We start from the raw sequence: 229,973 nt of genomic DNA on the forward strand, positions 1-229,973 counted from the left end.
GCCAAAACCTTCAACGACCGGCTGAACTTCGACGGCGTGGTACTCACCAAGCTCGACGGCGACTCCCGCGGTGGTGCGGCTCTGTCTATTCGGGCCGTGGTGGAGAAACCCATCAAGTTCATCTCCACCGGTGAGAAGATGGAAGCCCTGGACATGTTCTACCCCGACCGCATGGCCCAGCGCATCCTGGGCATGGGCGACGTCATTTCGCTGGTAGAGCGGGCCCAGCAGCAGTTCGACGAGGAAGAAGCCAAGCGCATCAACCAGAAGATCCGCAAAAACCAGTTCAACTTCGACGACTTCCTCTCCCAGCTGGAGCAGATCAAGAAGATGGGCAACCTGAAGGACCTGGTGGGCATGATTCCCGGCATGAGCAAGGCCATCAAGGACGTAGACATCGACGACGACGCCTTCAAGCCTATTGAGGCCATCATCAAGAGCATGACCAAGCAGGAACGCGCCCAGCCCGAGCTGCTGAACGGTTCCCGCCGCCGCCGCTTAGCTAAAGGCTCCGGCACCGATATTCAGCAGGTAAACAACCTGATGAAGCAGTTTGAGGACATGCGCAAGGTGATGCGTACGATGAACAAGATGAGCACTACCAAAGGCGGTATGCAGCAAATGGCCCGCATGATGGGCATGAAAGGCCCATTAAGATAAACCACGGATTCGCGCGGATTTATCGGATTGTACGGATTTTGTAGTCGGCGCACTTGACGCTTTTTAATTATTGACCAACAAAAAAGCCTCGCACACTGCAAGGCTTTTTTGTTTTTGAAAGTGGGCATTGCTAAAGACCGCGCCGACTACAAAATCCGTGCAATCCGATAAATCCGTGGTTCCTTCCGTGGTTCCGTCCGTGGTTTAGTATTCCGTTTTGCCTTCGTGCTGTTGCCAGGCCTGGAACCCGGCCAGCGCCTCCTCGCGGAGAAACTCGGTCATGGGCAGGCGGCGCTGGTCGAGGGGTTTATCCAACTCTTCGTAGATGAACTGGTCGTCGAAGCCGATGGCGGCGGCATCCTGCTTGGTATTGCCGTAAAACACGCGGCGGGGGCGGGCCCAATAGATGGCGCCCAGACACATCGGGCACGGCTCGCAGCTGGTATACAGGTCGCAGCCGTCGAGCTGAAAGGTGCCGAGTACGGCGCAGGCTTTGCGGATGGCGTCTACCTCGGCATGGCAGGTGGGGTCGTTAGTGCTCGTAACCTGGTTGAAGCCGCGCGCAATAATCTGCCCGTCCTTTACGATTACCGCGCCGAAGGGCCCGCCGTGGCCAGCCTGCATCTTTTCAATGGAAAGCCGAATGGCTTCCCGCATAAACTCGGGGTTAGGGTCCTGCATATAGATCATGTAAAAAGGGCGTGCAAGTTACGCTCCCCGTGGGAATAGCGCAGCCTCAGCGCAACTTATTCCTCAGACCATGAAAAATATCCGAATAATGAAACGGGTTCGGAGCGCAATGGCATGATGATTGATTTAATCAGATTTGAAAGAATAGTTTTTAGGTGTTTTGGTTGTGGAAAAGGGGCGGCTCATTGAGTCGCCTTTTTTTGTTTTCCTGACCCGCAATAGCAAGCAGCTTTATTGCACTACCCGGAGCAGGTACTCTGGCTCGGTGGGGCTACTGCCAAACCGCTCATTGCGGAAGGCACCCACGCGGCTAGGGCCGTAGCCCAGGTTCACCTTCACCCACTCATCGCGCACGGGCAGCATAGCCAGAATTTCGTTCTGCAGCACCTGTAGGTCTTCCTGCAGCTGGCTGGTTTCAAGCTGGTTTTCTTCGGCCTGCTGATCGTAGCTGCCCATGGGTGGCCGCTGGTCGAAGTCATCGGCCGCCGCTTCAGGTTGGTGCTCGTGCGCGGTGCGGGCAATTTCAGCTTGCCGCAGCAGCTTTTCAGTTTTCAGATACGCCTGCACTTTATCTTCAAGTGGGAGCAGGGCAGGGTCAAGGTAATCGAGGTTGCTGGACATTGGGGTAGAAATTAAACCGGTTTTCTTAACGCAACCTCAACCGAAAGGATGCAGGTTGCCTGCGGCCTCAGGGCTGGTTTAACGTATTGGCAAAGGCTACCAGCCGCTTGATATCGGCCAGTAGGCGCAGCGTCAGGCGTTGTTGGGCAATATATCCTTGCAGTTGGGGTTGCCAAGCTGCTGGGAATAAAGCCAATAGCTGCCGCTGGGCGCCGGGAAGCGGGTACAGCCGGTTGTGAAGCAGCAGATAACGGTTTTCTGTTTCCTGCCAGCGGTGGTAGGGGCGGTTATTAGACAAAATGCTGTTGGTCGTAGAAGGCCGCTGCAGCTGCAGGACGCGAGCATGACGGGTAAGTAACTGAACCTGCGGGCCAGTCTGCTGTACCTCAAACAGCCAGGCCCGCTGCTCAGGTAAGTTGGTTTCTATGGTCGGGAACACGCGGAACATACGCGTGTGGTGGGTAGCCGAGTCGCGTAGCGTAAAGCCGAGCACTTGGGTCATAAACACCGCCAGCGAGTCGCCCTGCGGGCGGCGCCACAGCAGCTGGCTGGTGCTTACATCTAGCTTGAGCCACTGCAAGGGCACTAGCTGGCCATTGCGCAGCTCCACGGTGCCCAGGCTCCAAGTTGGGAGCAGCAGCGGGGAGCCTGTCACCTCCTCCCCCTTGTTTACGTGGGGTAGCACCCGGTTGAGGTACTCCTGATTAGAGGGCACGCCCGAAAGCGTGGTAGGCTGGGCTTGGGCCAGCCAGGACCCTAGACCCAGCACCATAGTGGGGGCTACGCGCCTGGGCAGAAAAAACAAGGTAGAAAGTAGCATCGGCGTATAAAGTAAGTATACAAGCCCCAAACGGCACCGGTCCAATATACCAGCTCTCCGTGGCATGGTCAATAGGCGCCTCCCCTGCCGGGGCTTGCCTATCTTTGCCGCATGCCTCACTCTGTTTCTTCGCCCGATCCGCTGGGCCATGCGCTGCTGGCTTTCCACCGGGGTACCGATTCTGCTGCTACGCTTACTGTGCATTCCAACGTGGCCGAGGACGAGCCGCTGCCGGCCAGCTACTTTTTTCGCTCGCTCTGGGAGATGCCCGAGTTGGAGCGCTTGGCGCTGGAGGAGTGCCGCGGCCGCGTGCTCGACCTGGGCGCCGGGGCTGGCTGCCACACCCTGGAGCTGCAGCAGCGCGGGTTTGCCGTGAAAGCCGTGGATGTATCGGAGGGGGCGGTGCATGTGATGCAGGCGCGCGGTGTGCAGGAAGTAGCCCGCCACGAGTTGTTTGCGGTGCCCGCCGAGGCCGGAGGCTACGATACGCTGCTCATGCTCATGAATGGCCTGGGACTGGTAGGCACCCTCGACGGGCTGGAGCGGTTTCTGAAATACGCCCACACCCTGCTGGCGCCCGGTGGTCAGATTCTGGCTACCTCGTCGGATATATCCTACCTCTACGAGGACGAAGAAGGTGCCTTGGTATTCGACCTGAACGGACCTTATTATGGGGAAATAGAATACACGATGAGTTACGAGCAGGAAACCGGGGCCGCCTTCTCCTGGCTATTTGCCGACGCCAGCATTCTGCAGGATTATGCCGAAGCCGCTGGGTACGACGTAGAATTCCTGGCCGAAGATGAGCAGCAGCAGTACTTGGTGCGCCTCACGGTCAGAAGTTAGAAGATAGGAGTTGGATTATTAGTCTGTATATCCGCCTTCTCCTTCCGGCTTCCTCTCCTAAATCCCCAAAATGGAATACGCTAAAACCTATACCGTCCGCTGGGCCGACCTCGACCCTAACATCCACATGCGCCACTCAGCCTACACCGATTATGCGGCGCATACTCGCGTGCAATTCCTGGCTGAGCAGGGTTTCACCATGGCCCGGTTTGCCCAGCTGGGCATCGGTCCCATTCTGTTTCGCGAAGACACCCGCTTCCTGAAGGAGGTAGGCCTGGGCGAAACCATTCGCGTGACGGCGGAGCTATCGGGGCTGAATGAGGATGGCTCCCGCTGGAATATTGTGCATGCCATTTACAAGGAAGATGGGCGCCTAGCCGCTACCGTCACGGTGGAAGGGGCCTGGCTGGACCTGCGCGCCCGCAAGCTGGCGGTGCCACCAGCTGAAATTTCCGCCGTCATGAACAGCATTAGCCGGCACGCTTCCTACCAGGATATTGTGCGGACGCCCCGCGAAGCGTAGGCGGAGGTAGTTGTCGATAAGGAAAGCGCAGGTCTAAATCTGCGGCGCTACCTGTAGGCACCAGCTCGCTGACGTAATGCCCGTCAAAGATCTAGCAATGGGCGTATGCCGTGTGCGCGTGCAGCAGGGTAAGCAAACCCAAGTGCTGGAGCTAATCCGGGAGTAGATACAAGCGTGTGTACTGAGTAGGCACGCCGGAGGGCTACTCTGCGCGCGTTAAGACATTGGCTGCTGTTTCCAGTGCAAACCGGAAACAGGCGCAGTGGGAGGTAGAGAAAAAAAATAGGTAGGGGCGTAGGGGTAAACAGCTGGTAATGGCTCTTACCAATACAAGCTTCTCAGATACCTATGAAAACGCTCCTTACTAGCCTGGGCCTGTTGGCCAGCACCACAGTCTTTGCTCAGCAAGCAGAACAGCCCCCTCTTCAAACCCTGCTCCGGCCCGGAACCCACTGCGGCTTTTTCGTGGCCGCCTCCGCGCAGTACGCCCGCCTGGATGGGCAGGATGCGCTGGCGGCTACGGGCCGCATCGGGGTCAGCTTCAACCGCTCCTTCGCGCTGGGGCTGGGAGGCACTGCCCTCACCAATGGGCGCATTCCCAACCGTTGGGATGACCCCATCGACACATCCTCCCCCGATTACTTAGTGGCAGCCTACGGCGGCATCTACTTGGAACCCATGTTTCCGGCTGGGAAAGCCATTCACCTAACGTTTCCTGTGCTGCTGGGCGCCGGTGCTGCTACCAAGGAAAGAGACCTGAATGGACCTTACTACCGCTACCAGGCCGATGAGTTTCTGATTGTGGAGCCCGGGGTGCAGCTGGAAGTAAACCTGCTCAAGTACGTAGCTCTCGGCGCCGGGGCTTCGTACCGCATGACGACTGGCCTGAACCTGCCGGACACGTCGTCGAAAGCGCTGAACGGGATGTCGGCGGGCGTCACGCTGAAGCTCGGGCTGCTGTAGCGAGGGTGGCCTAATCAGGCAAGCTGCTTGCTGATGCGCTGCACCTGCCGTTGGTGGTGCAGCACGTGGTCAACCATGAAATCCAGCGTCTGGTAGATGTTGAGCATGCCCGAGCGGGGATGCTTGAAAATGGCCTTGTCGAGCAGCTTTGCCGGAAATTCGTTGAGCAGGCGCTCCAAATGGCGGCGGGAAGCAGTCCACTGTTCCGTCAGCTCGGCAATGGGTGGTGCGCTGGCTCCCTCTGGCATAAGCGCCGTGAGGCGGGCCGGGGCCTTAAATTTCAGAAACGGCACCCGCAGTAGCACCCGCAGCAACCCCGACCGGAGCCGCGCGCCCACGCCCGATTTCACCAGGCCGTCTTCCTGTTGCACCTTCTTCTCAATATACTGCCCAATGCCCTGCTCGGCTACCAACAAGTGCTGCACTACCTGGGCCGCCGACCACTGATTGGGGCCCGGCGCCTGATGACTACGGGCTTCGCCCAAGGCGGCGGTGGCTTTTAGCAGTTGCTCAGTAGCGCGTTCAAGCTGCTCGAGGCGAAGGTGGAGACGGTGGTTCATGGGGACAGGGTGGGGTAAGGGCAAAAGGTAAGGATATTTCGCCTGCCTATACGGGGAATCAACCGCATCGGACAAAGCCCGACTCGAAACCAAAAACGGCCCGCTACCGAAAGATAGCGGGCCGTTTTTGCTGGGATGAAACCTAGTTACTTGCTTACGTACAGCACGTCCTTCACAGCTTTTACCGTGCGGGCTACGTTGGGCAAAGAAGCCTCAATAAGCGTAGGCGCGTAGGGCAGGGGTACGTCGCCGCAGGTGATGCGGATAACGGGGGCATCGAGGTAGTCGAAGGCGCGGCGCTGCACAATGTAGGCCAGCTCCGAGCTGATGCTGGCCAGCGGCCAGGCTTCTTCTACCACCACCATCCGGTTGGTTTTCTTTACCGATTCGATGAGGGTATCGTAGTCGATAGGGCGTACCGAGCGCAGGTCGATTACCTCGGCATTGATGCCTTCCTTAGCCAGCTCGTCGGCGGCAGTCAGGACAATTTTCATCATTTTGCCGAAGCTCACCAGCGTCACGCTGTCGCCGGGGCGCACGACGTTGGCTTTGCCGATGGGCAGCAGGTACTCTTCCTCGGGCACTTCTCCTTTGTCGCCGTACATCAGCTCCGATTCCATGAAAATCACGGGGTCTGGGTCGCGGATGGCTGATTTCAGCAGGCCCTTGGCGTCATAGGGGTTCGAAGGAACTACCACCTTCAGGCCGGGCGTGTTGGCAAACCAGTTCTCGAAGTTCTGGGAGTGCTGCGAGGAGAGCATGCCCGCGTTGCCGGTAGGGCCGCGGAACACAATGGGGCAGGAGTACTGCCCGCCCGACATCGAGTAGATCTTAGCGGCCGAGTTAATCACCTGATCAATGGCTACCAGGGAAAAGTTGAAGGTCATGAACTCGATGATGGGCAGCAGGCCGTTGGCCGCCGCACCCACGCCAATACCGGCAAAGCCCAGCTCGGCAATGGGCGTGTCAATAACGCGCTCCGGCCCAAACTCGTCGAGCATCCCCTGGCTTACTTTGTAGGCGCCGTTGTACTCGGCTACTTCTTCGCCCATCAGAAACACGCGCGGGTCGCGGCGCATTTCCTCGGACATGGCTTCACGCAGGGCTTCCCGGAATTGGATGGTCCGCATAGTCAGTCGGTCAGTGACAGAAAGTCGAAAATCAAAAAGAAAAGGCCGGAAAACTTCCGGCCCGTAAAGCTACAACGAGGAAGGCGGCCGGGCAAATGAGGAATAGGCTTGGACTTAATATATAAGTCAAAGCAGGCCGTCATGCTGAGCTTGTCGAAGCATCTTCACCGCTTCGTTGAATTGCTATAGAATTAACTAGAGGTAGAGATGCTTCGGCAAGCTCAGCATGACCATTACTAGACCACGGTTACTATCTACTTCAACGCCTCCACAAACGCCTTGTTCGCAGCCAAATCCCGGAACTCCAGGTCCTCCACGGCGCGCTGGGCAAAACTGCGGTCGAGCTGCACGGCGCGGCGCAGGTGCAGCCCCACGGTGGCGGGGTCCTGCTGGCGGGCGGCAATAATAGCCAGGCAGTAGTACGCCAGCGCGTCGTTGGGCTTGAGGGTGAGGGCCTCCTGGTAGATGGCAGCGGCTCCGTCGGGGTTGTTTTTGAGCAGGTACACCAGCGCCCGGTTCATGGTATTCTGGTAGGATTTGTCGCTGAAGCTGATGCTGCGCAGGGCGTCTTCGGGCTGGCCGATTTCAATTTCCAGCGCGGCCTTATCGGCAAATACCTGGTTGAGAATAGCCCGCGGGCCACCAAGCTTGATGGCATAGTCGTAGCTCTGCAGCGCTTCCAGCTTGTCGCCGGCGCGGTGGTAGGCCGTGGCAGCCCGGTAGAAGGTAAGCGCGGTGGGGTTGCGGTGTGCGGCCAGCGTGAAGTTGGTGGCGGCCCGGCGCTGGTAAGCACGTTTCACGCGCAGGTTTACTTCCTTTTCGGCGCGGGCGGCCAGCACCACGCCCAGGTTGTGGTAGGCTTCCCAGCGGCCCGTGGTGGCAATGGCCGTTTCGTAGATGCGCTGCTTTTCGGCCAGCAAAGGCGTGAGCGTGGCGGAGTAGCGCAACTCCTCGGGGGTGAGGGCATCGGCTTCCATCTGCTTTTCCACAATCTTCTTGGACAGCAGATAGATTTCCGACTCGTAGCGCTGGGGCGCCGAGTATTTCACGGCCACCGTGCCAAAGCGCATCACCGGGTAAATGTACTGCTCCAGGTAATCGAAGTAGGAAAGGCGGTGCAGTTGCTGTTCTCGCTCCGCAAAGGTGCCCTTCGACTCATTCAGGATGGTGATGATGGAGTCGACCTGGGCGGGCTGCAGCGCCGATTCCTGGACTTTCTGCATGAACAGGTCCCAGCGGTTGCGGTAGGCCTTGGTCTCGAAGCGCACGGCACTCACCGAGTTCAGGTAGGAGCTGACGTCGAGGCGGTTCTTGAAGTACTTCACCAGGGCCTGGGTCCGCTGCTCGGCCAGGCGCGGGTTTTTGGTTTCCTGGGGCTCGGGCGAGTTGGCAGCCACGACCATTACCAGTTCGGTCTTCTGGTTGGCCTCAATAAATTCTTCCAGCGCGGCTACGTTGGTGCCCAGGTAGTTGCGGATCTTGCTTTCCCCGGTATCAAAGAAAAAAGGCAGCACCCGAATGCCCCCACCGGCCAGGTTTGCGGGCGGCTCGGGCAAATAAGGAATCAGCGAATCCTGGCGCACCACCAAGCGGCTGGTGGTCACGATGCCGCGGGCAATGAGGAAGGGCTTGCCCGCTTTGCGCTTCCCATTGGGCTTGAGCTGGCGTGCTTCGGGCGTGGCCATGAGCTGCCCCGGGTTTTTACGCGGCACAAATGGGATGTTGAACTGCTTAGTGGCGACGAGCTGGTCTTTGCGGTCCTCATCGTACACATAGTCGCCGGAGGCAAAGCCGATGCGGCCCACGGTGTCTTCGCGCAGGCCGTTGTCGTAGTGGTAACGCAGGTTGAGGCCATAGGCGTAGCCTTTTTTCAGGTGCTTGGCAGGCACCCGCGCCTTCACCTCGAAGAGTACATTCTCGCCGTTGGTTTCCAGCACGGCCGGCTGCACGGCTACTTGCTGGCCTTCGCCCGCAACCTTCAGCATACGGGAAAGCGTACAACCAGAAAGCAAAAAGCTGACTAACAGCACAACAGAGACTAAACGCGCAACTTTGGGCATATGCAACAGGGCGGATCGGCGGGCAGAATTTCGGACCTCAAACGAAAAACTGCCGTAGAGAGACGTAACTTGAGCCGAATAAGTGAAGAAAGTCTTGTGTGTTAGCGGGAAGTAACATAATTTACACAAGGTGGGCCGGCAGTGGCGGTAGGAACAGAAAAGAGCTATGAAACGACTAACCGACTTTATTGAGAAACAGAGCTTTGGGGTGTGCAACACGCTGGGGCAACGGCTGGGCTTCTCAACGAGCAGCGTGCGCCTGTCGTTCGTGTATGCTTCCTTCTTCACCTTTGGGTCGCCCATCGTGCTATACTTTGCGCTGGCCTTCTGGCTGAACGTGCGCCGGGCCATGCGCCGGCAGCGCAGCACCGTCTGGGATTTGTAGTTCCGGAAACGTGCGGCGCCCACGGGCAAAATAGGCCCAAACCAAGCTTCCCGCATATGTGCCGGCGCGCTGCGCTACCGTCAGGTGCGGGCGGCTTAGCTTGCGTTGCTGTTTCCAGTAAGCTCGTTGCTGCCACACGTGGCGGTGGGCCCGTATAATGGCCTTGGCATCGGGGGTAGCGCCCTGCAGCAAAAAGCGCAGCGCGGCCACCCAGTCCAGCACCAAGCGGGTGGCCACAACACTAAAAACGTCGCGCGGCGCCGAGTTTTTGTACACCAGCGCTAGGCCGTTGCGGAAGTTGAGGTAGGTTTTGCGTGGGTTCGACTTTGCCAGCGTGCCGCCCCCCACATGATAAACGGTGCTTTGCCCGCAGTACCAGATGCTGTGCCCCGCATTTTGCAGACGCCAGCACAAGTCGATTTCCTCCATGTGGGCAAAGAACTCCGGTTCCAGCCCGCCCAGCGCCTGCCAGGCATTGGCCCGCACCAATAAGCACGCCCCGGTGGCCCAGGCTACGGGGCGGCTGTCGTCGTACTGCCCGTGGTCGGCTTCCAGGGTATCGAAGAGGCGACCCCGGCAGAACGGGTATCCAAACTTGTCGAGGTAGCCGCCCCCGGCTCCGGCATACTCAAACTCCGCTGGCTGGTGATACGAGCGGATTTTGGGCTGGCAGGCCGCTATGGTAGCGTTGCTTTCCAGTAACTCCCGGAGGGGGCGCAACCAGCCGGGCGTTACCTGCACGTCGGAGTTGAGTAGCACGTAATAGCGGAAATCCAGCTGACGCAGGGCGTGGTTGTACCCCTCGCAAAACCCGAGGTTTTGGGCATGCACCAGCACCTGCACCGATGGAAAATGCTGGTGCAGCCACGCCACCGAGGTATCGGAGGAGGCGTTGTCGGCCACTACGATGCGGGCCCCGTCGGCGTGGGCTAGCACGTCAGGTAAGAACTGTTCCAGCCAATGCTGGCCATTCCAGTTCAGAATTACCACGGCCACATCGGCGCAGGAGCCGCCGGGCGGCAACGGACTAGATGCCAAGGCTACCGAAATCGAGGCCCGGCACGTTGGGCAGTAGGCCGGAGGTCTTGCGCTTGAGTTCTTCCTTTGCCTGCTCGCCCACGTCCTGCAACACTTTGTTTACTGCCGCTACTACCAGGTCGGCCAGCATTTCGCGGTCCTGGCCCGTGAGCAGGCTTTCGTCAATATCCAGCTTGAGCAGACGGCGCTGCCCGTTGGCCGTGGCTTTCACCAAGCCCCCGCCGGCTTCGGCCGTGGCGGTCAGGTATTGTAGTTCGTCCTGGGCTTGCTTCATTTTTTCCTGAAGCTCTTTCACCTTGCCCATCATGCCCATCATGTCAAACATAGTCTCGTCTGGTTAAGTAAGTGGTAAAAAGGTAGATGCCTGCAGGCTGCCCAGAGTTGCTTGAAGCAAGTAAACTAGGGCTTGCCGTTAGAGGGCGGGCAAAGGTACGCAACGCGGCATAGGCGGGACTTTTTTAACGCAACAGCGTCACGGAGCCGTTCTGCACAACTGGCTGGCCGGTTTCATCGGTAGCCTCAAACCGGTACACGTACACGCCCGGCACCGGAGCAGCCCCCCGGATGCGGCCGTCCCACTTATCCTGGCGGCTGGTGCCCCGAAATACTTCCTGGCCGTTTCGGTCCCGCAGAATGAACAGGTACTTGGTCAGGAACTGCCCTTTCACTTCCAGCACGTCGTTCAGGCCGTCCCCGTTCGGGGTGAAGGCAGTGGGCACGGTCACGCGCACGCGCCGCACTATCTGCACCACGTTGGAGTAGCTGACCACGCCCGCGCTGGTGGTAGCTTCCACGCGGTAACGCAACACCTGCCGGTCGGCCGGGGGTGCTAGGTCCAGCACTTCCAGCCCATTGACGGGCTGACTACGCAATACTTGTCCATCAGAAGCCAGCAGCAGCAGCTGATAGCGGGCACCCGTGCGGCCACCGTCCAAGGCGGTCCAGCGCAGCGCCACGGCATACTGGCCGGCTGCTTCCTGCTCCAGAGCGGTTAGGATAACAGGACAGGCAGCGGCACTGGGGGCCGAGGTCTGCCCGCAGGCGTCGCGTAGCAGCGCGGTGTAGCACGCAGGCTGCTCCGTGGAGAGAGCAAGTGTGGAGTCGCGGAGCGTGGCCGGGGCAGTTCCCAGCTCTACGGTGGTCGTATTCTGCTCCCGGCGGAAGGTGGCCTGGCTTCCAGCGGGTGAGGGTGAGGCCGTGAGCACAACCCGGTTGCGCAGATCGAAGCTGGCCGTAAGCGTGGGTTTGGGCGGTGGCGGCCCAGTTACAGCCCGCACGCTCACTTCATTAGAAGTGGCAGTGACAGACCCCGTCATGGCTACCACCCGATACGTGTAGTCGGAACCGCACAAGACGTCAGCATCGACATAATTAGTGGCCGAGCCGTTGAGTTGGGTAATGAGTTGGCCGTTTCGGCTGATCTGGAAGCTGGCAGGGGCGCCGCCAGTAGTCCAGCGCAGCTCGTTGCGGCCGGCTGCTGCACTGGCTGCCAGCTGCACGGCACAACCCGTGGCCGATACGTATTTCGCGCCTACCGACGCACAGGCATCCGTCAGCCGAAGCCGGAAACAGCCGCTGGCTGGGGCCGATGGTGCCACGTACGTGGTGGTACTGGCCGGTACTTTGGCCACCTGTCGAAAACCTCCCGGCTGTGCAGCATCGGCCACTTCCAAAACGTACTGATACTGGTTTTGCAGGCCGGCAAAAGTGAACTGCACGCCCGCGTTCAATCCCGTGAGACTGGTGAGTTGAGGAGCTACCGGTGCCGGTAATGTGGGCAGAGGCTGGGTAGCGGTGCCCGTGCAAAGCCCCGCCACGGCGTAGCTGCCCCGCACCGTTACGCTGCTGGCCCCGGCCGGCACGGGGTAGTTGGCCGTAGTGCCGGCCGCAACGTTCTGGGCCGGGCCAGCGCCTATTTGCACCGTAAATCGGTCGTAGGTGCGGTCAGTCAGCGCAACCTGCACGGTACCCGGGGCGCAGGCTTGTACCGTGAAGGTTGGGGCCGGCGTGGCGTAGACGGTAAATGTGCGGGAAAAGATGATGCCGGTGCCGGCACTGGAGTTGGTGTTCTGGGTAATGACGAGCTGCCCTGCCGTAGTGGGGGCCGTGCGGGTGGTAAGCGTATCCCCCGGCTGAAACCCCGTGCAGAGCGTGGCCGTGCCGAGCTGGTAATAAACTTTCTCGGGGTCGAGGGGGCGGCCGCTACAATCGCGCAGCCGGAAACGCTGGCCCGCGCAGAGTGCCGTCACTTCCTGGCGGGTTGCGGCATCATATACTTTAAAGCAAGCCCCGGAGTTGGGCGTGTTCTGGCACTGGGCCACCCCACGCGTGCTTACCAGGGAAAGCAGTAGAACCAGAAGAAAAAATGCCCGCAGCCGCAAGTAGAAAAGCCGTTAAAAGAGGAAAACCATGCTTACTAAACGGCAAATGCCGGCAAAAGCTTTTGGCGCAAGTAAAATAATCGGGCTGATGGAAAATCAGAACGTCCAGCCCTTTCCCGGACTGGACGCTCCGCGGGGGACCGGGGCGGGGAGTTATTGCCAGTGGTAGGTACGCACGAACTCGGCGGCGGCGTGCAGGTCGGGGTAAAGCATCCGGTCCTGGCTGACGAAACCCACGCGCTGGCGGAAATCCGCTATTACCTGTTCGAGGCGGGCGGAGGTACGAGCCGGGCGGCGGAAATCCAGGGCCTGCACGGCATTCATCAGCTCAATACCCAGCACCTGCTCCGTGTTCTGCACCACCCGCAGCGCCTTGGTGGCGGCGTTGGCGCCCATGCTCACGTGGTCTTCCTGCCCGTTGCTGCTCACAATGCTATCCACCGAAGCCGGCGTGCAGAGCTGCTTGCTCTGGCTCACGATGCCGGCGGCGGTGTACTGCGGAATCATAAAACCCGAGTTCAGCCCGGGCTCGGCCACCAGGAATGGCGGCAAGCCCCGCTGCCCCGAAACCAGCTGGTAGGTGCGGCGCTCCGATATAGATCCTAGCTCGGCCACCGCAATGGCCAGGAAGTCCAGCGCCAGGGCCAGCGGCTGCCCGTGGAAATTGCCGCCCGATAAGATGGCGTCGTCCTCCGGGAAAATATTCGGGTTGTCGGTCACAGCATTTACTTCCGTTTCCATTACCTGCGCTACGTAACTCAGCGCATCGCGGGAAGCACCGTGTACCTGGGGCTGGCAGCGGAAGGAGTAGGGGTCCTGCACGGCCGTTTTGGGCTGGGCCTGCAGCTCGCTCCCGGCCAGCAGCTCCCGCAAGTGGGCGGCTACGGCCAGCTGCCCGGCGTGCGGCCGGATCTGGTGCAGCCGTTCGTCGAAGGGCTCCGGGCGGCCATCAAAGGCTTCCAACGATAACGCGCCGATGACATCGGCGGCCAGCGTGAGGCGCTGGGCGCGCAAGGTGCAGTGCACGCCGTAGGCCAACATGAACTGCGTGCCATTCAGTAAGGCTAGGCCTTCCTTGGCTTCGAGCTGTAGGGGCTGCCAGCTGAACAGGTGGAGGACGTCGGTGGCCTTCAGGTCGTAGCCCTGGTACTGCACGTTGCCCAGGCCCAGCAGGGGCAAACACAGGTGAGCCAGCGGCGCCAGGTCGCCGCTGGCTCCCAAAGAACCTTGCTGGTAGACCACGGGCAGAATGTCGCGGTTGTAGAAGTCGAGCAGGCGCTGGACCGTGCTGAGCTGCACCCCGCTGTGGCCGTAGCTAAGGCTGCGCGCTTTCAGCAGCAACATCAGTTTCACCAGTTCCGCGGGCACCGTCTCGCCGGTCCCGCAGGCGTGCGACATCATCAGGTTCACCTGCAGTTGGGCCCGCTCGGCCGGCGCAATACTGGTATTGCAGAGGGCCCCGAAGCCCGTGTTGATGCCGTAAATTGGGGCGTCGGACTGCTCTAGCCGGTCGTGGAGGTAGCGGTGGCAGGCGAGGATGCGCTCCTCGGCCTCGGAAGCCAGGGTGACGCGGTTGTTTTCGGTGAGCAGCTGCTGCAGCGCCGCAAGGGTGAGGTGCGTGCTGGGGCTAAGAGCGTGATTGGCGGACATGGGTGGGTGGGAAAGCGGGCGAAGAAGCCAAAATTGCCAAAACAAACCCGGACTCGCACCATCCTGGCAAGTCCGGGTTCAGGAAGTAGGGCAGCCGTTCCTCGGAGAAAGAGTGTTGCCCCCGAGCGTTAGCGCCTCAGTTGAATTGTAGCTGGTGTAGCTATTTCGTCAGGGCGTCCAACACCGCATTCCACCCTAGTAACTGCTCTTGCCCGGTACTTAGCTCCTTGAGCTTGAATTGGCTGGCTGCTTGTTCCTCGGGGCCCTGCAGGAGCACATAAGGAATGCCCTTGGCGTCAGCATACTTAAACTGCTTGCCTAGCTTGGCCTCGTCGGGGTAAAGCTCGGCGGCCACTCCCGCCTCCCGCAGTTGGCGCAGAATGGGTAGTAGCTGGCGGCTGTTTTCCAGGTCGAAGGAGGCCAGCAGGCAGCGCGTGGTGGTGGCCACGGCCTCGGGGAACAGGTTGAGCTCTTCCAGGCAGTCGTAGAGGCGGTCTACCCCGAAAGAGAAGCCCACGCCCGACACGCCCGGCAGCCCGAAAGCCCCCGTGAGGTTGTCGTAGCGGCCGCCCCCGCTCACGCTGCCCATGTTTACGTTGTTGATCTTGATTTCGAAAATGCAGCCTGTATAGTAGGAGAGGCCGCGGGCCAGCGTGGGGTCAAACTCGAGGTGGTCGAAGTGGGTGAAGCCGAAGTCCTGGAGCAGTTGCTGCACCCGGCCTAACTCCTGCAGGCCTTTGTAGCTGCCATCGGCTTCGGTAGGCACCTGCGCGGCCGCAAAGGCGCTTTGCAGCTGCTGGAGCTTCTCGGCAAAGGAGCCTTGCACGCTCAGCAGCTCGAAAAGCCGCGCTACGGAAGCCTCCGAAAAGCCCCGCTCAAGCAGCTCCCGCGTTACGCCGTCCTGCCCAATCTTGTCGAGCTTGTCGATGGCCGTAAACAGGTCTACTTCCGTGCCTTCGCCGCCCAGGGCCTGGTAGAAGGCACCCAGTACGCGGCGGTGGTTGATTTTAATCGTGTGCTCCGTCAGGCCTAGCGTGTTCAGCACTTCCGACATCATGAGCACAATTTCGGCTTCACAGAGCAGGGAGTCGGTACCTACCACGTCGGCGTCGCACTGGTAAAACTCGCGGTAGCGGCCCCGCTGGGGGCGGTCGGCGCGCCACACGGGCTGAATCTGGTAGCGCTTGAAGGGGAACGTGAGCGTGCCGCGGTTCATCACCACGTAGCGGGCGAAAGGCACCGTGAGGTCGTAACGCAGGCCTTTTTCGGCAATCTTAGGCAACACTTTTCTGGAGCCGGCCTCCAGGTCTTCGGCCGTAACGGCGGCGTTCTTCTTGTTCAGGAAATCACCCGAGTTCAGGACTTTGAACAGGAGCTGGTCACCCTCTTCGCCATATTTGCCAGTCAGCACCGACAGGTTTTCCATGGTAGGCGTTTCGAGCGGGGCGTAGCCAAACTTCTCGAACACGCGGCGAATTACGCCAAAAATGTAGTTGCGGCGGGCCACTACGGCCGGGCCAAAGTCGCGGGTACCTTGCGGGATGCTGGGTTTCTGAACGCTCATCGAATGCCAAAAATATGGGCGCGAAGGTACTCACACTTCCCGGCACTCGGATAGCCTTGCTCCTAAATAGGATGTGGTTGCTGGGACCTAGCCTTCTCGCTGCAGCAGGCGGTGAGCATCCAGCAAGGAAGGCAGTACTAAAGGCGCTTCGTCTGCGGGCAACTGCGCAAACCGGGCCGTGGCTGACTGGGGTAGGTGACAGAGCACAAGCTGGCGGTGCTGGCAGCGCAGGGTGAAATCGTAAGCCAGGAGCAAGTCAATAGCATCCTCGGGCAGCTCGGTCAGCAAGCTGCAGTCCACGCAAATCAGGCGCTTTTCGCTGCGGCTGGCCCGGTGCAGGCCCCTGGCAAGCTTGTGCTGGTCGTTGGGGTCGAACTCCGGGGCCACAATCAGCAGATAACTATCCGGTAATTGCTCACGGTACACATCCATCATGAGCCTTTAACGCCAGGCACTCAGGAAAAGTAACACCCGCTAAAAGGTGCTTAAATCGAATAATTTGCTCTTAGCTGAGCAGTAATTAGATGTAACTATATGATTTGCAAATAATAAAGAAAAATATATTTCCTTAATTATTAGAACAAAATTTTATTGGTTGACAATAGTTTATAATGAAATAATTCAATAACAGGTATTGGGGTATGATAATAGTCTGGGGATAATACGCGCACCGCCCGACTGGCTGCCTCCGGGGAGAGCAGTTCGTCGGGCGGTTTCTTTCTGGTGCATAGCTACCACCAGAATCGTAAGCGAAAAGAGGCAGGGTGTTGTGCGGCGGTATTTGTTTACTAGCCTTGGGGCTGAGCAGTGCAGGCAGCCGCAGTAGCTTTTATGCTAGCGGCCTTAATAGGCTGCAGCGAGACGGTGCCCACGGCAATGCGGGTCTGGACGCCATTGACCGTGATACGGGGCTGCTGAGGGCGGAAGCCCAGCACCGTGGTTGCGAGCTTGTACTTACCGAAAGGTACTTTGCCCACTTGAAAGGAACCATCAGCGCGGGTGGTGACCGTGCGGATAACGGCATTGTCGGTGGCGCGCAGAATGGCTACGGTAGCGCTGGGGATGGGCTCATTGGTTTCCCCGTCGCGCAGGGTGCCCGTAACGGTGCCGTTGTAGAAAGTGCTGGCGGAGAGTTGCAGGCCGGCCAAAACGAAGGTGAAACCCAGGAGGATGCGGTTGAAGGCGAAAGTTTTCATAGCTCAGAAAGACAAAAGAGAAGGCGGAGTGGGCGAGGAAAGAACTGGGCAGCCGCGGTTCTGCAGCAGTGGCTTCCTGAGCCCGAAGAGAAAGTAAAAGACAAGTCGGCAGGGCTGATGCTGGGTACCGAACGAAAACCGGAGGCCGGTTACTCTACCCATTTGAAAAGGACTTTCGCGTGATAGAGTAGAAGGAACAGAACAAAGGTAATACTTACTACTATGCTTTGCAAGGTACCTTTGAAAAATATTTTTTGTTTGTGTTTTTCTCGCTTTGTTGTCTACCCGTTGTAGTCAAAAAAGCGCTGGAATCAAGAAGAAGCGGAAGGGGAACGAAGCGGGGTAATATGGACAAGTGCCTACCACGAAGTGCTTTGTTACTCCATTAGATGGACGTTCTTACCCGAGGGTTGCCTAGAGCTTATCATTTTTTTCTAACACATCAGGCAATATAAAATTCAGGATTCCTGAAGGGGTTGCACTCAGCTTGAAAGAGTGGCACAAAGGTACCGGGTGGTGCCAGCGGCGTCAACCGCACGATGATGTGAGCCAGAGAGCTACAGGCCTAACATTATCCGGGCCGGTTATACAGCACCGGAAACGCCCACGACAGACTTTGCCAGCAGGCGGGCAGCGTGCCCTTTGTAGCTGCCCCAGGCAGCCGCGTACGGAGCCGGTAAAGAAGCCCACGGGTACCTTTTCACTGCCCCATTTGCCGTCAAACCGGCAAGCCTTCTTGAAGCATAGCTCCAGTGTTCCGAAAGCTAGCAGGCAGAAGGCAAGCACTGCGAGCAAGAAGGGGAGGAAGTTCCATTCAGCCAGTCGGGCCTCCGAGCGGCTGGCTGCCTTAACCCGGAAAAAAATACTGCCGGCCTCCAAAGGAAACCGGCAGTATAACAGCACAAGAAGAAATAGCGCAACGCAGCAACTCAGTACGCCTTTTTCGTTGTGCCTGGCGGGAGCTGTGCTAGCCCCCGAATCCGCCGCCACCTCCCTGGGGCTGGCTTTCAATTTTCTTGGGTGGCTTGGTAGCGCCGATGTACCAGGTGAAGCCCAGCCACCCCACGCGGGTCTCATTTTTGTAACGGTTGCGCACCGTCAGATCCTCGGTGTTGATTTCGGAGCGGCTCACCTGCGTATCGAAGATGTCGGATACCCGCAGCGTGAGGGCTGCGCGGTCCTGGAACATGCGCTGACGCAGGGCTACTTCCAGGCCACCGTAGGCCAGCTGCCGGCCCTGCGCCGTGAGCGTAGCCGAGCGCCAGGAGCCGGTGAGCTGCACATCGAGGGTAGGCCGGGGCGTGAAGTTGGTGCTAAAGCGCATGGTGCCCGCCACAGTGCGGCGGTTGTTGCCCTGCTGCCCGTTGGAAGCCACTTCGCTGCGGTATAAGGATCCCGAAGCCGATACTCGCCACCACTTGGTGAGGGACTGGTTCCAGGTAGCCTCGGCCCCCAGGTTGGTGGTGTTGCCGAAGTTGCGGTAGGTTTCGGCCGTCACAATGCCGGCCTGGTTGATGCGGGTGGCCGCCGTATCAATTTCCCGTACCCGCTGCACCACATTCTGCGAAAAGCGGCCAAACAACGTACCCGTGATAGAAGCGCCCCCGCTCAGGCTCAGCTGGTGACCCAGCTCCACGTTGTGGCTGAACTCGGCGCGGAGGCCAGGGTTGCCCTGGCGGTAGGTGCGGGCATCCTGGTAAAGCTGGAAGGGCAGCTGCTCCATGAAGTTGGGCCGGTCGATGCGGCGGGCATAGCTCAGCTGCAGGCGCTGCTGGCCCGGCTCCTTGCCCAGCTCCTTGGCCAGGGTAGCCGAGGGAAACAAGCTCAGGTAATCGAGGCCCACGCGGCCGCTGCCGCCTTTTACGGTGCCGCTCAGGTTTGTGTATTCGGCCCGGAGGCCACTCTGCAGGCTATAGTTATGGCCCAGGGTGCGCTGGTAGGTTACGTAGGCCGCCGGCAGCACTTCCCGGATGTCGTAGGCCACGGACCGGGCCGCGTCAGGCTGGAAGTCGGTAGGCCGGTCGACGGGGGCCGAGGATAAGTCGGCGGTGCCGTCGTTGTCGGTCATCTGCAGCTTCAGGCCGGTTTCAATTTTGCCTTTGTCGCCGGCCAGTGGATGGGTGTAGTCGAGGGTGCCGTAGAGAATGCGCGCCGCTACTGCAAACTGCTGCCGTTGCGTAGGGGCATTGCTCAGCTGCTGGGTGAAGGGCACGTCGGCATCGATAACTACGTAGCCGGCGTTGGAAGTCAGCTCCCGGCCTTTCTGCTGGGCCCAGGTGCGGCGGTAAGAAGCATCGGCGTTCCACACCCGCACGTCCACGTCTACTTTTTGCTGGCCCAGCTGGTCGGGCTTGGCTTCGCCGTTAAGCTTGGTAGTCAGCGTCTGGGTGTTGAAGTTCTTCTCGCCCTCTTTCGACGGCGACACGCTGAAGCTCAGGCTTTGTTCCTCGCTAAGTTCGTAGTCTACCCCCAGGTTGAGGGAGTGGTTGATGCGTCGCTCAATGCCCGTGCCCTGCTGAGTGGTCTGGATAACGTCGCCATTCTCCAGGTAAGCTGTCTGGGCGCCTTTTGACTTGTCGGTGAAACGCTGGTCGCGGCCGTTGTAGCCAAAGTTCCAAGTGGCTTTGCCCTGGCGGCGGCTCAGGTTTAGGGTAGGCGAGTACTTGCTACCGTTGCCTACTACCAGCCCAATCTGCCCGTTGGTGCCGGGTTTCTTATCCTTCTTGGTAATGATGTTGATGACCCCGGCGCCGGACGCATCGTATTTGGCCGAGGGGTTGGTAATGACTTCCACCTGGGAGATGCGCGAGGCGGGCAGCTGATCGAGGCGGGGGCCCGAGCCGGCGCCGCCGTTGCTGGTGCCGGCGGGCTTGCCGTCAATCAGAATAGTGAGGTTGGAGGAGCCGCGCAAGCTCACCGTGCCGTGGGCGTCTACGGCCACGGAGGGCACGTTCTGCAGCACATTCACGGCCGTGCCGCCCACGCTGCTCAAATCTTTCTCTACGTTAATGACGCGCTTGCCAAGGTCACTTTGCACCGTTTCTTTCTGGCCCGTCACCGTCACGCCTTTCAGCTGGGTGGTAATGGGCGAAAGCGAGAAGCTGCCCAACTGCACATCCGGCGCGGCCGTGGTGAGCGTAACGCTGCGGCGCACCGGCTGGTAGCCGATAACCGAGGTTTTCACCAGGTACTTGCCCATGCCCAGCGAAGCCAGCGTGAACTTGCCATTCTCGCCGGTTTCGGCCCCCGCTACAAACGTGGAATCCTGGGCGCGCAGGACCACCACGTTGGCAAAGGGAACGGGCTGTTTATTGCTTTGGTCGAGCAGGGTACCGCTAACCGAGCCCGTAGGTTGCTGCTGAGCGGCGGCCGCCAGCGGAAAAAACATAGTGATGAGGCCCAGGCCCCGCAGGGTCCGGTAGAGTGGTAGCTGAGTTTTCATCGGAAAGAAGGGAGGTTGGGAGGCGAAATGGGCAAAGCCGTGCCGTGCCAACGGCCGCGGTTCCGTTGGGAGGGGTGGTTGCCCGGAAGGTAGATACGAGGAGCAGGGGTACTGCCTGCGCAAAGCAGGTGTACCAGAAAGCCAACTCCCGAGGGGCGCCGCCGAAACCAATGGTTCCCGGCTGGGACCGCGCTACCTGGCCCGATTGGCGCAGGGTGGGAGGAGCTGCCGGGGCGGACGGTGAACGTCGCACCGCCGGTGTATCAGCGAATCAATAAGACAAAGGTAACAGAAGGTACTATGTAACGCAAGGTACTTGTGGAAATTATTTTCTGTTTCGTTGATTTTCGAGTTTGGAGCCCGAGTGAAAAGAGCTGAAAAACGGCCTTACCTAACCTTGAAGTGCGTTTTAAAGCCCTTTAACACTTTGCCATCCTGAGTACCGCGAATAGCCAGCGCATGCTTCGACGGTAATTTTTGGCGGGCAACTCAGTCGTAAGCAGGTTCTGCACTTCGCTCACGATAAAGGGAGTGCGGATGGCTGTTTCCATATCAGGCCAGATGGAGGAGCTGGATAATCCGTTGCCTCACGCTAAAAAAAAGTCCGCACCCCGAGGAGAAACCCTGTCCGGGGATACCCATCTGCCCCTGCAAATCCGAACACCCTGTCCGGAAACGGACAGTTTTTTTGGACGTGTAGATAGATAAACATGAGTCATATTATTGATTTTGAGGTTTTTGTAAAACTGGCACTTCGCTTGGGTAGAGTGGGGTAGAACCTCTACACGACCGAACGAAAATGGACAGAGCTATTTCCTCCGCTATTCAAAACCGCCGCGTCCGCCAGCGCTGGCTGCTGGTACTGGCGGCCCTGCTGGTAGTGGTTGGTGGGCTATGGGCCTTCCGCCGCGTGCTGCGCCCCAGTATCAACCAAGCCGACCTTCTCACCACTATCGTCGAAACCGGCGACGTGGAAGCTACCATCACGGCCTCCGGGGTGGTAATTCCGGCGCGGGAAGCAGTGGTGACCAGCCCCATCCAGTCGACCATCCGGCGGGTGCTGCTCACGGCCGGCGACGAGGTGAAGCCCGGCCAGCCCATCGTGGAGCTGGACAAGGAAATGACGTCTTCCAACCTGGCTAAGCTCCAGGATGAGCAGCTGCAAAACCAGAACAAGAGCTCTGTGCTGCAACTTTCCCTGGAGCGCACCCTCAACGACCTGGAAGCCCAGGAGCAGGTGCAGCAGGAGAAGGTCCGCAGCCTGCAGTCGGCCCTGCGCGATGAGCAGCACCTGCTGGGCATTGGCTCGGGCACCCAGGAAAACGTGCGCCAGGCCGAGCTCAACCTGAAAATTGCCCAATTAGAGTTGCAGAAAGTGCGCCGCCAGATGGCCAACCAGCGCCGCTCCAACCAGGCCGATGAGCGGGGCCTGGGCTATACCCGCCAGATCCAGGCGCGCAGCATTGCCGAGCTGGCCCGCGAGCTGCAGCAGGCCACCATCAGCGCCGACCAGGCCGGGGTGCTCACCTGGGTGAGCGAGGATGTAGGCGGGGCCGTGAGCAAAGGCCAGGTGCTGGCCCGCGTGGCCGACCTAAGCTCGTTCCGGGTGCGGGCCACCGTGGCCGATACCTACGCCGACTCCCTGCACGTGGGCGACGCCGTGCGCGTGCGCCTCGGCGGCACCGACCTGGCCGGTTCCATTGCCTCCATCAGCCCGGCCGTGGAAAAGGGCGTGGTGACGTTCTACGCCCGGCTGCGCGACAACCACCACCCCGTGCTGCGGGCCAACCAGCGTGCCGAGGTGTACGTGGTCACGCGGGCCCACCCCCGGGTGACGCGCGTGAAAAACGGGCCCTTCTATCAGGGTGGGCGGGAGCAGTCGGTGTTTGTGTTGCAGGATGGCAACGCCGTGCGCCGCACCGTGCGCTTCGGCGACGCCAACTTCGACTACGTGCAGGTAGTGCAGGGCCTGCGCCCCGGCGAGGAAATGATTATGACCGATATGAAGGACTACGAGCAAGTAAACGAGCTGTCTGTCAAGTAACTACTGGCCACGGACAACGAACAACTGACAACTAACCAAGCTGCTTCTGCCTTTCTGAGTTATGAAAACCTCTGCCTTTTATCTGGAAGTACTACGTCTCTGGGGCCTGCTGTTGGCTATTGTGGGCTTGATGCTGGGCGCGGCCATCAGCGCCTCAGCCCAGGCCCCGGCCCTCACACTACCCCAGGCCATTGAGCTCACCCTGGCGCAGTCGGCCGTGGCCAAGCAGGCGGTGACGGCCCGCGAAACCAGCTACTGGCAGTACCGTACCTTCCGCGCCGACTACAAGCCCCAGCTGGCCCTGGAAGGCGTACTGCCCGATTACAGCCGCTCCATTTTGGCCGTAACCCAGCCCGATGGTACAACGAATTTTCGGGCCGTGCGCATCAACACGTCGTACCTGGCTACTACCGCCACCCAGGCCATTGGCTTCACGGGCGGCAAAATCACAGTAGGCTCCACGCTCCAGCGCTTCGATAACCTTGAAGGCAAGCAGCGGCTCTACAACAGCAGCCCCGTGGCCCTGGGCTTTTCGCAGCCCATTGGGGCCTTCAACGCCCTGAGCTGGAACAAGCGCATTGAGCCGCTGCGCTACCAGGAATCGGGCCGCCAGTATGCCCAAGACCGGGAAACCATTGCCCAGCGCGTGACGGAGCTTTACTTCGACGTGCTGTTGCAGCAAGTGAATGCCGATGTGGCCCGTCAGAACCGCCAGGCCAGCGCCGACATGCTGCGCATGGGCCGGGAACGGTATAAGCTGGGCCGACTTTCCGAAAACGACCTGCTATTGCTGGAGCTGAACCTGCTCGGCGCCGAGCAGGCCGAAATTCAGGCCGGGGTGGAGGCCCGCCAGGCTGCCGTGCAGCTCACCAGCTACGCCGGCCTCACCCTCGACCCCGCCGTGCCGTTGGCTGTGCCGGCGCTGCTGCCCGCCCTGCAGGTTTCGGCCGATGACGCCCTCACCCAGGCCCGCCGCTACCGCCGCGAAACCCTGCTGTTTCAGCGGCGCCTGCTCGAAGCCGACCGGGGCGTGGCCCAGGCCAAAGGCACCACCGGTTTTCAGGCCAGCCTGTCGGCCGGCTTCGGACTGGCCAGCAGCGCTGACCAGCTGGGCCGCAGCTATGTGAACCCCAACGACCAGCAGCAAGTGCGCCTGGGCTTCTCCATGCCAATTGTGGACTGGGGCAAGACACGCGCGGCCGTGAAAACCGCCGCGCTAAGCCGCCAGCAGGTGCAGCAGCAGGTGCAGCAGGAGCAGCTCACCTTCGAGCAGACGGTGCGCGCCCAGGCTGCCCAGCTGGGCGCCCTCAACCAGCAGCTCGCCCTGGCTTCCCGTGCCGATTCCCTGGCTCAGCGCCGCTACGCTATCAGCCGGGCCACCTACCAGGTGGGCCGCATCTCCCTCACTGACCTCAACATTGCCCAGAGCGAGAAAGACCGCGCCAAGCGCGCCTACATTGCTGCCCTGCGCGCCTGCTGGGTGGCCTATTATCAGCTGCGCACCCTCACCTTGTACGATTTCGAACGGCAGCAGCCGCTGGTGGTGGAAGGGTAGGGGCACTGGTTTCTGGTAGCCGGGCAAAGGGGGAGGGGGAGCCACGGCGGGGCAGGGTTGGCCTCGTGAATCTCACCCTCGCCAACAGCCTTCACGAGTTAGCTTCCCCTGCACAAGCAAACCTTGGGCGGCTGGCTTCCCTCTCCCCCAGGAGAGGGGGCCGGGGGTAAGGTATTTACCCTACATTTACCCTCTATGCTATCCTTATTTGCCCCGGCGCCGGCCGCGCTGCCCGCCCCACTCGCCACCTACCAGCCTGCCCAGGCGCTGCCCGACTTCGCCACCCGCCTCGAAAAGCTGCGCAGCTGGCAGCAGCGCATTGCCTCCGGCTACGTTACCAGCCAGAAGGAGGAAGCCCTCCAGGCCGAGTTCCTGACCCTGATATTCGGGCAGGCGCTGGGCTACGAGCACGAGCGCACCGACTTCCGCCAGCTGCTGCTCGAACAGAAAACCGCCGTGGACGGCACCAAGCCCGACGGCTCCCTGGGCCACTTCGCGGCCGATGGCAAGGGCGCCCTGGGCGGCCCCACCCGCGCCGTCATCGAACTGAAGGACGCCCGCACCCGCCTCGACGCCAAGCAGAAGCTTGGGGCCAAAGGCCGCGCCGAAACCCCGGTGGAGCAGGCCTTCAGCTACCCCTCCAAGATGGGGCCGAGCTGCCGCTGGGTACTCGTGAGCAATTTCGTGGAGCTGCGCCTGTACGCGGCCAACGACCAGACCCGCGCCGAGCTCTTCGACTTCCGCACCCTGCCCGACGACCCGGCCGCCCTCCGCCGCTTCTTTGCCCTGCTGGGCGCCCCGCAGCTGCTGCCCGCCGCCGGCCAGCCCGAGGCCCCGCTCGATGAGGCCCTGCGCCAGCGCCAGGAGCAGGAGGCCCGCATCAGCAAGGAGTTCTACAAGGACTACCGCAAGGCCCGGCGCGATTTGCTCGACCACCTCATCGAGCAGAACCCCGCCGTGGACCCGCTCGACCTGCTGCGCCACACCCAGAAGCTGCTCGACCGCGTCATCTTCGTGTGCTTCTGCGAGGACAAGGGCATCATTCCGCGCCTCACCTTCCGGCGCCTGCTCGACGCGGTGCGGGCCAACGTGTTCGACCCCGCCGACGACAAGATTTACCGCACCGTGCGCGGCCTGTTCCGCAGCATCGACGAGGGCAACCCCCAGGCCAACATCAACCGCTTCAACGGCGGCCTCTTCGCCCCCGACGCGGCCCTGGATGCCCTCGTCATCAAGGACCGCACCCTCGGCCCGGTCATCAGCCTGGAGCAGTACGACTTCGCCTCCGAGCTGAACGTGAACATCCTGGGCCACATCTTCGAGCAGAGCCTGGCCGACCTGGAGGCCGAGCGCGCCCGCCTGCTGGGCCAGGCCCCGCCCGCCGCCAAAGAGGGCAAGCGCAAGCAGGACGGCATCTTTTACACCCCCGACTACATCACCCGCTACATCGTGGAGCAGGCCGTGGGCGGCTGGCTGCGCGAGCGGCGCCAGGAGGCCGGCCTGGAGGCGCTGCCCGACCTGACCGAGGCCGACCGGGCCAGCATCCGGGTGCGGCAGGGCGGCAAGGGCCTGCTGAAACCGGAGCCACGCGTCCAAAAACATATCGATGCCTGGGAAGCCTACGGGCAGCGCCTGCGCGGCATCCGGGTGCTCGACCCGGCCTGCGGCTCCGGGGCCTTCCTCAACGAAGCCTTCACGTACCTGCTGCGCGAGGGCGAAACCGTGAACCAGGCCCTGGCCGAGCTGCGCGCCGGGCAGTTTGAGGTGTTCGACCTCGACCGCCACATCCTGCAGCACAACCTCTACGGCGTGGACCTCAACCCCGAGTCGGTGCAGATTACCCGCCTCAGCCTCTGGCTGCAAACCGCCAACCCCGGCCGCCCCCTCACCTCCCTCGACCACGGCATCCGCTGCGGCAACTCCCTCATCAGTGACCCCGCCGTGGCCGGCGACCGGGCCTTCGACTGGCACGCCGCCTTCCCCGAAGTCTTCGCCGCTGGCGGCTTCGACGTGGTGGTGGGGAATCCGCCGTATGTAAGGGTACAGAATATTCCTTATAATCAAATAGATTATTTCAAATCAGTTTATCATAAAGTTGCTCATAAGCGAGTTGATATTTCACTGCTGTTCTTTGAATTATCTGGTAAAATCATGAGCAAAGGGGGGTATTTATCATTTATTACATCTAATTAGTTTGTAACGACAGAATATGGGGAGTCGGTAAGGAAATTTATTCTTGACTATTTTGGGATAGTGCAGATGATTGATTTTGGTGATTTGCCAATTTTTGCCGATGCACTCACTTATGTTAGTATATTTACTTTAAAAAATAATTCAAATAAAGAGGTTTTTCCTTATATAAAAGTTAAGTCTATTGATGATACCCAAAACATGGTTTTTGATAAGCTAATATCAATTGATATTAATATTGATTCACTAAGTGGTAAGCCATGGGTGCTTGCTACAGATAGCAAAAAGAGGCTTTTTGATAAGCTTGAAAAGTTTCATGTGCTGGGCAATATCGGTAATGCTTGGGCTGGCCTATTTACAGGATTGGATGAGGTGATGATGCTTGATAAGCAGCAAGTAGAGAATTTAGCCTTGGAGCAAGATATTTTACTGCCTCTTATTAGGGGCAATGATCCTAAAAGATTTGCTGAGGCAACACCCAGTATGTTTGTTATTTACCCTTATAAGATGCAAGGTGCAAAAACGGTTGCTCTAGATGAAGATGAATTAGCCTTGCAATATCCTGTTGCTTATAGATATTTAATTGATAATAAGAAGAAGCTTGGTTTGCGTAAAGATTCTCGTAAAACATTCGCTGATCGAAAGGATTGGTTTGGTCTCACAAGATTTGGGCAAAAGAAAATTTTTGAAAGTCAAAAAATTGTTTCACCTGGCGAAGTAAAAGAGCATAAATTCTCATTGGATAATACTGGCGCTGGTTTCAGCTGCGCAAGGGTATTTGCTGTTACGGTGGATGATATCGATTACAGTATTAAGTATGTTTTGGCTCTTCTTAATTCGAGAATAAGTCAATTCTTTTTGCAGAGCTTTTCTTCTCCTAAACAGGGTGGTTATTATACATACTCATCTGGAGTATTGAATAAAACTCCCATCCCCAACATTTCCCCCGCCGAGCAACAACCCTTCATCGACCTGGCCGACCAGCTGCTAACCGGCCACCGCGCCCTGCACGCGGCCGATGCCGACTTCGGCGCCCTGCTGCGGGCCGAGCTGGGCCTCGCGGCCCCGCTCACCGGCAAGCTGGCCCTCACCCAAGAGTGGAAAGCCTGGAGCACGGCCCTGCAAAAAAGCCTGGGCCGCCCCCTGGCCCTGAAGGAAAAAGCCGAGTGGCTGCGGCACTTCGAGGCGCACCAGCGGCAGCAGGCGCAGCAGCGCCAGCACCTGCACGCGCTGGACCGCGAGTTGGACCAGCTGGTGTACCAGCTCTACCAGCTCACGCCCGAGGAAATAGCCCTGGTGGAAGGCCGCTAGGCCAGGCGGCCCCGGCGGCCTGCGAAGAATTCCGGTTACCTTCCCCGAATTCTTCGCAAGCCTGCTGCTTATGGCCCGTCCCGCCGCTTTTTCCGACTCGCGCTTGGCGCGGGTCCGCCGCTATTTTGGTCTGAGCCAGCAGGAGCTGGCCGCCCTGCTGGGCCTGGCCCCCTCTACTACCAACCAGCTCGAACGCGGCACCCGCGCCCTTACCCGCGAGGTGTACGAGCGGCTGGCCCCCTTTCTGGCCATACTGGAAGCCGCCGAAGCTGCCCCCGCAGCCCCCGCGCCGGCCGCCCCCGACCCCGAAACCGTCCCCGAAGCGCCGGCCGCCCTCACTACCCCGCCGCCCGGTCCCTTTGCGCCCGGCCCCCTGGAGCGCCGCCGCCGCACCTGCCTCTACGAGGCCCACAACATGCGCTGGCAGCTGCGCCACTTGCCCGAACAGGCAGCGGTGGCCGCCCGCTGGGCGGCGGCCCTGCCCCGGCTGCGGGCCACTCTGCCGCCCCCGCCGCCCGCGGGTGCGGCCCCGCGCACCCCGGAGGAAGTGCGCCTGCGCTACGTGCACAGCTGGCTGGAAACGGTGCCCCTGGCCCTGGAGCCGGAGGTGCTGGCCCACTGGCACCTGCGCCACCAGCGGGCCCTGGCCCTGGAGGCCGAGGCGGCCGCCCTGGGGGGGCTGCTGGCCGGGGCCACCGGCTGAGAAAAATAGCGGCTGCCGGGGGCGCTGCCTGTTGCTATTGTATGGTGGGACTTCTATGTTTAGGTCTAGCTTATTTTTTCACTTCTAACTTCTTTATTGCTTATGGCTGATGTAACCGTGCTCAAAACCTACGCCGACTGCGACGCCGCCCTGGCTAGTCTGCGCAAGGAAAAAGCCACCTATGCCCACCGCGACTACAATCAGTCGTACTCCGAAACGCAGGCCTCCGACCGGGCCACCACCCTGGCGGCCCAGCACGCCAAGGCCCTCGACGACGTGACCCGCTACACCACCGACGTAGCCCGCACCGACCTGACCAAGCAGGAGCTGACCACGGCCCGCCGCAACCTGATTGCCGCCACTGCCCGCCGCGACAGCCTGGCCCTGAGCATGGAGGCCGTGAGCGGGGCCGAAGCCTACCTGGCCGATGTGGATGCCGACCAGGTAGACGCCCAGCTTTCTACCCTCGACGCAGCCATTGCGGCCGTAACGGCCCACCGCGCTACCCTCTCGGCTTAACCGGCCACCCACTTCCGCCTGCCCCACCTGTTGCAACCGAAGCCGGCCCCACGCGGAGCCGGCTTTGCTATTTCCGGGCAGCGGCCCGGCTGTTTCCGAACACCCTGTCCGGTTTCGGACAATATTTTGAGTGCCTGCTTTTGTGTTTCGGGAACGAATAATCTTACAATCAGCGCGTTAGCGAAATGGCACGCGGCTTGGCTACTTACTATGCAGGAAGGGCTCTGGTAGCGCAAAACCGGACACTCCTTCTGCCCACAGCAAGCAACATCCTTCTTTCTCCGCCAAACAAACTGCCAGCCCCATGCCTACGATGACTGCCCGACCCGACCTGCTGACCGCCGCTCAGGCCACCACGGCCGCCCCCGCAACCGCTCAGCCCATCATTCAGCTTACCGACATTGAAAAGGTGTACCAGACCAGCACCGTGGAAACCCTGGCTTTGAACCGCGTGAACCTGACCATCAACCGGGGCGAGTTTGTGAGCATCATGGGTCCTTCGGGCTGCGGCAAGTCCACACTGCTCAGCATCATGGGCCTGCTCGACGAGCCCACGCACGGCACCGTTACGCTCTCGGGGCGGGCCGTGACGTCGTACTCTGACCGCGAACTGGCCGACCTGCGCAATCAGCGTCTGGGCTTTGTGTTCCAGAGCTACCACCTCATCAACGACCTCTCGGTGCTCGACAACGTGGAGCTGCCCCTGCTGTACCGCAAGGGCATTTCGGGCAAGGAGCGGCGGCAGCGCGCCCTGGCCGCCCTCGATAAAGTGGGCCTCAATGCCCGCACCAGCCACTTTCCCAGCCAGCTGTCGGGCGGGCAGCGCCAGCGCGTAGCCATTGCCCGCGCCCTGGTAGGCCAGCCCGACATCATCCTGGCCGACGAACCCACCGGCAACCTCGACTCAGTGATGGGGGAGGAGATTATGGATTTGCTGCTGACCCTGAACCGCCGCGACAACACCACCATCGTGATGGTGACCCACGACGAGCAGCAAGCCCTCAAAACCGAGCGGATCATCCGCTTCTTCGACGGCAGCCAGGTCAACTGAGTTTCGGGTGTTGAGTTTCGGGTTGTCAGCGGACAGCATTAGCCGGAGCAGCCCCCAAACTCAACACCCGAAACTCGAAACCCAAAACCCGAAACTTTCCTACCGAGCTATGAAAACGACTGCCACCGCCCTGCTTTCCGAAACCGCGCTGCTGGACGCCTGCCGCCAGGGCGAGGCCCGCGCCCAGCGCCTGCTCTACGACCGGCTGGCGCCCAAGATGCTGGCCACCTGCCGCCGCTACCTGCGCAACCCCGACGATGCCGAAGAGGCCATGATGTCGGGCTTTGTGAAGGTATTTCGGGGGCTGGGTAGCTTCCGCCACGAAGGCTCGTTTGAAGGCTGGGTGCGCCGCATTATGGTGCGCGAGTGCCTGAACGTGCTGGGCCGCCACGAGCCCCTGCTGCTGGCCATCGACGACTGCCCCAGCCTGGCACCCGCCCTGCCCGCCGTAGCCGAAACCGACCTGCAAACCGCCGATTTGCTGGCCCTGGTGCAGGCCCTGCCCACTGGCTACCGCACCGTGTTCAACCTGTTTGCCTTGGAAGGCTACAACCACCCCGAAATTGCCGCGCTGCTGGGTATTTCGGAAGGCACCAGCAAGTCGCAGCTCAGCAAGGCCCGCACCCTGCTCCAGCGCCGCGTGGCGGCGCTTTCCCTTTCCTCCACTTCCGAAACCTACTCTCGCTATGCTGCTTAGCTATCTGAAAATTGCCTGGAAGGTGCTGCTGCGCCGCAAGTTCTTCACCGCCATCAGCTTGTTTGGCATTTCCTTCACCCTCATGATTCTGCTGGTGCTGGTGGCCGTAGTCGACCACTTTAACGGCGCCCATGCCCCCGAAAAGCGCATCGACCAGATGGCTTTCGTGAATTCCATCCGGGAGCGGTTCAAGGACGGAGGCTCCAACAACATGCCCGTGAGTGCCTACTTCATCGACAAGTACGTGCGCACCCTGAAAACGCCCGAACTGGTGGGCCTTACTTCGATAACAAATACCGCCACCTCATTCGCCAACAACCAAACCCTGACGCTTGATGTGCGCTATACCGATGCCAACTTCTGGCGCCTGATGGACTTTGAGTTTCTGGATGGCCGTCCGTTTTCGGCTGCCGAAACCGACCAGCGCAGCCGCGTGTGCGTCATCAACCAGCACACGGCCCGCACCTACTTCGGCACTGAAAAAGGGGTGGCTGGCCGTACCCTCGAAATCGGGCCCTATACGTACCGCATTACCGGGGTAGTGCCCGATGTGCCCGTGATGCGCCTCTATTCCAGCTCCGACGTGTGGGTGCCCTATACCCTGAGCAACGAGATGTTCGGCGACCAGCGGCTGGAAGGTGCGTTCATTGCTATTATGCTGGCTCCCTCGGCCAGCCAGGTGCCCGCCATGCGCCAAGAGTTTGAGCAGATGGCCAAGCGCATTCCAGTGCCCGATCCGCAGCGCTTCGATAAGCTCTCCGTTCATGCCGACCCGGCCCTGGCCAGCGTGGTGCGCCAGCTGACGAGCAACCAGGAAAAGGAATCCGATGGTATGGAGCTCTTTCTGGGGGTGTGTGGGGGCCTCGCGCTGCTGTTCATGCTGCTGCCCGCCCTCAACTTGGTGAACCTGAACGTGACGCGCATTCTGGAGCGCAGCAGCGAGATTGGGGTACGCAAAGCCTTTGGTGCCTCGCGCCGGGTGCTGGTGGGCCAGTTCCTGGTCGAAAATATTGTGCTGGCCCTACTGGGGGGCATGTTGGGGCTGGGGCTGGCAGCCGTAGTGCTGTACATTCTGAATGAGTCACAGTTTATTGCCTACTCCCACTTTGGGCTGAGCTGGAGCGCCTTTGCGGTGGGGCTGGGTCTTACCCTGGTGTTTGGGCTGATGAGCGGGGTGTACCCGGCCTGGAAAATGGCCCGCCTCAACCCCGTAACGGCGCTGCGCGGCAGCGGAGCCGGGCCGCGCTAGCCGCGCCCGGGTTTCTTCCTCACCTTTCCTTTGTTCTAGCCATGTTTCGTCATTTATTCCGCCTGATCTGGAACCGCAAGCGCACCAACGTGCTGCTGCTGTCCGAAATATTCTTCTCCTTCGTCGTACTCTTCGGGGTAGCCACCATCTTCATCGGCATTGGCACCAACTACGTGCTGCCCCGGGGCTTTGCCCACGAGCAGGTGTGGCGCCTGAATATCAATGCTGGCCAGGGTGAAAAAATGCCCCGAGCCCAGCTCGACGACGTGCTGCGCCAGGTGCGCGCCCTGCCCGGTGTACAAGAACTTACGCTTACTAGTGGCAATACCCCCTTTCGCTTTATTACCATGAATGGGGAATTTGAGGCCGGTAAAAACAAGATAGACAATGTGGACCGCTACGACGCCGACGACCGGTATGCGGCCACCATGGGCCTGCAGCTGGTAGAGGGCCGCTGGTTCCAGCCCTCCGACGATGCTTCCACGCGCCGTCCGGCCATTATCAGTCGCAACATGCGCGAAAAGCTGTTTGGCGACGCCCCGCGCGTAGTGGGTCAGATAATCCGGGAAAGTGCGGGCCCTGGCACCGAAAACAAAACCGAGTTTCAGGTGGTGGGTGTAACGGAAAACGTACGCCCGCACGGCGACTTCGATGGTGAGGCTCCTTCCATGTGGATGCGCCTGCAGCCCCACGATACCACCAGCTGGGAAGGCGCCGCGGTGCTGGTGCGCGTAGCCCCCGGTCAGGGTGCCGAGCTTCAGCAAAAAATTGTGCACACGGTGGCTGGCGTCACGCGCAAGTGGAGCACCCAGGTCTATGCCCTGGAAGCCGACCGCCTCGACAAGCTCAAAATCACGGTGGCCCCGCTGGCGGCTCTGGCTGTGGTAGGCTTGTTCCTGATTGTGAACGTCGCCCTGGGGCTGTTTGGGGTGCTGTGGTACAACATCAACCAGCGCCGCGCCGAAGTGGGATTGCGCCGTGCATTAGGCGCTTCGGGGCGCGGCATCAGTGCGCAGTTTTTGGGCGAGATGCTGGTGCTCACCACCCTGGGTGTGGCCCTGGGCCTGCTGCTGGCCGCGCAGTTCCCGCTGCTCCAGGCCTTCGATGTGCCCACCAACGTGTACTTGCTGGGCATGCTCATCGCTACTGGCCTGATCTTTCTGCTCACGGCCGTGTGTGCCTGGCAGCCCAGCCGCCTGGCGGCCCGCATTCAGCCAGCCGTAGCCTTGCGCGAAGAGTAGCCTTGGTGCCCCGGAATGGGATACTCCCTTCCCGGGGCACTTTTGCTTTGTTTTCCCGCTAGGGGTGAGGATAGGATTGGCCCGCATTGCAACCTGTCTTGCCGATACCCGACTCCGCCTTCTGGCTTGCGGAGCCACGCCGGTTTTAACCGGGCGGCTCCCGCAGGGTTGCGGCTTCCCCCCCAAATACCGTCCTTCGCTTCTCTTTCTTTTGTAGGCATGATTCTGATTGTTGACGACGACGTGGCGGTGCGCACCTCCCTGAGCCTGCTGCTCAAGCAGGCCGGCTACGCAGCCAAGGCGGTGGGCACCCCCGAAGCTGCCCTGGCCGTGGTGCCCGACCCCAGCGTGCAGCTGGTGCTGATGGATATGAACTACTCCCTCGACACCAGCGGGCACGATGGGCTGGCCCTGCTCGGCCAGGTAAAGGCCATCCGCCCAAACCTGCCCGTGATACTAATTACCGGCTGGGGCTCCATCACGCTGGCCGTAGAAGGTATGAAGGCCGGGGCCGCCGAGTTCGTGACCAAGCCCTGGAATAACGACGCCCTGCTGCAAACCATCCGCACGTGCCTGGACCTGGCCGCCAGCGCCGAGGCTACCCCGGCCTCCGACGATGCCCAGGCGCCCACCCGCCGCCAGCTGGACAAGCAGTTTGCTTTCCAGAACATCATTGGGCAGGATGCGCGGCTCCTGCACGTGCTGCGCAGCGTGGGCCAGGTGGCTGCCACCGATGCCTCGGTGCTGATTGAGGGCGAGTCGGGGACGGGCAAGGAGCTGATTGCCGAAGCCGTGCACCAGAACTCGCACCGCCGCCGCCAACCCTTCGTGAAAGTGAACCTGGGCGGTATCTCGGCCTCGCTGTTTGAAAGTGAAATGTTCGGTCACCGGCGCGGGGCCTTCACCGATGCCAAAACTGACCGGGTAGGGCGCTTTGAGCTGGCCAACGGTGGCACCATTTTCCTCGATGAGATAGGGGAGCTGGATATGACCTCGCAGGTGAAGCTGCTGCGTGTCCTCCAGGACCGCACCTACGAGGTGCTGGGTGACAGCAAGCCGCGCCGGCTCGATATTCGCGTCATCTGCGCTACCAACCGCGACCTGGCCCAAGAAGTGCGCGAAGGCCGCTTTCGGGAGGACTTATTTTACCGCATCAACCTGATAACCGTGCGCCTGCCCTCCCTACGCGAGCGGCCCACCGACATTCCACTGCTGGTGCAGCACTTCGTGGATTACCTCCGTGCGACCTACAACCGGCCTTCGCTGAAGGTGAACACGCGTGCCCTCCACTGGCTGCGCGAGCAGCCCCTGCCCGGCAACATCCGGGAGCTGAAAAATCTGGTGGAGCGGGCCGTACTCGTCAGCGGCAAGGATGAGTTGGGGCCCGAGGATTTCCAGGCGCAATTCCGGCCTACGGCGGTACCCATTGCCACTCAGCCCGGAGAGCTGCCCCCGGTGGGCTCCATGACCCTGGATGAGCTGGAGTCGCAGATGATTCGCAAGTCGATGGAGCACTACGCCGGCAACGTATCGAAAGTGGCCAAAGCGCTGGGGCTTAGCCGGGGTGCCCTCTACCGTCGCTTGGAGAAATACGCCATTCCGTTCGATTTGGCGCAGTAACCTACGCTGGCGACTTTGCCCGTCATGCCCCGACTCTGCTCGGCATGGCCTCTACTAACGTATTCCCGAATGACGCTGCGCCTAAAATTTCTGCTGTTTGCGGTACTGATTCATAGCCTGCTGCTGGTGCTGACCTGGCAGGTGTTGCGCCAGCATACGGTCTGGTTTATTGGGGCGGAGATGCTGCTGGTGGTGTCCATCATCCTCACCGTGCAGCTGTACCGGGATTTTGTGCGGCCATTTCAGCTGATTGCGGCCGGTACGGAGGCCATTCGGGCCAAGGATTTCTCTACCAAGTTTGTGCCCGTGCAGCAGCGCGAGATGGACCAACTGATTGACGTGTACAACCACATGATTGATGCGCTGCGTCAGGAACGCATCACCCAGCACGAAAAAAGCTTTCTGCTGGAACACCTTATTCAGGCCTCGCCGGCCGGTATTCTGCTCCTCGACTTTGAAGGACGAATTGAGTCGGTAAACCCGGCGGCAGCGCGGCTCCTGCAGCTGCCGGCCGCCACGCTGGTAGGCCAAGTGCCCGCTGCCCTGCCTGGCGACTGGGGCGTGGCCCTGGGTAGCCTGCAGCCAGACCAGCCTCAGGCCGTGCAGCTCTCGGGTATGCAGAGCTACCGGGCCCATGCCTCCCATTTTCTTGATCGGGGCTTCACGCGCTACTTTATCGTGCTGGAAGAGCTAACCCAGGACATCATCCGTCAGGAAAAGCAGGCCTACGAAAAGCTGATCCGGATGATGTCGCACGAGGTAAACAACTCTATCGGGGCCGTAAACTCTATTCTGCAGAGCTTCCACTACTACGCTCCCCAACTAGCCCAGGAAGACCGCGCCGACTTCACTGAGGCCTTGGACGTTTCCGTCACGCGCAGCACGCACCTGGCCAACTTCATTGCCAACTTTGCCCACCTAGTGCGCCTGCCGCCCCCGATACCGCGCACCGTGGATGTACACGAACTGCTGAAGTCAACCTGCCGGCTGCTGCAGGTGCAAAGTGAGAAACGGCGCATCCGCTGGCACTGGCAGCTCACGGAAGGCCCGCTGTATGTTTCCCTCGACACCCAGCAACTGGAGCAGGCCCTGCTCAATATCGGCAAAAACGCTCTGGAGGCCATTGGGGAAGATGGCAACGTGTGGGTGCGTACCACCGCTTCGCCGCCCACCGTCATCATCGAAAACGACGGCCCGGCAATTCCCCCGGAAGTGCAGCGCAACCTGTTTACGCCCTTCTACAGCACCAAGCGCGACGGTCAGGGCATTGGCCTCACCCTCATCCGCGACATTCTGCTCCAGCACGGGTTTGCCTTTTCGTTGCAAACGAATGCTACCGGCCGCACGGCGTTTACCATCCGGTTCTAGAGGCCTCGGTTACCGCCGTTTTACGGGTGCCTTGGGCTTGGTAGGGGCGGGGCTGCCTTCGGGTGCCACCTGCCCATTGCGGTAGGTTTTCGTCGACTGAATGGTTTTGCCGTCGGCGCCGAAGGTGGTCCAGGTGCCGGTTTCCCGGTCGTTGCGGAAGCTGCCGGTTACTTCCAAGGTACCATCTTCCCGCAGCTGGCGGTAGGGGCCGGTGCGTAGGCCCTTCACGTACGTCGTTTCAGCCTTCAGCTTGCCCGAAGGGTAGTACTCGGGGCTCAGGCCGGTGGCTTTGCCGTTCTCAAAAACTTTTTTGCGCTGCACGGTGCCCGAGGGAAAGTATGTGAGCTGCTCGCCGGCGAGGCGGCCATTCAGGTAGGTTTCCTGCAGCTGCACTTGCTTGGTATCGGGAAAGTAAGTGCGCCAAAGGCTGTTGGGCTGGCCATTTTTGTAGAGCTGCTCGGCCTGCACGGCGCCGGCCGGGGTGAAGAGCGTTATTTTCCGGTCGCGGGCCTGGTTGCTGTATTCCGTTTTGCGCTCTACTTTCCCCGTTTCGTAGAAATCTTCCTGCGTACCCTGGAGTGTGCCCTGGCGGTACTGCTGGGTGCTTTTGAGGGCGCCGCTTTCGTAGTAGGTTTTCACTGGCCCATCGAGGTTGCTGGTGCCGCCGGCCAGCTTTTTGGCCTGGGCGGTCAAGTCATCGGCCAGCGGGTTCTTAATAGCGCGGCCTACCAGCGTGGCGGGGGCGTAGTTGCCCTCGGTGCGCAGCTTGCCCGAGCGGTAGTAGCTGCGGTACGTGCCGTGCCCGGTGCGGTCGGCCTGCACGTCGGTTTCCAGCTGGCCGTTGTCGTAGTAAGTCTTGTAGGGGCCAGCCAGCAGGCCTTTGCTCATCGTTGCCTCACTTTGGAGCTGGCCGTTTTCGTAATAGGTTTTCATGGGGCCATTGGCCTGCCCATTCAGGTAGGTAATTTCCACCTTGGTTTTGCCGGAGGGATACAGCTCGCGCACGGCGCCGGCCGGCTGGCCGTTGGTAAGCGTGGTTTCCAGCTTTACTTCCCCGTTCTGGTGGAAATAGCGGAGCGTCCCCGTGGGCTGGTCGTTTTCGTAGCTGCCTTCCTGGGCGGGCTTGCCATTAGGGTAATAGGTCTTGAAAGTGCCCTGGCGCACGCCTTGTCGGTAGGTGACTTCGAGCCGCCGTGCGCCGTCGGGGTGAAACTCCACATAGGCCGAGTCGCGCTTGCCGGCGGCGTAGCGCGTCTGGGCTTCCAGCTTGCCGGAGCGGTAAAACCGCTTATAGGGGCCCTCCATCACGGTGTCGCGCCCCACCAGGGCCGAAAACACTTCCCGTTTCTGGGTATTAGTTGAGTCGAAATAGGTGGTTAGCCGCCGTAGCTTCTGGCCCTGGGCCGAAGTAACCGTAGCAAGCACGAGCAGGGCAGAGGCAAAGACAAAGGATTTCATAGCTGCAAGAACGAGGGAAATACCAAAGTATTTTTGGCAGTTGTGTTGCCGAACCATAAAACAAAAGCCCTGCCGCAATGCGCAGCAGGGCTTTAACCGAGCAAATCGTCCACAAGATCCGCGAAATCCGCCCGAATCCGTGGTTTTGCTGTTAGAGCTTTTCTACCACAATGCTGCTGGCGCCACCGCCACCGTTGCAGATACCCGTCACGCCGATTTTACCGCCTTCGTTCTGCAATACGTTCACGAGGGTCGTCACAATGCGTGCTCCCGAAGCCCCCAGCGGGTGGCCCAGGCTTACGGCTCCGCCGTACACGTTCACTTTGGTTCCTTCCAGGTTCAGCAGCTTGTTGTTGGCCAGCGAAACTACCGAAAAAGCCTCGTTGATTTCGTAAAAATCAACTTCTGAAGCCTCTACCCCCGCATTTTTCAGCGCCTTGGGAATGGCCAGCGACGGAGTAGTGGTGAACCATTCGGGAGCCTGCTCGGCATCAGCAAACCCCCGGATGCGCGCCAGGGGCTTTACGCCTAGCTCTTCGGCCTTCTCGCGGCTCATCAGCAGTACGGCCGCAGCGCCATCATTAAGGGTAGAGGCGTTGGCGGCCGTCACCGTGCCTTCTTTGGTGAAGGCTGGCTTCAGGCCCGCAAACTTGGCAAAGTCTACCTTGGTGTATTCCTCGTCGTCGCTGATGATGGTTTCCTTGCCGCGCACCGTAATGGTCACGGGCACAATCTCATCCTTTTTCTTGCCGGCCTTGGCTGCCTCAGCGCTCCGCTCGTAGCTCTGGCGGGCAAAAGCGTCCTGCTCTTCGCGGCTGATGCCGTAGTGCGCTGCCGTGGCATCAGCTGCGTTGCCCATGGCGTAATCGTGGTACGGGTCCCAGAGGCCGTCCCGCACTAAGCCGTCAATCATCTGACCGTGCCCGTATTTAGCTCCGAAACGCGCTTTATCCAGGTAGTAAGGCACGTTCGACATGCTTTCCATGCCGCCGGCCAACACTACGTCGGCCTGGCCCAGCATAATGGCCTGGGCGCCCATCATAATGGCTTTGGTACCGGAGGCACACACTTTATTCACGGTGGTGCATTCTACGGTATCGGGCAAACCGGCTTTCTTGGAAGCCTGCCGCGCCGGGGCCTGACCCAGGTTGGCCGAAATAACGTTGCCCATAATAACCTGCTGCACGTGCTGACCGTCGACGCCGGCTTTTTCGAGGGCACCTTTTAGGGCAATAGCCCCCAATTCGGTGGCCGACAACGAGGCCAGGCTACCGCCAAATGAGCCGATGGGCGTGCGCACGGCGGCCACAATTACCACTTCTTTGATTTGCATGATGTTGATTGGGTGGGGTTGGGGAAAGAAGGAAAGCAGTTGACTTTCCGGGATAAAAGTACGCACCTGCGTCGTACCCGCAACGGGCGCCTGATGAACAACGCCCGCGAGTAAAAGATTACCAGGCGGGTTTGGAGGACGCTGACCGGCGCGGCGCTTTCCGAGGAAGCTGCTGCAGGTACTGTTGCTCCGCCGCCCGCAAGGCCTCTAGCAGCTGCTGGGCCTGGGCCGGGGTAAGCTGCATTTGCTGGAGTCGGGCGCGTTGCGTTTGCAAGGCGGCAGCGTCGGGAGCGGCATTCTCCGAGCCGGCTTGGCGGCTGCCCGCCGGCGCGTCGGATCCACTGTCAACGGTAGGGTCACCCAGGCCGCGCACAGAGCCGGGCTGGCGGCCCTGAGCTACCTGCTGTTCCTGGCCCTGGCCCGGCGTAAAGGCCGTCTGGTCCTGCCCGCCGGGGCCGCCGGTTTGGTTGGGGCTTTGCTGGCCCCGCGCATCAGGGCGGGCTTGCGGCGGCTGGCGCTGGTTTTGCCGGGTCGGGTCATTCAGCGCCCCGCTTTGCTGATTGCCTTGCTGGGTTTTGGGCTGCGGAGTGGTTTCCTGCGGGCCCGTCTGTTCCCTGGGTTCGTCGGGTAAAGCATCTTCGGGCTCGGGGCGCCGGTTTAAATAGCGCAGAACCGCCTCATAGTTGTAGCGGGCCGCCGCGTTTTTGGGGTTGTCCACTAGGGCCTGACGCAGAAAACGGGCCGCCAGGGCGTAGTCCCGGCGTTGGCCGGCGAGTAGGCCCAACTGTTGCTGCGCCACACTGCGCATGGGTAGGTTGCGGCTGGTGAGCAGTCGGCTGTAGTAGGTACGGGCCAGCCCGGGCTGCTGGGCCTGCCAGGCGGCGTGGGCGGCATTAAGCAAAACCGGCTCCTCTGGCCGTTTCATAGTTGCCAACGCCTCCCGGTACCAGCGCAGGGCTGCTCCATACTGGCGTTTCTGGTAGGCCTGGGCGCCGGCCTGTACGGCCTCGTTGCGGGTGTGGATGCCCGTTAATCCGCCCCACAGGGAAACCAGAAAAAGAAGGATGAGCAGGCCGCTTTTCATGGTCGGATTACGCGTACAGTGAGCAGGATATCAAGCAGCAGCAGCCCCAGGGCCGCCAGCAACGGGTAACGGTAGCGGTTATCTGCTACGGCTACGGTGCGCACCTGCTCGGTTCTTCCTTCTACGCGGTTAAGGGCCTGCACAAGCTGCGGAAATTCGTTCCGCTGAGCCGTCAGCTCAAAATACTGCCCGCTCGATTGGCTGGCCAGCCGACGAAGCACGCTGGGTTCCAGCCGGGTGAGGGCGTCCCGGCCTTTGGCATCGCGCAGGTAACCTCCTGTTGCCAGCGGAATGCGGCTACCTTCGCTCGTGCCCACGCCTACGGTGAAGAGTTGAACGCCGGCCCTGGAGACTTCGCGCAGAACGGGTTCGAGGTTCTCGCCAAAATCTTCCCCGTCGCTGATCAGCACCATGGCCAGCGCCCGGGGCGAAGCGTCGCCGGCTGGAACGGCCGTGAGCCGCTTCAGAGCCAGCTCCAGCGGGGGAGCCAGATCGGTAGTGCCCTGGGGGACCAGTGAGGTCTGCAGGGAGTTCAGGAACAGCTGCAGCGCACCCTGGTCGTAAGTGAGCGGGCACTGTACATAGGCTTCTGCCCCAAAGACGATGAGCCCGATGCGGTCGGCCTGAAAGCGGCTGGCCAAGCGAATCAGTTCCCCCCGCACTTTTTGCAGGCGGGTCGGCGCCACGTCGGGGGCATCCATAGAACGGGAAACGTCTACCAGCAGCCACACGTCCTTGCCGGCGGTGCGCACCGCTTGCTGCCGCACCCCGTAGGCCGGACCTAGGAAAGCAACAAGCAGCAGCGAAAAATAAATCAGGCGCAGCGGCAGCTTCCACGCCAGGCGCCAACCCCGCTGTCCGAAGGGGCCAGCCAGCCGCCGAGTCCGCAGAATATAGCCCACGTACAGCAGCACGAACAGGCTGACAGCCACCACCTCTGCCCAGTTCCACGGGTATACCCAGCTGATTTTCATGCGTGCCGTTCGTGTGCCATGCAGGCAAATATAACACCGCCTGCGCACCGCGGCGAGGAAAGAATTTTTTAGGAAAGCGTTGATTTCTGCGTGCTGGTTGTATATTTGCGCACTCTTCGGCCGGAAGAGTACTCGTCATCAGGAGAGATGGGTGAGTGGCTGAAACCAGTAGTTTGCTAAACTGCCGTAGCTCTAAAGGCTACCGGGGGTTCGAATCCCCCTCTCTCCGCTGTTTTCAAAATGAGGAATGAAGAATTATGGGAGAAGCGTTGCTTTCGAGTTCCCGGTTCTTCATTCTTCATTGTTTTTCGGGGTGTAGCGTAGCCCGGTATCGCGCCTGCTTTGGGAGCAGGAGGCCGCAGGTTCGAATCCTGCCACCCCGACGTTCGATGTAAAAGCCGTTTGCCCTCCATATGGGTGGGCGGCTTTTGTGTTCTGACCCCGTAGCTCAGCTGGATAGAGCAGCTGCCTTCTAAGCAGCCGGTCATTGGTTCGAATCCAATCGGGGCCACGTTCGTTATCAGTCACTTAGCTTAATAGCTGGGTGACTTTTTTGTTGGTGGGTTATACAAGAAACTCCTTTGTCGTCTGTTTAAAGATATGAAATAGGTTTTTCGTTTCGGCTGCAAACCGTTGGAAAGCGCACCGGTGGCTGAAGCTAGTCAAACGACTGACCCTGATAGGGAAACGATTCACTGGTTGTTTTTTTGGCGGACATAGGCGTGAACTTGCTGGTGATGGGTGATTTTCCAGGTGGTGCAAATTCAACCCATCAAGTTTCAAGCATGGTGAGTGGAGGTACGCTCATGGCGCTAAATCAGTAGTTTTCGCCTCTTCTCGTTCATTCAAACTGGTTTGTATGCGCTTTCATCTTGGTTCTTCGCTGTGGGTTAGCTTGGTTGTAGTCATTTCGGGTTGTAAGAAGGGGTGTGACACTGATGCCGTACCCCAGTACCCCTTGACGGACGGCCAACGTGCCTGGTCTGTCCCGTATTCCAAAGATGCCGTGCTCCGGTTCCGCAATGCCAGTACGGGCTACGTGCGCAGCTACCGCGTCACTACTGCCGAAAACAAGATGGATGGGGTAAGTTCGAGGTATCAGGTTTGCCCACAGTACTACCGGGAGTATAGCTGGCACCTACTCGAACGCAGTGATTCTACGGGCAACAGTGAGAACAAGGAGCTGAAATTCTGGGTATCCACTGCTGGTCCCACCCGGGTTCAGGCGACCTTCGCAATTGGATCGACGACGGTGGAAGTGCCCCTACAGGAAATTGAAGACGAAACCCAGATACTTTCACCCGCCACCTTCGCAGGTCACACCTACCCGGCGGTGTGGGGAGGCACCTCCAGTACCCTCTCTTCTGGGTCCCAGGTGGTGGTCATGCTCTACTTGACTAAGGCCGATGGGCTGATCCGGTTCGAGGAGCGCGGTGGGATGGTCTGGGAACGGCTATAGTCAATCCTCCGCCATATCTCCACTACTTGAAGCTGAGGGACCCCCAAGGAATTATGGCCTTTGTGATGTGAACGAGGTTTCCCTTGTCGGCGGGGAGTCGTTGGAAAATGCTGTACATCCTCAAGGGTGCTTCGCCGGTTTTAGGTAATTCAAATCGTGCGCAGACGCCGCAATTCCCTGTCGCCCACATAGAGCCCGCCCGGATTGTCGTATGCCGGCCGGGTTCATTTCTCACAGGATGATTTAGCTCAGGTACCAGATGGGACTACGACCCTCTATGGCGGCCTGTACCTGCTGTGTTAAGTCCAGCACATTTACCTATCGGCAAAACTTGGAACGGGTCAACCATACCTGGCCGTGGCCGGTCTTTGATTTGGATCCAAACGAGGCCCCGACCACAGATTCCGTTGCACTTTGTGCGTGCAGAAGGCTGTACTCTAGCAATGCGTGGAACAGGAAAATATTCCCAGAAGGATAGTTGCTTTGCAAGCCACAGTTGCAGAATGTAGCTAATACTAATTCACTGGCCCAGCGTCAACTTTTGCTTCCACTGCCGCCTGCGCAGCAGGGGGTACAGCCGAAAGCAGATCGAGGCCCGTGGCGGCTTCAATGGCATCCACGCTGGTGCGGTACTGTCCCCAGGCTCGGCTCAGGCCGTTGTCGTTGGGTGTATCCACGGCAATAAGGCGGGTAGATGCGCTGACGCGGGCGGCGTCGTTGTTGCCCACAGGCAGCACCACAATCACCTTCCATACGCGCTTGGGCACCGTCACGCGACCATTATCCAGGGTCGTTACCAAACCGTTCGACCCGGTTCCGCCCTTGCCGTAGCTGCCCATGATGACGTAGAGCTCATTCCCGGCGCGCACCAGTGTGCGGCAGTAGTTCTCCAGGTCGGCCCAGGTTTGCTGGTTGTTGTTGGGCGCCTGCGGAATCATGTTGGTCATCAGAAACGTGGCCGAGTTATCGGCCACGGAGCTGGTACGGTCGGCCGAGGGGCAGTTGTGGCCCCGGTCGAAGCCCGAGCCCGAGTAGCTGGAGCCTTGCACCTGATACCAGCCGGCCGGTAGCGTATTATCGGCGCGGAAGTCGTCCTGGCGGTCGGCTGAGCCCAGCCAGGAAGCGGCGATGCGCCAGCTCACCCAATTGGGAATGCCCCGGTCGCGGTGGTAACTCAGTGCATACTGGGGCTTTACCAGCAGGTAATTGGTGGGCTGGCCGACGTCGGCCGTAGCCCCGCTGGGGTTGCCCATCGTCATCATGTTGTCGTCGTCAATGGCTGTGCCACCAGGAGGCGTGGGGGCTGGGTCGTAGGGTTCCTTAATGCAGCCGGTAAGCAGGAGGGACGCGGCCAGCCAGCAGCTCGCAACAGTTTGCGCACGGTATGTCATGCTGCAAAGATACCGCACCGCTTGCGTTCGAGAAGGTTACTTCACCATCAGGCTCTTAACCTGACCGTTTTGCTTCGTCACCTCAAAGGCCGCCTTATCAGGCATTCGGCCAGCCCAGTCGGTGCGGGGCACCAGCACCTGCCACTGCGTACCTGCATCTACCACGCTGGCCGAATCAAGCTGGTAAAGTGCGGCGTTTGGCTGCCCGGTTACAAAGCGAGCCACGGCCGCCCGGGCGTCGGCCTCGGTTTGGGCGGAGGCCGCAACGGTTGCGGTAGCAGTTGCCGTTGGGGTGTCGGCGGTGGGCTGCTGGCAGTTGCTCAGGAATGCGGGGCCGATTAGGGCAAGCAGAAAAAAGTAGCGCATCAACGAAAAGCAGACCGCGTGACAGTCCGCAGCCCAAAAGCTGAAAACCACCACGCGGCCCGGAAAAAGAAGGTGAAAAGCTTAATTCAGGTACACTTCCGCCGCAATTTCAAAGCGGTGGGGGCTAAAGGCGTTGAAGTACGGGGCATTGCCCTCAAAGCCCAGCACGTGGACCAACTCCAAGCCCTCTACCTTGCTGGGAACCAGCCGGACGGGGTAAATTTTGCCTTCTTCCGGCCAGTCGCCCATATGGTTGGCGGGACGGTTGGAGGCGTCGATGCAATAGGCGTAGTGCAGCACGGGCTCCGTGCGCGTAGCCTCGCTTAGCGTAAGGTTGGCAACTTCAGGCATAGAACTACAAAACAGAAGTTTTCAAAATTGGTTCGGGCGGCTACCCGCATTGGTTCTACGCGTGCCGGGCAGCAAGGTAGACAAGCTACTAAAAAGGCCTGAATATTTGCTTGAATGGCCAGCCTGAAGCCGGTAAAAAAAGGTGCAATGAGTCAAGCAAATAGAGGGGCTTTGAAATGGAAAAATACCTGGCCGAAAGCTGCCAAAACCGCACAGAAACTGGCAAAAACCAGATAAAATAGGTATCTTTGTGGATACCTAAATCAGGCTGAATTAACTGCGTCACATGAGTGAAACACAAGAGATAATCGGTACCTCGGACTACTCCGCGGATAGCATTCAGGTGCTCGAAGGCCTCGAAGCCGTGCGCAAGCGTCCCTCCATGTACATCGGCGACACTGGCGTGAAAGGTCTGCACCATCTGGTGTGGGAGGTAGTCGATAACTCCATTGATGAAGCCCTGGCCGGACAGTGCGACCGGATTGAGGTGACCATTCACCCCGGCAACGCCATTTCGGTGCAGGATAACGGCCGCGGCATTCCCGTTGGCATCAACCAAAAGTTTGGCAAATCGGCCCTCGAAATAGCCCTCACCGTGCTCCACGCCGGTGGCAAATTCGATAAGAATAGCTACAAAACCTCGGGCGGCCTGCACGGGGTGGGCGTGAGCTGCGTGAATGCACTCAGCACCCACACCCACGTCACGGTAAAGCGCGACGGGCATGTGTACGAGCAGGAGTACACCATTGGCGTACCCCAATACGATGTGCGCGAGATTGGCGACACCACCGAGCGAGGTACCCTGGTGTGGTTCCAGCCCGACCCCACTATCTTCGATGAAACGCTCGTGTACTCCTACGAGCGGATTGCCACGCGCCTGCGGGAGCTGGCTTACCTCAACCGCGGTATCCGCATCGTCCTCACCGACCTGCGCACACCCGCCGATGGGGGCGAAGAGCAGCGCGACGAGTTCTACTCCCAGGGCGGCGTAGCTGAGTACGTGCAGTACCTCGACAACAGCCGCACCGTACTCATGACCAAGCCCGTGTACGTGGCGACGGATCGGGGTATTCCGGTGGAAGTGGCGTTTCAGTACAACGACTCGTACCAGGAGCACATCTACTCCTACGTCAACAACATCAACACCCACGAGGGTGGGACGCACGTGGCGGGCTTCCGCTCGGCCATTACCCGGGTGCTGAAGGCTTATGCTGAGAAGTCGGGGGAGGTAGCCAAGGCCAAAATCGAAATTCAGGGCGACGACTTCCGCGAAGGCCTTACGGCGGTTATTTCGGTGAAGGTAGCGGAGCCGAAGTTTGAAGGTCAGACCAAGGGCAAACTGGGTAACTCCGAAGTAAGCGGGGCCGTGAACCAGGTAGTAGGCGAAATCCTAAATCAGTACCTGGAGGAAAACCCCAAGGAGGCCCGCGTTATCGTGGAAAAGGTGATTCTGGCCGCCAAGGCCCGGGTAGCCGCCAAGAAAGCCCGCGAGATGGTGCAGCGTAAAACCGTGCTGGGCTCTAATTCCCTGCCCGGCAAGCTCGCCGACTGCTCGGAGTCGGATCCGGCTATCTGCGAGCTGTACCTGGTGGAAGGGGACTCGGCCGGTGGCACGGCCAAGCAGGGGCGCAACCGCGCGTTCCAGGCTATTCTGCCGCTGCGGGGTAAAATCCTGAACGTGGAGAAGGCGCAGGAACACCGCATCTATGAAAACGAGGAAATCCGCAATATGATTACGGCCCTCGGCGTGAGCTTCGAGAAGAAGACCGACGAGGATGATGGCAGCACTTCCCGCTCCCTGAACCTGGATAAGCTGCGCTACCACAAAATCGTCATCATGACCGATGCCGACATCGACGGCTCCCACATTCGTACGCTGATTCTGACGTTCTTCTTCCGCTACATGCCGGAGCTGATTGAAAAAGGCTACATCTACATTGCGCTGCCGCCTTTGTATCTGGTGAAGCGGGGCAAAGAGGAGCGCTACTGCTGGACCGAGGACGACCGGATGCGCGCTCAGGAAGAACTGGGCCGCGGCCGCCCCGAAACCGTGAACGTGCAGCGTTACAAGGGTCTGGGCGAGATGAACGCCGAGCAGCTCTGGACCACGACCATGCAGCCGGCCACCCGCTCGCTCAAGCGCGTAGACGTAGACTCGGGCGTTGAAGCCGACCACCTGTTCTCCATGCTCATGGGCGACGAAGTAGCTCCCCGCCGGGACTTTATCGAGAAAAACGCCAAATACGCGAAAGTCGACGTATAAGCGTTTAACCAAAAAGGCCCGCCGCAAGCGGGCCTTTTTGTTGGGCATGCCGAACATTTGCTCACGAGAATTTTCCCAATGTAGCCACCGATGCGGGCTGGGCTTTACCTCACGGGAGGGGCCCTCCCACCCGGCTGCCAAGCAAGCGCAACGCAGATGAGACAGAACATTTCTTCCGGCGCCCCCTGGGAAGCCATTGTGGGCTACTCGCGGGCCGTGCGCGTGGGCAACGTAATAGAAGTAGCCGGCACCACCGCCCAGGACGGTGACACCGTGGCCGGGGGCGACGCCTACCGACAAACGGTGCGCATTCTGGAAAAAATAGGAGCCGCACTGGCGCAGGCTGGGGCTACATTCGCGGATGTGGTGCGTACCCGCATCTACGTCACGGATATTTCGCAGTGGGAAGCCGTGGGAAAAGCCCATGGGGAAGTATTTGGCCACATTCGTCCGGTTACCTCCATGGTGGAAGTGCGGGCCCTGATTGATGACCGGCTGCTGGTCGAAATCGAAGCCACGGCCATCATATCTTCGGCAAAAGGCTAGCTTCCCGGCCTGCGTCCTGCGTATCTTACCCTGGATTTTACCTCCGCTATGAAACTTTTCAAATCCGCCGACCTCATTCGGAAAAGCAAATACATCAGCCGCGACCTGAGTTGGCTGCGCTTCAACTACCGCGTGCTCGACCAGGCCAAGGACGCCAGCAAATCCTTGTTCGACCGGCTGCGCTTTCTGAGCATCACTAGCTCCAACCTCGATGAGTTTTTCATGATTCGGGTGGGCTCCCTCTATAACTACATCGACTACGGCAAGGAGCGGGTAGATTACTCGGGCCTGCGGGAGCTGCCTTTTCGGCGCAAGCTCCTCGATTTTGCGCACCGCTTCATCAACGACCAGTCGCTGACGTACCACTACGAGCTGAAGCCGCTGTTTGAGCGCAATGGCTTCAACATCCTGCGCATGGAGGAGCTTACGGAGCTGGAGCTGAAGAAAGCGGAGGGCTACTTCAAGCACACGGTGTTTCCGCTGCTCACGCCCATGGTCTACGACTCCTACCACGGCTTCCCTCTGATGATGAACCAGATGCTCATCTTTGGGGTGGTGACGCGCACTGGCGTGGATACCGAGGCGGAAAAAGGGCAGGAGCGTCTCACCTTCGTGCAGATTCCGCAGAACCTGTCGCGGTTTTTCGAGCTTACCCGCAAGGATAAAGTCATCTTCATTCCGATTGAGGAAATCGTACGGGCCAATCTGCCCAAGCTTTTCCGCAACATTGAAATTGTCTCGGCCAACCTGTTCCGCATCACCCGCAACGGCGACTTCACGCTGGAAGAATCGGAGGACATTGACGTAGACTTTATCAAGGAAATCCAGGTAGGGCTGAAAACGCGCAAAAAAGGCCGCGTGGTGCGCCTGGAAGTAGAGCAGGACGCCTCCGTGGTGCTGATGAACGTGCTGAAGGACCGGTGGAAGATTGATAACGGCAACGTGTTCGTTATCAACTCCCTGCTGGATATGCGCGGGCTGACGCAGATTTTGCGCCACCCCAATTTCCGCGGCAAAGGCTCCAAAATGCCTTCTCCCGTTACGCCGCCTTCCCTGCCCGACGGGGCCGAAGACCATTTATTCGAATACCTGAAGCACCACGACGTGCTGCTGCATCACCCGTACAATTCCATCGAGCCCGTGGTGCGGCTGCTGGAGCAGGCAGCCGAAGACCCCCACGTACTGGGCATCAAGCAAACCATTTACCGCCTGGCCGACGACTCACGGGTGACGGCCGCCTTGCTGAAAGCCGCTGAAAACGGCAAGCACGTATCGGTATTGTTTGAGGTGAAGGCCCGCTTTGATGAGGAGCGTAACATCCGGGAAGGTTCGCGGCTGGAAAAGGCGGGCTGCTTTGTCATCTACGGCGTGGGCAAGTACAAGACCCACACCAAGATGCTGATGATCATCCGCAAGGAAGGGGAGAAGGTGACGCGCTACGTGCACATTGGCTCGGGTAACTACAACGAGCAGACCTCCCGCCTCTACACCGATGTGAGCCTGCTCACTACCAATGACGTGTATGGGCACGACGTGTCGGAGTTTTTCAACGTCATCACCGGCCACTCCCAGCCCGACGGTTACGAGTACCTGATTACGGCGCCCAAAGACATGCGCCAGCAGCTGATTCACCTCATCCGGGAAGAAGCCAAAAACGCCAAGAAGGGTTTGCCCAGCGGCATCATCATGAAGATGAACTCCCTGGAAGACAAGGAGGTCATTGACGAGTTTTACAAAGCCTCGAAGGCCGGCGTGCCCGTGCGGCTAATTGTGCGGGGCATCTGCTGCCTGCGTCCCGGCCGACCCGGGCTCAGCGACAATATCGAGGTGCGCAGCATTGTGGGCGAATACCTAGAGCACGCACGCTTGTTCTACTTCCATCAGGCCGGGCAGCCGGAAGTATACGCCGGCTCCGCCGACGTGATGGTGCGCTCCTTCGACCGGCGCATTGAAGCCTTGTTCCGCATCGTGAACCCCCAGCTCACGCGTGAGGCTATCAACATTTTGTACTTCAACCTGAAGGACAACCAGAATACCTACGTGATGCGCGAGGATGGCGCCTATGTGCGCCGCCAGCCCGGGCCCGAGGAAACGGCCTTCAACGTGCACAAGGAGTTCTACCAGAAAAACTACGCTGTCGTCGCCGAGAATGTGCTCTACCAGGAGTACCTGGCTACCCTGGCGGCCTCCCAGCCGGTGCTGGAAGAAATATCTGCTGTGGTGCTGGCCGCCGAAGAAGAAGCGGAGGAGCAGCCCTCCGACTTCTGCACCCCCGTAGATACCGGTGAAGACGAAACGGAGGTTCCCATTTCGATAGTGCAGGAAGGGTAAGGAAGTCGTTGCTAAAACCAGATTGGCTTGGTACGAAAAAGCCTCGGCTGACAAGCTGAGGCTTTTTCGTTAGGTAGCAGCTGGCCGTGCGACCATGAGCTGTAAGGCTTTACTCTACATCCGTGGGGCGGCTTTGCACGGTGAGTTGGGGGCTGCCGGGCTTGTGGTTGTCCTTGGGCCGAAATTCCTCGAAGTGGTCCTCAAACAGCGCCTGGAGCATGCCGTCCTTCAAGCCAATGTCGGGTACAATCATGGAGTGAATGTTGGCCCACTGCATGGCCGAGAGGTAGATGTGGCCGGCTGGCACAATGACGTCGGCGCGGTCGGGGTTGAGCATGGCCACGTTCACGCGCTCATCCATGCTCAGGCTGGTGAGGTGGTCAAGGATGGTGGCAATCCGGGCCCGGGTAACGGGCTTGTCCAACTGGGGCTGGGCCAGGCTGTAGAGCTTGTTGATGTTGCCGCCGGTGCCGATGGCGCGGGTGACGTGGTAACGGCGGCCATTTTCCGTCACCCAGTCTTCCATGCGCTGCCAGGTTTCGCGCATGGCTTCGGTGCTGAGACCAGCTTCTTCCTGCTGCATGCGCCGGATGGAGCCCACCTCAAACGACTGCGAGGCCACTTTGCGCCGGTCATGGTAGATATTGAACTCGGTGCTGCCCCCGCCCACATCAATGTGGAGGTAGTGTTTTTTGTCTTCGAGCAGGTGCTCAATTACGCGGTTGATGTAGGCCGCTTCGGCCTGCCCGTCAATTACCTGCACCGTCATGCCTAGCTCCTGCTGAATGCGGGCCGCTACCTCCTGGCCGTTTTCGGCGGTGCGCATGGCCGAGGTGGCGCACACCAAGTAGTGGTTGGGGGCCACATCGTGTACCTCCATGAGTAGGCGCAGGGCGTGCAGGAACTTGATGAACTTGTCCTGCTTTTTCTCCGAAATCCGGCCGGTGGCAAACACATCCTCGCCCAGGCGCAGGGGGTAGCGCACGTACTCCACCCGCTTCAGCCGGTACCGCTCGCCGTAGTGGAGTACCGCCGAAATCTGGCAGCGCACCGCATTAGATCCAATATCGATGGCAGCCAGTTTCAGCAGAGGATATTCCATAGGAGTTGGTAAGGCGGAGGAAAGGCGTTTAGAACAAATATAGCCGTTTACCCCAACCCAGCCGGTTATTACGCTACTATTTAGGCCAAAGAAAAGGCCCTACATTTTGTAGAGCCTTACCTGCAATCATAGTGGTATAGCTCACTGGTTGACACCAGCGTACCTCGTGTTACCCGAGAGGCTTATCATTGAGCAGCATTTGCTTGCGTTTCTTTGAGAAGGTTCCTTTGTTTCCTTTCAAACTCTGAGCGTGTGCTATAAGCTTCTATGATGTTCAAGTTACTTGTTGTGGCCATGAGTTTGGTGCTGACTGCCTGCGTATACGACCCTCCTAAATCATCCGTCCAGCTACACAACTATTCTGATCAAACGGCAACACTGGAGTTATACTTTGACACAACGGCCTACAAGAGCCATTGGAATAAGCACGATTTTCGGTTATTTCTAACAGATAATTTAGGTTTTTCCCACCCTGGGCCTACAACTAGGCTGGTGTATGTCGACACTGTAAACTTAATGCAACGGTATTTTATCCCGGCCAGATCAACCTATTCTATTAGTGGCTGGGGTGATAGGGATGAACCGGTGCTTTACCGCAAAATGAGGGTGATAACCCAAACCGATACGGTGGAATATGCCAACGTAGAACAAATAAAAAAAGCATCTACTAGGGCCAATGCATACGACAACCAACTCGAAATTCGCTGATGTATTTAGTAGAATAGTGCGCATCCAATGTACGCTGGAAACAGCTCAGCTCAGAGTAGACCATATCAACCTCGATATTACTGGTCTATCCTGAACCCAACGCCGAACTGCAGCAAAGCACTTTCCTCCTCGGAGGTCTGGTAAGAAACCGACAAAGCCAGTTGCTCCGAAACCGGGGCAATGTAGAAGCCGCCGCCATAGCCCGCGTGCCAGCCCGTCGGCGAGTCGCCGCGGTAGTACACGCGGCCTTGGTCGTAGAAGCCGAACACGCCGTAGTAGAAGGGCAGGATGGAGTTCTTGCTTTTGCCCAGGGCCAGACGCAGCTCGGTATTCAGATAGGCGCTGGCGTCGCCGGTGAAGCGGTTGCGCACGTAGCCACGCAGTCCCTCGCGCAAACCCAGGTTGGTGTATTTGTAGAAGGGAATCTGGTTACGGTCGCCGTAGTTTTTGGCGCCGCCCACTTTCACCACCAGCGTGGCCGGAATGAGGATGCGGGCCGTGCCGTAAAACTCCCCGAAAGCCTGGGTGAGGCCAAAGTTGGCTTTAGCCTGATTAAGCTGGCGGTAAGAGTCGTGCTGGGCCCGCAGGCGCACCCCACGCCGGGCAAAGCTCTGCCGGTCGCGCAAATCCAGGTCCAGCACGGCGTTCAAACCCACCAGCCGCTGAAACTGGGTGTTGGGCCGCAGGTCGTTGGGAATGGGGTTGGGATTTTCAGTGCCCAGCAGGGAGTTGGCCGTGAAGTTAGACTTGTAATGCTCGTAGCTGGGGCCAATCCGGAAGAGGCTGCGCTGCAGGAAGGTGCGCTCCAGAAAGGCGTTGGCCGTATAGCCTTTGTAGCGGGCTTTGTAGAAGTTGTCGTTGTAGAGGTCGTCGTCCTTGGTTGTTTGGTTGCCAAGGCCGAAGAAGTTGTAGTACTGGAAGTAGTTGCCGTACTCGGTGCGCAGTCCAATGTCCCACTTCTTGATGGCATAGCGGTAGCGCGAGTTCAGCGACACCTGAAAATTGCCGTTGGTAGAGCCCTGAATGTCGATACCGTACAGGTTCTTGAAGCCGGGCTTACGGAAACCCTGGTGTACAATGTCGAAGCCCGCACCGGCCCCGAATCCGTCGCTCTGGTTGAAGATGAGCGTGGCGCGCGGGTTGTAGCCGTCGTACTCGAACTGCTCCCGGTCGTAGCGGTTTACTTCAAGCTTGGAAGAGGTGCGGTTGTCGGTTTCCTTGCTCAGCTTCAGCTCGGTATCGGGTACATCGTATACTTTCGTCAGGGCCCGCAGGCCCGCCACGGCAGATTCATCAGCAATCCGGTCTTTGCCATCCCCGCCAATGATGCGCAGCAGGACGCTGTGCCTGGCCTGACCCGTAACGGTGAAAATGTCATCGTCGCCGAGGCCGTAGAGGCTTACTTCGTCGGTTTCCTTGCGCTTGAAGGTGCGGTCGAATAGCGGCTCACCCTCGGGCTGGTCGATACCCTTGGCCTTGTCGAACATGCGCACGCGCAGGTTGCCGTCGGGTAGGCGCTCTGCCTGGAACACCTCACTCTTGTTGGAGCCTACTACATCTACGCGCTTAGCCAGCATGAAGTAATATTCGTCCAGCGCCTTCGGCAGCTCCTGAATACGGGCTTTCAGCTTGCGGTTAATTTCCTGCCCCGACAGCGCCTGGATTTCCTGGGGGAACTGAGCCGTGGCCTGGTCGATGGCGGCGGGGGTAATCTGCTGCTGCAGGTATTTTCCTATTTCCTGCCACTGCTCGCGCGTAAGCGACTGGAGCAGGAACCTATCCAGGTGGCGGGCCGGCCAGTTCAGGCTTTCCATGTCGTGAAACTCACTCTGGAAGTCTTCGATGCTGGGCACGGCCCACTCACGGTTGGCCGTCCAGGTCAGGAGCCCGTTCCAGAGCGTAAACGACTGGTCCCGGTCGCGCGGAATGGGCTTGTAGATGGTGGTGTTGCCTTGCTTGTAGCCGGCCCACTTCCAGTTGTCCTCGTGTTTGCCAAAGTCGGCCACCAGCATGTCGAAGGCCCGAGCCTTGCCCAGAGCTAGGGCGTCCACGCGGTTGTCGTGGTCCTTATAGAGCTGGCGGAAAAAGCTGAACGAGCGGCGCACATCATCGGCCCCGCCAAAACCGGGCAGGTTAGGCTTGGGGTCCACGGGTCGGTCTTCCAAAGTCCCCAGCAAGCCGGCGTACTGGTCGCGGTAGGGGCCGAGCTGCTGGTTATCGGGCAGCACAAACAGGCGCGGCCGGGCATGCAGGATATCCGTCTGATCGAGCAAAGACGATACAGCCAGCGCCGAGTAGGGGTGGGCCGTGGGCGTGATGTCGCGCAGTACGTCGGCGGCAATGGAGTTGCGCAGCTCGGGGGGCAGAATCTTGGTTACATCCTTGTCTACTGAGCGGAACACGTATTCCGAGGAGTCGGCAGCAATGAGCTTAAGCGAAGTAGTCTGGCGTCCGCCGCCGCGCCCGAAGGGGCGTAAACCTCCTTTATCGGTAGCCAAGTCGAGCGTAGGCACTTGCACCGGCTGCGTCCAAGACGTGCGGTAAAGAGGACCCAGGAAAAACCGCTTGCCCGGGCCGCCCTTGTACTGTGGGCCGGGCGTTACAGTAGTGGTAGCCACAAAAGGCACGTCGGGTTTGGCATCGGCTACCCCGCGTGGGGCCGTAGGGCACTCCGGAATAAAGGCATTGACGGGCACGCCCGGCAAGCGCGGCTCCTGGCAGGCACTCTGGAACAGCGTACCCGTGTAGGATTCCTTTACCGCGTCGGTAGTACCTTGGAAGGTATAGAAAGCCGCTTTTACCGTGCCATCCTCGTAGTATTCGAGCTTGGAAAAGCCTTCTTCCGCTTTATTATATAGTGACTTGGCATTGGCACCCACGTGCTGCTTTTCGGTAAAGGAGCCAGCCACCAAGTGGTAGTTGCCAGCCACTGGGGTGAGCTGCAGACTATAATCGTGGGCGGCGGCGAACACCACGCCGGGGTTTTCCTGGAGCGTATTCAGCAGCTCCTTGCGAAAGTTCTGGTAGGCGGGGTTAGCCATGTCGCGCGGGGAGCCCACGTTCTGGCGATAAGCCGTGTAGAACGAGCCCACCAGCGGGGGCAGAAAGTGACGCAGCACCGGCATATGCCCCCCATAGATGCCATTGCTGACGACGGGTTGATGACCTACCAGCAGCACGTTTTTGCCCTTGGTGTCGTCCAGAATATCCTGCAGCTGCTCCCGGAACTCCTCCTGGGTCATGGTTTTGCAGTCGGTATCGGGGGCCTCGGGCCGGTCGTAGGGGTGGGTCCACCAGGGCGAGTTTATGGCGACCAGGCGCACGTTGGGCGCAACATCCACCACCTCGGGGCCAGGGCAGCCGCCGGTGGGCACAAAGGCGTTCTGGCCGGGCAGGCGCTTTTCAATGTATTCTTCCAGGCGGCGCACGCGCTTGAGGCCGTCGGGGCCGGAGTTGGCCCAGTCCTTATCACCGGGTACGAAGTACAGCTTGCCGTTGGGCAGGCCAGTGAGCAGGTTGATGAGCGCGTCTGCCCGGGCTTTCTGGCCAGCGGCGCTGCTGTCCTGCTTACCCGCCAGGCCTTCATTGCCCACGATATCCCCAAGGTGAACAACGGTAAATGGGCCGGTTTGCTGCTCCAGGGTGCGCCGCAACGCTTGCAGATGGGCAGGTGTGGGGGCAGTTGTAGCGGTGTTGCCGAGCAGAAAAACGGTGTGGGAAGGTGATACTTGCGCCTTGGCTGCCCCCACTGCTGTCAGAAGAGCAGCAGCCAAAAGCCAGGAATAGTGTTTTCGCATAAAGCAGGTAAGAAAGCCAGTAGTAGGAGCCTTACTTACGCAGAAAGCTGAACAGGGATAAGCCAGGATTAAGATTTCTTAATCCAAGTCAGCCAAGGCGACCCAAACCCCGAGCCTGAGCGCAGTATTCTTTCCTGGGAGCAACAGGAAGTAATGAGAAGGGAACTAGCCTGAAGGGGGAGGGTAATTGGCTATGTCATAACAATAGGGCGAAGATTTTGCTGAAACCTAAATTATAGGCGTATAAAATCTTGGTTTTTTGCTTGTTTTTTAACCGCAGTGGTTGTGCCCACCCGCTAGCTTACTGGTGAAGTGCTTAGGTGGAAAGTGAACCGCCCGGCGTGTGATGTAAGTGTGCACAAGGCTGGAAAAGGTCCTGTTGTTGATAGCAAAGGCCTTTTTGCTGAGGTTGTGTTTCCGCCGCAACCGCCGAATATTGCCTCAGTTGGCACCCTGTTTCCCGGGGCTGACAACCCGCTTCTCTCGCTCTTCCTCCTTTCCACAACCCCACCAGTATGAAGAAACTCTTTACCACTCTCTGTGGTGCCTTGGCTTTGGCCGGCGCCACCCACGTAGCGCAGGCGCAAACCTACCAACAGGTCTGGGCCGATGAATTCAACGGCAGTATCAGCTCCAATTGGGTATTTGAAACCGGCGGCGGCGGCTGGGGCAACAACGAAAAACAGTATTACCAGCGCGCCAACGCCACCGTCAACGGCACGGACCTGATGATTACCGCCCGCAAAGAAAATGTGGGCGGCATGCCCTATACCTCGGCCCGGATGAAAACGCAGGGCCTCAAGCAGTTCACCTACGGCAAGATAGAAGCCCGCATGAAGCTGCCCCTGGGGCAGGGCCTGTGGCCGGCTTTCTGGATGCTGGGCGCCAACATCGGGCAGGTTGGCTGGCCCGCCTGCGGCGAAATCGACGTAATGGAGCACATCAACTCCGAAACCAAAGTGTACGGGACAGTGCACTGGGACAGCAACGGCCACGCTGAGTACGGCGGCAACATCGTAACCTCGCCCCAGAACTACCACGTGTATACGGTAGAGTGGGAGCCCACCTACATCCGCTGGTTTGTGGATGGCGTGAAGTACCACGAAATCAACATTTCCGGTAATGCCGGGGGCACCGAGGAGTTCCAGCGGCCCTTCTTCCTGCTGCTGAACCTGGCCGTAGCCGGCAACTGGCCCGGGCAGACGGTAGACGAAAGCAAGCTGCCCGCCACCATGTACGTTGACTACGTGCGAGTATATCAAAAGACAAGCACCCCGACTACTTCCAGCATTACGCTGCAGGCAGAAAGCTACTCCGCCATGAATGGTGTGCAGGTAGAGGCCTGCTCAGAAGGTGGCCAAAATGTGGGCTACATTGATGCTGGCGACTGGATGGCCTACAACAACGTCAACTTCCCGACCTCCGGCTCCTACCTGCTGGAGTACCGGGTGGCCAGCCCAAGCGGCAGTACCTTGTCTTCGGACTTAAACGCCGGAGCTATTCAGCTGGGCAACGTAGCCATTCCGGCCACGGGCGGCTGGCAAAACTGGACCACAGTTTCCAAAACGGTAAACGTCAACGCGGGTACGTATAACTTCGGGGTATTTGCCCAGGGCGGCGGCTGGAACCTTAACTGGATTCGCATTACCAAAGTAAATGCGCTGGCCCGCCCCGGCGGTACCACGCTGGGTACGGCTACCGACGCCAAAGCCAAAACAGCTAGCGGCCCGTTCGCAGTAGATGTCTATCCAAACCCTTTGCCCGCCGGCCGCACCCTGCAACTGCGCCTGAGCGGCCACGACGCCAAAATTCCAGTAGGCGTACGTATCACCAGCATGAGCGGGCAGGAAATGCTCCAGCGCACCACGTTTGCCAATGGGGAACTGCAGCTTGACTGCCAGTCGCTCAAAAGCGGCCTCTACCTGCTGCGCGTGACCAGTGGAGAGTCTACGCAAGTGCAAAAGCTGGTAATCCAGTAGCGCACCAAGTATTCGACCTAAAGCAAAAGGCCCCACCGCAACGTTGCGGTGGGGCTTTCATTTGTAGGTACTTAATAAGAATCAGCTTGCGGTGCGCATCAGCTCAGCCGCTACTTTGGGGACGCCGGTAGTGCCGGGCTCGGTAATGAAATGCAAGTCGGGGCGGGAGGCTACCGGGGGGCGGCTGGGGTCAATGATGTAGATGGGCGTACCCGGCCGCACAAAGTCGACAAGGCCCGCTGCCGGGTACACCTGCAGCGAAGTGCCCACCACCAGAAAAAAGTCGGCAGTGGCGGCTTCCTGCACGGCGCGCTCCATCAAGGGAACGGCCTCGCCGAACCATACAATATTGGGCCGCAGCTGGTGACCTTTTTCGCACAGGTCGCCCAGTTCAATCCGGTCCGAAGCCATGGGATACACCAGCTGCTCAAAGTAAGAGCTGCGCGACTCAAACAGCTGGCCGTGCAAGTGAATCACGCGCGATGAGCCGGCCCGCTCGTGCAGGTCGTCTACGTTCTGCGTGACGATAACCACCTCAAAGTCCTGCTCCAGTGCGGCCAGAGCGAGGTGGCCGGCATTGGGTTGGGCAGCCCGGGCCGCGGCCCGCCGCTGGTTGTAGAATTCCAGCACCAGCTCGGGGTTTCGGGCCCAGGCTTCGGGGGTGGCTACGTCCTCAATTCGGTGTCCTTCCCACAGTCCATCGGAGCCTCGGAAGGTAGCCAGGCCGCTTTCAGCCGATATTCCTGCCCCAGTCAGGGCTACGATTTTCTTTTTCATAAGTACCCAAATGAATAGCTTCAGCTAGTTATACCCCGACGCCGGCACGGTGGTTTAGCCAGCCGTGGCTAACCTGGAGCCGCTACTCAAAACGGCCTAATTCCTCCCGATCAAACGTCCATTCCGGGGTGCTTACTTTGCGGGCAGCCGGGTCAAGCAGAAACCAGGCGCCCAGGCCCGTGTTGTCCCATCTATTTTCAAGCACGTGCATTTGTTGAGCGGGCATGTAGCTCTGCGCCAGCAATGCCACCCGACGTCCCGTGCTGGGTTGTACGGCCACATCCAGCACCAGCACCGCATGGCCCGGCGAGCCGCCGTGGATGAGCACGTCGCCGGGCTGCACCTGGGCCAGGGGAGTAGTCCGCAGCTCCCGGCTCAGCGACAGGGTACCGGCGTAAGTAAAAATCTGGTCGAGGTAGCGGCGCAGGCTGGTGTGCGTGGGGGCCTCAGCGGGGCGCGGGGCAGGCTGCACAGCATCCCCTGCCACGCGGAAGCCCGTACCGGAATACCAATCCTGGAAACGAATATCGTCGCCGCTGGTGAGGTGGAAGTGAATCTGGTCGGGCTGCCGGCTGAACTGGTACTCGGCGCGCAGCCGGATAACGGCGTCGGCGCACTGCTGCAGGTCTTGCTTGCCCACGTCCAGATCCAATACGGCAGCGTGCACGTCCTGGCGGTTTTTCAACTGGCCGTTGTGCAGCTTTACCAGTGGCTTCCCGGGCAACAGCGGCAAATGCCGCAGCCAGGCGCCGAAAGTACCGGGCGCAACCGTTACGCGTTGATACCCCTGGGGAGGAGCAAAACGTGCACCCAGGGTCTGGCTAGGGTTGTAGCGGCCGGCTTCCAGCCAGGCATAATCCTGGGCTTTGCCGGCACTGGGCACCGGACGCGCTTGTTCACCCCGGGCAGTGTCCGCCGTTCCTGTCGATTCTGCTGGGAAGCCGGTGCAACCGAGCAGCAACACCAGTAGTAGCGCTGATTTCATAGCTGGAGAAATAGGATGAGTAGGTTATTACAACGGGCCTATCGGCTACATATTTTCCGCAGCTCGCAAGAAAAAAGCCCCGATACCATATCGGGGCTTTTTAATATCCTGCTGATTCCCAAGGAGTCTTAGGGAATTCTGTCTGGGAATAAGAATGGCTATTTAGCTTTGGTGGCGGGCTTTTTAGCCGCGGGCTTCTTGGCTGCAGCCTTTTTTGCGGCGGGTTTTTTGGCCGCCGGTTTTTTAGCAGGGGTGTCAGCCTTTTCGGCCGCGGCGGGGGCGGCTTTCTTCGCGAAGCGGCCTCCTTTAGCGGGTTTGTCGGGCGTGGCCTCAGCCAGCTCCAGGCACCGCTCCAGGCTCAGTTCCACGGGTTCTTCGCCCTTCGGAATCTTCACGTTTTTCTTGCCCACCACGATGTAAGGCCCAAAACGCCCGTTGAGCACCTGCACATCTTCCCGGTCGGGGAAGGTTTTGATCAGCCGTTCCGAGTCGGCTTTGCGCTTGGCCTCAATCAGGTCAATAGCCTCCTGGGCCGTGATGGTGTGCGGGTCCTGCTCTTTTGTTAAGGAGTAGAACTTGCTGTCGTGCCGGATATAGGGCCCAAACCGACCCAGGGCCGCCGTCATATCCTTGTCTTCAAACTGACCAACATTGCGGGGCAGCTTAAACAAGTCCAGGGCTTCCTCTACCGTGAGGTTTTCAATAAACTGACCTTTGCGCAAGCTGGCGTATACGGCCTTTTCCCCTTCCGGCGCGCCTTCCAGGGGCTCGATCTGCACGTAAGGGCCAAAGCGGCCGAGACGGGCCGTAATCTTCTGGCCGGTTTCGGGGTGGGTGCCGATTTCGCGGGTGCTGCCCAGCGTGCTGCGCTCAATATCCTGGCCGCGCTCCACGGTTTCGTGGAAGGTGCCGTAAAAGCCCGCCAGCATATCCGTCCACACTTCCTGGCCGTCGGCAATGCGGTCAAATTCGTCTTCTACCTTGGCCGTGAACTGAAAGTCCACAATCACCGGGAAATGCTCCACCAGAAAGTCGGTGACCACCATGGCTGTATCGGTGGGAAACAGCTTGGCTTTGTCGGCCCCGAAGGTTTCGGTTTTCACTTCGGTCTTCACTTCGCTGCCTTCCAAGGTTAGCACATGGAACTTCCGCTCCTTGCCCTCGCGGGTGTCTTTCTCCACGTAGCCCCGCTTCTGGATGGTGCTGATGGTAGGCGCGTAGGTAGATGGCCGGCCAATGCCCATTTCCTCCAGCTTTTTCACCAACGAGGCTTCCGTGTAGCGGGCTGCCGGTGCGGAGTAACGCTCCGTGGCGCGCAATTGCTGCAGCGGCAACTCCTGGCCCACGCTCAGGGGTGGCAGGCCACGCGAAAACGACGATTCTCCGTCCTGCTCGTCCTCGTCCTTGCTTTCGGCATAGGCTTTCAGGAAGCCCTCGAAGGTAATGACTTCGCCCGTTGCCGTGAGCATTACGCCCGGCTGGGTGCTGATGCCAATGGTAGCTACCGTGCGCTCAATCACCGCGTCGGCCATTTGTGAGGCCAGGGCGCGTTTGCGGATCAGGTCGTAGAGGCGCTGCTCGGCCGAGTCTTCTCCGGCTTTTACCAAGGCAAAGTCGGTGGGGCGGATGGCTTCGTGGGCTTCCTGGGCCGAGGCGGACTTGGTTTTGAACTGCCGGGTTTGAGCGTACTCCTCGCCGTAAGCCTGGGAAATGGCCACTCGGGCCGCCGCCAGGGCATCCTGCGAAAGGTTCACGGAGTCGGTACGCATGTAGCTGATACGGCCGGCTTCGTAGAGCTTCTGGGCCACGCTCATGGTCTGAGCCACCGAGAAACCGAGCTTGCGCGAGGCTTCCTGCTGTAGGGTAGAAGTGGTGAAGGGTGGGGCCGGGCTGCGCTTGCCCGGCTTTTTCTCCAGGTTCTCGATGCGGTAGCCCGCGCCCACGCAACGCGCCAGAAAGGCTTCGGCCTCGTCGCGGGTTTTGTAGCGGGTGGGCAGCTCGGCCTCCAGCACCGCGCCACGGCCGGCATCAAAGCGGGCCACAATGCGGTAGGCGGAACTAGTCTTGAACTGGCTGATTTCCCGCTCCCGCTCCACCACCAGGCGCACGGCCACGCTTTGCACGCGGCCCGCCGAAAGCCCGGCTTTTACCTTTTTCCAAAGCACCGGGCTTAGCTCGAAGCCTACCAATCGGTCGAGCACCCGCCGGGCCTGCTGGGCATTTACCAGGTTCAGGTCAATTTCCCGCGGGTTGTCAATGGCCGTGAGGATGGCATTCTTGGTGATTTCGCGGAACACAATGCGCCGCGTCTTCTGGTCACTCAGGTTCAGCGTTTCGGCCAGGTGCCAGCTGATGGCTTCGCCCTCGCGGTCATCGTCACTGGCTAGCCACACCGTTTCGGCCTCCTTGGCCAGCTTTTTCAGCTGACTGATGATTTCGCGTTTGTCGGCCGAAACCACGTAGGTAGGCTTAAACCCATTGCTGATATCAATGGCGTTGTTATCCTTGGGCAGGTCGCGCACGTGCCCAAAGCTGGATTTGACGATAAAGTCCTTGCCAAGGTACCCTTCGATGGTTTTGGCCTTGGCAGGCGACTCGACAATGACTAGATTCTTAACCATATAAGGGGAAGCAGGGCGGGAGCTGACAGTACGTTCCTATGTAGAACGCGAAGCAGCGCAGGGAAGTTGAATTTTGCCGCAAAGATGCTGGAATATTCCGGCCCAGAATTTTATTTCCTTATTAAAAGTCGAAATAGGTCAGCCTGAGTTATACAAAGATGTCTGTTAAGTGGTTCAGCTGATGTTGATTGAACTATATAGTCCTGTGAAATGGGAAAAATCACCGCAAATTAGGCTGCTATGTCCCTTTTACTACCTTTGTTAGTCTGACGCTAGTGCATCGGGCACTATGGTCTGTATCTGCACCGCCTTTATTTCCGGCTTCGCAATTTCCTCCTCTATGGCTTCTGGCAAATCCACCCGCGCCGCTAAACCAGCCGATCCTACTGCTACCCCTACCACCACGCCCGACGCGCCTACGCCTTCGGGACGCAACGGCCTGTCGGAGGCCGCCGGGCCCAACCGCCGGGGTACGGCCGTGACGAGTGACAGTACCCGCAAGCGGGGCGTGGTCCGCACCGAAATTGCCGATCAGGCCCCGGACTACGTAAACGAGCAGCTGAACCGCGTGCTCTACGCCCTCGACGCCTTTAAGAAAGGTGACGTCTCAGTTCGCCTCACCAAGCAGAACGACGACATCTTCGCCGAAATAGCCGAAGCCTACAATTCCATGGTGGAAATGATTGGCGGGGTAGGCGGCGAGGTGTCCCGCATTTCGAAGGTGGCCGGGGTTGAAGGAAACCTGAAAGCCCGGGCCTCCGCCGAAAATGCCGCCGGCTTCTGGCGCGACATGATCAACAATATCAACGGCCTGGTGGACAGCATTGCCGTACCGGTATTGGAGGTAGGTAAAGTACTGAAGAACATCAGCCGCGGTAACCTCGATGAGTCGTTCCAGATTCCGGTTTCCGGCGACTTCAAGGTGATGGCCGAAACCATCAACAAAACGATTGACAACCTCAACGTTTTCGCCGGCGAGGTAACCCGGGTGGCCCAGGAAGTAGGTACCGAAGGAAAGCTGGGTGGCCAAGCCTCCGTACCGAACGTAGGCGGCATCTGGAAAGATCTGACGGACAACGTAAACAACATGGCCAGCAACCTGACGAGTCAGGTGCGGGACATTGCCAACGTGGCTACGGCCGTAGCGAAGGGTGACCTGACCCAGAAGATTACGGTAGATGTGAAAGGCGAGCTGCTGCAACTGAAGCAGAACCTGAACCAGATGGTGGACTCGCTGAACCTGTTCGCCGGCGAAGTAACCCGGGTGGCCCAGGAAGTGGGTACCGAAGGAAAGCTGGGTGGCCAGGCCCTTGTGCCCAACGTAGGCGGGGTTTGGAAAGATCTGACGGACAACGTAAACAACATGGCCAGTAACCTGACGAGTCAGGTGCGGGACATTGCCAACGTGGCTACGGCCGTAGCGAAGGGTGACCTGACCCAGAAGATTACGGTTGATGTAAAGGGCGAGCTGCTGCAGTTGAAGCAGAACCTGAACCAGATGGTGGACTCGCTGAACCTGTTCGCCGGCGAGGTAACTCGCGTGGCCCAGGAAGTAGGTACCGAAGGGCGCCTCGGTGGCCAGGCCGTAGTGCCGAACGTAGCCGGCACCTGGAAAGACCTGACGGACAACGTAAACACCATGGCCGCCAACCTGACTTCTCAGGTGCGGGACATTGCCAACGTAGCCACGGCCGTAGCCCGCGGCGACTTGTCGCAGAAGATTACCGTTGATGTAAAGGGCGAGCTGCTGCAGCTGAAGCAGAACCTGAACCAGATGGTGGACTCGCTGAATCTGTTTGCCGGCGAGGTAACCCGCGTGGCCCTGGAGGTAGGCGCGGAAGGAAAGCTGGGCGGCCAGGCTTCGGTACCGAATGTGGCCGGGGTGTGGAAGGAGCTGACCGACAATGTAAACTACATGGCCTCGAACTTGACGAGCCAGGTACGCGACATTGCCAACGTAGCTACTGCCGTAGCCCGCGGTGACTTGTCGCAGAAAATGACGGTGAACGTGAAGGGCGAAATCCTGGAGCTCAAGAACATCTTGAACCAGATGGTGGACTCGCTCAACATCTTCGCTGGGGAAGTAACCCGCGTGGCCCGCGAAGTAGGTACGGAAGGAAAGCTGGGCGGCCAGGCCAACGTACCCCGCGTTGGTGGCACCTGGAAAGAGCTGACGGACAACGTAAACACGATGGCCAGCAACCTGACGAGTCAGGTGCGCGACATTGCCAACGTAGCTACCGCCGTAGCAAAAGGTGACCTGACGCAGAAGATTACGGTTGATGTAAAAGGCGAGCTGCTGGATCTGAAGAACATTCTGAACCAGATGGTGGACTCGCTCAACATCTTCGCTGGCGAGGTAACCCGCGTAGCCCGCGAAGTAGGTACGGAAGGTATTCTGGGCGGTCAGGCCAATGTGCCGAACGTTTCGGGTACGTGGAAGGACCTGACCGACAACGTAAACACGATGGCCAGCAACCTGACCTCTCAGGTGCGGGACATTGCCAACGTGGCTACCGCCGTAGCCCGCGGCGACTTGTCGCAGAAGATTACGGTAAACGTAAAAGGGGAGCTTTTCCAGTTGAAGGAAAACCTCAACCAGATGGTGGACTCGCTGAACACCTTCGGTGACGAGGTAACCCGCGTGGCCCGTGAAGTAGGCACCGAAGGCAAGCTGGGTGGCCAGGCCGTAGTGCCCAACGTACGCGGCACCTGGAAAGACCTCACCGACAACGTAAACTTCATGGCTGCTTCGCTCACCAGCCAGGTGCGGGACATTGCCAACGTAACTACTGCCGTAGCCCGCGGCGACCTAAGCCAGAAAGTATCCGTTGATGTAAAAGGCGAGCTGCTCGACCTGAAGGACAACATCAACCGAATGGTGGACTCGCTCAACATCTTCGCCGGCGAGGTAACCCGTGTGGCCCTTGAAGTAGGTACCGAAGGGCGCCTGGGTGGTCAGGCCAACGTGCCCAGCGTGAGCGGGGTGTGGAAAGAGCTGACCGACCGGGTAAACACCATGGCCTCGAACCTCACCACGCAGGTACGTGGACTGGTGAAAGTAGTAACCGCCGTATCGAAAGGTGACCTGACCCAGAAGCTGACCCTAGAAGCCAAAGGCGAAGTAGCCGACCTGGCCGACACCATCAACCGAATGGTGGATGACCTGAACCGACTGGCCGTAGAAGTTAGCCGGGTGGCCAAAGTAGCCGGGGTAGAAGGCAAGCTGACGGAACGCGCCACGGTAGGCGGGGTATCGGGCTCCTGGAAAGAACTCGTGGACACGCTCAACGCCCTGCTGGAGTCCATTGCTTCGCCGGTACTGGAAGTGGCCCGCGTAGTACGCGCCATTTCGGAAGGTGACCTGACCCAGCGCGTGGAAGTGCCCACCGCCGGCGACATCATGGCCATGTCCGATGCCCTGAACCTCGCCGTGGAGAACCTGAACGAGTTGCTCGGCGAAATCAACGAGTCGTCGCTCGTAGTAGGGTCCTCGTCGGAGGAAATGGCGGGAAAAGGTCAGGAAATGAGCCGCGTCACGGTTGACGTAGCTTTGGCGATGCAGCAGATGGCCGAAGGCGCTCAAAACCAGGCCTTGAAAACCGACCAGGCCTTCAAACTCATCGAAGAGATTATGACGGCCACCAAGGAAACGGCTGGCAAGGCCGACGTTGGTATCAAGGCCGCTATCCTCGGTGAGCAAACCTCGCAGCTGGGTCTGAAAACGGTGGCTGAGGTGGTGAAAAACATGGAAGAAATTTCCAACGCCGCCGCCCAAACGGCCCGCACCATCGAAGTACTGAGTACCCGTTCCGGGGAAATCAGCAAGTCGCTGGGCGTAATTACGGACATTGCCTCGCAAACCAACCTGCTGGCCCTGAACGCGGCCATCGAAGCCGCCCGCGCCGGGGAAGCCGGCCGTGGTTTTGCCGTAGTAGCCGAAGAAATCCGGAAGCTGGCCGAAGGCTCCCGCAAGTCGGCCAACGAAATTGCCACGCTGGTAGAAGATGTTCGCAAGGATACCACTTCCGCTGCCACAGCAATTTCAACCATGGAAGGGCGCGTACTGAAAGGGAAAAACGCCACGTTCGAGGCCAGCTCGGCCTTTAAGAACATTGCTACCTCCAGCGGCGAAACGCTCCGCACCTCCCGCGACATTCTGACGGCCACCGAGATACAGAAAACCTCGATTGGCGATGTAGTAAAGTACGTAGAGGAAGTGGTAGCCATTGCCGAGCAAACGGCCTCGGGCACCCAACAAGTGGCCGGTACCGCCAAGCAGCTTTCCTCGAGCATGCAGGAACTCACCGCCTCCAGCCAGAAGCTGGCTGATATTGCCGACGACCTGCAGGCTGGTTTGTCTAACTTCCAGCTCATCGAATTTGTGGAGCCCGAGCCCGAGCCTGTAGTTCGTCGCGGTCTGCGCCGCATCGTGCAGGTAGCGGCCCCGGAGCCCACGCAGCCGGCCCGACGTCAGCAGGGTCCCGTTACGCGTCAGGCGGCCCGCCCAGCGGCCCCGGCGGCGCGCCCTCTGCCTGCCGCCCGCGCCACCGATAGTAGAAACAACGACTCCAAAGTGACCAAGGGACCTTCCAAAACCCAGCGGGCCGCCGCGCCGAAGGTAGCGGCGCCGAAGAAGGAGGAAGCTCCAACGCCGGAAAATGGCAAGAAGGGTCCCGCTTCCAAAGCTCAGAAGACGAAAGGCAAATAGTTTCCGAACGCAAGCCCCGCCGGTAGCCCTAACCAGGGCCGCCGGCGGAAGGCCATTATCGTTTGAAGCGCCAGATCATGCAAACAGAAACCAGCGTTAGTAAAAAACAGGTTGTTCAGGAAGCCCTTATTCAGCTTATTATCTTTAAGCTGGGTAATGAGGAATACGGTGTGCGCATTGAGCAGGTAAAGGAAGTGACCATCACCCCGGAAATTGCGCAAATGCCCAAGACGCCGGCTTTTGTTAAAGGCATTGCCAATCTGCGGGGCGACATTATTGCCATTATCGACCTGGAAGAGCGTTTCGGCCTGCGCCGCGGGCACCAGCCCACCACCGAGGCCCTGTCTTATACTCTCGCCATCGAAGCCAAGGATTACACCATTGGCATTGTGGTACGGGAAGTTCCCCAACCGCTTTCCTTGCCGGTTTCAGCTATTGAGAAGGCGCCCGAGTTCATCCAAGACAACGGTATTCAGGAGAAATACATCGAAGGTATAGCTCGTCTGGAAGGCCGCATAATTATCGTGCTGGATATGATGAAGCTGCTAACTCCAGCGGAAATCATGCAATTGAATTCGCGCGGAGAATCTTCTGGGGCACGCCCCCGTACTTAGGCCTGAGAAAATTTTCCGTCAAACCCCGATTTCCCCAACCATATGAAAAACCGCATCCTCATCGTGGACGACTCGTTCTACATGCGCACGATGCTTAAGAATATGCTCACCGACGCCGGTTACGACGTGGTGGGCGAGGCCGCAAACGGCCAGCAAGCCATCGAAATGGCGGCTGCCACCCGGCCCGACCTGATTACGCTCGACGTTATCCTGCCGGACAATACCGGCCTGGACGTACTCAAGGGCATCCGGCAAGACCAGCCCGAAGTGCGCATTGTGATGTGCAGCGCCGTGGGGCAGGAAGTTATTGTCAACGAAGCCCTGGAAAGTGGGGCGGTTGCCTACATCGTGAAGCCCTTCTCCGAGGAAAAAGTGCTGGAAATCGTTAGCTCGGCCTTGCAGCAAGGCAGCGCCGCCACTACCGAAGCCGACGATACCCCTGCTGAAGGCTAACTCCTCGCTCATCCCATTACAGCGTACTTTTCCCTGCCCGCTTTCCCCGCCCCGTGATTCGTTTTTCTCCTGAACCTGTTGCCGTCTTGCTTGGTGAACTCCCGGGGCTTTCCCGCCTGGAGTTGACCCGGTGGCTGGCGGCTGCGCCCGATATGCGGGTGGTTGGAGCAGCGGAAACCGCGGAAGAACTGGTGCAGCAGTGTCGCCGGCTGCGTCCCGGGCTCATCATTGCGGGCGAAAAGGCACTGGCGGCCCTAAGTCAGCTTAGTCAGGCGCGGTCGGTGCCAATCTTGCTCTATGCCAATGGCACGCCGTTGCCCGGCATGCTGCGGGAAGCCGCCCGCTGGGGCGTGTACGACTATATACTGCCCCTGCTGCCCCGCGAGCACAGCGGTGCAGGGCAGCAGCGCGCCGAATTCTGGCGCAAGATCAGGGCAGTATTACCCCTTAAAAAGCCTGCGGCGGCCAACCCCGCCCTGCTGCTGGCGCCTCCGCAGGGGCTGGTGGTACTAGGAGGCTCAACGGGTGGCGCCGCGGCAGTGGAGTACGTGATACAGGGGCTTTCGCCGGGGCTGAAACAGGCCGTGCTGGTAGCGGTGCATTTACCTGCCCAGTTTACCAGCTCTTTTGTTTCCCGGCTACAACGGGTTTCTCCGCTGCCGGTGCAGGCAGCAACCCACGAAACCCGGCTCGAAGCCGGTAAGGTCCTAGTGGTGCCGGGCGGCCATAATATGGTGGTACGGCCAACCAGCAATGGCCCCTGGATGGGGTGGCAAACGGAGTTTGCTATAGAAACGCCAACCAGCTTCGACGTGCCTTCCATCGATTTGCTTCTGGCCTCGGCCGCCCGAACGCTGGGCCGAAAAGTGTCGGGCGTGATTCTCAGCGGGCTGGGCCGCGATGGTACCGCTGGCGCTCAGTTAGTGCGCGCCCACGGCGGGACCATCATTGCGCAGGATGAGGAGTCAGCTTCGGTATTTAGCATGCCCAAATCCGTTATTCAAGCCGGATTGGCTTCGCAGGTACTGCCCCTGAGTGGCATTGCGGCATTTATTAACCGTGGTAGCACGGCCACCGGCCTTGGGGCCGGAGCCCGGCATTCCGTTTCCCAACTCAAGCACGGATGAAATCACGGGAGCAGGAATATCGCGAAATGTTCATGGCCGAGGCGTTGGAGTACTACGACGCCATGGGCCGCCACATCAGCGAACTAGAGAAAAACCCCAGCGCTGAGGCGGCTCTCAACGAGCTGTTCCGCCTCATGCACAACCTAAAGGCAAATGCGCGGGCCATGGGCTTCAATGAGCTCGGGGAAATTGCGCACGGGATGGAAACCATCTTTGGCCTGATCCGCAGCAAGGAAAAAGACTTTACCGGGTCGATTATTCCAGTCATCTTCGGCGGTATCGACACCATTGGCACCATGATCCGGGCCATTGGCGAGGATGCCGCCATGCCGGAGGTAGATGTGCTGCTGGCCAACCTCGACCGCCTAGTGAAAGGGGAGGAGCCGGTGCTCGAAGGCGAGCTGGTCACCACCGATGATGCCCGCAAGCTGGAACTGTCGGATCTGGTTTATATCCAGATTAAAAAGCTGGATCATCTGCTGAACCTGGTAGGGGAGCTGATTATTGACCGGGACCGTATTTTTACGTTGGGTCAGGAAATCGGGAACCCGGCGTTGCAGTCGGTGGCTTCCCACCTGTTCCGCATTGCCGACGAGCTGCAGTACAGCGTGATGGATGCCCGTCTGGTAAACGTTGGGTCCCTGTTCAACAAGTTTCCGCGCGTGGTGCGCGACGTGGCCACGGCCGAGCAGAAAGAGGTGAACCTGACCATTAGCGGGCAGGATATCCAGATTGACCGCAACATTCTGCAGATTATCACCGACTCTCTGCTGCACTTGGTGCGCAATGCCATTGGGCACGGGATTGAAACCCCGCAGGAACGGGAAAAATCCGGTAAACCTGCCATTGGTGAGCTAGCCATTCTCGCCTCTACGGAGCGCGACGATGTACTTATCCAAGTGCGGGATGATGGGCGCGGCATCAACGTGGACAGTGTGCGCCGCAAAGCCGTGGAGCGCGGACTGGTGAGTGCCAACGCCGCCGCTACCCTCAGCCCCGCCGACGTGCGGGCGTTTCTGTTCGAGCCCGGCTTTTCCATGGCCAAGGAGGTTACCGATATTTCCGGGCGCGGCGTGGGACTGGACGTAGTAAAGCTGGCCATCGACTCGCTGGGCGGGCAACTGCGCGTAGAGTCGGAACTAGGCAAAGGCACTACCTTTACGCTGGTACTGCCCACCTCTATTGCCGTAAAAGGCGCCCTGCTGTTTGAGCTGGAAGGCCGCAGCTATGCTCTGCTGCTCATGCACATCGACTCGGTGGTGTCGTTGTGGCCCGAGCAACTGCATGTGGTAGGGGGAATGCTGCTGGCCGAGGTGCAGGGCGAAAATGTGCCCGTAGTAAGCCTGCGCCAGCTGCTACACACCAGCGACGAACCTCTCCCGCCCGCCGACCGCAGCGAGCTGCACGGCCGGCAGGACATCATCATTGCTAACTACAACAACCGGCGCCTGGGCTTAATCGTCGACCGGTTTGTGCGGCAGCAAAACATTGTCATCAAACCCATGTCTCAACCCCTGGATACTATTGACCTGTTTGGTGGCGTCACGCTGCTGGGCAGTGGGCAGGTGTGTCTGGTGTTGGACGTGCCGGCCATTACCCGCGTGTTTCTGGCCAAAAGACCTTAATCTACGTATTGCATACCCCGGCTGTAAGCTCTTCGGTACTTACGGCTGACCAACTGAATGAGCGTATGGAGTTGCACATGACGGAACTAGAGCGGGATATCATCCGTGAGATTCTCAACATCGGCCTGGCGCGCGCGGCAGACTCGTTTGCCGTGATTGCGCAGGAAAAGGTGTTGCTGGAAGTTCCGAACCTGGACCTGGTGACGGCCGACCGGATCATTGATATGGTCCGGCAGTATGAAAGCAGCCACCGGATTATCCAGTCCGATATTCGGGGGGATTTTAACGGCACCACGCTTATGCTCTTCTCGGGGCAGCATGTGCAGCGCCTCTCCAAAGTGTGCTTACGGCTGAATGTGCCGGAAACCATTGAGGTAAATGAAATGCAGGAATCCTTGCTGCTGGAGATGAGCAACATCATCACCGGCGCCTTGGTAACCCAGCTGGCCAACATCCTGAAGGCGCACATCTATGGGGCGCCCCCGGCGGCCTCCAACGGCGACGTGGCGCACTCCCTGCACAACCTCATCAGCCACAACCCCGAGTTTCAGCCCCTTATCTTCTCAGTCATCACGCAGTTTTCCGACCAGAACAGCTCGGTAGAGCTGCCCCTGATGCTGTTTTTTGACCGCGCTACCTTCGTTAAGATTCTGGAAATCATCCGGGGTTACAACTTCCTTGATACGCAATCGGCCGGGGCATAACCTGCGCCGCGTTGACTCTGCTTGAGCTTATGGCATCTACATCACTCGAAAAAAAGCTAGCTGAATTTGATCCTAACGGTGTAGGTGACGCTTCTGGTGGCTTATTTGGTTTGCCCTTTACCCCAGCCGAAGCCCAGGTTGTGGTAGTACCAGTCCCTTGGGAAGTAACCGTTTCTTACCAAGCCGGCACGGCACAAGGTCCCGCCGCTATCCACGAGGCTTCTATGCAGGTGGACCTCTATGACCCGGACGTTGCCGATGCCTGGCGCCTGGGCATTGCCATGGAGGACATAGATGAAAATTGGGCCGCCCAAAGCCATGCCCTGCGCGCTCAGGCAGCCGAGTACATCGGCTGGCTGGAAGAAGGCCGCCCCAGTAAAAAAGGCGCCTCCTTTGCTACAGTTCCCGCCTCCATCACGGCCAAAGGCAAAGAGCTGCTGCTCTGGCTCAAAGAAAAAACCGGCGCCTTGCTTGATGCGGGCAAAGGTGTGGTGGTACTGGGCGGTGACCACAGCACCCCGCTGGGCTACATGCATGCCCTGGCAGAACGGCACGAAGAATTCGGAATTCTGCAGATTGATGCGCACTGCGACCTGCGCCCCGCCTACGAAGGCTTTGAGTACTCCCACGCGTCTATCATGTACAATGCCCTGCAACTGCCGCAGGTAAAGAAGCTGGTGCAAGTGGGCATCCGCGACCTGTGCCAGCAGGAAGCCGATTTGATTGCGCAGTCTGGGGGGCGGGTGGCCATGTTCCACCACCGCTCCCTGCGCGACCAGATGTACGAGAAGAAGTCGTGGAAGAAGATGTGTGGGAAAATCATTGCGCAGCTTCCCCAGAAAGTATACCTGAGCTTTGACATCGATGGCCTTGACCCCAAGCTCTGCCCCGGCACCGGCACGCCCGTGCCCGGCGGCCTGGAGTTTGAAGAAGCCCTCTACTTGATTCGGGCCGTGGTGCGCTCGGGCCGCCAGATCATCGGCTGCGACCTGAACGAGGTAGCCCCCGGCGAAACTGACTGGAACGGCAACGTGGGTGCCCGCCTCCTGTACCAGATGTGCAACTGGATGGCCGTTTCCCAAGGGCGGCTGAAAGCCACCGGGATGGAGAGCTAACCCACTTGCTCAAGCTAAGTAGAAAAGGCAGCTTCCGAAAGAAGCTGCCTTTTTTGTGCCGGTCAAAAACCAAAACGACGGGAAACAGTACATTAGCCCGGCCCAATACTTCGGGCTATTCTCTCTTCCCTTCACTCCCTCATCTCTCCGCACGCTTATGGGTTTCATCCTCAAATTCATTCTTACGGCCATTATCACCTATGTGCTGGCCACTTACCTGCCCGGGTCGCACATCGGCGGCTTCAGCGACGCTATCCTGCTGGTGCTGGTGCTGGCCGTGCTGAACGCTGTGCTGAAGCCCATCCTGAAAATCCTGGGCTTTCCCATCACCATTCTCACGTTGGGTCTTTTCCTGCTCGTCATCAACGCCCTGATTGTGTTGCTGGCCGACTGGATTCTGCCTGGCTTCAAGGTAGATGGTTTCCTGTCAGCTTTGCTATTCAGCATTGTGCTGTCGGTGGTTACGGCCATTGTCGATATGGTGGTAGACTAAATCAGGTCTGCGTAACAAAAAAGCCCCGACCGGATTCGGTCGGGGCTTTTTTGTTGCTTAGTGGGTACTACAGCCGACGGATTTGAGCACCCAGGGCCGTGAGGCGCTTGTCGATGTACTGGTAGCCGCGGTCAATCTGCTCTACGTTGTCAATCACGCTGCGGCCTTCGGCGGAAAGGGCCGCAATGAGCAGGGCCACGCCCGCCCGGATGTCGGGGGAGGTCATGTTGATACCGTGCAGCTGCTTCTGGCGGTCCAGGCCAATAACGGTGGCGCGGTGCGGGTCGCAGAGGATAACCTGGGCGCCCATGTCGATGAGCTTATCCACGAAGAACAGGCGCGACTCAAACATCTTCTGGTGAATGAGCACGGTTCCTTTGGCCTGGGTAGCCACCACCAGCACAATGCTGAGCAGATCGGGGGTGAAGCCGGGCCAGGTGTGGTCGGAAACCGTGAGGATGGAGCCGTCGAGGTAAGTAGCTATTTCGTAGTGGGCCTGGGCCGGAATGTGGATGTCGTCGCCGCGGAACTCCAGCTGAATGCCCAGCTTGCGGAAGGTGTCGGGGATGATACCCAACTCGGGAATCTGACAGTCCTTAATGGTGATTTCCGAGCCCGTCATGGCCGCCAGGCCGATGAAGGAGCCGATTTCAATCATGTCGGGCAACATGCGGTGGTCGGTGCCGCCCAGGCTTTCCACGCCCTCAATGGTCAGCAGGTTGGAGCCAATGCCGTTGATTTTCGCGCCCATGCGCACCAGCATCTTGCAAAGCTGCTGCAGGTACGGCTCGCAGGCTGCGTTGTAGATGGTAGTAGTGCCTTGGGCCAACACTGCGGCCATCACGATGTTGGCCGTACCCGTCACGGAGGCTTCGTCCAGCATCATGTACGTACCCGTCAGGCCATTTTCGGCCTTGATGCGGTAAAAGTCGGAGCCTTCCATGGTTAGCTTGCCGCCCAGCTTTTCCAGCCCCAGGAAGTGCGTATCCATAGGCCGCCGACCAATTTTGTCGCCGCCGGGCTTGGGCAGCTGGCACTTGCCAAAACGCCCCAGCATGGGCCCCAAAATCATAACGGAGCCGCGCAAAGCCCCGGCCTGGGCCACAAACTCGGGCGTATCAAGGTAGTCGAGGTTGACGGCGTCGGCCTGGAAGCGGTAGGTATCGGAGGCCAGCTTGCCCACTTTCACGCCCATGTCGCGCAGCAGCTCAATGAGCTTGTTTACATCCCGGATATCGGGGATGTTGCTGATGGTAACGGGCTCGGGCGTGAGCAGGACGGCGCACAGAATCTGCAGCGCTTCGTTTTTAGCGCCTTGGGGTACAATTTCGCCTTTCAGCGGGTGGCCGCCGATTACTTCAAATGAAGCCATGGAGTAAGCTGTTAGCTATCAGCGGTTGGCTGTTAGCTTTTTTGTTCAAGAAAAAAATAGAGCAGGAGAAAGTGGTGGCTGCTCATAAAGCAAAAAGCCAGTAGCTATCAGCTAATAAAAGCTACTGCGGGGGTTGCTGGGGCTCCTGGCGGCTCTTTTTGCCACCCCGGCGCTGCTTGTCCCGGCGGTTGCCGGCGCCTCCGCTGCGGCGTCCTTCGCGGTCGGGGCGCTCCTGGCGGGGCTGGGGCACAATGAAGGGCGCCGGCCGGCCGCCGGCGGGAGCGGGAGCTACAGCAGTTTCAAACAAGCCTTGCACTTCTACCTGAGCGGGGTCGAGGGTGAGCTTGCCGCCCGAAAGGTCTTTAAGGTGCTTGAGGATGGTGACATCCTTGGCGTTTTCCTTGTTGTGGGAGCGGTACAGGAACTTCATGGTGCGGCCGATGGTGATGGTGGCCTGCTCACGCTCCTGCGGGTCTTCAATCGTCAGGGCCTTTTCCACCAGCAGCTCTATGCCCCGGCCGTAGGCGCGCAGCTTGAGGGCTTTCTGGGGGTAGGGCAGGGGCTTGGGATGCTCATTGAGGGCTTTCAGGCCTTTCAGCTCAAAGGGCGCGTCAATGTCCAGATTCTCATCTGCCATTTCGTACAGATGATTCCACACCTTCTGCTGGGCATCGGGCTGGTCGCGCAAGCCGGGCTGCAGGCGGAAAATAAGCTGCACCAGCTGCTGGGCCCGCTTGCTGCGCTCATCCCGGTCTTCTATATCGTGGAGCTGCTGGATAAGCTGGTAGGTGCTCTGGCCGTACTCGCGCTGTAGCAGCTCGTGTTTATGCAGGGAAGGTAATGGCATGGGAAAAGAAAAGGTCGCCAAATATACGCCAAACCTCCCGCCGACCGTCAGCTGACTAGCTACGACCCGGACAGGAGGCAAAGCGCGGTAGCGCGAAAGAGAAATGCGCCACCTAAAGTAGCGCGAATAACAACAAGATGCGCAGGGAACTTAGTGTACCCGCAGCTTGGCGAAGGAAAGCAGCAGCGTTTTCTCGCCTACTTCCTCAAACTCAATAATGGCTTTGGTGGAGCCCTGCACGGTTTCGAGCTTGGTCACGGTGCCAAAGCCGAACTTGGGATGCTCTACGCGCTGGCCGGTTTGCAGGTTGCTGGTGTCGGAGGGCTTGAAATCGGCGGGCGGGGTGTACTTGGTGGCGGCCAGCTTGCGCGGAGCCTGGGGGACCAAGTTGCTGCGCCGCTCAAACACGTGCCCGAACGGCGACTCGCCCGGTCCGGCGCTGCCGATGGGCCCGGCCGAGAACTTGAAGTCCACGTACTGCGGGTCGATTTCGTCGAGGAAGCGGCTTTTCTCGCAGCTGCGCAGGTTGCCCCACTGGTAGCGGGACGTGGCGTAGCTTAGGGTAAGCTTTTTCTCGGCCCGCGTAATAGCCACGTAGAACAGGCGGCGCTCCTCCTCCAGATCGGCCCGGGAGGTAATCATCATCTGGCTAGGAAAGAGGTTTTCCTCCAAGCCTACGATGTACACGTTGCGAAACTCCAGCCCCTTGGCCGAGTGGATGGTCATCAGCGTTACCTGCTCGCCTTCACTCTGGGCGTCCTTGGTGTCGGCGTCTGTAACAAGGGCAATGTCCTGCAGGAAGGCGCTAAGGCTCTTTTCCTCGCGCTCGGGGTCTTCCACGAAGGCCTTGACGCCGTTCAGGAGTTCCTGGATGTTCTCGTAGCGGGAGAGGCCCTCGATGCTTTTGTCGGCGTAGAGCTCCTCAATCATGCCCGAGTTCTTGGCAATGAACTTGGCGGCCTCAAATGCGTCTTCCTTGGCCGCCACGGCTGTGTACGCCTTGATTTTCTCGGCGAAGTCTACAATGGGGTTGGCCGCACGCGTGGGCAGGAACTGGTCGGCATTGCTGACTACCTCCCAGATGGTGTGGTTTGACTCCTCAGCCGCGTTAATGAGCTTGGCAATGGTGGTGTCGCCGATGCCGCGCTTGGGGTAGTTGATGACGCGGCGCAGGGCCTGCTCGTCGTTGGGGTTCACCGTGAGGCGCAGGTAGGCCACCAGGTCCTTGATTTCCTTGCGCTGGTAGAAGCTCAGGCCGCCCACAATCTTGTACTTGATGTTGAGCTTGCGCAGGGCTTCCTCCATGGCCCGGCTCTGGGCATTGGTGCGGTACAGGATGGCAAAGTCGTCGTAGGACAAGTGCTGGTTCATCTTGTCCTCGTAGATGCTGTTGGCCACCAGCTTGCCTTCCTCGTTGTCGGAAGCGGCTTTCAGCACCTCAATCAGCGGGCCCTCCTCGTTGTCGGAGAAGACATCTTTGCGCAGCTGGGCCTGGTTGTTTTTGATGACGGAGTTGGCCGCCTTCACAATGGTTTTGGTGGAGCGGTAGTTCTGCTCCAGCTTGAACACCTGCAGCTCGGGGTAGTCCTTCTCGAAGTTGAGAATGTTCTGAATATCGGCCCCGCGGAAGGCGTAGATGCTCTGCGCGTCGTCGCCCACCACGCAAATGTTGCGGTCCTTAGCCGCCAGCTTGCGGGCAATCAGGTACTGGGAGTAGTTGGTGTCCTGGTACTCGTCCACCATCACGTACCGGAAAATGTGCTGGTACTTGTTAAGCACATCGGGGTGGTCCTTGAACAGCACGTTGGTCTGGTAGAGCAGGTCGTCGAAGTCCATGGCCCCGGCCTTGAAGCAGCGGTTGGCGTACTGCTGGTAAATCACGCCGAGCTTGGGTCGCATGGCCGCCTCGTCGTCCTGCCGGATGACGGGGTCGTTGAGGTACTGCTGCACCGAAATGAGCTTGTTCTTGGCCGAGGAAATCCGGCTCAGCACCATGTTGGGCTTGTACATCTTATCGTCCAGCTCCAGCTCCTTCAGAATCTGGCCGATGAGGGTTTTCGAGTCCTGGGTGTCGTAGATGGTGAAGGAGCGGGGGTAACCGATTTTATCGGCCTCGGAGCGCAGAATGCGGGCGAAGATGCTGTGGAAGGTGCCCATCCACAGGTTCTTGGCATTTGGCCCCACCACTTTCTCGATGCGGGCGCGCATTTCCTTGGCCGCCTTGTTGGTGAAGGTGAGGGCCAGGATGTGAAACGGGTCAACGCCCTGCTCCAGCAGGTTGGCAATGCGGTAGGTAAGCACCCGGGTTTTGCCCGAGCCCGCGCCGGCTATAATCATGCAGGGCCCGTCGATTTGCATCACGGCGGCCGCCTGCGAGGGGTTCAATAACGAAAGATAATCCAGTCCCATGCGAAAGTCAGTCGGAAACTAAGCTTGTTGGCTTGTTAGCAAAGGTACGGCTTTGCCACCGCGTGACGAAACGGGGTTATCTTTGTGTTTCCGATTTCCCGCAGAAGGTTTCGCCGATACGCAGAACGTTCTGCGCCCTCTGCGAAACCTTCTGCGCCCTCTGCGGGAACCCACTGCCATGATTATCATTCAAAATACCGTCATTTCCGACGACGTTCGGGACAACTTCTTTGTCTGCAACCTAGAGGCCTGTAAAGGCGCCTGCTGCGTGGAGGGCGACCTGGGCGCGCCGCTGGAAACCGCCGAGCTGGCCATTCTGGAGCAGGAGTATGAGAACATCAAGCCCTTTCTGACGGAGGCCGGCCGCGCCGCTATTGAGGAGCAGGGCCTCTACATCAAAGACTGGGAAGACGACTACAGCACTACTACCATCAACGACCGGGAGTGCGCCTACGCTCTTTACGACGAGCGGGGCATTCTCAAGTGCGGCATCGAGGAAGCCTATCTGGCCGGGGCTACCTCGTTCAAAAAACCCATCAGCTGCCACCTATACCCCATCCGCATCACCAAGTACGAGGACTTCGAAGCCCTGAACTACGACCGGTGGAACATCTGCAACCCGGCCTGTTCGTTTGGTGCCAACCTGGGCGTGCGCATCTACCAGTTCCTAAAGGAGCCCCTGATTCGCAAGTACGGCGAGGCGTGGTACTGGGAGCTGGTGACGGAAATTGAGACGAACAGCCCGCCGGTTAACTCTTAGATTAAGCAAACGCCGGCCGGGTAGTGCGTTACGGTCCGGGATTCTTGGCCGCTGATTGAAGTTGGTAGTTCTTTACTTCATCAAGTCCCGCCGCATCTTCAAGGACAGGCGCAAGGAGTCCTGCCGCCAGCGGCCCAGCAAACGAAGCGTGTCCGGCTTGGCCAGCGTGTACTGCCAGGGGTGGGGGGCACCGTACTCGTTGTTTTCGCTGCGGGCAATGAGCTGCAGAACCGATTGGGGCTGCGCCGAGTCGGGTTCCGTTATGAACCGGTCGCGGCGGAAGGCGTTGCGCAGCACGGCGTTGGCCGCCTGAAAGTAGGCGCGGGACGGCCAGGCTGAGTCGGTGGCGGCAACCGGCTGCCAGCGGCCCGCCGTCCACCGCTCGGCTTGCACGGTTTCCCACACGCCGGTAACGGGCAGCACCTGGGCCTGCTCGGCGGCGTAGGCCCGAACGCCAATGGTGTCCTGCCCCACGACATAGAGCATAGCCAGCGTGAGCAGGGTGCCCAGGCCCCAGTATACCCAGCGCCCCCGCGGCCCGAAGCGGGCCCCCGTAGCAGGCAGGGTGCGAGGGGCGGCCGGACGGTGCAAAATGAAGAACTGCCAGAGCCGGTCAGCATCCTGGACCAGGAGCAGCAGCGCCAAGGCCAAGTACGTGCCCGAGCCAATCTTCACGCACACGTCGAAAAACAGGTTGATGACGAAGACGTTGAGCATCACCACCGTGGCAACAAAAGCACCCAGGGTGCGGGTACGACGAAACAACAGCAGCACTGCTGGCAGGACCTCGCCCCACCCCAGAAATTGCTGATACGCCCGCGAATAGCCAAAAAACTGCCAGGCCACGCGCATGGGCGTCAGCTCGGCCGGGGGCGTATCGAGGTTGGCCCACAGGCGTGGAAACTGGGTGGCAAACACTTTCGAGCTACCATAGACAAACAGCTGCATGCTCAGGTACAGGACAATCACGTCGAGCAAGACGGCCCCTACGGCCCACCGCCGCTTCGTCCACTGCTGAGCCAGCGCCAAGCTGATGCCGGTCAACAAACCCCAACTCAGTCCAACGCGGAGGGCCAGCCATTGCGCTGGGGTATCCCCGCAACTTGAGCTTACCTCGGCCAGCGGCTCAATCAGTCCTAAGGCTACGGATGCTTCGTACAGCCACGGGGCTAGCACCAGTCCGAGGCCTGCGGCGGCGGCCACGGTATTCAGTTGGTGCCAGCCGGAGGGGCACGGGCGCAGTTCGGGAGAAGCGGGGGAGGAGGACATTAGTAGCAAATACAGTAGTGTTTGAATATAGAATACAAGCTCCTAAAGTCAAGCATTGGATTTACTTAGGCAGTCGAAGAGAAACAACTGGAACGGGCCGACTCGCGGTAGGTAGTTGCTTGCTCAACTCGCCGCTTTCGCCGGGGTATATGCCCACGGGTGGCCTCGTGAAAGCGGGCACCGTTCCTAACTTTGGAAGGAGCGGATGCTGAGCTTTGGAGCAACGGGGGGCAGATAATAAAACAGGCCGCCTACGAGGTAGGCGGCCTGTTGTTAGGCTGTCAAGGCAATTACTGCCAGGTGTCGGTGCGCGTCATGCTGGTGCCCGAGGGCGTGAAGGTGCGGTTGGAACCGCCTTCCCAGAGCACGTTGCCGGCCCCATCCTTGCGGATGTACTTGTACTGCACGCTCACACCGCTGGTCAGGCTTACGGTGCCTTTCCACACAGGCCAGGTAGCGCCGCTGAGCTTGATAGCGTTGGCGGTGTTCCAGCTGCCCAACTGGGCGGTGCTGCCCACTACGTACACATCCTGACCCGTTACGGTGTTGCTGTAGTTTACATTAAACGAAACGGCCGTGGTGCCCGTGGGTGGTGGCGGGGGAGGAGGCGTGCCACCGGGTACCCATACGGCGTAGCTGCGGGCATTTACCGGGAAGTTGCCGGTGCCGTTGGCATCAGTGGTTACAGTGCCGCTGGTGTTGCCGGTTTTGTCGGTCAGCGTAGCGTTTTTGAAGGGCGTGGTCAGGGTTTTGGTGCGGGCCGAGCCGCCGTCGTTGAGCAACATCAGCAAACCAGCGTGCGAAGAGTCGCCAGCGCGGGAGTAAGCGTATACGTCGGCGTCGTTGGCGCTGGTGTACTCCGAGGCAGCGCCGTAGGCGTTGGCCTGGCGAATCCCGATGAGGGTCTTGATCTGGTTGCCCAGGCCGTAGTTGTAGTAGTCTTTGTAGAACACGCATGGGTAGCCGTTGGCCCGGGTCAGGATGTAGGCGTAGGCTAGCATCTTCAGGTTGGTCACGGGCGAGTACAGGGCGCCGGGGTGGTCGGTATCGTGGTTATCCACGAACGACACGGACAGCGTGGGGTTCGACTCGGTGAAGCCGGCGAACTGCAGGCCGCGCATATCCCAGGCTCCGTTGCCATTGCTCATGTCCTGGAAGGTGTAGTGCAGGGGCACATCGAAGAGGCTGGTACGCCCACCCGTAGCGGCGGCATAGTTCTTCAGATCCTGCAGGTTACGGAACCAGGCCTCCGACACGGCAAAGCGGCCACTGGTGCCCTTCACAGCATCCAGCCACTGGTTTACGTAGGGCGTGTAGATGTGCTTGGTGGCGTCAAGACGGTAGCCGTCAAGCTGCAGCTTAGTGGTAATCCAGTTACCCCAGTTGATGGTTTCGGTGGCGTTGGCGGAGTTGTTGTTGTACTGAATTTCCGAGCCTAGCAGGTTGTCGTAGGCGTCGTTGTTGGCGTAGGGCTGGAAGTCCCAGCTTTTCCACTGGTACCAGCCATTGTTGGGCGCCTGCTGCGTGCCAGTAAAGTTGTTGAAGGTATACTTGTAGGAGCTGTAGGTGTTGCCGCGGCCAGGGAAGTTGAACTTGGTATACACCAGGTTACCGTTCACATTTTCCTGCGCATCGGCCCAGGTCAGGTGGTTCATCACCATGTCCTCGTACACCTGAATGCCTTGGCCGTGCAGCGAAGTAATAGCCGATTGCAGCTGGCCGATGGTGCCATAGCGGGTAGCCACGGTGCCTTTCTGATTGAACTCGCCCAGGTCGTAGCGGTCGTACACGCCGTAGCCTACATCGGCCTGGCTGCCACCTTTGTACGCCGGGGGTAGCCAGAGGGCCGTAATGCCAGCTGCTTTCAGTTCCGCGGCCCGGGAGCCCAGCACCTGCCACCAAGTACCTTGGGCGTTACTAATGGGCACATCCCAGTAAAAAGCCTGCATCATCACGCCATTCACCGCCACGGCGTTCTTGGTAGTAGTGGCAGTCATGGGTGCCTGCGTCCGGCCAGGCTGCACCTGATCTTTCGTGCACGAGGACACAAGGGTGCCCGTAGCTGACAGCCCTAGCAGGGCCGCCGCAAGTAATTTTTTCATGAATGGTGGGTTTTTGTAAGAGAGATTATGCTAGCAATACTAGGTATAATCCTAGGAAATATTGGAATAGAATTTTGGCATTTTTAGCCTGCATTCTACGGGTGAGTAATCACTCAAAACGTTGAAATACAGCATTTTAAACGTTTGTGTTAATTTGCTTATGGCGAAATTTCGCCTTTAAAAAGTATTCGCTAATAATTAATTAGTACAATTGTCTGGTTGAGGTTGAGAAGATGACCTAACGCCAGACTAAAATCAGCGTGCCAAGCAGGATGAAACCGGCGCCCAAACCAGTCTGCCAAGTCAGCTTTTCGCCCAGAAAAACGACCGCCAGGAGAATGGTCAGCGCTACGCTGAGTTTGTCTACTGGTGCCACCTGCGTCACGGTTCCAAGCTGCAGGGCCTTGAAATAAAAGAGCCACGATAAGCCTGTTGCCAGGCCCGATAACCCAAGAAACAACAGCGTGGTGCGCGATAAGTGCTGTACCTGGGTCAGCCCACCGCGAAAGCAGACAACGCCCCAGGCCAACACGAGAATAACAACGGTGCGCAGGGCAGTAGCTAGGTTAGAGTCTACATTTTTTACCCCGACTTTAGCCAAAATGGCCGTTAGAGCGGCGAAAACAGCCGAAAGCAACGCGTAAAACCACCACATAGGCAAAGGGAAAAGTGGGCACTCACTCAGCATAATTGCAACGGCTACCACACAACAATGCCCGGCTTGCTGGCCGGGCATTGCAGGTAAATAACCACGTTCTCAGCGTTACAGCAACGAGAAATCAAACGAAGACTCCAGGAATTTGGTGGTAAAGTTACCTTCCTTGAAGTCGGCATTGTCCATGAGGGCGAGGTGAAAGGGAATAGTGGTTTTCACTCCCTCTACTACAAACTCGCTCAGGGCGCGCTTCATTTTTACGATGCACTCCTCCCGCGTCTGTGCCACAGTAATAAGCTTGGCAATCATGGAGTCGTAGTTGGGCGGAATCTGGTAGCCCGCGTACACGTGCGTATCCACGCGCACCCCGTGGCCGCCGGGAATGTGCAGCGTGGTGATTTTGCCGGGCGAAGGGCGGAAATCCTTCGAGGGGTCCTCGGCATTGATGCGGCACTCCATGGCGTGCATCTTGGGGTAGTAGCTGGTGCCCGAAATCGGGATGCCCGCGGCTACTTTTATCTGCTCCTTAATAAGGTCGTAGTTGATGATTTCCTCCGTCACAGGATGCTCCACCTGGATGCGGGTGTTCATCTCCATGAAATAGAAGTCCCGGTTTTTGTCGACCAGGAACTCAATGGTGCCTACGCCTTCGTAGTTGATGGCCGAGGCGCCGGCAATGGCGGCCTTGCCCATCTTCTCGCGCAGGTCGTCCGTCATGAAGGGCGAAGGCGCTTCTTCCACTAGCTTCTGGTGGCGGCGCTGAATGCTGCAGTCGCGCTCCGAGAGGTGACACACGCGGCCGTACTGGTCGCCGCAGATCTGAATCTCAATGTGGCGGGGCTCCACCACAAACTTTTCCAGGTACACACCGTCGTTGCCGAAAGCGGCTTTGGCTTCGGTGCGGGCGTCGTTCCAGGCCTTCTCAAACTCGTCCTCGGAGTTGATGATGCGCATGCCGCGCCCACCACCGCCGGCCGTAGCCTTCAGAATAACCGGGTACTTGATTTTGGCCGCCACCTTCTTACCCTGCTCCACGGAGTCGAGCAGGCCGTCGGAGCCGGGAATGCAGGGCACGCCGGCTTTCTTCATGGTATCCTTGGCCGAGGCCTTGTCGCCCATCTGGTTGATCATCTCGGGCGAGGCCCCGATGAACTTGATGCCATTTTCCTGGCACACGCGCGAGAATTCGGCGTTTTCACTCAGGAAGCCGTAGCCCGGGTGAATGGCATCGGCATTGGTGATTTCGGCGGCCGCAATCAGGGTGGGAATGCTCAGGTAGCTCTGCGAAGAAGCGGGTGGGCCAATGCACACGGCCTCATCGGCAAAGCGCACGTGCAGGCTTTCCTTGTCGGCGGTGGAGTACACGGCCACCGTCTTAATGCCCATTTCCTTGCAGGTGCGAATAATGCGCAGCGCAATTTCGCCCCGGTTAGCAATCAGTATTTTTTTGAACACAGCTCTAGGGTAGATGTGAGAAATGAGAGCTTAGAACTTAGACGAGAGACGGCGCGCGGCCAACTCCACAATTCTAAGTTCTAAGCTCTGCTTGCTCAGTTCTGAAATTACATCGGCTCGATGAGGAACAGGGGCTGGTCGTACTCCACGGGGGAGGCGTTTTCCACCATGGCCTTCACAATGCGGCCCGAGTGCTCGGCTTCGATTTCGTTGAAGAGCTTCATGGCCTCGATGATGCAGATAACCTGGCCTTTCTCTACCAAGTCGCCCACTTGTACAAACAGCGGGGCATCCGGGGAGCTGCTGCGGTAGAAGGTGCCAATCATCGGCGCTTTCAGGGGCACGTAGTTGCCACCAGCGGCTTCGGCCGCGGGAGCGGCGGGGGCACTGGGAGCAGCCGGGGCAGGAGCTGGAGCCGCTACTGGGGCCGGAGCGGCCGGGGCCGGAGCCGGAGCAGCCATGGCTACGCCGCTGCTCACTACCTTGGTGCTGGGCTCACGCTGTACCGAAATCTTAAACTCCTCGGTTTCAATGTTTACTTTGTTCAGGCCCGACTTGGCAATAAAGTCAATCAGGTCTTGCAGTTCTTTGGCTTTCATGGCGGCGGCTGAGGGCTTATTGGGCTGCTTATTTGACTCTTTCGACATAGGAGTAGTCGCTGGTCTTGATGCGAATTTTGGTGTCAGTATCAATAAACAGCGGCACCTGAATGCGGGCACCCGTTTCCACGGTGGCGGGCTTTAGCGTGTTGGTGGCGGTGTCGCCACGCAGGCCCGGCTCGGTGTACGTTACCACCAGCTCCACCGTGGTGGGCAGCTCGGCCGTGAGGGGCTGCTCGGTTTCGGCGTGGAACAGGATGGTGACCACCTGGCCCTCTTTCATGAGGTCGGCAAACGGCACCATGGCCTCCGGCAGCACTACCTGCTCAAAGCTTTCATTGTCCATGAACGTAAAGCCGTACTCATCTTTATAGAGGTACTGGTGGGGGCGCTGCTCCACGCGGGCGGTTTCCACTTTCACCCCGGCATTGAACGTGTTGTCAATCACGCGGCCGGTTTTGATGTTGCGGAGCTTGGTACGCACGAAGGCCGGGCCTTTGCCGGGCTTCACGTGCTGGAATTCGGTGATGACGTGCAGCTCGTTGTTGTAGTTCAACACGAGCCCATTGCGAAAGTCGGCAGTAGTGGCCATGGGGTGGGAGATTGGAATTAGTAATTAAGAATTAGTAATGAAGAATGAGCTGGAACAGGCAAAAAACCAAGGTCCAGGTAAAGCGTCAGCCTTCCTCATTACTGCTTCACTCTTACTTGCAGCCGCAAGTATAGAGGTTTTCCGCGTGCGTGCCGCCTAAACCGGTTTAGATGCCGGTTGCAACGGGCGCACCGTCGTATGCCCACTTCACGTAGAGCGCCCCCCAGGTGAAGCCGCCGCCGAAAGCAGCGAAAATCAAGTCGTCGCCTTTCTTAAGCTGGCTTTCGTAATCGGCTAGGCACAGCGGAATGGTACCGTTGGTAGTATTGCCGAACCGGTGAATGTTGAGCATGACCTTTTCCGGCCCGATACCCACGCGGTTGGCCGTAGCGTCGATGATGCGCTTGTTGGCCTGATGGGGCACCAGCCAGGCAATGTCGTCGGCCGTCAGGTGGTTGCGCTCTGCCACCAGAGCAGCCGTGTCGGCCATGTTGGTGACGGCAAACTTGAATACCGTGGAGCCTTCCTGGTAGATATAATGCTCGCGGTTGGCCACCGTTTCGGCTGTTGGCGGACGGCGGCTGCCGCCAGCTTTCTGGTGTAGGTAACGGGCGCCGTTGCCATCGGAGTGCAGCTGCTGGTCGAGCAGGCCGTAGCCCTCGGTGTTAGGCTCCAGCAGCACGGCCGCCGCGCCATCCCCGAAGATAATGCAGTTGGCGCGGTCGGTGTAATCCACAATGGACGACATCTTATCAGCCCCGACGACCACCACTTTTTTGTATTTGCCGGTTTGAATAAACTGCGCACCGGTGGTGAGGGCGAACAGGAAGCCTGAGCAGGCCGCCTGCATGTCGAAGCCAAAGGCTTTGATAGCGCCTACGCCGGCCGTAATGAGGTTGGCCGTGGCCGGGAACACCATGTCGGGCGTGGTGGTGGCGCAAATCAGCAGGTCGATGTCTTCGGCCCGGGTACCCGTTTTGGCCAGCAGCTGCTCCACGGCCTTGATGCCCATCACGGACGTGCCCTGGTCTTCGCCCTTCAGAATGCGGCGCTCTTTAATACCGGTGCGGGTGGTAATCCACTCATCGGTGGTATCCACCAGAGTTTCGAGCTCCTGGTTGGTTAGTACGTAATCGGGTACATAGGCACCCACTCCGGTAATGGCAGCGGTAACTTTCATCGAAAACGAGAAAACGAAAAAGCGCGGCTAAGAAAAAGTCCGGCCGGGGCCGGACTTAGTCGCTAGGACTTGAAGGTGGATTTTATCTGGTCGGAAATACCAGAGTGCGCCATTTGGTAGCCTTGCATGAGCATGTTGCAGATGGCTGCAGGCGTGCTCACTCCGTGCCCGATGATGGCGTTGTCGTTGATGCCCAGAATGGGGGAGCCGCCCACTGCTTCGTAGTTGAACTTGTCGAAGAAGGGGTCGTGCAGTTTTTTTTCGGCCATGATGTCGTAAATCGACTCAGCCATTTTCAGCAACACATTGCCGGTGTAGCCGTCACAGACGATAACGTCAGCCCGGTCATTGAACAGGTCGCGCCCCTCGATATTGCCAATAAAGTGAATATGGGGATTCACTTTCAGCAGGTTGTGTGCTGCCTGCAAAAGCGTGGTGCCTTTGCCTTCCTCTTCGCCGAGGTTCATGAGGCCCACTTTAGGCTGCTCGATGCCCAGCACATACTGGGCATATAAAGAGCCCAACTCTCCAAATTGCTCCAGCATTTCGGGCTTGCACTCCGCATTGGCGCCCACGTCGAGCATGATGCCAAAGCTGCCGTGCAATTTGGGAACGAAGTTCGCAATGGCCGGCCGCAGCACGCCGGGTACGGCTTTCACGCTGAACATGGCGCCTACCAGCATAGCGCCGGTATTGCCCGCCGAGCAAAAGGCTTCTACCTCGCCCGCGTGGAGCATACGGTAGCCCACGGCAATGCTGGAATCCTGTTTCTGTTGATAGGCTTTGGCCGGGTGTTCACCCATTTCGATGATCTGCGAAGCAGAAACGAATTGGAGGTCAGCCGCGGCTGCACCGTGTTGTGCCAGCAAGGGCCGCACAGCGTCTTCCTGACCAATCAGCACTATCTGGGCTTTGCCGGCCAGGGCCTTAGCCGCCAGTACCGCGCCATCGACCGCAGCCTGGGGGGCAAAGTCGCCCCCCATAGCGTCCAGGGCTATCTTCATGTACGAACGTTCAAGATGTCTTGGAGAGTACCCCCGGGCACCTCTTGCCGCCCGCCAGGGGCAACAAGAGGCGCCGCCGCCTCATACCGAGGAACAGAGGGGAGAGGGAAGGTCAGGGAGGGCGGAGGCTATTCTTCGTCCGTATCGGCCGCGGCGGCCGTGGCTACGGGCGCGTAGTCCTTGATGGCTACTTTACCGTTCAGGTACAGGTCGCCGTCAACTACGTAGGCTTTGTGACGCAGGTGCAGCTCACCCGTGTTCTGGCAAATGGAAACTGGCTTCGGAGTCAGTTTATAGTGGGTACGACGCTTTCTGCGAACTGCGCTGGAGGTCCGGCGTTTAGGATGTGCCATGTTGAAAAGAAATTAGAAAAGATGAAGTAAAGAATGAAGAATTAGCTGAACACAGTCTAATTCAGGTTTTTCAGCGCGTTCCAGCGCGGGTCAATGCCGTCGTTGTCGTCATCCTCATCGTCGCCCTCTTGGCGGGTGGTGAAGATGAGCTTGGTTTCAGCTTCGGGGTTCTCATCGGGCTCATTCTGGAAGCGGGGGTGCAGCTTCTTCATGGGCAGGGCCAGCCCGATGTAATCGAACAGGTGCTGGGCGATGGGTAGCGTCTGGGTGTCCTGGGTAATTTGCAGGACGTTATCATCCAGTTCCACCTCCCGGTCGCCGTAGCGCACCAGTAGCTGCTCCTGAATATCCAGGGGCTGATCGTACTCATCCAGGCTACGGTCGCAGATCAGGCGTACGGTGCCCTTGATAGCGAAGTCCAGCGTCAGAAGCCGGTCCGTTTTGTGGAGCGTTACGTCGGCGTGCAGGTTGCCGTCGGGAATTAGCTGCTGGTCGAACTGCTCGAAGAACGCACGGTCCAGCTCAAACGCGAAATGGTGCGTTTTGTCGGCTAGTTTGGCAATGGCCAAGTCAAATTGAGCGTCTTTTTTCACGAGTCAAGTAAATAGCAGGGGGCAAAAGTAGGAAGATTTTGCCGGGATGAAAAGGCAGGCTATATAACGGGAATCAAGTCAGGCGTTCTTGAGAATGAAGTCTGACGGGATGCCCAGCCGCTCGTACAGGCGCTTGGCCAAGTCGAGGGTAACGCGCCGTTTACCGCTCAGGATCTGGGAGAGGCGGCCCGCAGGTACTTCGAGAAGTTGGGCCAGCTCCTTTTGCTTGAGGCGCATTTGTTGGCGCTTCAGCTCGATCATTTCAGCCAGGGAAGTGGGCAGGTTGGGAATGGGCAGCAGCCCCAGCTTGCTTTCGTAGGTGTCGAGGGCCACAATCAGCTCCCGAAACTCTACTTCCAGCGCCGCATTGCCCTCCACCCCAGCTGCCACCAGCGCATCAAGGCGCCGCAGGGCCGTGCGGTAATCAGCGGGGGTTTGAAGCGTCATGGAAGCAGTGGAAAAGTAGAAATCAGGGAAGAGGCCACAAAGCTACGGCATAGTTCTGGATAAGCAAAGAAAATTTCACTTTTGGAAAGAATATTTCACCCTGGTAAGTGGGGTTCAGTTGTGCTTTCAACCCAAATAAACGGCCTACGGAGCGCTAAAAGAGGCTTTGTCGCTTGACAATGCTCCTTTCAGTGCCCCGTAGATCAATAGCCAAAAGGCCCGGTACTACTTCGTTTGCAGTTGCTCTTTCCGCCGGCGTACTAAGTCGCAAGCCAGGTATAAGGCCTCCCGGAACGAAGTTTCGTCGGCTTTGTATTGGCCGGCCAAGCCATAAGCCGTACCGTGGTCGGGAGAAGTGCGGATAGCCGATAAGCCCGCCGTGAAATTTACGCCCCGCTCGAAGGCTAAGGTTTTAAAAGGAATCAGTCCCTGGTCGTGGTAGAGGGAAAGGGTGGCATCGAACTGTCGGAACTGCCCGGTGCCAAAGTAGCCGTCGGCTGGGTAGGGGCCATACACGAGGTGGCCTTCGTCCTGGAGCTGGCGCAGCACCGGGGTCACGGTATCGGCTTCCTCTGTACCTAGAAGGCCGTTTTCGCCCGCATGGGGGTTCAGCCCCAGCACCGCTACGCGGGGTTTCAGAATGCCGAAGTCGTGCTGGAGGGAGTGCAGCAAAATCCGCAGTTTGGTGGTGAGCAGGGCTGGGGTAACGCGGGCCGAAACATCTTTTAGGGGGATGTGGCCGGTGGCCGTAGCCACGCGCAGATCTTCGCTCACGAGCAGCATCAGGCTTTCGCGGGCTTCGAAAAAGCTGGTCAAAAACTCCGTGTGGCCGGGGTAGCGGAAGTCATCGGCCTGGGTATTCTCCTTGCTGATGGGGGCTGTTACCATGGCATCGAGTAGGCCGGCTTTCAGGTCGCGGGCGGCGGCGAGCAGGCTCTGGCGGGCGGCGCGGCCACTGGCTTCGGAGGGCTGGCCGGGGGTGAGGGCGAAGTCATCTTCCCAGCAGGTCACGGCGTTGTGTTTGCCCAGAGCAATATCCTGGGCCGCGCGCACTTGCCGGAACGTCAGCGGCTCGGCTCCCTGGGCTACGGGGAAGTCGTCGAACAGCGCGGTAGCGGTGCCATACACCACGGGCGTGCAGAACTTCAGCAGCCGCGCATCCAGAAACGTTTTGTAGATGATTTCGGGCCCGATGCCGGCCAGGTCGCCGACGGAAATACCAATGCGTGGAAGCATTCTGTAACTGTACTAATTAGAGGATAAGCAGGGCATATAGTCCCTGCCAGCAAGGGTAGAAGGCTTAGGCCCAGGCTACACTTTGCTTTTCAGAAATTCGTAGGTGAGACGCACAGCCGTGCCGGTGCCGCCTTTGCCGCGGTAGGAGTCGGGGGCGGCCAGAAACGCCGGCGCTGCAATGTCGAAGTGTACCCAGGGGTAGCCCTCGGTGAAGCGCTCCAGAAACTTGCCGGCCGAAATGGCCCCGGCTTCGGCCTTGCCCAGGTTGTTGATATCGGCCAGGTCGCTCTTGATGTGGTCGGCGTACTCGTCCCAGAGCGGAAATTCCACCAGCCGCTCGTGGGTGCGGTGGCCGGCCTGCTTGAGGGCGCTCAACGTTTCCTCATCGGCCGTGCCCATGCACACGATGCCTTCCTTGCCGATGGCGCGGGCCGCCGAACCGGTAAGCGTGGCAAAATCCAGCACCAATTCGGGGTTGTACTTCTTGGCGAAGGCCAGCGCATCGGCCAGCAGCAGGCGGCCTTCGGCGTCGGTGTTCAGTACTTCTACCGTGAGGCCGCTGTACATGGTGATGACGTCGCCCGGGGCGAAGGCCATGCCGCCGGGGCGGTTGTCAGTGGCCGGCACGAGGCCAATAACGTGAAGGGGAACCTGATTTTTGGCCAGAGCATACAGAGTGCCCACCACGGCTGCACCGCCGGCCATATCGCACTTCATCGTGTCCATGCCGCCGGCCGTGGGCTTGAGGCTCAGGCCGCCGGTGTCGTAGACCACACCTTTGCCCACCAGCACAATGGGCTGCTGGTTGGTAGCTGTGGCGGGCTTGTATTCCATGATGGTGAACGTAGGCGGCTCGGGGCTGCCCTGGTTGACGGCCAGCAGGCCGCCCATGCGCAGGGCCTCAATCCGCACCAGGTCCAGTACTTCCACGTGAAAGCCTGCGTCGGCGCCGGCCGCTTCCATCTGCTCGGCAAACTGAGTGGCGCTGAGCTTGTTTTGGGGAGCATTTACTAGGTCGCGGGCCAGGTATACGCCGACCAGCACACCTTCCAGCTCCTGCACCTGTTCTGCCGTAACGCCGGCACCTACCAGGGTAAGGCGCTGCAAATGTGGGGTCTGCTTGGATTTTTCGTCGGTTTTATAGCCGGCAAACTGGTAGGCGCTGAGGGCCAGCCCTTCGGCCAGGTACAGCGCCCCGGTTTCCGTCAGGTCCTGCACAAACAGCTCCTTCATCTTGTCTTGCTTGACGAGGGCGTGCAGCTGGTGGCCGCTTTTGCGCAGAGCTTCGGCGCTCAGGGCAGCTGTTTTCTTTTCCTCGGCTACCACATAGTAGTGGTGGTGGGAATACTGGTTGATGCGAATCAGCTTCACGTCGGCGGCCAGCTGCTCGGCTACGTACTGGCGCACGGGGGCGGGCAGGTTGGCGGCGGTTTCAACGGAAAGCTCCCTGGTGCCGGCCGGGAGAATGAAAACGGTGTCGGCAATGGACGGAAAATCGGCGGCGTAGGCTAATTGAAGCGGCATGAGAAGGAAAATAGACCGTTTATTCTCCGGAAGGAAGGCTCCGCCGCGCATAGTGAGCAGCACCGGCCCTACCTTTGGGGTAGCGAAGGTAAGCCTTTTAGGAATGAAGAATAAGGCGTGAAGAATGAGGAATAAGCCAACGGCTGTTCCCTTGTTTTCATTTCTCATTCTTCACGCCTCATTCTTCATTCTCCCCTATGGATTCCGTTAAAGCCAAAAAGCACCTCGGGCAGCACTTTCTCAACGACCCCAACATTGCCCGCAACATTGTGGAGGCCCTACGCCTGCCCGATGGGGTGACGGAAGTGCTGGAAATCGGGCCGGGTATGGGCGTGCTTACTCAAACGCTGCTCCAGCACCAAGAGTACCGCACCGCCGTGGTGGAAATTGACCGCGAGTCGGTGGCGTACTTGCAGCAACACTACCCGGCGCTGGAAGGCCGCATCTACTCCCAGGATTTCCTGAAAATGGACCTGGGCAAGCTCTACGCCGGGCAGCCCCTGAGCATCATCGGCAACTTTCCCTACAACATCAGCTCCCAAATTTACTTCCAGGTGCTGGCCCACCGCCAGCAGGTGCGCGAGTGCGTGGGCATGATTCAGAAGGAAGTGGCCGACCGCCTGGCCGAGGGCCCCGGCTCTAAAACCTACGGCATTCTGAGCGTATTGCTGCAGGCATTCTACGACATTGAGTACCTGTTTACGGTGCCCCCGCACGTGTTCAGTCCCCCGCCCAAGGTGCAGTCGGCCGTCATCCGCCTCACCCGCAACCAGACGGTGTCCCTGGCCTGCGACGAGAAGCTGTTTTTCCGGGTAGTGAAGCAGGCTTTCCAGACGCGCCGCAAAACGCTGCGCAATGCCCTCAAGCCCTTCGGCATGCCGCCCGAAGCCACCACTGACGCCATCTTTGACAAGCGCGCCGAGCAGCTCAGCGTGCAGGATTTCGTGGGGCTGACGCAGCACGTAGAGGCGCATAAGACGGCGTAGGAAGGTATAATTCGTGCCGGATCAGTCAGGGGCCGAGCTATTAGTAGTGCCGTTCAAAAAATGATCAAAAGCAAACAGCACAGGCCCTTGACACTATGAAAACTGCTCATTGGCTCCCCTTGCTTCTGTTTATATGTGCATTTTTTCAGCCGTTTATCATGATCAGCACTCGCAGGTTGAAAGAAAGATTCCTGTCAGATAACCAAAAACAATTGCTGGATAAAGCAGCGCGAGTAGTGTTTACCCTAGTAGAAAGCTTTCTTTTCCTGCTTGGCGCGGTTGTGCTAGTTTCTCTTCAACGTAACGGTCATAAACTGGAAATGTCAATCTCTGAGTCATGGCTATGGACAGTTGTAGTTGCCGCTCTGTGTACTACCGCACTCCGCTTGTTGAAAAAAAAGTATCCTGCCGAGGAGAGTCAATAGCTCATTTGTGGCAATGAAATCAACTATGTCCCTCTGCCTCGTCATCGACGACATGCACCCCAGCTTGCCCGACTACCTGCGGGAGGCCGGGGTGGAAATGCACTACCGGCCCGATCTGACGGCTGCCGAAGTGCCGGCTGCCCTGGTTGCGCATCCTTATGATGGGCTCATGGTGCGCTCCAAGCTGCGCATCACGGCCGGGCTGCTCAGCCACGGCCCGCACCTGCGCTACGTGGCCCGGGCGGGGGCCGGCGTCGATAATATTGATGAGGCAGCGTTGGCGGCGGCCGGCATCACGCTGCTGAACGCGCCCGAAGGCAACCGTGATGCCGTGGGCGAGTACGCCATTGGGCTGCTACTGGCCCTGTTGCGCCACATCCCCCGCGCCCACCAAGAAGTGCAGACTGGGCAATGGCGGCGCGAAGCCAATCGGGGCGAAGAGCTGGGTGGCAAAACTGTGGGTCTCATCGGGTGCGGGCACATGGGCAAGGCTTTTGCGCGCCGCCTCGCCGCCTTCGGCTGCACCGTGCTGGCCTTCGACCACGACCCTGCCTGTGACTACGGCCACTACGCCACGCCCGTTTCCCTGGCCGAGCTGCAGGCCCGCGCCCAGGTGCTGAGCCTGCACATCCCGTATTCGGCGGCCAACCACCACTTCATTGGTTCCACTTTGCTGCAGGGCTTCCGCAACCCCATCTGGCTGCTGAACACGGCCCGGGGCGAGGTGGTGGACCACGCTGCCCTGGTGCAGGAGCTCAAGTCGGGGCGGGTGCTGGGGGCCGCGCTGGATGTGCTGGAAAATGAAAAGCTGACCACGCTCACCCCGGAGCAGCAGGCCCGGTTCGACTTTTTGGCGGCCGCGCCCAACGTGGTATTGTCGCCACACGTGGGCGGGTGGTCGTACCAATCCTATGAGCGCATCAATCAGGTGCTGGCTGCTAAGATTCAGGCATTCCTTGCCAACTGCTCGGCGGCCAACCAGTAGCTTTTTAGCCTGAATTGCGTGCCGATAACCGCTCAGCTGGTAACCTGACCGTTTGCGGCTCGGCGCCCGGGGCGGCAACGAGGGCTTAGCACTATTCGCGCCGGCTTCGTATATTTGCCTAAACCTGTTGGGGGAGAACGGCCAGCCACGCTGGCCGTTCTCCTTGTTTTTTGAGCTTACCATCACCCTACCATGGCAACCATAAATTACTATACTCCCGAAGGCCTGCAAAAGCTAAAGGACGAGCTGCAGGACCTCAAAATCCGGGGCCGCGCCAAAGCCGCCGAGGATCTGCGTGAGGCGCGCGACAAAGGGGACCTAAGCGAAAATGCCGAGTATGATGCCGCAAAAGAAGCGCAGGGCCTGCTGGAGCTGAAGATTTCCAAGCTCGAAGAAATTGTGGGGAATGCGCGCGTGCTGGATGAGTCGAACCTGGACACCAGCAAGGTGCTCATCATGAGCAAAGTAAAGCTCAAGAACCTGAAGAACAACATGGTGCTGGACTACACCCTGGTAGCAGAAGAGGAAGCTAACCTGGCCGCCGGCAAAATCTCCGTGAAGTCGCCCATCGGCAAAGGCCTGCTGGGCAAATCGGCCGGCGATACGGCCGAAATAACCGTGCCCGCCGGCAAGCTGCAGTTTGAAATCCTCGAAATCAGCCGCTAGATACGCCCTTGAAGCCTTGGTAGCTGTGTAGCTGCCGGGGCAGCCGGAGCAACCATGAAACCCGTAAAGCGACTAAGCTCAAGGCTTGGTCGCTTTATTTTTTGCCTTACTTTGGCCCGGGCCCGTTGCTGCGGTAATGGCCCTGTCCGTTCACCTCATCTTTTCCTCTGCATATGGCTTCTATCTTTTCCCGAATTGTGGCCGGCGAGCTGCCCGCCTATAAAGTGGCCGAAGACGAACACCATCTGGCCTTCCTCGACATTACCCCGTTAGTAGAAGGCCATACCCTCGTTATTCCGAAGCGGGAAGTGGATTACATTTTTGACCTGCCCGCCGCGGAGTTAGCCGCTTTGCACCTGTTTGCCCAACGCGTGGCCAAAGGCGTGGGAGCCGCCGTGCCGTGCAAGCGCGTGGGGGTAGCCGTAATAGGGCTGGAAGTGCCTCACGCCCACATTCACCTGATTCCGATGAAGCACGTCTCGGACATGAACTTCGCCAATCCCAAGATCAAGGTGGCCGAAGCCCGGATGCAGGAGCTGGCCGCCGCCATTGCCGGGCAGGTGCCCGCCGCGGCCGGAGAAGCGGCTTCCGCCCCTGCATCGGCTAAGGGCGAGCGGGAAACCACCGAAACCCCAGCTGCTGATGCTACCGGTTCCGCCACGACCGATGCCTCCCTGACGCAGCTGCGGCAGCTTACCCAGGGCCTGCAGTTTATCAGCGAGTCGGAAGCGCCGCTGGAAGCTGTCAGCTATGCCGCTCCCGCCGATAAGCTCACCGACGCGACGCTGGCGCAGTTGGCCGGGCTGCCTGCCGAAACCCGCGTGGAAAAGCAGGAGCTGACGTATTTTCTGCGCAACCACACCGCCGACGATGGCGTGCTGGGCGATGCGGCCCTGGCCAACCGCTTCAAGGCGCTGCAGATGTACCTGAAGCAGGAACTGGAAGATGTGCAGGTATACCGCCTGGGCAGTGGGCCGCAGGTGCAGGTACTGGTGCTGGGCAAGACGGAGAGCGGCCAGCTGGCTGGCTTCAAAACTGTACTCACCGAAACCTGATGAGGCGTAGCAACTGCTGAGAGCATAAGCCACGGTAGCTTAGCCTGCTGACTGCGTTTTACTGCGGCCTTGTCGGCAGGCGCCGCCGCCGAATCCGGTTCTCGCGCTCAAACACCCGGATCAGCACAATAAAGTAGGAGAGCAGCAGCGGGCCGAGCACCAGGCCCAGAATCCCAAAGATTTCGACGCCCAGCACCACGCCCGCCAGCGTGATAAGCGGATGGATATTGCCGATGCGCCGGGCCAGCAGAATGCGCAGCAGGTTGTCGATGTTCATAATCACGATGACGCCCACCAGCAGAATACCCACGCCCTGGCCCGTGTAGCCCTGAGACAGTTTGATAATAGCCGCCGGCCCCCACACCAGGGGTGTGCCCAGCACGGGAATAAAGGCCATGAAAAAGCTGACCACGCCCCAGAACAAAGCATCCGGCACCCCAAATATCCAGAGCGTGAGGCCCGAGAGCAGGGCTTGCACCAGGGAAATCAGGGCCTGACCGATAACGTTGGCCTGCACGTTGTTTTTCAGGGAGTCACCCAACTCGTGCAGGGTGTTGGGCCGAAAGGGAAGGTAGCGACGCAGTCCTCGCAGAAAGCCAGCCTCCTGGGTGTACATAAAGTACAGGGTGAACAGCATCAACCCAATAACAACGGCAAAGTGCAGCAGGCCCGAGGCCAGGGACGGAATGCGCTGGCTAAGCCAACTGACGCTTTGCTGCACCAGGCTGCGCACGTTCTGCTCGGTGGTGAGGGCGTAGCCGGTTTTCTGCTCGATTTTATGCAGCACGGCCATGATCTGGCTGGTGTCCTGGGCGTAAGCGCGGATGCGGCTGACGAGCATCAGCGTAAGGGCCGTAAAGGGTAGGATGATGACCACAAAAGCAAAGGTGAGCAGCCCGGTCGTGACCAGCTGCGGATGCCACCCCCGCCGGTGCACCAGGGCCGTAAACCAGGGCCGGAGCACTACATACAGGATACCCGCCCCCAGAAAGGCCGTGATGTAGCTGCCTAGCCCAATCAGAATCAGCGTGGCCAGCCCAATCAAACACAGAATCAGGAGCACGTACTGCTGACGGGCGGTGTAGATGTTGTCGGAAGAAGCCATAGCAGGAGTGGGAGGGAAGACGCCGGCAAATTACCAGCAATGCCTTCACAATAAGGTGCCGCTCAAAAAGACTTTCTGCTGGCTGGGAAGCGTAATGCTCTACAACGCCCCCGCCGCTACCCCGTGCACGGCCAGGGCCATCCCCAGCGCGCCCGTAACCATCCAGAACAGGCGGCTGACCCGCCGCTCCCATAGCAGCAGCTCGGTAGCCCGCGGCGACAGATGCCCACGGGCAAGCTGAATTTCACGTGGCGCCAAGCTAGGTGGCACAACCAAAGATGGCAAGCGAAAACGGCGGAGGAAGGGCATAAGCACGGGCAGTTGACGAGGTCAAAACTAGCCCGCCCCGTAAGCCATTCCCTTGATCGGAATCAAGGATTACGTCTTAACTGAGACCTACGCGAATGGTCGCTAAAACAAAAAAGCCTCCGCCCGGCTAACCCAGGCAGAGGCCAAATAAGAGCTTAGGTAAGAAGAAGCTTAGAGCTTGAACTGCGCGCACACCTTTACGCCAAAGCTTTTAGCCCCCGGCAGGTCCCGATAAGTGAGCCGGTGAATGAAGTCGACGCGCAGAATCTTGAAGATGTTTTCCACGCCGTACCCCAGTTCCACGTAGGGCGCCGTACCCAATGGCCGGAAGGTAGGCAGGGCTGCGCCGTTTTCGTCAACCAGCGGGGTGGCGTTGCGGTTGGCCTGACTTACACCCCCGTACAGCACGTTGCCCGATGCCAGCAGGCGCCAGTCGAGCTTTTTGAGCAGGGGCACGGAGTTGATAAACAGCCCTTCGAAGTAATGCTCGAAGTGCAGGGAGGCGTACCGGTCGCTCACAAACTCGAAGTAGCGCATCAGGTTGTAGGCGCTGGTGGTGTAAATGGGCGACTCATTGCCAAGGTGGCTTTTCAGCACGGGGTAGGGAATGGTGCTAGGGATGTAGCCGGCGTCCACGATGTACTCGGTACGCCCGAGTTGGCCCAGCTGCAGGCTGTGGGTAACCAGCAGGTTGAACTTGTGATAGGCAAAGTCGCTGCCCAGCACGCCGTTGAAGCCCCGGGTATAGCGCAGCGTAAACACTGGCCACTTGGCCAGGCCCACGGCGTAGCGCCGGTTCTTGTTCTGAATCAGCGTTTCGTCCGGAGCGTAGCGCGACTCCAGGATAACCTCCGAAAGCGCGAACTTGTCGGCGGTTGGAGCCCCGGGCTGATGGTCAGCGCTGGTGTAGTAGGCAAAGTCGTAGAGCGGGTCGAAGCGCTGATGCCGGAGCGTAAGCTTCTGCGTAAAGCCGTGGAACAGGTCCGTCTGGCCCGAAAAGCCGGTTACTTGGCGCCAAAGCGGCCGGCCCGGCTTGATGTTGCCAAAGCGCACAGCCGCGTCGAACAGTGGGTTTTCAATGGCGTACCCATTATCGAGCAGGGCCACCTGGTCCACGTCGTGGCTGCTCTCAAACCCCAGCAGCGTCCAGTTGGGGCGGTTGAGGACGCGGTAGCCCGTGACGCCATACTTGAGGTCCTTGTCCTTGGTGCCGTAGGCCGCGTAGGTGCGCACAAACCAGTTGGGGTTCAGGTCGCCGCTGGTGCGGAAACCCACCTGGATGCGGCCGCCCTCTACGTTGTTGTAGGTAAAGACGCTGGGGACGGGGCCCAGCTCAAACTTGCCCACCTGCTTGTAGCCCGTCACCAGCAGGTCGGCCAGCTCCAAGGCCGAGCGTACCGAGCGCAGCTTACCCACCGAGTCGAGGGCGGTGAGGGTGCGGACTTCCTGAGCCGAGAGGGTGTCGGGCCGGTGCTGCTCCCAGAAGCCGGCCGGAATTTCCAGGGCATCGGGGGCGGAGGCAAAGGGCTGGTCGTAGAACTTGGCTTCGTGGGGTTGGTTGGTGGCGAAGTTAGAGTTGGTGGTGTTGAAGCGCACCAGCAGGCCGGTTTGCTTTTTGGTGGGCTTCAGGCCTACTACCACGCGGGTACGCAGCGGCAGCCAGGGCCCCGCCGAGCTGGGCGCCAAATCCTGAAACACCCGAATCTGGTCGACGAAGTTGATGTTGGCCTTGGGGTCCACGCTCAGGTCTACCCGCCGCAGGGCGTAGGAGTCCATGGTAATCCAGATGCGCCCGGTAAATGCCAGGTCCTGGGCGCGGCGGGGCCACACCTTCAGCTGATAGCAGCGGTCCTTGCCCACGTACACCGAGTCTTCCAGGTCGTAATCGTAGGTGATGCGCCAGCCGTCGGCAATGGGCGAGACAAAGTCCTTGCCCATCACGATCTGCCAGTTGGGGTAGAAGTCGTAGTCCTGAAACGAAGAGCCCAGCACCTGCGACAACACCGAGCCGTCGCGCGGGGCCACGCCGTGCAGCTGGGAGTGCTTGATTTCCTCCCGCTCCCGCTTGGGTCGCTGCCGCACGTAATAGCGCGACAACACCTCGGAGGCAAATACCGGCACGGTGGGCTTGCCGCTGGCATTCCGTTCCATTTCGCCTACGCCCTGGGCCACGGAGGTCATGTCCCGGATAACCTTCTGGCGGGCCAGCCGGTCCGTCACATCTGAGAGGGAAACCTCTATTCGGTTATAGGAGTCGAACTCAAAGGCCTCCAGCTGGGCCTTGTCGTTCTGCTTTTTGTGGGCCTGCACCTTGCGCAGCACCGCAAACGCCGGGTTTTCCCCCGCGTGCACCACCACTTCGCCCAGGGAAACGCTGCTGCTGGGCAGGGCAAAGTTGACCGTCTGGCGGGGCGCTTTGCTGACGGCCCGGCTCAAGGGTCGGAATCCCACCGCCCCCGCCGATAGGGAGTCGATGCTGCGGTTAATTGTCAGCTGAAAATACCCTTCTTCGTTAGCCGTAATGCCCAGGCTGGTGCCGCGAACAAAGATAGAGGCGAAGGGAACTGCCTGCCCGGTCTTAGCCTCTGTTACGTGCCCGCTAAATACAATTTGTTGAGCCTGGGAACCGGTTAGCCCGATTCCAAGCATCAACACTACCAGCAGTAATACTTTTTTCATGCGCCTAAACTCCTCCAATACTTTGCAAAGGTAGTCGCAAAGTTCCGCTGTTTACTTTATTTCTGCTGCAAATGATTAATAAAAACCTGAATGATAGGCGGCTATAGGCATAGGTTTTCAACCTATGGTATGACAAGTTACTAACTAATCCAGGGGCATTCGCAGGGGCTGTGTAACATTGATTTACACCAACCGCCTGGGTGAAAAAGAGTTTTCCGCAAACGATTTAGATGGTTTAAATAGCGTAATAGTTCAAAATGGCTACCGAATAACACCAGTATCAACGCGGGCTTCGGCCTGTTCCTGCCAGGTGCGGGGCAGAGCACTTAGCAGATCGAGGCCCGTGGCGGCTTCAATGGCATCCACACTCACGCGGTAGCGGCTCCAGTCGGGGCTTACTTCCTGGTCGTTGGGAGTGTCGACGGCTACCACGCGGGCCTGGCCCGCCGCAATGCGCTGCAGGTCGTTGCTGCCTTCGGGTAATATCACCAGCACCTTCCACACCCGGGCGGGCACGGTTACCCGGCCGTTATCGAGGGTGGTGCGGGGGCCGGCCGTGCCGGTGCCGCCTTTGCCGTAGCTGCCCATGACTACGTATACCTCCTGCCCCTGGGCCACCTGGGTCCGGGTCCATTCTTCCAGCCCGCTCCAGGTGCGCTGGTTGTTGTGGCCGGCCTGAGGTATCATGTTCGTCATCAGGAACGTGGCGGAGTTGTCATCCAGGTCCGTGGTCCGGTCGGCCGAGGGACAGTTGTGGCCCCGGTCGAAGCCCGAGCCCGCATACGAGCGGGGCGTCACCTGGTAAAACTCGCGGGGAAGGGCAGGGTCGGGGCGGAAGTCGTCCTGCCGCGGGGCTTCGCCCATCCAGGCCCGGTTGAGGTGCCAGCTCACCCAGGTGGGTGTACCGCGCTGGGCGTTGTAGCTGAGCGTGTACTGGGGCTTCACCAGCAGGTAGTTGGTAGGAGTAGCCAGGCTGGCCGTTGCGCCGCTGGGGTTGCCCAAGGCCAGGTTTTCGTCCCGGCGCGTCACAATGGCTTCGGCCTGGGCTGTTTGGGCAGGCGGCAGCGCAGACGTTCCGGCGCGGGAGCTAACCGGGGGAGCAGGGTTGGTATTGCCGGCTATGCCACCGGGGGCGGGCGTAGCGCTGAGGACGACATCGTCGATGTTGAGGCGGGCGGTGCCAGCGTCGGTTTTGCGGATTTCCAGGCGCAGGGGCGTGGAGGTAGTTCCCTCAAACGATGTGGTGACCAAGCGGGGACCCTGGGTGCGCACGGGTTGCCCCATGCGCCGGTACGTACGGCCCCCGTCCACGCTGCCCCACAGCTCCCAGGTGCTGGCGGCATCCAAGCCGTAGGCGGCGGCACTCACCTGAATGCGGCGCAGGCCGGCCGGGGCATCGAAGTTCATGCGCAAGCGGCCCTGGGCCCGGAGGCGCACGGCCTGCTTGCCGCGCTTGTGGTCCTGGTCGGCGGAGCCGATCAGGGCCTCGGTAAAGTGCCAGGAGCCGGAAGCCAGCGTTTCGTCGCCCTCCGCGTAAGAGCCTTTCTGGCCCTGCTCAAAGGTTTCCCGTACAGTAGCCGGGGCCATTTGGCTTTGCGCAGCCGGAAGTTCAGGCCGGTCGGCCGTTTCGGCGGGCTGGGAGGAGCAGGCAGCGGCTGCACTGAGCAGCAGGGCAACCGGGAGCAGGAAAAAGCGCATCACGCAGAAGGGGGTTTGGACGCTGCAAAAGTAACAGCCCCACCGCCACGGGCGCTACACGAAGATGGCCAGGGTAAGCAGGCCGGCGCCCACAACCATCCAGACCCGCACAATGCGGGAAACCAGCTGCATTTGCTGTTCGAGGGAAGCGCAATCGGAAGGAAATGACTTAAGCATAGCTCAGAAAAGGGCAATCAGAACGGGTTACTGAGAATTAAGAGTCAGCCAACCGGGAAAAGGATGCCTGCCTTAGAAAAAAAAGTAAGTATTCTGTAGGATGAATGAAGGATAGTTATGAAAATCAATGGTTTACTTACGAAGTATCTGCCGGAAAATAACGCCCGGCAGGGCGCTTAGTGCCTGATTAGGCTGTGCGGCTACGAAATACCGGTGCCCACAACCCCACCCAGGAGGCGGCACTGTGGGCACCGGTGAATGGAGGCAGCTCCGTTGTACTAGGCAGGGCCGAAGTGTTGGCGCCAGGCTTCCTCCAGCCGGGAACTGCTCAGCTGCGCGTCTACCAAACCCAAGGCACCCACGCACCAGCTTCCGCATAAGGCGCCGTACTGCAGGCATTTTTGCAAGGGCTCCTCGCGCAGAAAACCGTAGAGGAAGCCGGCAAAGAAATTGTCGCCGGCCCCGTTGCTGTCGACCACGGCGGGGGCAGGCACGGCGGCCTGCTCCAGCCACTGGCCTTCAGCCGTAAGCAGGGTAGCCCCCGCCGCACCGTGGGTGCACACCACCAGGCGCTTACCAACCGCCCGCAGCTGCTCCATCACGGAGCGGTAGTCCAGTAGGTTGTCGGAGCTGAGGTGGAGGTACTGGGCCGCGGCAATAAAGGGCTGGTGGTAGGGGTTGTGGCCGTCGTAGTCGTGCAGGTCGGTCCAGATGGGATGCGGATAGTCCTGTAATAGCGGAATCAGCGGCAGGCAGTACGGAATGATGTTCAGCACCACGCACCCGCTGGTCTTGAGTAGGCCCGCCACTACGGCGTGGTCGAAGGGCAGCGTAGGGGAGGCCTGGGTAATGAACATAGAAATCCGCTGGCCCTGGGCATCCATCAGGTTCACGTGCCGCTCGGTGCCGGCTGGGTCCGTTACGTAGTGCGCTGTTACGCCCTGCGCCAGCAAATCGGCCTGGATGTGGTGGCCGTAGGCATCGTCGCCCACGGCCGAGTACAGCACATTGGGTACGCCCAGCCTGGTTAGAGGCAGGGCTTTGCCGGCCCCGGTGGAGCCCGTGCCTTCATGGAAGGGCGCCCGGTGAATGGTCTGCGGCTGCGGGCCCGGCAGCTCGGGCAGCGTTACGATATGGTCGAAGGTAGTACCTCCCAGGATGAGGGTGTGCATCACAGAGCAAAGAAGAAGGTGATGGAAAACCGCAGCAGGCCAACCAATGTACTTAGCGCAGCTCCCATACCAACGCGGTGTAAGCCGGCACGTTGGCCGTTTGCAGGTTCGGCACCACGGCATCCGTCAGCACGTCCTGGGCCGAGGTATAGCCCTGCAGGCGTTCGGCAAAGCGCTGGAGCGAAACTGTTTTGGCGGTGGCGTTGCAGTTCAGCATCACCAGCACCGCGCGGCCCTGGGCATCGTGGCGGAAATACGTATACACGCCATCTTCCGGGATGAAGTGGGTGAGCTGGCCGGTTTGCAGCACCGGGTGGGTTTTGCGGTAGTTGGCCAGCTTGCGCACGTAGGCGTGCATGTCCTGCTGAGCCGGGGTGCGGCCCGCCGCTGTGAAGGCATTTTTCGGGTCGGTAGCCCAGCCACCGGGGAAGTCTTCCCGCAACAGCCCGTCGGGGCGGCTGAAGTTCTTCATCAGCACCTCGGTGCCGTAGTACAGCTGCGGAATGCCCCGCTCAGTAAGCAGCCAGGCCAGGGCCATTTTCTGCTTGCGCACGTCCTCGCCCAGCACCGAAAATACCCGGTCTACGTCGTGGTTATCCAGGAAAATGACGTTGCGGCTGGCATCCTCGTACATCCAGTCGCCCTGCACGGCGTAGTAGAGCTTGGCCACGCCCTCGGCGTACCCGGTGGGTTTGGTCAGGCTTTCGAGCAGGGCCTGGCGCAAAATAAAGTCGATGGCCCCGGGCAGGTTGCTTTTAAAGCCGCCCACGGGCGGAAACACGTTGCGCGTCCAGAAAGCCTGCTGAGCTACGCCCTCGGTTTCCTGCATCCAGGTTTCGCCAAACATGCCCAGCTGCGGGTATTCCGCCAGAATGGCCTGTCCCCACTGCATCAGAAACCCCGGGTCGGAATAGGTGTAGGTATCCACGCGGTAGCCATCCAGGCCCGTGTACTCCACCCACCACAAGAAATTCTGGATGAGGTAAGTGGCTACTAGCGGGTTTTCCTGGGCTAGGTCGGGCATGGTCGTATCAAACCAGGTGGTGCTGAAGAGCGTGCGGTCCTGGGCGGCCCCGTGCGGGTCGTTTACCGTGCCGTTGCGGTAGTTGCCGCGCGTGAACTGGGGCCACTGGTGAAACCAGTCTTTGGCCGGCTGGTCGAGCCAGAGGTAGTGGTAGCTGCCGATGTGGTTGAGCACCACGTCGTGAATCACCTTGAAGCCCTGCTGGTGGGCCCGCTGCACAAAGCGCACGTAGTCCTCATTGGTACCGTAGTGCGGGTCTACCTGGTAGTAATCGGTGAGGGCGTAGCCGTGGTAGCCGGTCCTGGGCATGTTATTGTCAACCACCGGGGTCGGCCAGATGGCCGTCACGCCCAAGTCCTTGAGGTAGTCGAAGTGCTGCTCAATACCCCGCAGGTCGCCGCCGTGGCGGGCGTACATGGAGTCGCGGGCCAGGCCGGGGGCGCGGTTGCCTTTCACCACGTCGTTGCTGGGGTCGCCGTTGGCAAACCGGTCGGGCATGAGCAGGTAAATGAAGTCGGCACTGCTGATGCCCTGCACTTTGGTTTTGTCGCCGGGCGTAGTGCGCTGGCGCAGCTCATATTCGTAGGTCGCTTTCTTTGCCCCCTTGAACTCCAGCTTGAGCTTGCCGGGCCTGGCGGTGGGGCTGATGGTGAGGTTGACGAGCAGATAGTTGGGACTTTCCAGCTTCTGAAACCCGTCCAGCGTCACACCTTCATAGGTGGCCAGCTGTACCTGGCTGCTGGCAATACCGGGGCCGTGCACCAGCAGCTGCAGCTGGGGGTTTTTCATGCCCACCCACCAGAACGTGGGGTCGATGCGGGTGATGGGTGGGGTGCGGGGCGCGGGGGCCGTAGCCAAGGCAGTGAGGTGGCTGCTGACGAGTAGCAGCACAAAGAGCAGTTTGGGAAAGGGCATGAAAATGGGGAATAGCAAGGCGGCACCAATGGCCGCCAAGTGGGAAAATGAGTACGTCCCGCCTCGGCCAGCCAGGGCCGCGCCGAATTGGTTTGGTAAACATCAACTTCTGCCTGCCCGGGCTCGCCCCACTTTGCTACGCCGCCCCTATGTGTCCAGTGTCAATAAATTAACTGGCTGATATAAAAATGCTTAGCTGCTAAATAATCAGGCCCCTTTTCCGAAAGTGGGACTTTGTGCCCGACTCTACTCCTCGCGGATGCCGCTGAAATACTCGCGCGGGGTTTGGTCGGTTTGCTTTTTGAAGGCGCGGTTGAAGGCCGACTTCGAGTTGAAGCCCACTTCCAGGGCCAGGGCCAGCAGGGTGTACTGCTGGGCGCGCGGCGTGGCCATCAGCTGCTTAAACTCCTCCACCCGGTAGGCATTCACAAAGTCGAAGAAGTTCTGGCCGAAGCCCTCGTTGATGACTTTAGACAGCACGTGCGGCGGCAACTGCACACCCCCGGCCAGCTCATGAATTGTGAGGCTGGGGTTGAGGTAGGGCTTGTTCTGCCGCATGTAGCTGGTCACGGCGGCCTGGGCGGCAGCGAGGTCCGGCATGGCGCCGGGCGGGCGGGCCGGGCGCGGAGCGGCGGGCAGATCCGCAACTGGCACCTTAGCCGCCGCAACTTCCGGAAGCGGTGCGGGGGTAGGTGGGCTGAGGATAGACGCTGCCGCCGCTTCCAGCTCAGGAGCGGCGGCAGCGGGCACCAGCCGGAAAATCTGGGGCTGATGCAAGACCACGTAGCCCAGGAAATAGGGCAGCGTAGAAAACACCAGCCAGATCAAATCCAGGTTGCGGGCCGCCAGGGAGTACACGTCGAAAGCTACCCAGCGGCTGGCCAGCACCACCCCAAACAGAAAAGCCCACAATACCAGGCATACGGCCTGAATGCCCAGCACCGTGGAGAGGTAACGCAGGTTCTGGGCGTACGATACGCTGGCTTCGTACTGCCGGGTATAGGCCTGGATGGTGCGGCGGCAGGCCAGCCAGTAGGCCCCGCTAGTGAGCAGGGCCGCCACCCCGGTCAGCAGCAGCACACCGCGTAGCATGGGCTCATGGCTGACCAGCCGGAGCTGAAACTCGTAGCTGTCGAGCAGAAAATAGGGCAGGTACCCCAGCAGCTGCAGGGCCGAGGGCACGAAGTACAGCCACTTGCGCCGCGACTGGGCCTCATTAAACAGCAGCCTTCGGATGTAGCAGTAGAACAGCGGGCCGTAGAGAAACCAAATAAAGTCGGGCACCAGCGTAAGCTGCGGGTAGGCATTGGCCACGGCCCGGTCGCTGCTTACTACCGTGAGCAGGGTAGCACCGGCGCTCAGCCCCAGCAGCCACAGCAGCCAGCGGTTGGCGGCCCGGTTGGCTTGCTGGATACTCGGAATAGCCACTAGCAGCAACCCGCCCTGGAAGCACGAAAACAGCAGAAGCAAATCGTAGAGCGAGTAGAACTGAAAAGTAGCCGTGAGGTCCTCCCAGCTTTGCACCCGCACTTCTACGTCGCCGGCCTGGGCTTGCTGGCGCGTCACGACGCGGTTGGCCCGCACCTGCCCGCGCCCGCTGCCCTCAATGGATGCCCAGCTTCCCCGCGACACTTTGTATTCGAGCCGGGGTAGGTGGGTATGCAGGGTAAGGGCAAACAGCCCATTCGCCTGCCGGCGAAACCGGTAACGGGCATCCGCTGGCTGCCAGTTGTTGAACGACCCCACCAGGTACAAAGCTGCATCGGCGGGGGTGTTGGCAGGAAGGCTGGTGAGCACGAAATGGTAGGCTACTGGCCGCGTGGTGGGTTCGGCCGGCGAAGCGGGGGCACCAGGCAACGCAGCCTCAGCCACTCCCACGCCCCAAAGCAAAAGGAGCAACGCCAGAAAAAAACCGAATCGAAGACGGGCAAACACGGGGTAGAGCTGGTTAAGCGGGAAGGTAAAGTAAGCGCGGAAACCCAAGCTTTCCGCTGGCCGCCGGAATCTGCCGCTCGTCCGGCCCGAACGGACGCCTTACGAAGCCCCCTTGTTGCGGCCGCGCTTGGGGCCGATAGTTACGTGCAGGGAAAGTACCAAGTGCTGCCCCCGGCGCTTACCTTGTGGCCTCTGTAGCTTATCCGTATGAACCACTCTTACCTTCTGGCCGCGGCCCTGGCCCTGACCACGCTTGGCGCCTGCTCTTCCGATTCTGCCTCGTCTTCCAAAGCCGCAGCCACCCCGGATGCGGCCTTCGATGCCTACAAGCAGCGCTTCATCGACTCACTATGGTACTATAATCCCGAATGGGCCAGCTCCCAGGGTTACCACCGCTACGACTCCGTGCTGCTCATTCCTAACCCGGCGCGCCGACAGGTGGAAGCCGCCGCTGTGGCCCGCCGCACCAAGGAGCTGCAGGCCTTTAGCGTGAAGGAGCTGTCGGTAAATAACCAAACTGATTACTACCTGCTGGAAAACCACCTGAGCTCGGCCCGGTTCTACGCCGATACCCTGCGCGACTGGGAGTGGAACCCGGCCAACTACAACCTGGGGGCTTCCGTGGGCGAAATCCTGAACGGCCGCTACCACCCTCTGGACCGGCGCCTGCAGGCCATCAGCCAGAAAATAAACCGCGCCGCCGACTTCTACGAAGCCGCCAAAGACAACATCAAGCAACCAACCAAGGAGCACACGCAACTGGCCATTCTGCAAAACGAGGGTGGCCTGGCCGTCTTCGGGCCGGCTCTCAAAGATTCGGTAGCTAAATCGGGGCTTAGCGCTGCTGAGAAAAAGGAGCTGCTGGGGCGCATTGCCACCACGCAACTCGTCATTGAAAGCTACCTGCGGTTTTTGCGGCAGGATGTGCTACCAGCGGGCAAGTTCCGCTCGTTCCGCCTGGGCAAGAACCTGTTCACCCGCAAGTTTGCCCTCGACATCCAGGCATCTAACTCGGCCGAGGAGGTCTACCAAAAGGCCCTGGTGCACAAGCAAGAACTGCTGCGCGACATGAAAACCCGCGCTGCCCGCCTCTGGCCCAAGTACTTTCCCGGCCAACCCGCGCCCACCGACTCGCTGCTGACGGTGCGCCGGGTGATCAGCAAGCTGTCGGAGAAACACGCTACGCCCGCCGGATTCGTGCAGGCCGTGAAGCACCAGATCCCGACCCTGGTGCAGTGGGTGGATCAGCACCAGCTGCTCACCCAGGACCCCGACAAGCCTCTGGTGGTGCGGGAAACGCCGCTCTATATGCGGGGCAGCGGAGCCGGCGCCAGTATTTCGGCCCCCGGCCCTTACGACAAAGCCGCCAACACCTACTACAACGTGGAGCCCCTGGATGGGCAGCCCGCTGCCCAAGCCGAAAGCTACCTGCGCGAATACAACGACTATACCCTGCAAATCCTGAACATCCACGAGGCCATTCCCGGCCACTACACGCAGCTGGTGTACGCCAACCGCAGCCCGTCCCTGGTGAAGTCGGTTTTCGGCAACGGAGCCATGATTGAAGGCTGGGCCGTGTATACCGAGCGTATGATGCTGGAAAGCGGCTACGGCGGCAACACCGATGAAATCTGGCTGATGTGGGATAAGTGGAACATGCGCGTCACGCTCAACACCATTCTAGACCATGCCGTGCACGTCGACAACATTCCCGAGCAAGAGGCCGTGGCTATGCTCCTGCGCGACGGATTTCAGGAAGAAGCCGAGGCCCGCAACAAGTGGCGGCGGGCCACGCTCAGCCAGGTGCAGCTGAGCAGCTACTTCACCGGCGCCACCGAAATTCAGGATCTGCACGATGAGCTCCGGACGCGGCAGGGCCAGAAGTTCAATCTGAAAGCCTTTCACGAGCAACTGCTTAGCTACGGCAGCGCCCCGGTGAAGTACAGCCGGCAAATGATGGCCCGCAGTCTGTAGCTTGCTGAATTCCCACACGTTTGCATCAAACTGGCCCGCGCGGGAATTCTTGCTGACTTTGCATTGTCTGCTTGCGGCGTGGTCCTGCCCGTTGCGGGCCGTTTTCAAATCGTTGCTGTATGAACATTTCTAATCGTCAGGGCATTACGGATACCAACGACGAAGGCCTGCGCCGCTACGTGCACGACCATTTGAAGGTATTCGTGAAGTTCACCTCCAGCAACTGCGACATTTGTGAGCTGCTGGCTCCAGCCTTTGCCAAGTTTGCCGACGATGCCGAGTTTGAGGATATCCTCTTTATGCGGCTCGACTCCGACCAGAATCCGGTGGCCAAGAAAATGATGGCCGATAAGATTGCGCCCTTCTTCGTGGCGTATTGCCAGGGCCGGGTGCTCACCTGCGACACCCTCACATCTGAGCCGCAAGTGCGCGCCATGCTGGAAATGCTGCGCCACTACCAGCCCCAGGCAGCTTAGCGTGCGGCCCCGCCTGCACAAAGACCTCGTGGCCCTGGCGGCCGTGGTACTTACTTTGGCGCTGCTGTTTCTGTTTTTTCGGTAGGTGAGGGGGGCATGCGAAGCAGGGAAGACCATTTCACGGTAGCTTCGCGGCCGTGTTCTTCGTGCTTTCCAAACTTCTGTACGTTGCCCTGCTGCCCTCCGCGTGGCTGGTGCTGCTGGCCGTGGCGGCCGTATTTGACTGGCGGCCCCAGTGGCGGCGGCGCTGGCGCCGGGGGCTGCTGGCCTTGGTGCTGGTAGGGACCAACCTGGCGTTGGCCAACGAAGCCATGCGGGCCTGGGAGCTGCCCGCCGTACCGCTTTCGGCCGTGCCGCCGCACGATGCCGGCGTCCTCCTGACGGGCATCACCAACCAGCGCCACTCCCCTCACGACCGGGTATACCTCACCGAAGGTGCCGACCGTCTGATGCACACCCTTTGGCTGTACCGGGCCGGGCGCATCCGGCGCATCATTATTTCCGGGGGCTCCGGCAGCCTGCTCCTACGGAAAGGCCAGCGCACCGAAGCGGCGGAACTGCTGGTGTTGCTGCAACTGGCTGGGGTGCCACGGTCGGCGGTGCTGTTGGAGGATAGGAGCCACAACACCCGCGAAAACGCCCTGTTCACCAAGGAGCTGCTGGCCCGCCACCCCGATATCAAGTCGTTGGTGCTGGTGACCTCGGCTTTTCACCAGCGCCGGGCCATTGGCTGCTTTGAGCAGGCTGGCTTGCCCGTCACACCTTTTCCGGCCGCCTTCTACAGCGTCGACCGCAGTCTTTGGGCCGATTACTGGCTTATTCCCTCGGTTGAAGCCCTGGAGCAGTGGACTAGGCTGCTCCACGAAATCAGCGGCTACCTGACTTACAAAATCCTAGGGTACTGTTAGCGCTAAAGCGGGGAGTTGACCCGGTAAGGCCGCTACCTGTGGATCTGCTTACTCAACTTTCTTTTTGGCTACGGGCGCCTCCCCGCCCACCCAGATGGACTTCTGGTTGACAAATTCCTTGATACCAAGGTGGGAAAGCTCCCGTCCGTACCCCGACTTCTTCACGCCCCCAAACGGCATTTCCGGCGACGATTTCACCAGGCTGTTGACGAATACGGCCCCCGCTTCAATGCGCCGGGCCAGCTCCTCGCCGCGCTGCGCGCTCTTCGTCCAGATGGCGGCTCCCAGGCCAAAGCGCGAGTCGTTGGCCAGGCGGATGGCGTCGTCGGCGTCTTGGGCTTCCAGGATCAGGGCTACGGGCCCGAACAACTCTTCGCTGTAGGCGCGCTGGCCGGGCTTCACGTTGGACAGCATCATGGGCCGGAAAAGGGCGGTGCCAGGCTTGCTCTGACCGCCGTAGAGCTCCACCTTCGCGCCCTGCCGCACGGAGTCTTCCACCTGTTGGGTGAGCTCATCGGCGAGGTCGGGGCGGGCGAGGGGGCCAAACTGCGTGGTTTCTTCGAGCGGGTCGCCGGTGCGCAAGGCCAGCAGGTGGGTTTTCATCTGAGCAATAAATTCCCGGATGATGGGCTTCTCCACGATGAAGCGCTTGGCCGCAATGCAGCTCTGCCCGGCGTTAATCATGCGGGCCTGGGCCGCCGTTTTGGCCGCCAGCGCCACGTCGGCGTCGGCCAGCACCACGAAGGCATCGGAGCCCCCCAACTCCAGTACCGTTTTCTTAATGGCGCGGCCGGCCGTGGCAGCCACCTCAGCCCCGGCTGACTCCGAGCCCGTCAGCGTCACGGCCCGCACCCGGTCGTCCTCAATCAGCCGGCCTACCAGGTCGGAGCCGATGAGCAGGGTGCGGAAGGTGGCCGGCGGGAAGCCAGCGTCGTGCAACACCTGCTCCAAAGCCAGGGCGCACTGGGGCACGTTGGAAGCGTGTTTGAGCAGGCCCACGTTGCCCGCCATCAGGGCCGGGGCCGCGAAGCGCACCACCTGCCAGAAAGGGAAGTTCCAGGGCATGACGGCCAGCACCACTCCGATGGGCTCGTGGGCAATAAAGCTGCGCTGGGCCTCCGTTTTTATTTCCTCATCGGCCAGAAACTGCTCGGCGTGCTCGGCGTAGTAGTCGCAGGTGAGGGCGCACTTCAGCACTTCGGCGCGGCCATCTGCTATAGGCTTGCCCATTTCCAGGGCCATGAGGCGGGCCAACTCGTCCTGCCGCTCACGCAGCAGGGCCGCGGCGCGGTGCATCAGGCGGGCCCGGTGGGCAAACGAAGTAGTGCGCCACTCGGCTGCGGCCCGGTGGGCCTGGGCCAAAATACGTTCGGTTTTCGCCCAGCTGAAAGCCCGAAAGCGGCGCAGCACGCGCCCGGTGTAGGGGTTATAGGATTCTATGGCCATATTGACGCAGAAACTGTTCGGAAAGAAAAGCCTTTGGCAGGCCGCGGGGCCGGGACAAAATGCCGACTGGCTGGTTAAGGCTGCGTATGCTCAACGCCCGACCCGGAGCCGTGGTTTTGTTGCGGGCGGAAAATAGCAGTTAAACGAGCAGGAACTCCTACTTTTGAGCCGGATGACCGAAAATCGGCATTGGGTTCGTCACTTCAACTTTTAGCTTCGTGACATCAAAAACTTCCGAGGTAGCGGCCATAACCGAAGAGCAGCTGGTGGCGCGCCTGCGGGCCCGCGACGAGGCGGCCATGACCATCTTCTACGATAAGTACGGCACGGCCCTTTACGGCGTCATTGCCCGCATCGTCAAGAAAGAGGAAATAGCCGAAGACGTGCTGCAGGAAAGCCTGGTGAAGATCTGGCACTCCTTTCTGAGCTACGATGCCAGCAAAGGGCGCCTGTTTACCTGGGTGCTGAATATCTGCCGGAATTTAGCCATCGACAAAATCCGCTCGCGCCAGTACCGCGTAGGTACTCGCACACAGCCGCTGGAAGACAGCGCGGCCCAATGGCAGGCCGCTCCGTCCGCGTTCAAGCCCGAGCATATCGGGTTGGAGGAAATCACGCGCCAACTAAATCCGGAGCAAAAGCAGATCATCGACCTGCTGTATTTCGGCGGCTATACCCAAAGTGAAGTGGCAGAAGAACTCGACCTACCGCTCGGCACCGTGAAGACGCGGGCCCGGGCGGCCATCAAAGTACTCGCAAAATTGATTCGCTAGCCGTGGACATTCAGCAATACATCGAATCGGGCGTGCTGGAGCAGTACGTACTCGGTACGCTTACGGTTCGCGAACAACAGGAAGTTGAACAACTGGCCGCGGAGTTTCCGGCCGTGCAGCAGGAGTTGCAGGTTATCCGGCTGGCGCTGGATGGCTACGCGGCGGCCCACGCCGCTACTCCCCCCGCCGGTATGCGGGAACGGGTGCTGGCGGGCTGGCAGCAGGCTGTGCGCACTCCCAATGGCCAGGCAGCCGCCGACGAGGCACCTCGCCTGGTGGCCTCTGTGACCGCGCCGGTAGCTCCCGCGCCCCAGCCGGAGGCGGTAGTACGTTCCATCGATTCGGCGCCTTCCTCAGCCAGTAAATTTGGCTGGCTCGTAGCAGCGGCCGTGGCACTACTTACTTTGAGCGCCATTGGCAACTACCTGCTCTACAACCGCCTGAAGGAAACCGAAACTAACCTGGAGGTGGCCCGCACGGAGCAGTCACGCTACGCGGCTACCCAGCAGGCAGCCTTGAAGGAGCGCGACGACCGGGCCCGGCAGCTGGAGATTCTGCGCAGCGAGCAGTTCCGGGCCGTAGACCTCAAAGGCACACCCAACGCGCCCGATGCCCTGGCCCGCGTGTACTACAACGCCAGCTCGCACGCCGTGTACGTAGACGTGCGGCACCTGCCGGCCCTGCCCAGCGGGAAGCAATACCAGCTCTGGGCCCTCGACAAAGGCAAGCCCGTAGATGCTGGCGTGCTCACACTGGAGGCTACTACCGGCGACTCGCTGCAGCAGATGAAGGACATTGCCAGCGCCCAGGCGTTTGCCGTAACGGTGGAAAACGCCGGGGGCAGCCCCACGCCCACGCTGAGCACGATGACGGTGCTGGGCAGCATTTAAGCCAGCCGGGCTGATCTGAAAGAGCGGGCTTCGTCTTCGGAGCCCGCTCTTTTACCTCGTGGGCAGCGTTGAAAATAGACGGCGGGTCGCGTTATTGTAGACTCGTACCCTCTTCTTACTCCTGTGCACGGCACCATCTTCGCCCTTCTTAAGCGTTACGTTCAGACCCAGTACGACCATAGCACCTGGTTGCGACTGGTGGAAGCTGCAGGCCTGGAGTCCGGTGACTTCAGCCACAAAGACGTGTACCCCGATGAGCAGATGGATGCGCTGGTGGGGGCCGCTGCCGGCATGACCGGCCTGCCCGTGGCGGAGCTGCAGGAGCGGTTTGGGGAATACCTGGTGCCCGACCTGATGTATATGTACCAAAAGCTGCTGCAGCCTCACTGGAACACGCTGGACATGCTGGAACATACGGAGCTGACGATGCACGCCCAGGTGCGGCGGGAGCACAGCCAGAACGCGCCCCCGGTGCTCAACGTCACGCGCCTATCGGTCCACGAGCTGGTTATCGACTACGTTTCGGCCCGCCGTATGGGGCCCCTGGCGGTGGGTATTGTGCGGGGAGTAGCGCGGTATTACGACGAAGCCGACCTGATTGACGTGACGCCCACGACCAGCGAAGATGGGCAGGAAGTGCGCATCCGGGTGCGGCGCAATCCTTTCTAGGGAAGAAATCAATTGCCGCCCCTGCCTGTTACTTACCACGCTTCCCGCACTCAACTTCTGCAAGACATGGAAAAATCTACTTACTACAACCCCGCCGACTTGGCCAAATTTGGCAACATCACCGAGTGGCAGGCCGAAATGGGCAACAAGTTCTTTGGCTACTACGCCGAGGTGTTTAAGGAAGGGGCCCTCACGGAGCGCGAAAAGGCGCTGATTGCCCTGGCCGTAGCCCACGCTGTGCAGTGCCCCTATTGCATCGACGCTTACACGACCGATTCACTCCAGAAAGGTGCCGACGAGGCCCAGATGATGGAGGCGGTGCACGTGGCGGCCGCCATCAAGGGTGGCGCCGTGCTGGTGCACGGAGTGCAGATGATGAACAAGGCCAAGGAACTCAGTATGTAATACCAGGGGATGGGAGGAAATGAACAGGGGATGATGCCAGGCATCTGAATCATTTCACCTGTTTCCTCCTTATGCTTATTCTGCCTACTCACTACGTATGAAGTCTCTCCATGCCCGGCAGGCCCCACTAGCCGATACGGGTTACCAGCTGACGGTGCTGACCCAGGCCGAAGCCGGGGGCGCCCACCTGCCGCCTTTCGCGCACCAGCTGCGGGAAAGCGGGCTGCTGCCCCTGCGCCCCACGTCCTTGGCTGTGATGCAGATTAACGTGGGCAAGATGTGCAACCAGACCTGCCGGCACTGCCACGTGGATGCCGGACCCGACCGCACCGAAATCATGACGCGGGAAACAATGGCGCAGTGCCTGACGGCCCTGGCTCAGACGGATATCGGCGTGGTGGACCTGACGGGCGGCGCGCCCGAAATGAACCCGGACTTCCGGTGGCTGGTCGAGCAGATATCGGCCCTGGGGCGGCAGACCATTGTGCGCTGCAACCTGACCATCATCGTGGCCAACCCGAAGTACCACGACTTGCCGGAGTTTTTTGCGCGCCACCGGGTCCGGGTGGTGTCTTCGTTGCCGCACTTCTCGGCCGCCCGCACCGATGCCCAGCGCGGGGACGGCGTTTTTGCGCGCTCCATCAGGGGACTGAAAATGCTGAACGCCGTGGGCTACGGGGTGGAGGGCTCGGGGCTGGAGCTGGATTTGGTGTACAACCCCTCGGGTGCGTTTATGCCTGGAAATCAGCTCAGTCTGGAGCGCGAGTTCAAGCAGCGCCTGGGCCGGGAGCACGGCATCGTGTTCAACAGCCTGCTTACCATTACCAACCTGCCCGTGAGCCGCTTCCTGGAATACCTGCTGGAAAGCGGCAACTACGAGAGCTACATGGAGAAGCTGGTGGCGGCCTACAACCCGGTGGCGGCGGCCAACGTGATGTGCCGCAGCACCCTGAGCATTGGCTGGGATGGGCAGCTCTACGACTGCGACTTCAACCAAATGCTGGAGCTGCCCGTGGATGCCCGGGCTCCGCAGCACATCCGCGACTTCAACGAGCAACGCCTCCAGGATCGGTCTATCGTCATCAACCAGCACTGCTACGGGTGCACGGCGGGGGCCGGCTCCAGCTGCGGCGGTGCTACCACCTAGCGGCAATTTTCCTGGGCATGTACTCTCCCCCGAACCCGCTGTCGAAGGCCGCCTCGTCGGCCTGGCGAAAAATCCGGTTGCTGGTTGTGCTGCTGGGTTGCGCCCTATCGGCGTGCGGCCAGCAGCGGGAGCCGGCGCCTTCCTCTACTTCTATGTCGGCTTACGACCACATGCTGCGGCTTTTGTTTAAGCCCACTGTTCCCTACATCCAGAGCCGCGAGCTGGCAGAGCTCTTGCGCAAGAATCCGGCTGGAGTACTCCTGCTCGATACCCGCGGGGCGGCCGAATACCAGGTAAGCCATTTGCCCGGGGCGCGCTTCGTCGACTTCACCGCGTTTCGGCAGCTGAACCTACAGGGCCTGGCTCGCACCCAGCCGGTAGTGGTGTATTGTTCGGTGGGGGCCCGCAGTGAGCAGGTGGGCGCGTGGCTGCGGGAACAGGGCTTTCGGAACGTGCACAACCTCTACGGCGGCCTGTTTCAGTGGGTAAACGACGGACACGGTGTGGTAAACGCCCAGGGCCCTACCGAGAAGGTGCACCCCTATTCGGTGCTGTGGCGGCCCTGGCTAAAGCGTGGCACTCCCGCCTATGAGTAAGCCCGCCGCCCATCTGCTGGTATTTGCGCGCTACCCCGAGCTGGGGAAAGTGAAAACGCGCCTGGCAGCCGACATTGGGGACGAAGCGGCGCTGGCCGTGTACCGGCAGCTGCTGGCCCACACCCGGGCCGTAGTGGCCCCGCTGGCGGTGCACAAAACCGTTTGGCTGGCTTCCCCCGGTCCGGCCGCTGACCGTACCGACCACTGGGCCGGGTACGACCAACTACCCCAACCGCCCGGCGACTTGGGCGCTAAGATGGAAGCCGCTTTTGCCCACGCGTTTGACGCTGGCGCCCGGCAGGTGCTCATCATCGGCACCGACTGCCCGGGGCTAGCTACTGCTCATCTGGCTGAGGCGCTGCAGGCCCTCGAAACCCACGAGCTGGTGCTGGGCCCCGCCGCCGATGGCGGTTACTACCTTTTGGGCATGAAGCAGCTGTACCCAGCGCTTTTCCGGCAGAAACCCTGGAGCACCTCGGCGGTGCAGGATGCTACCTTGCATGACGCTACCCAACTGGGCCTGCGGGTACACCTGCTCCCGGAACTGCACGATGTAGATACCGCCGCCGACCTGGCCCGCTGGAAGCAGTCCTCCTGAATCCCGCTTATCCTACGTAAATGCCCGAAGAAAACGCGCTTTTAAGGTTGAAGAGGTACGGCAGCACATGCCTGGTACCGGTAGCGGCGCTGCTGGCCGGCGCCTGCACCCAGTCTCCGCAGACTGCACCGCCCAGGTTGGCCCCGGAAGTAGCGCAACACTTCGACGCCGGCTGGGCGCAGCGGGCTTGGTGGGATGATGGGCTGGCCGAGGTAGCTACCTATGAGGCCGAGCGCGTTATTTACAACAAGCCCCGGCAGTTTGAGTACACGCTGATTACCGTAAAGGAAGATTTCAATCGCCAATTCAACGTCAAAACCGACGACTACCAGCGGCCCGACTTATTTCCGGTGATGAAGGTGAACGAGTTCTGCCGCATCCCGACCGACAACTACCCGTACCACTTTCTTACCTCTCTTTTCTTTCCGCGGGAGCAGCCTACGGCCCTGCACAAGCTCACCACTTCCTCGCAAGAGTGGTGCGGAACCACGTTTAAAGCCGTGCAGGCAAGTGCAACGGGCTACCAGCTAACCTACAATTCCTACTGGGACGGGCAGGGGGAAGGCACGCGGCCGCTGCCCGGTGCTATGCTATTCGAGGATGCGCTGCCCTACACCTTGCGGAGCCTGCGCTTCGACCAGCCCGGAGCCTTCAACGTGCCCATCTGCGAGCTGCAGCAAACCAGTAAAGCCACCCCGCCGGTACTGTATCAGGCGCGTGTTCAAGTGGAAGCATCCGCCCAGGAGCTAGCGCAGCCCGCCTGGCAGGTGACGGTACAGCTGGACAGCGCCAAGACCAATACTTACTGGTTTGCCAAAGCCTACCCCAATCTGCTGCTCCGCCAGCAAACCTGGGACGGCCGCACACTGAACCTGAAATCCGTGCGGCGCTACGCGTACTGGCAGCATTAAGGGGCCTATAGTCAATTCTTAGCCAGTCTGGCCAAAGCCGCCCTCCAGGGCTGTTCCACTACCAGCGCCAGCAGCACAACGGCGTATTCCACGCCTAGCAGCCAAGGGTTTTCGGCGTAGGGGCTGAACTGATAAGCGGCGTAGGATACCACGGCCATGGCCCCCCACACCAACGCAAACCGGTACGGAGTAAATACGCTCAGGGCCACCAGGGGCGTCAGATACCACGGGTGTACTACGGTAGCCATAAGGTAATACAGCGTGAGCAGCAGCAGCAGCGTGCCTGGCAGCGTAGCCACCGTTGGGCGCTTTTCCCGCCAGGCTATGCCCAACATGCCCACCGCGGCCAGTAAGGCCAGCCCAGGCCCAATCAAAGCAATTTTGTTGTAGCCCCAGTACAGGTAGCCCAGGGCGCGCAACAGGTAGTAAAGGCTGGCATTGAACTCAAATGTGCGAAAGTACAGCCCCAGGCTTTGCCCGATGTGTTGGAGCAGGTCGGGAGTCAGGAAGGGGGCAAAAAGCAGCAGCGTCGTCAGGCCGCACAGTAGCCCGTAGCCCACGGCGCGTCGCCAGCCCAGGCGCCGAACCAGTAGGGGCAAGGCCACCAGCGGCAGCAGCTTGGTCGCTACGGCCAGCCCCAGCACCCCCGCCGAGGCCCGCCAGCGCCTCTGTCCCAACAAGGCGCCCGACGCCAGCAGACCCGTAATAACCACGGCCTCGAAGTGCAGGTTGCCCGTCAGCTCGACGAGTACCAACGGGTGCAGCAGGTACCACAGCGCCTGGGTCTTGGGAAGCTGCAGGGCGCTTAGGAGCCGTAGCAGCAACCCGGCCGTAAGGGCCTCCGCCGCCAGCAGCAGCAGGCGAATAACCCAAATAAAACCCGTAGCTGAAGCGGGAAACAGGTAGGCCCCGAAGGCAAATGCCGCCTGGCACACGGGCGGGTAAACGGAGTAGTAGCGGGGCGAGTTAAGGGAAGGATATAGGACCCGCAGCTCCCGCGCCAGGGCCGGTGGCAGCGGGGTAGCAGGACGCGCCGCCACCAGCTCACGGGGTTGGTAGCGGAAGGGGTTGTAGCCATGTACGACCAGCATCCCGTCCCAGCGGAAGCGGTGGTAGTCGTCGGAAAGGGCGGGCGTAGCGGGTAGCCAGAGCAGCCGCAGCAGCAGCGCCACCCCCAGGCCCAGCCAGAGCGGCACGCGCGCCCACAGCAGGGCCGCGTAGCCGGCAAAGGCAAGTGCCAGCAGCCCCAGCAGCTGAGCAGTATGCGCCCGTGGCGTGTAGTAGGCCAGAGCGACCTGTGCGCCCATGCTGAGCACTACGGCCGTGCCCAGCCACGCCGTCCGGCGGGTGCTCATGCAACTTGGCCGTTATGGCGCACCGAGTAGGAAAACACCAGTCCGAAGCCTACCGTCAGCAGCAGGTGAAACGGAGCCAGCCCTAGCTCCCGGAAATAGACGCCCACGCCCAGCCCAAACAAGAAATACAAGGCCAGCAGCCCTTCCAGCGCCGTGAATAGGTTTACAGAGCCAGTGCGGTAGCGCCGCCGCAGCCAACCGCTTTGCCGACCCACCACGCCTAGCTTGGGGGTGCGCACAAACGCCGACTGCCGGCCCGCCAAGCCCAGCACTACCGCTTGGGCATTGTGCAAGGAAAAGCCCATGGAGACGGCCAGAAACAAAAGAAACCGCCCGCCAAAGCCCAGCCTACGGGAGGTGGTAGCCGGCTCCTGCTGCCAGGCCGTGTAGTAGTAATACACCAAAGGCACCAGCGTAAGCAGAAACACCGAGGCCAATTGGAACAAGGGCCGCAGGGCCGGAGAATGGTGTTTGATAAACACCATGGGCACGCTGAGCAGGGCCATGAGCAGCACCACCACAAATACGCTGCTGTTGAGCAGGTGGAACAGCGCGTGCAGCTTGGTCGCGGCTGTTTCGTCGGAGCGCAGCACTCGGCCCAGGTGCTTGCGGGCCGTTTCGGCGGCGCCCTTGTTCCAGCGAAACTGCTGCGACTTCACGGCGTCCATGGCCGCGGGCAGCTCGGCGGGGGCTACCACGCCGGGCAGGTAGGCAATGCGCCAGCCGCGCAGCTGAGCGCGGTAGCTCAGGTCGAGGTCTTCGGTGAGCGTATCGGAGTGCCACCCGCCGGCATCGGCAATGCAGGCGCGGCGCCACACGCCCCCGGTGCCGTTGAAGTTGAGAAAATGCTGGCCGGCGGCCCGGCCCACCTGCTCCACCAGAAAGTGGGCGTTCAGGGCAAAAGCCTGGAGCTCGGTGAGCAGGGAAAAGCCTTGGTTTAAATGGCCCCAGCGGGTTTGGACCACGCCTACCTCCGGCTGGGAAAAATACGGAATGGTGCGCTCCAGAAAATCGGGTGGAGGCACAAAGTCCGCGTCGAAGATGGCCACGAACTCGCCCTCGGTGAGCGTGAGGCCGTGCGCCAGCGCCCCGGCCTTATACCCCTCGCGGGAGGACCGGCGCACGTGGTCGATGTGCAGGCCCTGGTGGCGGTAGAAGTCCACGCGCGCCGCCGCCACGGCCACCGATTCATCGGTGCCATCATCCAGCACCTGAATGTGCAGGCGGCCGGCCGGGTACCTGAGGGCCGCGGCGGCATCAATCAGCCGCTCCACCACAAACAGCTCGTTGTAGACGGGCAGCTGCACGGTTACCAGGGGCCACCGGGCAGGCGGCGCGGGGGCGGGCAGGGGGGTGGCGCGGTAGGCCTTTCGTGCCAGCTGCGTGAGGTGAAACTGCGAAAGGCTGAAGCCCAGCATGAAAAGCAGGCACCCGCCATACAGTATCACTAGGGCAACTTCCATGCGGTGCGAGGGTGTTGTTTTGAGTAAGCTGGTGAGTTAGTTGATTGCTTGATAAAATACTGTAGATCAGTGGATAATAGTCTTTTGGGTGAACTCAAGGTTCGCTGTAGGATTCCGGGGGGCAGGCTTCGGCCAGCGGGGGCGCAAGCTAGCAAAACCGGCTTCAACTCCGCCAGTAGCGGAAGATGGTCCAGAGGATTTTGTAGCCGGCCCCCAGTGTGCCTTTCACCGTGCCTGACACCTTGCTGGTGCCAATGCGGCGGCGGTAGCGCACCGGCACTTCCACGCTGCGCAGCCCCAGGCGGGCCGCCTTCAGCTGCATTTCCACCGTCCAGCCGTAGGTCTGGTCCTGCATCCCGATACGTTGCAGGGCCTCCCGCCGGATTGCCCGGAAGGGCCCTAAGTCGGTGAACTGCGCGCCGTAGAGGGTGCGCAGCAGGGACGTAGCCAGCCAGTTGCCGAAGATCTGCTGGGGCAGCATGGAGCCCGCCTCGCGCTGTCCCAGCGCCCGGGAACCAATAACTAAATCGGCGCGGCCTTCCAGCAGCGGGGCCACCAGCTGGGTCATTTCCTCCGGGTAGTCAGAATAATCCCCGTCCAGAAACACGATGATGTCTGCCTGTTCAGCCAGGGGGCGCGCAAAGCAGTGCGCCATGCCGGCCAAGCAGGCAAAGCCGTAGCCGGGGCGGGGCTCCCGCACCACCGTAGCCCCGGCGGCCTGCGCGGCGGCGCCGGTTTTGTCAGTCGAGTTATTGTCGACTACCACCACCTCCCGCGCCAGGCCCGCCGGAATTTCGGCCAGCACTTTCCCGATGGAATGCTGCTCGTTGTAGGCGGGAATGATAACGTCGATGACGGCCATGGGGGCGGGGGAGGGAACGGATGAGCTGGCAAAGATGCAGCGCCTGCGGCAACCTTTCGCGCCGGAACGGGTTGAAAGCAGATTCTCCCAATACTTTCCTTTGCGAATACCATGTTGCACGTAGGCCAGCCCGCCCCCGACTTTACTTTGAAAACCACCGACGGTACTACCTTCCGCCTTTCCGAGCAGCGGGGCCGGGCCGTGGTGCTGTACTTCTACCCCAAAGACGACACCCCCGGCTGCACCGCGCAGGCCTGCTCCTTCCGCGACCAGTACCAGGACTTTCAGGACCTGGGGGCCGAGGTAGTCGGCATCAGCTCCGACTCGGAAGCGTCCCACCAGAAGTTCACCCAGAAGCACCGGCTGCCCTTCCCGCTGCTGGCCGATGAGGGAGGGCGCGTGCGTAAGCTCTACGAAGTGCCCCGCGCCCTGCTGGGTATTCTGCCTGGTCGCGTCACATTTGTTATTGACCAGGAAGGAATTGTGCAGTATATTTTTAACTCGCTAAACCGCGCCACCGACCACGTGAGCGAGGCCAAGCAGGTGCTGACCACCCTGCAGCGGGCCTAAACCAGATAATGGCCCCCCGCAGTAGTCTAGAATGGAGATAATGACGTGTGAAACTGACCTGACGACATGGGGGAGTTGCTGACTGATCTGCTGCACCGCGCGCAGCGAAACCGCCGGGTAGTGTCCCTGCAAACCAGCGGGGGCATGTACCTGGGCTACGTGCTGAGCCATAACCCGGAGCTGCTCCTGCTGCGCACCATCACGCCCCAGGGCCTGCCCACCGGGGTGCGCACGCTCAGCCTGGGCGAGGTGTCGCAGGTGCATTTCGACGACCGGTACGTGCGTCTGATCGAGTTCAAGGAAAACAACCCCGAAGCCGTTTACGGCGTGGCCGTGGCCCCCGATGGGCTGGAGCAGCAGTACCTGACGGTGCCTGTGCTGCTCCAGCGCGCCCAGGAAGTGCGCCAGCTCGTGCAGCTCGAAACGCTGACGGACCACAACCTGTTTGGCTACGTAACCCGCCTTACCGATGACGAGCTGCTGGTGGAGGCCTACACGCAGTACGGTGAGGCCGATGGGCACACGGTGCTCCGCCTGGAGGACGTTCGAAGCGTGATTTGGAGCGACGAGGACTCCCGCACCATTGAGCTGCTGCTGCGCGCCCGCAAAGAGCGGCCGGCATAAAACCCTGCAGCAGCTGACTTTTAGGGGCGAGGCGCGTACAACTTCGCGTACCGTCTGGCTCCCCGCTTATGCTTCGCTTGCTCTTTACCTGCTTTGGCTTCCTGGCCGCGCTGGCCTGCCTGGCCCAGCCTGCCTCCACCGTACCTGCTTCGCTCAACGCTACGCTCGACGGCTATGCGTATCCTTTTCCGGTAAGCTACTTGCCACTCAAGCTGGAGGCGAAACCGGTGCGCATGGCGTACATGGACGTACCGGCAGCCGCCAAGGCCAATGGCCGCACCGTGGTGCTGCTGCACGGCAAAAACTTCTTCGGGGCGTACTGGCGCGAGACCATCAAGGCCCTGACGGCTGCCGGGTTCCGGGTAGTGGTGCCCGATCAGGTGGGCTTTGGCAAGTCCGACAAGCCGGATATTCACTACTCCTTTCACCAACTGGCCCAGAACACGCGCCGCCTGCTCGATACGCTGGGCGTGCGCAAGGCCGTGATGGTGGGGCACAGCATGGGCGGGATGCTGGCCACGCGCTTTGCCTTAATGTACCCGGAAGCCACTGAAAAGCTGGTGCTCGAAAACCCCATCGGGCTGGAAGACTACCGCGTGGGCGTGCCCTACCAGACCATTGCCCAGGCCGAAGCCACCGAGTTGAAAAGCACCGAGGCCAGCATCCGCAAGTACCACGCTACCTACTACCCGCACGGCTACCCCGCCGCTCACGACGAGTGGCTGCTACCCCTGGCGGCCCAGACCCGCCACCCCGAGTTCCCGCAGGTAGCCCGCGCCAACGCCCTCACCTTTGATATGATCTACCAGCAGCCGGTGAGCTACGAGTTCAGCCGGGTGCAAGTACCTACGCTGCTCATCATCGGCCAGGACGACCGCACGGTGGTAGGAAAGGGCCTCATCAAAGACCCCCAAACCCTGGCCGCAATGGGCCAGTACCCCGAGCTGGGCCGCCGCACGGCTGCGCAAATAAAAGGCAGCAAGCTGGTTGCGCTGCCGGGCATAGGCCACATTCCGCACCTGGAAGACCCGGGCAAATTTCAGGCGGCGCTGCTGGCGTTTTTGTGGTGAGGCGTATCGGCAGCGGAGCTACGCGCGAAAACGGCCAACGCCGACTACTGCTTCTGCCAGTTACATTTCTAGCTCGTTTAGGTTAGCACAAAGTGCGCCTAACCTCAGGCCGATGGCTGCTTCCAGGCGGGGCGCGGCTTGAGCTACTATTTGCCATTCATTTAGCAGGATGAAGTAGTAATTTAATTAGATTTGGCCAGCAAAAATTCTGTGCGTCCGAATCCTATGAAGCACTTTTATATTTATTGTGGCCTGGCTGCCTGCACTATAAGTGCCGCCGTAGCCCAAACCGGCGGCGTACGTATCGGCTCAGCCGGCGCTCCTGATCCCAAAGCGGTACTCGACCTCTCCGCCACCGACAAGGGTCTGCTGATTCCGCGGATGGACTCTGTAACGCGCGTGGGCATCGGTAGCCCGCCCGACGGCCTGATGGTGTTTCAAACCAATGGCCGCCGGGGCTTCTGGTACGCTATGAGTGGTACCTGGCTCTTCATCCCCGACAAGGCCCGTAGCGGCGACAACCTCGGCAACCACGTGGCCACGCAAACCCTGGACCTGAACAACAAACGCCTGCAGGGCATTGCAACCGCTGCTCTCGGCGACTCGACTTCCCAAGTGGAAATCCGCTCCTTAGTACCCAGCAAAAGCGTGGCCCTGATGACCCGCAGCATCTACGGCCGCAACTACACCCGCACCATGCTCTCGGGCTATGGTGTGGGGCCATACGGCGTGGATATCGACTACGCCGTGTGGGGCAACGCCTACCGCTCCGAAGGTTGGGGCGGCATCTTCACGGCGGGCCGCCCCGGGCAGCCCCTGCGCTGGGTGGGCCTGGCTGGTCACCCTGGCTACGTCAACGCCAACTCGGCCATCCGCATCGTCGATGGTACGCAGGGCGTAGGCAAGGTGCTCACCTCCGACGGGGTAGGCAACGGCAAGTGGATGCCGATAACGGCGGCGGGAGGTAACTTCAACCTGGGTACTTACAAACTAGTGGGCAACGGCGGAAGTCAAGGCCTCACCATCAGCAACTCTGGCCAAGTGGAACTAGGGGGCATGGCCACGCCCTCACTGCTGCTGCACTCCAATACCAACAACAGCGTGAATGGAGCCACATTACGCTTCCGCGAAAATGATGTCAACTACGGCTGGAACCTGCGTCATAATAACGGGGGTAACGAGGGCGGCAGCACCGCAGACCGCCTGATTCTGGACCGCCTGAACGGTGCCGGGGCCGTGGCTGTTATGACTTGGGACCAAGGCACGGGCAATGTAGGGGTCGGCACCACCGCCCCAGCGTATAGGCTCGACGTGAACGGCACCATCCGCGGCAGCAACGTGTCGGCTTCCGATGTACGCTTTAAGAAGGATGTGCGCCCCCTTAGTGGCGCCCTGGCCGCCGTGCGTTCTTTGCGCGGAGTGCGTTACCAGTGGAATGCTCTGGGTGTGCAGCATGGCGGGCAAGCCGGGGCTGAGCAAGTGGGGGTGTTGGCCCAGGAAATCGAGAAAATATATCCTGAGTTGGTGAGCACTGATGCTCAGGGCTACAAAGCCGTGAACTACGCCCAACTCACGCCCGTGCTGCTCGAAGCCATCAAAGAACTGGATGCCAAACTGCTCATCCAAACCCAGCGTGCCGAACAGGCCCAGGCCGCCCAGCAAGCCGACCACGCAATGCTGCAAACGCTGCAGCAGCAACTAGCCCAGCTAAAGAACTCCCTGGCTCCGGCTGTGCAAGCCCAGCGGTAGCTCGGGTTATTCCAATATCCGCAGACTCTCGGCCGAAATCAGGGGAGAGGCCTGGTAGCGCCCTTCGCGCGGGCCGTTTTCCAGGTTGAGCACGCCGCGGGGGCAGGCCGTGCTGCACAGGCCGCAGCCTACGCACGCGGCCCGAATGATGGGCTCCCCGCGCTGGGCGTACTGCTTCACGTCGATGCCCATCTCGCACACGTTGGAGCAGTTGCCGCAGCTGATGCACTGCCCGCCGTTGGTGCTGATGCGGAAGCGGGAAAAGTGCTTCTGCAGCAACCCCAGGTACGCCGCCATGGGGCACCCGAAGCGGCACCACACCCGCGCGCCCATCAGCGGGTAGGCACCCACGCCAATGACCCCGGAGAAGATAGACCCGATAAAGAAGCCGTATACCTTGCTCAGCCCTTCGAGCGGGCTCACCCCATCAACCAGGGGCAAGCCCGAGCTGTGAGGCGAAGTAAACCAGCCCGGCAGCACGCCCGCCGCACCCAGCCACAACAGCGCCGTAACCAGCACGATAAAGCCCAGGATGGGATAGATGAGACGCACTTCCCAGCGCCAGGCTGTGCGGCTTTTGTCGGAGAGGTGGCGGTACTGGTCGCCGGCGGTTTCGGCCAGGGCTCCGCAGCCGCACACCCAGGAGCAGTACCAGCGCTTCCCGAAGAAGTACGTCAGCACCGGCGTGGCGACCAACGACATCACCGCGCCCCAGAACACCATAAACACGCCCAGGGCCCGGCCGTCGCGCACGAGGTAGTCCACAGTGCCGGGAAAGAGGTAGTCGTACTTGAGGGGCCAGAAGTAGCTGAAGTAGAACTCCGGCTTCTGCAGGGCCAGCAGCAGCCCCGGCAGCAGCCAGGAAAAGCCCAGCTGAAAAAACATAACCGACCCCGTGCGAATACGCTGGTAGGGGGAGTGGCGGTACTTATACAAAGCCCGCGCCCCCATCAGCAGCACCGCCAGCGTGTAGAACGTGCCGTAGAGAAACCACTGGTCGGCGGGCCGGTGGCGCAGGGTTTGGCTGAGGCCGTCGAGGGGGCGGATGAGGTTTTCCAGGTACTGCGGCCACCAGTACAGTACCACGTAAAAGCCCGTCAGGACGATGCCCGTCATCCAGGCCACGGCGCCCCGGGCCGTGCTGGAGCGGGCCCACAGAAAGTTGTGGCGCACCCCGGCCGGACCCTGGCCAAATTTCCACCAGCTCCAGCCCAGCGTGCCCGCGCTCAGCAGGGCTATACCCAGCCAGAAAGCCGGCCCGCGCAGGCCCGCCGGGGCTGCCGCCGTCACCAGCAAAGCCAGCAGGCCCAGGGCAACCAAAGCCAGCCAGCTCCGCTCGGCCGGGGCAGTAGCCGGGGTAGGGTGGGCCAGGGGTTGGGCAGGGAAGGAGGAAATTGTAGTCATACAACGGTGTAGTTCAGAACGCCATGCTGAGCGGAGTCGATGCATCGCTACCGCTTTGTCCTCATGTCATGAATCAGTCAGCAGTGAAAATGCTTCGGCTGCGCTCAGCATAACGGCTTATTGGTGTAGCCATTCAGTCAACTAGCCACTGCTAGTGATGATGGTGGCCGGTAGGGGGCTTGCTGAAGAAATTGCTGAGGGTGCCCACCACGAACAGGCCCGCCCAGCACACATACAGCCAGTGGAAGCCAGCCGGCTGCGGATGGCTGATCAGAGAAAGAATAAGCTGGGCCCCCAGGCTCATCACTATGCCCACCAAGGCAATGTATTGCCAGGCATTGAAGGACGCCGGGTGGTAGAGCTTTCGGAAATCGGGTTTATCGTTCATGGGGGAGACTAGGTGGAAAAAAGGCGGGTCAGCAGGCCCTTGCGGCGACGTAAAACCAAGGGTAGCAGCGTCGGGTTTTGTTGGTTGAAGGCGGCTAGGACGGCCTCTTCGTGCTGAGGGAAGAACTCCGGGTCAAAGTTAGCTTCTCCCAGGTGCTCCAGGGCGTGGCGCACCGATACCCCCTGGCGGAGCCACCCGTCGCAGACCGCGTGGCGCAGCCGCAAACCCAGAGCGTTTAGGCCAAGAAGGGTGAGGTTGTCGTCGAGGCGGTAGTGCAGGCGCAGGCCGCAGTGGCCGCGGGCGGGCTGCCACCAGAAGCTGGCCTGGCCTTCTACGGGGCGGGGCGGAACCACGCCGTAAGTCTGGTATTCGAGGTCGAAGAATTTGGCCGAGTTAAACCACGGACCCCGACGGTAAGGAGTAAGTTGCCCGCAGATGGTGTGGGCCACGGTTTCGCCCTGCATGCGGCCCGTGTACCAGAGCGGCTCAATGGCCGCCTCCCCGGGCGGGGGCTGGCGGCGCTGGGCACAATCGCCGGCAGCGTAGATGCCCGGCACGGAGGTTTGCAGCAGCTCATCCACCAGCACTCCCCGGTCGGTGTCGAGGCCCGCGCTCTGCGCCAGGCTAAGATTGGGCTGCACTCCGGTGGCTATGCCCACCCACTGGGCGGGCAGCTCCTGACCGGTGGAGGTGCGCACGGCCTGCACCCGCCCGCCCTCGTCGCCAAGGAGCTCGGCCAGCTCAGTGCGGTACTGCACCAGCACGCCATGTCGGCGGAACTCCGCATCAACCAGGGCCGCTTCTTCCGGGGGCAGCACGGAGCCCCAGTAGTGGGCATCGCGCACGAGCACGGTGACGGGAATGCGCCGGGCGTGCAGCATCTCGGCCAGCTCTACCCCAATAAGGCCGCCGCCCACCACCACGGCCTGCTGCACGCCGGGGGTAGTGGCCGCCATCAGCTCCACGTCGGCTTTCGAAACCAGGCCCTGCACCCCACTTAGCTGCTGCCCGGGCCAGTCGGCGTAGCGCGTGGTGGCGCCGGTAGCCAGCAGCAGGGCGTCGTAGGCCAGAGGCGGGCCGGCGGCAAGGTGTACCAGCCTCTTCTCCACGTCAATGGCCGTGGCGTGGTAGTGCACCAGCTCCAGGCGGTTTTCCGGCCAGTACCAGTCGGCGTGGGGCTTCACGTCTTCCCAGCGCATGTGGCCCATGTAGAGGTACATGAGGGCCGGCCGGGAGAAGTGGTGCGGGCTTTCCGAAGAAACCAGCGTGATGCGGGCCTCGGGCTGCAGGCGGCGCACGGTTTGGGCGCAGCTCACGCCCGCAATGCCATTGCCGATGATAACCAGGTGCATAAAAAAGCAGGAAAGACAGCCAGCGGAATGCTGGCAAAGATGAGCAGAAAACCGGGCCCACCTGCCATACGCACGCGCCGGCCCCGGCGGATGTAGACGGGTACGTTTCCTTGGAACTATGCGGCGCCCCGCGCGTAGGAGAGTAGCATCACCCTTCAACCAGCGAAATACTATGGCAACGCCCACCAACCAGAACGAAAACGTGCCCGCCTCCGAAAATAAAGCCGCCCACAACGAGCAGCTCGAAAAGGAGCGGGAGTACAAGGAAGACCAAAGCAACGAAAAGCAGTCCAGCGACCCTTCGGCCCAGCGCAACACTGGCGCCAACGGCTACGACCAGCGCAACAACCAGAAGGACCAGCTCGAGAACCTGCACATCCACGGCGACGATACCACGCCTTATGGCGCCAACGACCACGGCTCGGCCCCGGTGAGCGAGCAGAAGCAGGGCCCCGGCTTCGACGTGGAGGGCAGCTACGATATGGGCAACCCCATCCGTACCCGCGACCAGGAGTTTGGGGAGGAAGCTCCCTCGGGCCCGGCCCGCCCCGCCCACGACTAACCACGCCTACCGCGTGCCATCAGCCCCGCTCAGAACCCTGAGCGGGGTTTTTTGCATTTAGGCAGGGTGCCTAGGGGAATAGGCGCTCAGAAAAGAGGCCACAAGTAGTGAAGAGTAGTACAATAAGTGGAATAGGGGAAAGATTCGGCTTAAAAAAATTAGGATTATCGCCCTCCGACAAAATATATTTAGCAACTCAAGTGCGGCAACGCCGGCTTGCCGCCCTCGCTCGAGGTCCTTGTTCCGAATTCTAACCTTTTTCTAATCCACCCCATAACCTCTTGCTACTGCGTATGAGCCAGAACCCTTACGAAAACGATAACGCTGCCTGGGAAGAAGAAGAGCGGGCCCTCTCGGCCGGCAACACGCGCCTGGGCCTCATTGTGGGCGCGGTGCTGCTGCTGGCGGGGCTGGGCATTGCCTTTGCTCCCGGCACCACCAAGAAAGCCGATGGTACTTCGACGTCTTTTGCCGGGGCAGTGCTGCTCGATGGGGAGGCCAGCGTGACTGGGACCTCGGAGAAGCCTGCGGCGGCTGAGGCCACCACGGAAGAGGCTGCAGCGGCCGATGCCGCAACGACTACCGTGAAGACAACGACCACAACCAAAACGGCTGCTCCCGCCACTGCTGGTAGTGCCACCGTAGCTGCCACGCCGGCGGCCGATGCCGCCCCCGCGGCGGCTCCCGTAGAAGAAGCCCCGGTGGTGGCCGCTGCACCCGCCCCGGCGCCCGCCGTGGAGGAAGCCCCCCAAACCACCAACCTCAAGGGCCGCGTGCTGGATGAGGATGGGCAGCCCCTGGCCGGCGCCACGGTGTTCCTGAACGGCTCGAAGAAAATTGCCAGCACCGACGCCAACGGCAACTACACCATTGAGGTACCCGTGGGCGAAAACACGCTCACCTACGGCTACGGCGGCTACCAGGACCAGGTAACCCGGGCCCGCACGGGCCAGGCTGTCAACGTAACCCTGCTGCCCAAGGACGGAGCCAAGCGCCGCCGCCGCTAGAACAGGGCTGGCCCTCTCTCTGAAACGCAGATAAGAAGCCAGATAACCCCAAACGTAAAAAGGCCCCGGCTTACCAGCCGGGGCCTTTTTTGTGCAGCCTGTATAGCACACCGCTGGAGCAGCCCTAGGCAGCCGGCGTACTGCCCAGGCGGCTGCGGAAGATATAGTACACCGGCACGCCCAGGGCGACCAGCAGCAGACCGTAGCGGGAGTACTCGGCCGTGTCGGGGGCCAGGAGCAGGATGATGCAGAAGGCCGAGGCCAGGGCCACGTAGAGGCCCGGCACCAGGGGGTAGCCCCAGGCGCGGTAGGGGCGCGGGGCCTCGGGCCGGGTGCGGCGCAGCACGAAAATGCCGATGATGGTGATGACGTAGAACAGAATCACCGAGAACATGACGTAGTTGAGCAGCTGCCCGTAGGAGCCGCTTAGGCACAGCAGGGACGCCCACAGGCACTGCACCCACAGGGCGCGGGCCGGCACACCGGCCGCATTCAGGCGGGCCAGGCCGGAGAAGAACAGCCCGTCTTTGGCCATGGCAAAGTAGGCGCGGGCCCCGCTCAGGATAATGCCGTTGTTGGCCCCGAAGGTGCTGAGCATGATGAGCACGGCCATAACGATGGCACCCACCGGCCCCAGCACGTGCTCGGCTACGGCGGTGGCTACCCGGTCGTCGGTGGCGTACTGGATGCCGCGGCCAGCCAGGGTAGTAGCCTCCGGCGAGCCAACCAGGGGCAAAGCCAGCAGGTAGACCACGTTCACCAGAATGTAGAGGGCCGTGACGATGGCGGTGCCGGTGGCCATGCTGCGCACCAGCGTCCGCTCGGGGTTCACGATTTCCTCGCCCGCGAAGCCGATGTTGTTCCAGGAGTCGGAGGAGAACAGGGAGCCGGTCATGGCCATGCCGATGGCTACCACGAGGCCGGACAGGTTTAGGGGCAGGGGCGAGGCCGTGACGCCGGGCGCGGGGTAGCGGGTGGCCGTCCACATATCGGCAAAGTTGGCCTGCACGGCTTCGGCGTTGAGGCCCAGCACCAGGCCGCCGATGATGAGCAAAGCCAGGGCCACCAGCTTGGTGGAGCCCAGCACGTTCTGAATAAGCTTGCCGGTGCGCACGCCCTGAGCATTGAGGGCCGTGATGCCCACAATGAGGATGATGGCCAGCAGCTGTACACTGCTGAAGTCAAACGGCCCGAGGCGGAACAGCACGTTCTTCACCGAAAACCAGGGCACCAGCACCCCCGTGAACTTGGCGAAGGCCACGGCCACGGCGGCAATTACGCCGGTCTGAATCACGAGAAACAGCGTCCAGCCGTAGAGGAAGGCGGTGAGGCGGCCAAAGGCTTCGCGCAGGTACACGTACTGGCCGCCGACCTTCGGAAACATGGAGGCCAACTCCCCGTAGCTCACGGCCCCGGCCATGGTGATGACGCCCGTGAGCAGCCATACCACCAAGAGCCAGCCGCTGCTGCCTACCTGCCGGGCAATGTCGGCCGACACAATAAAAATACCGGAGCCAATCATGCTCCCGGTCACAATCATGATGGCGTCAAAGAGGGTGATGGCGCGCTGAAAGTGGCCTTGCTGTTCTTCGGGCATAGAGGGGGGAAGGTGAAGTTTGGGCGGAAGATAGGAATTGACGGGGGGATATAGCGAAGCCCGACAGGAAGGCAGCCCACTAAGCTCCCGCAGGCCGACAACACAGCATCCGGGGCGGGCACGACCCAACTACAGACCAGCGGGCGTAGCGCGCCCTGCTGGCCTACCGCTCAGCTATGGGGAATGGGGGGGCAGGCGGGCACTACTGTACCTGCACGCGGCTGGTGTAGCGGCGGCCCAGGGCATCGGTGGCGCGCAGGGTATAGAGGCCGGGCTTGAGGCCCATCACCGCTACCTGTCCGGTTGCGCTGATGGGCGCTTGGTACGCCAGGCGGCCCAGGGCATCAACGAAACGGACGGAGGTGCCGGTAGGCAAACCCGGCAGGTGTACTACGTGGTAGGCGGGGTTGGGATAGGCGCTGAGTTGCGTGGTCTGGCTCGGGTGCACGGCCAGTGCCGTACCTCCGAGCTGGGCCAGAAACGTGGTCCGGGCGCCGGTACTGAGCGACAGTGTCCCGAAGGCGCTGGTGCCTTCAAAAGACCCCAGGACGTGCAGGATACCGTTGGCGTCGAACCCAAGCTGGCGGGCGTTGTCGAAGCCGGTGCCGCCGGCCTGCTGGGTCCAGCGCACCTGTCCCTGGGGGGTGTAGGCCGCCACTAGCGCGTCGCGGCTGCCCGCACTGGTAACAGTGCTGGTGCCTAGGTGGGCAGTTTCGGCGAAGTTGCCGGAAAGGTACGGGTAGCCGGCCTCGTCCAGTGCGAGGCCACTCCAGCCATCGGAGCCGGGGCCACCGGAGGTGCTTACCCACTGCAGGCTGCCCTCGGGCGAGTAGCGGAGCAGAAACCCATCGAAGTTACCCGCGCTGGTGACGGTTTTACCATCGAAGTTGGCTTCACCGGTAAAGCCCCCCGCCAGGTAGAGGTTGCCAGCCGCATCTACCAGCCCTTCCCCGTTGTAGTCGGCGGCGGGGCCACCCAGCTGCCTGGCCCACTGCGGTGTGCCGGCCGCATCGTATTTCACCAGGAGGATGTCGTTTTCGCCCCGGGTAGTGAAGGTGGTGCTACCCACCACAGCGGGCTGGGTGAAAACCGTGAGCAGATACATTTCTCCCGTAGGAGCCACCGTGACGCGGGGAGCAGCGTAGGTAGCGGAGGTAGTGCCGGCAGCTGGGACATAGAACACGCTGGGCGTGAGCGACTGTAACTCTCCGGTAGCGGCGTCGAAGCGGGCCAGGTAGGTGCCAAAGGAGCCAGGGGTACCCATCGGCCCGGGATAGGTGATGTTGGTGGAGCCGATGCTGAGGCTGCTGCTGTAAATGCCCGAGACGACTACGTGCCCCTGGTCATCCAGGTCTAGGTCGTTGCCCCCATTGGTGCGGGTACTGGGGACGCTCTGCCGGGCCCAGGTGGGGGTGCCGTCGGGGGTGTACCGGACCACGAAAGACTTGCCCGTGGTGCTGGCCCCATCCTCCAGGGTGAGGCCGTTGCCAAGCGAGATAGTACCCGAAAAGTTGCCCGTGATGTAGGGATTTCCGGCCGCATCGAGGGCTAAGGCCACGGCCAGGTCGTTGCCGGGGGAGCCCAGTTGCCGTACCCAGGCCACGGTACCATCGGGGGCGTATTTGGCCAGGTAGCCATCCACGTTACCCAGGCTGGTGAGCGTGGTAGTGCCTATGGTGGTCGTATTGGTAAAGCCGCCCACCTCGTAGGTGTTGCCAGCGGCATCTACTCCTATCATGGTGGCATACTGCGAGCCTGTTCCCATGTTATAGGCGGCTTGCCAGGTGGGGGCTGTTTGGGCCCAGGCTCCGGAGCTACAGCCCAGCACCGTGAGCAGGAGGGCCGAGCCGCGAAGAAAAGCGGAAGTAGAAAGGGGCATAAAAACGAAGGAGATGGGAATAACAGCGTTGTAGGCAGCCGCACGCAAGTTGAAAGGAAGTGTGGGCGCTATACGAGCAGGTAAATTACTACTCTGCTATCAGCCCATGAAATTAGCGGTTGCGGCCGGGCCGCAGTACCCGGGCTACCTCACAACGGCAACGACGCGGATACCCAACACGGGCAACGAGTTACCGGCGAGGCCGGCCACACGGCCCGGGTACCAGCGGGGCCCGGTACCGACCGTAAAAAACATATAGCGAATGTATAATACTAGCAAGCGGGAGGGCGTTAGGCAGGCATTATTCACCTTTCACTTATTTACGTTTATGGCACGCGTTAAGAACAACATTATCACCCAGGGCCTGAGCGGCACCATCGGCGGCACGCTGGTATTCCGGCAGGTGGGCGACCGAACCATTGTATCGGCGGCCCCGCGCGAAACGGACAAGGCGCCCACGGCCAAGCAGCTGGCCCAGCGGGAGCAGTTTCAGCAGGCGGCCCTCTATGCCAAGGCGCAACTGGCAGACCCCGCCAGCAAGGCCGCGTATGAGGCTGCCCGCGACGAAGATGGTAGTACTGCCTACACCATCGCCGTAGCCGACTTTATGCAGGCTCCCGACATTCACGAAATCGACCTGACGTACTATACCGGCAAAATAGGCGACACGCTGCGGGTGCGGGTGACGGATGATTTCCGGGTGCAGGCCGTGACGGTGCGCATCGAGAACAGTGACGGGACGCTGGTGGAGGAAGGTGCCGCCGTGCCGGACGCCAACGGCCTGGACTGGACCTTCACCGCTAAGAAAGCCAACGCTTCCCTGGCGGGCGACAAAATAACCATCTGGGCCACGGATAAGCCCGGCAACCTGAGCACTACTACCCGCACCTTGTAGTTGTTGCTTCCCGGTGGAGTACAACTTGTAGCTCCAGCTCGGATTAGGTAAAGTGGCCAGTTTGACCGAAGGCACACCGAACCCACTCCGAATCTTCTCCAAACCCTGCACTACGGAAAAATACAAATAGCCGCCCCGGATTACGGGGCGGCTGTTTTGGGCTGAAAAAGCTTATTGAACCTGCACGCGACTGGTATACCGGCGGCCCTGCGCATCGGTAGCCTGCAGGGTGTAGAGGCCAGGCGTGAGGCCCACAACGGATACCTGTTTTTGTGCGGTCAGAGAAGTTGCGCGCACTACGCGGCCGAGGGCATCATGCAGTTGGATGCGGCTGCCGGCAGGAAGGATAGAGAGGGTCAGCCAGTTAGTAGCAGGGTTGGGGTACAGCGTGAAAGAGTTAGCTGCGGCCGATGCAGTGGCCGTAGAGACTGCTGCGTGAAAGAAACTACTGGACTCGCCTGTGCCCACCCTAGTGCGCACACTGATGGGGCCCGATATAACTCCCTCAGGCACTTTAGCCAAGAGTTGAGTTGATGATTGTACGCGCAGTGCCGCCGCCGGAACTCCGTTGAAGTATACCTCCCTGACCCCCACAAAGCCAGAGCCATTGAGGGTAACTTCCTGCCCAGGAGCACCACTGTTAGGAGCCAAGCTGGCAACAGCCGGTACTGCTTGGTTATCGTCAAGCCAAGCTAAAAAGATGTTGGGTAAGCCACCACCTGCTAAAGTGGTAGTGCCAAAAGCAGCTTGGCCCCAATAATTGCCTAATAAGCAAATGCCCCCATCAGGCATAAGAACTGCGCGGTATACTTCTTCATCGGCCTCACCACCGGTGCTTTTGGCGCCCAGCCATTGCCCGGCTGAACTGAGCCTGGCTACGTAGAGGTCTTCCGTGGTTTCAGAGCCAGAATTCTTCAACGTGGTTGACCCTATCTGCATAGTTGGGCCAAAAAAACCTCCTGCCACTACCAAGTCCCCATTCGGGGTAAGCACGATACCGCTGGCAAAGTCATGCGCGTCACTACCACTCTGCGTTGCCCAGCGCCAAGTACCATCTTCCTTTAAGGCTGCAACATAGGTGTCGATAGTATTCTCCTGACCTTTATTGTCCAACGTAGTAGTGCCAAACATAGATACCCGACTAGATAAGCTACCTGTGATATAGACCTGACCACTGCGCTCAACGGTTATGCCCAGTATACTTTCATGGTCGATACCGCCTGCACTGGCTGCCCACGACCAACTGCCCATAGGCGTACGCTTTGCCACAAAGACGTCATTAGTGTTCGGGGCAGCGTTAGTCAGCAAGGTGCTACCAATCTGAAAGCTGGCGCCCTGAAACGTGCCACCTATGTAGGCATTACCAGCGGCGTCTAAATCCATGAAATGAATGGATTCGATAGCAGGAGAACCTATGCTCTGAGCCTTAAGCCACTGACCATTGTTAGCATCGAGTTGAGCCACGTAAATATCGGTGCTGCCACCAACAGCAGAAGCATTGGTAAGGATAGAGGAGCCAAAAGTAGCTTGAGTACTGCTAAATCCACCTGCTACCAGCAAGCTGCCTGTTTCCTCCACTACCAAGGCCGACGCATAGGCTTCGCCATTGTTGCCCCCTTGTGTGGCCCACAGCCAATTGCCGTTCGTATCGAGCTTGGCTACGAAGACGTTAGCCCGTTGATTGGAGGAAGCCGGTAGGATGATGGTGCCAAAGACAGCTTCATTGCCATAGGATCCCGCAACGTATACATTCCCTTGCGCATCAACGTCTACGGCAGTGACAGAGGGACGGGAAGAACCTCCAACCTGTTTAGCCCAGAGGTAATTACCCCGAGCATCAAACTTGGCTACAAACATGTTTGTCTGATTTCTATAGCTTATTAACTCCAGGTCGCCAAAGTATAGACTACCGCCAAAGCTCCCGACCACATAGATATTGCCATCCGTATCGACGGCCAATCTTCCTCCCCAGCTTTCCCCCCGATTTCGTGTGTGCCCAGCGGACACAGCGTGGCCAAACTCGACTGTTTGAGCGTGCCCTGCGTAGGGTGTGAGAATAGTTATGCCTAATAAAATCAGAAAGCCAAGCTGATTGACGATAGCAGGGATTGTAAAAAGACGCATAGGCGCTTGATTAAATTAAATAATGAGCAAGGAGACAACGGTTGTTCAAGTATACCGGAAGATCATAGTATTTCTGACAACTCTCCAACTTTGGCTCTTGTTAGCGCAGAGTTAACTCATAGGGCAGAATATCAGGCTGAAGCAATATTAGTAAACTCAAGAGGATGAAGGCCCCGCGTACGTGCCGAACAGCCAGTCCCAGAGGGAGGTGTAGAAGCCGAAGTTGTGGGTGTCGTGCTGGTGGTGCTGGAAATGGAAGCCGGAGGAGCCCAGGTGCCTGAGCAGGGGGTGGCGCGCCCAGGAAGCCGGAAACGGCTCGACGCCGCAGTGGCCCAGCACCCCAAACAGCACGTTCACGGTGAGGTAGGCCACAATGGCGGCAAAGCTGGCCGGGTACACGTACATCAGCAGCAGCCACAGCCCGCCGAAGCCTACCGTTTCGATGGGGTGGAGCACAAACAGGTCAATAGGCTGGGGGGCGGTGTAGTGGTGGTGCAGGCCGTGCACCCAGCGGTAGAGCACGGTGTGGTGAATGAGGTAGTGGAACACATACATGAGCAGGTCCATGCCCAGGAACAGCACGAGGAAATCGAGCAGCACCCGGTAAGAAACGCCGGTTCGGATCTGGATAAGCCCCTGCTGCCAGAGCCAGCAGCCCGCGTAGGTAATGCCGGTGTTAAGGAGCAGGGTGCAGGCAGCCAGCCCGATTTCCGGGCGCGTCACCGGCTGGTAGAGCGGCCCCAACGCCCGGGTCCGGCCAAACAGCCATTGGAGCAGGTACCCGAAGCCCACGGCCAGCAACAAGACCAGCAGGTTTTCGACCAGGAACAGGGGCAGGGCCACCTGCCAGGGCAGTTCTTTCAGGAAATCGAGCAGGGCCATTGGGGGAGCGGGCAATAGGTGGCCCAGCGGCGCAAGATACCCGTTTTGGCAGCTTGGGGCTGAGGGCAACGGCGCTATTATTAGCCAGCGGTAGAGATGCTTCGACAAGCTCAGCATGACGGTCTGTTTTTACGGCACTCATCCTGCGAGTATGCGCGGCATTGGCTTAGCGCACGGACTGCTTGTTGCTGCTGTACCTGTGCGCTACGCCAGGTCGATGAAGAAGGTGGTGCCTTCGCCCTCCGTACTTTCCAGCCAGATTTTGCCCTCGTGCAGCTCCACAATCTGCTTGGTGATGAACAGGCCCAGTCCGGTGGTGGTGTCGCCGTAGAGGCCGGAGCGGGACGCCGTGCTGAACTTGTCGAACACCTTCGCTTGCAGCTCCTGCGGAATGCCCAGGCCCGTGTCCTTCACCACCAGCCGGATGTTCCCTTCGTGCTGCTGCAGGCGCACGCAGATGCTGCCGCCGGGTGGCGTAAAATTCATGGCGTTGGTGAGCAGGTTGTCGAGGATGCGGCCAAACTTATCGGCGTGGATGTTGGCCATCAGCGGGACTTGGGGCAGGTCCAGCTCCAGGGTAATGCCTTTGTCCTGCGCCACTACCCGAAAAACCAGGAGCCGCTCGGTGAGAAAAGCGCCCAGGTTGGTTTGGTGGGTTTCCAGCTTGGTAGCTTCCAGCTGCCCCAGGTAGAGCACGTCTTTCAGCAGTACCTCGGCCTCCGTGCAGGCCTGCTCAATCAAGCTCAAAAGCTTGTGTACGTTGTGTTGGGCGTCGGCTGGCTGCAGCAGCTGCAGGGCTTCTTCGCGCCTGAGCAAGTCAATCAGCAGCTGGATGTTGCTGATGGGGCTTTTCAGGTCGTGGGCGGCAAGGTGCAGGATGGTTTCCTGGGCATCGTAGAGGCGCTGGTGCGCTATAGCCAATTTCTTGCGCTCGGAAATATCCTCCAGGGTGGTGTAGCCCAGCTCGCCGCCGTCGTCGGGGAACAGCACGGACGTGACCTGGCACCAGAAAGAGGTGCCATCCTGCCGCACCAGGCAGGTTTCCAGCACAAAGTAGGGCTCTTTGTGGGCCCACAGGCTTTTCTGGAGCTTTTCCCAGTCGGCCAGGTGGTCGGGGTGGGCAAAGTCGAGAATACGCTTCCCTACCAGCTCCTGGGCCCGCGCAAAGCCCAGCATATCGGCCAGGGCCTGGTTGGCCTGAAGAATGTTCAGGTCGGGGTCGATGATTTTCTGGCCCAGGGGCGTATTCTCGAAGACCGTCCGAAAGCGCACCTGGCTTTGCTCGTAGGCCGCGTTGGGCACCGCCCGCAGGCGTTCATTCTCGGCCCGCAGGCGCTGAAGTTCGGCCTCAAGGGCAGGGGCGGCGGGCGGGCGGGAAGTAGAGTCGGGCATACAAGTCGGGGGAAGCAATAATCAACCCGCAACCTGCTGGTGGCTACTACAAGCGAGGCAGTAAGGTACCGCTTTCTGACAGGAAGTGCGGGCCGCCTGAAAAGTAGCTTGTTCGGCCGTGCAATCGGGGGCCTGCTTGGGCCGGCTAGGGGCAGACCAGAGCTGCCGCAGTCAGGCAAGGGCAGCTTGGCAGAGTAGGCGGGCAAAATAAAGCCGGTGGCCGCCCGGCCGCGGTTTCTACCTTTGGGTCTTACCCGTTACCCATACTACTACCGTCAATGATTATTTACGGAACCAATGGCTCCCACGTGCGCACCGTGGCGGCGCCGGCGCTGGCCTGCCCGGCCTGCGCCAACCCCGGGCAACTGAGCCTGAGCGTGTTCAGCCGTTACGCCCACATCTACTGGGTGCCGCTAGTGCCCTATGCCAAACCCGCCGTGGCGCAGTGCCTGCACTGCCAGGGGGCCTGGACCCTGAAAGAGCTGCCTCCCGAGGCCACCAACATCCGGGAGGACCTCCAAACGCTCAAGAAGCAGACCATGGCCCCTTGGTGGCACTGGTCGGGGCTGGTAGTGCTGCTGTTGCTGGCTGCCTGGGGGCTGTGGGCGAGTGGGCGCGACCAAAAGGAAAATGCGGCTTACCTGGCTGCCCCGCAGGTGGGCGACATCTACACCGTGCGCGAAAACGACTCGGCCGGCGAGTACAGCCTGTTGAAAGTGGTGCGCACCCAGGGCAACACGGTGGAGCTGGTGGCCAACGAATACGCCATCGACAACGCGCACCCGCTGGATAAGCTCAACGACCCGGCCAAGTACAGCAAGGAGTCGTTTTCGCTTTCGCAGCTGGACTTGCGGGTGATGCAGCAGAAGGGCCAGCTTACGGACGTAGACCGGCCGGAAAAATAAGCCCGGAGGCCAGGAAAAATGCCGGCAGTCGAAACAAAGCAGCCGGCCGCTGGTCTGCATGGTTGAGTTTCTTACGCTACCTTCTATGCTACACCTCACGGCTGCCGACATCCACGCGGCGGAGCGAATCTACCGTCTCAATCTGGTCAACAGTCTGCCTGGGTTTAAGCCCGCCAACCTGGTAGGCACGGCGGCCCCCGATGGCGTCACCAACCTGGCCATCTTCAGCTCGGCCCTGCATCTGGGCTCCGACCCACCTTTGCTGGGGCTGGTTACGCGGCCGGCTACGGTGCCCCGGCATACCTATCAGAACCTGCTCAGCAGCGGCTGCTATACCCTCAACCACGTGCCCCTTGCCCGGGCCGCGGCCGCGCACTATACCTCCGCCAACTTCGGTCCCGAGGTATCGGAGTTTGCGGCCTGCGGGTTCACCCCGGTGTACCGCGACGGGTTTGCCGCACCCTACGTGGCCGAGAGTCCGGTGAGCATCGGGCTGCGCCTGCAGCAGCAGGTGCCCCTCTCCAACGGCACGGTGCTGCTGGTGGGGGCGGTAGAGCACGTGTACCTGCACGAAGAAGGCCTGCGCCCCGATGGTACCCTGGACCTGGAAGCCCTGGGCACTACCTGCATTTCGGGCCTCGACGGCTACCACGCCGTGCAGCCCCCGGTGCGCTTCGACTACGCCCGCGTGGGGCAGCCACCCGTGGGTCGCTAGCCTACGCCCGGGCGGCCGGGGGGCGGGAAAGAAGTTGGGACAGGCTGCGGTGATTTTTCAGGTTCTCCTGTACCTTCGCCGCGCTAAAAACCAGCACTTGTCATGAACAAAGCCGTGTGCGCAGTGGGCCTCCTGGGGGCAATGGTAGGAAAAGCCACCCTCAGCCGCGCCCAGACGCCGGGCACCTGGGGCAGCTGGTTTATCGGCACGGTGCAGCTGCCCGGCACGCCCGAGAAAAAGTGGGGCGGCTTCGGCGAGGTGCAGGTGCGCACCAATGGCCTGTTCTCGCAGTACTTCTACCACGAGCTGAAGGGCGGCGTCAGCTACGACCTCGATAAGAACTTCACCGTGATGCTGGCGGGGGGGCGCTACGCCACCTACAAGCCAAAGGAAGTGGGCGAGGGGCCGCTGAACACCGAGGCGCGCCTCTGGCTGCAGATTACCCTGAACCAGTACATGGCGCGGCTGCGGGTAGAGCACCGCTACCGCCTGGAGCAGCGCTGGTTTAACTACAGCGGCGACAGTACCGGTACCCGCAACCGCCTGCGCTACCGCCTCAACACGTTTCTGCCCCTCAACAAAAGCGCCATCGGCCCCGGTACGGTCTTCCTGTCGGTGTACGATGAAATCTTCCTTAACCCGAAGGGGCCGGTGTTTGAGCGCAACCGGGTGTACGCCGGGGCCGGCTACCAGTTCAACAAGCACCTCACGGCCCAGGCCGGCTGGGTAAACCAAGCCAACTACAACCTGCCAGCCTACAAGCAAGGGCATTTTGTTCCGCAGGTTACCTCGGCCAAGCACAACGTGGTGCTGGCCCTGACGTACCGCCTGGCCCACCGCGCCGCCACCGCCGTGCCTGAGCACCTGCCCTCCCAGCAGGACTAAGCCCGGGCGCAGGCTCCTGGCCGGCGGGCAGCGAATAGGTCGTTACCTTTGCCGCTTCCGATTTTCCTCCCGCCCCGTGCTGCATGTCGAATAAGCTACTGGTGTTTCTGGCGGGGCTGCTGCTGCTTACCGCGCTCGGCTCCTACGTGTACTACCGCCGCACCGTGGCGCAGGTACCCGTAGATGCCTGGTCTCTGGTGCCGGACGACGCCGTGCTGGTGCTGGCCACCCGCGACCATCCCACCCTGGTGCGCCACCTGCGGGAAACCCAGCTCTGGGACAACCTGGCCGCGCTGCCTTACTTCCAGCAAGTGGAAGAAAACGCCCAGCTGCTCGACTCCCTGACCAATAGCCGCCACAACCTGCTGCGCTTCCTGGGCCGCAAAACGGTGCTGGCTTCCGTGCACATCACCGGGCCGGGCTCCTTCGATTTGCTGTACCAGGTGCCGCTGAACACGGTGCGTGAATACCGGCAGGTGCGCGCCGCCGCCGAGGCCCTGGCCCGCCACCCGCGCTTTCGCGTCAGCAGCCGCACCTACCAGGGCCACGTGCTCACGGCGGTGCAGGAGCGCGGCAACGGCAGCGGCGTTACGTACTTCAACTACCGCAACCATCTTATCATCAGCAGCAACCCGGGCCTGATTGAGAAGGTCATTGCCCGCATTGGCCACCCCGGCCAGGCCTCCGTAGCGGCCGACTTCCGCAACATCGACTACCTGCAGCTGCGGGAGGTAGATGCTACCCTGCTGGTGAACTACCGCCAGCTGCCGCCCTTTCTGGATGTGTTTTTTCGGCCCGAGCTCCGGCCCAGCGCGCAGGTGTTGACGGGCCTGGGTCGCAACGGCCTGCTGGAAGTGCAGCTGGCGGGCAACAAGCTGCTGATGAACGGCTTCACCAACCCCGAAACCGCCCGCGACGCCCTGCACCAGCGCGTGCACGGGCAAGCCGCGCAGCGCCTAGGCATGGCCGAGGTAGTGTCCCTGCGCACGGCCGTGCTCATGCACCTGGGAGTAGAGCAGCCGGGCAGCCTGCGCACTGGCCGCCCGCTGGCCGCGCCCGATTCGGCTACGGCCAGCGCCCTGGACAGCCTCGGGCGCCAGTTTACCCAAGAGGCGGCCCTGTGCTACCTGGCGGCTCCTTCGCCGCGGCAGGCCCCGGCCCGGCTGGTGCTGGTGCGCTGCCAGAACCCCACCCGGGTAGCAACGCTGCTGGGGCAGCTGCGGCGCGCCCGTGGGTCCAGCCCGGCTTTCGAGCGGGTAGGTCCCTACCAGATTCATAGCCTGGGCTTGCCTGAAGTGCCTGCCCGCCTGCTCGGGCCCATGTTCGGGGGATTTCCGGCGGCGGGGGCCGTAGCGCAGGTAGGCCATTACGTGGCCTTCGCCGATGACCCTGCCGCCCTCCGGCCCTGGCTGCAGGATGTGGCGGCGGGCAACGTCTGGACCCGCTCGCCCACCCAAGTGGCTTTTTTGCAGGAAACCCAGCCCCTGGCCCGCTTCAGCCTGTTCTTGGACACGCAGAATAGCTGGAACGTGCTGCTGCGCGGGTTGCGGGAGGAGCGGCGGGCGGGGCTACTGCGCAACGAAACCCTGTTTAAGCGCTTTCCCCAGGTGACGCTGCAGCTGGTGCCCGCCGAAGTAGAAGAGGGCCCCGCCGGCCAGTATTTCACGCAGATCCTCCTGCGCCGCCCCGCTGCTACGGTGGCCACGCAAACCGGCTCCCTCACCCGCGAAACCAGTGGCCTGCGCTTTCCCACGCCCCTGACGAGCCCGCCCGTGCTGGTGAGCGTGGCCAACGCCCGTACGCCGGGCATTCTGGCCCAGGACAGCGCCTACGTGCTGCACTACATCACCCCGGAGGGCATTATTGCCTGGTCCGATACGCTCAATGGGCCTTTGGTGGGGCCGGTGCGGCGCCTGGCGCTGGGCGGCAGCCAGGGTTTCCTGGTGGCTACGCCTAGCCGGGTGTATCACTACGACGTGCAGGGACGGGCGGCCCCGCATTTTCCCCTGAACCTGCCCGACTCGGTGCAGGCTAGTTCCCTGGTTACTTCGGGGGCCGACGGCCGGCAGCCCGCCCGCCTGCTGGTGGGCGGGGGCGGGGGCAACTTCTTCCTGTTCGACACCAACGGCAACGCCCTGCCGGGCTGGCAGCCCAAGCGGCTGGACTTTGCCCCGGCCGCCCCGCCGCACTACCTCACCATTGGGGGCTCCGATGTGCTGGTGGTGCTCCTGGAGAATGGCTACATCTTCGCCTTCGACCGCGCGGGCGGTACTTATCCCGGCTTCCCCATCAGCGTGGGGGCCCGTCTGCACACGGCTGCCTTCGTGGAGGCTGGCCCCACATTGCAGCGCAGCCGCCTGACGGTGGTTACCCAGCAGGGGGAGCGGGTGCAGTTCAACCTGAGCGGGTACATCCTCAACCGGAACCGGCTGAGCACCTGGACGCGGGGTACCACCTTCCGCATCATTCCCGATCAGCTGCAGCGAAGCTACGTGGTGGCCCGGCAGGACCCCACCGGCCAGCTCACCATCTTCGACGCGGCGGGGCGGCGCCTGCTCACGCGCCACTTCCTCACGGCCGACGAAAAGCCGGTGCAGTTCTTCGACTACGGGTCTGGCCGCCGGCTCGTAGCCATTACCGACCCCGGGCCCCAGCAGGTGTACTTGTTTGATGCCAAGGGCCAGCTGCTCAACAACCAAACCTTCCCCAGCACCGTGGGCGGGGTGCAGGCCACCTACGATGTGGGGGCCAACGCCTGGCAGCTCTACCACGTGCAGGGCCGGCAGCTGAAGCGCGTGCTCGTGCCCAATGATGGCCGCCTGCCGGTAGCCGCGCCGTTGCGCTAGCTAAGCCAGCCTTTCCGGTAGAAGTACACCAGCTGCACTATCACCACCGCTAACAGCACGCCCAGCAGTACCGGGTAGCCCAGCGGGTGATAGAGCTCTGGCATGTTGAGGGGGTTGATGCCGCCGTGCGGGTTTTCGCGCTGGAAGTTCATGCCGTACAGGCCCACCACGAAGCTGAGGGGAATGAAAATGGAGCTGATGATGGTCAGCACCTTCATTACCTCGTTCATGCGGTTGCTTTGGTCCGACAGGTAGAGCTCCACCAAGCTGTTGACGGATTCCTTGTAGCTCTCGGCCAGGTCGAGGGTCTGGATGGCGTGGTCGTAGCAGTCCCGGAAAAAGGCCTTCATGTCCTCAGACACTACTTCGTCGGGCATGCGCAGGATTTCCGTGATTTTGTCGCGCTCCGGGTACACCAGCCGCCGAAAGCGCACAATATCTTTCTTGACTTGCAGGATGCGGCCCAGCAGGCGGCGGTCGGCGCGCTTGGAGCGGAAAATCAGTTCCTCCAGATGCTCGATGTAGTCGCCAATGGCGGCCATGGTGGGGAAGTAGTGGTCCAGCACCACGTCGGTGAGGGTATACGCCAGGTAGAGGGGCGGACGGCGCATGATCTGGCTGCGGCCCGAGCGGATACGGTGGCGCACGGCGTCGAGGCAGTCGTTGTAGTCGTCCTGAAACGAGAGTACGTAGTTGGGGCCGGTAAACAAGCTCAGCTGGTCGTCGTCCACTTCGAGCTGGGAGGTGAAGTCCGTCATGCGCGAAACCAGGAACAGGCGGCCGTTGCCGAACTCCTCCACCTTGGCGCGCTGGTAGTCGCCGAGCACGTCTTCCATCTGCAGGGCAGGCAGCTCGAAGTCGCGCATCAGGCGCTCCATCAGCCCCAGGTCGTTGTAGCCGCGAATGTCAATCCAGTGGCGCAGGTGGCTGTTCTGCCGGAAGAAGGCCAATAGCTCGTCGTAGCTGGCGTACTCGTGCTCGATGAACTCATCGGCGTCGTAGGAAATCATGAACAGGCGTGGGGCCAGCGCATCGGCCGAGACCGTGAGCGTGCCGGGGCGCTGGCCCACCACCTGCTCGCGGGCCTGCTGGGTGGCCTGACGGTCGGATACGTGGCTGCGCTGGGTGGTTTCCGAGGGGTCGTCGGACTCAGCGGTGAGGGAGGAAGAAAGCTGCGGGTCCATGAAAGCAGGCGAAGGAAGGAGAAGAAAGCCGGGGCTTCCTACGCAAATAAGCCCGAAAAGACCAAAAACCGGCTAGGCGCGCTACCAGAGCTACCGGGTTTCCGTACTTTCGTTTTCTCCCACGCCCGCTTTCGTGTCTGCCACTCCCGCTCCTGATGTGTATCTGCCGCTCCCGGTTTCTGCCGGGCGCTACCAGCTGCGGGTGCGGGAAGGCCAGGGCGCCGCACCAGAACTTCCACTGGCCTTTGACCCCTGGCTGTATCTCACCCCGGCCTACCAACAGCTGCCCGCGCATGCGTCCCAGCAATGGCTGTTTTGCCTGGAAGATGCCGGGCAGCAGCAAACCGTGGGCTGGCTCACGGTCTTTGCCACGGACGTAACCCACGCCGTGCGCAGCCCTCACCAAGCTCCTTTCGGGGGCGTGCAGCTTACCAACCAAGTACCCTATGAGGTCCTGCACTGTTTTTTGGTCGCCGTTCAGCACTATTTGCAGGAGCAGGGAATCGAAATAGTGGAACTGAAGTGTGCCCCCGCCGCCTACAGCCCGCTGACGACAGCCCGCCTGACCCAAACCCTCACCGGGCTGGGCTACGCTATCAAACTGGCCGAAGTCAACTATCACCTGAGGTTGGCAGATCCTTTTGAGGCCGGGCTGCATTCCTCAGAAAAGCGCCGCCTGCGCAAGTGCCAGCGCGCGGGTATGTACTTCGAGCAGGAGCCGCCCTTGCTGCTGCCCGCCGCCTACGAGTTTATCGTGCAGTGCCGGCAGGAAAAAAAACAGCACTTTTCGGTGGACCTGGCCCGGCTCCAGGCGCTGTTCCGCCGCTTCCCCCGCGACTATTTCCTGTTTTCAGTACGGGATGCCAATGGGGAATGGGCCGCCCTCACCATTGCCGTGCGGGTGAACGGGGCAGTGCTTTACAACTTTGCGCCGGCTAGCCCACGGGCTTTCAACGCGTTTAGCCCGGTGGTGCTGCTCACGGCTGGCTTGCACCATTTCGGGCAGGCCAACGGTATGACGCTCCTCGACCTGGGAACGTCCATGCTGGGGCAAGAACCCAACTTTTCGTTGTTGCGGTTCAAGGAACACCTGGGTGGCGTACCAAGCCTGAAGTTTACCTTTGGGCGCCAACCCCATTGATGCTGCGCCGCGTGTTTTCTTCTGCTCCCTCTACTGCGCCGCCGGCTGACAAGCAGCCCTCGGTGGCGGGGCGCTTCGTGCGCGGCTCGGCCGGTTCCGGGGTAGCCATTCTGGCGCGCACGGCGGGCGCCCTGGCCCTCAACAAACTGCTGGCCCTCTACGGCGGGCCCGGCGGCCTCACGCTGCTGGCGCATTTTCAGAACCTGATGGCCTTGTTTACCACCCTGCCCAACGACGGGGTGCATAGTGGGGTAGTAAAATACCTGGCTCCCCTGCGGGCCGGGTCAGGGCGGTACCGCGTCTGGTTTGGCGCCGGGTTGGTGCTGAATGCCCTGGTGCTCGCGCTGGGGGCGGCCGTGCTGGCCCTGGGCCGTACGGAACTGCTCGGGGTGTTTAGCCCCTCGTGGCTGTGGGTGGCTTTGTTTGCTCTGGGCATAGCCGTGCTCACCGGGCACACTTACCTGGTAACGGTGCTGCTGGCGGCAGGGCGGCTGCGCGCCTACGTGGTCCTGACCACGCTGCTGAGCGGATTCGGGCTGCTGGCGGTGGGCGTGGGACTGGGCCTGGGCTGGTCGGTGCCCACGCTGCTGCTGACGTATCTGCTGGGGCAGGGGCTTACACTGCTGCCGACGGCCTGGGTAGCTTTCGGCCAAGGGCTGCTGCCGCGCCTGCGGGGCCCCGTGAGCCGACCGGCCCTACGGGAGCTGGGGCGCTTTCTGCTCATGGCCGTCAGCATTCTGCTGTTTAGCAAGGCCGTGGATTTTGCCATGCGCAGCTTACTGATTCGCTACTTTTCCCTGGCCCAGACCGACCTGTGGCAGGCCGTAGCCAAGCTGTCGGACAACTATACCATGGTTTTCTCGGCCGTGATGAGCAGTGTGTACTATCCCCGCTTGGCGGCTCTGGCGGGCCAGCCCGCAGAGCTGCGGAAGTATGTGCGCACGGTGCTGGGGCTGTTGGGGCCAGTCCTGGCCCTGGGGCTGGGGGCTTTGTATTTGCTGCGCGGGAGGCTGCTGCCCTTGCTGTTTGACACCTCATTTGCGGCGGCCGCCCCACTGCTGGGCCCCCAGCTCCTCGGCGACTGGGCCAAGTTCATGAGCTGGCTGCTGCTGTTTCTGCTGACGGCCCGGGCGCAGGTAGGCCGCTACGTGCTGGTGCAGGCGCTGTCGGCGGGGGCGTATGCCCTCTTGCTGGCCGTGCTGCTGCCCCGCTACGGCCTGCTGGGGGCGCCCCTGGCCCACGCGGCCCGCTTCGGGCTGGTGCTGCTGGCCGGGCTGGTTTATTTCAGGTCCGTGTGGTGGCCCCGTCGTTATGCTTAGCCCGGTGCCCGCTCCCTTGGTAACCATTGTGGCCCTGTGCTACAACCATGCGCCCTACCTGCGCCCGGCCCTGGACTCTATCCGGGCGCAAACCTACCCGCACTTGGAAGTGATATTGGTAGATGATGCCAGCACGGACGGCAGCGCGGCCATTCTGCAGGAATATGCGGCGGCCAACCCCACCTGGCAACTGCTGCTGCTGCCCGAAAACCTGGGCAACTGCCGGGCTTTCAACCAGGGTCTGGCGCGCACCCGGGGCGAGTTTGTTATTGACTTTGCCACCGATGATGTGCTGCTGCCCGAGCGGGTAGCCAAGCAAGTGGCCGCTTTTCAGCAACTGCCCGGCAGCTACGGTGTGGTGTACTCCGATGCCGAGCTGATTGACGAACAGGGGCGGGTGATGAGGCGACACTTCCGGCGGGATGCGCAGGGCCGGATTCTGGACCCGCAGCCCGCCAGCGGGTGGGTGTTTGCCGACGTGCTGCGCCGCTACTTCATCAGCACGCCCACCATGCTAATGCGCCGCACCACGCTGGAAGCCTTGGGCGGCTACGATGAAACCTTGGCCTATGAGGATTTCGATTTCTGGGTACGGGCTGCCCGCGACTGGGCGTTCTACTTGCTGGATGAGGTAACCACCCAAAAGCGCCGCCACCCCCAGGCCATGTCCCGGCGCGGCTACCGCCCCCACGACCCCTACCTGGCGTCCACCATCAAAGTCTGCCGGAAAGCTTTGCTGCTCTGCCGGGATGCTGCGGAGCGGCAGGCGCTGGCCGAACGGGTGCGCTGGGAAATGCGCCAGGCCGCACGCTGGCGGAGCTTTACCGGTGCCTGGGAGCTATACCAGCTGTTGCAACAGCTCCGGGCAGTGCAGCCTTCCGACCAACTACTGGGCGGAGCCCTGCGCGTGCTGCGCTGGTTCTAACGGCCTGTTCTCATGAGCAGGTGTAGGCAGCGAAACCTGATATAGCTCCACGGTGCCATCCTGGGCCAACAGGCGCCGCCTTGGAAACCAGCTCAGCACGGAGTCGGGGGAGTAGCGGATGAGCTTGCGGGTAAGCTCGTCGTTGCTCAGGATACTGCGGTTGAGCAGCAGCCAAGCGTGCTGACCCGGACCGAGTTGTACCGAGTCACGGGCCCAGTAACGACGGTACGAAAGGGTAGTGGGCACGCGGAAATCGTAGAAAAAGTCGTAGTTGCCAATCAGGTAGTCGTCTACCAGCACCACCCCGCCGGGCTTGCCCTGCAGGTACTGGTGGATGAGGCGCTGCTGGGCAAAATGCGCAGAGTTGGTGGGCTTGAGCATGATGTAGGCCGGGCGCACCACCAGCAGCGCGCCCAGTACAGCTATGGCCCCCACCGCTAAGGAAGCCGAGCCGGGGGCCAGCCAGCGGGAGAATCCCCGTAGCTGTTGCCGACTGGCCAGCAGTAGGCAGAATACGCCCATACCGCCATAGAGTAGGGAAACGCCGTTGTGCAGCCAAGCGGCGCAGCCTAGCAGCAGGCCACCCAGCAGCCCCGCCCCGCGGCCAGAGCGCACCAGCCGCTCCAGGCCAAATCCCGCGGCCAGACAAAGCGGGGGAAGTAGGGGAGTGGTCATGCGCGGCAGCAGCGAAATAGGGTTGTAATGGGCCAGCGAAGTGCTGCCCCACCAGTACAAAGCCAGCGTGCAGCCGCCTAGCGCCAGCCAGAACCGGGCATCACTCGGCTCCTGGGTTGTAGACGAAGCGGGCACAGCAGCCCGGCCCGCCAGCAGGAAAGCTACCCCCAGGCCGCTGCCCACCAGAAAGCCCACCGGCTGCCAGGTCAGGCGGGCCACCAGGCTGGCCCGGTTGCCCGAGAGGTAGTTGCCCTCACTCAGGAAGGCGTTGGTATTCTCAATCAGGTGGAGCCGGTAGAGGGCATCGTGGGTGTAGTGCTGGTAAAAAAGCAGCAGCCCGGCCAGCAGTGCTCCGCCCACCAGCAGGGCCACAACCCAGAACCGGAGGTGTCGCCGCCGCCACACGTCGCGCCCCAGCAGCAGTAGGTAAAAGGGCAGGTAGTAGGCTATGGTTTCCTTGCTGAGCAGGGCGGCAAAGTTCAGAAAGGCAAAGCCCGCTCCCCAGGCTGCGGGCCGGGTTTGCGGCGGGCGTCGTCCGTGTAGCAAAGTTGCGGCGCTGGCCAGGCACCAAAACATCAGAATATTATCGGGGTAGAGGTAGGTGGCCAGGTTAAGGGTGAAGTAGTGCAGCCCCAGCAGCAGCATGGCCCCCGCCGCCGTCACGGGGTGGCGCCGCCGGTAGAGTGCCCATAGCAACCCTGCGCACCCCAGCGTAGCCAGCAGCGGCCAGAGCGTGGTGGTGATAATCGAAATGCCGAACAGCCGGTACAGCAACGCCACCGGACCAAAAATCAGGGGGCGTTCCTTGAGGGGGTCGTGCAGCAGGCCCAGGGGGTCAGGCTCCACCCGAAAGGTGCCCGTCAGCAGCTGGTGCGCGTAGCGGGCGTAGTAATAGTCATCAAGGGCATACAGCCCTTCGTGGGCCAGCCAGAAGAACACGGTGGTAAACAGCACCACGCCCAGCAACGCGAAGTGAGGCAGACGAAGAAAGGAGCGGTTCACACCCGCAAAGCAACCACATTCACCGGAAACCTGTACGGTAAGCAGCCCCAATTTTCTATTCCCGATTCTTCGTCCAACCTTCGCAGTCATGTTCCCGCGCTGGCCTCGTTTTGTGCACTCCCTGCTCTTGCCGGCGGCGCTGTTGCTGGCTACGGGCCTGCAGCTGGGATGCTACTTCGAAACCAACGACGACCTGGCCATCATCCAACTGATCCGGGGCGTCACGGCGGCCGGCCCGGTAGGGGACTTGCACCTGTACCTGCACGGGCTAAGCGCGCTGCTGGCTTTCCTCTGCCAGACCTGGCCTGCCGTGCCCTGGTACGGCGTCCTGCTTTTCGGCTTGCTGTACGGGGCCACGGCCCTGGCCTTTGCCATCATCGACCGGCTTCTGCGCGGGCGCGTGCCTACTTGGAAGATTGCCTTGCTGCTGGTGCTGTTTTACGGTACGCTGTGGCTGGAGCACGCCTTGTGGTTTAACTACCTGCGCGTGCCGGTGCTGCTGGCGGGCTGCGGGCTGCTGTTTGCGGCCCAGCGGCCCGGCCAGCGCTGGGCGCAGGCGGTAGGCCTGGGTGCCTTTGTGGTGGCCTGGCTGATCCGGCCCAGCGCCGCCGATGTAGCCCTGCTGGCCGCCCTGCCCGGGATGTGGTGGCTGAGTGGCCGCCGGGCTCTGCCGCTGGCAGCGGGGGCGCTGGCCTGGGCCTTGGTGGCCGGCCTAAGCGTAGCCCTGCTGCGTCTGCCCACGGAGGCCGCCTACCGCCGCCTCGACGTGCTCAAATCCAACCTCAACGACTACCAGCTCTACCAGCTCCGGCCCCAGTCGGCTGCTGACTCCCTGGGGCTGGAGCTGGCCGCCAACTGGATGCTCGCCGATTCCACGCTGGTGAATGAGGCGCTGTTTACCCGGGCAACCAAGACCGACGCACCATTTTTTCGCCAGCACGTGGCCCCCCTCAAGCTGCGGGCTACCATCCTGCTGTTGATTCGGGACTACTTCCCGGCTTTGCTTGCAATGGCTACCCTGCTGGCCTGGGTGCTGGCGCATCCCGACCTGCGGCGGCGGTGGGAGTTCTGGCTGGCACTGGCTGCCTGGGCAGTTTTGCTGCTGGGTTTGGGCGTAGTGCTCAAGCTGCCCCCCCGGCTGGCCTTGCCACTGCTGGACTTGGTGGTGCTCAGCGCCCTGATTTTTGTGCTGCGCGACCAAATTGAGTCGGAGCGGCGGGCCGTGCGGGCGCTGGTACTGGTGATGGGCATAGCGGCCTTGCCCTACGCCGTCAAGACCGGGCACCGCCGGCAGATGCTGCGCGCCGAGCAGCACCGGGGGCTGCAGCTGCTCCGGGAAATGCGCCGCCGCACGTACCCGGCCGCCGTGGTCGTCACGGACGTGCTGGAGCTGGCCTACAAAGCGCAAAGCCCGTGGCGTCGGCCTCGCCTCGGAAGCAATGTGCTGTTTATGTCCGTCACCGGTTGGTACACGGCCGATCCTTCGCAGGCCCAGTTACGTAAGCACCTAACGGGCACTACCGATGTGGTGCTGGCCCTGCAGCGCCTAGCGCGCCGTCGGGCGGCCGTGAAATGGTATCTGACACCTGCTACGGCCTACTTGCTCAACAAGCAGCTCGCTTTGCGCACTGCCCCGGCCGAGCCGCAGTGGCGGCTGGTGACGCGGGAGCGGGTAAGCAGTGCATACACGCCCGTGCCAAGGCTGTATGTAATGGCCCTGCAAACGGTAAAATACCGATAAAAGCCAAAATTTTATAGGCGGAACGGCCCGGCCTACCGCGTATGTGCTGAAAGTGAATCAATACATTTGGCGTTCGATTCCCGAACTCCCTTTTTTTCTTTACCACCATGATTGCATCGCTCACTTCCCGCGGGGAAGTGCTGCAGTATCTCGAACCTTTCCTGCGAGAGAACCTGGGTTCTTTTCTGAAAAGTGTAGAGAACAGCTGGCAGCCATCCGATTTCCTCCCCGACTCACGCCTGGATTCTTTCTTCGATGAAGTAAAGCAGCTGCGCGAGCGGGCCAAAGACCTGAGCTACGACTTGCTGGCCGTACTCATTGGCGACACCATTACCGAAGAAGCGCTGCCCAACTATGAGGCTTGGTTTCATCAGCTGGATGACCTGGGGCGCGACCCCAACAACGGCTGGGCCCAGTGGATCCGGGGCTGGACGGCCGAGGAAAACCGCCACGGCGACCTACTCAACCGCTACCTCTACCTCAGCGGCCGCGTGAACATGCGCGAGTTTGAGGTGAGCACCCAGTACCTCATTGCCGACGGCTTCGACCTGGGTACGGCCCACGACCCGTACCGGGCCTTCATTTACACCAGCTACCAGGAAACGGCTACCAACCTTTCGCACCGCCGCGTAGGTACCCTGGCTCGGAAAGTGGGTGAAGACCAGCTCAGCAAAATCTGCGGCATGATAGCAGGTGACGAAACCCGCCACGCCCGCGTGTACAAAACCTTTGTGGAGAAAATCTTCGAAGTAGACCCCAGCGAGATGATGCTGGCCTTCGAGGATATGATGCGCAAAAAGATTGTGATGCCTGCTCACTACATGCGCGAGTTGGGCGTAGACATGGGCAAGACCTTCGGCCACTTTACCGACGCCGCCCAGCGCTTGGGCGTGTACACCAGCCAGGACTACACCGACATTCTGGAAACCCTGATTAAGGACTGGAAAATCGACCAGATTTCGAACCTGAACGGGGCGGCCGAAAAAGCCCGGGAGTACATCATGGCCCTGCCCAATCGTCTGCGTCGGGTGGCCGACCGGATGCCGGTGCCCAAGCTCGAATACAAGTTCAAATGGATTGAATAGGTCCGTTTGTACTACCTAAAAAAAGCCTGCCCCGGACTTAAGCTGGGGCAGGCTTTTTTTAGGTAGAAGGCACCTTACTTGGCCGATAAATCATCAGCGAAGGTGAGCTGCTGGAAGGTCAGCCCCGTGCCGGCCAGCTGGTACCGAACGGTGCGCTTGCCGCCGCTGGGGCAACAATTGGCGTCGGCCTCTTGAAACACGGGGAACGTGCGCAGCAATTCCCGGCCTTCAATTCGGAACTCGTCGTGGCCCTGGTAGCCCGTGGCGGCTTTACCCCGAAGTGCCGGTAGTGCCACGGGTTTGCGGCCCTGATTCATAAACTCGTAGCCAACCAACTGCCCGTAGGACCCCGTGCCGGCATCGCGCACAAACACGAGCAGCTCCGGGTACTTGTCTTCGTTCAGGTTCGTGACCACGGCATCGGTAACCGTGCCATCCAGGGCCTGGGTCGTTGTGGTTAGTTCCCGACCGTTTTTCTCGGCCCGCACGCTAAGCTGGCGGCTGCTCCCTTCTCCCGTCGTTTGCACCAGAAACCGCAGATCGTCGGCAGCCAACTCCTTGCGGAAGCTGACCGTGGTGGCGGGCGCCGTAGGCGCACTGCTCTGGCTTAGTTCCGGCGTACTTTCGATGGTGGAGCGTTGCGAGTCGCAGCTGCTGAGCAGGCAAATAAACAGGCTAGCCGAAGCAAGGCTGGCGGCGCCCCGGGCGGCGGTAGTGGTGGGTCTGAACATGCTCTTTCTACCGCGGCAGCGGGCCCCGGGTTGCGCTAGGCCACTACCTGCACGCCTTTCCAGAAAGCCACCCGGCCTTTGATCTGCTCGGCGGCGGGCTTGGGGTCGGCGTAGTACCAGGCCGCGTCCTTATTAAGCTCCCCATTTACGCGCACCGAGTAGTAGCTGGCCCGGCCTTTCCAGGGGCAGGTAGTACCCGCAATGCTGTCTTCAAAATATTCCTGCTTCAAGGAATCAGCCGGGAAATAATGGTTGTTTTCAACGACCACAGTATCATTGCTTTCCGCGAGTACGGTGTTGTTCCAAATAGCTTTCATGAGGGATTGGAAAGAAGGTGAATCGGTAATGAGCGAGGCGGTAGTAGCCATAGTAATCGGCTGCACCAAGGCATCCTCACAACTAAAATCGGCCCCGCGTTGTTCTAAGTGCTCATTCTTTTGAATTATGTCCGCAGGCTTTCGTTTTCGGGATTTCACGCCCGAGGAGTCGTCCGAAAAAGGATTCGACTCCCTCTTCAAGATATTTATGCAGCTCGTCACCATCACCAGCGGCGACGTGGCCGAGGCCTTGTCGTGGCTGAATGAGCTGGACAAGCAGTACGGCCTCACCGACAACGAGTACGGCATGGGTGACTTCATCGAAGACCTCAAGAAGAAGGGCTACATCGATGAGAATCCGCAGGAGCCGGGGGCGTTCAACATCACGGCCAAGAGCGAGCAGAACATTCGCCGCTCGGCCCTGGAGGAAATCTTCGGCAAGCTCAAGAAGTCGGGCACGGGCAACCACCGCACCCCCCACACCGGGCAGGGCGACGAGCAAAGCACCGACATGCGCGAGTTCCGCTTCGGCGACTCACTTGACCAGATTTCCATGACCGAGAGCATCCGCAATGCCCAGCTTAACCACGGCCTGGGCTCGGGCGAGTTCATGCTCACGGAAGGCGACCTGCAGGTGCGTGAGAACGAGCATAAGTCGCAGACCAGCACGGTGCTCATGATTGACATTTCGCACTCCATGATTTTGTACGGGGAGGACCGCATCACGCCCGCCAAGAAGGTGGCCATGGCCCTGGCCGAGCTGGTAAAGCAGAAGTACCCCAAGGACTTCCTCGACGTCATCGTGTTCGGCAACGACGCCTGGCAGATTGAGGTGAAGGACTTGCCCTACCTGCAGGTAGGCCCCTACCACACCAACACCGTGGCCGGCCTGGAGCTGGCCCTGGACCTGCTGCGCAAGCGCAAAACGGCCAACAAGCAAATCTTCATGATTACCGACGGCAAGCCCACCTGCCTGAAGGAGCCCACCGGCTACTACAAAAACTCGTTTGGGCTGGACCGCAAAGTCGTGAACAAAACCCTGAACCTGGCCGCCGCCGCCCGCCGCCTCAAGGTGCCCATCACTACCTTCATGATTGCCGACGACCCGTATCTGCGCCGCTTCGTGGAGGAGTTCACCGAAGTAAACCAGGGTAAGGCCTACTACTCCTCGTTGAAAGGTCTAGGTCATATGATCTTTGAGGACTACAAGCGCAACCGCCGCAAGTCCCTGTAGCCGCAGTGGCCAAGGAGCGGCGTTGCTCAGAAAATACTTAGCTTCTTAGCAGCGTGAGGGTTAGCAGAAAAGCCGCCGAAGGTTTGTTACTTCGGCGGCTTTTTGTGTCTCCTGCACCTATGAAACGTTATTGCTATCTGCTCCTGCTGGCGTGCGGTTGCACCACGGCACGCCCGGCCGCCGTGCGTGCCGCCCCTGCGCTGTCACCGCCTACGACTGCTGTAGTGCGCGGCACTATCCGCAATGCAGCGCCCAACGATACCGTGCGGCTGTGGCGCAAAGAGCCTGACCAGCTCCAGCGTACCCAGCTCAAGTTCCCAGTCGCCGCCGACGGCTCGTTTGAAATGCGTCTGACAGGTCTTACTGAAGCCTTTGATGCGCAGCTGGGGATGGGGAACTCCCTCACGGTATACCTCAGCCCCGGCGACTCGCTTACGCTCACCGTCGACCGGAAAAATCTGCTGGAGTCCCTGCGGTTTAGTGGGCGAGGGGCTCACGTCAACAACTACCTCACCCAGGCCCAGCGCCACTTTGACTGCGATTTCGGGAACCTGCCCGAAAGCCAGCACGGGGCGGCTACGCCCGCAGAGTTTGTGCAGTTTGCTGATGCCTACCGCCAGCGCCAACTCGATACCCTGGCTTCCTGGCAGGCCAAAGCGCCGCTGCCTGCGGAGTTAGTTGCTATGCGTCGGCAGCTGCTCGATTTGCAGCGGGGCTTGTCCCTTCTGCGCTATGCGGGCAACCAGAAAGGGCAGGCGCAGCAGGAGCCTACGCTACCAGCCGGCTATTTTGATTTCCTGAAAATGATGCCGCTGCCCGCCGAAGGGATGTGGGCCGCTCGGCCCGCTTTTATGCAGACGCTGGCTTTTTTCCACGGCACCTACAGTTACTTGTTTTTGCTGCCGCCTTCGGGTCAGCTAGCCTCAGCCCCCGGCCTGACGGAGAAGCTGTATGCGCGGGCCACGGCCGACCTGGGCGAAACCCCTTTACGCGACCAGGTAATAGGGGAGTTGCTGATGGGCCAGCTCTACGACCATCCAACTACAGCCCGCCAGGCGGTAGGGAGCTTGCTGCCCACGTATTTTGCCCGCACTCAGGATTCTATGTATGTGCGGAATGTGCGCCTTGCCTGGCAGACTATGGCAGGCCTGCAAACTGGCCAGCCGGCTCCCGCTTTCAGTCTGCGCAGTGCTCAGGGAAAAACCGTCTCGCTGGCTGATTTCAAGGGCAAAGTCATCTACCTTGACTTCTGGTACAGCAGCTGCCGCCCCTGTTTGGCCGAAGCGCCTGCCGCGGAGAAACTTAAAAAGCAGTTTCTGGGCCGCGACGTAGTGTTTCTGTACATCTCCGTGGACCGCAAAGCCGAGGAATGGCAGCAGGCCATCCGCAAGTTTGCCCTCGTCAGCTCCAACAGCGTGCACCTGCTCGACCCCGGTGCCTCCAATGCTGCGTCGGCCTACGGGGTAAGCAGCTTCCCCAGCTACTGGGTTATCAGGCGCGACGGGCGCATCTGGCGCGGGGCGGCTCCCCGGCCTTCTTCTGGTCCGGAGGTGGTAGCGGTTTTGGAAAAGGCTTTAGCCAATGAAAGGTAACAGGCGCCCCTGGCAGTAGCCTTAGCCATCGAAGATGGTGCGTCTGCCTGCCGCTGCCCCGTGCTGCCCGCCTCATCACGTCAGTCTGCTTCGTCCCTACAAGCAGAAAACGGCGGCCCCCTCTTCCACCAGAAGGGCCGCCGTTTCTAGTCCGTGGCGTATGGTTTTTCCCTAACGCGTAGCCACGGCAGCTGTTGTTCCAAAGGCCGGAACGTTGTTTTTGAGGGCAGGCACGGTCTGCAGATAGGCATAAATGGCCTTGGCCTCACTTTCCTCCATCAAAGAGAACTTGGGCATGGGGGCGTTGAGTGGCCCATGGGGCGACAAGCCAAAGCGCACGGCCCGCACAAATTGGCCTTCCGTCCAGTCACCGATGCCGGTTTCCGGATCGGGCGTGATGTTACGGCTTAGAATAGGCTGGCCCGTGGGCGTGGTCAGCTCGTTGCCGCCGCCCATATAGCCTTCCGATTTTTCGGGCTCCAGGTCGTTGTTGGTTTTAAAGTCCTTGCTGTGGCAGTCGTAGCACTTATAGCGGCCCATCACCAGGTAACGGCCGTAGGCTACCGCATCCGAGGTGGGTGGAGCTACTACCGGCATGGCGGGCATGGGCGTGGGCTTCATCACGGTATGGGTGAGGGCCTTCAGCAGAAACGACGGTTCCTGCTCGCGCGAGGGTGTAGGATCGGCCTGCACCTGGGCGGCTGGGGAACGTAGGTAGGTAATAACGCTGTACACATCCTCGTCCGACATATGCACGAAGTTGGGCATCACCCGTTGCCGTCCGTCGCGGCCGATGCCCGTGCGCAGCATGCCGACCAGCTCGGCATCCGTCCAGGCCCCAATACCGTACTGCTTGTCTTGCGTAATATTAGCCGAGTACACCTTCCCGAAAGCCACCGGCATATCATCCAAGGGCTTGCCCGTGAGGGCGCCGGTCGTGCGGTTCAAATGGCAGTCGGCGCACATGGAGTTGACAATTTTCTGCCCCTGCGCTACCCGCACCGGCGTGTAGTCGATTTTGGCTACCAGGGGCTTGGGGGCGTCGTAGGAAGGTATGCCGCTTACACTCACAAATGCCGCGGCGCAGGCCACCAGAAAGAATACCCCGGCCACGGTAAAGCCTAGGATGCGAAAGATTTTTTTCATAGCTCGAAAAGGGAAAACAGAGGCGGAATTCAGGATAGCAAAAGTAGCGGCGGGCTATACGCGGGGCACTCGCATGATGATGTGAGACGCGGCGTTAGCCCTGGCAATACGGCTGCACGGAGGGTTTGGCAGCAAGTAGCAGGGCCGGCTGGCGCGGAATTACGCGCTGGCGGGATTTAAAGAAGGCCGGCTCCACAAGGTGGCGAGTAGCCGGCTTGGCAGCAGGCCGGAGCCCGGGTACTGCCTGGGCCCGCAGGCCAGGTAGTGGGTAACGGGGCAGCCCGCGCAGACTGGCAAACATGGCTGCGTATGCGGCCAAAAACAGGGCGGCGGCTAGGCCATAGCTGATGAAGAGAAAAAAGGTTTTCATAGCAGGAAGAAGAGGCGTGAAGTGTTACAAAGGTAAGCCGCACGACCCTGCGTGTCACTCGCATAAGCATGTGATGGGCAGGCCATAACGACAAGCGGGTACCCCCATGAATGAGGGTGTCCGCTTGGGTATGAGCTAATAAGAGATGGGCCGGACGCGCCACTTTAGTCTGTCCTGCTTCATCTGGCGTCCGCGGAGTCGAAGCATCACTCCCGCTTCGTTGAATGATGCTGGCCGAGTGCTCCGCTCAACAGGAAGATTGGTACCGTAGTCTTGTAGCAAATAGTCCCTACCGGGCGGCTACGGCGCCTTTGTCCTCGGGGGTGGCGTTCTGCAGCTTGGGCACCGACTTCAGGTAGGCGTACAGCGCCTTTACTTCCTCATCGGCCAGTTGGGAGTACTTGGGCATGGGGTAGTTCAGCGGCCCGTGCGGCGACATTCCGAATTTGATGGCCTGCGCGAACTGCGCCTCGGTCCAGTCGCCCAGGCCGGTTTCGGCGTCGGCGGTGAGGTTGCGCGACACTACTTCCTGGCCCTGCAGGTTCAGTAGCTTGTTGCCGCCGCCAAGGTACCCTTCCGATTTTTCGGGCTCCAGGGGGTTGTTGCTCTTAAAGTCCTTGCTGTGGCACTCGTAGCACTTGTAGCGGCCCACTACCAGGTAGCGGCCGTAAGCCAGCGCATCGGTGGGAGCAGGGGTAGCCACGGCGGCCGTGGGCATGGGGGTGGGCTTCATCACCGTGTTGGTAAGGGCCTTCAGCAGAAACGAAGGCTCCTGCTCGTGTGAGGGCGTGGGCGTGGCCCGGGTCAAGGCGTTGTCGGAGCGCAGAAAAGCCAGCACACCCTGCATATCCTCGTCCGACATAAGCGCGAAACTGGGCATAATCACGCGGTAGCGCCCGTCACGACCGATGCCCGTGCGTAGCAGGGTCGTCAGCTCGGCATCCGTCCAGGCCCCAATGCCGTGCTGCTTGTCCTGGGTGATGTTGGCTGAGTACACCGCGCCAAAGTCCGGCGTCAGGTCGCGCAGCTTCTGGCCGGCCAGCGTGTTGGTTTCCGGGTTGCGGTGGCAGTCGGCGCAGGTGGCCAGCACAATCTTTTCGCCCAGGGCCACCTGCGCCGCCGTAGCAACCGGTGCCGGGCTGACAGGTGCCTTAGGCACGTCGTACGAAGGGATGCCCCGGGCTTGTACGAATACCACAAAGCCCGCCACTGCCAGCACCACCACGGCCACCAAGCCGCCAATAATTTTGAAGAATTTTTTCATGAGAAATGAAGAATAGGGAGTATTAGCAAGTATAGATATTTTAGGTCGGTAACGACAAGCTTTTGCGGGCTATTTCTGCCTGAAAATGTGAGCAGTAGGGCGGAACTGGTCCCCGCCCGGCGTGCGGGCTAGTTGCAGTGCCGTGCAGCGGCGGGGTGGGTGCCTCTCCCAGATAAACGAGGTAGGGGCGGGGCTCGTCCCCGCCCGGCGTCCGCGCCACGCGGCTATACCCGGGCAATGTGGCGCATACGGCGGGCAGGCGCAAGTCCCGGCCCCATAACCATCGGCCCCCTACTTTCTGAACCTCCGACCCGCTTTGCCGGTTACCTTACTCAGGAAGCTCGAATTCCCTTACTTATCTCGATGAACCACGACCATATCCGCACCCTCGGTGCCCTGAAGCAGTCCGGCTACCAGCCCCGCAGCGTGAAGCAGGAACTGCGCGACAATCTGATTACCAAACTCCGTTCGAAAGAAGACGTGTTTCCCGGCATCTTCGGCTACGAAGAAACCGTGATTCCGGAGCTGCAGCGCGCCATCTTGGCCGGGCACCACATCAACCTGCTGGGCTTGCGCGGGCAGGCCAAAACCCGCATTGCCCGCCTGCTAGTGGGCCTGCTCGATGAGTATGTGCCAGTAGTAGCCGGCTCCGAGCTCAACGACGACCCCCTGCAGCCGCTGTCGGTGTTTGCCAAGAACCTCATTGAGGAGAAAGGCGACGACACGCCCATCAGCTGGCTGCACCGCGACGACCGCTACACCGAGAAGCTGGCTACGCCCGACGTATCAGTGGCTGACCTGATCGGCGACGCCGACCCCATCAAAGCGGCCACGCTCAAGCTGCCGTACTCCGACGAGCGGGTAATTCATTTCGGCCTGATTCCGCGCGCCCACCGGGGCATTTTCGTCATCAACGAGCTGCCCGACTTGCAGGCCCGCATCCAGGTGTCGTTGTTCAACATTCTGCAGGAAGGCGACATTCAGATTCGGGGCTTTAAGGTGCGCCTGCCCCTGGATATCCAGTTCGTGTTCACGGCCAACCCCGAGGATTACACCAACCGCGGCTCCATCGTGACCCCGCTCAAGGACCGCATCGACGCCCAGATCATCACCCACTACCCCAAGAGCCTGGAAATCGGGAAGCGCATCACCAAGCAGGAAGCCCGCATCCGCGAGGAGCAGCGCGGCCTGGTGACTACCAACGAGGTAGTGCACGATCTGGTGGAGCAGATTGCCATTGAGGCCCGCTCCTCGGAGTACGTGGATGCCAAGTCGGGTGTGTCGGCCCGCCTCACCATCTCGGCCTACGAGCAGTTAATTGCCGGGGCCGAGCGCCGCGCCCTCATCAACGGCGAAGCCAAAACCTACGTGCGCGTGGGCGACTTCATCGGGGCCGTGCCGGCCGTGACGGGCAAGGTAGAGCTGGTGTACGAGGGCGAGCAGGAGGGAGCCGGCATCGTGGCCGAGAAGCTCATGGGCAAGGCCATCCGCACCCAGTTCCTGCAGTACTTCCCCGACCCCGAGAAAGCCAAAAAGCAGAAGGACAAGCCCAACCCCTACAAGCCCGTGCAGGACTGGTTTGGCTCCCGCACCATCGACCTGCTGCACGACGCCTCCGACGAGGAGTACCAGAAGGTGCTGGGCGTGGTGCCCGGCCTGCGCGAGCTGGTGCAGCAAAGCGTACCTGCCGAGCTCACCGAGGAAAACGCCGCCTTCTGGATGGAGTTTGCCCTCCACGGCATGGCCGAAATGAGCCTGATTTCCCGCAACCGCCTTACCGCCGGCGCCCAGTTCAAGGACCTGCTCAGCAGCATGTTCACCATGCCCAACTTCGGCGGCGACGATGACGATGATGACGAGGACTACCAGTCCTCGAAAAAGCGCAAGCGGAAATAGCATCCATGTATGCCGTTAACCGCTTCGGTAACTACCAGTGTCCGTGCTGTGGCTATTTCACTTTGTCGGAAGGTCGCAGCAACAGCTTTGAAATTTGTAAAGTGTGCTTTTGGAAGGATGACCGATATCAGTTGGATAATCCGGAGGACGCCTATGGCCCAAACCAAGTTTGCTTGATAGAAAGCCGCCGGAACTTCCAGGAGTTTGGCGCTATGGAGAAAGAGTTTCTCCGGTTTGTCCGGCCACCCAAGCCCGAGGAGTTGCCAGATGCTTAACGTTGAAACGCCCCGCGTATCGAAAGATGCGCGGGGCGTTTCAATTCCGCTATGTGTTGTGGCTGATGGCAGGCAGCGTCGAAAGTCCGCCTAGCCGTTGAACAAAGGGAGGTGGGTTTTTGCCTAGACACCGCCGTGCGCAAAAAGCTTTAAAGGTCTATATACAATAGGGCTACCTTAGCCGCCGCCAGTTACGCGGGTAGTATAAAAGCCCGGTGCTCTGGCTAACGTAGTAGCAATAGTGCAGGATCTGTAAAAGAACCAATTCAATGAGAACAGGAACGGTCGTCGCCCTCACCGCTGTAGTTGTCAGCTTCCTGGCATGCACCTCTGAAACGCAGACAACTCCAAAAGCCAGTAAAATGCCCATAACCGGTACCTGGCAGCTTGTTAACAGAACCATTATTGAAAAGGGAGACACGGTAACCACCGCCGCCAGCAAAAACGAATCTTTTATCAAAGTCATCAATGACACCCATTTCGCCTTTTTACAGCACGACTTAAGCAAAGGCCAGGATTCAGCGGCGGTGTTTGTGGCGGGGGGCGGTAGGTATTCCCTTAACGACAGCCTCTACCGGGAGCACCTGGAGTATTGTAGCGCCCGAAACTGGGAGGATAATGATTTTGCCTTCACCCTCTCGTTACAAAACGATACCCTCACGCAAAGTGGGGTGGAGAAGGTAGCCAGCGCCGGTGTAGACCGGATTAACATTGAGCGCTACGTGCGGGTGAAACCCTAGCGGCTACTTGTGTCCGAAAATTCATTTCGAGTTCGTTGACCGTCATGCTGAGCGAAGCCGAAGCATGACGGTCGAATAGATCTGAACAACTTTGCAGACACAGCCTACTAAAAAAGCCCCGCGTACCGAAAAGTGCGCGGGGCTTTTTGCTTTTTGGGCAAGGAGGCTTAGTTCTCGCTCACCACAATTTTCTGAATCTCGTCATTGGCCTTGATCTGGTCGATGACGTCGATGCCTTCCACTACTTTGCCGAAGCAGGTGTGGTTGCCGTCGAGGTGGGCCGTGTTATCGCGCGAGTGCACGATGAAGAACTGGGAGCCCCCGGTGTTGCGGCCGGCGTGGGCCATGCTCAGCACGCCACGGTCGTGGTACTGGTTGCCGCCTTTCAGCTCGCAGTCAATTTTGTAGCCGGGGCCGCCGGTGCCGGGCGTGCCCTTGGCGCCGTCGCGGGAGTTGGGGCAGCCGCCCTGCACCACGAAGTTCGGGATGACGCGGTGGAACTTCAGGCCGTCGTAGAAGCCCTGCTTGGCCAGGTCGGTAAAGTTTTTAACGGTGTTGGGCGCGTCCTGCTCGTAGAACTCGACCTTCATAACCCCTTTGCTCGTGTGAATTTCGGCGGTTTTCATGGAGGGAAGAATAGAAGTGAATGCCCCAGGCCAAAGCGGCGGGGCCAGGCAAAGGTAGCCAATTTGGCGGGCCCACATCCGGCCTCCGGATGCGTGCGTAAGTGGGGCGCTAGTCTATCTTCGCCCAACAAATGCGGGCAGTTCCCACTTTCCTTTTCCTCCACCTAACTCGATTTTTTTGATGAAGAAGACCTTACGAAATGCGGCTATGGCGTTTTGCGCAGCCGGCAGCGTGCTGCTCACCAGCTGCGGTACCGATCAGCCCGCCACCGAAACCACCGAGCCCACGGGCATGACCCTGCAGGATTCCGCCGCCATGAGCACCGACTCGGCCCGGATGGGCAAGCCCCAGGGCGTAGAAGTAGGCGGCGCCCGCATGACGCCCGATAAGGATATTGTAGCGAATGCCGCCAACTCCAAGGACCACACCACCCTGGTAGCGGCCGTGCAGGCCGCCGGCCTGGCCGAAACGCTCAAAGGCGCCGGCCCCTACACCGTGTTTGCACCTTCCAACGCGGCCTTCAATAATCTGCCCAACGGCGCTGTAGCGGGCCTGATGCGTCCCGAAAGTAAGGAAAAGCTGCAGGGCGTACTCAAATACCACGTCATTCCCAGCCGCATCATGGCCGCCGACCTCCGCGACGGGCAGCAGCTAACCACCGTGAACGGGGAGAAAGTGAAAGTCTCCGTGAAGGATGGCAAGGTCATGATCAACAACGCCACCGTCACTATTCCCGACGTCGTGTCGAGCAACGGCATCACCCACGTCATCGACCAGGTACTTCTGCCGCCGGCCGAATAAGTAGAATGGGTGAAAAGTATGTCATCCTGAGCATGTCGCTTGATGCGCGACATGCTCAGGATGACATACGCTTTATTATCGGGCTTCTTACCTCATTTACTTCCGGTTGTCGTCGCCTTGCTGCATGCTCACGTAGCTGTCGTAGCGGGGCAGCGCAATGCGGCCCTGGTCTACGGCCTCGCGCACGGCGCAGCCGGGCTCGTGCAGGTGCTGGCAGTTGTGGTAGCGGCATTGGTTGAGCAGGGCGCGCATTTCCGGGAAGTAGTGGGCCAGCTCGCCGGGCTTCATATCCACCAGTCCCAATTCCTTGATGCCGGGGGTGTCGATGAGGTAGGTGCCGGGCCGCACCTCCAGCATCTCGGCGAAGGTGGTGGTGTGGACGCCCTTATCCGAAAACTCACTGATTTCGGCCGTCTTCAAATCCAGGTCGGGTACCAGCGCATTGATCAGGGTACTTTTGCCCACCCCGGAGTGGCCTGAGAGCAAGGAAACCTTGCCATCCAGCAGCGCATCAATGTCGGCTACACCCTGGCCGGTGTGGGCCGAGCTGCGCAAGCTGGGGTAGCCCACGCGCAGGTACATACCGGCAATCTGCTCCTGGTAGTCGAGCAGGTCCTCGTCGTAGAGGTCGACTTTGTTGAAAATGAGGGTGACGGGAATGTGGTAGGCTTCGGCGGTGACCAGAAACCGGTCGATAAACCCAAAAGATGTAGCCGGCGACACCAGTGTGACGACCAAAAGGGCCTGGTCGAGGTTGGCGGCAACAATGTGGGCATGCTCGGTCTTGTGCACCGAACGGCGGATGATGTAGTTGCGGCGCGGCTCGATGTGGTGAATCACGCCCGCGCCTTCGGTTTGCTCCTCCACGGTAAAATCTACTTGGTCACCCACCGCCAGCGGGTTGCTCACCTTCAGCCCTTTGTGCTTGAATTTGCCGCGCAGCCGGCAGCGGTGCAGCTGCCCCGTGCTGGTTTCGCGCACCACATACCACGAGCCGGTAGATTTAACGATGGTTCCCGTCATGCGGTGAAGGAGTCAGTGGGTGAATGAGTGAATGGGTGAGGGCTTATCCGGTTACTGGCTTCTTCATCTTTCCGCCAGCCACTGCATAATTTTATTGGTGGCCCCGCTGTGGTCGTGTACGTAGTCGAGGCTGAGGTCCTGCACGGTGAGGCGACCTTCCTCGTTATGAAACAGCGGGCCAAAGGCCGTAAGCAGCTCCGCAGCTGAGGTTACGGGGAAGGCACAGCCCAGCGCCACCAGATCCTGCGCCTCCTGAAATTTGTGGTACGTGGGCCCGAAAAACAGGGGCAGGCCAAAAGCCGCGGCTTCCAGCGTGTTGTGCAGGCCCTTGCCGAAAGCGCCACCAACGTAGGCGAAGTGCCCGAACCGGTACAGCTGACTGAGCAAACCCACGTTGTCCATCAGCAGCACACGGGCGTGGGCTACCGTGCTGGCATTGGCCGTAGAGTAGCGCACTACCCGGCCCGGCAAGGCTTCTTCCACCAGCCGGAGGTTGGTTTCGCTGATTTCGTGCGGGGCCACAATAAACCGCAGTTGCTCCTGGTACTGCTGTAGCAGGGGCGTGAGGGCCGGCAGGTCTTCGGGCCAGCTGCTGCCAATGATGAACACCGGGGCCCAGTCGTCGGTAAAGGCATCCACCAGCGGCAGCGCCCGCGGCGGGGCTGAGGCGGTTTGCACCACCGTGTCAAAGCGCGTGTCGCCGGCTACGCTGGCCTGCGTGATGCCCACGCTGCGCAACAGGTCTACGGATGCCTGGTTCTGGGTGAAGATGTGGGTAAAGCTGCCCACAATACGCCGGAAGAAGCCACCCCAGGGCTGAAAAAACGACTGCTCAGGCCGGAAGATGGCCGACACGCAAATGGCCGGAATCTGGCGCTGGCGCAGTTCGGTGAGGAAATGGTACCAGAACTCGTACTTCACAAACACCGCCAGCCGCGGCCGCACCGCATCCAGAAACAGGCGGGCATTTTCGGCGGTATCGAGGGGGAGGTAAAACACGTAGTCGGCGCCGGGCCAGTTTTTGCGCACCTCGTAGCCCGAGGGGGAAAAGAAGGTAAGCACCAGCTTGTGGCCGGGGTGCCGGGCGGCGTAAGCTTCCATGAGGGGGCGGCCCTGTTCAAACTCGCCCAGCGAGGCGCAGTGAAACCAGGCCAGTGGCGCCTTTTCCTGCCGTAGCGCCACCTGGATGCGCGGCAGCAGCTCCTGCCGGCCTGCCACCCACTGAGCGGCTTTCGGCACGAAGGGAGCCACCAGCCGCAACAGCAGGGCATACAGGCGCAAGGCTGTAGAATACAGTAAAACCAAGAGTTAAAAGTCGGTATCGGGTGCAGTGGAAGGTAGTGGGCGTACCATCCGATAGTTGGTGAGGGCTACGCCCCGTACTACGGGTTGTTGCTCCCGCTCCACCACAAACCCCTGATGAGCAAAGAAAGGCCGGGCGGTACAGCTGGCATTGGTGTAGACCTGTGTAAGCCCCAAACGGGTAGCTTCGGCCAGTAATGCCTGCCAAAGCTGCCGGGCAATACCCTGGCGCTGGTGGTCGGCACTCACAAATAGAAAATCCAGGTAGCCATCGGCCGCGAGGGAGGCAAAGCCCATTAACTCTGCGTCCTGCTCTGCTACCAGAAAGTACTGCTCCCGGATTTTATCCTGCCAGCCCGCCAGGTTTTGCCACCCCCCACGCCACGCCTCCACCTGCACCGGCGAGTAGTCGGCGGCGTTGATGCGCGTGATGGTGTCGTAGAAGAGCTGCCCAATGCGCGAAGCATCGTCAGCCTGGGCCCGGCGAAGTAGCATAGCACAAAAGTACGCGCTTCTGCTGGCTACGCGGCATGCCCACTAAAAAAGGCCCTGACTACGCATAGTCAGGGCCTCTTTAGAGTTGCTGGTTTTGAGTTTCTAGTTGTTCGCGCTCGGCTTACTCGAGAAACTAGAAACCAGAAACTCCCTTTTTAGTGGGCGGCTTGTTTGCCGAGGTAGTTGGCTACGCCTTCGCGGGTGGCGGCCATGGCTTCTTTGCCTTCTTCCCAGTTAGCGGGGCACACTTCACCTTTCACCTCGAAATATTGCAGGGCGTCTACCATGCGCATGGCTTCGTCGATGCTACGGCCCAGCGGCCCATCGTTTACCACCTGGTGGCGCACGATACCGTCTTTATCAATCAGGAACAAGCCGCGGTAAGCCAGGGGCGAGCCTACGAAGGTCATTTCGCCGGCTTCGTTGTAGTCGTAGTGACCACCCAGCACGTCGTAGTTAGCGGCAATGGTTTTGGTAGCATCGGCTACCAGAGGGTAGGTTACGCCCGAGATGCCGCCGTTGTCGCGCGGAGTTTGCAGCCAGGCAAAGTGAGAAAAATGCGTATCGGTAGAGCAGCCAACGATGGCTACACCTTTAGCTTCGAAATCGGCCAGACGGTCCTGAAAAGCAATGATTTCAGTGGGGCACACGAACGTGAAGTCGGCGGGGTAGAAGTAGAAGATAACGTGCTTCTTGCCCAGGTACCGGTCGAGGGAGAAATCCTCCTCGAACTCACCATCGATGACGGCGGTAGCTTTGAAAGAAGGAGCGCGTTTGCCTACGAGAACTGCCATTGTACGGGGTAATAAAGTGAAAAAAGGAAATGGAATGAGAAAGAAGTAAGGCCAGTAACAAGCCCGCTGTGCTGAGTACGAAGAAAAGACTCGTTACAAGCCAAGTCGGGCTTCTAGCCGTTGGATACCTTGTTGCCCGTGATGTGCAGCGAGAAGGAGTGCGGCTGAAAGTTCTGCAGGCTTTTGGCCGCGAAGAACTCCCGAATCAGCGCATCCAGTTGCGGGTCGCAGTAATCAATGATTTCCTGGGTGTCGGTGCAGAACAGGTGGTGGTGCTCGGTGCAGTCGGCATCGTAGCGGCGCGAAGCCCCCTCGGCTGAGGCCACGCGCCGGGTGAGGCCAGCTTCCACGAAGGAATCCAGCGCCTTGTACACCGTGCCCAGCGAAATGGAAGCTTCCAGGCTTACTACCCGCCGGTGTACCTGCTCGGCCGTGGGGTGGCCCGGCAAAACCAGCAGGCTTTCCAGAATCACCAGGCGCTGGCGCGTAGCGCGCAACCCAGCCTGGGTTAGCCGCTCCCGCAGCTGATCCGGCCGGGGAGGCGTGGGCAAAGTATGGACGTGGTCAGAAGAAGTACTCACCAGATAAGAATTATTCTCCGCAAAGATAGGGCTATAAGCCACTGCCGGTCAAAATTGTTTCCACTTAGCAGGTAGCGGCCGCCTTTGCGAGTGGCGCCCGTCAAGGACGCTTACCTGCCTTTGAACTCAGGCGGGCGCTTTTCGAGGAAGGCCGCCATGCCTTCTTTCTGGTCTTCGGAGGCAAAGGTGAGGTAGAAGTTCTTGCGCTCGAAGTTCAGGCCCTCATCCAGGTGGGTTTCAAACGAGCGGTTCACGGCTTCCTTGGCCAAGCGGGCCGCTACCGGCGACATGCGGGCAATAGCCGCGGCTAAGCGGTAAGCCTCTTCCAGGTACTGGCCCACGGGCGCTACCCGGTTCACCAACCCGTAGTCGGCGGCTTCCTGAGCCGAAATAGGCTGGCCCGTAAGCACCATTTCCATCGCCCGCGCTTTGCCCACGGCCCGGGTGAGGCGCTGCGTGCCCCCGCCGCCCGGCATAATGCCCAGCCGGATTTCGGGCTGCCCAAACTGGGCCGTTTCCGAGGCCACAATCATGTCGCACACCATTGCCAGCTCGCAGCCGCCCCCAAAGGCAAACCCCGACACGGCGGCAATCAGCGGCTTGTGCGTTTTGCGGATTCGTTCCCAGAGGCTGATCTGGTCAATTTCCAGCATTTCCACCGCCGTGCGCTCCGACATAAATTTAATGTCGGCCCCGGCTGCAAACACGCGCTCCGAGCCGGTAAGCACAATCACGCGCACAGCAGGGTTGGCGCACAGCTCTTCCAGTGCCTGGGCAATTTCCAGCATCAGGTTATAGTGCAGCGCATTCAGCTCCTTGGGCCGGTTAAGCTGCACGAGGGCGACGTGCGGCCGGGCCTCGGGCGTTACGGTCAGGAATTGCGGAGAAAGTGGCATGGGGTGGGAATAGTAGATGATTGGAGTATCCGTCATGCTTCATCTGGCGTCCGCTTGCCGAAGACCTTTGCCGCTTCGTCGAACGAAGCGGTAAAGATGTCCCGGCTGCGCTCGGCATGACCTCCTGGATTTTTAAGGAAGACTATGACGCGCCGCGGCACACAAACTGGAACGTTTGGCGGGTGCGCTGCTCCAACAGCAAGTCCCGGCCTTGGGTGAGGCGCTGGATGCTGGCGGCATCGTAGTTTTTGATGGTGTAGAGTTCCAGGCCGGTGTTGTAGTGAATGGTAAACTGCTCGTAGAGCATTTCCAGCAGCCGGTCGAGGCGATACGCCGAGTAGTCGGTACACACGGAAAAGCTAATGGCCGAGTTCTGCATCAGGTGAATCTTGAGCCGCACCTGCGCCAGGGCCCCAAAAATAACCTCCAGGTTTTCCTCCGAAATAAAGGTGAGGTCCTTGGACTCAAACGACACCAGGCACTGCCCCGCTTTACGGATAAAGGCCGGCGGCAGGGAGTCGTGGCGGCAGTCGTGAATGATGGTGCCCTCGGCCGTGGGGTCGAGAAAAGACTTCACCAGCAGCGGAATGCGCTTTACGGCCAGCGGCTTGATGGTTTTGGGGTGAATAACCGAGGCCCCGTAGTACGCCATTTCAATGGTTTCCTGGTAGCTGATTTCCGGGTAGCGCACGGTATCCTCGAAGATCTTAGGGTCGGCATTGAGCAGGCCCGCCACATCCTTCCAGATCGTAACGGCCCGGGCCTGCAGGCAGTGGGCAAAAATGGCGGCGGTGAAGTCGGAGCCTTCCCGGCCCAGGGTGGTCGTCTGGCCGCTGGAAGTACCACCCAGGAACCCCTGCGTAACTACAGGGCCCTGCTGCAGCAGCTGGGGTACTACGCTACGGATGTTGCGCTCCGTAGTAGCCCAGTCCAGGCGGCCTTCCCGCCAGAGGTGGTCGGTGCGCACCAGGGGGCGGCAGTCGAGCCACTGGGCCGCCAGCGCCTGGCTGACAATGCGCGTGGCCAGCAATTCCCCAAAGCTTACAACCTGGTCGTACTGCCGGTCGTAGTCGCCGGGCTCCAGCGCGGCGAGCTGGTTTTCCAGCTCGGCAAACAACGCTTGTAGCGGTTCATTGTGCGCCGGGTGTGCGCCGGCGGGGTTTAACAGCTCCTGCGCCACGCCTTCGTGGAAGTCGCGCAGGGCCTTGAGTTGGGGCGCGTAGTCAAGCCGGGAGTGCGCCCGGTGGTAAATTTCCTCCAGGGCATTGGTGGTTTTGCCCATGGCCGATACCACAATCAGCAGCTGGCCGGGTACGGCTTGCTGCACAATGTGGCGCAGGTTGCGGATGGCGGCGGCATCTTTTACCGAGGCTCCCCCAAATTTGTAGACGTTGAGTTGATGCGGCTCTTGCATGGGCCCAAAGGTAGAAGGAAGGCCGGTTTCTGGTGCATTCAGCCGGGATATGGCGGGTCGGAAACTGTGCCAGCGAATTTTCGTTAGCACCCAATCAGGCAAATTGGTTAATTTTGAGCCCACCCAAATCCATCATTCCCCGCATTCTATGACTCACCACGACAAGCTGGCGCTGCCCGTCGGTACCACCCTCGACCGATTTATTATGCGCAAGCAGGAAGACTTTCCCTACGCCACGGGGGAGCTTTCCCAACTGCTGCGCGATATTGCCCTGGCCGCCAAAATCGTGAACCGCGAAATCAACCGCTCCGGCCTGATCGACATTGCCGGCGCCTACGGCAACCGCAACGTGCAGGGCGAGGATCAGCAGAAGCTCGATGTCATTGCCAACATCCGCTTTATCCGGGCCCTACGCAACGGGGGCGAGGTCTGCACCATCGTATCGGAGGAGGATGAGGAAATGATTCAGACCGGCAACGTGCAGGGCAAGTACGTGGTGGCCATCGACCCCCTCGACGGCTCCTCCAACATTGACGTGAACGTGAGCATCGGGACCATCTTCAGCGTGTACCGGCGCGTGTCGCCCACGGGCGGCGAGGGCACCGAGCAGGACTGCCTGCAGACGGGCACCCACCAGGTAGCCGCCGGCTACGTTATCTACGGGTCCAGCACCATGCTGGTGTATACCACCGGCAACGGCGTGAATGGCTTTACCTACGAGCCTTCGTTGGGGGAGTTCTTCCTCTCGCATCCGCACATTACCTCGCCTAAAACCGGCTCTATCTACTCCATCAACGAAGGACTATCCAACGACTTCACTGAGGGTGTGCGGGAGTTTGTGGCTTACTGCAAGCAGCAGAACTACTCGGCCCGCTACATCGGCTCCCTGGTAGCCGACTTCCACCGCAATTTGCTCAAGGGCGGCATCTACATGTACCCCGCCACGCTCAAGGCCAAAAAGGGCAAGCTGCGCCTGATGTACGAGTGCAATGCCTTGTCCTTTATTGTGGAGCAGGCCGGCGGCAAAGCCAGCGACGGGCAGCAGCGCATCATGGAGCTACAGCCCCAGAGCCTGCACGAGCGGTGCCCGTTCTTCATCGGCTCTACCGAGCTGGTGGAAAAAGCCGAAGAGTTTATGGCGCGCGAGTTTGCCGATTTGCTGGAAACGAAATAAGTACCCAACTGCCAAAACCAACAAGCGCGGCCCCGGAACTGTCCGGGGCCGCGCTTGTTGGTTTAAAGCACACCTGCCTTACTCGGCTTTCTTCTTGGCGCGAGCTTTGGGCTTGGCTTCGGCGGTTTCCACCGTATCCTCCGACTTAGCCGCTTTGGGTGCCTTGGCTGGCGCTTCTTCCTGTGTGGGCTGGGCCTCCACAGCGGTTTCCTCCGCTTCCGGAGCGGCCGTTTCGGGGGCAGCATCGTAAGGGAGGGCCGTGCTTACCAGGCGGTACCAGGTCACCAGCTTCTTGATGTCCGACATGTACACGCGCTGCCGGTCATAGTCAGGAATAATGGTTTCCATGAACGAGGTCAGGTCCCGGTCATCCGACTTGTTGGTGAGGGCAAAGTCCTCCCCGTAGTGCTGGCGAATCCGGTCGAATACCTCCGCCAATGGCACAGTCTGGTCGTAGTCCTGGGTGTAGATGGAAATTTCGTGGAGCAGCGACACCTTGTTGCGGGCCGAGGCTACGGAGCGGGTAGCCCGCTCGTCGAGGGTTTCCACGATAACGCCGGCCCGGGTAGGGCGCACGAGGCGGTAGAGGCCGGGCATTCCGCTGATGGCGGCTACCTCCTTCAGATCATAGGGCATAAAAAAGCAGTTGGTACGAAAGGCAAAGTTACTGCGCCGCGGTCTGACCCGGGGCAGGGAGCTTAAAAGCAATGGGAAGGTTGGTGAGGATGGCGTATTCCGGCTTCTGAAATTTCAGCAGGCGTACCAGGCGCAGGGCCTCTTCCCCGCAGCCCCCGCCTACCTGCTTCACCAGCTTCACCCCCGACAGCGTACCATCGGTATTGAGCGTGAAGGAAACGATGCACGTGCCCTGGATGCGGTTGCGCCGGGCCATAACGGGGTACTTCAGCTCCTGGTTGATGAAGGCATACATGGCTTCAGCGCCGCCTTCGTAGTATTTGGCGGCGGCTACTACGCCCGTAGGGCCTGCCTGAGCCGGGGCCGGAGCCGCGGGGGCCGGAGCGGGCGCGGCGGGGGTAGCCTGTTGGGCCAGGGCCGGAGCGCCCGCCAGGAAACCCAGGGCCAGGGCGCAATAGATTTTTTTCATGGAGGGGAGGAAATGAAGAGAAAGTGAAGAACGGAAAAATGACCAGAAAATTAATTCCGGTAATTTTCTGTCCTGTCCAAATTTACGCATTATCGGGGTTTTGGGCGAGCTGCTGATTTACTTCTTCAATAAAAGAAAGCACCTCATCGCGCCCGGTTTTTTCCGAAGCCGACGTAATAAACTGCCGGGGTAATTCGTCCCAGGTTTCGCTCAGCTTTGCCGTGTAGGCCGCCACGTTTTGCTGCGTACGCAAAGCCGACTGCTTATCGGCTTTCGTAAATACCAGCACGAACGGCACGCCCATGGTTCCCAGCATATCTATAAAGGCCAGATCGGGGGCCAGGGGTTCGTGCCGCGAATCGATAAGCACGAAAACACACGTCAGATTGGGCCGCTCGCGCAGGTAAAAGCGAATCATACGCTCCCAGGCCGCCCGCGAGTCTTTGCTGACTTTGGCGTAGCCATAGCCCGGTAAGTCAACCAGATACCAATAGTCGTTGATCAGAAAATGATTGATCAGCTGGGTTTTGCCGGGCTGGGCGGAGGTTTTGGCCAACCCTTTGTGCCCCGTGAGCATATTGATGAGGGAAGATTTGCCCACGTTGGAGCGCCCGATAAACGCGTATTCCGGTTTATCCGGGACGGGGCATTGGTCCACGCGTGTATTGCTGGTAAGGAATTTGGCCGAGCGAATCAGCATAGAAAAAAGAATCGGTTGACCCGCAAAAGTAACACAATGCGGAAGGATGCCGAAGTAAATATTTTCGTGGATTTTCTTGTAGTTTACAAAGGCAGGCTATATTTGCACCGATTCCAGTACTGTGTGATATGGTATTAGTACTAGAAACGTACGACTCACTTCCTTGTCAAGCGCCTTTTTATCAGGGTGTTTGGCAGCAGTATATAGGAAGAGTGCCGTATTTTGAAATGTCTATCTTTGCCCAAACCGGCTAGGGCGCGTGTCAGTTTTCGTGCCCTCCGGCCGGGTTTTACCGGCATTCTTTTCCTGAAAGGCTAACCTTGAAAACGCATTTCAGTATAAGGGTCACCTAAAAAAGTAGCCCAGTCCTCGTGATTGGGTCCATTCTCCCCGAAATTCCGTCATATTTCCCAAATTTTCTCTCCAATGGACAACGTAGTCAGAAGGTTATTAACGGCCTCTTGCGCCTTCGCCCTTGCTACGGCAGTAAGCCAGCCTGCACTGGCCCAAAGTACCCGTAAGCAGTTGAAGACCGCAAACAAGTTCTTCGATTTAGAGAATTACCGGGCAGCTATTCCTTACTACGAGCAGGTGTTGGCCAAGGAGCCGAACAACGCGGTAGCCTTGTTCCGCGCCGGCATTGCCTACATGTCCTTTGACAAGGAGAAAGCCAGCGACTACATCTACAAGGCGCAGCGCCTGAAGAAAAACGTCTCCAAGGACGTAGAGTACTGGCTGGGACGGGTGGACCACCTGAACTACAACTTCGACGAGGCCATTACGCACTACCAGGCCTACAACGCTACCCTGAAAAAGAAGGACACCCGCAAAGCGGAGCTGGCCCAGCTGATTCAGCACAGCAAGAATGCCAAAGTGCAGTTCAACAGCCCCAAGGACATCTTCGTGAAGAACCTGGGGCCTACTATCAACACGCCCTTCTCGGAGCATAGCCCCGTTATCTCCAGCGACGATAAGTTGCTGCTCTTCACCTCGCGCGGTGAAAATGTAACCGGTGCCAACGCTTCGGCGGCAGATGCCAAGAACGGTAAGGGCAACCTGGCCTCCGATGGTGAGTACTACGAAGACATCTTCGAAGCCAAGCGCATCGACGACGAGAACTGGGAAAAGCCCCGCTCCCTGTCGGGCGTGCTGAATGGCAAAGGCCACGACGCTTCTATCCAGGTATTCGACAACGACACGAAGATGCTGATGTACCGCCAGGATGAAGGCGGCGACATCTTCTACTCGGAGAAGGCCGGCGGCGACTGGACGGAGCCCAAGAAGCTGAACAACAACATCAACTCGAAGCAGTTCGAGTCGGATGCCTACATTACTCCGGACGGCCGCACCATTTACTTCTCTACGGGTAAGTACTCGGAAGACGGCACGCTGGACATCTACTTCGCTACCCGTCAGCCCGGCGGCGACTGGGGCGAGGCCAAGACTATTGGCAACGCCATCAACACCAAGTACGATGACGACAGCCCCTTCCTAAGCCGCGACGGTAAGACGTTGTATTTCTCTTCGCGGGGCCACAATACCATGGGCGGCTACGACATCTTCAAGTCGGAGTGGGACTCTATTGGCCGTAAGTGGAGCCGTGCCGAGAACATGGGCTACCCCATTAACACCCCCGACGACGACAGCTACTACCGCCTGTCGCCGGATGGTTCGTATGCCTACATGTCGTCGTACCGCATCGGTGGCTACGGTGAGAAGGACATCTACACCATCAACTATATCAAGAACGCCATCATCCGCGGTAAGGTCATTTCGGCCAAGGACAGCGTGACGGTGATTCCGGGCGTAGAGCTGGTGTTCAGTGGCACCCAGGCCGACAAAACAGCCTTGAGCTACCGCGACGTGACCAAGCCCGACTCCGGTAACTACCAAGTGAGCGTGCTCTCGGGCCGTACTTACCAGGTAGCCGTGTCGAAAGACGGCAAGAGCATCGAAACGCAGGAGTTTGCTGTTCCCATCGTAACCGCCGACTCGACGGTGATTGAGAAGAACTTCTACGTGCCGTATGTAGACACCACACAGACGGTGGCGACCATGTTCAAGAAGATCTACTTCGACACCGACAAGTACAAGCTGCGGCCTGAGTCGATTACGGAGCTGAACAACATCACCCGTATTCTGAAGGCTAACCCTGGCCTGAACCTGTCCATCGAAGGCCACTGCGACTCGCGCAATACAGATGAGTACAACATCGTACTCGGCCAGAACCGCGCCGATGCTGCCTACAACTTCCTGAAGAAGAACGGTATTGCCGAAACCCGCTTGGTAACCACCAGCTACGGGGAGCGTCGTCCGGATGCCCCGAACGATTCGCCGGAGAACATGCAGCTTAACCGCCGCGTAGAGTTCCGCCCCATCCTGAAGGAAGGGGAAGCCATGCCGAAACTGAACCCTGGTACCGGCAGCGGTGCTGGAACCGGCACGGGCGCAAGCAGCACGGGCGCCGGTACTACCGGTACCGGTACAACTGGTGCAGGTACCACAGGCACCCGCACGGGGGGTGCAGGTTCTACCCGCACTTCGCTGCAGCCTGGCAAGAGCAAGGTGAAGATGGCCGACGGCACCAAGGTGAAAACCAAAGTGGACGAGGACAGCGATAAAGTGAAAGTGAAAACCAAGGGCGCGAATGATCAGGAATCAAAAACCGTCTATAAAGAGGGTGAAATTGATGCCAAGACCAAGGACGAAACTGGCAAAACCAAGCTTCAGGTAGAAGGTGCGGCTCCCGCCAGCGTAGCTACGCCTGCGGCTCCGGCTGCCACCGACTCTACCCAGTCGGCCCCGGCTACCACTACGCCTGCTACCACAACTCCTACCGATTCCACTACCACGGTAAAGCCCTAAGCGGCACGAAATCAGTCTAAAAGAAAGGTCGGGCCTGGTGCCTGGCCTTTTTTTTTAACATAATCGCGCCCACCGCGTTAAGTTTGGGCAATTCGGCCGCTCTTTTCTCGTTTTCCTCCCGAAGTATGTCCGTAGTTCCTTATAAAGATGATGCCGCCGGCAAGAAGTCGCAGGTAGCGCAGATGTTCAACAGCATAGCTGGCAAATACGACTTCCTCAACCATTTCCTGAGTGCTGGCACCGACATTTACTGGCGGCGCAAGGCCGTGGGGGAGTTGAAGGCGCTACGGCCGGCCCGGATCCTGGACATTGCTACCGGCACGGCTGATTTTGCCATTGAAACCCTGCGGGCCGCTTCGGCCGACGCTAAGATCACCGGGGTAGATATATCGGAAGGAATGCTGGAAGTAGGCCGCCGCAAGCTGGAAGCCAAAGGCCTGAGCCAACGCATTCAGCTGGAACTCGGCGACTCGGAGAACCTACCGTTCCCCGATGACCACTTTGATGCCGTAACGGCCTCGTTCGGGGTACGCAACTTCGAAAATCTGTCGAAGGGACTGGCCGAGATGCGCCGTGTGCTACGCCCCGGCGGCAAGCTGGTGATTCTGGAGTTTTCCAAGCCCACGGCTTTCCCCATGAAGCAGGCCTACAATTTCTACTTCCGGCACATTCTGCCCGTGTTTGGCAAGCTGATTTCAAAAGACCGCGCCGCGTATACCTACCTGCCCGAGTCGGTGCAGGCCTTTCCGGACGGGCGTGATTTTCTGACCATTCTAACCCAAGTGGGCTTTAACACTACTGCATGGCAACCCCTCACTTTCGGCATCAGCTCCATCTACACCGCTACAAAATAGCGGGCTTGTTGGTGGGGGCTGGCCTTTTGCTAAGTCACGCGGCCGATGCCCAAAGCCCCACCCGGGCCCGGCGCGGCCGCAACGGCAACGTAAAAACCCTGACGGTCAACAACCTGCCGGGATACGATGACAAGTGGTTTCACGGCGGGTTTCAGCTGAATGCCAGTGCCACGCGCTTTCGGGTAGAGCATTCCAACCGCTACGTACAGACGCGGGAGGTTTCAGCAAACTCCGTGATTAGTCCCAGCTTCGGCGTGAACTTCATTGCTGATGCCCGGCTGGCCGATTTCTTCAACTTGCGCTTTACGCCGGGCGTGTCATTTGCCAACCGCCGGATTGAATACAAGCCCTTGTCGTACTCCCCGGCCGACTCCATCAAAACCCAGGAGGTAGGCGGGACGGTGCTGGAGTTTCCGCTGCTGCTCAAGTACCATTCGGAGCGCCGCGGCAACTCGCGCATGTACCTCATTGCCGGAGCCAAGGCCAGCGTGAGCGTGACCAACCGGCGGCAGGACCCCGAAACCAGTGTGCTGCGCACGGCCAACACCGATTACTCCCTGGAATATGGGGTGGGCATGGATTTGTTTTACCCGTTTTTTAAGTTCGCCCCGGAACTGCGTTTCTCGCACGGTCTGCCCAACGTACTGCAATCCGGCACCGACGTGTACAGCCGCAACCTGCAGCGCCTGCGGACGAATGCCGTAACCTTGTACCTGAACTTCGAATAAGCAGGGCCGGCTTTTCTTCTGAGCTCGGTCCTGGCTACTGACTTACCCTATGCCACTCGCGTTAGTTACCGGCGCTTCTTCCGGTATTGGTCGGGCTACGGCCATTGCTTTGGCCCAGGCCGGCTATTCTCTGATTCTGACTGGCCGCCGCTACGAGCGGCTGGCGGAACTGGCCCAGCAGCTTACCACCCCAGTACACCTGCTCACGTTTGACGTGCGCGACCGGGCTGCCACCGAAGCGGCCATTGCCAGCCTACCCGAAGCCTTCCAGGCCATTGATGTGCTGATCAACAATGCCGGCAATGCCCACGGGCTGGGACCTATCCAGGAAGGCGACGTAGCCGACTGGGATGCGATGCTCGATAGCAACGTGAAGGGTCTGCTGTACGTGAGTCGCTCCGTGTTGCCGGGTATGACCCAGCGTCAGCGCGGGCACGTCATTAATATCGGTTCCATTGCCGGGCACGAGGCGTATCCCAACGGCAACGTGTACTGTGCTTCCAAGGCCGCGGTGGCCTCGCTGAGCAAAAGCATGCGCCTGGACTTGCTGCCCCACGGCATCCGGGTGGCAGAGGTCAATCCTGGGGCCGTGGAGACGGAGTTTGCTCAGGTACGCTTCAAGGGCGACGAAAGCCGGGCGGCGGCCGTGTATAAAGGGTTCCAACCCCTTCGGGCCGAGGACGTAGCCGAGGTCATTGCCTTTATGGTGACGCGCCCCCCGCACGTGAACATTGCCGAGGTGCTCTTGTTGCCTGCTGCGCAAGCCTCCACCATGCATTTCAAGCGCGACGCCTAGCATTATTTTTGAACCAGCATCTGCGCAGTGAAGCCGCTCCCAACCTGGGGCGGCTTTTTATTTGAGCCCCGAAACCTCCGCGTGCAGGTGCTGTATAATTTCAGCATTGAGTTCGTGCCGCCCGACAAAGCGGCGGACTTCGGGCGTGCAGCCCAAGTTGTGCAGAAAGGCTACTTGGGCCGCAAGGTTTTCCTCGGTCACGTACTCGTCCTGGGTACCGCAAACCAACACGATGGGTACCTTCTGGGCCAGGTGCGTGGCTACTGCAAAGTCCATATCGGGCGGAAAGGCGCCGGCCCACAGAACCAGCCGGGTAGGTTGGAAGCGTGCTTGCGCCAGCCAGCGGCTTACAGTTGCTGAACCCTGCGAAAACCCCAGCACCGTTACCTTGACTTCGGCCGGGCAGGCAACCAGCAGAGTATCGGTGAGCTGATTGAGGTAGGCTACGTAGTCGTCTATTTCGGTTAGCCGGTCATCCCGCGTCATCCAGCTGGCTCCCACCCGGCCGCTGGTACCCTGCAGGTAAAAACGGGAAAGGGCTTCCGGGGCCACAACAGCCAAAGTGGGGTCGGCAGTTGCCAGCGCGGTGAAGTGGCGAATGAAATACTGCGCCAATTGTCCGTAGCCGTGGCAGACAATCCACAAGTGGCGCGTCTGATCCGATAAAGTGCCCACCATATAATAGCGGGCCGAGCGGCTAACGGTAAGGTGGTGTTCCTGGGCGGCAGGCATCAACGCGGGCTCTAGGGAAAACAACTAGGCTGACAAATAGCAGATTGCGCCGGGTAAGAGCAAAGGCTGGCGGGCACGGCAATACGGCTTCTGTGCTTTCCTATATCGGCAGGAAGCTACTGGGGAGCGGGCAGGTCGTCGGGCGTGAAGCCGAAGGGCAGCAGGTCGCTCAGGCGCTGGAAGCGGTAAATGGTGTTGTCGGGGCCCGGCAGCAGCAGCGGAATAGCCTCGCCTTGGCGGTGCTCATACTCCGTCATCACCTGGCGGCAGGCTCCGCAGGAGGTTACGGCCACAAAACTCCCCGTAGCCGGGCGGGCGGCCACGGCCATGGCCCGGATGCGGCGCTCCGGCTGGCTGGCGGCCAGGCCAAACAAGGCTGTACGCTCGGCGCACAGCCCGGAGGGGAAGGCGGCATTTTCTTGGTTGGTACCCTTAAAGACCGACCCATCGTCGAGCAGCAGCGCCGCGCCCACGTGAAAGTGGGAGTAGGGGGCGTAGGAATGGTCGGTAGCGGCGCGGGCCGCGTGCCATACCGTAGCCTCGGCAGGCGAGAGTTCAGCTTCGGAGTTCAGCACCTCTACCGTGATGGTGAGCGTATGCGGGTGGGCCATCGGCGACGATAAAATAAACCTCACGAAGCCAGACAGCGGCCCCGGTGCGGGAAGGGGCGGTGAATGTACTACAAATCTGTGGGGTTCAATAAGGGCTACGGCAAAAATGTGGGAGCCGCCAGGCACGCGGGTTCAGCAGATTTTGCCGATACTTGACCCTGAATTCCCACCCACCAGGGCGCGCAGCCGCGGGCCCGCTTCTTTCGTTCCTGCATGACCCGCATTCTACTGCTCGGCGCCGGGCGCTCCGCCTCCTCCCTGATCCGCTACCTGCTGCAGCACGCGCCCACCGAAAACTGGCACCTCACCATCGGCGACGTTAACCCCGCCTTTCTACAGGAGGTACTGGCCCCGCACGCCGCCTATGCCCGGGCCGTATCCTTCGAAATAGCGGATGCCCCGTTGCTGGATACGCTGGTCAGCAATGCCGATATCGTTATATCCATGCTGCCGGCGTTGTTTCACCCCATCATTGCCAAGGCCTGCGTGCACCACGGCCGCCACTTGGCTACGGCCAGCTACGTGAGCCCCGAAATCCGGGCCTTCGATGCTGAAGCCCGGGCCGCGGGCATTACCCTGCTCATGGAGTGCGGCCTCGACCCCGGCCTCGACCACATGTCGGCCATGCAGGTAATTGACGATATCCGGGCGCAAGGCGGGCGTCTTACCTCCTTTAAATCGTACTGCGGCGGCCTGATGGCCCCCGACTCTGAAGGCGAAAACCCCTGGAAGTATAAGTTCACCTGGAACCCGCGCAACGTGGTGCTGGCCGGCCAGAGCACCGCCAAGTACCTGGAACAGGGCCAGCTGCGCTACATACCATATCAGCATTTGTTTGCCCGCACCGAGCAGCTGCAGGTGCCCGGCTACGGGGCTTTCGATGGCTATGCCAACCGCGACTCCCTGAGCTACCGCCAGCCCTACGGCCTCGACGACATTCCCACCATTTTGCGCGGCACCCTCCGCCGTCCCGGCTACTGCGCGGCCTGGCATGCGCTAGTGCAGCTGGGCCTCACCGATGATCAGGTTCACCTCGGCAACTCCGCCGACATGCCCTGGCAGGACCTCGTGGCGGCCTATTTGCCGGCGGCTGCTACTGCGGGCGCGCTGGCCGAGCGTTGCGCTGCCTACCTGGGGCTGGAGGTGCAGGGACCCGAAATGAGCCGCCTCAACTGGCTGGGTATTTTTGGGGAGGAACCCGTTGGCCTATCCGACGCCACGCCCGCCCAGCTGCTGGAACTGCTGCTGACCAAAAAATGGGTGCTACAGCCCCAGGACCACGATATGATTGTGATGCAGCATCTATTTGAATATGAGTTGGAAGGCCAGCCCCGTTGGCACACTTCCTCGCTGGTAGTGCTGGGCGATGATGCTGTGCATACAGCCATGGCCAAAACCGTAGGCCTGCCGCTGGGTATGGCTGTGCGGCGGCTGGCGCAGGGCCAAGTAGCGCACCCGGGCGTTGTCATTCCCACGCACGCCGATATCTACGAGCCGATACTCGCGGAACTGGCAGCCGACTACGGTATTCGGTTCGTGGAAGAAGCCGGCGCGGGGCAAATGGTAGCGGCCATCAGCCAGTAGTCCGTGCAGTGGGGATTGAGCGCCTATTTGCGGCTCCGCGGCCGCACCCTGGGCCGGCAGGTGCTGGAAGTAGGGTGGTGGCGCCTGGCTCTGCTGTTGCCCTTGCTGCTGGCAGCCGTGGCCCGGGCCCTTACGGTGCTGGCCAGCCATGCTACGGCGCACTGGCTGGTGCCCCTGCTGGTGCTGCTGATGCTGGCAGGTACCCACCGCCGCCGCCCGGATGTGCCTTTTCTGGCGTTGAGTGCCCCCTGTTTTCGCGGTTGGCTGGCCGTGGAATACACTTTTTTGGCCTTGCCCGCCGCATTGGTGCTCCTGGGGTTCCGGCAGGCCAGCACCGCAGGGCTCACCCTGCTGGTGGCCGCCGCCGTGGGGTGGATGCCTCCGGCCCAGGCCCGGGCGGCTCGTCACCGCCAGCCGGCAGTTTTTCGGAGCGAGGCGCTGGAACTGGTTGGGGGCTTCCGGCAGACGGGGGCGTGGTTCTGGTGGCTGGGGCTGCTGGGCGCGGCGGCGTGGGGGCAGCGCTACCCCGTGGTGCCGGCCCTGGCTATAGGCGGCTGGGTACTGGTGCTGGCAGGCTGCTACGGCACTCCCGAGCCGTGGCCCCTGCTGCTGCCAGCCTTGCGCGGCCCAGCCAGCTGGCTGGGCCGCCGTTGTGCCCTGGCCCTGGCGTATTATGGCCTCACGGCTGCCCCCTTCGTGTGGCTGTTGGGCACGGGGGCCACCAGCAGTGGCGGCGCGGCCGTAGCGGCCCTGCTCGGGGCAGTGCTAGTTACTATGGTGGTGCTGGCCCGGTACGCGTTTTACCCCAATGCCCTGCTGGTGCGCCTTACTCAAGGCCTGGTGCTGGCCGTGGCGGTGCTGCTAACCGGGCACCCAGTGTATCCCAGCCTGCTGCTGGTGGCGTTTTTCGGGCTGATCTGGAAAAGCCGCCGCCAGCTTTCCCGTTTTCGCTATGATTGAGATTCAGCAACTGCAGAAGTCGTTTGGCGCGCACGCCGTGCTGCGCGACGTGAGCCTTACGCTGCGGCCCGGCACCCTGCACGGGCTGGTGGGGGCCAACGGGGCGGGCAAAACCACGCTCCTGCACTGCCTTTACGGCCTGCACGCCGACTACCGGGGTACCATCCGCGAAACAACCGGGCTGCCTGTTCGGCCCAGCACGGGCCTGCTGCCCTATGAGCCCTATTTCTACCCCCGCCTCACGGGCCGCGAGTATCTCGAGTTCAGTCTGCAGGCCCGGGGCCGGCCGCTGGTAGACTTTAATGGCTGGAACCAGCTGCTGGAGCTGCCCCTCGATCAGTACGCCGAGGAGTACTCGGCTGGCATGAAGAAAAAGCTGGCGCTGCTGGCGTTGCTGGTGCAACCCTTCCGCTACCTCATCCTCGACGAGCCTTTCAACGGCCTCGACCTGGGTGCTAACCTGCTGGTGATGGAGATTCTGCGCCGCCTGCGCCAGCAGGGGGTGGGCATTCTGCTCACCTCTCATCTGCTGGGTTCCCTCACCGAGCTGTGCGACGAAATAACGGTGCTGGCCGATGGCCGCGTGCGCCGCCACTATGCGGCCGCGGAGTTCGGCCAGGTAGCTCCCGATCTGCTGGATAACTTTTTCCAGGACAAGCTGGCCCAGGTGCGGGCCCTGCTGCCCGAGGCTACAGGGCCAGGTAAAACGGCTGCAGCAACGCACTGAACTCAGCTGAATACAAGCTGTCATCGGCGGCGGCGCGCATCGTCAGCTCCGTTTGCTGCATTGGCTGGGGCGTCAGGCCGAAGGCGGTGATGCAGCGCAGCGGCTTGCTGCCAGCGCGGTGGCGGAGGACTAGCTGGGTAATAGAGTAGAGGCCCGCCTGGTGCGCGGTACGCACGAACTCCTGCATTTCTGCCGGGGGCAGCAGCACCGTGAGGCGGCCGGCCGGCGTGAGGTGGGCCGCTGCAAACCCCGCTAGCTCCCCGAAGCTCAGGGTATCCTCTGCCGCGTGCCGGGCCGTGGTGCGCCGGTCGTCGGGCGAGCGGAGCGAATGCCGGAAAAACGGCGGGTTACAGAGAATATGGTCGAACGAGTCCGGCTGGGTGGCGGCGTAGGCGCTCAAGCTCAGGGCCCGGATGTGAAGGCGGTGGCTCCAGGAGCAGGCCGCCGCATTGGCCGCCGCCTGCGCCGCCGCCGCCAAGTCAATTTCGATGGCCTCAATTTGGGCGCCGGGGTTGCGCTGGGCCGCCATCAGCGCCAGCAGGCCGGTGCCCGTACCGATGTCCAGAATCCGCTTAGCGTGGCTAATGTCCACTACCGCACCGAGTACGCAGGCATCTGTGCTGACTTTCATGGCGCACGCAGCCTGCTCTATTCGGAATTGCTTGAACTGAAAATAGTTGTTAGCCATAGGTCTACTTAGAAAGCGCCGCTTGCGTGAGCCAGCGGTGAACAGGTTTCTCAACCAGGTAATGCAGCGCAACGGCTGCTGTAACCAGCAGCAAGAAGAGTGAGAGAACCGCCGGCAGTTGGGGCACATGCCGGTGCAGCCGGCCCTGGATAAAATCGGCTACTACGCTCAGGTGCAAGAGGTAGAAAGCGTAGGAGCTGCGCCCCAGCACCTGCAGAGGCCGGCTGCTGAGCACCTGGCTAAGCCAACTGGGCTCCGTAGTCAGGCCGTAGAGTAACAGTCCCGTGGCCCAGGGCAGTCCCCAGTTATTGAGGGCCATTCCCGGCCAGGTGTCGATGGCTGCGGCTACCCCATAGTGCCGGGCAATGCCCATCAGCAAGCCCACAACCAAGGTGCTCAGCAGCAAGCCCCAGTGGGTGGCCCGGGCCAGGCGGCCAGCGGGTAGCAGGGCGAAGGCGGCGCCAACGAGAAACTCCGCGCTACGCCCAAAAAACGTGACCATCAGCGTAAAGTGCGGAGTTTCCAGCCAGCCTATGGGGCGCAGGAGGGCGCTTAAGCCCAAACCCAGCAGAACCAGCGCGAGGACGCAGCCCGCCCAAATGCGCGGGGTGAATCGGTGGGCCAGCCAGAACAGGACGGGCAGCAGCAGGTAGAAGCATTCTTCCACCGTGAGCGACCAGGCTGGTCCGATACCCGTCAGGTGCCACCGGTGAGAGAAGCCCTTCAGCAGGGAAATATTGAGCAGATACTCGGGCCACCAAACAGCCGGCCTTAATCCCTTAAGCGCGGGGTGAAAAAGGAACTGAAGAGTGGTGAGGAGAAAAAACAGCGGGTAGATGCGCGCAAAACGCCGCTGCCAGAAGCGCCGGGCTCCCGGCCAGGGTGCGGCGTAGTAGAGGCGGCAAAGCAGAAAACCACTCAGGGTAAAAAACAACGATACGCCGAGGTTTAGCTGGCTGGCCAGGGCCCGCCAGGCGCCCTCCAGGCCCGGGGGCAGCCACCCCGCCGCGGTGCGGTAGTGAAACAGAAACACCAGCAGCGCCGCCACGGCCCGAAAGCCCGTCAGGGCCGGCAGGTACCCGCGGTTCATGCCCGCTGCGACTCCAGCAGCTCGTAGCCCTCGTCGATGAGCAGCTTGCCTTGCGTGGCACTCCAGACGGCCAGCTGGTCGCACCGCTCGTTCTCGGGGTGGCCGTTGTGGCCGCGCACCCACTTAAACTGCACTTTGCGCTGGCGGTGTATCTTCAGAAAGCGCCGCCAAAGGTCCTCGTTGGCTTTCTTGCCGAAATCCGGCTTCTGCGCCCAACCAAATACCCAGCGCTTCTCCACCGCATCTACCACGTACTTGGAGTCGGTAACCACGGTAATAGGCAGCTCAGGGCGCGTAATGGCTTCTAATCCTACAATCACGGCCAGTAACTCCATGCGGTTGTTGGTGGTCAGCCGAAAGCCCTGGGTAAGCTCTTTCTCGTGCTGGCCAAAGCGCAGAATGGCCCCATACCCACCCGGGCCGGGGTTGCCGCGGGAAGAGCCGTCGGTAAATAAGTAAATCAATTCGGATGTGGGGAATGTGAGAAATGTGGGGAATGTGAAAAACGGAGCGAATGTGGTGCAGAATCAGCGCTGTCGGTTACTTCAGCCTGGCATTTCATTCTGCACATTCTCCCGCATTTCTCACATTTTCCACATTCAATTAAAAGTTCTGTTTGAACAGCTTGATGGCAATGGCCAGCAGGATGACGCCAAAGACGCGGCGCAGGATGTCCTCACCGGCTTTGCCCAGCTTCCGCTCAATCCAGGCCGAGCTTTTGAGCACCAGGTACACGAACACGAGGTTGGCTACAATGCCTACCAGCACGTTGGGTAGAGAGTATACCGCGCGCAGGGAGAGTAGCGTCGTCATGGTGCCGGCGCCCACAATGAGAGGGAAAGCCAGCGGCACAATGGAGCCCGTGCCCGAGGCTGTGGGGTTGTGCCGGAAAAGCTCCACGCCCAGGATCATTTCCATGCCGATGAGGAAGATGATGATGGAGCCCGCCAGCGCAAACGACTGCAAATCCACGCTGAACAAAGCCAGAATGCTTTGCCCCAGAAACAGGAAAGCCACCATCAAGATGCCCGCCACCAGCGTGGCCAGCTCCGAGTTGATGCGCCCCTCGCGCTGCCGGATCTGAATGATAATAGGGATGGAACCCAGGATATCAATGATGGCAAACAGCGTGAGGGTGACGGAGGTAATTTCCTTCAGGCTAAACATGGACCGCAGATGCTAACGGATGAATGAACGGATGAAACGGAGGGGAGGGGGCCGGGCCCGGTTACGGTAATCAACGCAGTACGCCAGCTAGGGCTTGCGCTTATGGAAATGCGGCTCGTAGCAAAAACGGCCATCCGTTTCATCCGTTCTGCCCATCTGTTTCATCCGTTTTTCCATCCGTTCCATCCGCGGCTAAGCGAATTCCTTGGCGAAAAACTGCACCAGCTGCTCGAAGGCTTCGTCGGGGATGGCCGGGAAGTTGGCAATGCGCAGGGACCCGGATTTCCAGCTGCCGTAGCCGTTGCCCAACTGCAGGCCCTGGGCCAGGGCCCGGCGCTTCACCTCATCGATAAGGGCAGGCGCACCCTGCAAGCCGATGACGGTGGTAGAGCGCGTTTCGGGGTTCTGCACCAGCGGAGTGAGCTGGGTGGCCTGGTCGAAGTAGTCGTAGAGCTTGGTGGCGCGCTCGGTCATGTGCTGGTGCACAGCCTTGATGGGGGCGCGCTCCTGCAGCATGCGGCTCAGCAGGTAGATGCCCAGCACGTTCGGGGTATAGTTCGTCTGGAAGTTGAGCATCTTCTCGTACTGGTGCACGAGGCTGTTGTAGTGGGCCCGCTCATTGATTTTGCGGAACCGCTCTACCGCCCGCGGCGAGAGCAGCATCACCGACAGCCCGGCGGGCAGCCCGAAGCACTTCTGCACCGAGCCGTACCAGATATCAGCTTTGATGTACTTGAGCTGAATACCGGCCAGGGAAGAGGTAGCATCCACCGCCAGTAGGGCATTGCTGGGCAGGCGGTTGAACAGGTTCAGGATAAACCCGTCGCGCAGCTGGGTGGCGTTGCTGGTTTCGTTTTGGGTAATGCAGACCAAATCCGTCTGCAGGTCCATGGGCAGCTTGCTGATGTCGGGCAGTTCATCGAGGCCAAACGTGACGGCCGAGGAAGCCGGGCGCAGGGCCTTGGCGTACTCAAACCATTTCTCGCCAAAAGCGCCGTTGTACACGTGCAGGCTTTTGGTGGGCGTCAGGCTTTGGGCCAGCACCTCCCAGCACTCCGTGGCCGAGCCCATCAGGAACACGGTGTAGTCCTGGGGCACGTTGAGGCGCGTTTTGAGGTCGGTTACCGTTTGGCGCAGCAGGGTCGTGAACCGCTCGCCGCGGTGCGGGGCCGAGAGCCAGCCCTCATCGAAGGCGTCCTGCAAGTACTGGCGCACCTGCGGATAAACTGCTGCCGGGCCCGGATTGAATGTATACATAGGTGAAGAAGTCAGAAGGAAGGAAATACAAAGGTAGGAGCCTAAGGTGCTAATGTGTTTCGAATGTGCTGATGTGCTAATCGAGAACAATCATTAGCACATCAGCACATTCGAAACACATTAGCACATTAAACTTTAAACCCCACGCGCTTGGGGCGCAGGCCGTCGAAGTAGTGCAGGGCCAGTTTGTAGCTTTCGAGCTTGAAGCCGGCAATACTGCCCACGCAGTTGCGGCCGATCAGGCTTTTCTGGCGAAACTCCTCCCGGGCGTGCAGGTTGCTCAGGTGCACTTCTACCACCGGTGTGTTGATGGCGGCCACGGCATCGGCCAGGGCCACGCTGGTGTGCGTGAAGCCCCCGGCATTCAGCACCACGCCGTGGTAGGTGAAGCCTACTTCGTGCAGCTTGTCAATCAGCTCGCCCTCGTGGTTGCTCTGAAAATATTCGAGGGTGAGGTGCGGGAAGGCTTCGCGCAGCTCGGGCAGGTAGTCTTCGAAAGAGCGGGAACCGTAGATGCCTGGTTCGCGGTGGCCCAGCAGGTTCAGGTTCGGGCCGTTGAGCAGGAGAAGTTGCATAGCGTAGGGGAGAAGCCGAAGAAAACCACCCGCCCGCGCAAGGCCGGGTAGCGGAGGTAAAGGTCGTAGAACGTTGGCAGAAGGCAGAATACTTTTCGGTGCCAGTAGAAAATTCTGTGCGGGCGGGTTTGTTGTCCGACCTTTGCCCGGCAGCATCCTGCTGTTTCCACCCCAATCACCGCGCTGGCGGCTTCTGCGTGAACTGGTCCATCTACCAAAAGCAATTCGACGGCTACCTGCGGCTGGAAAAATCGTTGTCGGGCAACTCCGTGGAAGCCTACAGCCGCGACGTGCAGAAGCTGCGGCAGTTTCTGGCGCTGCGCCAGCTCACGCTGCGGCCGCAGGAAATAGGCCCGGAGCTGCTGCGGGAGTTTCTGGCCTGGCTGGGGGAGCTGGAGCTGAGTGCCACCTCCCAGGCCCGCACGCTTTCGGGGCTGAAGGCATTTTTTCACTTCCTCATCATGGAAGACCAGCTAAGCATCGACCCCACCGACACGCTGGAAGCCCCCAAAACCGGCCGCAAGCTCCCCGATACGCTGAGCTACCAGGAGATAGTACAGCTGCTGGAGTCCATCGACCTGAGTACCAACGAGGGCACCCGCAACCGGGCCATCCTGGAAGTGCTGTATTCCTCGGGCCTGCGCGTGAGCGAGCTGACGGAGCTGCGCCTCTCCAACGTGTACGCCGAGGACGGCTTCGTGCGCGTAACGGGCAAAGGCAACAAAGAACGCCTCGTGCCCATTGGCGGCGACGCCCTTAAGCACCTGGGCTTTTACCTGAGCGGAGTGCGCTGCCACCTCGACATCCAGCCGGGTCACGAGGACCACGTGTTCCTCAACAAGCGCGGCACCAAGCTTTCCCGGGTGATGATTTTCAACATCATCAAAGCCGCCGCCGATAAAGCCGGGGTGCGCAAGAGCATCAGCCCCCACACGTTCCGCCACTCGTTTGCCACCCACCTCATCGAAGGCGGAGCCGACCTGCGGGCAGTGCAGGAAATGCTGGGCCACGAAAGCATCACCACCACCGAAATCTACACCCACCTCGACCGGGACTACCTGCGCCAGGTTATCACGGAGTTTCATCCGCGCAGCTAGCTGGCCGGAAGTAGTCAGTCGCCAGGGCAAAGGGCGGGGGTTAGGTTGCGGACGTTGAAGCGCTAATTTTGTCGCAGTGTTTCCGTTCCCGCGTTTATTTCTGCGTCGTTTGTGGGCCTCGCCGTTGCTATGGGCATTGGTGGCACTGGCAGTATTGCTGCTGCCCCTGTGGGTGCTAGGCCCTCAAACCTATATCACCCTCGACGACAACCTGGATGCCGAGCTAGCCGGACCCTACCTGCTGGCGCGCACGGGCACGGCCTTGAACTATGGAGCCCACACCGTGCTGCCGCAGATCATGAATGGCCTGCCGCGCAACGCCTTGCGGCCGGGCCTGAGCGTGACGGTAGCGTGCTTTGAGCTGCTGCCACCGCTGCCAGCCTATTTGCTGAACATGGTGCTGGTACGGGTGGCGGGCTTGCTGAGTATGTACGCGCTGCTGCGCTGCTGGCTGCTGCCGGCCCGGGAGCAGCGGGCCTTGGCGGCAGGGGTTGCCTTGAGCTGGGCCATGCTTCCGCTGTATTCGATGTATGGCCTGTCGGTGCTGGGGCAGCCGGCGGTGCTGCTGGCCGTGCACACCTTGCGCGGGCCAAAGCCGGTCCTCTGGCCCTGGCTGTTGCTGGCGTTGTTTCCGCTGTGGTCGAATCTAGTGCTGGCGGGGGTATTCGTGCTGGTAGGAGCGGGCGGCTACCTGGCTTGGACTGACTGGCAGCAGCGCCGCTTAAGCTGGCGCGCCTGGCTGGGGTTGGGCTTGCTGGCCGTGAGCTACGGCGTGGTGGAGTTTCCGCTGCTGTATTCCTTGCTCCGGCACCAGTTTGTGCCCCACCGCACGGAGTTTGATTTGCTGCAACTGGCCCCGGCCACGCTACTGTCGCAAGTGCGCGGTACTCTAATGTTTGGTCTGATGGGGCAGTACCACAGCAGCCTGTTCTTCCGGGGGCTGCTCTTACTGACGGTGCTCCTGGCTTGGTGGCAGGCCCGCCTGCAGCGCCGGGCTTTCCCTGCGCGGCCGGTTATACGCTTGCTCGTGATGCTAACCTTGCTGGCTGGGTTCTGCGGCTTTTACCCCAGCCTGCTGGGGGCGCTACAAGGCGGGCTGCCTTTCCTGCGGGCGTTCAACCTTACGCGCTTCCACTTTCTCACGCCGCTGCTGTGGGTGGTGGTGTGGGTGCTGGCCCTGCGTACGCTGCCCGCCGCGCGGGTGCGCTGGGCGCTGGTAGTAGCCCAGCTCCTGGTGGTGTTGCTCATGCACCGCGAGTGGACCCTGAATCTGCGGCAGCTGCTGGGGCGCCCGGCCGCTGCCGAGCCTAACTACCAGCAGATGGTGGCCCCCGCGTTGTTTACCCGCGTGCAGCAAGCCCTTCAGGTTCGTAGCGGCCAGGCGCCTGCGGGCTACCGCATTGCCTGCCTGGGCCTGCCCCCGGCCGTGGCTCAGCTCAATGGCTTCTACACCCTCGACAGCTACCAGAACAATTACCCGCTCCCGTACAAGCATCAGTTTCGGCGGCTCATTGCCGGGGAGCTAAGTAAAAGCCCGCAATTACGCACATACTTCGATGCCTGGGGCAACCGTTGTTACCTGCTGGCGGCGGAGCTGGGCAAAAACTTCCGGGTGCCGGCCAGTCACGCCCCCATTCAGGATTTTGCCTTTGATGCCGCTACCTTTAAGCAGTTGGGGGGGCGCTACGTGGTTTCGGCGGTAGCCCTGGCCCACCCGGCCCGCAGTGGTTTACAACGAGTAGGAGACTTTGCTGATGCCACTGCCTACTGGCATCTGTATGTGTATGAAACGCTGTAGAATGCCCGCCCGCCGCAAGTCCACTCCCCGCGGATTGACCTTCCTTCCTAGCGGCAAAAAAGCCGGTTAAACGCCGGAAAAGCCGTAGATTTGATTTTCAGGTGTGATTTCGAATGGCTAAAAATACGTACAAACAACCCGCTGCGCCGGCTCCGCAGGCCGCCAATGCCCCCCGGCCGCCGCGCAACCAGCCGCGCCCGGCCCCCGAGGCTCCCCGGGAGTCCCGCCGGCCCGAGCCCCGGGCTACGAGCAAAGCGCCCAAGACGCCCCGTACCCCCGTGAAGCTGCCTTCCCTGGGCAACGTCTTCGGCTTCCTGCGCGACCGGCGGTTTCAGCTCTTTCTGGGCTTCTTCTTCCTGCTCTCTTCCATTTACCTGACCATAGCGTTCCTGTCGTTCCTGCTCACGGGCCACGCCGACCAAAGCGTGGTGCAAAGTGCCGGCACGACGCCGCTGCTGGTGGCAGGGCAGGAAACCGGCAACTGGCTGGGCCTGATTGGGGCTACGCTGGCGCAGTGGCTGATCTACCGCGGGTTTGGGGTGGCCGCCTTTGCCCTGATTCCCATAGTTTTCTTCCTGGGATATAAAATTGTTTTCCGCCGCCAGGATGTGTCGGTCAGCTATGTGCTGGCTTTGTGCCTGTTCACAATGGGCTGGCTGAGCGTGCTGCTGGGCTACGTGGTGCTGTCTCTCGAAGCCCCGGATGCCGACCCCGCCCTGGCCCACAGCCTCGACTTCCTGAGCGGAGGCATCGGCTACGAAGTGGCCCTCTGGCTCGACAGCCTGATCGGGTGGGGGACGGTGTTGCTGCTGGCCTTCCTGCTGATTTCGTTTGTGGTGTTCTTCTTCAACGTCACCACTCTAAACCTGCGCCGCCCCGAAAGCGAGGAAGAAGAAGTTGCTGCCAATCAGGTTTCTGCTTCTGACGCAAGCCGCAACCCGCAGGGCGTCAGTCGGGCTACTGCCCCGCTGCCCATGGATGAGGAGGAAGAAGACCCCGCACCGGCCATGACGCTCAAGCGCACCGGTCCGCTTGCCTCAGTAACCCCGAGTCCAACCGTCGCTCCTCAGGTCATGGAAGAGGAGGACGAGGAAGTAGAGCCTCCCTTTATCACCAGCGGCGCGGTGGCGGCTCCGGCAGTTGCCGCTTCGGTGCCGCTGAGCGTGGCGCCGGTGGCTGCTGCGGCCACCACGGCTGCCAGTGCCGCCGCCTTAAGCATGGGCGGCGCCATTGCTAAAGCAGCTGGCCCGGCCTTTTCTGTGGAAGCGCCGGCCCTGGAAGTCGCGCCGCCCACGCCCGCGCGGGTTCCCACGCCGCTGTCGTTGGCCGACCTGGCCGACAACGACGCTCCGCTACCGGCCCCCGCGCCGAAAGGCCCTTCGTTTGAGGTGGAAATACCCGTGGCTGCGCCCGCCCTCCAAATCGACCAAGACACGACCGAGCTGGACCCGGCCGCCGGGGCCGACATGGCCGCCATTGCCGATGAGGACGAGGATGCGGACGCCATGCCCAACGTAAACTACGACCCCACGCTGGACCTTTCCCGCTACCAATACCCCACGCTGGAACTGCTCAACGACTACGGCCAGGCCAAAGCCCAAGTCACCAAAGAAGAGCTGGAGGCCAACAAAGACCGCATTGTGGAGACGCTGGGGCACTACGGCATCAACATCGCCAGCATCAAAGCCACCATTGGGCCCACAGTTACGCTTTACGAAATTGTGCCCGATGCCGGGGTGCGGATTTCCAAGATCAAGAGCCTGGAAGATGACATTGCCCTGAGCCTCGCCGCCCTGGGTATCCGCATCATTGCGCCCATCCCGGGCAAGGGCACCATTGGTATTGAGGTGCCGAATACGAAGAAGGAGATGGTGAGCATCCGCTCGGTGTTTGCCACGGAGAAGTTCGCGCACACCGAAATGGACTTGCCCGTAGCCTTCGGCCGCACCATCACCAACGAGGTATTTGTGGCCGACCTGGCCAAAATGCCGCACTTGCTCATGGCCGGGGCCACGGGCCAGGGGAAATCGGTGGGCCTGAACGTGATTCTGGCTTCTCTGCTCTACAAGCGCCACCCCGCCCAGCTTAAGTTTGTGCTTGTCGACCCCAAGAAGGTGGAATTGAGCATCTTCAACAAGATTGAGCGTCACTTCCTGGCCAAGCTGCCGGATACGGAGGAGGCCATCATCACCGACACCAAAAAGGTGGTGAATACGCTCAACTCCCTGTGCATGGAAATGGACCGGCGCTACGACCTACTCAAGGATGCGGGCTGCCGCAACCTGAAGGAGTACAACCGCAAGTTTATTGAGCGCCGCCTGAACCCCAAGAAAGGCCACCGCTACCTGCCCTTCATCGTGCTGGTCATCGACGAGCTGGCCGACCTGATGATGACGGCCGGCAAAGAGGTTGAAACGCCCATTGCCCGCCTAGCCCAGCTGGCCCGCGCCATCGGCATTCACCTGATTGTGGCCACCCAGCGACCTTCGGTAAACGTAATTACCGGTATCATCAAGGCCAACTTTCCTTGCCGGATTTCCTTTAAGGTGACCAGCAAAATCGACTCGCGCACCATTCTGGATACCGGCGGCGCCGACCAGCTGGTAGGGCAGGGGGACATGCTGTTCTCGGCTGGCTCCGATTTGATCCGGGTGCAGTGCGCCTTTATCGATACTCCGGAAGTAGACCGCGTGTGTGACTTTATCGGCGAGCAGCAGGGCTACTCCGAGGCCTACATGCTGCCGGAAGTGCAGGGCGAATCGGGGACGGGCAATGGCGATGCGGAGGACTTCGACCCCGCCTCGCGCGACTCTATGTTTGAGGAGGCTGCCCGCGTAATCGTCACGCACCAGCAGGGCAGCACGTCCCTGCTGCAGCGGCGCCTGAAGCTAGGCTACAACCGCGCCGGCCGTCTGATCGACCAACTGGAGCACGCGGGCATCGTGGGGCCCTTCGAGGGAAGCAAGGCCCGCGAAGTTTTAATTCCGGATGAGTACAGTTTGGAACAGTTGTTGAATACCCTGCCCAAGTAAGCGCCTAACGTTGAGCTTCAGGGCAAAATGGCGGGCTTTTTCCGTGGTTTTATCCCTGGCCGGAGTTTGTCCGTATAGGAGCCGGCGGCGCTTTATCGGTATTCGTCCAAGACACCCCTCTCTCATTTTTCGCAATGAAAAAGTTTCTCGCCCTGCTTGCCCTGTCCGTGTCGCTTACGTCGGCCGCCTCAGCCCAGCAGGACCCCAAAGCCGCTAAGATTCTGGACCAGATGAGCGCCAAGTATCAGGCCATGAAAGCCTTCAAGGCATCCTTTACCCAGACGCTGGAAAACCCCACTGCCAAGGTGAAGGAAAACCTCTCGGGCGACATCACGGTGAGCGGCACCAAGTTTCGGCTGAAGATGAATGGCCAGGAGGTCATCAACAACGGCCAGACCATGTGGACGTACATGAAGTCGGAAAACGAAGTCAACATTTCCGACTACGAGCCCGACGACCAGGAAATTTCGCCTTCGCAGATTTATACACTGTATAAGAAGGGCTACAAGTACTCTTACGTGCAGGAAGGCAAGGAAGCCGGTGAGGCCGTAGACATCATTGAACTTTCCCCCGAAGACCGTAACAACGCCGTGTACAAGGTGCGCCTGTCGGTGAGCAAGAAAGACCGCTCGGTGAAAAGCTGGCAGATGTTCAAGAAGAACGGCAACCGCTACACCTTCCGCATCAGCAAGTTCACGCCCAACGTGCCGGTAGATGCCACCACGTTCACTTTCGACAAAGCCAAATACAAAGGCGTGAAGGTAATTGACCTGCGCTAACCCTTTTACTTGCCGAATTTACCGGCCCGCTTCCGCCTCGTGCGGGGGCGGGCCGGTTTGGTTTTGGGCTACTTGGTCAGTACTTTCCTTCCGGAAACTAGCGGAAATAGGTGTACTATAACTTAGCAACATATGCAGGAAGATTTTCTACATTATGTCTGGCAGCAACAGTATTTCGATAAAGCCAGTCTGCGCACCCAGGAAGGAGAGGAGCTGACGGTGCTGCGTCCCGGCTTCCGCCACCAGGAAGCTGGCCCCGACTTTCCCAGTGCCCGCCTCCGCATTGGGGAAGTAGAGTGGAATGGGGCCGTGGAAATCCACCTGCGCGCCTCTGACTGGTACCGCCACCAACACCAGCTGGACCTGCGCTACGACCAGGTTATCCTGCACGTGGTGTACACCGCCGACCAGCCCGTGCGCCGTTCCGATGGTAGCCTGATTCCCACTCTGGAACTGGGGCCGCGCATCGCGCCGGAACTGCTGTCCACCTATGAGGTCTTGCTGGCAGCTCCGGCGGCCACGTTGCCCTGCGCCGGCCTGCTGCCCCAGGCGCCCACCGTTACGCGCCTTTCCATGGTAGAGCGGGCATTGCTGGAGCGGGCCGAGCGCAAGGCCGATACGGTGTTGACCCTGCACGAGCAACTGCTGGGCGACTGGGAAGCCACCACCTGGCACGCGCTGGCAGCTGGTTTTGGCTTTCAGAAGAACACCGAGCCCTTGGCTCGACTAGCCAAGGCGCTGCCGCTGGCTGTGCTGCGCCGCCACCGCCATCAGCCCTTGCAAACCGAGGCGCTAGTGCTTGGGCAGGCCGGGTTTCTAGAGAGCCTGGAAGAACCTGACGACTACTCCACCGCATTGCAGCGGGAGTACGGCTTCCTGCGCCACAAGTACTCTTTAGCAGATACTGCCCTGCACGCCCACGAGTGGAATTTTCTACGGCTCCGCCCGGCCAACTTTCCCACGGTCTGGCTGGTGCAGCTGGCGGCGTTGCTGCACGCCCGCCCTACGTTGTTTGCGCCCCTGCTGGCCACCGATAAGGTGACGACGCTGGAAGCATTCTTTCGGGCGCCGCTGCCCGCTTACTGGCAGAACCACGCCCGGCCGGGCAAAGCCGGCAGCCTGGCTGAACTGGGCCGCAGTAGTGCCCATCTGCTCGTCAGCAACGTGGTGTTGCCCTTGCGGGTGGCGTATGCCCGGCACGTAGGGCAGCCCGAGCTGGCGGAGGAGGCCATTAACTTGCTCACGCAACTTCCCGCCGAGCATAACCACCTGCTGGCGCCGTATGAGGCGCTGGGCTTCGCCAACAAGTCGGCGGCCGACTCCCAGGGGCTGCTTACGCTACACCGGGCGTACTGCCAGCCCCGGCGCTGCCTGCATTGTGCCATTGGAAATCGTATTTTGCGCCAAAATACGCTCGTCTCTTGAAGCTACTGCTGGCCCTTGGGCTGAACCTTGCGCTGCTGGTATGGCTCAGCGGCTGGCTCCGTCAGCAAGCCAAAAGCCCGGCGGGTGCCTGGCTCTGGCCCACTCTTCTGCTGAAGCTGCTGGCAACCCTTGCGTCCGTGCTAGCCTTGTCGGCGGATGCGGCGTACTTTCAGCTGTGGGCGGGGCGCATGAACGAGCAAGCCTGGGCCAACCCACTAGCCTGGTTCCGGATGTTGCCTACCGATGCTTTTCACTTCGGTCCGCACCACCTGGTTTTTCACGGTCTCTCCAATACGCTGTTTCTGATAAAAGTCCTGTCAGGGCTGAATTTCGCCTCGGGGGGCCTTGTCTGGCTGAATGCGGGCTACCTCTCCCTTTTTCATTTTGTGGGCAGCTGGCGTTTGGTGCAAGCCCTGAGCCGGGCATTTCCCGGCACGCCCCCCGCCGCGCCAGTGGCGGCGCTGCTGCTATGGCCCAGCTGCGTCTACTGGACGTCGGGCCTCACCAAAGAAAGCCTACTGGTGGGCAGTGCGGCCTGGCTGACGGCCCTGGTGGTCGAGGAGCTCTACCCCCCTGCACCTGCCGGCCGCAAAAGTCGGCTACTAGCGGCGCTTGGTTTGGCCATTCTGGTATTTAAAATGCGCTTTTTCTTTGCTGTCTTCCTGCTTACGGGCTTAGGCACGGCAGTCGGCATTCGGGTGGGCCAGCACCTGGGCTTTTTGCGCCGCCGCTGGGCGCAGATGCTGGTACTGGCGGCCGTGGTAGGCGTAGGCAGCACCCTGGCTGGGGAGGTACTCCCGGCCTTTCGAGCCAACAAGTTTACCAGCCAGCTAATGCGCAACTACTCAGAGCTGGAAGCCGAATCCCGGGGGCGGCCCCACCTGGAGTACCCGCAGCTGAAGCCCACCCAAGCCAGCGTCGCGCAGCATGCGCCTGTGGCAGTCCTGAATTCGTTGACGCGCCCCTGGCTGGGGGAAAGCCGCCATTGGAAGTACCTGGCGGCCGGGCTGGAAAACCTGTTGTTGCTGGGGTTGCTGCTTACGGCTCTGGTAGCCGTGGCCCGCGGCCGGGCGGGCCAGCTGCCATTCACCCTGGTTATGGTGCTGCTGTTCTACTGCGTGGTCGTGGCCGTGCTCATTGGGCTGACCACGCCCAACCTGGGCACGCTGAACCGGTACCGCACCGCGTTTCTGCCGTTTCTGCTGCTGCTGCTGCTGCAAAACGACTACGCCGCCGCGTGGCTCCGGCGGCTTTCCTGGCCCAGACGATAGGGCGCTTGGCCGCCCTGCGAAAGGCACGTATCTTTGCGGTTTAGAAACCTGGCGGCAACTGCCGCTGTTTGCCTGCGCATGGAAAATCCTGTTATTATTCTTGGTGCCCAAACCATCGGCACGGCTGCCCTCGATGCTTTTCTCAGCAACGATGTGGTGGTATACTGCCTGCTCGACGACGATAAAGCCCTGCAGAATACGGAACTCAATAACGTGCCCATTATGGGCAATACCGACGACGCGCAGCTGCTGAAGCTGCTCGGCAAGAAGTGTGAGGTATTCGTGGCCACCGACGACACCGCCAGCCGCCGCAGCCTCACCAACATGTTGCACGAAGAGTACACGGTAGCGCCGGTCAATGCCATTCACGCCCGCGCCAGCGTATCGGAGCACGCCTGGCTGGGCCACGGCATTCTGGTAGGTGCCAACGCCGTGGTGGCCAGCACAGCCAAGGTGGAAAACGGCGTTATCATCGGCCCCAATGCCATAGTAGAGGCCAAGGTACAGGTAGGCGAGTATGCCCAGCTGGGCTCGGGCGCCATCCTGAATGCGGGGGTAGAAGTAGGGTCTCAGGCCTTTATCGGCTCCGGGGCAGTGGTGGTAGCCGGGGTGAAAATAGGGGCAAAGGCCCGGGTAGGAGCCGGCTCGGTGGTAGTAGCCGACGTAGCGGCTGGCCAGACGGTATTTGGCAACCCCGCCCAGAAGGTTTAATTACAAGTTGGGAGATAGGAGTGAAGAATTGCTGACTAACATTCCTCCTTCCTAACTTCTCATTCCTCATTGCATAATGGACTACCGCGTTCTGCTTTATTACTGCTACACGCCCATCGAAAACCCGGAACTGTTCCGGGAGGAGCACCATCGTCTCTGTCTGGGCCTGAACCTGCTCGGGCGCATTATTGTGGCACCAGAAGGCCTCAACGGCACGGTGTCGGGCCGCACGGCCGATTGCGAAGCGTATATGCAGGTCGTGAAGGCCGACCCGCGCTTTGCCGCGCTGGAGTTTAAAGTAGAGGAAGCCCCGGCCCATACCTTTCAGAAGCTGCACGTGCGGGTGAAGCCCGAAATCGTGCATGTAGGCCTGCCCCACATCAAGCCCTACGAGCGCACCGGCGTGCATTTGTCGCCTACCGAGTTTCGCGACCTGAAAGACCAGGACGACGTGGTGATTCTGGATGTGCGCTCCGACTACGAGCACCAGCTCGGGCGCTTTAAAAACGCCCTGACGCTCGACATCGAAAACTTCCGTGAGTTTCCTGAGAAGGTGCAGGAGCTGGAGCAGTACAAGGACAAAAAGATCCTGACGTACTGCACTGGCGGCATCAAGTGCGAAAAGGCTTCAGCGTTTTTGCTGGAACAGGGCTTCGAAAACGTGTACCAGCTGCACGGCGGCATTATCAAGTATGGTCTTGAGGCCGGCGGGGAAGATTTTGAGGGCAAGTGCTACGTGTTTGATGGCCGCGTGGCCGTGGATGTAAACAGCGTAAACCCAACCCTGATTTCCACCTGCCACCACTGCCATACGCCCTCGGCGCGCATGATCAACTGCGCCAACCCGCATTGCAACCTGCACGTGGCCATGTGCGAGGCCTGCGGCGAGCAGCTTGATGGGGCCTGTTCTACCGCGTGCCAAGAGCACCCGGCCAAACGACCCTACGATGGCACGGGTGCCTATCCCAAAGTCAGCAACAACTACAACCCCGAACAGGGCTTACTCTCGTATCGGGCTCCCAGCCTGAAATAGGGCAGCCTCTACCTGCCTTGCTTTTCCTGATGGCCCGGCTGCTGCCGGGCCATTATTTTTTGGCACTGGCATTCAGTTGCTAGAGCGAAAGAATTACGCACATTTTGGCCACTTGCTGCGTAATACGTAACTCGAATGTTTCCCCACTTTTTCCCGCCCTCCCCATGCCTATTCCCGAATCGGAGCTGATTTTGAACCGCGACGGCAGCGTGTACCATCTCAACCTGGTGCCCGACCATATTTCCGATACCATTATCACCGTGGGCGACCCGGACCGCGTACCCCTGATCAGCCAGCACTTCGACTCCATTGAAACCCAGATCCACAAGCGCGAATTCGTCACGCACGTAGGCTACTACCAGGGCAAGCGCCTGACCGTCATCAGTACGGGCATGGGCACCGACAACATCGACATTTTGCTTAACGAGCTGGATGCCCTGGTAAACATCGACTTTGTGACCCGGGAGGCCCGGCCCCTGGAAGAGCGAATTTCCTTGCGCATTGTGCGCGTGGGCACCAGCGGCGCCCTGCAGCCCGACATTCCCATCGGCTCCCACTTGGTGACGGAACACGGCGTAGGCCTCGACTCGCTGATGCAGTTTTACCCGCTGGTGGAAACCGGTCTGGAAGTGGAAGTAGCCACCGGCGTACAGCAGGCCCTGCAGCTGCCTTACCGGCCTTACTGCGTACGCGGCTCCGATTTGCTGCGTGAGCAGCTGGGCGCGGGCATGGTTGTGGGCAATACGCTCACCTGCCCCGGCTTTTACGGCCCCCAGGGCCGGGTGCTGCGCCTGGATCTGCGCCTGCCCGACCTGATTCAGCAGTTTCAGCAATTTCGCTACCACAGCGCCGAGGGGGAGTTCCGCCTCACCAACTTCGAGATGGAAACGGCCGGCTACTATGCCCTGGGCCGGATGCTGGGCCACGAGGTAGTCTCGCTCAATGCCATTGTGGCTAACCGCGCCACGGGCGAGTTTGCCACCAATGCCGACGACGTAGTAAACGATCTGATCCAGAAAACCCTGGACCGTATCTAGAGCTAACCGATTACCAAACGGCAAAGCGGCCTCAACCACGTGGTTGAGGCCGCTTTGCCGTTTATTGCAGCATGGCCACCTGACCAGCAGAGTGGCAACTAAACTGCCGAACCACGCAAAAAAGCGGCTCCCGGAAGACCAGGAGCCGCTTCTGCGTGCTGACATCGACTTGTCGTAGGAGAGCATTAAAGGAAGTCGATGCCCAGCACGCTACGCATGGGCAGGAAAGCCCCCGATTTTAGGGTAATGTATTCGGCGTCGTTGGCCCACACTGTGGTTTGGACCCGCTTGGTTTCCCCATCGGCCGTCTTGAAGTAGATATCTACTTTACCATGATAGCCGTTGCCAAGCGTAGTTGCGCGCTCCGCCGAGTAGCGGCGCAGGTTACGGGCATCGGGCGTAGCCAGGACATCGGAAACCGGGAAGTGCAACTGTTGAACAACTTCCTTGGAAATGATTTCTGGGTATTGTGCAAAATGTGTCATGGTGGGATGTTTGGGCGGTTTAGGTTTTAGTGCTAGTAAACTAGTTATTTGAAAACAATAAATCAAGTAGTATGTCGTAAAAAATCATATTTAACGATAGTGAATATTCGCTACGGTAATCATTTGGTAGTGCTATTGTCTCATTTTGATGTTGCATCGGCTTTTCCTGTTCTTATCCGACTGGTAAGGCAAAAGAATACCCCTGCCTACTACCAGATCAGGTAGCAGGGCAGGGGTACGGCCTAGAAAGATGCAGCGCTACAGGGCAGCCAGAAATGCCATGGTGTCTACCCCATCGGCGTAATCATCAACTGCCGGGTACTGAGCCCGACCCAGCGGAAAGCTGCCCGGATACAGTGCCCCCGCCGAAACAAGGCACTGCGTCCGTTCGGCAATATCGGTGAGCTTGTCGGCTAGGTCTACCTCGTGCTGGTAGGTGACGTAGTGCAGCACGGAAATAGGCGAAACCAGCTGGGGGCTTTCCGTGAGCAGCAGAAACCCACTATCGTAGTGCGGGACCTGGTTCACCAGCATAATGCTCTTATTGTAGTCGTAGTTATTTTGGTATTTGTGATGGTCAGCCACGCGGTGCCAGGGCTGCAGGGCATCGAGCAGGTCGGGGAAATGGTAGCCCTCGGGCACGTACAGGGAGCTGACGTTGCGGCAGCCCAGGCCATAGTAGCGGAAAATATCTTCGCCCAGCAGACCTAGCTCGTGCGCCGTTTCCCGGCCCGTAAGCACCGCCAGGGAGCTGCGGTTGCGCCGGATAATGTTGGGTTTCTTGCCGAAATAAAACTCGAAGTAGCGTGCCGTATTGTCGGAGCCCGTGGCAATAAAGGCGTCGGCGGCATTTAGGCGCTCTACCAGCTGGATGCGTTCTTCAAAGCGCGGCTCCAGCTGCGTCAGCTCCTGCAGCAGCCAGCGCATAAGGACGGTGTCATCGGCGCTGAGCTTGGCCAGCAGGGTGTGCCCGCTCAGCAACACGCACAAGGTGTCATGAAAACCCACCAGGGGAATGTTGCCGGCCATCACGACGCCCACCTGGCGCGGGGTCTCAGGCTCGGGGCGGTAGCGTCCGGCCCAGGTACGGAGTGTTTCTTCCTGGAGCATCTGCGCCACGCCCTTGAAGGCCGACGTGATGTTGGGCTGATCAAACCACGCATTCTGGTTGCGGGCCCGGGCTGCCAGAGAGGCCAGTTCATCGTCGGTAAGCTGCTGCAGGCGCTGGCCCAGGGCGACAAAAGCGGCAAGACGTTCGGCGTGATTCATAAAGGAAGGGAAGAGGAGAAACGGACTATTCAGCAAAAAACTCGCAAGAGTACGGGTTAGTTTCTACTTTTGCCCGGTTAGGTTGTAGGTAGCAAGCATCTATTGCCCCGCAATCTACGTTTACGCGTACCAAAAAAGGAGATACGGCTATGGCCATCATGATAACCGACGAGTGCATCAACTGTGGTGCCTGCGAACCGGAATGCCCAAATACTGCCATCTACGAGGGAGGAGCTAACTGGCGCTGGGCTGATGGCACGGCCCTGAAGGAAGTGACTGTGGACGGCGGGCAAACCGTAGCGGGCACCAGCCCACAAACGCCCGTTTCCGACGAGTACTACTACATCGTGTCGGACAAGTGCACGGAGTGCGTGGGCTTCCACGAGGAGCCCCAGTGTGCTGCCGTCTGCCCCGTAGACTGCTGCGTGGACGACCCCGACTACCGCGAGTCGCAGGATCAGCTGCTTAAGAAAAAAGAGTGGCTGCACGCCGAAGCCTAGGCGGCTGAACGGTTTTTCCGGGAGAAATTACCCATAAGCCCTGCTACGGCAGGGCTTATGGCGTTATAGCGGGCCGCAGTTCCGGTCCGAAACGCAGCTCGCGCCCGGCTGCTTGCTCTAGCTGTAACAACCGCAGAAACTCGCGGCGGCTTACCTCCTCGGCTCCCAAGGCGGCCAGGTGGGGCGTGAGCTGCTGAATGTCGAGCAACGTAGCCCCCTGCCGGCGTAGGCTCTCTATCAGGGCCAGCAAAGCCAGCTTGGAGGCATTGGGGCGGGTATGAAACATGCTCTCCCCCGCAAATACACCCCGCACGGCCACCCCGTAAACGCCGCCTACCAGCTCAGTGCCGTCCCACACCTCCACGCTGTGGGCCCGTCCCGCCCGGTGGAGGGCCACGTAGCCGCGCACCAGCTGGGGCGTAATCCAGGTGCCCGCCTGCTCGGGACGGGGCTGCTGCTGGCAGGCCCGCATCACTTGTTCAAACGCTTCGTTGAAGCTGATGCGCCAGGGACTCTGGCGCTGGGCCCGGGCCAGGGAGCGGCCCACGTGCAGGCGCTCCAGCCGCAGAATGCCGCGCCGGGGCGGACAAAACCACGGCAGCACCGGCCAGCCCTCCACCGGCCACGGAAAAATGCCCCGGCTGTAGGCAGCGGTGAGGTTTTCGACGGTCGGCTCCCCACCGAGCAGCACCAGGCCTTCCACGGAGTCGTCGGCGGCCTTATCGGGATTGGCAGGGAAGGGCAGGAGCATAGAAGGAAGCAAACGAAGGGTAAGTTGGGCGCTGAGAAGCCAGGCAAGAATCAAAAGTAGAGAAGCGCCGGCGCTAAACCCAGTTCGATTCCTGAGGTGCGCCCAGTGCCAGGACGGCTACTTACTAAAGGCCAGTTCGGCCGGGAACGGCCGAACATTTCCCGCCCCGCCCGAAATGCCTACTTTTGCGCCCGTATTCCGACTTGAATTCCCTCCGCTGATGTCCATCGCCAAAACCTATACCCCCGCCGACGTTGAAGCCAAATGGTACCAGCGCTGGCAGGAGCAGGGCTTCTTCAAAGCCAAGGCCAACCCCCGCAAGCAGCCGTACTCAGTAGTTATTCCGCCACCCAACGTGACGGGTGTGCTGCACATGGGCCACATGCTGAACAATACCATTCAGGATGTGCTGGTGCGCCGGGCCCGCATGCAGGGCAAGGAAGCTTGCTGGGTGCCCGGCACCGACCACGCCTCTATTGCCACCGAAGCCAAGGTAGTAGCCTTGCTGAAGGAGCAGGGCATCGAGAAGAAGGACCTCACGCGGGAGCAGTTCCTGGAGCATGCTTTTGCCTGGAAGGAAAAGTACGGCGGCATCATTCTGGAGCAGCTCAAGCAACTGGGCGCCTCCTGCGACTGGGACCGGACGCGCTTCACCATGGAGCCCGAACTGACCGAGGCCGTGCTGCGTGTGTTCGTGGACCTGCACCAGAAAGGTCTGATTTACCGCGGTATCCGCATGGTAAACTGGGACCCGCAAAGCCAAACGGCCCTGTCTGACGAGGAAGTAATTCCCAAGGACGTGATGGCCAAGATGTACCACCTGCGGTATGAGGTGGTAGGAGCGGAGAGCTTAGATGGTAGAACTGAGAACTTAGAGACAGAAGGTGAGGGGCAGAACGATTCTAAGCTCTCAGCTCTAAACTCTCAGTTCTTAACAGTAGCTACGTCGCGGCCCGAAACCATCATGGCCGACGTGGCCGTGGCGGTGAACCCCAACGACCCGCGCTACACCCACCTGCACGGGGCGAAAGTGCGGATTCCGCTGCTGGGGCGCGAAATTCCGGTGATTCTGGACGAGTACGTAAGCATCGACTTCGGGACGGGTGCGCTGAAGGTGACGCCGGCCCACGATCTGAACGACTACGAGCTGGGCGTAAAGCACAATCTGCCCGTTATCGACATCCTCAACAACGACGGCTCACTCAACGAGAAGGCCGTGCTGTACGTGGGCCAGGACCGGTTTGCCGCCCGCCGCAACATCGTGAAAGACCTGGAGGAAGCCGGCCACTTGGTGAAGGTAGACGAGTACGCCAGCATCGTGCAGACCTCGGAGCGCACCAAGGCCGTGATTGAGCCCCGCCTGAGCTTGCAGTGGTTCCTGAAAATGGAGCACCTGGCCAAGCCGGCCCTGGAAGTGGTGGAAAACGACACCGTGAAGCTGCATCCGGCCAAGTTCAAGAACACCTACCGGGTGTGGATGGAGAACGTGCGCGACTGGTGCATCTCGCGCCAGCTGTGGTGGGGCCAGCAGATTCCGGCCTACTACCTGCCCGATGGTACTTATGTGGTGGCCCTCACCGCCGAGGAAGCCTTGGTGCAGGCCCGGGAGCAAAGCGGCAACCAGGACCTGCAACTCACCGACTTGCGCCAGGATGAGGACGTGCTGGATACCTGGTTTTCCTCGTGGCTGTGGCCGATTTCGGTGTTCGACGGCTTCAAGGACCCCGACAACGCTGACGTCAACTATTTCTATCCCACCAACGACCTGGTAACGGGGCCCGACATCCTGTTCTTCTGGGTGGCGCGCATGATTATGGCCGGGCTGGAGTACCGCAAGGAAATACCTTTCCGCAACGTGTACCTCACCGGCATCGTGCGTGACTCGCAAGGCCGCAAGATGAGCAAGCAACTCGGTAACTCACCCGATCCGCTGGACCTGATCAAGCAATTCGGGGCTGATGGTGTACGCACCGGTATGCTTTTCTCGGCACCGGCCGGCAACGACCTGCTCTACGACGAAAAGCTGGTGGAGCAAGGCCGCAACTTCAGCAACAAGCTCTGGAATGCCTTCCGCCTTACCAAAGGCTGGGAGGTGGATGCCGCGCTGCCCTTCGCGAATGAGAAGGCAGTAGAGTGGTTTTCGGCCAAGCTGAACGCCACCATCTCGGAGTTGGATGAGCACTTCGAGAAATTCCGGATTTCGGATGCGCTGATGACGGTGTACAAGCTGGTGTGGGACGACTTCTGCTCCGAGTATCTGGAGATGATCAAGCCCGCTTACCAGGCTCCCATCGACCCCGAAACGCTGCGCCTGACCACCGGTTTCCTCGAAACGCTGCTGAAACTGCTGCACCCGTTCATGCCCTTCATCACGGAGGAAATCTGGCATGAGCTGAAGGAGCGCGGCCCCAAGGAGTACGTGTGCGTGGCTGCCTGGCCCAAAGCCCAGCCCATAGCCGGCGCGGCCGATCTGCTGGCCCGCATGGAAAAGGCCCTGGCTATTGTGGGCGGGGTACGTACCATCCGCAACCAGAAGGGCCTCGGCCCCAACAAGCCCCTGACCCTGGCCGCCAAAACCGACGACCCACAGTTGCTCCAAGACTACGACCCCATCATCCGCAAGCTGGCCGCCCTCACCGACGTTTCGGTGGTGACGGAAGCGCCGGCCGCTTCGGTGAGCTTCGTGACGGGCAGCAGTGAGTTCTTCGTGCCCCTGGAAGGCCAGATTGACCTTGGTGCCGAGAAAGAACGCCTCGGCAAAGAACTGGAGTACGCCCAGGGTTTCCGCGACTCGGTCCTGAAAAAGCTGGCCAACGAGAAATTCGTGGCCAACGCCAAGCCCGACCTGGTGGAGCGCGAGCGGCAGAAGCTAGCCGACGCCGAAGCCAAAATCACGGCCCTGGAACAAAGCCTGGCAGCACTCTAAGTCGGTTGCTTACAACTGATCTGTCATCCTGAGCGGAGCGAAGGACCTTAGCACGTTTGAACGAGTCAATCGGACTCTACCATGCGTGCTAAGGTCCTTCGCTCCGCTCAGGATGACAATTTTATGGCCTAGCCCGCGCTGCTCGCAATTTCCTCGTTTCTTTAGTGCAGCCATTCATTTCATCTGGTTGCCCTATGAACCTTTTCTCCACCTGCCTGACGGGCCTTGGCGTGCTGCTAAGCGGCGCAGTCCTGGCTCAGACGCCCTCCGCTACCATGTCCAAACCGCCCGTGGCCGCCATTAAGGCCAAAGAACTGAAGTCGCCCTTCGGCACGCGCACCGATAACTACTACTGGCTGAATGAGCGCGAAAACCCCGAAGTCATCAGCTACCTGAACGCCGAAAACGCCTACACCGAGCAACAGCTGGCTCCGGTGAAAGGCCTGGAGGAAAAGCTGTTTCAGGAAATCAAGGGGCGCATCAAGGAACAGGACGAGTCGGTGCCCTACCGCGACAATGGGTATTACTACTACACCCGCTTCGAGGCCGGAGCCGAGTACCCCATTTACTGCCGCAAAAAAGGCAGCCTGAGCGCCAAGGAGGAAGTCCTGCTCAACGCCAACGAGCTGGGCAAGGGCAAAGCCTACTACCAGATTGGCGGCTTCGAGGTGAGCGACGACAACCAGGTGCTGGCTTACTCCGAGGACGTGGTGAGCCGCCGCCTGTACACGCTGCGCTTCCGCAACCTCAAAACCGGCCAGCTCTTTCCCGAGCAAATCCCCAACACCAGCGGCAACGCCGTGTGGGCCGCCGATAACAAGACCGTGTTCTATACCCGCAAGGACCCCGGCACCCTCCTCGACTACCAGCTCTACCGCCATACCCTGGGCACGGACCCCAAGCAGGACCAGCTGGTGTACGAGGAAAAGGACAACACCTTCCGCATTGGCGTGCACCGCTCCAAGTCGCGCCGGTACGTACTGCTGGATATCGGCAGCACCATGTCGTCGGAGGTGCGCTATCTGGAGGCCGGCAAACCAGCCGAAGCGCTGAAAGTGTTTCTGCCCCGGGAGGCTGACCACTTGTATGAGGTAGAGCACCTGGGCGACCAGTTCTATGTGCGCTCCAACGCTGGCGCGCCCAACTTCCGCCTGTTGAAAACGCCCGTAACCAATACGGCCAAAACCGCCTGGCAGGAGGTCATTGCCCACCGCCCCGATGTGTTTCTGGAAAACATGGAGCTGTTCAAGGATTATCTGGTGCTGGGCGAGCGGAAAGAAGGCTTGCTGCAGCTACGCGTGATTCGGTGGAAGGACAAGCAGGAGCACTACCTCAACTTCGGTGAGCCCGCCTACACGGCCGCCATCAGCATCAACCCCGAGTTTGATACGCCGGTGCTGCGCTACAGTTACTCCTCGCTCACCACCCCATCTTCCACCTACGACTACGACATGGCCGCCCGCAGCAAAAAGCTGCTGAAGGAGCAGGCCGTGCTGGGCAGCTTCAAGAAGGAAGACTACGTGACCGAGCGGGTGTATGCCACGGCTACCGACGGCACCAAAATTCCCATGTCCATTGTCTACAAGAAGGGCTTTAAGAAGGATGGCACGGCGCCGGTGCTGCAGTACGCCTACGGCTCCTACGGCTACTCCACCAACCCCACCTTCAGCACCGCCCGCCTCAGCCTCTTGGATCGGGGCTTTGCCTACGTGATTTGCCACATCCGGGGCGGCCAGGAAATGGGCCGGCAGTGGTACGAGAACGGCAAGAAGCTCAAGAAGAAAAACACCTTCACTGACTTCACCGACTGCTCCAAGTACCTCATCGACCAGAAATTCACCTCCGCCAATAAGCTGTTTGCCATGGGCGGCTCGGCCGGCGGGCTGCTGATGGGCGCGGTGGTGAACAACCACCCCGAGTACTACAAGGGCGTAGTGGCGGCCGTGCCCTTCGTGGACGTGGTGACCACCATGCTCGATGAAAGCATTCCGCTGACCACCGGGGAGTACGACGAGTGGGGCAACCCCAACCAGAAGGAGTTCTACGATTACATGCTTTCCTACTCGCCCTACGACCAGGTGAAAGCCCAGCAGTACCCCAACATGCTCGTGACCACCGGCCTGCACGACTCGCAGGTGCAGTACTTTGAGCCCGCCAAATGGGTAGCCAAGCTGCGCACCGTAAAAACGGACAACAACCTGCTACTCCTGCACACCGACATGGCTGCCGGTCACGGCGGGGCATCCGGCCGCTTTAAGTCCATCCACGACACAGCCCGGCAATTTGCCTTTATGCTGCTATTGTTGGGCGTGAAAGCTTAGATTTAGTAAACCAGGTATAGAGGAGGCAGCCTGCAGGCTGATGGGGAAGCACCAATCCGCCATCAGCCCGAAGGTTGCCTCTTTTGCGTTTGGTTGCACGGTTTATCATCCACTTATGCTGACGGCTAATCTCCAGTACCTGCATACTTCCGCGCCGTTGTGGCTGAGTGCTTTATTCATCTGTTGCACGGCGGCTACGGCGGCGTTGCTGGCGCGGGCCCTGCAGCGGGCTGGCTTGCCTACCGGCCGCTACTGGCTGCTAGCGGGCGTTTGGCTGGCATTGCAGGCTGTGCTGGCAGGAGCCGGGTTTTATCAGCAAAGCCTGGAGGCATTGCCGCCTCGCCTGGTGGTGACGGGCATTCTGCCCACCGTAGTTGTCCTGCTGATGGTGCTGCTGTCGGGGACAGGGCGACGAGGCATGGCCCGGCTGCCGCTTGCCGATCTGGCCGGGGTGAGCGTGGTGCGGGTAGGCGTGGAGGTGGGGCTGTATGGGCTGGCGGCTGCCCACCTGGTACCTGAGCTGATGACCTTTGCCGGCCGCAACTTCGATGTGCTGGCCGGCCTCTCGGCCCCGGTAGTAGCCGCTTTCTACCGGCATGGGCGCCTGGGACGCGGCGGCCTGCTGGCCTGGCATCTGGGCAGCTTAGTGTTGCTGGGTACTATCGTAGGGCTGGCGTTGCTGACGGCCCCCACACCCCTGCAGCAGCTGGCCTTCGGGCAGCCCAATGTAGCCGTCGTGCGCTTTCCCTTTGTGTGGCTGGCTACGTTCATTGTACCGGTCGTGCTGTTTACGCACGTAGCCAGCCTGTACCTGCTGTGGCGCCCTCGTCCAGCTCCGGCAGCCGGCTAGTTCGGGGTAGTGCCGCTTCCTGCGCCCCTGCGTTGTGCCTTTGGATGAAAGTCTAATCGGCACAACGCAGGGGCGTGCTGGTTTCTGGGCGGCTGGTGCCAGAGAGGCTGCCGTTTGCGCCGGATACGACCAAGCCATACTATCCTAGCCTTGGTATGTCAACTTTGCCAAGCCCGAACGCCGACCAGAAGGGCTGGAGAGGTGAAAATGAGGGATAGAGGCAGGTTACCAGACAAGAAAGAATGAACAACTGCCCGGCGCAGCAGTTTTTTTGGCGGTTCGTGCCACCTCTGCCGCAAAATAGTGTCTGTGGCGCATTGCCAGGTAGGTTGGCGGGAGGCTTTGACGGCACCAGTAGTCAGGAGCCAAGCGTTGGTCGATACCCGGTGGGGCCTCGCTCCAGAGGCACATACTTTTAAGGCTTTGAGGTGCCGGCGACGCGGGCCTGTGGCTGTTTTTCTCTGATATGAAACGAATTTTTCTGTTGATTTTCCTGACTGCCGGAGGTACGGCAGCTTTGGCCCAGCAACCCGCCGGCGCGGAGCGTCCGGCCGGTGCCTCCCGCCCGGCCGGGGGCGGCCGACCCGCCGGTGCTCCGGCCGCGGCTGCCCAGCCCCGGGAGGGGACTGGCCGCATCACGGGTACCGTGCTCGATGCCACCAGCAAGCAGCCGGTACCGTTTGCCACCATTGCCCTCTTCAACCCCGCTACTAACAAGCCCGTGGATGGCACGGCCGCCGACGACAACGGCAAGTTTTCCCTCACGCGCGTGGCCGCCGGCACCTATACCGTGCAGATCAGCTTTATCGGCTACCAGCAGATCGAAAAGCCCGGCGTGGTCATTACCGAAGATGGCAACACCGTGGCCCTGGGTACCATCTCGCTGGCTTCCACAGCTCAAAAGCTGGGCGAAGTGGTGGTGGAAGGTCAGCGCAGCCTGATTGAAGAGAAAGTAGACCGCACGGTGTACAACGCCGAGAAGGACGAAACCACCCGGGGCGGCGACGCCACCGACGTGCTGCGCCGCGTGCCCAGCCTTTCGGTGGACCTCGACGGCAACGTGACCCTGCGCGGCTCCCAGAACATCCGGGTACTCATCAACAACCGCCCCAGCACCATTGCCGCCAACTCCATTGCCGATGCCCTCAAGCAGATTCCGGCCGACCAGATCAAAAGCGTAGAGGTGATTACCGCGCCCTCGGCCAAGTACGACGCCGAAGGCTCGGGCGGCATCATCAACATTGTGACCAAGCAAAACAACCTGCAGGGCTTCACGCTGGATGGGCGCGTGAGCGGGGGCCTGCGCTCCGCCGATGCGGGTGTGTCGGCCTCGTACCGGGCCGGCAAAATGGGCTTCTCGCTGAACGCAGGCGGACGCGGGGGCTATAACACGCCGGGCTCCTTCGAAAACGCGCAGACCACCTACAGCATCACCGGCAACGACCTGAGCACCCGCACCAAGCTCAGCACCACTACGCAGTCGGCCGAGACGCGCAACAACCAGTTTGGGGGCCGCTACTCCCTGGGCTGGGACTACGACATCAACAAGCAGAACTTCCTCACGGCCTCGGCCCAGCTGGGCATGCGCAATGGCACTACCTACCAGGACGGCCTCACCACCAGCATCCAGCGCTTTGATGGCACCACGAACCCCGCCGCCACCGTGCGCGACGTGAAGGTACTCGACAAGGCCAACACGCTGGATTTGAGCTTGGGCTACACGCACAACTTCGCCGTGCCCCAGCGCGAGCTGAGCTTGCAAACCCAGTATAGCCGCAACAACCGCCAGAACGACTTCACCAACGACATCCTGGAAGGTGCCCAGGCTGGCACCGAATTGCGCAACCTCAACGACAGCTACAACCAGGAAGTAACGCTGCAGGCCGACTACCAGACCCCGCTGGGCGACAAGCAGTTATTGGAGCTGGGTGGCAAGAACATTTCCCGCCAGGTGGAAAGCGACTATACTACTCTCACCAACGGCCAGCCGCAGCCGGGCCTGGGTTTGTCCAACGTCTTCACCTACCGCCAGAACGTGTCGGCGGCCTACGCGTCCTACACGCTGGGCTTCGGCGAGAACTATACCCTGAAAGCCGGCACTCGTTACGAGTACACCACCATCGACGCCGACTTTGAAACCTCGGAGGTGGATAAGATTCCGAGCTACGGGGTGCTGGTGCCCAGCCTCAACCTGTCGAAGAAGCTCAAGAACGGCAACACCGTGAAGGCGGCCTACAACCGCCGCATCCAGCGCCCGTCGTTGCAGTTTCTGAACCCCAACCGCCAGGCACAGAACCCGGTCAATATCACCGAAGGCAATCCACTGCTGCGCCCGGAGTATACCAACAACTTCGAGCTGGGCTATAACACCTTCATCAAGCAAACCTCGCTCAACTTCACAGCCTTCGCCCGCAACACTAACAAGTCCATCCAGCCCATCCGCACGGCCAGCGCCAATGGCGACACCATCCGCACCGGGTACGGTAACATCGGCACGGAAAACGCCTACGGCACCAGCGTGTTTGCCAACGTGAACCTGAACAACAAGCTCACCGTGGGCGGCGGCGCGGATCTGTACTACGCCGTGCTCGACAACAACAATACTACTGACGTGCGCTTCTCGGCCAGCAACAAGGGCTGGGTAGCCAGTGGCCGCCTCATGGGCAGCTACAACTTCACCAAGGGCTGGGGCCTGCAGTTCTTCTCTTTCTACCGGGGACGGCAGGTGCAGCTCCAGGGCTACCAGGGCGGCATCGGCGTGTACAGCCTCAGCCTGAAAAAGGACTTCGCCGATAAGAAAGGCTCCTTCGGCATCGGGGCCGACAACTTCTTTACGCCCAAATGGCGCATCCGCAGTGAGGTTAGCTCGCCCTTGCTCGACCAGAATAGCCTGAACGTGCTGCGCCGTACCAGCGTGCGGGCCACGCTCAGCTACCGCATCGGTAAGATGAGCATGGCTCCGCAACGGCGCAAGAAGTCGGTGAACAACGACGACCTGAAGGATGGTGGCGGTGCGCCCACCGAAGCGCCCGCCCAGCAAAGCGGCGGCCGCCCGTAAGGTGTACATCCAGCAGCCTAAGACAAAGCCCCGCCAATGCAGATTGGCGGGGCTTTGTTTTGGTGTACTAGTTCCTGGTTACTGCGCTTTCAGGCTGTCGGGGACGGCGCCGCGCTTGATCAGAGTGAGCTGGTTCTGCAGCTGGAAGTTCACCTGCTCGCAGTCGGCGAAACGCTTCTCGGCCAGCTGCAAGGCCTTTTCGGTGGTGTTAAGCTGCTGATACAAAAACAGGATCAAGCCGAGGGCAATGAGCAGGGCCGCGAGGGAAAGGACTTTGTTCATGGGCAAAAAGCAGGGCGAAGCAGCTGCCTCGCCCTGACTGGTAAGTTAGTGATGCGTCATCTTGGCTTGACGCCTGACAAAGCGGCTAGATGGCCGTGTTGGGGTCGAACTGCTCGAGGTAGTCGGCTACCTTGCGCACGAACATGCCACCCAGTGAACCATCCACCACGCGGTGGTCGTAGGAGTGCGAGAGGAACATGAAGTGGCGGATGCCAATCAGGTCACCCTGAGGGGTTTCTATTACGGCCGGCTTCTTCTTGATGGCCCCCACAGCCATGATGGCCACCTGGGGCTGCATGATGATGGGCGTGCCCATCACGTTGCCGAAAGAGCCTACGTTCGACAGGGTATAGGTACCATTTTCCAGGTCCTCGGGCTTGAGCTTGTTGGCCCGGGCGCGGGCGGCCAGGTCGTTTACGCGCTTGGTCAGGCCGTTCAGGTTCAACTGGTCGGCGTTGTGAATCACGGGCACGATGAGGTTGCCCGAAGGCAAGGCCACAGCTACGCCCACGTTGATGTCGCGCTTCTTGATGATGTAGTCCCCATCTACCGACACGTTGATGTTGGGGAAGTCCTGGATAGCGCGGGCAATGGCCTGCACGAAGATGGGCGTGAAGGTGAGGTTTTCGCCCTCGCGCTTTTTGTAGGCATCCTTGTGCTTGTTGCGCCAGTTCACGATTTCGGTCACGTCGGCTTCCACGAAGCTCGTCACGTGGGGCGAAATGCGCTTGGAGTCCACCATGCGCTGGGCAATCATCTTGCGCATCCGGTCCATTTCCACCAGCTCCTGCCCACCACTTACGGAAGGCGCGGGCTTGCTGGCAGGGGCTGGGGAAGCAGCAGGCTTACCTGCCGGGGCGGCGGGTGCTGCTGGAGCCGCTTGGGGGGCGGGCGTCGGAGTGGCAACGGGGGCCGAAGCTGCCGTGGAGGCTGCGGTGGGCGCAGGTGCGGCGGCCAGGGGCTTTTTACCACCAGCTACGTAATCGAGGATGTCTTTCTTGGTGACGCGGCCCTCGGAGCCGGTGCCGGGCAGGCACTCCAGGTCCGCCATTGAAATGCCTTCTTCGCGGGCAATGCTGAGCACCAGCGGGGAGTAGAAACGGCCGGGCTGGGGCTGAGCTGCAGCAGTTTGCTGCTGAGCCTGCGGGTCGTGCGGCTCGGGCAGGTAAGGTACCTCGGGAGCAAAGGTGCCAGTGCTGGCAGCAGGCTCGGCAGCGGGAGCCGGAGCGGTGGGTGCCGCTGCGCCAGCGCTGGCCGTGTCGGTTTCGATGATGGCAATGGGCGCGCCCACAGCTACTACCTGGCCTTCCTGCACCAGGATTTCCTGCAGCACGCCGGCGTGAATGGCGGGTACCTCGGTATCTACCTTGTCGGTAGCTACTTCCAGCACCGACTCGTCCTGCTCAATGGCTTCACCTACTTGTTTGAGCCATTTCAGGACGGTGCCTTCCATAATGCTTTCGCCCATTTTGGGCATCACCATTTCCACTCGTGCCATGCGTAATCAGAAAATGTAAAGTTGGGGGGGATTGGGTTGGGGGCAGAACTGCAGCTCCGGTCCACTAAGTTTGGGTGGGTGGGCCGAAAAACCGGTCAAAGGTAGCCTTTTTGGCTTGGCGCGCCAATGCCGATTCCAAACCAGCCTTGGCAGACTGCTACTCGGCGGCGGGCAGGCTGAGGCGCAGCAGATTGAGCAGGGCGTGGGTCACATACTCGATGTTGAGCTGGCGGCTGCGGTTGAATACGATTTTGCGAGTCACGGTCCGATGCGCGTCGGCGTAGGCCAGCCAGAAGGTGCCCACGGGCTTTTCCTCCGAGCCGCCGTCGGGGCCGGCAATGCCGCTGGTAGCCAGGGCCACGTCGGTGCCCAGGTGCTGACGGGCGCCTTCGGCCATCTGGCGCACCACTTCCTCGCTCACGGCTCCATGTGCAGCCAGGGTTTCAGGTAGTACCCCCAGCTGACTGATTTTGATGTCGTTATGATAAGCAATAACGCTGCCCCGGAAATACCGGGAGCTACCTGCTACGCTCGTGAGCTTATGGGCCAGGTAGCCGCCGGTGCAACTCTCGGCAGTGGCTACCGTGAGGCCCCGTGCGGCCAGCAGCTGGCCCACGGCCTGCTCCAGCGGAATGTCGGTTTCGGCGAAGATGTGCTGGCCGAGCTTCTCGCGCAAAGCTGGCAGCAAGGCTTCCATACGGCCGCGCAGGTTGGGCTGGCCGTCGTCGGTGCCGGTGAGGCGCAGGCGCACAGCCCCCAAGGAGGGCAGGTAAGCCAGCTTCACGTTGGCCGGCAGGGCATCTTCCCAGTCGGCAATCTGCTCGGCCAGCATCGACTCGCCCAGGCCCGCGGTCTGCACCACGATGTGCTCGATGGGCGGCACCTGAAAGTGGGCGGCCAGGCGCGGGAGCACGGTGTCCGTCATCATACGCTTCATTTCGAACGGCACCCCGGGCATGCTCACAAATACGGTACCCTGGTCCTCGAACCACATACCCGGCGCCGTGCCCAGGGCGTTGGGCACGGGCACGCAGGAAGCGGGCAGAAACGCCTGCTGGCGGTTCACCTCCGTGACGGGCCGGTTGAAGCGGGCGAAAATAGCCTCCACATTGCGCAAGGAGGGCTCGTCGAGCACCAGCTCCGTGTTGAAGTAGCGCGTGAGGATGTGCTTGGTCAGGTCGTCCTTGGTGGGGCCCAGGCCGCCGGTGGTCAGCACCACGTTGGCGCGGGTGCGGGCCAAGTCCAGCGCCGTCACGATTTCGTCGGCGCGGTCCGAAACGCTCGTTATTTGCCGCACCCGGATGCCGAGCTTGCCCAGCTCCTGACCCAGAAAGGCCGAGTTGGTGTCGATAACCTGGCCGTAAAGAAGTTCGTCGCCGATGGTAATGATTTCGGCCGTGGGGACTGATTGCATGGAAAAAAGAGTTTCTAGTTGCTGGTTTCTAGTTTCGGGTTCTTGCTTCGGGTTGCGCGTCAATGTTGATACAAACAACTAGAAACCCGAAACTAGAAACCCGAAACTCAAAAAATATTGGTCCGGTTTATGCAAACGGGCGGACAAGGCTGCCGTACAGCCCACCGACCTTTGCCGCTTCGATTTATGAAAAACTTTCGCTATTCACTGATTTTGGCCTTGGGGACCAGCCTAAGCTTCTCGGCCTGCGCCCAAACCATTACGCTGCCGCGCGTAGGTGGCATTACGCTGCCCAAGCCAACCTCGACCACCCAAACCGGGGCCGTCACCCAGCAGGAAGCTGCCAGCGGCCTGAAGGAAGCGCTGGTGCAGGGCATCAGCAAAGGCGCCGACCAGGCCTCACAGCAGGACGGCTTCTACCTCAACAACCTGATTCGTATTCCTTTCCCTGCCGATGCCCAGCGCGTGGCGACCACGCTCCGCAAGATCGGGCTGGGCGCGGAAGTTGATAAGTTTGAGTTAAGCTTAAATCGGGGCGCCGAAGATGCGGCCAAAAGTGCCAAGCCCATCTTTATTTCCGCCATCAAGAGCCTCACTTTTTCCGACGTGTGGAATATCCTGACAGGGGAGAAAGACGCGGCTACCCAGTACCTCAAGCGCACGACTACTACGCAGCTCACCACGGCCTTTAAGCCCATCATTCAGCAAAGCCTCGATAAGGTGGGCGCTACGCGCTACTACACCAGCCTCACCACCCGCTACAACCAGATTCCGCTGGTGAAGCCCGTGCAGACCGACCTGAACCAGTACGCCACCGGCAAGGCCATTGATGGCCTGTTCACGCTTATTGCCCAGGAAGAAGCCAACATCCGCGAAAACCCCATTGCCCGCACCACCGAGCTGCTCAAGCGCGTATTCGGCCGGAAGTAGGCGGGAGGCTTTAGGGCTCAGGATTTAGAAAACTTGTAGCAGATAACTAAAAAACGGAAGAAAAAGAAAGGCCCCGCAACAACCGTTGCGGGGCCTTTTCCATACACTCTAAGCTCTAAGCTCTAAGCTCTAAGCTCTAAGCTCTAAGCTCTAAGCTCTAATAGTCATCATCGTCGTAGCGGCCTTTGCTTTTGCCGCGGCTGCCGCCGAAGCTGTCGTCATCGTCAAGGTCGTCGTTGAAGTCATCGTCGTCATCGTCGCCGAATGAGCCAAAGCCGCTGCCGCTGTCGGGGTCTTCGGCGGCTTCGGCGGCCGTGAATTCTTCCTCCGTCATGCTCGCTAAGTCGAGGGCTTCGTCGTGGGAAGAGCCCGTGTCGCGCCACATCAGGTAGTCGGCATATTTGGCCGAGAGTTGGTCCTCCGAGGAGCCGCGGGTTTTGCCACCGCCGGCTTTGGCGAAGCTATCCAGCTCATCGTCGTCATCAAGGAAATCGTCGTCGAGGTTGTCGTATTGTCTCATGGCCTTGCTAGGGCAGTAAGGGTTGAAAATTCAAAGAAAGCAAGCCGTGCGTAGGCGGCAAAGATACGGGCAGAGCGGCCCCGAAGTTCAGTGGTCCGTGGCCGAACACCGGACGTTACAATTTAGGACAGAAAACCATTGCAGCGTGTGCGTAGCCATAATTCGGTGAAAATTTCTGCTGTAGCGTACTATAGTTACTGAGCGGGCCGGGCGCCAAAATCGGTAATCTGGAGGTGATGCTGGCAAAAATCGTATTCCTCCGGCACGTTGCTCGACACCAGCACCAGGCGCCCGGGCAGGGTATTCCGGATGTGCTCCTGGTACCAGGCCACGCCCGTGCGGTCGAGGTTGGTGGTAGGCTCGTCGAGCAGCAGCAGGGGGGCTTCGGAGTACAGGGCCAGGGCCAGCTTGAGGCGCTGCTTCATGCCGGATGAAAAATCGCGCACCAGCTTGTGACGTGATTTTTCCAGGTACATCAGCTCAATCAGGCGGCTGGGGCTGTAGCCGGCCCGAAATGGTTTGAACCGGGCATGAAACTGCAGCAGCTCCAGCAGCGTGAGTTCCTCAATCAGCTCCAGATAGGGGGCCGCATAGGCCAGCAGCCCGGGCACGTTTTCCACCGGTACTGCCTGCCCCTTGAACGAGTACGTTACGGTCCCTTCCGACGCCAGCAGCTGCCCCGATAACGTGTTGAGCAGGGTGCTTTTGCCGGCCCCGTTAGGCCCCAGAATGGCCGTAGCCGTGCCCGGTTGAAAGGTGTGCGTCAGCCGGCGGAATATCCAGTCGCGCACGAAGCGTTTTCCCAACCCGGTAGCCTCAATCTGCATGTTCGTTAAGCTGTTAGCTGATGGCTGTTAGCTGGTTGAAAAAGCCAACGGTTACTAGCCACCAGCTAACAGCTTACTAGCAACTACTCGCCGCCCCCGTTGCCGTTGCGGGAATAGCCTTTGATAACGCCCCGGCCGGAGTTACGAATGAAGTTCACGACCTCATCCCGCTCGGGCGAAGGGGCCAGCTCCAGCTCAATCTGGTCGAGGGCCGCGTTGTTGTTCAGGCCACTGAGGAAAAGCAGGCGGTAGAGCTGCTGGATTTCGGCAATCTTCTGGTCGGAGAACCCCCGGCGGCGCAGGCCAATGGAGTTGATGCCCGCGTAGCTGAGCGGCTCCCGCCCCGCCTTTACGAAGGGCGGCACGTCCTTGCGAATCAGGGAGCCGCCCGAAATCATGGCGTGGGCCCCGATGTGTACAAACTGGTGAATGGAAGAGGAACCCCCGATGATGGCGTAGTCGCCGATTTCTACGTGCCCGGCCACCTGCACCGTGTTGGCCAGAATGCAGTTGTTACCAATCACGCAGTCGTGGGCCACGTGCACGTAGGCCATAATCAGGCAGTTGGCGCCTACTACCGTCTTGAGCTTGTCAATGGTGCCCCGGTTCACCGTCACGCACTCCCGAATCACGGTGTTGTCGCCGATGTGGGCCGTGGTCCGCTCACCGGCGAACTTCAGGTCCTGCGGCATGGCGGCAATAACGGCGCCGGGAAAAATCTTGCAGTTCTTGCCAATGCGCGCCCCCGCCATAATGGTCACATTGGGGCCAATCCAGGTGCCTTCCCCGATTTCCACGTCTTTATCAATCGTGGTGAAGGGCTCAACGACGACATTCTGCGCAATAATTGCCTCGGGGTGGATGTAGGCGAGCGGCTGGTTCATTCGGTGGGTAATTAGTAATTAAGAATTAATAATTAAGAATTGTCTCAACGCCCAGGCAAACGGTGGTCGGCTGAGAATTATTCATTCCTACTTATTAATTACTAATTGAAAATCAGGCGTCTTTGCGGACGATGCTGGCCGTCATTTCGGCCTCCATCACCACTTTGCCATTCACGAAGGCCTTGCCGCTCATCTTGGCAATGCCGCGTTTGATAGGAGCCAACAACTGGCACTTGAAAATGATGGTGTCGCCGGGCAGAACTTTGCGGCGGAAGCGGCAGCTTTCGATGCCCATGAAGTAGGTCCAGTAGTTTTCGGGGTCGGGCACGGTGTTGAGTACCAGAATTCCGCCCGTCTGGGCCATGGCTTCAATCTGCAGCACGCCGGGCATCACCGGGTTGCCGGGGAAGTGGCCCGGGAAAAACGGCTCGTTCATCGTCACGTTCTTCACGCCGGTTACCGTGTTGGCATCCAGGTGAATGATCTTGTCGATGAGCAGGAAGGGGTAGCGGTGGGGCAGGATCTGGCTGATCTTGTTGATGTCCATCACCGGCTCCCGCGAGGGGTCGTACGTAGGCACCGGCGACGAATTGGCCTCCAGCATCTTTTTCTTGATTTTCTTGGCAAAGGCCACGTTGGCCGCGTGCCCGGGCCGGGCCGCCAGGATCTGGCCTTTCAGCGGGCGGCCTACCAGGGCCAGGTCCCCAATCAGGTCGAGGAGTTTGTGGCGGGCCGGCTCGTTTTTGTGGCGCAGGTCCACGTTGTTGAGGATGCCTTCCTTCTTCACCGCTACTTTGGGCTTGCCCAGCATGGTGGCCAGTTCGCTCAGCTCCTCTTCGCTTACTACGCGGTCTACCACCACAATGGCATTGCTCAGATCACCGCCTTTGATGAGGTTTTGCTTGTAGAGGGCTTCCAGCTCGTGCAGAAAGCAGAAGGTGCGTGAGCTGGAAATTTCGGAGGCAAACTGGGTGATATCGGTGAGGGACGCGTGCTGGGAGCCCAGCACGGGGGAGTTGTAGTCCACCATCACCGTTACGCGGTAGTCGTTCAGGGGCAGGCCGGCAATTTCCACGGCCCGCGGGTTGTCGACAAACCGTATTTCGTCGGGAATTTCGAAGTAGTTGCGCAGGGCGTTCTGCTCTTCCAGGCCTACTTCCTGCAGGGGCTTGATAAACTCGTAGCTAGAGCCATCCATAATGGGCGGCTCGGGGCCATCGAGCTGAATCAGCACGTTATCGATCTGCAACCCTACCAAGGCGGCCAGCGTGTGCTCCACCGTGTTTACGCGGGCCCCGTTCTGCTCAATGGTTGTGCCGCGGCTCAGGTCCACTACGTTGTCTACGTCGGCGTCTACAATGGGCTGCCCGGGCAGGTCTACGCGCTGAAATTTATACCCGTGGTTGATGGGCGCCGGGCAAAAGGTCATGGTAGCTACCACGCCGGTGTGCAGGCCAATGCCGCTTACCGTCACGGGAGCCTTAATGGTATGTTGCTTGTCGTTCATTGATAAGCTGTGAGCTGCTGGCGTTTTCGCGGTTAGCTGACGTTCAAAAAAATCGGAGAGGAGGGTGGTAAGGATCAAAAAGCTGTTAACCAATAACTAACAGCCATTCGTCAGCAGCTTCGCGTCTGCAAAGCTAGGACTTTTCGGGCGTCTGCGCATTGCGCTCCAGTGCCGTGAGGCGGCGGTCCAGTTCGGGCAGGTGCCGGAAGATGGCATTGGCCCGCAAACTGTCGCGCAGGCTAAAGGCGGGGGAGCCCTGCAGAAACTCGCCCGAAACCTTAATGGACTTGCCCACGCCCGACTGCGCCGTGACGGTGGTTTTGTCGGCCAGGGTGAGGTGGCCGGCAATACCGGTTTGCCCGGCCAGTACGCAGTAGCTGCCAATCTTGGTAGAGCCCGAAATGCCGGTTTGCGCGGCAATAACCGTGTGGCGGCCAACCTCCACGTTGTGGGCAATCTGCACCAGGTTATCCACTTTCGAGCCCTCCCGAATGATGGTGGAGCCCATGGTGGCGCAGTCGATGGTGGCATTGGCACCCACGCTCACGTTGTCTTCCAGCACTACGTTGCCAATCTGCGGGATGGGCCGGTAAGAGCCGTCGGGCTGGGGGGCAAAGCCGAAGCCGTCGGAGCCAATTACGGCGCCGGCGTGCACCACGCAGCGCGCCCCAATCACCGTGTCGGCGTAGATTTTAGCTCCGGCGTAAATGATGGTGCCGTCGCCGATGCGGCACCGGTCGCCGATGGTGGCATGCGGAAAAATGAGCACATCCTGCCCAATCACGCAGTTCTCGCCGATGTAGGAAAAAGCGCCGCGGTAGTGGTTAGCGCCGATGGTGGAGCCCGCGCCCAGGAAGGACGGATCTTCCACGCCACGGCGGCCGGTGCGGGTGCTTTGCTGGTAGAATTCCAGCAGGGCCGTAAAGCAGGAATAGGGGTCCTCTACCCGGATAAGCGCCGCCGTCACGGGCTGGCGCAGCTCCAGGGTGCGGCTTACAATGACGGCCGTAGCGCCCGTGGTGTACAGCTGGGGCTCGTATTTGGGGTTGGCCAAGAAGGTAATGGCACCCACTTGGGCTTCTTCGATTTTTGCCAGCCGATCAACGCGTAGTGCGGCGTCACCTTCCACTGCTCCGTGCAGCACCTCTGCTATCTGGCCTACGGTAAATTCCATCAGGCAAAAGTAGAGAAATATCTATTTCCGCCCGTTACCAGCGGCTATTGTCTGCTCGGCTGTGCCTCTGGCCTAAGCTGAACTACGGGCGCATACATAGTTACCCACCCATCGGCATATACAGGGCAGTAAGCTACGCCGTGCAACAGCAGCCGCGCCGAGCGGACGGGGCGTTCCAGCACCAGCAGATCGAAGGGCTTTGGGTACAAGGTGCTATTACTGAACGCGTACAACGGGTAGTGAGCCGACTGGGCGTAGTGGTGAAAATATAGCTGATGAAAAGGCGCCCGGTAGTAGACGTGTCGCGGCTGCCGGCGGCGCACCCACTGGTATGCACGCTGCAACTGCTGTTCGCGCTGCTGCATAGCAACTACTACTTGGTGGGCGCGGATTATTTTGTACACACCATACGCGCCCACCAACACCATACTTAGCAGCGCAGCCCACCCTTTAGGCAGGCGGAAGCGAGTGAACAGGTAATCGAGGCAGGTGGCTGCTACCAGAAAGAAGTAAGGCAGCAGATACAAGAGTGCCCGGGCCGGGACCTGCACGCGCTGCAACGGCATTAGCACCAGCGGCAGCAGGAGCATGACCAAAGCAGCACCACATACCCGGCGCCGTTCCGGTGGGAGCATTGGCAGCAGGACGACGGCTCCTACGGGAACCAGAAAAACGGCCCACTCAACCAAGCGCTGCTGCCCAAACAGCTCGTGGATTTGCGCCTGTAAGTACGACGTGTAGCTTTCTAAAAAGGCGCTGAGGGTCTGAGGAGCAATGTAGGCGTTAGCCACCAAGGACCTAAGCCCGGAAATGGCTATGATCGGGCTATATACTAGGAGCGCCCCGCCGACTATTACTACAAGAGCTAAAGCCAACGTAAGCAACGGCCTGGTTTGCTGGCGCCGCGCGAAGCCGGGAACGGCCACAACGGTAAGCGCCGCTAACACATACGCGTAGGTAGGCACGGTGTACATGCCCAGTACGCCCGTCAACACGAAGCCAAACCACAGGAAGCCCTGTTCCTTCGGGGCCGCTAGCAGGCGTAGAGTGGCAAAAAACTGCACTACTGATAGGGTAAGCAACAAAAAATACCCCCGCCCAGCTACGGCGTAATACAGCGCCATAGGCGAGAAGCTAACTAAGCCAACAACTAGAAAGGCCGCGCGGAAACCAGCGAAACGCAGGAGCAGCAGAAAGAGCAGCACCGTGCCGACCAGGCTTATCAGAAAGGCCGGAAGCCGTAGAACCAGGGCGGCATTATCAGAGAAGCAGCTAACCAGCCAGCAACTTAGGCTAAAGAGAACATGGTTGTTGGGGAAGGGGTAAAAGCTGGTACTGGCCAAGGCACTGCCCCGCACAAAGTAGTCGTAGGTAGCCACCTCGTCGGTGCCTAAGGGGTAGGCCAGCGCGTAGTACAAGCGTACCACCAGAATACTAAGGAGCAAAGCTCCGCTCAGCCCCCGCTCCAGTCCTGATAACGCCCGCCAAGGCTTAAGTAAGCTCCCGAGCAGGCGCCGAGCATCCCACCAAAAGGCCCGCATAGTATAGGCCCCAGGCCGGCGCCGCACCTCATAATAGGTAGCCACCGCCCCCAGCAAAAAGCAGCTAGCCAGCCCCGCTATAAATACTCGGTAGCGGCTAGCCTCTACGTGCAGCACAAAGCCCGGCACGTCGTTCTGCGCGTAGAGCGCGTGGCGTAGGGTCTGGAAATCCGCGGGAGAAGTGAAACCATACAGCAGGGCCAGACTACCACTAACCAGCAGCAGACACAGGGCAAACAAGCCTAGCGGCAAGCTGCGGCTTCCTTCAGCCAACTGCTGACGAAACGAGGGCATATTGGAAAGAGTAACAAACTGCCTCAACGTCAGCGGCAAAGGCAAAAGACCTGGGTGATGCTGCCCGCAGGACTACTGCAGGATTTCCTTGGGAAAGCAGATGTAGTGCTTTTCCACCCGCTGGCCCAGAGCCTTAATGTTAGGCAGGTCGGAGGCTTCGGCCACGTTCACCACCCGGCCACGCTTGGTCAGCACATCAATGGTGTCCTGGCCGTCGGCGTCGTAGGCATTGTTGCTGATGCGGCCCACCAGCATGAGCTGGGCCGCGTCGGCGGGGGCGAGCTGGAAGTGTTCGGCAATAAGCTCCACAATGCCCAGTTTGAACTCTTCCTCGAACGGCTCCGCCTGCAGCTGGATCTTGAACAGGTGCCGGTCGAGCATGCTTTGAGCCAGGTAGTTGAGTACTTTATCGGGGTGGTCGGCCCAGAGCTTCACCGCCCCCCACACGTCGGTATCGTCGAGGCGGGTGAAGCGGCGCAGAATCTGGTCGTCGGCCTCAAACTCCTGCTGGGTGACGTTGCGCGAGAGAAAGAAGTGCAGGTTGGGTGAGGCAGGCACGTCTACCCCGGCCCGCACCAGGTCGCGGGCCCGCTGCATGATGCGAATCACCATCTGCTCGGCCGACGTCACAGTCTTGTGCAGGTACACCTGCCAGTACATCAGCCGCCGGCTCACCAGAAAGTTTTCAATGCTGTACACGGCTTTTTCCTCCAGCACCAGCCGCTCATCTACTACTGTCAGCATTTTAATGAGGCGGTCGGCGCCGGGGCGGCCCTCCTGCACGCCGGTGTAGAACGAGTCCCGGTTAAGGTAGTCGAGGCGGTCCATATCCAGCTGACTGCTCACCAACTGATGAAAAAACGGCCGGTGGTAGGTGCCCTGGAAAACTTCAATGGCCAGCGTCAGGGCGCCGCCAAACTGCGCGTTTAGCTTGTGCATCAGGTGCAAGCTCACCTGCTCGTGGTGCACATCGTGAAAAATGCTGCGCTCCAGGGCGTGGGAGAGGGGCCCGTGGCCAATGTCGTGAAGCAGAATGGCAGCCATGGCGGCCTCGCCTTCCTTGGCCGAAATCTTCACCCCTTTGTCCTTGAGCGTGCGCAATGCCAGCGTCATCAGGTGCATGGCGCCCAGCGCGTGGTGGAAGCGCGTGTGCAGGGCCCCCGGGTACACGAACATGGTAAGCCCAAGCTGCTGAATGCGCCGCAGCCGCTGAAAGTACGAATGCTCAATAAGGTCAAACAGCAACTCCGTGGGGATGGTGACAAATCCATACACCGGGTCGTTGAAGATTTTCTTTTTGTTCAAGGGAGAAGTTGATGTAGCCGACTCAAAACTGCCGACGGTGAGGAATACCTGCTGCTGTACTGTATCTGAACGCGGGAGTTTTCCAATGCATCGGCTATCTTCCCGGCACAATAGTATAAAGTGCCATCCAAACGAAGAACTATGCTAGCCATTCTCCTGCTCGATGAGGGGTCGATGATTACGTTTGTTGTCAACCTAGTGCGCTTGGGGGTGCTGGCAGCTAGTGCAGCAACTATGGTGATGACGCTGCAACCGAAATTTTGGTGGCTACGAGTAACTGGGCTACTACTTGCCGCACTGCTCTTGTTGGTTTCCTTTCTTCTGCTGAACCCTTCACCGTACGCTGACCCCAATGGCCGCTACGTGGTTATGGCTCTGAGCGTGCCCGTGGTAGTGGGGTTGCTGGGCATTGGCTGGCATGCCCGTCGGGCCAGGCCAACCCGCAAAGTATAATGGGCTTCAGCACACAAGCCAATAATTTTTAACTTCTTTACCCCTGAGTTAGCGGGAAGGCATGGGGCGGCCGGAATTTTTTAAACCAAAAACCACGGATTGGGAGTAAAGCTACTTACGAAACTTCAGGTGCAACGTATGGCTTCGTGCCGGCATCTAGTGCGCAAGTACTGGTATCTGTATTTCGTGCAGTGCGTTTAATGACTCGTTGGGCCCTTGCCCGGCGCTACACCCCAAGTCCCCACACATGCAATATTCCATTCTCTGGGCCGATGACGAAATCGACCTCCTGAAACCCCACATTCTGTTTCTCAAGGAAAAAGGCTACGACGTAACCGGCGTGAACTCCGGCACCGATGCCGTGGAGGAAATCCAGGAGAAAACCTACGATATCGTGTTTCTGGACGAGAACATGCCCGGCCTCACGGGACTCGAAACCCTCACTGAAATCAAAGCCCTGCGTCCCACCGTGCCCGTAGTTATGATTACCAAGAGCGAGGAAGAGCACATCATGGAATCGGCTATCGGGGCCAAAATTGCCGACTACCTCATCAAGCCTGTAAACCCGAACCAGATTCTGCTGGCCGTAAAAAAGGTGCTCGACAACAAGCGCCTCGTGAGCGAAGCCACCAACTCCGGCTACCAGCGCGACTTCCGTCAGCTGGGCATGCAGCTTTCCGACCGCCTCTCGCCCTCTGAGTGGGCCGACGTATACAAGAAGCTGGTGTACTGGGAGCTCGAAATCAACGAGACGGAAGGCAAGAGCATGGCTGAGGTCTTCAACATGCAGAAGGACGAGGCCAACACCTACTTCGGCCGCTTCATCACCGAGAACTACGAGGATTGGGTGAACGGCGACGACAAAGACGCCCCGCTCATGTCGCACGAGCTGTTCCAGAAGCGCGTGTTCCCGCTGCTCAAGGAAACCGGCGACCAGCCCGTCTACTTCGTGCTCATCGACAACTTGCGCTACGACCAGTGGAAGGTGCTGGAGCCCATCATTGCCGAGCTGTTCACCGTCGACTCCGAGGAAACCTACTACAGCATTCTGCCCACCACCACGGCCTACGCCCGCAACGCCATCTTCTCGGGCATGATGCCCGGCGACATCCAGAAGAAATACCCCAACCTGTGGGTGTGGGACGACGACGATGAAGGCAAGAACCTGCACGAGGCCGAGTTCATGGAAATCATGTTCCAGAAGGCCAACCAAAAGCACAAGTTCAGCTACAACAAGGTGACGAACCTGCAGGCGGGCAAAGACTTGTTGGGCAAAATGAGCAACCTGCACAACAACTACAAGTGCAACGTCATCGTCTACAACTTCGTGGACATGCTCTCCCACGCCCGCACGGATATGGCCATGATTCGGGAGCTGGCCGCCGATGAGTCGGCGTACCGTAGCATCACCCGCTCCTGGTTTCTGCACTCGCCCTTGTATGAGATGCTGCAGGTTATTGCCGAGAAAAAAGGCAAGCTCATCATCACCACCGACCACGGCACCATCCGCGTGAAGCGCCCCTATAAGATTGTGGGCGACCGGAACACCAATACCAACCTGCGCTATAAGCACGGCAAAAACCTGGGCTTCGACGACTCCCGCGACGTGTACACCGTGCGCAAGCCGGAGCGCGTGTTCCTGCCCCGCGAAAACGTAAGCACGGCCTACGTCTTCACCGTCGGCGACTATTTCTTCGCCTACCCCAACAACTACAACTACTACGTGAACTACTACAAGGACACGTTCCAGCACGGCGGCATCTCCCTGGAGGAATGCATTATCCCGTACGTGACGCTAAGCCCGCGTGGGTAGAAGATGAAAAGCAAAAAGGCCGGTCAATTGACCGGCCTTTTTTATGGAATGCAAACGAACGTCCTGCTGAGCGAAGCCGAAGCAGCTCTACCGGTTCGTGGTAGCGCTAATTAGTTAGCCAAAGGTAGAGATGCTTAGACTCCGCTCAGTATGACCGTAACGACGTTTTATGAAGTTCCCAACACATGCTTAGCGCGCCAGCTGGTTTTTATATCTCAAATCAATTTAACCCTTACCCCGCCCTGCGCTTCTCATCCTCGGCGCCGCCCTGCCGCCGCTTGCTCGGGGCCACCTTGTCGTTGCCAAAGCGGTAGTTGAGCGACAGGGTAACTACCCGCGACTCAAAGCGCTGGTAAAACCGCTCGGTGTAGTTATTGAAGGTCGTGGTAGCGCGGCCCTTGTTGGTATACAGCACGTCGGTGGCGTTGAGCTTCACGGTGGCTTTGTTGTTCCAGAAGCCTTTTTGCACGCCCACGGAAAGCTCACCCTGGGGCTTCGAGAGGAAGAACGCATACCGCTCCTTCGACTGGTACGTGGCGTTAAGGTCGGCCTTCCAGTCGTGGCCCAGCGTGAAGGTACTGTTGCTGCTCAGGTTGAAGGCCGGGCGCCCCGCATTCAGGGATGTGCCGGCTACTTCGCCCACGAAGCGGCTGTAGTAGAACACCGCGTTGTTGTACACGCTCCACCACTTGGCCAGCTCCACCGGGGCCGTAACCGTGAGCGAGTAGTTGTACTGCCGGTCCAGGTTCTGGCTGGTCGATACCACAATGCGGCCGCCATCCTGGGCGGGCTGCACCGTGCCCACAATGGGGTTGGAGGTTACGGCGTAGCTCAAACCCACGCTGTACTTCTGCTGGAAGGTGTGCGTCACCTCGGCGTTGTAGCTGGTCTGGGGCAGCAGGGCCGGGTTGCCGGCTCCATACGTGGTAATATCAATGTAGGAGCGAAACGGGTTCAGCTGTCCGTACGAGGGCCGGTCGATGCGGCGGCTCAGGGACACGGCCAGCTCGTGCTTCTCCGAGAAGGTGTGCTTCACGGCCGCACTCGGAAACAGCTGGAAATAGTGGCGGTTGAAGCGCTGGGTCTCGTCCTCCGGCTTGCCCTCGGCGTTGGTTTGCTCCCCGCGCAAGCCGGCCTGTAGGGTCCACTGGGGCAGGGTCTGGTTGAAGCTCACGTAGCCAGCCACAATGTTCTCCTCGTAGCGGAACCGGTTGGAGCGGCGCGGGTCCCGCACCAGGTTGTCCAGGTTATCGGGCGTCACAGGGATGCGAAACTCCAAGTCGTTGTCGGAGTTCACCCAGCTGATTTTGCCCCCGGCTTCCAGGCGCAGCGCCTTGGTGAGGGGCCGGGTATAGTCCGCCTTCACCGATTGGATGGTGAGCAGGCTTTGCTGGTCGCTGGTGAGGCGGTCGGCCGAGTCGCGCGGGAAGGTGAAGCGCGTGTCCAGCTGCTGGCCGCGGCGCGAGTCGTAGCGGGCGTAGTCCCCGTCCACGGTCAGCTCGTGGTTGCCCAAGGAGTCCTGGAAGGTGTGCCGGAAGTTTACGTTGCCCGAGAAGTTGGGTACGTCGCCGGTGCGGCCGTTGTCGGAGCGGTAGCGCCGCGTAGGGGTTCCATCGGCGGCGTACAGCTCCGAGAAGTTGCTGCCCTTGCTGTCGGTTTTGAGCGCCAGCCCGTTGAAAACCGTCCCAATGCTCGTGTGCTCCGAGAGGGTGTAGTCCAGGCCGGCTTTCCAGCTGTGCGAGCGGCCATGGCTGCGGCTCTCATTGTCCTGATACGACTTGCCAACCAGCATCCGGTTGTTGTCGGAGTAGTCGAAAAAGTCCCGGTTGATGGTGAGGGCGCTGTAGTTGCGGCGGTCGGCAAAGGTGTAGGAGCCAAACACGTTGTAGTGCTTGCGCCGGTGGTTGAGCGTCAGGCCCGAGGTTACCTTATGGTAGCGCCCATAGCCCAGGCTGGTATTCACGGTGCCATTGGTGCCCTGGCGCTGGTCTTTTTTCAGGTTAATGGCAATAATACCAGCCCCGCCCTGAGCGTCGTACTTGGCCGGCGGGTTGGTAATCAGCTCGATGCTTTTGAGCTGCTCCGCCGGGAGTCCGCGCAGGTAGTCGGCCAGCTCCTGGCCCGTCATCGGCTGGCGCTTGCCATCAATCAGCACCAGCAGGCCCTGACGGCCGCGCAAGGCTAAGTTGTCGTTGCCGTCTACCGTCACGCCGGGGGAGCGGCGCAGTACATCCAGGCTCGTATTGCCGGCCGCCAGCGTGGAGCCTTCCACGTTCACCACCGTGCGGTCGGCCTGGCGCTCATACAGGGGCTTGCTGCCCACCACTGTCACTTCCTTAAGCGTAGTTGCGCCGCTGGTCTGCAAGGTGATGAGGGGCGCCGTTACCGGGTTGCCGGCTACCTCCAGGGGCCCAGCCCAGGCCCGCCGGAAGCCCAGCTGCGCCACCGAAACCAGGTAGCGGCCGGCAGTAGCCGCCTCCAGCCGGTAGCTGCCCCGCTCGTCGCTGAACTCCGATTTCACCACCACCGAATCGGCGGCGCGGTGCAGGGTAACGGTGGCAAACTCCACGGCCGCGCCCTGGGCGTCGCGCACCTGGCCGGTGATAGGGGCATTCTGGGCTCGGACCGAAAGAGCCAGCAAGGTGCCGGCCAGGGTAAAAGCAAGGGTTTTCATAGCAAAGTAGAAGGTTGGTGAAAGAAAGCAGCGGCGAGTGTCAGACCAGTAAATGCCTGTACGAATAATTTCGTAGCAAATGTACGAATGTGTTCGTAGATGAAAAATGATTTTAGTTTTTGTTGTTAAGTCAGCCGGTCGGCGGCAGGGGAGAACTCAGGAAGTACAGTTCAGGTAAATGCGGTCCAGCAGGCGCCGTAGGGTGGCCAGTTCTTCGTCGGAAATGCCCTGGAGGGCTACGGCGCGGTTGCTGAGCACCACGGGCTCCACCGCGGCGAGGGTAGCCGTACCGAGCGGGGTTACCCGCAGGCGGGTGCGGCGGGCGTCGTGGGCCACGGCCTCGGAGGTAAGCAGCCCCTGCTTGAGTAGCAGGGCAATCATGCGGGCCACCGAGGCCTGGTCCTTAAGCACCCGCTCCGCTATTTCGGTCTGGGTCAGGTTTTGGTCTTCCTCAATCACCTGCAGCACCAGCCACTGGTCAATGGTAATGGCAATGCGCGCCCGGTCGATGTTGGCCTGGGCCAGCTTCCGGTACGTGCGGATGGCCCGGTCGATGGAGTAAAAAATGATCTGAGAAAGCATCAGGAAATGAATTTGATTGAATAGACCTATGATATGTTATATAAGTTGCCTGCGTCTGACGAAATAATTCGTACTTGAATGAGTCTATTTGTATTAAATGCTGATTATCAGTGAAATAATTTTGTTGTTCAACTAAAAAACTGGCCGCGGCTACCTGGCCCAATAAAAAAAACCGGACTCATCAGCTGAGTCCGGGTTTAGGAAAACCTGCCTGAGGCTGCTTAGCGAAGAGCGTCCAACGCGGCTTTGAGGCGAGGCAGGGCGGCCTGAACGGAGGCCAGGGAGGCACCACCCACGGAAGCGCGGAACCAAGGGTCGGTATCGGCCGAGCCAAAGGCACTGAAGGGCACCAAAGCCAGGCGCGCTTCGGCAATCAGGTACGAGGTCAGTTCTTTGGTAGACGTCAGGACCTGCCCGGCCGGGGTGGTTTTGCCTAGCACATCCAGTTTGATGGTGAG

The 229,973-nt window shown here is 60.3% G+C and carries 199 protein-coding genes and 3 tRNA genes (2 of these 202 cut by a window edge); 98 read left to right on the forward strand and 104 right to left on the reverse strand.

The features are described from left to right. Positions 1 to 660 carry the end of a signal recognition particle protein gene (gene ffh, locus HER32_RS18530; RefSeq protein ID WP_149070627.1) on the forward strand. 690 nt of this gene lie to the left of the window's left edge, so only the last 660 of its 1,350 coding nucleotides appear in the window; the start codon falls outside the window, past its left edge; its stop codon occupies positions 658 to 660. Between the two features lie 204 nt (positions 661 to 864). Here ffh and HER32_RS18535 read toward each other — a convergent pair whose 3' ends face one another. The 3 genes from HER32_RS18535 to HER32_RS18545 all read right to left on the reverse strand — a co-directional run bounded on the left by HER32_RS18535 (position 865) and on the right by HER32_RS18545 (position 2,791). Continuing rightward, positions 865 to 1,341: a nucleoside deaminase gene (locus HER32_RS18535; protein WP_168682951.1), complete on the reverse strand. Its 477-nt coding sequence runs from the start codon at positions 1,339 to 1,341 to the stop codon at positions 865 to 867. A 240-nt stretch (positions 1,342 to 1,581) separates the two neighbouring features. Beyond that, entirely contained in the window at positions 1,582 to 1,971 is a 390-nt protein-coding gene (locus tag HER32_RS18540) for a hypothetical protein (protein WP_168682952.1), read from the reverse strand. Positions 1,972 to 2,038: 67 nt separating this feature from the next. Continuing rightward, a complete protein-coding gene (locus HER32_RS18545; protein ID WP_168682953.1) occupies positions 2,039 to 2,791 on the reverse strand; it encodes a hypothetical protein in 753 nt (250 codons plus the stop codon). Positions 2,792 to 2,902: 111 nt separating this feature from the next. On the opposite strand from HER32_RS18545, the gene HER32_RS18550 reads away from it, so the two are divergent. The 3 genes from HER32_RS18550 (at position 2,903) to HER32_RS18560 (ending at position 5,123) form a co-directional block, all read left to right on the forward strand. After that, complete coding sequence (locus HER32_RS18550; protein WP_168682954.1) at positions 2,903 to 3,637, forward strand: class I SAM-dependent methyltransferase; 735 nt, start codon at positions 2,903 to 2,905, stop codon at positions 3,635 to 3,637. A gap of 70 nt (positions 3,638 to 3,707) precedes the next feature. Beyond that, positions 3,708 to 4,160, forward strand: coding sequence for an acyl-CoA thioesterase (locus tag HER32_RS18555; RefSeq protein ID WP_149070631.1), 453 nt, complete (start codon positions 3,708 to 3,710; stop codon positions 4,158 to 4,160). 348 nt (positions 4,161 to 4,508) lie between these two features. After that, positions 4,509 to 5,123: a hypothetical protein gene (locus HER32_RS18560; protein ID WP_168682955.1), complete on the forward strand. Its 615-nt coding sequence runs from the start codon at positions 4,509 to 4,511 to the stop codon at positions 5,121 to 5,123. Positions 5,124 to 5,137: 14 nt separating this feature from the next. On the opposite strand, the gene HER32_RS18565 is transcribed toward HER32_RS18560, so the two are convergent. From HER32_RS18565 to HER32_RS18575, 3 genes are all read right to left on the reverse strand, one after another. Then, positions 5,138 to 5,683 carry a DinB family protein gene (locus HER32_RS18565; RefSeq protein ID WP_168682956.1) on the reverse strand — a complete coding sequence of 182 codons (546 nt, stop codon included), beginning with the start codon at positions 5,681 to 5,683 and terminating at the stop codon, positions 5,138 to 5,140. 146 nt (positions 5,684 to 5,829) lie between these two features. Then, positions 5,830 to 6,813, reverse strand: coding sequence for a pyruvate dehydrogenase complex E1 component subunit beta (locus HER32_RS18570; RefSeq protein WP_168682957.1), 984 nt, complete (start codon positions 6,811 to 6,813; stop codon positions 5,830 to 5,832). Between the two features lie 254 nt (positions 6,814 to 7,067). Next, on the reverse strand, positions 7,068 to 8,798 hold the full coding sequence (locus tag HER32_RS18575; RefSeq protein WP_168682958.1) for a tetratricopeptide repeat protein: 1,731 nt from the start codon (positions 8,796 to 8,798) through the stop codon (positions 7,068 to 7,070). Positions 8,799 to 9,039: 241 nt separating this feature from the next. Between HER32_RS18575 and HER32_RS18580 the strand changes: the two genes are divergently transcribed. After that, positions 9,040 to 9,258 (forward strand): PspC domain-containing protein, encoded by a 219-nt coding sequence (locus HER32_RS18580; protein WP_149070637.1) that lies wholly within the window; start codon positions 9,040 to 9,042, stop codon positions 9,256 to 9,258. Here the strand turns inward: HER32_RS18580 and HER32_RS18585 are convergent. From HER32_RS18585 to HER32_RS18620, 8 genes are all read right to left on the reverse strand, one after another. Beyond that, positions 9,181 to 10,296 carry a glycosyltransferase family 2 protein gene (locus HER32_RS18585; protein ID WP_232066309.1) on the reverse strand — a complete coding sequence of 372 codons (1,116 nt, stop codon included), beginning with the start codon at positions 10,294 to 10,296 and terminating at the stop codon, positions 9,181 to 9,183. The two genes, HER32_RS18580 and HER32_RS18585, sit on opposite strands and share 78 nt — an antisense overlap. Beyond that, the gene (locus HER32_RS18590) at positions 10,286 to 10,621 is read right to left on the reverse strand and encodes a YbaB/EbfC family nucleoid-associated protein (RefSeq protein ID WP_149070638.1); all 336 of its coding nucleotides are present in this window, start codon (positions 10,619 to 10,621) and stop codon (positions 10,286 to 10,288) included. The genes HER32_RS18585 and HER32_RS18590 overlap by 11 nt, the downstream gene beginning before the upstream one ends. 133 nt (positions 10,622 to 10,754) lie before the next feature. After that, positions 10,755 to 12,677, reverse strand: a complete 1,923-nt coding sequence (locus HER32_RS18595) for a gliding motility-associated C-terminal domain-containing protein (RefSeq protein ID WP_168682959.1) — start codon at positions 12,675 to 12,677, stop codon at positions 10,755 to 10,757. Positions 12,678 to 12,830: 153 nt separating this feature from the next. After that, a complete protein-coding gene (hutH, locus tag HER32_RS18600; protein ID WP_168682960.1) occupies positions 12,831 to 14,327 on the reverse strand; it encodes a histidine ammonia-lyase in 1,497 nt (498 codons plus the stop codon). A gap of 160 nt (positions 14,328 to 14,487) precedes the next feature. Next, positions 14,488 to 15,891 carry a histidine--tRNA ligase gene (hisS, locus tag HER32_RS18605; protein ID WP_168682961.1) on the reverse strand — a complete coding sequence of 468 codons (1,404 nt, stop codon included), beginning with the start codon at positions 15,889 to 15,891 and terminating at the stop codon, positions 14,488 to 14,490. A gap of 87 nt (positions 15,892 to 15,978) precedes the next feature. After that, entirely contained in the window at positions 15,979 to 16,326 is a 348-nt protein-coding gene (locus HER32_RS18610; protein WP_149070642.1) for a hypothetical protein, read from the reverse strand. A gap of 353 nt (positions 16,327 to 16,679) precedes the next feature. Next, positions 16,680 to 17,087 carry a carboxypeptidase regulatory-like domain-containing protein gene (locus tag HER32_RS18615; RefSeq protein ID WP_149070643.1) on the reverse strand — a complete coding sequence of 136 codons (408 nt, stop codon included), beginning with the start codon at positions 17,085 to 17,087 and terminating at the stop codon, positions 16,680 to 16,682. Between the two features lie 967 nt (positions 17,088 to 18,054). Then, positions 18,055 to 20,529 carry an outer membrane beta-barrel protein gene (locus HER32_RS18620; RefSeq protein WP_168682962.1) on the reverse strand — a complete coding sequence of 825 codons (2,475 nt, stop codon included), beginning with the start codon at positions 20,527 to 20,529 and terminating at the stop codon, positions 18,055 to 18,057. Positions 20,530 to 21,328: 799 nt separating this feature from the next. Here HER32_RS18620 and HER32_RS18625 point away from each other — a divergent pair. The 12 genes from HER32_RS18625 to HER32_RS18680 all read left to right on the forward strand — a co-directional run bounded on the left by HER32_RS18625 (position 21,329) and on the right by HER32_RS18680 (position 36,077). Next, the gene (locus tag HER32_RS18625; RefSeq protein WP_168682963.1) at positions 21,329 to 22,573 is read left to right on the forward strand and encodes an efflux RND transporter periplasmic adaptor subunit; all 1,245 of its coding nucleotides are present in this window, start codon (positions 21,329 to 21,331) and stop codon (positions 22,571 to 22,573) included. Positions 22,574 to 22,634: 61 nt separating this feature from the next. Continuing rightward, positions 22,635 to 24,128 carry a TolC family protein gene (locus tag HER32_RS18630; protein WP_168682964.1) on the forward strand — a complete coding sequence of 498 codons (1,494 nt, stop codon included), beginning with the start codon at positions 22,635 to 22,637 and terminating at the stop codon, positions 24,126 to 24,128. 195 nt (positions 24,129 to 24,323) lie between these two features. After that, on the forward strand, positions 24,324 to 26,321 hold the full coding sequence (locus tag HER32_RS18635; RefSeq protein WP_168682965.1) for an Eco57I restriction-modification methylase domain-containing protein: 1,998 nt from the start codon (positions 24,324 to 24,326) through the stop codon (positions 26,319 to 26,321). A 66-nt stretch (positions 26,322 to 26,387) separates the two neighbouring features. Beyond that, positions 26,388 to 27,629, forward strand: coding sequence for a TaqI-like C-terminal specificity domain-containing protein (locus tag HER32_RS18640; RefSeq protein ID WP_168682966.1), 1,242 nt, complete (start codon positions 26,388 to 26,390; stop codon positions 27,627 to 27,629). Between the two features lie 70 nt (positions 27,630 to 27,699). Further along, the gene (locus HER32_RS18645) at positions 27,700 to 28,332 is read left to right on the forward strand and encodes a helix-turn-helix domain-containing protein (RefSeq protein ID WP_149070648.1); all 633 of its coding nucleotides are present in this window, start codon (positions 27,700 to 27,702) and stop codon (positions 28,330 to 28,332) included. Positions 28,333 to 28,434: 102 nt separating this feature from the next. Further along, the gene (locus HER32_RS18650) at positions 28,435 to 28,851 is read left to right on the forward strand and encodes a hypothetical protein (protein ID WP_168682967.1); all 417 of its coding nucleotides are present in this window, start codon (positions 28,435 to 28,437) and stop codon (positions 28,849 to 28,851) included. A 382-nt stretch (positions 28,852 to 29,233) separates the two neighbouring features. After that, a complete protein-coding gene (locus tag HER32_RS18655) occupies positions 29,234 to 29,902 on the forward strand; it encodes an ABC transporter ATP-binding protein (RefSeq protein WP_149070686.1) in 669 nt (222 codons plus the stop codon). A 109-nt stretch (positions 29,903 to 30,011) separates the two neighbouring features. Then, entirely contained in the window at positions 30,012 to 30,599 is a 588-nt protein-coding gene (locus tag HER32_RS18660) for an RNA polymerase sigma factor (RefSeq protein ID WP_168682968.1), read from the forward strand. Then, entirely contained in the window at positions 30,589 to 31,848 is a 1,260-nt protein-coding gene (locus tag HER32_RS18665) for an ABC transporter permease (RefSeq protein WP_168682969.1), read from the forward strand. Before HER32_RS18660 ends, HER32_RS18665 begins: the two co-directional genes overlap by 11 nt. 41 nt (positions 31,849 to 31,889) lie before the next feature. Next, the gene (locus HER32_RS18670) at positions 31,890 to 33,089 is read left to right on the forward strand and encodes an ABC transporter permease (protein WP_168682970.1); all 1,200 of its coding nucleotides are present in this window, start codon (positions 31,890 to 31,892) and stop codon (positions 33,087 to 33,089) included. A gap of 219 nt (positions 33,090 to 33,308) precedes the next feature. After that, positions 33,309 to 34,709, forward strand: a complete 1,401-nt coding sequence (locus HER32_RS18675) for a sigma-54-dependent transcriptional regulator (protein WP_168682971.1) — start codon at positions 33,309 to 33,311, stop codon at positions 34,707 to 34,709. Between the two features lie 69 nt (positions 34,710 to 34,778). After that, positions 34,779 to 36,077, forward strand: a complete 1,299-nt coding sequence (locus HER32_RS18680; RefSeq protein WP_168682972.1) for a sensor histidine kinase — start codon at positions 34,779 to 34,781, stop codon at positions 36,075 to 36,077. Between the two features lie 9 nt (positions 36,078 to 36,086). Here the strand turns inward: HER32_RS18680 and HER32_RS18685 are convergent, their stop codons facing one another. From HER32_RS18685 to HER32_RS18700, 4 genes are all read right to left on the reverse strand, one after another. Then, complete coding sequence (locus tag HER32_RS18685) at positions 36,087 to 37,535, reverse strand: toxin-antitoxin system YwqK family antitoxin (protein WP_168682973.1); 1,449 nt, start codon at positions 37,533 to 37,535, stop codon at positions 36,087 to 36,089. Positions 37,536 to 37,686: 151 nt separating this feature from the next. Then, a complete protein-coding gene (locus tag HER32_RS18690; RefSeq protein WP_149070656.1) occupies positions 37,687 to 38,868 on the reverse strand; it encodes an acetyl-CoA C-acyltransferase in 1,182 nt (393 codons plus the stop codon). A gap of 118 nt (positions 38,869 to 38,986) precedes the next feature. Continuing rightward, positions 38,987 to 39,952, reverse strand: a complete 966-nt coding sequence (locus HER32_RS18695) for a hypothetical protein (protein WP_168682974.1) — start codon at positions 39,950 to 39,952, stop codon at positions 38,987 to 38,989. After that, positions 39,949 to 40,926 carry a VWA domain-containing protein gene (locus HER32_RS18700; RefSeq protein ID WP_168682975.1) on the reverse strand — a complete coding sequence of 326 codons (978 nt, stop codon included), beginning with the start codon at positions 40,924 to 40,926 and terminating at the stop codon, positions 39,949 to 39,951. The genes HER32_RS18695 and HER32_RS18700 overlap by 4 nt, the downstream gene beginning before the upstream one ends. 141 nt (positions 40,927 to 41,067) lie before the next feature. Here HER32_RS18700 and HER32_RS18705 point away from each other — a divergent pair. The 4 genes from HER32_RS18705 (at position 41,068) to HER32_RS18720 (ending at position 42,385) form a co-directional block, all read left to right on the forward strand. Further along, positions 41,068 to 41,155: transfer RNA gene (locus HER32_RS18705), tRNA-Ser, on the forward strand. 80 nt (positions 41,156 to 41,235) lie between these two features. Then, a tRNA-Pro gene (locus HER32_RS18710) sits at positions 41,236 to 41,309 on the forward strand. Positions 41,310 to 41,363: 54 nt separating this feature from the next. Then, positions 41,364 to 41,437 (forward strand) — tRNA-Arg (locus tag HER32_RS18715). Between the two features lie 348 nt (positions 41,438 to 41,785). Next, on the forward strand, positions 41,786 to 42,385 hold the full coding sequence (locus tag HER32_RS18720; protein WP_168682976.1) for a hypothetical protein: 600 nt from the start codon (positions 41,786 to 41,788) through the stop codon (positions 42,383 to 42,385). 515 nt (positions 42,386 to 42,900) lie between these two features. Here the strand turns inward: HER32_RS18720 and HER32_RS18725 are convergent. The 3 genes from HER32_RS18725 to HER32_RS18735 form a co-directional block, all read right to left on the reverse strand. Further along, the gene (locus HER32_RS18725) at positions 42,901 to 43,776 is read right to left on the reverse strand and encodes a DNA/RNA non-specific endonuclease (RefSeq protein WP_168682977.1); all 876 of its coding nucleotides are present in this window, start codon (positions 43,774 to 43,776) and stop codon (positions 42,901 to 42,903) included. A gap of 36 nt (positions 43,777 to 43,812) precedes the next feature. Beyond that, positions 43,813 to 44,142 carry a hypothetical protein gene (locus tag HER32_RS18730; RefSeq protein ID WP_149070675.1) on the reverse strand — a complete coding sequence of 110 codons (330 nt, stop codon included), beginning with the start codon at positions 44,140 to 44,142 and terminating at the stop codon, positions 43,813 to 43,815. Between the two features lie 81 nt (positions 44,143 to 44,223). After that, positions 44,224 to 44,493: a hypothetical protein gene (locus HER32_RS18735; RefSeq protein ID WP_168682978.1), complete on the reverse strand. Its 270-nt coding sequence runs from the start codon at positions 44,491 to 44,493 to the stop codon at positions 44,224 to 44,226. A 286-nt stretch (positions 44,494 to 44,779) separates the two neighbouring features. Between HER32_RS18735 and gyrB the strand changes: the two genes are divergently transcribed. The 3 genes from gyrB (at position 44,780) to ppk1 (ending at position 49,633) form a co-directional block, all read left to right on the forward strand. Next, complete coding sequence (gyrB, locus tag HER32_RS18740; RefSeq protein WP_168682979.1) at positions 44,780 to 46,756, forward strand: DNA topoisomerase (ATP-hydrolyzing) subunit B; 1,977 nt, start codon at positions 44,780 to 44,782, stop codon at positions 46,754 to 46,756. Positions 46,757 to 46,912: 156 nt separating this feature from the next. Continuing rightward, positions 46,913 to 47,302: a RidA family protein gene (locus tag HER32_RS18745; RefSeq protein WP_168682980.1), complete on the forward strand. Its 390-nt coding sequence runs from the start codon at positions 46,913 to 46,915 to the stop codon at positions 47,300 to 47,302. Between the two features lie 48 nt (positions 47,303 to 47,350). Then, positions 47,351 to 49,633, forward strand: coding sequence for a polyphosphate kinase 1 (ppk1, locus tag HER32_RS18750; RefSeq protein WP_168682981.1), 2,283 nt, complete (start codon positions 47,351 to 47,353; stop codon positions 49,631 to 49,633). 109 nt (positions 49,634 to 49,742) lie between these two features. On the opposite strand, the gene HER32_RS18755 is transcribed toward ppk1, so the two are convergent. Then, a complete protein-coding gene (locus HER32_RS18755; protein ID WP_232066310.1) occupies positions 49,743 to 50,735 on the reverse strand; it encodes a phosphatase in 993 nt (330 codons plus the stop codon). A gap of 267 nt (positions 50,736 to 51,002) precedes the next feature. Between HER32_RS18755 and HER32_RS18760 the strand changes: the two genes are divergently transcribed. Further along, a complete protein-coding gene (locus HER32_RS18760) occupies positions 51,003 to 51,443 on the forward strand; it encodes a hypothetical protein (protein ID WP_168682982.1) in 441 nt (146 codons plus the stop codon). A gap of 77 nt (positions 51,444 to 51,520) precedes the next feature. On the opposite strand, the gene HER32_RS18765 is transcribed toward HER32_RS18760, so the two are convergent. Continuing rightward, a complete protein-coding gene (locus HER32_RS18765) occupies positions 51,521 to 55,216 on the reverse strand; it encodes a hypothetical protein (protein ID WP_168682983.1) in 3,696 nt (1,231 codons plus the stop codon). 539 nt (positions 55,217 to 55,755) lie between these two features. Here HER32_RS18765 and HER32_RS18770 point away from each other — a divergent pair. Then, positions 55,756 to 57,219 (forward strand): carbohydrate-binding protein, encoded by a 1,464-nt coding sequence (locus tag HER32_RS18770; protein WP_149072804.1) that lies wholly within the window; start codon positions 55,756 to 55,758, stop codon positions 57,217 to 57,219. 81 nt (positions 57,220 to 57,300) lie between these two features. Here HER32_RS18770 and HER32_RS18775 read toward each other — a convergent pair whose 3' ends face one another. The 3 genes from HER32_RS18775 to topA form a co-directional block, all read right to left on the reverse strand. Further along, on the reverse strand, positions 57,301 to 57,996 hold the full coding sequence (locus HER32_RS18775) for an SIR2 family NAD-dependent protein deacylase (RefSeq protein WP_149072803.1): 696 nt from the start codon (positions 57,994 to 57,996) through the stop codon (positions 57,301 to 57,303). A gap of 82 nt (positions 57,997 to 58,078) precedes the next feature. Next, positions 58,079 to 58,981 carry a DUF4846 domain-containing protein gene (locus HER32_RS18780; protein ID WP_149072802.1) on the reverse strand — a complete coding sequence of 301 codons (903 nt, stop codon included), beginning with the start codon at positions 58,979 to 58,981 and terminating at the stop codon, positions 58,079 to 58,081. A 158-nt stretch (positions 58,982 to 59,139) separates the two neighbouring features. Then, positions 59,140 to 61,602: a type I DNA topoisomerase gene (gene topA, locus HER32_RS18785; protein ID WP_149072801.1), complete on the reverse strand. Its 2,463-nt coding sequence runs from the start codon at positions 61,600 to 61,602 to the stop codon at positions 59,140 to 59,142. A 340-nt stretch (positions 61,603 to 61,942) separates the two neighbouring features. Here topA and HER32_RS18790 point away from each other — a divergent pair, with 340 nt between their 5' ends. From HER32_RS18790 to HER32_RS18825, 8 genes are all read left to right on the forward strand, one after another. Continuing rightward, a complete protein-coding gene (locus HER32_RS18790; protein ID WP_232066311.1) occupies positions 61,943 to 66,313 on the forward strand; it encodes a HAMP domain-containing protein in 4,371 nt (1,456 codons plus the stop codon). A 77-nt stretch (positions 66,314 to 66,390) separates the two neighbouring features. After that, a complete protein-coding gene (locus HER32_RS18795; RefSeq protein ID WP_149072800.1) occupies positions 66,391 to 66,927 on the forward strand; it encodes a chemotaxis protein CheW in 537 nt (178 codons plus the stop codon). Between the two features lie 42 nt (positions 66,928 to 66,969). Then, positions 66,970 to 67,380: a response regulator gene (locus tag HER32_RS18800; protein WP_149072799.1), complete on the forward strand. Its 411-nt coding sequence runs from the start codon at positions 66,970 to 66,972 to the stop codon at positions 67,378 to 67,380. An 86-nt stretch (positions 67,381 to 67,466) separates the two neighbouring features. Next, entirely contained in the window at positions 67,467 to 68,507 is a 1,041-nt protein-coding gene (locus HER32_RS18805) for a chemotaxis protein CheB (protein WP_149072798.1), read from the forward strand. Continuing rightward, positions 68,504 to 70,132 carry a chemotaxis protein CheA gene (locus tag HER32_RS18810; protein ID WP_168682984.1) on the forward strand — a complete coding sequence of 543 codons (1,629 nt, stop codon included), beginning with the start codon at positions 68,504 to 68,506 and terminating at the stop codon, positions 70,130 to 70,132. Before HER32_RS18805 ends, HER32_RS18810 begins: the two co-directional genes overlap by 4 nt. 65 nt (positions 70,133 to 70,197) lie before the next feature. Then, entirely contained in the window at positions 70,198 to 70,836 is a 639-nt protein-coding gene (locus HER32_RS18815; RefSeq protein WP_232066312.1) for a chemotaxis protein CheC, read from the forward strand. A 29-nt stretch (positions 70,837 to 70,865) separates the two neighbouring features. After that, positions 70,866 to 71,951: an agmatinase family protein gene (locus tag HER32_RS18820; RefSeq protein ID WP_149072795.1), complete on the forward strand. Its 1,086-nt coding sequence runs from the start codon at positions 70,866 to 70,868 to the stop codon at positions 71,949 to 71,951. Between the two features lie 157 nt (positions 71,952 to 72,108). Beyond that, the gene (locus HER32_RS18825) at positions 72,109 to 72,444 is read left to right on the forward strand and encodes a phage holin family protein (RefSeq protein WP_168682985.1); all 336 of its coding nucleotides are present in this window, start codon (positions 72,109 to 72,111) and stop codon (positions 72,442 to 72,444) included. 67 nt (positions 72,445 to 72,511) lie between these two features. Here the strand turns inward: HER32_RS18825 and murA are convergent, their stop codons facing one another. The 3 genes from murA to HER32_RS18840 all read right to left on the reverse strand — a co-directional run bounded on the left by murA (position 72,512) and on the right by HER32_RS18840 (position 77,066). Continuing rightward, entirely contained in the window at positions 72,512 to 73,816 is a 1,305-nt protein-coding gene (gene murA, locus HER32_RS18830) for a UDP-N-acetylglucosamine 1-carboxyvinyltransferase (protein WP_168682986.1), read from the reverse strand. Positions 73,817 to 73,937: 121 nt separating this feature from the next. Beyond that, complete coding sequence (locus tag HER32_RS18835) at positions 73,938 to 74,663, reverse strand: DUF4290 domain-containing protein (protein ID WP_168682987.1); 726 nt, start codon at positions 74,661 to 74,663, stop codon at positions 73,938 to 73,940. Between the two features lie 150 nt (positions 74,664 to 74,813). After that, positions 74,814 to 77,066 (reverse strand): ATP-dependent helicase, encoded by a 2,253-nt coding sequence (locus HER32_RS18840; protein WP_410503901.1) that lies wholly within the window; start codon positions 77,064 to 77,066, stop codon positions 74,814 to 74,816. 184 nt (positions 77,067 to 77,250) lie between these two features. On the opposite strand from HER32_RS18840, the gene HER32_RS18845 reads away from it, so the two are divergent. Then, the gene (locus HER32_RS18845) at positions 77,251 to 77,832 is read left to right on the forward strand and encodes a DUF3109 family protein (protein ID WP_168682989.1); all 582 of its coding nucleotides are present in this window, start codon (positions 77,251 to 77,253) and stop codon (positions 77,830 to 77,832) included. Positions 77,833 to 77,904: 72 nt separating this feature from the next. Here the strand turns inward: HER32_RS18845 and HER32_RS18850 are convergent, their stop codons facing one another. The 13 genes from HER32_RS18850 to HER32_RS18910 all read right to left on the reverse strand — a co-directional run bounded on the left by HER32_RS18850 (position 77,905) and on the right by HER32_RS18910 (position 90,841). Continuing rightward, entirely contained in the window at positions 77,905 to 79,101 is a 1,197-nt protein-coding gene (locus HER32_RS18850; RefSeq protein ID WP_168682990.1) for a hypothetical protein, read from the reverse strand. A 290-nt stretch (positions 79,102 to 79,391) separates the two neighbouring features. Then, complete coding sequence (locus HER32_RS18855) at positions 79,392 to 81,203, reverse strand: alpha-amylase (RefSeq protein WP_168682991.1); 1,812 nt, start codon at positions 81,201 to 81,203, stop codon at positions 79,392 to 79,394. 238 nt (positions 81,204 to 81,441) lie between these two features. Next, positions 81,442 to 81,858 (reverse strand): EamA family transporter, encoded by a 417-nt coding sequence (locus HER32_RS18860; protein ID WP_168682992.1) that lies wholly within the window; start codon positions 81,856 to 81,858, stop codon positions 81,442 to 81,444. 108 nt (positions 81,859 to 81,966) lie between these two features. Beyond that, positions 81,967 to 83,313 (reverse strand): acetyl-CoA carboxylase biotin carboxylase subunit, encoded by a 1,347-nt coding sequence (accC, locus tag HER32_RS18865; RefSeq protein WP_149072788.1) that lies wholly within the window; start codon positions 83,311 to 83,313, stop codon positions 81,967 to 81,969. Between the two features lie 107 nt (positions 83,314 to 83,420). After that, positions 83,421 to 83,912, reverse strand: coding sequence for an acetyl-CoA carboxylase biotin carboxyl carrier protein (gene accB, locus HER32_RS18870; protein ID WP_149072787.1), 492 nt, complete (start codon positions 83,910 to 83,912; stop codon positions 83,421 to 83,423). A 28-nt stretch (positions 83,913 to 83,940) separates the two neighbouring features. Further along, the gene (gene efp, locus HER32_RS18875) at positions 83,941 to 84,504 is read right to left on the reverse strand and encodes an elongation factor P (RefSeq protein WP_149072786.1); all 564 of its coding nucleotides are present in this window, start codon (positions 84,502 to 84,504) and stop codon (positions 83,941 to 83,943) included. A 166-nt stretch (positions 84,505 to 84,670) separates the two neighbouring features. Continuing rightward, positions 84,671 to 85,684 carry a beta-ketoacyl-ACP synthase III gene (locus HER32_RS18880; RefSeq protein WP_168682993.1) on the reverse strand — a complete coding sequence of 338 codons (1,014 nt, stop codon included), beginning with the start codon at positions 85,682 to 85,684 and terminating at the stop codon, positions 84,671 to 84,673. A 62-nt stretch (positions 85,685 to 85,746) separates the two neighbouring features. After that, positions 85,747 to 86,688 carry a phosphate acyltransferase PlsX gene (gene plsX / locus HER32_RS18885; RefSeq protein WP_168682994.1) on the reverse strand — a complete coding sequence of 314 codons (942 nt, stop codon included), beginning with the start codon at positions 86,686 to 86,688 and terminating at the stop codon, positions 85,747 to 85,749. A gap of 128 nt (positions 86,689 to 86,816) precedes the next feature. After that, positions 86,817 to 87,041 carry a 50S ribosomal protein L32 gene (gene rpmF / locus HER32_RS18890; protein WP_149072783.1) on the reverse strand — a complete coding sequence of 75 codons (225 nt, stop codon included), beginning with the start codon at positions 87,039 to 87,041 and terminating at the stop codon, positions 86,817 to 86,819. A gap of 56 nt (positions 87,042 to 87,097) precedes the next feature. Then, positions 87,098 to 87,634 (reverse strand): YceD family protein, encoded by a 537-nt coding sequence (locus tag HER32_RS18895; protein WP_149072782.1) that lies wholly within the window; start codon positions 87,632 to 87,634, stop codon positions 87,098 to 87,100. Positions 87,635 to 87,712: 78 nt separating this feature from the next. Beyond that, on the reverse strand, positions 87,713 to 88,081 hold the full coding sequence (locus tag HER32_RS18900) for a helix-turn-helix domain-containing protein (protein WP_149072781.1): 369 nt from the start codon (positions 88,079 to 88,081) through the stop codon (positions 87,713 to 87,715). Positions 88,082 to 88,306: 225 nt separating this feature from the next. Then, positions 88,307 to 89,317, reverse strand: coding sequence for a 4-hydroxythreonine-4-phosphate dehydrogenase PdxA (gene pdxA / locus HER32_RS18905; protein WP_149072780.1), 1,011 nt, complete (start codon positions 89,315 to 89,317; stop codon positions 88,307 to 88,309). A gap of 75 nt (positions 89,318 to 89,392) precedes the next feature. Beyond that, positions 89,393 to 90,841 carry a leucyl aminopeptidase family protein gene (locus tag HER32_RS18910; protein WP_168682995.1) on the reverse strand — a complete coding sequence of 483 codons (1,449 nt, stop codon included), beginning with the start codon at positions 90,839 to 90,841 and terminating at the stop codon, positions 89,393 to 89,395. A 197-nt stretch (positions 90,842 to 91,038) separates the two neighbouring features. On the opposite strand from HER32_RS18910, the gene rsmA reads away from it, so the two are divergent. From rsmA to HER32_RS20375, 5 genes are all read left to right on the forward strand, one after another. Continuing rightward, on the forward strand, positions 91,039 to 91,827 hold the full coding sequence (gene rsmA / locus HER32_RS18915) for a 16S rRNA (adenine(1518)-N(6)/adenine(1519)-N(6))-dimethyltransferase RsmA (protein ID WP_149072778.1): 789 nt from the start codon (positions 91,039 to 91,041) through the stop codon (positions 91,825 to 91,827). 95 nt (positions 91,828 to 91,922) lie between these two features. Next, complete coding sequence (locus tag HER32_RS18920) at positions 91,923 to 92,252, forward strand: hypothetical protein (RefSeq protein ID WP_168682996.1); 330 nt, start codon at positions 91,923 to 91,925, stop codon at positions 92,250 to 92,252. Between the two features lie 25 nt (positions 92,253 to 92,277). Further along, the gene (locus HER32_RS18925; protein ID WP_168682997.1) at positions 92,278 to 93,237 is read left to right on the forward strand and encodes an NAD(P)-dependent oxidoreductase; all 960 of its coding nucleotides are present in this window, start codon (positions 92,278 to 92,280) and stop codon (positions 93,235 to 93,237) included. A 192-nt stretch (positions 93,238 to 93,429) separates the two neighbouring features. Continuing rightward, positions 93,430 to 93,903: a transcription elongation factor GreA gene (gene greA / locus HER32_RS18930; RefSeq protein WP_149071743.1), complete on the forward strand. Its 474-nt coding sequence runs from the start codon at positions 93,430 to 93,432 to the stop codon at positions 93,901 to 93,903. A 173-nt stretch (positions 93,904 to 94,076) separates the two neighbouring features. Further along, on the forward strand, positions 94,077 to 94,958 hold the full coding sequence (locus HER32_RS20375; RefSeq protein ID WP_168682998.1) for a nuclease A inhibitor family protein: 882 nt from the start codon (positions 94,077 to 94,079) through the stop codon (positions 94,956 to 94,958). Between the two features lie 58 nt (positions 94,959 to 95,016). Here HER32_RS20375 and HER32_RS18940 read toward each other — a convergent pair whose 3' ends face one another. The 8 genes from HER32_RS18940 to HER32_RS18970 form a co-directional block, all read right to left on the reverse strand. Next, positions 95,017 to 96,063 (reverse strand): AI-2E family transporter, encoded by a 1,047-nt coding sequence (locus HER32_RS18940; RefSeq protein WP_168682999.1) that lies wholly within the window; start codon positions 96,061 to 96,063, stop codon positions 95,017 to 95,019. A gap of 99 nt (positions 96,064 to 96,162) precedes the next feature. Then, entirely contained in the window at positions 96,163 to 96,321 is a 159-nt protein-coding gene (locus HER32_RS18945; protein ID WP_168683000.1) for a hypothetical protein, read from the reverse strand. Positions 96,322 to 96,543: 222 nt separating this feature from the next. Further along, complete coding sequence (locus HER32_RS18950; RefSeq protein WP_168683001.1) at positions 96,544 to 99,051, reverse strand: DUF5686 and carboxypeptidase-like regulatory domain-containing protein; 2,508 nt, start codon at positions 99,049 to 99,051, stop codon at positions 96,544 to 96,546. A 261-nt stretch (positions 99,052 to 99,312) separates the two neighbouring features. Continuing rightward, positions 99,313 to 100,749 (reverse strand): DNA/RNA non-specific endonuclease, encoded by a 1,437-nt coding sequence (locus tag HER32_RS18955; RefSeq protein ID WP_232066498.1) that lies wholly within the window; start codon positions 100,747 to 100,749, stop codon positions 99,313 to 99,315. Positions 100,750 to 100,803: 54 nt separating this feature from the next. Further along, positions 100,804 to 100,926 carry a hypothetical protein gene (locus HER32_RS20340; RefSeq protein WP_262384007.1) on the reverse strand — a complete coding sequence of 41 codons (123 nt, stop codon included), beginning with the start codon at positions 100,924 to 100,926 and terminating at the stop codon, positions 100,804 to 100,806. Between the two features lie 278 nt (positions 100,927 to 101,204). Next, entirely contained in the window at positions 101,205 to 102,098 is an 894-nt protein-coding gene (locus tag HER32_RS18960) for a carbohydrate kinase family protein (protein WP_168683003.1), read from the reverse strand. Between the two features lie 52 nt (positions 102,099 to 102,150). After that, positions 102,151 to 104,037 (reverse strand): glycoside hydrolase family 13 protein, encoded by a 1,887-nt coding sequence (locus HER32_RS18965; protein WP_168683004.1) that lies wholly within the window; start codon positions 104,035 to 104,037, stop codon positions 102,151 to 102,153. A 246-nt stretch (positions 104,038 to 104,283) separates the two neighbouring features. Further along, a complete protein-coding gene (locus HER32_RS18970; RefSeq protein ID WP_168683005.1) occupies positions 104,284 to 105,936 on the reverse strand; it encodes a helix-turn-helix domain-containing protein in 1,653 nt (550 codons plus the stop codon). A 243-nt stretch (positions 105,937 to 106,179) separates the two neighbouring features. Between HER32_RS18970 and HER32_RS18975 the strand changes: the two genes are divergently transcribed. From HER32_RS18975 to HER32_RS18985, 3 genes are all read left to right on the forward strand, one after another. Then, positions 106,180 to 107,946: a DUF885 domain-containing protein gene (locus tag HER32_RS18975; protein ID WP_168683006.1), complete on the forward strand. Its 1,767-nt coding sequence runs from the start codon at positions 106,180 to 106,182 to the stop codon at positions 107,944 to 107,946. Positions 107,947 to 108,065: 119 nt separating this feature from the next. Next, positions 108,066 to 108,422 (forward strand): thioredoxin family protein, encoded by a 357-nt coding sequence (locus HER32_RS18980; protein ID WP_149071734.1) that lies wholly within the window; start codon positions 108,066 to 108,068, stop codon positions 108,420 to 108,422. Positions 108,423 to 108,568: 146 nt separating this feature from the next. Further along, entirely contained in the window at positions 108,569 to 109,330 is a 762-nt protein-coding gene (locus HER32_RS18985) for a YdcF family protein (protein WP_149071733.1), read from the forward strand. Positions 109,331 to 109,378: 48 nt separating this feature from the next. Here HER32_RS18985 and HER32_RS18990 read toward each other — a convergent pair whose 3' ends face one another. Beyond that, positions 109,379 to 110,776: an NAD-dependent succinate-semialdehyde dehydrogenase gene (locus HER32_RS18990; RefSeq protein ID WP_168683007.1), complete on the reverse strand. Its 1,398-nt coding sequence runs from the start codon at positions 110,774 to 110,776 to the stop codon at positions 109,379 to 109,381. A 218-nt stretch (positions 110,777 to 110,994) separates the two neighbouring features. Here HER32_RS18990 and HER32_RS18995 point away from each other — a divergent pair, with 218 nt between their 5' ends. From HER32_RS18995 to HER32_RS19030, 8 genes are all read left to right on the forward strand, one after another. Continuing rightward, positions 110,995 to 111,549, forward strand: a complete 555-nt coding sequence (locus HER32_RS18995) for an RNA polymerase sigma factor (RefSeq protein WP_232066313.1) — start codon at positions 110,995 to 110,997, stop codon at positions 111,547 to 111,549. 2 nt (positions 111,550 to 111,551) lie between these two features. Continuing rightward, entirely contained in the window at positions 111,552 to 112,439 is an 888-nt protein-coding gene (locus HER32_RS19000; protein WP_168683008.1) for an anti-sigma factor domain-containing protein, read from the forward strand. 123 nt (positions 112,440 to 112,562) lie between these two features. Beyond that, entirely contained in the window at positions 112,563 to 113,108 is a 546-nt protein-coding gene (locus tag HER32_RS19005) for a heme NO-binding domain-containing protein (RefSeq protein ID WP_168683009.1), read from the forward strand. A gap of 66 nt (positions 113,109 to 113,174) precedes the next feature. Continuing rightward, entirely contained in the window at positions 113,175 to 113,513 is a 339-nt protein-coding gene (locus HER32_RS19010) for an arsenosugar biosynthesis-associated peroxidase-like protein (RefSeq protein WP_168683010.1), read from the forward strand. A gap of 97 nt (positions 113,514 to 113,610) precedes the next feature. Then, positions 113,611 to 114,660, forward strand: a complete 1,050-nt coding sequence (gene arsS, locus HER32_RS19015) for an arsenosugar biosynthesis radical SAM (seleno)protein ArsS (protein ID WP_168683011.1) — start codon at positions 113,611 to 113,613, stop codon at positions 114,658 to 114,660. 17 nt (positions 114,661 to 114,677) lie between these two features. Beyond that, positions 114,678 to 115,256: a rhodanese-like domain-containing protein gene (locus HER32_RS19020; protein ID WP_168683012.1), complete on the forward strand. Its 579-nt coding sequence runs from the start codon at positions 114,678 to 114,680 to the stop codon at positions 115,254 to 115,256. Further along, a complete protein-coding gene (locus HER32_RS19025; RefSeq protein ID WP_168683013.1) occupies positions 115,249 to 115,854 on the forward strand; it encodes a TIGR04282 family arsenosugar biosynthesis glycosyltransferase in 606 nt (201 codons plus the stop codon). The genes HER32_RS19020 and HER32_RS19025 overlap by 8 nt, the downstream gene beginning before the upstream one ends. A gap of 137 nt (positions 115,855 to 115,991) precedes the next feature. Next, the gene (locus HER32_RS19030; protein WP_232066314.1) at positions 115,992 to 116,765 is read left to right on the forward strand and encodes a hypothetical protein; all 774 of its coding nucleotides are present in this window, start codon (positions 115,992 to 115,994) and stop codon (positions 116,763 to 116,765) included. 11 nt (positions 116,766 to 116,776) lie between these two features. On the opposite strand, the gene HER32_RS19035 is transcribed toward HER32_RS19030, so the two are convergent. From HER32_RS19035 to HER32_RS19045, 3 genes are all read right to left on the reverse strand, one after another. Further along, entirely contained in the window at positions 116,777 to 118,120 is a 1,344-nt protein-coding gene (locus HER32_RS19035) for a glycosyltransferase 87 family protein (RefSeq protein WP_168683014.1), read from the reverse strand. After that, the gene (locus HER32_RS19040) at positions 118,117 to 119,583 is read right to left on the reverse strand and encodes a cellulose synthase family protein (protein WP_168683015.1); all 1,467 of its coding nucleotides are present in this window, start codon (positions 119,581 to 119,583) and stop codon (positions 118,117 to 118,119) included. Before HER32_RS19040 ends, HER32_RS19035 begins: the two co-directional genes overlap by 4 nt. A gap of 163 nt (positions 119,584 to 119,746) precedes the next feature. After that, positions 119,747 to 120,445 carry a glycosyltransferase family 2 protein gene (locus HER32_RS19045; protein WP_168683016.1) on the reverse strand — a complete coding sequence of 233 codons (699 nt, stop codon included), beginning with the start codon at positions 120,443 to 120,445 and terminating at the stop codon, positions 119,747 to 119,749. A 111-nt stretch (positions 120,446 to 120,556) separates the two neighbouring features. On the opposite strand from HER32_RS19045, the gene HER32_RS19050 reads away from it, so the two are divergent. From HER32_RS19050 to HER32_RS19065, 4 genes are all read left to right on the forward strand, one after another. Continuing rightward, entirely contained in the window at positions 120,557 to 121,015 is a 459-nt protein-coding gene (locus HER32_RS19050; protein WP_149071723.1) for a peroxiredoxin, read from the forward strand. Positions 121,016 to 121,081: 66 nt separating this feature from the next. Further along, positions 121,082 to 121,639 carry a hypothetical protein gene (locus HER32_RS19055; RefSeq protein ID WP_149071722.1) on the forward strand — a complete coding sequence of 186 codons (558 nt, stop codon included), beginning with the start codon at positions 121,082 to 121,084 and terminating at the stop codon, positions 121,637 to 121,639. A gap of 68 nt (positions 121,640 to 121,707) precedes the next feature. Beyond that, on the forward strand, positions 121,708 to 122,709 hold the full coding sequence (locus HER32_RS19060; RefSeq protein ID WP_168683017.1) for an alpha/beta fold hydrolase: 1,002 nt from the start codon (positions 121,708 to 121,710) through the stop codon (positions 122,707 to 122,709). A 225-nt stretch (positions 122,710 to 122,934) separates the two neighbouring features. Next, positions 122,935 to 124,458 (forward strand): tail fiber domain-containing protein, encoded by a 1,524-nt coding sequence (locus HER32_RS19065; RefSeq protein WP_168683018.1) that lies wholly within the window; start codon positions 122,935 to 122,937, stop codon positions 124,456 to 124,458. A gap of 6 nt (positions 124,459 to 124,464) precedes the next feature. On the opposite strand, the gene HER32_RS19070 is transcribed toward HER32_RS19065, so the two are convergent. The 3 genes from HER32_RS19070 to HER32_RS19080 all read right to left on the reverse strand — a co-directional run bounded on the left by HER32_RS19070 (position 124,465) and on the right by HER32_RS19080 (position 127,602). Then, on the reverse strand, positions 124,465 to 125,862 hold the full coding sequence (locus HER32_RS19070; protein WP_168683019.1) for a 4Fe-4S binding protein: 1,398 nt from the start codon (positions 125,860 to 125,862) through the stop codon (positions 124,465 to 124,467). Positions 125,863 to 126,013: 151 nt separating this feature from the next. Continuing rightward, a complete protein-coding gene (locus HER32_RS19075; protein ID WP_149071718.1) occupies positions 126,014 to 126,250 on the reverse strand; it encodes a hypothetical protein in 237 nt (78 codons plus the stop codon). An 8-nt stretch (positions 126,251 to 126,258) separates the two neighbouring features. After that, positions 126,259 to 127,602 carry an NAD(P)/FAD-dependent oxidoreductase gene (locus tag HER32_RS19080; protein WP_168683020.1) on the reverse strand — a complete coding sequence of 448 codons (1,344 nt, stop codon included), beginning with the start codon at positions 127,600 to 127,602 and terminating at the stop codon, positions 126,259 to 126,261. Between the two features lie 172 nt (positions 127,603 to 127,774). Between HER32_RS19080 and HER32_RS19085 the strand changes: the two genes are divergently transcribed. Together HER32_RS19085 and HER32_RS19090 are read left to right on the forward strand one after the other, a co-directional pair. Beyond that, positions 127,775 to 128,164, forward strand: a complete 390-nt coding sequence (locus HER32_RS19085) for a hypothetical protein (protein WP_232066315.1) — start codon at positions 127,775 to 127,777, stop codon at positions 128,162 to 128,164. Positions 128,165 to 128,457: 293 nt separating this feature from the next. After that, positions 128,458 to 129,171 (forward strand): carboxypeptidase-like regulatory domain-containing protein, encoded by a 714-nt coding sequence (locus HER32_RS19090; RefSeq protein ID WP_168683021.1) that lies wholly within the window; start codon positions 128,458 to 128,460, stop codon positions 129,169 to 129,171. A 124-nt stretch (positions 129,172 to 129,295) separates the two neighbouring features. Here the strand turns inward: HER32_RS19090 and HER32_RS19095 are convergent, their stop codons facing one another. Next, positions 129,296 to 130,768, reverse strand: a complete 1,473-nt coding sequence (locus HER32_RS19095) for an APC family permease (RefSeq protein ID WP_168683022.1) — start codon at positions 130,766 to 130,768, stop codon at positions 129,296 to 129,298. A 202-nt stretch (positions 130,769 to 130,970) separates the two neighbouring features. After that, complete coding sequence (locus tag HER32_RS19100; RefSeq protein WP_168683023.1) at positions 130,971 to 132,647, reverse strand: SBBP repeat-containing protein; 1,677 nt, start codon at positions 132,645 to 132,647, stop codon at positions 130,971 to 130,973. A 328-nt stretch (positions 132,648 to 132,975) separates the two neighbouring features. Between HER32_RS19100 and HER32_RS19105 the strand changes: the two genes are divergently transcribed. Then, positions 132,976 to 133,542 (forward strand): hypothetical protein, encoded by a 567-nt coding sequence (locus HER32_RS19105; RefSeq protein ID WP_149071713.1) that lies wholly within the window; start codon positions 132,976 to 132,978, stop codon positions 133,540 to 133,542. Between the two features lie 171 nt (positions 133,543 to 133,713). Here HER32_RS19105 and HER32_RS19110 read toward each other — a convergent pair whose 3' ends face one another. The 3 genes from HER32_RS19110 to HER32_RS19120 all read right to left on the reverse strand — a co-directional run bounded on the left by HER32_RS19110 (position 133,714) and on the right by HER32_RS19120 (position 137,940). Continuing rightward, a complete protein-coding gene (locus HER32_RS19110) occupies positions 133,714 to 135,666 on the reverse strand; it encodes a T9SS type A sorting domain-containing protein (protein WP_149071712.1) in 1,953 nt (650 codons plus the stop codon). 156 nt (positions 135,667 to 135,822) lie between these two features. Continuing rightward, entirely contained in the window at positions 135,823 to 136,548 is a 726-nt protein-coding gene (locus HER32_RS19115; RefSeq protein ID WP_149071711.1) for a sterol desaturase family protein, read from the reverse strand. A gap of 204 nt (positions 136,549 to 136,752) precedes the next feature. Continuing rightward, the gene (locus HER32_RS19120) at positions 136,753 to 137,940 is read right to left on the reverse strand and encodes a PAS domain-containing sensor histidine kinase (protein ID WP_168683024.1); all 1,188 of its coding nucleotides are present in this window, start codon (positions 137,938 to 137,940) and stop codon (positions 136,753 to 136,755) included. Between the two features lie 278 nt (positions 137,941 to 138,218). On the opposite strand from HER32_RS19120, the gene HER32_RS19125 reads away from it, so the two are divergent. The 4 genes from HER32_RS19125 to HER32_RS19140 all read left to right on the forward strand — a co-directional run bounded on the left by HER32_RS19125 (position 138,219) and on the right by HER32_RS19140 (position 143,291). After that, complete coding sequence (locus HER32_RS19125; protein ID WP_168683025.1) at positions 138,219 to 138,845, forward strand: hypothetical protein; 627 nt, start codon at positions 138,219 to 138,221, stop codon at positions 138,843 to 138,845. 85 nt (positions 138,846 to 138,930) lie between these two features. Continuing rightward, positions 138,931 to 139,560 carry a flavin reductase family protein gene (locus HER32_RS19130; protein ID WP_149071708.1) on the forward strand — a complete coding sequence of 210 codons (630 nt, stop codon included), beginning with the start codon at positions 138,931 to 138,933 and terminating at the stop codon, positions 139,558 to 139,560. 102 nt (positions 139,561 to 139,662) lie between these two features. Beyond that, the gene (locus tag HER32_RS19135) at positions 139,663 to 140,445 is read left to right on the forward strand and encodes a DUF2490 domain-containing protein (RefSeq protein WP_149071707.1); all 783 of its coding nucleotides are present in this window, start codon (positions 139,663 to 139,665) and stop codon (positions 140,443 to 140,445) included. 83 nt (positions 140,446 to 140,528) lie between these two features. Beyond that, a complete protein-coding gene (locus tag HER32_RS19140) occupies positions 140,529 to 143,291 on the forward strand; it encodes a hypothetical protein (protein WP_168683026.1) in 2,763 nt (920 codons plus the stop codon). Here HER32_RS19140 and corA read toward each other — a convergent pair. After that, entirely contained in the window at positions 143,288 to 144,475 is a 1,188-nt protein-coding gene (corA, locus tag HER32_RS19145) for a magnesium/cobalt transporter CorA (RefSeq protein WP_149071705.1), read from the reverse strand. The two genes, HER32_RS19140 and corA, sit on opposite strands and share 4 nt — an antisense overlap. A gap of 133 nt (positions 144,476 to 144,608) precedes the next feature. Here corA and HER32_RS19150 point away from each other — a divergent pair, with 133 nt between their 5' ends. Genes HER32_RS19150 through HER32_RS19160 form a run of 3 tightly spaced genes read left to right on the forward strand, consistent with a single transcriptional unit; the run spans position 144,609 to position 147,860 of the window. Next, positions 144,609 to 145,616, forward strand: a complete 1,008-nt coding sequence (locus tag HER32_RS19150) for a GNAT family N-acetyltransferase (protein ID WP_168683027.1) — start codon at positions 144,609 to 144,611, stop codon at positions 145,614 to 145,616. Positions 145,617 to 145,627: 11 nt separating this feature from the next. Beyond that, positions 145,628 to 146,935, forward strand: coding sequence for a hypothetical protein (locus HER32_RS19155; RefSeq protein WP_168683028.1), 1,308 nt, complete (start codon positions 145,628 to 145,630; stop codon positions 146,933 to 146,935). A 4-nt stretch (positions 146,936 to 146,939) separates the two neighbouring features. Next, positions 146,940 to 147,860, forward strand: a complete 921-nt coding sequence (locus tag HER32_RS19160) for a glycosyltransferase family 2 protein (protein ID WP_168683029.1) — start codon at positions 146,940 to 146,942, stop codon at positions 147,858 to 147,860. On the opposite strand, the gene HER32_RS19165 is transcribed toward HER32_RS19160, so the two are convergent. After that, positions 147,822 to 149,537: an ArnT family glycosyltransferase gene (locus HER32_RS19165; RefSeq protein ID WP_168683030.1), complete on the reverse strand. Its 1,716-nt coding sequence runs from the start codon at positions 149,535 to 149,537 to the stop codon at positions 147,822 to 147,824. The genes HER32_RS19160 and HER32_RS19165 overlap by 39 nt on opposite strands. 88 nt (positions 149,538 to 149,625) lie before the next feature. Between HER32_RS19165 and HER32_RS19170 the strand changes: the two genes are divergently transcribed. Continuing rightward, positions 149,626 to 151,278 (forward strand): hypothetical protein, encoded by a 1,653-nt coding sequence (locus tag HER32_RS19170; protein ID WP_168683031.1) that lies wholly within the window; start codon positions 149,626 to 149,628, stop codon positions 151,276 to 151,278. Positions 151,279 to 151,385: 107 nt separating this feature from the next. Then, positions 151,386 to 152,363, forward strand: a complete 978-nt coding sequence (locus HER32_RS19175) for an acyl-ACP desaturase (RefSeq protein ID WP_168683032.1) — start codon at positions 151,386 to 151,388, stop codon at positions 152,361 to 152,363. Between the two features lie 74 nt (positions 152,364 to 152,437). Here HER32_RS19175 and HER32_RS19180 read toward each other — a convergent pair whose 3' ends face one another. Continuing rightward, positions 152,438 to 153,094 carry a hypothetical protein gene (locus HER32_RS19180; RefSeq protein ID WP_149071699.1) on the reverse strand — a complete coding sequence of 219 codons (657 nt, stop codon included), beginning with the start codon at positions 153,092 to 153,094 and terminating at the stop codon, positions 152,438 to 152,440. 35 nt (positions 153,095 to 153,129) lie between these two features. After that, a complete protein-coding gene (locus HER32_RS19185) occupies positions 153,130 to 153,411 on the reverse strand; it encodes a DUF427 domain-containing protein (RefSeq protein ID WP_149071698.1) in 282 nt (93 codons plus the stop codon). 127 nt (positions 153,412 to 153,538) lie between these two features. On the opposite strand from HER32_RS19185, the gene HER32_RS19190 reads away from it, so the two are divergent. Together HER32_RS19190 and HER32_RS19195 are read left to right on the forward strand one after the other, a co-directional pair. Continuing rightward, positions 153,539 to 154,645 (forward strand): vWA domain-containing protein, encoded by a 1,107-nt coding sequence (locus tag HER32_RS19190; protein WP_149071697.1) that lies wholly within the window; start codon positions 153,539 to 153,541, stop codon positions 154,643 to 154,645. 119 nt (positions 154,646 to 154,764) lie between these two features. Further along, on the forward strand, positions 154,765 to 156,237 hold the full coding sequence (locus HER32_RS19195) for a TlpA family protein disulfide reductase (RefSeq protein WP_168683033.1): 1,473 nt from the start codon (positions 154,765 to 154,767) through the stop codon (positions 156,235 to 156,237). Between the two features lie 171 nt (positions 156,238 to 156,408). Here the strand turns inward: HER32_RS19195 and HER32_RS19200 are convergent, their stop codons facing one another. From HER32_RS19200 to HER32_RS19210, 3 genes are all read right to left on the reverse strand, one after another. Continuing rightward, positions 156,409 to 157,383: a c-type cytochrome gene (locus HER32_RS19200; RefSeq protein WP_168683034.1), complete on the reverse strand. Its 975-nt coding sequence runs from the start codon at positions 157,381 to 157,383 to the stop codon at positions 156,409 to 156,411. Positions 157,384 to 157,477: 94 nt separating this feature from the next. Beyond that, positions 157,478 to 157,753, reverse strand: a complete 276-nt coding sequence (locus tag HER32_RS19205) for a hypothetical protein (protein WP_168683035.1) — start codon at positions 157,751 to 157,753, stop codon at positions 157,478 to 157,480. 289 nt (positions 157,754 to 158,042) lie between these two features. Beyond that, on the reverse strand, positions 158,043 to 159,017 hold the full coding sequence (locus HER32_RS19210) for a c-type cytochrome (RefSeq protein WP_149071693.1): 975 nt from the start codon (positions 159,015 to 159,017) through the stop codon (positions 158,043 to 158,045). Positions 159,018 to 159,380: 363 nt separating this feature from the next. Between HER32_RS19210 and HER32_RS19215 the strand changes: the two genes are divergently transcribed. The 3 genes from HER32_RS19215 (at position 159,381) to HER32_RS19225 (ending at position 161,928) form a co-directional block, all read left to right on the forward strand. Then, the gene (locus HER32_RS19215) at positions 159,381 to 160,913 is read left to right on the forward strand and encodes a sigma 54-interacting transcriptional regulator (RefSeq protein WP_168683036.1); all 1,533 of its coding nucleotides are present in this window, start codon (positions 159,381 to 159,383) and stop codon (positions 160,911 to 160,913) included. A 5-nt stretch (positions 160,914 to 160,918) separates the two neighbouring features. Beyond that, complete coding sequence (locus HER32_RS19220) at positions 160,919 to 161,188, forward strand: CPCC family cysteine-rich protein (RefSeq protein ID WP_168683037.1); 270 nt, start codon at positions 160,919 to 160,921, stop codon at positions 161,186 to 161,188. A gap of 362 nt (positions 161,189 to 161,550) precedes the next feature. Further along, the gene (locus HER32_RS19225; protein ID WP_232066316.1) at positions 161,551 to 161,928 is read left to right on the forward strand and encodes a hypothetical protein; all 378 of its coding nucleotides are present in this window, start codon (positions 161,551 to 161,553) and stop codon (positions 161,926 to 161,928) included. Between the two features lie 167 nt (positions 161,929 to 162,095). Here HER32_RS19225 and HER32_RS19230 read toward each other — a convergent pair whose 3' ends face one another. Continuing rightward, positions 162,096 to 162,554: a peptidylprolyl isomerase gene (locus tag HER32_RS19230; RefSeq protein ID WP_149071689.1), complete on the reverse strand. Its 459-nt coding sequence runs from the start codon at positions 162,552 to 162,554 to the stop codon at positions 162,096 to 162,098. Positions 162,555 to 162,735: 181 nt separating this feature from the next. Between HER32_RS19230 and HER32_RS19235 the strand changes: the two genes are divergently transcribed. Next, a complete protein-coding gene (locus HER32_RS19235) occupies positions 162,736 to 163,356 on the forward strand; it encodes a fasciclin domain-containing protein (RefSeq protein ID WP_149071688.1) in 621 nt (206 codons plus the stop codon). Between the two features lie 96 nt (positions 163,357 to 163,452). Here the strand turns inward: HER32_RS19235 and rsgA are convergent, their stop codons facing one another. From rsgA to HER32_RS19270, 7 genes are all read right to left on the reverse strand, one after another. After that, entirely contained in the window at positions 163,453 to 164,379 is a 927-nt protein-coding gene (rsgA, locus tag HER32_RS19240) for a ribosome small subunit-dependent GTPase A (protein WP_149071687.1), read from the reverse strand. Positions 164,380 to 164,442: 63 nt separating this feature from the next. After that, positions 164,443 to 165,660 carry a 3-deoxy-D-manno-octulosonic acid transferase gene (locus HER32_RS19245; protein WP_232066317.1) on the reverse strand — a complete coding sequence of 406 codons (1,218 nt, stop codon included), beginning with the start codon at positions 165,658 to 165,660 and terminating at the stop codon, positions 164,443 to 164,445. 27 nt (positions 165,661 to 165,687) lie between these two features. Next, positions 165,688 to 166,176 (reverse strand): GNAT family N-acetyltransferase, encoded by a 489-nt coding sequence (locus tag HER32_RS19250; RefSeq protein ID WP_168683040.1) that lies wholly within the window; start codon positions 166,174 to 166,176, stop codon positions 165,688 to 165,690. A gap of 155 nt (positions 166,177 to 166,331) precedes the next feature. Beyond that, positions 166,332 to 166,970: a peroxiredoxin gene (locus tag HER32_RS19255; protein WP_149071684.1), complete on the reverse strand. Its 639-nt coding sequence runs from the start codon at positions 166,968 to 166,970 to the stop codon at positions 166,332 to 166,334. A gap of 113 nt (positions 166,971 to 167,083) precedes the next feature. After that, the gene (locus tag HER32_RS19260) at positions 167,084 to 167,551 is read right to left on the reverse strand and encodes a Fur family transcriptional regulator (RefSeq protein ID WP_168683041.1); all 468 of its coding nucleotides are present in this window, start codon (positions 167,549 to 167,551) and stop codon (positions 167,084 to 167,086) included. 110 nt (positions 167,552 to 167,661) lie between these two features. Beyond that, positions 167,662 to 168,483, reverse strand: coding sequence for an enoyl-CoA hydratase-related protein (locus HER32_RS19265; protein ID WP_317169649.1), 822 nt, complete (start codon positions 168,481 to 168,483; stop codon positions 167,662 to 167,664). A 106-nt stretch (positions 168,484 to 168,589) separates the two neighbouring features. Further along, entirely contained in the window at positions 168,590 to 169,861 is a 1,272-nt protein-coding gene (locus tag HER32_RS19270) for an aspartate kinase (protein WP_149071681.1), read from the reverse strand. Positions 169,862 to 170,009: 148 nt separating this feature from the next. Here HER32_RS19270 and fbp point away from each other — a divergent pair, with 148 nt between their 5' ends. Next, positions 170,010 to 171,035 (forward strand): class 1 fructose-bisphosphatase, encoded by a 1,026-nt coding sequence (fbp, locus tag HER32_RS19275; protein WP_149071680.1) that lies wholly within the window; start codon positions 170,010 to 170,012, stop codon positions 171,033 to 171,035. Positions 171,036 to 171,113: 78 nt separating this feature from the next. Here fbp and HER32_RS19280 read toward each other — a convergent pair whose 3' ends face one another. The 3 genes from HER32_RS19280 to yihA form a co-directional block, all read right to left on the reverse strand. After that, the gene (locus tag HER32_RS19280) at positions 171,114 to 171,671 is read right to left on the reverse strand and encodes a DUF5606 domain-containing protein (protein WP_168683042.1); all 558 of its coding nucleotides are present in this window, start codon (positions 171,669 to 171,671) and stop codon (positions 171,114 to 171,116) included. A 28-nt stretch (positions 171,672 to 171,699) separates the two neighbouring features. Further along, a complete protein-coding gene (locus tag HER32_RS19285; RefSeq protein WP_149071678.1) occupies positions 171,700 to 172,140 on the reverse strand; it encodes an energy transducer TonB in 441 nt (146 codons plus the stop codon). A gap of 82 nt (positions 172,141 to 172,222) precedes the next feature. Continuing rightward, complete coding sequence (gene yihA / locus HER32_RS19290; RefSeq protein WP_149071677.1) at positions 172,223 to 172,840, reverse strand: ribosome biogenesis GTP-binding protein YihA/YsxC; 618 nt, start codon at positions 172,838 to 172,840, stop codon at positions 172,223 to 172,225. 525 nt (positions 172,841 to 173,365) lie between these two features. Between yihA and HER32_RS19295 the strand changes: the two genes are divergently transcribed. From HER32_RS19295 to HER32_RS19310, 4 genes are all read left to right on the forward strand, one after another. Then, positions 173,366 to 175,705 (forward strand): OmpA family protein, encoded by a 2,340-nt coding sequence (locus HER32_RS19295; protein WP_232066318.1) that lies wholly within the window; start codon positions 173,366 to 173,368, stop codon positions 175,703 to 175,705. 125 nt (positions 175,706 to 175,830) lie between these two features. Continuing rightward, positions 175,831 to 176,559 (forward strand): bifunctional demethylmenaquinone methyltransferase/2-methoxy-6-polyprenyl-1,4-benzoquinol methylase UbiE, encoded by a 729-nt coding sequence (gene ubiE, locus HER32_RS19300; protein ID WP_168683044.1) that lies wholly within the window; start codon positions 175,831 to 175,833, stop codon positions 176,557 to 176,559. Continuing rightward, positions 176,508 to 177,287, forward strand: coding sequence for a porin family protein (locus HER32_RS19305; RefSeq protein WP_168683045.1), 780 nt, complete (start codon positions 176,508 to 176,510; stop codon positions 177,285 to 177,287). The genes ubiE and HER32_RS19305 overlap by 52 nt, the downstream gene beginning before the upstream one ends. A gap of 49 nt (positions 177,288 to 177,336) precedes the next feature. Beyond that, the gene (locus tag HER32_RS19310; RefSeq protein ID WP_168683046.1) at positions 177,337 to 178,083 is read left to right on the forward strand and encodes an SDR family NAD(P)-dependent oxidoreductase; all 747 of its coding nucleotides are present in this window, start codon (positions 177,337 to 177,339) and stop codon (positions 178,081 to 178,083) included. 57 nt (positions 178,084 to 178,140) lie between these two features. Here HER32_RS19310 and HER32_RS19315 read toward each other — a convergent pair whose 3' ends face one another. Together HER32_RS19315 and cdd are read right to left on the reverse strand one after the other, a co-directional pair. Further along, entirely contained in the window at positions 178,141 to 178,815 is a 675-nt protein-coding gene (locus tag HER32_RS19315) for an alpha/beta hydrolase (RefSeq protein WP_168683047.1), read from the reverse strand. Between the two features lie 116 nt (positions 178,816 to 178,931). Further along, the gene (gene cdd, locus HER32_RS19320) at positions 178,932 to 179,426 is read right to left on the reverse strand and encodes a cytidine deaminase (RefSeq protein WP_168683048.1); all 495 of its coding nucleotides are present in this window, start codon (positions 179,424 to 179,426) and stop codon (positions 178,932 to 178,934) included. Between the two features lie 213 nt (positions 179,427 to 179,639). Here cdd and HER32_RS19325 point away from each other — a divergent pair, with 213 nt between their 5' ends. Genes HER32_RS19325 through HER32_RS19335 form a run of 3 tightly spaced genes read left to right on the forward strand, consistent with a single transcriptional unit; the run spans position 179,640 to position 182,697 of the window. After that, on the forward strand, positions 179,640 to 181,010 hold the full coding sequence (locus HER32_RS19325; protein WP_168683049.1) for a saccharopine dehydrogenase C-terminal domain-containing protein: 1,371 nt from the start codon (positions 179,640 to 179,642) through the stop codon (positions 181,008 to 181,010). 3 nt (positions 181,011 to 181,013) lie between these two features. Continuing rightward, positions 181,014 to 181,970, forward strand: coding sequence for a hypothetical protein (locus tag HER32_RS19330; RefSeq protein WP_168683050.1), 957 nt, complete (start codon positions 181,014 to 181,016; stop codon positions 181,968 to 181,970). Next, complete coding sequence (locus HER32_RS19335) at positions 181,963 to 182,697, forward strand: ATP-binding cassette domain-containing protein (protein WP_168683051.1); 735 nt, start codon at positions 181,963 to 181,965, stop codon at positions 182,695 to 182,697. The genes HER32_RS19330 and HER32_RS19335 overlap by 8 nt, the downstream gene beginning before the upstream one ends. Here the strand turns inward: HER32_RS19335 and HER32_RS19340 are convergent. The 6 genes from HER32_RS19340 to aroQ form a co-directional block, all read right to left on the reverse strand. After that, the gene (locus HER32_RS19340; protein ID WP_168683052.1) at positions 182,660 to 183,385 is read right to left on the reverse strand and encodes a tRNA1(Val) (adenine(37)-N6)-methyltransferase; all 726 of its coding nucleotides are present in this window, start codon (positions 183,383 to 183,385) and stop codon (positions 182,660 to 182,662) included. The genes HER32_RS19335 and HER32_RS19340 overlap by 38 nt on opposite strands. Before the next feature lie 4 nt (positions 183,386 to 183,389). After that, on the reverse strand, positions 183,390 to 184,475 hold the full coding sequence (locus HER32_RS19345; protein ID WP_168683053.1) for an acyltransferase family protein: 1,086 nt from the start codon (positions 184,473 to 184,475) through the stop codon (positions 183,390 to 183,392). After that, entirely contained in the window at positions 184,472 to 184,939 is a 468-nt protein-coding gene (gene rnhA, locus HER32_RS19350) for a ribonuclease HI (protein WP_168683054.1), read from the reverse strand. The genes HER32_RS19345 and rnhA overlap by 4 nt, the downstream gene beginning before the upstream one ends. Positions 184,940 to 185,078: 139 nt before the next feature. Continuing rightward, positions 185,079 to 185,642, reverse strand: coding sequence for a MarC family protein (locus tag HER32_RS19355; protein WP_149071664.1), 564 nt, complete (start codon positions 185,640 to 185,642; stop codon positions 185,079 to 185,081). Between the two features lie 192 nt (positions 185,643 to 185,834). Then, a complete protein-coding gene (locus HER32_RS19360) occupies positions 185,835 to 186,899 on the reverse strand; it encodes an aminotransferase class V-fold PLP-dependent enzyme (protein ID WP_168683055.1) in 1,065 nt (354 codons plus the stop codon). Between the two features lie 128 nt (positions 186,900 to 187,027). Beyond that, a complete protein-coding gene (gene aroQ / locus HER32_RS19365; RefSeq protein ID WP_149071662.1) occupies positions 187,028 to 187,474 on the reverse strand; it encodes a type II 3-dehydroquinate dehydratase in 447 nt (148 codons plus the stop codon). 197 nt (positions 187,475 to 187,671) lie between these two features. Here aroQ and xerD point away from each other — a divergent pair, with 197 nt between their 5' ends. The 9 genes from xerD (at position 187,672) to HER32_RS19410 (ending at position 199,657) form a co-directional block, all read left to right on the forward strand. Beyond that, positions 187,672 to 188,571, forward strand: a complete 900-nt coding sequence (gene xerD, locus HER32_RS19370; protein WP_149071661.1) for a site-specific tyrosine recombinase XerD — start codon at positions 187,672 to 187,674, stop codon at positions 188,569 to 188,571. Between the two features lie 76 nt (positions 188,572 to 188,647). After that, a complete protein-coding gene (locus tag HER32_RS19375) occupies positions 188,648 to 190,369 on the forward strand; it encodes a DUF6044 family protein (RefSeq protein WP_262888177.1) in 1,722 nt (573 codons plus the stop codon). Positions 190,370 to 190,482: 113 nt separating this feature from the next. Beyond that, positions 190,483 to 193,401 (forward strand): FtsK/SpoIIIE family DNA translocase, encoded by a 2,919-nt coding sequence (locus HER32_RS19380; protein ID WP_168683057.1) that lies wholly within the window; start codon positions 190,483 to 190,485, stop codon positions 193,399 to 193,401. Positions 193,402 to 193,535: 134 nt separating this feature from the next. After that, the gene (locus HER32_RS19385) at positions 193,536 to 194,180 is read left to right on the forward strand and encodes a LolA family protein (RefSeq protein ID WP_149071658.1); all 645 of its coding nucleotides are present in this window, start codon (positions 193,536 to 193,538) and stop codon (positions 194,178 to 194,180) included. A 132-nt stretch (positions 194,181 to 194,312) separates the two neighbouring features. Continuing rightward, positions 194,313 to 195,605: a DUF2851 family protein gene (locus HER32_RS19390; RefSeq protein WP_168683058.1), complete on the forward strand. Its 1,293-nt coding sequence runs from the start codon at positions 194,313 to 194,315 to the stop codon at positions 195,603 to 195,605. Continuing rightward, a complete protein-coding gene (locus HER32_RS19395; protein ID WP_168683059.1) occupies positions 195,602 to 196,876 on the forward strand; it encodes a hypothetical protein in 1,275 nt (424 codons plus the stop codon). Before HER32_RS19390 ends, HER32_RS19395 begins: the two co-directional genes overlap by 4 nt. A gap of 78 nt (positions 196,877 to 196,954) precedes the next feature. Continuing rightward, a complete protein-coding gene (locus tag HER32_RS19400; RefSeq protein WP_168683060.1) occupies positions 196,955 to 197,587 on the forward strand; it encodes a NeuD/PglB/VioB family sugar acetyltransferase in 633 nt (210 codons plus the stop codon). Positions 197,588 to 197,663: 76 nt separating this feature from the next. Continuing rightward, positions 197,664 to 198,620: a rhodanese-related sulfurtransferase gene (locus HER32_RS19405; protein WP_168683061.1), complete on the forward strand. Its 957-nt coding sequence runs from the start codon at positions 197,664 to 197,666 to the stop codon at positions 198,618 to 198,620. A 164-nt stretch (positions 198,621 to 198,784) separates the two neighbouring features. Further along, positions 198,785 to 199,657, forward strand: a complete 873-nt coding sequence (locus tag HER32_RS19410) for a nucleoside phosphorylase (RefSeq protein ID WP_168683062.1) — start codon at positions 198,785 to 198,787, stop codon at positions 199,655 to 199,657. 185 nt (positions 199,658 to 199,842) lie between these two features. Here the strand turns inward: HER32_RS19410 and HER32_RS19415 are convergent, their stop codons facing one another. Together HER32_RS19415 and HER32_RS19420 are read right to left on the reverse strand one after the other, a co-directional pair. Then, positions 199,843 to 200,142: a hypothetical protein gene (locus HER32_RS19415; protein ID WP_168683063.1), complete on the reverse strand. Its 300-nt coding sequence runs from the start codon at positions 200,140 to 200,142 to the stop codon at positions 199,843 to 199,845. A gap of 258 nt (positions 200,143 to 200,400) precedes the next feature. Further along, positions 200,401 to 201,411 carry an acyl-CoA reductase gene (locus tag HER32_RS19420; RefSeq protein WP_168683064.1) on the reverse strand — a complete coding sequence of 337 codons (1,011 nt, stop codon included), beginning with the start codon at positions 201,409 to 201,411 and terminating at the stop codon, positions 200,401 to 200,403. Between the two features lie 149 nt (positions 201,412 to 201,560). On the opposite strand from HER32_RS19420, the gene HER32_RS19425 reads away from it, so the two are divergent. Beyond that, entirely contained in the window at positions 201,561 to 201,911 is a 351-nt protein-coding gene (locus HER32_RS19425; RefSeq protein WP_149071650.1) for a 4Fe-4S binding protein, read from the forward strand. Between the two features lie 55 nt (positions 201,912 to 201,966). Here HER32_RS19425 and aat read toward each other — a convergent pair whose 3' ends face one another. Further along, positions 201,967 to 202,662, reverse strand: a complete 696-nt coding sequence (gene aat, locus HER32_RS19430) for a leucyl/phenylalanyl-tRNA--protein transferase (protein ID WP_168683065.1) — start codon at positions 202,660 to 202,662, stop codon at positions 201,967 to 201,969. Positions 202,663 to 202,882: 220 nt separating this feature from the next. Here aat and HER32_RS19435 point away from each other — a divergent pair, with 220 nt between their 5' ends. From HER32_RS19435 to HER32_RS19450, 4 genes are all read left to right on the forward strand, one after another. Beyond that, positions 202,883 to 205,588, forward strand: coding sequence for a valine--tRNA ligase (locus tag HER32_RS19435; protein WP_168683066.1), 2,706 nt, complete (start codon positions 202,883 to 202,885; stop codon positions 205,586 to 205,588). Positions 205,589 to 205,782: 194 nt separating this feature from the next. Next, positions 205,783 to 207,909 carry a S9 family peptidase gene (locus HER32_RS19440; RefSeq protein ID WP_410503883.1) on the forward strand — a complete coding sequence of 709 codons (2,127 nt, stop codon included), beginning with the start codon at positions 205,783 to 205,785 and terminating at the stop codon, positions 207,907 to 207,909. Positions 207,910 to 208,024: 115 nt separating this feature from the next. Continuing rightward, positions 208,025 to 208,759, forward strand: a complete 735-nt coding sequence (locus HER32_RS19445; protein WP_168683067.1) for a hypothetical protein — start codon at positions 208,025 to 208,027, stop codon at positions 208,757 to 208,759. Between the two features lie 466 nt (positions 208,760 to 209,225). After that, positions 209,226 to 211,817: a TonB-dependent receptor domain-containing protein gene (locus HER32_RS19450; RefSeq protein WP_168683068.1), complete on the forward strand. Its 2,592-nt coding sequence runs from the start codon at positions 209,226 to 209,228 to the stop codon at positions 211,815 to 211,817. Between the two features lie 78 nt (positions 211,818 to 211,895). Here the strand turns inward: HER32_RS19450 and HER32_RS19455 are convergent, their stop codons facing one another. The 3 genes from HER32_RS19455 to HER32_RS19465 all read right to left on the reverse strand — a co-directional run bounded on the left by HER32_RS19455 (position 211,896) and on the right by HER32_RS19465 (position 215,011). Further along, complete coding sequence (locus tag HER32_RS19455) at positions 211,896 to 212,099, reverse strand: hypothetical protein (RefSeq protein ID WP_149071641.1); 204 nt, start codon at positions 212,097 to 212,099, stop codon at positions 211,896 to 211,898. Positions 212,100 to 212,184: 85 nt separating this feature from the next. Then, positions 212,185 to 213,597, reverse strand: coding sequence for a dihydrolipoamide acetyltransferase family protein (locus HER32_RS19460; RefSeq protein ID WP_168683069.1), 1,413 nt, complete (start codon positions 213,595 to 213,597; stop codon positions 212,185 to 212,187). Between the two features lie 157 nt (positions 213,598 to 213,754). Next, a complete protein-coding gene (locus HER32_RS19465) occupies positions 213,755 to 215,011 on the reverse strand; it encodes a competence/damage-inducible protein A (RefSeq protein ID WP_168683070.1) in 1,257 nt (418 codons plus the stop codon). 186 nt (positions 215,012 to 215,197) lie between these two features. On the opposite strand from HER32_RS19465, the gene HER32_RS19470 reads away from it, so the two are divergent. After that, positions 215,198 to 215,941 (forward strand): DUF4197 domain-containing protein, encoded by a 744-nt coding sequence (locus HER32_RS19470; protein ID WP_168683071.1) that lies wholly within the window; start codon positions 215,198 to 215,200, stop codon positions 215,939 to 215,941. A gap of 157 nt (positions 215,942 to 216,098) precedes the next feature. On the opposite strand, the gene HER32_RS19475 is transcribed toward HER32_RS19470, so the two are convergent. The 7 genes from HER32_RS19475 to HER32_RS19505 form a co-directional block, all read right to left on the reverse strand. Then, entirely contained in the window at positions 216,099 to 216,461 is a 363-nt protein-coding gene (locus HER32_RS19475; RefSeq protein ID WP_168683072.1) for a hypothetical protein, read from the reverse strand. Positions 216,462 to 216,655: 194 nt separating this feature from the next. Next, positions 216,656 to 217,288, reverse strand: coding sequence for an ATP-binding cassette domain-containing protein (locus HER32_RS19480; protein WP_168683073.1), 633 nt, complete (start codon positions 217,286 to 217,288; stop codon positions 216,656 to 216,658). An 83-nt stretch (positions 217,289 to 217,371) separates the two neighbouring features. After that, positions 217,372 to 218,172 (reverse strand): acyl-ACP--UDP-N-acetylglucosamine O-acyltransferase, encoded by an 801-nt coding sequence (lpxA, locus tag HER32_RS19485; RefSeq protein WP_149071523.1) that lies wholly within the window; start codon positions 218,170 to 218,172, stop codon positions 217,372 to 217,374. A gap of 112 nt (positions 218,173 to 218,284) precedes the next feature. Next, complete coding sequence (locus tag HER32_RS19490) at positions 218,285 to 219,679, reverse strand: bifunctional UDP-3-O-[3-hydroxymyristoyl] N-acetylglucosamine deacetylase/3-hydroxyacyl-ACP dehydratase (protein ID WP_149071524.1); 1,395 nt, start codon at positions 219,677 to 219,679, stop codon at positions 218,285 to 218,287. Positions 219,680 to 219,812: 133 nt separating this feature from the next. Next, a complete protein-coding gene (gene lpxD, locus HER32_RS19495; protein WP_168683074.1) occupies positions 219,813 to 220,853 on the reverse strand; it encodes a UDP-3-O-(3-hydroxymyristoyl)glucosamine N-acyltransferase in 1,041 nt (346 codons plus the stop codon). Between the two features lie 44 nt (positions 220,854 to 220,897). Further along, positions 220,898 to 222,688 (reverse strand): hypothetical protein, encoded by a 1,791-nt coding sequence (locus HER32_RS19500; RefSeq protein ID WP_168683075.1) that lies wholly within the window; start codon positions 222,686 to 222,688, stop codon positions 220,898 to 220,900. A gap of 72 nt (positions 222,689 to 222,760) precedes the next feature. Beyond that, entirely contained in the window at positions 222,761 to 223,993 is a 1,233-nt protein-coding gene (locus HER32_RS19505) for an HD domain-containing protein (RefSeq protein ID WP_168683076.1), read from the reverse strand. Between the two features lie 141 nt (positions 223,994 to 224,134). On the opposite strand from HER32_RS19505, the gene HER32_RS19510 reads away from it, so the two are divergent. Together HER32_RS19510 and HER32_RS19515 are read left to right on the forward strand one after the other, a co-directional pair. Next, a complete protein-coding gene (locus HER32_RS19510) occupies positions 224,135 to 224,446 on the forward strand; it encodes a hypothetical protein (RefSeq protein WP_168683077.1) in 312 nt (103 codons plus the stop codon). Between the two features lie 247 nt (positions 224,447 to 224,693). Then, a complete protein-coding gene (locus HER32_RS19515) occupies positions 224,694 to 226,259 on the forward strand; it encodes a PglZ domain-containing protein (protein ID WP_168683078.1) in 1,566 nt (521 codons plus the stop codon). Positions 226,260 to 226,491: 232 nt separating this feature from the next. Here HER32_RS19515 and HER32_RS19520 read toward each other — a convergent pair whose 3' ends face one another. The 3 genes from HER32_RS19520 to HER32_RS19530 all read right to left on the reverse strand — a co-directional run. Beyond that, positions 226,492 to 228,933, reverse strand: coding sequence for a TonB-dependent receptor (locus HER32_RS19520; protein ID WP_168683079.1), 2,442 nt, complete (start codon positions 228,931 to 228,933; stop codon positions 226,492 to 226,494). Between the two features lie 156 nt (positions 228,934 to 229,089). Then, positions 229,090 to 229,515, reverse strand: a complete 426-nt coding sequence (locus HER32_RS19525) for a MarR family winged helix-turn-helix transcriptional regulator (protein ID WP_168683080.1) — start codon at positions 229,513 to 229,515, stop codon at positions 229,090 to 229,092. A 221-nt stretch (positions 229,516 to 229,736) separates the two neighbouring features. Next, positions 229,737 to 229,973: the 3' portion of a pyridoxal phosphate-dependent aminotransferase gene (locus HER32_RS19530; protein ID WP_168683081.1), read on the reverse strand. It continues 1,020 nt past the right edge of the window; only the last 237 of its 1,257 coding nucleotides appear in the window; its start codon lies beyond the right edge, outside the window; its stop codon occupies positions 229,737 to 229,739.

This window comes from Hymenobacter sp. BT18 (assembly GCF_012273015.1).
GTDB classification, from domain to species: Bacteria; Bacteroidota; Bacteroidia; order Cytophagales; family Hymenobacteraceae; genus Hymenobacter; species Hymenobacter lutimineralis.

Bases quoted from the DNA above. Each gene is read 5' to 3' on its own strand.
- HER32_RS18825 (WP_168682985.1), top strand. From the start codon at position 72,109: ATGGGTTTCATCCTCAAATTCATTCTTACGGCCATTATCACCTATGTG.
- HER32_RS18555 (WP_149070631.1), top strand. From the start codon at position 3,708: ATGGAATACGCTAAAACCTATACCGTCCGCTGGGCCGACCTCGACCCT.
- HER32_RS18730 (WP_149070675.1), bottom strand. From the start codon at position 44,142: ATGCGCTACTTTTTTCTGCTTGCCCTAATCGGCCCCGCATTCCTGAGC.
- HER32_RS19280 (WP_168683042.1), bottom strand. From the start codon at position 171,671: ATGCCCTATGATCTGAAGGAGGTAGCCGCCATCAGCGGAATGCCCGGC.
- HER32_RS18770 (WP_149072804.1), top strand. From the start codon at position 55,756: ATGAAGAAACTCTTTACCACTCTCTGTGGTGCCTTGGCTTTGGCCGGC.
- HER32_RS19360 (WP_168683055.1), bottom strand. From the start codon at position 186,899: ATGTATACATTCAATCCGGGCCCGGCAGCAGTTTATCCGCAGGTGCGC.
- lpxA (WP_149071523.1), bottom strand. From the start codon at position 218,172: ATGAACCAGCCGCTCGCCTACATCCACCCCGAGGCAATTATTGCGCAG.
- HER32_RS19010 (WP_168683010.1), top strand. From the start codon at position 113,175: ATGGAAAAATCTACTTACTACAACCCCGCCGACTTGGCCAAATTTGGC.
- gyrB (WP_168682979.1), top strand. From the start codon at position 44,780: ATGAGTGAAACACAAGAGATAATCGGTACCTCGGACTACTCCGCGGAT.
- HER32_RS19095 (WP_168683022.1), bottom strand. From the start codon at position 130,768: ATGCCCGAAGAACAGCAAGGCCACTTTCAGCGCGCCATCACCCTCTTT.
- HER32_RS18610 (WP_149070642.1), bottom strand. From the start codon at position 16,326: ATGATGGATGTGTACCGTGAGCAATTACCGGATAGTTATCTGCTGATT.
- rpmF (WP_149072783.1), bottom strand. From the start codon at position 87,041: ATGGCACATCCTAAACGCCGGACCTCCAGCGCAGTTCGCAGAAAGCGT.
- HER32_RS19450 (WP_168683068.1), top strand. From the start codon at position 209,226: ATGAAACGAATTTTTCTGTTGATTTTCCTGACTGCCGGAGGTACGGCA.
- HER32_RS19120 (WP_168683024.1), bottom strand. From the start codon at position 137,940: ATGCCCGACTCTACTTCCCGCCCGCCCGCCGCCCCTGCCCTTGAGGCC.
- arsS (WP_168683011.1), top strand. From the start codon at position 113,611: ATGAAGTCTCTCCATGCCCGGCAGGCCCCACTAGCCGATACGGGTTAC.
- corA (WP_149071705.1), bottom strand. From the start codon at position 144,475: ATGGACCCGCAGCTTTCTTCCTCCCTCACCGCTGAGTCCGACGACCCC.
- HER32_RS18615 (WP_149070643.1), bottom strand. From the start codon at position 17,087: ATGAAAACTTTCGCCTTCAACCGCATCCTCCTGGGTTTCACCTTCGTT.
- HER32_RS19075 (WP_149071718.1), bottom strand. From the start codon at position 126,250: ATGAACGATAAACCCGATTTCCGAAAGCTCTACCACCCGGCGTCCTTC.
- HER32_RS19105 (WP_149071713.1), top strand. From the start codon at position 132,976: ATGGCACGCGTTAAGAACAACATTATCACCCAGGGCCTGAGCGGCACC.
- aroQ (WP_149071662.1), bottom strand. From the start codon at position 187,474: ATGCAACTTCTCCTGCTCAACGGCCCGAACCTGAACCTGCTGGGCCAC.
- yihA (WP_149071677.1), bottom strand. From the start codon at position 172,840: ATGCTGATTCGCTCGGCCAAATTCCTTACCAGCAATACACGCGTGGAC.
- HER32_RS18965 (WP_168683004.1), bottom strand. From the start codon at position 104,037: ATGCCCTTTCCCAAACTGCTCTTTGTGCTGCTACTCGTCAGCAGCCAC.
- HER32_RS19515 (WP_168683078.1), top strand. From the start codon at position 224,694: ATGCAATATTCCATTCTCTGGGCCGATGACGAAATCGACCTCCTGAAA.
- HER32_RS19445 (WP_168683067.1), top strand. From the start codon at position 208,025: ATGCTGACGGCTAATCTCCAGTACCTGCATACTTCCGCGCCGTTGTGG.
- HER32_RS19520 (WP_168683079.1), bottom strand. From the start codon at position 228,933: ATGAAAACCCTTGCTTTTACCCTGGCCGGCACCTTGCTGGCTCTTTCG.
- HER32_RS18550 (WP_168682954.1), top strand. From the start codon at position 2,903: ATGCCTCACTCTGTTTCTTCGCCCGATCCGCTGGGCCATGCGCTGCTG.
- HER32_RS19355 (WP_149071664.1), bottom strand. From the start codon at position 185,642: ATGTTTAGCCTGAAGGAAATTACCTCCGTCACCCTCACGCTGTTTGCC.
- HER32_RS19400 (WP_168683060.1), top strand. From the start codon at position 196,955: ATGGAAAATCCTGTTATTATTCTTGGTGCCCAAACCATCGGCACGGCT.
- murA (WP_168682986.1), bottom strand. From the start codon at position 73,816: ATGGCTTCATTTGAAGTAATCGGCGGCCACCCGCTGAAAGGCGAAATT.
- HER32_RS19345 (WP_168683053.1), bottom strand. From the start codon at position 184,475: ATGAACCGCGGGTACCTGCCGGCCCTGACGGGCTTTCGGGCCGTGGCG.
- HER32_RS18780 (WP_149072802.1), bottom strand. From the start codon at position 58,981: ATGAAATCAGCGCTACTACTGGTGTTGCTGCTCGGTTGCACCGGCTTC.
- HER32_RS18690 (WP_149070656.1), bottom strand. From the start codon at position 38,868: ATGCAAATCAAAGAAGTGGTAATTGTGGCCGCCGTGCGCACGCCCATC.
- HER32_RS19335 (WP_168683051.1), top strand. From the start codon at position 181,963: ATGATTGAGATTCAGCAACTGCAGAAGTCGTTTGGCGCGCACGCCGTG.
- HER32_RS18695 (WP_168682974.1), bottom strand. From the start codon at position 39,952: ATGAAAAGCGGCCTGCTCATCCTTCTTTTTCTGGTTTCCCTGTGGGGC.
- rsmA (WP_149072778.1), top strand. From the start codon at position 91,039: ATGGATTCCGTTAAAGCCAAAAAGCACCTCGGGCAGCACTTTCTCAAC.
- HER32_RS19200 (WP_168683034.1), bottom strand. From the start codon at position 157,383: ATGAAAAAAATCTTTCGCATCCTAGGCTTTACCGTGGCCGGGGTATTC.
- HER32_RS18535 (WP_168682951.1), bottom strand. From the start codon at position 1,341: ATGCAGGACCCTAACCCCGAGTTTATGCGGGAAGCCATTCGGCTTTCC.
- HER32_RS19315 (WP_168683047.1), bottom strand. From the start codon at position 178,815: ATGCCTGCCGCCCAGGAACACCACCTTACCGTTAGCCGCTCGGCCCGC.
- HER32_RS19440 (WP_410503883.1), top strand. From the start codon at position 205,783: ATGAACCTTTTCTCCACCTGCCTGACGGGCCTTGGCGTGCTGCTAAGC.
- aat (WP_168683065.1), bottom strand. From the start codon at position 202,662: ATGCTCCTGCCCTTCCCTGCCAATCCCGATAAGGCCGCCGACGACTCC.
- HER32_RS19125 (WP_168683025.1), top strand. From the start codon at position 138,219: ATGATTATTTACGGAACCAATGGCTCCCACGTGCGCACCGTGGCGGCG.
- HER32_RS19455 (WP_149071641.1), bottom strand. From the start codon at position 212,099: ATGAACAAAGTCCTTTCCCTCGCGGCCCTGCTCATTGCCCTCGGCTTG.
- HER32_RS19380 (WP_168683057.1), top strand. From the start codon at position 190,483: ATGGCTAAAAATACGTACAAACAACCCGCTGCGCCGGCTCCGCAGGCC.
- HER32_RS19035 (WP_168683014.1), bottom strand. From the start codon at position 118,120: ATGAGCACCCGCCGGACGGCGTGGCTGGGCACGGCCGTAGTGCTCAGC.
- HER32_RS18575 (WP_168682958.1), bottom strand. From the start codon at position 8,798: ATGCTGAAGGTTGCGGGCGAAGGCCAGCAAGTAGCCGTGCAGCCGGCC.
- HER32_RS18725 (WP_168682977.1), bottom strand. From the start codon at position 43,776: ATGACATACCGTGCGCAAACTGTTGCGAGCTGCTGGCTGGCCGCGTCC.
- HER32_RS18620 (WP_168682962.1), bottom strand. From the start codon at position 20,529: ATGAAAACTCAGCTACCACTCTACCGGACCCTGCGGGGCCTGGGCCTC.
- HER32_RS18800 (WP_149072799.1), top strand. From the start codon at position 66,970: ATGAAAAACCGCATCCTCATCGTGGACGACTCGTTCTACATGCGCACG.
- HER32_RS19210 (WP_149071693.1), bottom strand. From the start codon at position 159,017: ATGAAAAAATTCTTCAAAATTATTGGCGGCTTGGTGGCCGTGGTGGTG.
- HER32_RS19185 (WP_149071698.1), bottom strand. From the start codon at position 153,411: ATGAAAGCTATTTGGAACAACACCGTACTCGCGGAAAGCAATGATACT.
- HER32_RS19205 (WP_168683035.1), bottom strand. From the start codon at position 157,753: ATGAAAACCTTTTTTCTCTTCATCAGCTATGGCCTAGCCGCCGCCCTG.
- plsX (WP_168682994.1), bottom strand. From the start codon at position 86,688: ATGAAGATAGCCCTGGACGCTATGGGGGGCGACTTTGCCCCCCAGGCT.
- HER32_RS18540 (WP_168682952.1), bottom strand. From the start codon at position 1,971: ATGTCCAGCAACCTCGATTACCTTGACCCTGCCCTGCTCCCACTTGAA.
- HER32_RS18850 (WP_168682990.1), bottom strand. From the start codon at position 79,101: ATGTCCTCCTCCCCCGCTTCTCCCGAACTGCGCCCGTGCCCCTCCGGC.
- HER32_RS19235 (WP_149071688.1), top strand. From the start codon at position 162,736: ATGAAGAAGACCTTACGAAATGCGGCTATGGCGTTTTGCGCAGCCGGC.
- HER32_RS19470 (WP_168683071.1), top strand. From the start codon at position 215,198: ATGAAAAACTTTCGCTATTCACTGATTTTGGCCTTGGGGACCAGCCTA.
- HER32_RS19045 (WP_168683016.1), bottom strand. From the start codon at position 120,445: ATGGCCGTCATCGACGTTATCATTCCCGCCTACAACGAGCAGCATTCC.
- topA (WP_149072801.1), bottom strand. From the start codon at position 61,602: ATGGTTAAGAATCTAGTCATTGTCGAGTCGCCTGCCAAGGCCAAAACC.
- HER32_RS18680 (WP_168682972.1), top strand. From the start codon at position 34,779: ATGACGCTGCGCCTAAAATTTCTGCTGTTTGCGGTACTGATTCATAGC.
- HER32_RS18920 (WP_168682996.1), top strand. From the start codon at position 91,923: ATGAAAACTGCTCATTGGCTCCCCTTGCTTCTGTTTATATGTGCATTT.
- HER32_RS19115 (WP_149071711.1), bottom strand. From the start codon at position 136,548: ATGGCCCTGCTCGATTTCCTGAAAGAACTGCCCTGGCAGGTGGCCCTG.
- efp (WP_149072786.1), bottom strand. From the start codon at position 84,504: ATGGCCACTACTGCCGACTTTCGCAATGGGCTCGTGTTGAACTACAAC.
- HER32_RS18560 (WP_168682955.1), top strand. From the start codon at position 4,509: ATGAAAACGCTCCTTACTAGCCTGGGCCTGTTGGCCAGCACCACAGTC.
- HER32_RS18590 (WP_149070638.1), bottom strand. From the start codon at position 10,621: ATGTTTGACATGATGGGCATGATGGGCAAGGTGAAAGAGCTTCAGGAA.
- HER32_RS19055 (WP_149071722.1), top strand. From the start codon at position 121,082: ATGGGGGAGTTGCTGACTGATCTGCTGCACCGCGCGCAGCGAAACCGC.
- HER32_RS19250 (WP_168683040.1), bottom strand. From the start codon at position 166,176: ATGCTACTTCGCCGGGCCCAGGCTGACGATGCTTCGCGCATTGGGCAG.
- HER32_RS18640 (WP_168682966.1), top strand. From the start codon at position 26,388: ATGATTGATTTTGGTGATTTGCCAATTTTTGCCGATGCACTCACTTAT.
- HER32_RS19215 (WP_168683036.1), top strand. From the start codon at position 159,381: ATGAACCACGACCATATCCGCACCCTCGGTGCCCTGAAGCAGTCCGGC.
- HER32_RS19025 (WP_168683013.1), top strand. From the start codon at position 115,249: ATGAGTAAGCCCGCCGCCCATCTGCTGGTATTTGCGCGCTACCCCGAG.
- HER32_RS19340 (WP_168683052.1), bottom strand. From the start codon at position 183,385: ATGGCTAACAACTATTTTCAGTTCAAGCAATTCCGAATAGAGCAGGCT.
- HER32_RS19070 (WP_168683019.1), bottom strand. From the start codon at position 125,862: ATGACTACAATTTCCTCCTTCCCTGCCCAACCCCTGGCCCACCCTACC.
- HER32_RS19085 (WP_232066315.1), top strand. From the start codon at position 127,775: ATGGCAACGCCCACCAACCAGAACGAAAACGTGCCCGCCTCCGAAAAT.
- HER32_RS19270 (WP_149071681.1), bottom strand. From the start codon at position 169,861: ATGCAAGAGCCGCATCAACTCAACGTCTACAAATTTGGGGGAGCCTCG.
- HER32_RS19310 (WP_168683046.1), top strand. From the start codon at position 177,337: ATGCCACTCGCGTTAGTTACCGGCGCTTCTTCCGGTATTGGTCGGGCT.
- HER32_RS19305 (WP_168683045.1), top strand. From the start codon at position 176,508: ATGGCAACCCCTCACTTTCGGCATCAGCTCCATCTACACCGCTACAAA.
- HER32_RS19480 (WP_168683073.1), bottom strand. From the start codon at position 217,288: ATGCAGATTGAGGCTACCGGGTTGGGAAAACGCTTCGTGCGCGACTGG.
- hisS (WP_168682961.1), bottom strand. From the start codon at position 15,891: ATGAGCGTTCAGAAACCCAGCATCCCGCAAGGTACCCGCGACTTTGGC.
- HER32_RS18795 (WP_149072800.1), top strand. From the start codon at position 66,391: ATGCAAACAGAAACCAGCGTTAGTAAAAAACAGGTTGTTCAGGAAGCC.
- HER32_RS19100 (WP_168683023.1), bottom strand. From the start codon at position 132,647: ATGCCCCTTTCTACTTCCGCTTTTCTTCGCGGCTCGGCCCTCCTGCTC.
- HER32_RS19020 (WP_168683012.1), top strand. From the start codon at position 114,678: ATGTACTCTCCCCCGAACCCGCTGTCGAAGGCCGCCTCGTCGGCCTGG.
- HER32_RS18835 (WP_168682987.1), bottom strand. From the start codon at position 74,663: ATGCCATTACCTTCCCTGCATAAACACGAGCTGCTACAGCGCGAGTAC.
- HER32_RS19415 (WP_168683063.1), bottom strand. From the start codon at position 200,142: ATGACACATTTTGCACAATACCCAGAAATCATTTCCAAGGAAGTTGTT.
- HER32_RS19230 (WP_149071689.1), bottom strand. From the start codon at position 162,554: ATGAAAACCGCCGAAATTCACACGAGCAAAGGGGTTATGAAGGTCGAG.
- HER32_RS19475 (WP_168683072.1), bottom strand. From the start codon at position 216,461: ATGAGACAATACGACAACCTCGACGACGATTTCCTTGATGACGACGAT.
- HER32_RS18980 (WP_149071734.1), top strand. From the start codon at position 108,066: ATGAACATTTCTAATCGTCAGGGCATTACGGATACCAACGACGAAGGC.
- HER32_RS19225 (WP_232066316.1), top strand. From the start codon at position 161,551: ATGCCCATAACCGGTACCTGGCAGCTTGTTAACAGAACCATTATTGAA.
- HER32_RS19420 (WP_168683064.1), bottom strand. From the start codon at position 201,411: ATGAATCACGCCGAACGTCTTGCCGCTTTTGTCGCCCTGGGCCAGCGC.
- HER32_RS18955 (WP_232066498.1), bottom strand. From the start codon at position 100,749: ATGCGCTTTTTCCTGCTCCCGGTTGCCCTGCTGCTCAGTGCAGCCGCT.
- rsgA (WP_149071687.1), bottom strand. From the start codon at position 164,379: ATGACGGGAACCATCGTTAAATCTACCGGCTCGTGGTATGTGGTGCGC.
- HER32_RS18990 (WP_168683007.1), bottom strand. From the start codon at position 110,776: ATGGCCATAGAATCCTATAACCCCTACACCGGGCGCGTGCTGCGCCGC.
- HER32_RS18635 (WP_168682965.1), top strand. From the start codon at position 24,324: ATGCTATCCTTATTTGCCCCGGCGCCGGCCGCGCTGCCCGCCCCACTC.
- HER32_RS20375 (WP_168682998.1), top strand. From the start codon at position 94,077: ATGGCTTCTATCTTTTCCCGAATTGTGGCCGGCGAGCTGCCCGCCTAT.
- HER32_RS19525 (WP_168683080.1), bottom strand. From the start codon at position 229,515: ATGCTTTCTCAGATCATTTTTTACTCCATCGACCGGGCCATCCGCACG.
- HER32_RS19285 (WP_149071678.1), bottom strand. From the start codon at position 172,140: ATGAAAAAAATCTATTGCGCCCTGGCCCTGGGTTTCCTGGCGGGCGCT.
- HER32_RS18925 (WP_168682997.1), top strand. From the start codon at position 92,278: ATGTCCCTCTGCCTCGTCATCGACGACATGCACCCCAGCTTGCCCGAC.
- HER32_RS19175 (WP_168683032.1), top strand. From the start codon at position 151,386: ATGATTGCATCGCTCACTTCCCGCGGGGAAGTGCTGCAGTATCTCGAA.
- HER32_RS18580 (WP_149070637.1), top strand. From the start codon at position 9,040: ATGAAACGACTAACCGACTTTATTGAGAAACAGAGCTTTGGGGTGTGC.
- HER32_RS19090 (WP_168683021.1), top strand. From the start codon at position 128,458: ATGAGCCAGAACCCTTACGAAAACGATAACGCTGCCTGGGAAGAAGAA.
- HER32_RS19135 (WP_149071707.1), top strand. From the start codon at position 139,663: ATGAACAAAGCCGTGTGCGCAGTGGGCCTCCTGGGGGCAATGGTAGGA.
- HER32_RS19110 (WP_149071712.1), bottom strand. From the start codon at position 135,666: ATGCGTCTTTTTACAATCCCTGCTATCGTCAATCAGCTTGGCTTTCTG.
- HER32_RS19385 (WP_149071658.1), top strand. From the start codon at position 193,536: ATGAAAAAGTTTCTCGCCCTGCTTGCCCTGTCCGTGTCGCTTACGTCG.
- lpxD (WP_168683074.1), bottom strand. From the start codon at position 220,853: ATGGAATTTACCGTAGGCCAGATAGCAGAGGTGCTGCACGGAGCAGTG.
- HER32_RS18760 (WP_168682982.1), top strand. From the start codon at position 51,003: ATGATGTTCAAGTTACTTGTTGTGGCCATGAGTTTGGTGCTGACTGCC.
- HER32_RS19080 (WP_168683020.1), bottom strand. From the start codon at position 127,602: ATGCACCTGGTTATCATCGGCAATGGCATTGCGGGCGTGAGCTGCGCC.
- HER32_RS19325 (WP_168683049.1), top strand. From the start codon at position 179,640: ATGACCCGCATTCTACTGCTCGGCGCCGGGCGCTCCGCCTCCTCCCTG.
- accB (WP_149072787.1), bottom strand. From the start codon at position 83,912: ATGAAAGCCAAAGAACTGCAAGACCTGATTGACTTTATTGCCAAGTCG.
- HER32_RS19490 (WP_149071524.1), bottom strand. From the start codon at position 219,679: ATGAACGACAAGCAACATACCATTAAGGCTCCCGTGACGGTAAGCGGC.
- HER32_RS18685 (WP_168682973.1), bottom strand. From the start codon at position 37,535: ATGAAATCCTTTGTCTTTGCCTCTGCCCTGCTCGTGCTTGCTACGGTT.
- HER32_RS19065 (WP_168683018.1), top strand. From the start codon at position 122,935: ATGAAGCACTTTTATATTTATTGTGGCCTGGCTGCCTGCACTATAAGT.
- HER32_RS19465 (WP_168683070.1), bottom strand. From the start codon at position 215,011: ATGCAATCAGTCCCCACGGCCGAAATCATTACCATCGGCGACGAACTT.
- HER32_RS19130 (WP_149071708.1), top strand. From the start codon at position 138,931: ATGCTACACCTCACGGCTGCCGACATCCACGCGGCGGAGCGAATCTAC.
- HER32_RS18650 (WP_168682967.1), top strand. From the start codon at position 28,435: ATGGCTGATGTAACCGTGCTCAAAACCTACGCCGACTGCGACGCCGCC.
- ubiE (WP_168683044.1), top strand. From the start codon at position 175,831: ATGTCCGTAGTTCCTTATAAAGATGATGCCGCCGGCAAGAAGTCGCAG.
- HER32_RS18675 (WP_168682971.1), top strand. From the start codon at position 33,309: ATGATTCTGATTGTTGACGACGACGTGGCGGTGCGCACCTCCCTGAGC.
- HER32_RS18950 (WP_168683001.1), bottom strand. From the start codon at position 99,051: ATGAAAAAAGTATTACTGCTGGTAGTGTTGATGCTTGGAATCGGGCTA.
- HER32_RS18860 (WP_168682992.1), bottom strand. From the start codon at position 81,858: ATGTGGTGGTTTTACGCGTTGCTTTCGGCTGTTTTCGCCGCTCTAACG.
- HER32_RS19500 (WP_168683075.1), bottom strand. From the start codon at position 222,688: ATGCCCTCGTTTCGTCAGCAGTTGGCTGAAGGAAGCCGCAGCTTGCCG.
- HER32_RS18665 (WP_168682969.1), top strand. From the start codon at position 30,589: ATGCTGCTTAGCTATCTGAAAATTGCCTGGAAGGTGCTGCTGCGCCGC.
- HER32_RS18545 (WP_168682953.1), bottom strand. From the start codon at position 2,791: ATGCTACTTTCTACCTTGTTTTTTCTGCCCAGGCGCGTAGCCCCCACT.
- HER32_RS18660 (WP_168682968.1), top strand. From the start codon at position 30,012: ATGAAAACGACTGCCACCGCCCTGCTTTCCGAAACCGCGCTGCTGGAC.
- HER32_RS19220 (WP_168683037.1), top strand. From the start codon at position 160,919: ATGTATGCCGTTAACCGCTTCGGTAACTACCAGTGTCCGTGCTGTGGC.
- HER32_RS19050 (WP_149071723.1), top strand. From the start codon at position 120,557: ATGTTGCACGTAGGCCAGCCCGCCCCCGACTTTACTTTGAAAACCACC.
- HER32_RS18910 (WP_168682995.1), bottom strand. From the start codon at position 90,841: ATGCCGCTTCAATTAGCCTACGCCGCCGATTTTCCGTCCATTGCCGAC.
- ppk1 (WP_168682981.1), top strand. From the start codon at position 47,351: ATGAAACTTTTCAAATCCGCCGACCTCATTCGGAAAAGCAAATACATC.
- HER32_RS18570 (WP_168682957.1), bottom strand. From the start codon at position 6,813: ATGCGGACCATCCAATTCCGGGAAGCCCTGCGTGAAGCCATGTCCGAG.
- HER32_RS18775 (WP_149072803.1), bottom strand. From the start codon at position 57,996: ATGAAAAAGAAAATCGTAGCCCTGACTGGGGCAGGAATATCGGCTGAA.
- HER32_RS19190 (WP_149071697.1), top strand. From the start codon at position 153,539: ATGTCCGCAGGCTTTCGTTTTCGGGATTTCACGCCCGAGGAGTCGTCC.
- cdd (WP_168683048.1), bottom strand. From the start codon at position 179,426: ATGGCCCACCCGCATACGCTCACCATCACGGTAGAGGTGCTGAACTCC.
- HER32_RS18810 (WP_168682984.1), top strand. From the start codon at position 68,504: ATGAAATCACGGGAGCAGGAATATCGCGAAATGTTCATGGCCGAGGCG.
- HER32_RS18720 (WP_168682976.1), top strand. From the start codon at position 41,786: ATGCGCTTTCATCTTGGTTCTTCGCTGTGGGTTAGCTTGGTTGTAGTC.
- HER32_RS18700 (WP_168682975.1), bottom strand. From the start codon at position 40,926: ATGAAAATCAGCTGGGTATACCCGTGGAACTGGGCAGAGGTGGTGGCT.
- HER32_RS18790 (WP_232066311.1), top strand. From the start codon at position 61,943: ATGGCTTCTGGCAAATCCACCCGCGCCGCTAAACCAGCCGATCCTACT.
- HER32_RS19390 (WP_168683058.1), top strand. From the start codon at position 194,313: ATGCAGGAAGATTTTCTACATTATGTCTGGCAGCAACAGTATTTCGAT.
- HER32_RS19255 (WP_149071684.1), bottom strand. From the start codon at position 166,970: ATGGCAGTTCTCGTAGGCAAACGCGCTCCTTCTTTCAAAGCTACCGCC.
- HER32_RS19425 (WP_149071650.1), top strand. From the start codon at position 201,561: ATGGCCATCATGATAACCGACGAGTGCATCAACTGTGGTGCCTGCGAA.
- HER32_RS18755 (WP_232066310.1), bottom strand. From the start codon at position 50,735: ATGGAATATCCTCTGCTGAAACTGGCTGCCATCGATATTGGATCTAAT.
- HER32_RS19180 (WP_149071699.1), bottom strand. From the start codon at position 153,094: ATGTTCAGACCCACCACTACCGCCGCCCGGGGCGCCGCCAGCCTTGCT.
- HER32_RS18900 (WP_149072781.1), bottom strand. From the start codon at position 88,081: ATGACGCTTCAAACCCCCGCTGATTACCGCACGGCCCTGCGGCGCCTT.
- HER32_RS18820 (WP_149072795.1), top strand. From the start codon at position 70,866: ATGGCATCTACATCACTCGAAAAAAAGCTAGCTGAATTTGATCCTAAC.
- HER32_RS18565 (WP_168682956.1), bottom strand. From the start codon at position 5,683: ATGAACCACCGTCTCCACCTTCGCCTCGAGCAGCTTGAACGCGCTACT.
- HER32_RS18815 (WP_232066312.1), top strand. From the start codon at position 70,198: ATGGAGTTGCACATGACGGAACTAGAGCGGGATATCATCCGTGAGATT.
- HER32_RS18670 (WP_168682970.1), top strand. From the start codon at position 31,890: ATGTTTCGTCATTTATTCCGCCTGATCTGGAACCGCAAGCGCACCAAC.
- HER32_RS19040 (WP_168683015.1), bottom strand. From the start codon at position 119,583: ATGGAAGTTGCCCTAGTGATACTGTATGGCGGGTGCCTGCTTTTCATG.
- HER32_RS18645 (WP_149070648.1), top strand. From the start codon at position 27,700: ATGGCCCGTCCCGCCGCTTTTTCCGACTCGCGCTTGGCGCGGGTCCGC.
- HER32_RS19460 (WP_168683069.1), bottom strand. From the start codon at position 213,597: ATGGCACGAGTGGAAATGGTGATGCCCAAAATGGGCGAAAGCATTATG.
- greA (WP_149071743.1), top strand. From the start codon at position 93,430: ATGGCAACCATAAATTACTATACTCCCGAAGGCCTGCAAAAGCTAAAG.
- HER32_RS18735 (WP_168682978.1), bottom strand. From the start codon at position 44,493: ATGCCTGAAGTTGCCAACCTTACGCTAAGCGAGGCTACGCGCACGGAG.
- HER32_RS19405 (WP_168683061.1), top strand. From the start codon at position 197,664: ATGGACTACCGCGTTCTGCTTTATTACTGCTACACGCCCATCGAAAAC.
- HER32_RS18845 (WP_168682989.1), top strand. From the start codon at position 77,251: ATGATTATCATTCAAAATACCGTCATTTCCGACGACGTTCGGGACAAC.
- HER32_RS18940 (WP_168682999.1), bottom strand. From the start codon at position 96,063: ATGGCTTCTTCCGACAACATCTACACCGCCCGTCAGCAGTACGTGCTC.
- HER32_RS18625 (WP_168682963.1), top strand. From the start codon at position 21,329: ATGGACAGAGCTATTTCCTCCGCTATTCAAAACCGCCGCGTCCGCCAG.
- HER32_RS19140 (WP_168683026.1), top strand. From the start codon at position 140,529: ATGTCGAATAAGCTACTGGTGTTTCTGGCGGGGCTGCTGCTGCTTACC.
- HER32_RS19170 (WP_168683031.1), top strand. From the start codon at position 149,626: ATGTTCCCGCGCTGGCCTCGTTTTGTGCACTCCCTGCTCTTGCCGGCG.
- HER32_RS18855 (WP_168682991.1), bottom strand. From the start codon at position 81,203: ATGAAAAAATTACTTGCGGCGGCCCTGCTAGGGCTGTCAGCTACGGGC.
- pdxA (WP_149072780.1), bottom strand. From the start codon at position 89,317: ATGCTTCCACGCATTGGTATTTCCGTCGGCGACCTGGCCGGCATCGGG.
- HER32_RS19060 (WP_168683017.1), top strand. From the start codon at position 121,708: ATGCTTCGCTTGCTCTTTACCTGCTTTGGCTTCCTGGCCGCGCTGGCC.
- fbp (WP_149071680.1), top strand. From the start codon at position 170,010: ATGACTCACCACGACAAGCTGGCGCTGCCCGTCGGTACCACCCTCGAC.
- HER32_RS18745 (WP_168682980.1), top strand. From the start codon at position 46,913: ATGAGACAGAACATTTCTTCCGGCGCCCCCTGGGAAGCCATTGTGGGC.
- hutH (WP_168682960.1), bottom strand. From the start codon at position 14,327: ATGTCCGCCAATCACGCTCTTAGCCCCAGCACGCACCTCACCCTTGCG.
- HER32_RS19265 (WP_317169649.1), bottom strand. From the start codon at position 168,483: ATGACGGATACTCCAATCATCTACTATTCCCACCCCATGCCACTTTCT.
- HER32_RS18975 (WP_168683006.1), top strand. From the start codon at position 106,180: ATGAACCACTCTTACCTTCTGGCCGCGGCCCTGGCCCTGACCACGCTT.
- HER32_RS19435 (WP_168683066.1), top strand. From the start codon at position 202,883: ATGTCCATCGCCAAAACCTATACCCCCGCCGACGTTGAAGCCAAATGG.
- HER32_RS19410 (WP_168683062.1), top strand. From the start codon at position 198,785: ATGCCTATTCCCGAATCGGAGCTGATTTTGAACCGCGACGGCAGCGTG.
- HER32_RS20340 (WP_262384007.1), bottom strand. From the start codon at position 100,926: ATGCTTAAGTCATTTCCTTCCGATTGCGCTTCCCTCGAACAGCAAATG.
- HER32_RS19195 (WP_168683033.1), top strand. From the start codon at position 154,765: ATGAAACGTTATTGCTATCTGCTCCTGCTGGCGTGCGGTTGCACCACG.
- HER32_RS18960 (WP_168683003.1), bottom strand. From the start codon at position 102,098: ATGCACACCCTCATCCTGGGAGGTACTACCTTCGACCATATCGTAACG.
- HER32_RS18630 (WP_168682964.1), top strand. From the start codon at position 22,635: ATGAAAACCTCTGCCTTTTATCTGGAAGTACTACGTCTCTGGGGCCTG.
- HER32_RS19510 (WP_168683077.1), top strand. From the start codon at position 224,135: ATGCTAGCCATTCTCCTGCTCGATGAGGGGTCGATGATTACGTTTGTT.
- HER32_RS18880 (WP_168682993.1), bottom strand. From the start codon at position 85,684: ATGAAAGTTACCGCTGCCATTACCGGAGTGGGTGCCTATGTACCCGAT.